Source organism: Anaerostipes rhamnosivorans, from assembly GCF_005280655.1.
Taxonomy (GTDB): Bacteria; Bacillota; Clostridia; order Lachnospirales; family Lachnospiraceae; genus Anaerostipes; species Anaerostipes rhamnosivorans.
This window is the reverse complement of the sequence record NZ_CP040058.1, coordinates 268,015-498,700: the sequence shown is the minus strand read 5'-3', so window position 1 is coordinate 498,700 and position 230,686 is coordinate 268,015. Positions and strand designations below refer to the sequence as shown.

The following is a 230,686-nucleotide window of genomic DNA, read 5'->3' as shown; positions in this document are numbered from 1 at the left end:
ATCCGACTGAAGGCGGCATCCAATCTTCAGATAACAGCAGAACTGCCGGATGAGAAGCTCCGTGGCCTTGATGATGGTCCGGTCTTCCTCACTCTCCCTCTTAAGCTCCCCATTCATCCGTTTGGTGCTCTGAAACAGCATTGCAAAATACCGCAGATCTCCCTCTGTCAGAGAAAAATCCTGCAGTTCCTGTAAGATTGCCTGTGCATAAGGATCATCCGCCAACTCACCCTCTGCTTCCTTATCCTCCACATGAAAACCGTGGTGGATCCTGCATAGGGATGCCAGGATCATACTCTCCAGCTCCCCGATAGACTCATCCACAAACTTGAGTCCCATGGCCTGCTCCATGCGGTGTATCAACCTTTTGCCGGTTTCGGGATCAATCACGGCGTGTTCCCTTAGAACCTCCAGGATGTTCAGACTCCCTTGGCTCTCCGTTTTTATGTAAAGGTTAAAAAGCATGTTCCGTATCTGCTCCTCATCTCCCTTTAAGGAAAGCCCGAAATATGATTTCTTTACCAGAGTGATGCCGCGGCGTGAGAGAAAATCATCTGCCTGCCGTATATCCTGTACAATGGTGTTCTTACTCATCTGCAGTTTTTGGGCCAGCTGCTCAATGGTCATCTTATCAAATATGGTGAGAAGCACTGTAATGATGACGATCCTTTCCTCCCTGGAGTATACTTTGATCTCGTTGTTGGAATACAAACCCGTGATATCAAACCCTTTCTGGATAATCAGTTTAATGCCAAGCCGGGGCGTCCTCTCGATCTCCACAGGCATCCCCTTTAGAAAATATTGGATAGCATCCAGGTCGTTGCGTATGGATCTGCTGCTGACATGGAATACCTCAGCCAGCCTTCCCGTTGTAGTATAGTCCTCACATCCCTGCAAGTATTTCATTAACTGCACCTGTCTCTCCGTCAGCAATGCTCTCTCCCTTTCTTCTGTATCGTTCATTCAAGATAATTCTGGTGATACAAAAAGTGTAGCATATCCACAACCAGGCAATCTATGCCAAAAGTTTTCCACATATGTAGAAAAAGAAGGCACATTCTGTCTTATTGTGTACAGAATGTGCCTCCCTTATATATAATTATTCTTAAAAATTAAATCCTTCAATAGTAGCAAAGTAATCTTCTGGTGTCTCGGCTCTCCGGATCATTTCTGTACTTCCGTCTTCCTTCATAAGAATCTCCGCTGATTTTAGCTTCCCATTATAATTGTATCCCATGGCAAATCCATGAGCACCTGTATCGTGGATCACCAGCACATCTCCCTTATCAATCTTCGGAAGCATCCGGTCAATGGCGAACTTGTCGTTGTTCTCACACAAAGAACCAGTTACATCATACATGTGGTCACAAGGCTGATCCTCTTTTCCCATGACCGTGATATGGTGATATGCTCCATACATAGCCGGACGCATGAGATTGACCGCGCAGGCATCTACCCCGATATACTCTTTGTGGGTATGCTTTTCATGAATGGCCTTTGTCACCAGATGTCCGTTTGGTGCCAGCATATAACGTCCCAGCTCCGTAAAGATCTTCACATCGCCCATGCCTGCCGGTACAAGAACTTCATCAAATGCCTTATGGACTCCTTCTCCGATCACCGCAATGTCATTGCCTTCCTGGTCCGGAAGATACGGAACTCCCACGCCGCCTGACAGGTTAATGAATCCAATGTGGACTCCTGTCTCTTTCTGCAGTTCCACTGCCAGTTCAAACAGCTGCTTTGCAAGGGCCGGGTAATATTCGTTTGTCACTGTGTTGCTTGCTAAAAATGAATGAATTCCAAACTCCTTCACTCCCAGTTCCTTTAACTTCAAAAATGCCTCTGTCATCTGCGGCCTGGTCATGCCGTACTTGGCATCCCCCGGGTTATCCATGATATCAGTGCCCAGAGAGAACACTCCTCCCGGATTGTAACGGCAGGAAATCACTTCAGGGATCCCCGCTGCCTCTTTTAAGAATTCAATATGTGTGATATCGTCCAGATTGATCGTTGCCCCCAGCTTCTTAGCCAGCACAAACTCCTCCGCCGGAGTGTCATTGGATGAAAACATGATCTCATTTCCCTGAAATCCACAGCGGTCAGACATCATAAGCTCTGTGAGAGAAGAGCAGTCCGTTCCGCATCCTTCCTCTCTTAAGATTTTCAGGATCGTTGGGTTCGGAGTTGCCTTCACTGCAAAATATTCTTTAAATCCTTTGTTCCATGAAAACGCCTTATTCAGGTTTCTGGCTGTTTCCCGGATTCCCTTTTCATCATACAGGTGAAATGGTGTCGGATACTCTTTTACGATGTTGTCTAGCTGCTCTTTTGTTACAAACGGTTTTTTTCCCATTTTATTAATTCCCTTTCTTGATCTCTAATAGTTTTATCTCATTGGCCAGAGCGTCCTTAAATACCTCCGCCAGATTATGATTGCTGGAATATAGACAGGCAGCATTGTACTGGTCCACCAGATCGCCGGTCAGCACGTAGGTGGAATCCGTGATCAGACGAATCTGCTCCTTCTTGCGCTCTGTCAGGTAGATGATGGCTCCCTCCAGTTCAAAGGGTTCATTTGTGATGATCACAACCTTGATCCCCCGGCCAACAAGATCTGCAAAATACGGCCGGAACATTGTAAGCTTTTCATTGGAGGCGGACACATAGACCCGCTCCCTTGTCTCCAGCAGCATATTGGTAAACTTATCGAGGATCTGTTTTTCCCCTTTGACCGTCAGATACGCTCCCTTATTCATCCTCTGTTTTGGAAGTTTGGCCACCAGCTCTTCTTTGCTCCTGGTAAGATCCCGAAGCCTGTTTTCGCAGAATTCTTCTACCGGGACTGCCTGGTACTTTACCGTGTCTTCCTCAGACATATAAGCCGCCCCTTTTTCCACGAGTCCGGCTAATGCGTTGTAGGTATTAGACCGGGAGATCCCGCTTTTCTTGGCTGCCTCGTATCCATTGAGCTCCCCTTCCAAGACCAGAAGAACATAGAGGTTCGCTTCCTGTCTGGTCAGCCCGAAATTCATCAGGCATTCAACATTTTCCATTCTGCGCCTCCATTCGTGTTCCTTTATAGGAATACTATAATACGGCGACAATTCTTTGTCAACAAATATAATCGAGGAAAATACTCAACTAGGCTGGTGTTTCTGCTTATTCCGGTACATCTTCGTGTCCGCCAGGGAGATCAGCTTGTCCAGGGATCTGCCGTCCTCAGGAAAATCAGCTCTGCCTGCACTGCACCCTTTAAACGGAATGTAGCAGTCCGATACACTGTAGCTGAGCTGTGAAAGCTTCTTCATGAATTCTCTGGGATCCCCATCTGTAAAAAGACAGATGAACTCGTCCCCGGACATACGGTAGAAAGTGCCCTGGTTTCTCAGGAGCCGCCCGGTTCTTCTGGCAAACTCGCAGATGTATCCGTCACCGGCCAAATGTCCGTACAGATCATTGACCTGCTTAAACCGGTCCAGGTCAATAAAAATCAGGCTGAACCTCTGATCCTTGTGGATCATTTCCTCCGCATCCTGGAACAGGCTGTTCCGGTTTTTTAATCCTGTCAGGCTGTCCGTATATGCGATCTCTTTCAGGTCACTGATGCTTTTGCTGTTTACCACAAGATAATAAATAATCACAAAGTTCAGGCTTACATTCAATGTCAGAGCCAGCAGACATAATAGTTTCAAGATGCCGTTCTGGGGATACGTAAAATGCACATTAAATAAGACGACTGTAAAAAACCAGCCCAGGCTGAAGACCAAAAATATGTTTTTTGTGCCGTCTTTCATGATCTGCAGCACCCTCATCAGCCGTTTTTTAATCCATGAGATAAATAATGTGACTGTGACCAGATAGAGAGCTGTCTGGACTGCCAGAACCGTGGCGGCCAGATCTTTTGTCCCAGCCATCTTTCCAGTGAGGACCGAGATGGAGAAGATCAGCATCGTATAGATCCATGACGAACAGGCAATACTGATGATCCTCTTTACCGTCTCTCGATACAAATAATTTAGAGGGATCAGATACAGAATCCCAGTCAGCGCAAACATCCCGTTTCCATTCCCGAAACCTCTCCCTCTGGAAAGTCCTGTGTAGGTGACAGTAATCACTGGCACAGAAAAAGCCACCAGTACAAACACAGTCCATTTTAGAGAATATTTTCTTGTAGAGCAGAAATTGGTCACGCTCAAGTTGACAGCCAGCATCTCAAGAGCGGCCAGGAGATTTACCAGTATATCCATAACTGTTTGTCCTTTCCTGTGATCCTCACTTTTTTTATATTATACTAGCTTTTGCGACAAAAATACAAATATATGACGGAACATATTGATGTTTTCTGCCCCTAGACGTAAAAAGAAGAACACCCCCTTCATCCGGGATGTTCTCCTCACAATTTCATAGCCTGAATCCAGCTATGCAAGTACAATCTGTTTTATTGAGATCTATTCGTCTGCTTTTCCTTCAGATCCGAATAATTTGATCTTTGTGATTACCATGTCTTTGATCGCGTCTGTACCAGGAGCAAGTAATTTACGAGGATCAAATCCTTTTCCTTCCTGATCCTTTCCAGCTTCGATGTATCCACGTGTAGCTTCAGCAAATGCCAGCTGGCACTCTGTGTTGACGTTGATCTTTGCAACTCCCAGAGAAATTGCCTGTTTGATCATATCATCAGGGATTCCTGTACCGCCGTGAAGTACTAACGGCATGTCTCCTGTGAGCTTCTGGATGGCATCCAATGTCTCAAAGCTTAAGCCTTCCCAGTTTTCAGGATATTTACCGTGGATGTTTCCGATACCTGCCGCAAGCATTGTGACACCTAAGTCTGCAACTGCTTTACACTCTTCTGGATCTGCACATTCACCTTTTCCGATGACTCCGTCTTCTTCTCCGCCAATAGAACCTACTTCAGCTTCGATGGACATTCCTTTTCCTTTTGTAACTTTCACAAGTTCTGTTGTCTTTTCTACATTCTCTTCGATCGGATAGTGAGATCCGTCAAACATAACAGATGAAAATCCTGCTTCGATGCATGCTTTACATCCTTCGTAAGAACCATGATCTAAATGAAGGGCAACCGGTACAGAAATGTTTAGTCCTTCTAACATTCCGTTTACCATTCCAACCACTGTCTTGTATCCTGTCATATATTTTCCGGCACCTTCAGAGACACCTAAGATCACCGGGGATCTTGTCTCTTCTGCTGCCAATAAGATGGCCTTTGTCCACTCCAGATTATTGATGTTAAACTGTCCAACAGCATACTGTCCGGCTTTTGCCTTGGTCAACATCTCTTTTGCTGATACTAACATGATAAATCCTCCATAATTCTTTAATGAATTGTTATTTTTTTCACATCACACTTATTATATCTTATTTGTCCAAGTTTCGCAAGTCACAGCTTTTCCATTTATAGGCGGATCAGAAGCATATATAAAATTGTCCCGCCCGCAATACTTAACAAGGTATTTCTCTTCCAAAGATGCAGAAAAACCACTGCGGCTCCCGCCGCCAGACTGCACAGTCTGTCTGAAGCCGCCTGGACGACCAGCTCTTTAAAGCAGTACACAACAAGCGCCGCAATGATGGCTGCCGGCAGCACCCTCCCCAGATAACCGATCATTTTCGGCATACCCTTTTTCCCGCCGAACAAAGCAAAGGGAAGAACCCTTGTAAAAACAGTCACAAATGCCACTACTGCCATGATGCAGATTCCATAAACAATATTGTTCAAGATCTCTTTCTCTCCTCTCTGATATATCCAATGCACATCACCGCAGCGATGACCAGCAGCGCAGGCAGCAGAAACCGGTTTGGACCCAGCAGTACCAAAAAGAAAGCGGACACAGCCAGTCCTGCGATTGCCGGGCTGTGTCCATTTGAACCTTTCCACTGGTCCAGAAAAATCACCAGGAACAGTGCGGTCATGGAAAACTCAATCCCTTGAAAGTCAAAGGGGAGCAGTCCTCCGGCTAACGCCCCAATAAGGGAGCCGGCGGCCCAATAGCTCTGGTCCAGAGCCGAGATCCAGAATAAGATCCGGGGTTCCTGCTCTACTTTTTCTTCCGGACAGGAACAAAGGACAGAGTAGGTCTCATCGGTCAGGGAAAAGACCATGTAGGGGTAATATTTCCCCATCTTTTTAAAACGGTCCACAAAGGATAACCCGTAAAAAATATGTCTTCCATTGATGAACAGCGTAGTCAGGGCCACAAGGCCCAGAGGCGCTCCGGCTGCCAGAAAGGACACTAAGACAAACTGCATAGATCCCGCATAGATAAACAGGCTGGCTCCCAGAGTCCAGAGCGGCCCGTAACCGGCCTTGGCCATAAGGATCCCAAAGGCGATCCCTAAAAAGATATATCCGAAGAAAACCGGAACGGATTTCGCCACAGCATATCTGAAATTCTCTTTCTTCTTTTGACTTTTATCACTCACTGAAATTCTCCTAATTTAATACTATCTGGCAGACACTACGTCCATGTTCTACATGATTGGAGTGAGGCATTCTAAGAGACGAACGGAAATCAGGTAGAACATGTCATATAAGTTTTTCTAGAAGCGCCACGGACGCCATGGCGTCCTCCGCATAATAATCCGCTCCGATATTCTTGGCAATGTCTTCTGTAAGCACCGCTCCCCCTACCCAGATCGGGCAGGTGCACTGTTCCTTTCTAAGACTTTCGATGGTCCTTTCCATGGAAAGGACTGTGGTCGTCATCAGCGCGCTGAGGCCTATAGCTTTGGGCTGGTACTTATGCCATGCCTCCACCACTTTTTCAACTTTAACGTCCTTTCCCAGATCAATGATACGGTACCCATAGCTCTCCAGCACCACTTTGACAATATTTTTGCCGATGTCGTGGATGTCTCCCTCCACAGTGGCCATGAGCACAGGCCCTTTCTCCTGGTCCGCGCTGCCGCTGAAGCACTGTTTTACCGCCTCAAAGGCTTTTTTGGTCGTCTCTGCTGACTGGATCAGCTGAGGCAGAAAAATCTTTCCGGTCTCATAATCCTTGCCCACCACATTCAGGGCCGGAATGATGACTTTGTTGATCAGTTCCAAAGGTTCTGTATTCTGGAGTTCTTCCTTTGTCTTTGCCTCCACCTCATCCTTTAACCCATGGATGATAATATCGTGAAGAGTAAATTCTGTCTTAGTCTCCGACTTCATCTGCACGGCATCAGACTGATTTAAAATATACCGCTCACTATCAATGTCCTTGTAAAACAGCACATGGAATGCATCAATGGTGCTCATAAGCTCCCGGTCCAGCGGATTGATGATCGGAAGGTCCAGCCCAGCCTGCATTGCCATGGTAAGAAATGTCCGATTTAAAAGAGGCCGGTTGGGCAGTCCGAAGGATACATTGGATACACCCAGGACTGTGTGGACCCCCAGCTCTTTTACCATCTCGATCGCCCTTAATGTCTCTTTGACTTCCTTTTGCTGGGCTGAAGCTGTCAGGGTCAGGCAGTCAATGATGATATCCTCTTTGCCGATGCCGTATTCCGTCGCTTTCGCAATGATCTTTTGTGCAATGGCAAACCTCTCCTCTGCTTTTAACGGGATTCCCTCGTCTAACGTAAGACCGATGACCACTCCCCCATATTTTTTTACAATCGGGAAAATGGCTTCCATAACTTCATCCTTGCCATTGACGGAGTTGATCAGTGGTTTTCCGTTGTAGTAACGGCATGCCAGTTCAATGGCATCTGCGTTGGAACTGTCGATCTGCAGCGGCAGTGTGATGACCTCCTGAAGAAGCCTGACCACATGCTTCATGGTGGCTGGTTCGTCGATGCCCGGCAGCCCCACGTTGACATCCAGCACATCGGCCCCTGCCTCATCCTGTTTGATGGCCTCCGTCACAAGCTCATCGTACCGTTCTTCCTTTAAGGCCAGCTTCAGTTTTTTCTTTCCTGTAGGGTTTAACCTCTCTCCGCAGACAATAACCCGCTCCCCAAAGGTCACTGTTTTTGTCTGGCTGGACACCCTGGTCTTTTTTACAATCTTTCGGGGAGCTGCCTTTAACGGAGCTGTCTCTTTCAGCTTTTGGATAAACTCCGGCGTGGTCCCGCAGCAACCGCCCGCTATGGAAACGCCGTCTTTCAGGTAACCCTGCATGAGCTGAGCATATTCCTGGCTGCTCACATGGTAGTGTGTCTCCCCGTGTTCCAGGCAGGGAAGTCCTGCATTGGGCTGGATCATCACTGGTATGGATGCAGCGCTTAAAATTTCCTCAATGATCGGTCCAAGCTCCGCCGGCCCCAGGGAGCAGTTCACGCCCAGAACATCGGCTCCCAGTCCCTGCACGGTATTCACAAAGGTGACAGGGTCGTTTCCGGATAAGGTCCGCCCGTTTGACTCAAAGGTCATGGTCACAAAAACCGGCAGGGATGTGTTTTCCTTTACTGCCAGTATCCCGGCTTTCACCTCATACAGATCGCTCATAGTCTCAAACAGAACCGCATCCACATCCTCCTTCACCGCCTCCACCTGTGCAAGAATGATGTCATATGCCTCATCAAATGTAAGAGTCCCCATGGGCTCCAGCAGCTGCCCGATGGGCCCGATGTCCAGAACAATATAGGCATCCTCTTCACGGCCTGCGTTTTCCCTGGCCTGTCTGGCATTGGCTGTGGCTGCCTTAAGCATGTCCTGAAAGCTGTATTTGGACTCCTCCATTTTCAGTTTATTGCATCCGAACGTATTGGTGGTGATAAAATCAGCTCCGGCGTTAAGATATCTCTCATGGATGGACCGGATCAGTTCCGGCTGTTCGATATTTAATTCTTCTGGGATATCTCCTGCCTTCAGTCCCGCTTCCTGGAGCTGAGTTCCCATGGCTCCGTCAAATAGTAATAACTCTCTTCCGATTCTATCTAGTAACATCTCTGGCCTCTCTTTCTAAACGGACAGTCTTCTCTCATTACACACTGTCCGCACTGTTTCTTTCGCTTTGGCGCCCCGATCCCGATAAGTCCAAGCATGGACTTCTGGGGGATCATCAAATTGTCCGGTGTCAGAGTGATTCCAAGTCTCTTTCCAATATCCAGGGCCCTTGCGATTTCCCGGTTGAAGGACAGAGGGATATCGCCGTACCCAGGACAGAGCCGGAACGTTCTGTTGGGGTATCCGAGTCCCTCCTCATACTCATCACAGTATTCCTCCAGATAAGCGCTGCTCACTGCGTCCATCACAGCCGCCTTGGTCATGTTGATTTTTCCGTAGTATTTGATCTTCCTCTCCAGAGTGATCCCAAGCGTGGCTCCAAGCAGCAGGCAGTGGGTGCATTGGGCGAAAGCATCCTTTAACTGCTCCCCCGGAAGACAAAGATCCAGATCTTTGATCTTAAGAGGCTCTGCCGACAAGTCAAACCGCTTTGAAATGACCTTAGGCTGTGAAACCTGCCTTACCTCTTTTACGCACTCGTCCAGCAGCCTTTCCATATCCTCTGTAATATTCTGTCCTGTATGGCCCAGATATTTCAGTGCCGTTTCTTTAATCATGGTTCAGCTCTTTTAAGACCGTAGGAATATTGGCGAAAATTCTCTGCGCAATCTCCGGCCTGTTCATTGTATAAATATGAATACCATCCACGCCGTTTGTGATCAGATCGATGATCTGGTGGGCCGCATAGTTGATCCCGATCTCTTTCATGGCCTCCGGGTAGTTGTAATAAGTCTCGATCATAGTTGACAGCTGGAACGGGATGGAACATCCGCACAGCTTTGCTGTCCGGAGAAGGGATTTGGCGTTGGTCACTGGCATGATCCCTGCAAGGATCGGAACTGTGATGCCGATCTTTCTTGCCTCTTTTATCAGCCGGTAGTAATAATTGTTGTCAAAAAATATCTGCGTGATCAGATATTCTGCGCCGGCATCCACCTTCTTTTTCAGTGCCTGAAGGTCATCCTGAAAGCAGTCGGCCTCCTGGTGAATCTCAGGATAACATGCACCGGAAAGACAGAACGTGTCCCCGAAGTTTTCCTTAATGAACTGGTTCAGTTCGCTTGCGTAATGAAATTCCATCTCCTTTTCCCGGTATTTCTCTTCTTCCCCGGCTGGATAATCACCCCGCAGGGCCAGGATGTTGTCCACATGGTGCTCCTTTAAAGCCCGGCATTCTGTGAGGACATCTTCTTTGGTGGATGTGATACAGCTTAAGTGGGCCACAGATTCGATCTGATATTGGTTTTTTATGGCTGAGGCGATCTCCACGGTCTTTCCTTTGGAGGAGCCCCCTGCTCCGTAAGTAACACTGATAAAATCAGGGTTAAGCTTTTTAAGCTCCCCAATGGTATGATAGATGGATGAAATATCTCCTTCCTTATTTTTCGGCGGAAATACTTCAAACGATATGGTTGCTTTTTCTTTTAGTAACTCTGATATTTTCATCTGCTTCTCCTTTATCCCTGTAATACATTAAAGCAATTTTATCATGTTAGAATTTTCCTGTCTACTCTAGAACAAAGTAGGCAATCCCACTTCATCTCCCCAACCCCTCACTCTTTGAGGGGCTTGACAACTTTGAGCGCCAAATGCGATTTGACGTAGTCAAATAGTTTCCTTACGCATTTGTGTGCATAGTGCCCGTAGGGCTTTTTTGTTCCATAGGGGGAACTTTCCTATGGAACAAAGAAAAGCAACGCCATTTCAGACGCTGCTTTGCTAAACCCTTCTATTCTCTGACTGCTTTAAAAGCCTCGCTTAAGTCTTCCAGGATATCGTCTATGTTCTCTGTTCCAATAGAAAGCCTGATGGTATTTGGTTTCAATCCCTGTTCCTTCAGTTCTTCCTCATTCAGCTGTGAATGGGTGGTGGATGCCGGATGGATTGCCAGAGATTTTACGTCAGCAACATTGGCCAGTAAAGAAAAGATTTCCAAATTGTCTATAAATGTCTTAGCTGTCTGTGCGTCTCCCTTGATCTCAAAAGTAAAGATGGAACCGCCGCCGTTTGGAAAATACTTTTGATATAACTCCTTTTGCCTTACATCCTGGGTAAGAGACGGGTGGTGGACTGCTTCCACCTGTGGATGATCATTTAAAAAGGAAGCAGTTCTTAAAGCGTTTTCTACATGTCTCTCCACTCTCAGTGACAGTGTCTCCAATCCCTGCAGGAACAAAAAAGCATGGAATGGTGACAGGGTGGCTCCCATATCTCTCAGCAATACAGCGCGGATCCTTGTGACAAACGCTGCTTTGCCGACCGCCTGGGTAAAGCTGATCCCGTGATAGCTTTCGTTTGGTTCTGTAAGGAACGGGAACTTTCCAGAAGCCTCCCAGTCAAAATTTCCGCTGTCTACGATGACCCCTCCGATGGCTGTGCCGTGGCCGCCGATGAACTTGGTGGCAGAATGGACCACAATGTCAGCTCCGAATTCAATAGGCCGGATCAGATACGGTGTCCCGAATGTATTGTCAATGACCAGAGGGATCTTATGCTTATGAGCAATCTCAGCCAAGGCCTCGATATCCGCCACATCAGAGTGGGGATTGCCCAGGGTCTCGATAAATACGGCCTTTGTATTTTCCTTTATAGCCGCTTCCACTGCCCCGTCTTCAAAAATGTCCACAAACGTTGTCTTAACTCCGAACTCGGGCAGAGTGTGGGCCAGAAGATTATAGCTTCCTCCGTAAATATTTTTTGCTGAGACGATATGGTCGCCGTTTCGTGCGAGATTCTGGAAAGTATATGTAATGGCCGCCGCACCTGATGCTGTGGCCAGAGCTGCCACTCCTCCCTCTAATGCAGCCACACGCTGCTCAAACACATCCTGTGTGGGATTTGTCAGCCTTCCATAAATATTCCCTGCATCACTCAGGTTAAATCTCGCCTCCGCATGTTCACTGTTGTGAAACACATAGGAAGATGTCTGATAGATGGGAACGGCCCTGGCATCCGTTGCCGGATCTGCCTGTTCCTGCCCCACATGCAGCTGTAATGTCTCAAATTTCAAATTTCTTTCATTCCTGGTTTTTTTCTGATACATGGCGCTTCTCCTTATTTCCTATATGATTACTATGAATTGTTGTGTTGTATTATAAGGATAATTTCATATAAAGTCAATAGGAAATTGGAATTTTCTTCATCCCTCTTCCAATGATTCTTTAGGGCTGATCAGTCTTGCGGCTTTGCTTAGTCCAAATTTCACCATGTGATCTCGTACAAAATCAAGGATATGGCAGAAGCACAAAGACATATGCTCTCCAAATTCTTCTGCGCTTCCGTGCTTCAACTTCTCATAGGCTTTTAGGCTCTTTAATGTGAGCAGGTCAGTGCCCGACATACCCTCATTGAAAAAAGAAAAGTAATAACCCCAGTGAAGGAGATTTCCTGTCTCTTTAAGGATCATCTTTAACGGATCCAGTTCCAGGTTCCTTACCACACAGCGGACCAGCCCGTCCAGCAAAATGAATTCAGGGTCTCCCAGCCGATCCTGGATATACTGTGTTCCCTCTTCTTTCATTCTGTCAAAAGCCATGACCGCGGCGGGCTTTATGGCAATGGCCATGAGCTGCAGACCGCTGAGATAGACCAAAGTGTCTCTTTGAAAAGCTTTATTTCTGAGACACTGCGCAGCTGAATCATCGTTCTGCAGAATGACTCTTGTCCCCTTTGCATTCATCGTCTGTCCGAATCCCAGCTCATTCAGCATGGAAAGCGCATTGCGCATAGTTGCAACACAGACACCGTACTGACTGGCAAGCTGTGCCTCTGGCGGCAGGAATGTCCCTTCTTTGTATCTGCCTGTCCCGATTTTATCAATGAGATCCCGGGTAATCTGCATATAATAATGATCCCTTCCACAGTCAGCTGCCCATCTGTAACCATAAACCGGGTCCTCAGGTATATTAACGCACTGCTCGGATAATTCCTCCATAAACTGGCCCACAGCCGGTACGACAGACTGAAACAGCAAGCGGAACCGGGAGACAATCTCTGCCGGCTCATTTGCCGCAAACGCCTCCAGCACCCATTCAATACTGTGAAATTCATTGTATTTCAACACTAGCTCTACAAAATGCTCATAGTTCTGGAAGAACGGCATCCGCGCATAGATTTCAAGACTTGCGAATAAATCACGGAGTAAAAGATTCTCTGAGTGGTCCATCATTTCATAAATACAATTGACACAAATACGCCCCTTTTCTTCCGGACTTTGTTTTTTTGTATTCATATGCCTCCGGAACATGGAATCCAAATCTTTTTTACTGTAATGTTGGGCACAAAAAGATAAGATCGGCGGCACAAGAACGGCAATGGTCTGATGAACCGCGAGGATTGAGGTCTTCCGTTCCAGAACAAACCGGACCGCAGCATCTGTTCCAGCCTGCCTGTAAATGACAACAGCAGCCTTTCTCTCCTCGGTTTGGATGTAGCCTTCTTCTTTCAGACGGAGCAGCACATCCTTCACTGTGCGTATTCCCACATGGTAAAATTCGCAAAGGCGGCTCATAGACGGAAGCTTTTCCCCGTGCTGCAAACGCCCGGAAAGGATCTGCTCTTTCAAATTCTGGTATACATAGTTAAACAATGTCTGCTTTTGTTTCATACGTTCCGCCTCCCTTTAGTCTGATTTCAATAAATTATACAATAATCAAAAAGTTCCAACAAGCTATTTGTATACGTACGCAGATTATTTATTGCTGGACCTATGAAACAATGATATTATTTTTTTATTAGAAGGGGTTATGAATGGAGTGATAAGGATGAAAAATAACAAAAGAATCGTAAGGGATAAAGGAGCTTTTGCTTTTCTTAAAATCCGGTCTGCCTGCGTTTGGATTGTGTTGGTTTCTCTTAGTTTTCTTATGATCTCAAGCACTTTCAAACTAAAGACAGTGATAATATGTTCTGTTTTCGTGTCACTAGTCCTGTATTACAGATCAAGATTCAGACAGCTTAAAACCGCTGCATTGACGGACCCGTTGACCGGCGGCATGAATGAGGCAGCGTTTTGCCTGGCATATGAAAAACTGGCCGCCCATATGAAAGCAGGAACATATGCCGTTGTATTTATGAATATAAAAGGCTTTAAGCTGATCAACGAAAATTTTGGATCTTCCGCCGGAAATGCCACCTTAAAGTACGTATCCAGTAAACTGGAGCACTTTATCCGCACCGGCGAGACCGCAGCCAGAGATAACTCGGACTGTTTTTTCCTCTGTCTCAAGGAACACAGCGCCCAGAACATCACACGCCGTCTTCTGGATTTGTCTGCGGATATTAATTCTTTTAACAAGATTACTGATATAGAATATGAACTCACACTTTTATATGGCATCTATCTGGTGGATGATCCAAGTTTAGATGTCACCATCGTACAGGACCGGGCCAGGAGTGCCTGCCGGAAACAGGATGGTGCTGGTCCCTGTTATATCTACCATCCTGGTATGGCAAAACAACTACGGATAGAATATGAGCTGAACTCTCTTTTTGAAAGTTCTATTAAAAACCGTTATTTTCAGGTCTATCTCCAGCCCAAGATCCGGTTGTCTGACCGGACAATAACCGGAGCCGAGGCGTTGGCCAGATGGATTCATCCGGAGAAAGGAATGATCTGTCCTGGTGATTTTATACCTCTCTTTGAAGAAAACGATAAAATATGCAGGCTTGATCTTTATGTGTTTGAAGAAGTCTGTATTTACCTGCAAGCCCGTATCAAACGACAGAAGGCGCTGTTTCCTATATCCGTCAATCTGTCCCGGGCACATTTTAAAAATCTCAATTTTCTAAGAAAATTTTCAGAGATCAAGAAGAAGTATCAAATACCCGACGGGATCATTGAGTTTGAATTGACCGAATACAGTTTTCTGGATGAACAACAGCGGAAGCTGGTAAAGAACTGTATCACAGAGATGCACAGGCTTGGATTCCAATGTGCCCTGGACGATTTTGGCGTTGGTTTTTCCACACTTGCCCTGTTGAAGGACTTTGACATAGATACCGTAAAATTGGACCGCCAGTTCTTTGCAGATATGACAAATGTAAAAGCTGTACATCTTATCTCTGGTTTTATCGAAATAGCAAATAAACTGGGAATCCAGCTTGTAGCTGAGGGAATAGAGACACAGGAACAAATCCAGATCCTTGAGAGTGTCCACTGCGAAACTGTCCAGGGTTATTATTTTTCAAAACCGCTGTCGGTCCCTGACTTTGAACAGTGGGAGGATACCATATAAAAGTGGAAGGCAGAAAAAGCAAATCTTTGATCCTTGCTTCTTCTGCCTTCTCTTTATCTTCCCACCCTATGTAAATATTTTATTCTACATATATACAAAAACAAAATGTATGGAACTGCGATCCATCGTGCTGAAGAGAATGACCTGTTGATAACTCTGTTCACCATAAATCCATGATTCACCATTAGGTCCCTCACCAGTTCATTCAACACAGAAAATAAAACCGGAATTTCTGCAATCAACAGTTCACTTACCATCTGCCGTCTGGAGACATTGTAACTCATACTGATCAAAAGCAGCAGTCCCAGCATTACACCCAAGATCAGATACATCAATGGCTCTGCTGTCATGACGATGGAAATATAGTTTAGCTGTCTTTTGACTAAAAACCCATTTCTCAAAAAAGCATCGATATATCTAAATCCATAACACAGGATTAGAAACACAAACACCCAGCAAATATGGCTGATCAGGCTTTTTTTCTGCATGGTACCACCCCTTCCTCATAAAATTATACCACTATTCCAATCTTAAAATCCGGTCACAGTATCCAGCAACCATATAATACAAAACACTTACACTTAATTAAAAATTCCGGAAACTGTCTTTCAGCTCCGGAATTTATCTCTGCTCTAATAAAAATCTCCCAAATAATCATAGTGATAAAAATACAGTCCTATGTCCCTCAAGATTCCAAATCCAAAAAACAGGACCAAACCCACATACAGCATCCACATGCGGAAACGGAAAAAACTTCCGGTACCCCTCCCAGCCTTTCGGATCAGGGCACCAATACCAACCCAGCCTCCAACCAACACCAAATACATAAAAATAGGATTGCATTTCAGTGAAGTAACAAAATCCATCTGTATAAAGGCGAGAGCCGCCCTGGTGCCTCCGCAGGCCGGACAATAAAGATGCGTGACCATTTTAAAAACGCAGGGGAAGGCCGGGATCAGTGTCCATATCTTATCCATCATTTAGACATCTTCATTCCAGTTGTCACTTGTATTCACATCATCGGAATTTGTGTCATCCGTATCATCCCAGAAGTCATCATCGTCATCATCATTGCTGTGAGTGTCATAATTGTTCACATAATTCTGGTAGTCACCGCTTGCAATATTTACAACCACAAACACAGTGATCATTATGGACAAAACAATACCGCAGATACCGCAGATCAGGCCTGCAACGGCCTTTCCGTCCTTTTTGCCCATAAACTTAGGTGAAATACAAAACAAGACAACTGCCACAATTCCCAGCACAAAAGCTACGGGAAAACAGCAGCATGCCAATGCGATGGATACAACGCCAAGCACAAGTGAAACAGTCGCATGATTGTTTTTCGGAGGTTCCTCCTGAGCCGCATATGCCTGTGCCCCTGTCTGGTTCTGCTGATATCCATAATCCTGCTGTCTTTCTTCCTGATAATAATATCCGCTTTCCCCCACTACGATCGTATCAGGAGATGGTTCGGACTCCGTCTGCTCTGCCACAGGTTCGCTCTGGACTGCCGCCTGCTCTGCCTGGTCTCCAACCTCCTCCACTGGCTCCTTGATTTCTTCCCCTGTATAAGGGTCATACTTTTTTTCTTCCATCTATTCATTCTCTCCTTTCATTTAAGTACCTTATCATGCCAGGCCCCAGATCCTGATTCGGCCGGGCCATAAAACCATGTGCCTCATAAAAGGCTTCTCTTCCTTTTGCACACATCAGATCCAGCATCATCTCCGTATCGTCTTCCCGGATACTTTCCACAAAAGCAGCCAGATTCTCGATCAGCTTACTTCCGACGCCGGCCCTCTGATAGTCCGGATGTATCATCAAATCCTGAATATAGCAGATCACTGCTCCGTCCCCTACGATACGTCCCATGCCCACGATTCTGTCATCCGCATAGGCCGCTACTACATATAGACTGTTTTTCAGCGCTTTAACTGCCTGAGTCCTTGAAAGCTTTTTAAAACCGACGGCTTCGCGGAGCCAAAGATAGGTATCCACTCCGATGTGGTTTGCAACTAGTGTAATCATTTTTATTCCTTCTATCTGTTGTAATTCATTTTGATATTATAACACGAAGCCATCTTTTGTGATATAATTTAAGAAAAAAAGTAAGGAGCAGTTATGGATTTTCAAATACTAGACTTCATCCAAACGCACATGAGAACTCCGTTTCTGGACAGTTTCTTTACCCGGATCACCCATTTAGGCGATGCAGGGACCGTCTGGATTCTGATTGCCGTCATTCTTCTGTTTACAAAAAAATACCGAAAGGCAGGCCTGGGGATGCTGATCGTTATGCTAATCGCCAACATCATCGGGGACCAGATCATCAAACCTCTGATAGGCAGGGCAAGACCTTTTACCTACCGGGATATCAAACTGCTGATCCCGCCTCCCGGCCGCTATTCATTTCCGTCCGGACATTCCGCATCCTCGTTCGGCGCGGCAGTATTTTTGTACTTATACGACAAAAAGCTGGGGATCCCAGCTTTTGTCCTGGCAGCGCTGATCGCATTCAGCAGGCTGTACCTGTATGTACATTATCCTACCGATGTCCTCGGCGGTATTTTACTGGGTACAGTTTGCGCAGTCTTTGTGTTCCGTGTTTTTCGACGCAATGGATACGTCAATGGAACAGTCTGAAATATGATCTGAGTTGATGGATAGACCATAGTCAATATGCAGGGCCATGCTGTCCTCTGTCTCCTGAAGGTCAATCTTGCTGGTGTTGATGCCAAGCAAAAGACTGCCGAACGGAGTATCGTAGTAAGTGAGGTTTTCTTTTCCCCGCTCAAAAACCATATGGGAGCTGCTGGCTCCCTTTTTTGTTACTTCCACAACCTTCGGACTGATCTTAAGCCGGTTCTTTACAATCTGAGAGTCATCAGTCAGCTCATCATACATGATATAATGCTTTCCATTTTTCAGATAGTAAGCCCCTGTAGTCATCAATTCGATGGGTTCCTCCGAGCTGACATCCAGCTGAAGGCCGGAAATATTTATAATTACTTCTTTCTTCATTTGTCTCCTCTAATATTTTTCAATATCAATCGGCTGTACATTTTCTACATGACACGGCAGCACTCGGTCCGCAAAGGTGAGAAACTGGTCTTCCATGTCACTGACATAGTATTCATATTCTGCGGCGTGTCCGCTTTCTGCGGCAATTTTGCGCTCTTTTAACAGTTCCTTCAGAGACTTTGCAGTCTCATAGGCAGGGTTGATCAGAGTCACCGTTTCCCCTACAAAATTCTTAATAGGGTTTTGAAGCAATGGGTAATGTGTGCATCCCAGGATCAGAGAATCGATATGATACTGGTCGAATTCCCTCAGATACCTGGACACCATATCCTCCGTGATCCTGTCATCGATGAGCCCCTCTTCCACCAGAGGCACAAACATCGGACAGGCTTTGGTCACGACCGTCACCTCCGGATTCAGCTCCCTTAAATACCTGCCGTACTGGCCGCTCTTTATGGTGGCGTTGGTTCCTATGATACCGATGTGCTGGTTCTTTGTGGCTCTGGTAGCCGCAATGGCCCCGGGCCTCACCATGCCGATCATGGGCACGATATATTCCTTTTGAAGTTTTGACATAGCCAGGGCACTGGCCGTATTACAGGCTACCACGATGGCTTTCACATTTTTGCTCAATAAAAAATTTACGATCTGTCTGGAATACCGGATGACCGTATCCTTTGATTTGGTTCCATAGGGAACTCTCGCCGTGTCTCCAAAGTAGATCAGGCTCTCATCCGGGAGCTGCCTCATGATCTCCCTGGCCACAGTAAGACCTCCCACACCTGAATCAAACACTCCGATGGGTGCATTGTCATGTGTGCTGCTCATTATTACTCAAACCTTTCTTCCGCAAGACGGATCAGCTCATCCGCAAGTGCCGGTGTCTCAATTCCCTGGGCTGCCCATAACATAGGGTACATACTGATGGAAGTAAACCCAGGGAGAGTATTGATCTCATTAAATACCACTTCTCCGTTATCCGCAATAAAGAAATCCACACGGGAAAGACCGTATCCGTCCACAGCCTTAAAGATCTCTGCCGCTGACTTGCGGATCTCCTCCCTCGTCTCCTCCGGCATCGGCGGATCGATGACTGTCTTGGACTCTGCATTGTTATACTTGGCGTCATAATCATAGAAATCGGCAGCCGCAAGGATCTCCCCTACGCCGGAAGCTTTGACCTCTTTACCGCCAAGAACCGCGCATTCCACTTCCCGTCCCACAATGGTCTCTTCCACCAAAATGTTCCGGTCATGCTCTGCGGCCTTCACAAGGGCAGCAGCTAGTTCTTCCCTGTTCTCTGCCTTGGAAACTCCCACAGAAGATCCTGCCCTGGAAGGTTTCACGAACATGGGATAGGAAAGCTTTGCCTCCGCTCTGTCAAGGGTCTCTTCCATCCGGGCCAGATCACTTCTCCGGATGTGTACAAACTCTGCCTGGCGGATCCCCAGATCCTCCACTATAATCTTTGTGTAGACCTTATCCATGGAAACCGCTGAGGCAAGAACCCCGCAGCCCACATATGGAATCTGCGCCATCTCAAACAATCCCTGGATCGTTCCGTCCTCTCCGTTTAAGCCGTGCAGAACCGGAAAGATCACATCCACCGGCTGGAGACGGTAAGTCCCCTCCGCCAGGAGTACGAGAGCCTGATCCTGTGTATCCGGAGAAATGACCGCATTCACTTTGGATTCTCTCCAGCTTCCGTCCTCGATGTCCTTGAGTTTATCCACAAGCAGCCATCGGCCGCCTCTTGTTATCCCCACTAAGATCACATTATATTTATTCTCATCCAGGCTCCGGATGACTGTAGCAGCCGAAACACAGGACACTTCATGTTCGGAGGATCTACCCCCGAAAATTACAGCGACATTCTTCTTCATATCTGTCTTACATCTCCTTTTCATCATGGTGACATTATATCATACCTTTAAGGTAGAAACTTTTCAAAAATATATCCATAAAACTTTTTACGGTATTTCTCATACTCTTTTTTGTTCCGGAAGGTCCATCCATAGACAGGGATGCCGGATATCCTGCGGCACAGCCTCAGCGATGGTTCATCCCAGTAAATATATTTATATGCAATAAAGTCCGGTTTCGTGGCAAAATTGGTCAAAAGTTTCTGTTCTGCCCAGTAGGCCAGCTGATTGCCCTTGTGCTGATCCTTTCTGAAATTCATTGACAGCTGTCCTCTGATCACTTCCGGCCGGTTCATCCGGAACCAAAACAGTGCATAGGGATGGAAGGACTCCATACAGTAAAGGCCGTGATAACGGTCCAGCGCCTCCGCCGACAGCCGGCACAGCTTCCGGTCACAGTGCTCCATTTTTAACTCTACCAAAAGGGGAACCTGTCCGTGAACCATTTCCAGCACATCCACAAATCTTGGAATACGCTCTTTCGTTTCCATCAACGGATATCTTCTCAGCTGCTCATAGGTCAGATCCCGGATTTTTTTGTTGACACCGCAGGTTCTCTTAATGTCATAATCATGATGGACCACCATCACGTCATCTTTGGTAAGCTGTACATCCAGTTCGATCCCATACCCATGATCCACCGCGTTCTGGAAAGCTTTCATGGAGTTTTCCGGAATACCGTCAAACCCGTGCAGCCCCCGGTGCGCAAAGTATTTCGTCTCCAGCACCGGATGCTTTCTTAACTTTCCCGGATAAATCATATACAAGTATAAAAGAACAAAAACTGGTATCAAAATGAGAATCATTGCTTTCCTCTTTTCTCCTTCACAGCCTGCGTGAGTATCTCCCTGCTGTTTTTGCCGGGATCATCCAGTACAAGCTCCAAAAGTTCATTGAGCATTTCACCCAATTCTTTTCCAGGTTTCATGCCAAGGCTGATCAGATCCTTTCCGTCAAGGGCAAGATCCTTTACCTTTAGACAATCCTTTTCCTTTTTGATCTCCTCAAACAGCACTGCGGTGCGGTCAAGAATCTCCTGCTTTTCCTCCAGCATAAAACTGCTCTGGGCCAGGATATCTGCCTGCTGGACCTTTAAAAGCTTTTCAAACAACGGGACAGAAAGCTTGCTTGCCCACCTTCTCACCGTCCTTTTGTTCACTTCCTTTGCAGAGCCGAACCGAATATCATGCCAGTAGACCAGTTTTGTCACCTGCTTCACTGTCTGATTGTCGAACTTCAACCGCCTTAGAATCTTTCTGGCCATCTCCTCACCGATCACGTGATGTCCTTGGAACCGGTCTTTGTCCGGTCCCTCCACTCTGGCATCTGGTTTTCCCACATCGTGGAGGAGCATCGTCCAGCGCAGAATATGGTCCGCCTCAGCATTCTTTAATGCCTCTACCGTGTGAACCCCTACGCTGTAACGATGATGGGGGTTATTCTGGGGAGTCTCCATCATCCGGTCAAATTCAGGCAGTACCACGCTTGTGACTCCCAGTTCATATGCATCCAGGATTGTTTCCGGATGTTTGGACAAAAGAAGCTTGGTAAGCTCTACCTGGATCCGCTCTGCGCTGATGTCCTTTAAGTATTTGGCCTGCTCTCTGACTGCCTGCTTTGTCTGATCCTCAATGGTAAATCCCAGCTGTGCCTGAAACCGCAGGGCTCTTAAGATCCTCAGGGCATCCTCATCAAAACGTTTGGAAGCCTGACCCACGCAGCGGATGACCTTACGTTTCAGATCCTCCACACCTCCATAGTAGTCGATCAGCCCATCCCTATCATTATATGCCATGGCGTTGATCGTGAAATCCCGTCTTAGAAGATCTTCTTTTAAAGATTTTGTAAAACAGACCTCCTCCGGTCTTCTGTGGTCCTTATATTCTCCGTCCACCCGGTAAGTGGTCACCTCAAACGGTTCTCTGTCCATCATGACTGTGACAGTGCCGTGGGCAATCCCGGTGTCAATGGTATATGAAAAAATCTCCTTTACTTGGTAAGGAGATGCGGATGTGGTGATGTCCCAATCCATAGGACACTTGCCCAAAATGCAGTCCCGGACCGGGCCGCCTACGACATATGCTTCGTAGCCGGCCTGTTCCAGCTGATTTATGATTTGTTTTGCTTTTTCAGGTATCACTATTTTAAACATAAATTTCCTTTAATATGCTTTACCGAAAAGAACCATCTTCTTGGCAGGTTTTCCGCAGTGCACACATACGTCACCCAGATGTTCCTGTTCAAACGGCATACAGCGTGTGGTAGCACCGGTCTCATCCTTGATAGCTTCCTCACACTCCGTCTCTCCACACCACATAGCTTTTACAAAGCCCTGCTGTTTGTCGATGATCTCTTTGAATTCATCCCAGTCTGCCGCCTCATGGGTGTTCGCCTCTAAATGCTTTTTAGCACGCTCAAGCATATCGCTCTGCATCTGGCCAAGCACCTCTGAAAGTTTTGTCTCGATCTCGTCAAGAGAGACAATGATCTTTTCTCTTGTGTCACGGCGCACAATGACTGCCTGGTTTTTCTCGATATCTTTTGGTCCGATCTCGATCCTGGTCGGAATTCCCTGTACTTCCTGTTCACTAAACTTCCATCCCGGACTCTTGTCAGAATCATCAACCTTAACTTTATAGTTCTTAGAAAGACGTGCCCGGATCTCTTCCGCTTTCTCAAGCACCCCTTCTTTTTTCTGCATAATTGGCACGATCATAGTCTGCACCGGCGCGATTTTCGGAGGAAGCACAAGTCCTGAATCATCTCCGTGGACCATGATGATGGCTCCGATGATACGGGTGGACATTCCCCATGAAGTCTGGTGCACATACTGCAGTTTATTGTTCTTGTCAGTATACTGGATATCAAATGCCTTGGCAAATCCGTCCCCGAAGTTATGGCTGGTACCGGACTGAAGTGCTTTTCCATCGTGCATCAGCGCCTCGATCGTATAGGTGGCATTGGCTCCTGCAAACTTTTCTTTCTCTGTCTTCTGTCCTTTGACAACCGGAATCGCCAGGTACTGCTCACAGAAATCAGCATACATATTTAACATCTGGACCGTGCGCTCCTCTGCCTCGTCAGCAGTAGCGTGGGCTGTATGTCCTTCCTGCCAGTAAAATTCAGAAGTGCGCAGAAACGGCCTGGTACTCTTCTCCCAGCGTACTACGGACACCCACTGGTTATATAACTTCGGCAGGTCTCTGTAAGACTGAATGATATTAGAATAGAAGTCACAGAATAAAGTCTCTGAAGTCGGACGCACACAAAGGCGCTCTTCCAGCTTTTTATTTCCCCCGTGAGTAACCCATGCCACTTCCGGCGCAAAGCCCTCCACGTGATCTTTTTCTCTCTCCAAAAGGCTTTCCGGAATAAACATCGGCATCGCCACATTTTCCACTCCGGTTTCTTTGAACTGGGAATCCAGTACCTTCTGAATATTTTCCCAAATGGCATAGCCGTTGGGACGCAGGATCATACAGCCTTTTACGCTGGAATATTCGATCAATTCTGCTTTTTTAACAACATCTGTATACCACTGTGCGAAGTCCTCATCCATTGCTGTGATGGCTTCCACAAGCTTCTTTTCTTTTGCCATATAAATAATCTCCTTCTAATCCTTTATTATTTCCTTCCTCTTTAAATCCGTATAAAATACAGCCAGACTGATCTGGAACCAGGGAGCTACAACAAATACTCCCAGTCCGCAGGGAATCAAGCCGAGCAGCATCCATGGAACAAACGAAATCCAGAGACCCATTAATCTCATATAATTCCCGCGCATCAAATCGTTTCCACGCCATATTGCCTTCCGGCATACCTGTTCTTCCCCTTCCAGCAGCAGATACAGAGCCGGAAAATATCTCAGTTCAACAATAACTGTAGCCAGCACACTCGCGATTGTCATCATATATGGAAAATCCTCGTTTGTTGCTGAATAGTACACAACACCTCCAAAAAAATCTATGATAAACATAATCAGAAATGTTATAATATTTTTTCTAACAATCAGCCATAAAACCTGTTTCGTCTTATTTCTGAACAAGTAAAAGACCTGATCTACCTTAGGCTCCTGGCCCTTAGATACCCCTAGACACGCAACGACATTTCCTGTAAAGAAAACAGCCAGCAGCCCATAAATGACAATCTGCATCACCAGCGATAGAATGGAAGAGGGAAACATTAAATCAATTCCCTCCTGCCAAGTCAGCAGCCCTACACAGATAACAACTACAATGAACTCAATGATAACTAAAACTTTTAAATTTTCTTTAAGCTTCTCCTTTGAAAACGCACGGATCTCCTTAAAACTCATTCTCTCTCTCATGATACCTCTCTTTATCCGCTACCACTCATAATGGTGCAACTGACCCTCTCTCTGGAAATGGTCGAATCCCTGCTGCCTTAACACCTCGTAGGCTACAATTGCCACGGAATTGGACAGATTCAGGGAACGGATTTCTGGAAGCATCGGTATCCGGACTGCGGTCTCTTTATAATCAAGCAAAATCTCTTCCGGTATTCCGGCGCTCTCTTTTCCAAACACCAGATAGACGTCTTCGTCTGCCCCTTCATAAGTGACATCTGCATAAGTCTGTCTGGACTTTGTAGTAGCCATATAGATCCTGGGGTCCTGGTTCTTGTCCAAGAATTCCTGGAAATTCACATAAGTCCTCACATCCAGATGCTCCCAGTAATCCAATCCTGCCCTTTTGATCATCTTTTCATTCAGCTTAAATCCCAGCGGTTCAATCAGATGCAGGACCGCACCGCAGGCGACGCATGTCCTTCCGATATTTCCGGTGTTGGCCGGCATTTCCGGCTCATGCAGAACAATATGCAGCATGATTATCTCCTTAGTTTTTCAATAAATGTACCAAGCCTGCTCAAGGCTTCCTTCAGCTCATCGATGGAATATGCGTAGGACACCCTTAGATATCCTTCCCCGCATGCACCGAATGCAGTTCCGGGCACGATGGCTACCTTCTGTTCCTTTAACAGCTCTTCTGCAAACTTCTCTGAAGACATCCCAAATTCTTTGATAGACGGGAAGGCATAAAACGCACCCTCCGGCTCAAAGCATTCCAGGCCGAGTTCATGGAAACGGTGCAGCAAATACCGCCTTCTCTGGTTATAAGAATTCTTCATCTCCTCCACCTCGTCGTCACAGGCACGGAGAGCTTCCACCGCCGCATACTGGCTTGTGGTAGGCGCAGCCATAATGCCGTACTGGTGGATCTTTACCATCTGCTCCATAATGATCCCGGGAGCCGCGGCATATCCAAGCCTCCATCCGGTCATAGCAAACGCCTTTGAAAATCCGTTGATCACAATGGTCCGTTCCTTCATATCCGGAAGAGCACCGATGCTCACATGCTTATGTCCGTATGTGAGCTCAGAATAAATCTCATCGGAAATCACCAGCAGGTCATGTTCCTTTGCAAATTCCGCAATCGGCTCCAGGTCCTTTTTCGTCATAATGGCCCCTGTAGGATTGTTCGGGAACGACATAATGATCGCTTTTGTCTTATCTGTCACAACGGCTTCCAGCTGTTCCCTTGTCAGCTTGAATTTATCTTCCGCTTTCAGTTCCACAGTGACCGGCACTCCGTCCGCCATGACAACACACGGCACATAACAGACAAAGGACGGCTGGGGCACGATAACCTCATCCCCCGGATTGATGATGGCCCTTAACGCCACATCGATCCCTTCACTTCCGCCCACAGACACTAGAATTTCTTCCGTTTTGTAACGCATATGGTATTTTCTTTTTAAATATCTGCAGATCTCTTCCCGCAGTTCCTTAAGACCTGCATTAGATGTATAGAAGGTTCTGCCCTTCTCAAGGGAATAGATGCCCTCTTCCCTGATCCTCCAGGGAGTATCAAAGTCCGGCTCCCCCACGCCGAGGGAAATTGCTTCCGGCATCTCGCTCACGATATCGAAAAACTTCCGTATGCCGGAGGGCTCCAGCATAACGGCCTTTTTTGAAAGCATATCTTTCATTATGGAGTCACCGCCTGTCTTTTATCTACCTTTTTTGCTTCTAATACAGTTCCATGGTCCTTATACTTCTTAAGTACAAAATGGGTGGCTGTGCTCAACACCGCTTCCAGAGGAGCGAGCTTGGAGGAAGTAAACATAGAAATCTCCTTCATTGTCTTCCCTTCCAGCATGACCATAAAATCATAGGCTCCAGACATGAGATACAATGCCTTAACTTCTGGAAAATTGTAAATGCGCTCTGCAATCTTGTCAAATCCTTCCCCTCTCTGGGGTGTTACCTTTACCTCGATCATCGCTGTAAGCTGCTCTCTGCTTGTATGATCCCAATTGATCAGAGTGTGATACCCGCAGATGATATGTTCCTTTTCCATCTCCGCCACTTCATTTGCGATCTCAGCCTCCGTGGAATCCAAGAGGACCGCCAGTTCTTTCAGATCCAGACGGCTGTTCTTTTCTAATAATTTTAAAATTGACTCTCTCAGCTCTTGATTCATGATCTCTCTCCAATCTTATACAATTCGTCTTGTTTCGGAGCTTCCAGGCTTGCCGCTTTTCCATCCCGGTAGATGATCTTATCCTTAGAATCTGTCGTGCGGCCGATGATGGAAGCTTTGATCCCTTCCTGTTCCAATGCTCTCACAAGAGCATTTCCATGATCTGTTGTGATCAACATGGAACCGCTGGAGATCAGCTGGTACGGGTTCAAGTCAAAAAACTCACATAACTCCACCGTATGCTGCTTCACCGGAATATCTTCGATAGTCACTTCCAGCCCTACACCAGAGGCCTGGGCCACTTCCCAAAGTGCCCCATAAATACCTCCCTCTGTAATGTCATGCATGGCAGATGCATAAGCTCCGGCGATCTTTCCTTCCGGGACAACGGAGACATATTCCAGGCAGGCCTTGGCCTCATCAAGAAACTCTCCGGAAAAACGTTTCCTCAGCAGATCCTCCTGCTCTCTGGCTATGATCCCTGTCCCTTCCAAGCCGATATATTTGGTCACAATGATATCCTGCCCGGGCCTGGCGCCTTTGGTGGACAGCAGCTGGTCTTCCTTTACTTTCCCAACACCGGTAACGGAAATCAAAGGCTTTCTTACCGCATCCGTAACTTCCGTATGCCCGCCGATGACCGCGATGCCAAGCTTTCTACACTCTTCCTGCACTTCTGAGGACAGCTGCCTTAATTCCTTTTCCTTTGTCTCCGGCGGGAGCAGGACCGTAAGCATCAGCCCTATCGGCTCTGCCCCAGAGGAAATCAAGTCGTTGGCGGTAACATGCACCGCCAAACGCCCAGCTTCCTCGGCCGCGCCGGTAATAGGGTCAGTGGAAAGCACAAACACTTCCCCCTCCTTAAGCTTCAAGGCCGCACAGTCTTCTCCGATGCCGGGGCCGATCAAGACTTCCTCTCTCTTTGTCCCCAGCTGTTCCAATATGACCTTTTTTAATGTGGATTCTGGAATTTTACCTATCTTCATGATTTTTCCCTGATTAATCTTCTTTGGATTTTTTGGTTCCCTCAGTACTCTTCTTTTTCGCTTCTTTCTTCTTTTCTGTAGTCTTGTTCTTCTCTGTTGTCTTTTCCGTAGATTTTTCGGTGTTCTTTTTGTCTTTGTTTTTCTTGTCGGAATCTTTCTTCTTGTCTTTGTCTTTTTCCTTCTTTTTGGTACCCACTCTTACGGTATTCGGAGTTGCCATGTAGCTGGATGTATTAAACAGAATCTTTTTTGTCTTCTTGCCCTTTTCCTTGACAATCTTCCAAAGCCTGGCTTCATACCCTGTATGGCCCACCTGTTCCACCACACGTTTCCCCTCTTCCATTGTAGGGTCCTTAATCACCTTTTCACCGGAACTGTTTCTCACAGAAGTGGTCTCAGAGACAAACTCCACGTGACGGTTTGGATTGGTTTTCTGTCCGTAGACAGTGAATGTGATATTTGAGCCATCAGCGATTCCTTCTATATAAATAGGGAAATCAAACTGGTTCTGGAACTTAAGGTCCTTGTATGTTCCCGCGATGGCCGCGTCAGCGGATCTCGGCACATAGGATACCGTCATAGAGTGCGGATGTCTCTCCTTGATCTTAAGCTCTGCCCGGATCACGGCATTGTACAGCGTTGTGGAAACCTGGCAGATTCCTCCGCCGTAGGTCTGTACTGTCTGGCCGTTCTCATAGGAACCTGCCAGATAATATCCATTCTCACTGGTAAACGGTGAGACTGCTTTATATACAGAAAAGGTCTCTCCCGGGTAGACCACACTGCCGTTGATCATCTTAGCCCCGTTGGCAACGTTTCCTTTTCGTCCCGGTGCAGAAGAACCGTAGTAAGTTGTCTTGGTACCCAGCTTATCCTTGACCTTCGCCATATCCTCGCTGGTATACTCTGCCTTTTTCCTTGTGACCTTCAGCGGCACCTTAAAACTCTCCGCCTCAACCTGCTTTTTATAAGCCTGGAATGTACTTTTTTTATTAAGTGCATATCCGGTTTTTTCTTTAACAATGACAAACTTGCCGTTTTTCCTCTTTAAGGATGCATTTTTAGGCTCTGATACAATCTTTTTCGCTGCTGATTCCAGTTCTTTGTCAAAGGTCTCCTGGTCGTAGCTGCGCTCGATCTTTACTTCCACCTGATCTTTCTTAACCTGGGAATAGCGGCTGATGATGCTGCCGGATCTTCCCACGCCGTAGGCATCCTTGACTGTTTTCTCCACATCCCATGAGACGCCTGTCTTTGAAAGCTTTGTCACCGCTTTCTTATCGTCCACATAAAATGTGATATCCTTTGTTTTTTCTTTCTCTATATAATTTTCAATCTCTTTTTTCGCTTCTTCTTTTGTCATCCCTCCCAGGGACTTTCCTTCAAATACTACCCCCTGGACGATCTTGTGGTCCTTGGTGGCTCCTTTTACTGTCTGGCTGATATAAACAAATACGCCAATACAGATCACTGCTAAAACCCCGGCAGCGATACCGGCCTTGATCTTCTTAGACATGCCTATCCTTCCTAATTTGTTCCCGTGTACAAATGTTGTCCGTTTTACACCAGTAAATAACCGGCAACTGTTGTGCCAACCATTACGATTGCCAAAAGAATCGCAATAATTCCGGCGATCATTCTTTTCTTTTTCATCGCATCACCCCATATTTTGAAATAATCTCATCTATAGTTCTGGAAGCTTCGCTCATTGTCAGTCCATCTATGTTGCCGTTATCCTCTATTTTATGATATTTCCGCAGTTCATTCAAGTACCGTTTTTGCTTTGCTGTGATCATCTGAAGCTTTTTGGGACGGTACATGAGCGGCTCCGGCTCAAAGACCTTTTGATCTGCCCCGAATTCTTTTTTCATGGACTCGAACACAACCGCCGTGGCCAGCGCGTCATCATAGGCCCTGTGGGCCGCCTGGTTCACATAGTGATAATGCTCACAAAGGCATCCCAGTTTTTTGCTCTTTAACTGCCGAAGCAGCATCCGCGCGGCCTTCAGCGTATCCACCCCTTCCTTTTCAAAGGGATAAGAAAACTTTCTAGCCGCTGTCTTCATAAAACGATAGTCAAACATCAGATTATGCCCCAGCACCGGAAAGCCCTCGCTGAAAGATAAAAACCCTTCTACACCGTCTCTCAGTGCTATACCGCCGTCCAGCATTTTCCTAGAAATGCCGGTCAGCTGGATGATAAAATCTGAGACCTCCCGCTCCGGATAAATGATACAGTTATATTTTCCGGCGATCCTGCCGTCCTTGACTTTGACGGCGCCGATCTCAATCACCTGGTCTTCATCCACAGATAGTCCCGTGGTTTCCAGGTCAAAAGCAACATATTCCTTCATAGGCTACACCTCGTTTGACGGGCAGACTGACTGAAGGGTACACTCCCCGCACTTGGGCCGTCTGGCGATGCAGACATTCCTCCCGTGAGTGATGATCTGGATATTATAAAGAATCCACTGCTCTTTGGGCAGGACTTTCATCAGATCATGCTCGATCTTAACCGGATCATCATTTTTTGTCAGACATAGTTTCTTAGATATCCTTTTCACGTGGGTGTCCACCACGATGCTGGGTTCGTGGAAAATATTGCCGCGGATCACATTGGCTGTTTTCCTTCCCACACCGTCCAGAGCAGTCAATTCTTCTATGCTCTCCGGAACTTCCCCTCCGTGCCGCTCTAAGATCTGGCTGGCGGCACCGATAATGTTCTTTGCTTTATTCTTATAAAATCCCGTGGAATAGATATCTCTTTCCAGTTCTTTCAGATCTGCTTTCGCAAATGCATCAAGGCTTGTATACTTCTTAAACAGCTTTTCCGTAACAATGTTGACTCTGGCATCGGTACACTGTGCGCTGAGCATCGTTGCGATCAGAAGCTGCCATGCATTTTCATGATTTAAGTAACATTTATACTCTGTGGTATAGGTTTCATTTAAAATATCGCAGATCTTTCTCACTCGTTCCTTCGTTACCCTCTTGGATACTTTCGCCATAGGTTTTACGCTCCTTATGAGTTCTTCTCTATCGTTTCTTCGTTGCGGTAGCGGTCATGCAGTGTCAAAATGGTGGTCCTAAGTTCGCTGTCCAGCTGTTCTTTTGTCACTCTCCACTCCCAGTTCTCTCCCACTGTAGAAGGTGTATTGATCCTTGCGCTGCTGCCGAGCCCAAGATAATCCTGAAGTGGGATGATCACCGTATCCCCCCTGCTCTCAAGGGCCAGGGATATCAGATCCAAATTCACACGTCCGGTCGGAACGATGGTGCTGTGTTCCAGATAATGGTGCAGAAAGTTTCTGTCCTCCTCTGACATATTCTCATACCATCCAATGGCTGTGTCATTGTCATGGGTTCCTGTGTACACCACACAATTATCCTCATACTTATGCGGCAGATAAGCACTGTCGTCCCATGCACCGAAGGCAAACTCCAGGATCTTCATACCCGGATAACCGATCTCCCTCTGCAGCTCCCTCACGGAGTCTGTCAGGAATCCCAGATCTTCGGCGATGATCTTTACATCTCCCAGCTTCTTTTTTAACGCGAGAAAGAAATCAAGTCCAGGCCCTTTTTCCCACTTCCCTCCGGCCGCTGTCTCTGCATCCGCAGGAATCACGAAATATTCGTCAAACCCCCGGAAATGATCTAGTCTCAGCACATCGTACAAGAGAAAGTTGTGGCTTAGTCTCTTCATCCACCAGTCATAATCTGTATTCTTATGATACTCCCAGTCATAGACAGGGTTTGACCACAGCTGGCCGTTCTCCGCAAAAGCATCCGGTGGACATCCCCCCTGCACCCTTGGTTTCCCGTCTTCATCCAGCTGGAACATTTCCGGGTGGGCCAGAAAGTCTGCGCCCTCCTTTGCCACATAAAACGGAAGGTCCCCGATGATCTGGATGCCATTTGTGTTGGCATACTGCTTAAGTTTCAGCCACTGGCTCAGGAACTTGTACTGCACGAAGCAAAAATACTCTCTTCCTTTTCCCGGCTGTTTTAAGTTCATGTATTTACAGAAGTCATCCAGCCATTCTTTATGGGTCTTCTTGAAATCTTCGTAGTCTCTTCCCCCTCTGAAGCGGCTATATGCGATCCACAGCAGGATTTCCCTGGACATAAATACTTTATCATAATCCACTTTTTCTTCGCTGTCGGAAAATTCCCAGCCGTCGCACTCTTCTGGAGTCAGAAGTCCCTCTGCCTGAAGCTGCTCCAAATCAATATATAATACGCTTCCCGCGAAGCTTGAATAGGATAAATATGGAGAATTTCCTTCCCCGATGGTTCCCAGGGGAAGAATCTGCCAGTAAGACTGGCCGGTTGATTTCAGAAAGTCTACAAACTGGTAGGCTTCTTTTGAAAAGCATCCAATGCCGTAAGAGGACGGCAGGCTAAAGATAGGCAGCAAAATACCACAAGATTTCATTCATTACTCCTTATAACTACTGATGAGAGGCTCATCATCTGATTAACAGTTTTCGTATCCCTCATTATAGCATGATTTCCTGTGGTTGTTTGCTCAAAATACCGTACATTTACTATTTTTCATGATTTTTTATAATACTTCGGATCGTTTTGTACAAGAATGGCTTCAACTGTTCTAATGTCACGGGCTGTTCAAATAAAATAGCATTATAACAGCTTGCAGAAATCAGTTCCACGATCAGGTAGATCATGGTCTCCGGTTCCTCAAATTCCCGGCCGGATTCCTTCATGAGGTTCATGTAGACCTCATAGATGTTCTCGTGGTCGCCCTCCATGGGTTCGTTCATGGCATTTTTAAAGATCCCCCATCCCAGATGTTTGGAGATCAGCTTGAGGAGCGTAGGATTTTTATACAGCTGGTCAATGATATTGTCCGCCAGAAATACGATCTTGTCTTCGAACAGCCGGATATTGGCTTTTTCCAGATCCCGGTAAGCCTTTTTAAAGATCAGGCCGGCCCGGTGCGCGATCAGTTTATAACGGATGTCTGTCTTATCCTTAAAATAGAGATAAAAGGTTCCCTTAGCAACTCCCGCCTGACTGACGATATCAGAGATGGATGTCTTTTGATAGCCATTCTGCGTAAACAGATGATACGCCGTATCAAGCAACGCTGTCTTCTTTCTCTTTTTATTTTCTTCTACTTTACTCATTGGCGTTCATCCCCCTTTTGGACTTCTTTTGTTATCATTATATATCAAAAAATGACCACAAGTCAATAATTATTAAAAAACCGTAAAAATAAACCGATAATTATTGACTTTTAGTCATTTTTATAGTATACCAGTAATAAGAAAATGACCTTTAGTCATTCATTTAGGAGGATTGATTATGATTAAATTTGGGAAATGGATAGCAAAGCATCGGAAACTGATCGTTCTGCTCTCCCTCCTTCTGGTGATTCCATCCCTGATCGGAATTTCAAAGACCCGGATCAACTATGATATCCTAAGCTATCTTCCAAGTTCTCTGGAAACCGTCAAGGGCCAGGATATTATGGTAGATGAGTTTGGAACCGGGGCGTTTTCCATGGTTGTGGTGGAGGATGCCAAACTGAAGGATGTACAGGAAATCAAACACAAGATTGAGAAAGTGGACCATGTAAAAAAGGTACTCTGGTATGATGACATCGCGGACACCACTTTCCCAAAAGAAATGCTGCCGGAAAAGATCCGGAACGTATTTTTTAACAAGAATGCCACCATGATGATCGCGCTGTTTGACAATACTACCTCTTCCGACGAGACCATGAGCGCAGTCAGCGAGATGCGCCATGTGGTAGGCAAGCAGTGCTTTATCAGCGGGATGTCCGGCATCGTAACCGACATCAAGAATCTGGCACTGGAAGAAATGCCGATCTATGTAGTGATCGCGGCTGCCATGTCTTTACTTGTTTTATGTCTCACCATGGAATCCCTGCTGACTCCGGTGTTGTTTTTGGCCAGCATCGGCATCGCTATCCTATATAACCTTGGAAGCAATATCTTTCTGGGAGAGATCTCGTACATAACAAAGGCGCTGACAGCAATCCTGCAGCTGGGAGTCACCATGGATTATTCCATCTTTCTGCTCCACAGCTATGAAGACAACAAGGTTCGGTTTGACAATGACAAGCAGAGAGCCATGGCCCACGCCATCTCCAATACGTTTAAGTCCGTTGCGGGAAGCTCTGTCACCACCATTGCTGGTTTTGCGGCCCTGTGCTTTATGACGTTTGCCCTTGGCATGAACATCGGTATTGTCATGGCAAAGGGAGTGGTCATCGGCGTCATCTGCTGCGTGACCCTTCTTCCGTCACTGATCCTGATCTTTGATAAATGGATCGACAAGACAACGCACAGATCCATCATACCGGATCTGTCCAATGCTTCCCACTTTATCACGAAGCATTATAAAGCGACGATCCTGATCTTTTTGATCCTGCTGTTCCCGGCTGTTTATGGGAACAACAACACACAGATTTACTATAATATTGATAAGTCTCTGCCACAGTCTCTTCCGAGCAACGTTGCCAATAAAAAACTGAGCAAGGATTTCCATATGAGCAACATCCATATGGTCATGCTGAAAGCCGGCATGTCCTCCAAGGAAAAAACCGAGATGCAGAAAAAAATCGAAAAGGTTGACGGTGTCAAATGGGTCCTTGGTATGGATTCCGTTGTGGGCTCCGCTGTGCCTGCCGATATGATCCCTGGCACCTTAAGTGACAACCTGATCAGCCCGAACTATGAGATGGAGTTTATCTGTTCCGACTACAAAACGGCCACCGATCAGGTCAACAGCCAGATCGCACAGATCAACAAGATCGTAAAAAGCTACAGCAGCGAGTCCATGGTCATAGGCGAGGCTCCGCTGACAAAAGACTTGGCGGATGTGACCAATGTGGATCTGCGCAATGTAAACATAGCCTCCATAGCGGCCATCTTCATCATTATTATGATCGTATTTAAATCAGCTTCACTGCCTGTCATACTGGTGGCAGTCATCGAGTTTGCCATCTGTGTCAACATGGCAATCCCTTATTATATGGGAGAAGAGCTCCCGTTTGTGGCCAGCATCGTCATCGGAACCATACAACTCGGCGCGACTGTGGATTATGCCATCCTCATGACCAGCCGGTACCAGAAAGAGCGGATCAGAGGCAATACAAAATGGAAATCCATCCGGATCGCCCACGAGACATCCATGCTTTCCATTATCACCAGCGGCCTCAGCTTTTTTGCCGCAACCTTTGGAGTGGCTCTCTACTCCAAGATCGATATGATCAGCTCCATCTGTACTCTGCTCGCCAGAGGCGCGGTCATCAGCACGGTCAGCGTTGTGTTCATTCTGCCGGCGATGTTTATGATATTTGATCGATTGATTTGCAAGACAACTTTTGGCATGGGCCATATACAAGAAATAAAGGAGGATTAGAAATGAGAAAAAAGGTATTAAATAAAGCATTGGCCGTGGCGGCCTCATTGATTTTGTGTTCCTCAATGGCCGCAGTACCGGTATATGCGGCTGATTCCCAGGAAAAAGAGGAAACCGTCTATGTGAAGGCAGATGCGGAGGGCAACACACAGACCGTCATTGTCAGCGACTGGCTGAAAAATAAAAAGAAATCTAAAGAGATTAAGGACGCCAGCGACCTGACTGACATTGAAAACGTCAAGGGTGATGAAACCTACCAGAAAGGAAAGAAAAACAGCATCACCTGGAATTCAAACGGCAATGACATTTATTATCAGGGAAAGACAGACAAAGAACTTCCTGTTTCCATGCAGGTGACTTACTACCTAGACGGCAAAGAGATCAGTCCCAAACAGCTGGTAGGCAAAAGCGGCAAGGTAAAAGTCCGCTATGAATTCACAAACCATGATGTACACGACGGGATCTACACTCCATTTACAATGGTAACTGCCATCGTACTGCCCACAGAACATTTCTCCAATGTCAAAATGGTGAATGCAAAAGATATTTCTGACGGCAGCAAACATATTCTCATGGGTGTGGCTTTCCCGGGATTATCCGACAGCCTGAAGCTCAAGGAAAGTACCATCGGCAAAAAATTCGATATCCCGGATTCCTTTGAGTTTACAGCGGATGTAAAGGACTTCCAGATGACCGTAACCGCAACCGTGGCCTCAGCCGATACACTCTCAGAATTCGGTCTGGACAAAGTTGATACCATCGATGAATTAAATGATTCCCTTACAACTCTGTCCAACGCCTCTCAAAAGCTGGTGAACGGTTCAGGGGAACTGCTCTCAGGAGTGAAGGAGTTGCAGAACGCCTCTAAGACATTAAAGAGCGGAACTGCCACTCTCAACAAAAAGACGAAGGAATTGTCCAAAGGGCTGAACACTCTGGATAGAAAAAAGAATGATTTGATCTCTGGAACTAAAAAACTGAAAAAGGGAAGCAAAGAATTGAAGGCAGGAACCAGCCAGCTGGAACAAAAGACAAAGTCCCTCCCATCCATGATGAAAGAGCTTGCTTCCGGACTGGAAAGCATGAAATCCCTGACCGGCAGCCTTCCAAGCCAGCAAAAGCTCCAACAGCTTTCCGCAGGCTTAAATTCCATCACTTCCTCTTTTGATACGATCAAAGGAGCCAACGAACAGTATATTGCGGCCCTGCAGACACAGATCGACAGCCTGACAACAATGCTGGGCAGAGGCACCGTCACCGATGCAAACGATATTCGGGATGTCAAAACTGCGATTGGAACCATGCAGGGCATACAGCAGAAAATGAGAGATGAAAATAACACTATAGACCAGCAGAGTAAAGCTTTATCTTCTTCTCTTGCTCCTGCAAAGGCTCTAATCCAGAAGTTAAGTGATCCGACCACCCAGGCTTCCTTCAAAAAACTTAACAGCCTGGACACCAAAGAACTGACAGATGCGGCATCCAGCCTGCGCACTGCTGCAGTTAAGCTGAACAAGGGAGCCGGTGATTTGGTCGCAGGGCAGAGCGATCTTGCATCCGGTGCGAATCAGCTGGGAGATGGAATCCACACTGCAGCCACAGGAGGAAAGAAACTGAGTTCTGCTACCGGCACACTGGCTTTGGGAGGCAGCAAGCTTTCTTCCGGTGTCGATGCCCTGTATCACGGTGCCGATACCCTGAATACAGGACTGATCCAGTTTAACCAAGACGGTATCCAGCGACTGGTAAACATCATGGACAATGACGTACAGAATACACTGGACCGGATCAATGATACGGTAAAACAGGGAGATAAGTACCAGACCTTTACGAAAAAAGACAAGGATACAAAAGGAAGCGTCAAATTTATGATCGAGACCGAAGAAATCGAGTAAGTTATAAAAAGACCCTGGAAAAGTTTTTATGCTTTTCCAGGGTCTTTTTTCTATGCTTCTGCTTCTTTTAGTTCCAGTTCTTTTTCACGTTCTTTTAATTCTTTTGCTATCTTGATGAACAGCAGAAGGGCAACACCAAGGGATGCCAGATCCGCCACAGGCTGCGCGAATACGATTCCCTGAAGCCCGAAGAAATAGTTTGTGACCAGCAGCACTGGGAAAAATACCAGCCCCTGGCGGCTCAAGGAAAGGATCAAGGAAGGGATGGCTTTTCCCATTGCCTGGAATCCGAACATAAACACAAACATAATTCCGATGACCGGTCCTGAAATCATTAGGACTCTCAACATTCTGATACCGTGGGATACCACCGATGCATCGTTGATAAACGCCTGGATGATCGGCTCCGTAAATAACAGATACAGCAGGGACAGCACCGTTCCCATCACCACATTGCAGATCATAGAAAACTTCATGGTCTTCTTCATCTTCTCTAAGTTTCCTGAACCGTAGCAATATCCGATCAAAGGCGCAACTCCGGATCCCAGACCGATCTGTACAAGGATCACAAGCATATTTGCCTTCATGGCTACACCCATTGCAGCCACCGGAATATCCCCGTAGGATGCCAGGAAGTTATTTAAGATGATGTTTGCCGTACTCATGAGAATATTGTTGATAGACGCAGGGATTCCGATGGAGAATACTCCTGACAGGATCTTATCTTTCGCCGTGAAATATTTCGGTGAAATTGAAAGACCGGTCTTCATCTTTGCAAAATAAAACAGGTAAAATACAACCGTACAGATATTTCCGATGATCGTCGCGATGGCAGCTCCTGCTACACCCATATTCATTCCAAGGATCATGATCGGATCGAGAACAATGTTGACAATGGTTCCGGTCATCATTCCGATCATGGAGATCTTCGCAGCGCCTTCTCCTCTGACCACGTTGTTAAACGCCATGGAAATCACCACAAATACAGAACCCAGCCCGATATAGGTAAGATAGTCTCTGGCGTAACCTTCCGTGTTGGCACTGCATCCAATCAGCTTCAGGATAACCGGCATTCCTCCCAGAAATACCACCATCATGATCAGACCGGCGATGATACTGCCGTAAAAACAAAAACTGCTGATCTTCTTTACTTTATCCTTCTCTCCCTCTCCCAGCATCCTGGAAATATAGGAACATCCCCCGATCCCAAAAATATTTCCCACTGCCATCAGCAGCATGAAAACAGGTGTTGTGAGGGACACTGCCGCCACCTGGTTGGGATCTCCTGTCTGGCCGACAAAAAATGTGTCAGCCATATTGTAAAAAATCGTTACAAGCATACTCAGCACTGTGGGCAGGGCCAGTGTGGCGACCGCCTTGGGCACTGAATACGACTCAAATACTTTATTATCCATTCGTGTTTTCCTCCTTTTTCTTATATGTAGCCGGCTACATGATGGAATAAAAATGAAAGCGCCGGCTGGCACTTTCATTTCATATTTTTATATCTCTATTCCAGGCTTTCAAGTACTTTCCCCAGCAGTTCATAAAGCTTATGGGAATCCTCCTCTGACAATGCTCTTCTGATACGCTGCTCCTCTTCTCTCCTGTGGGCCTCCATTTCACATTTTAAGCCCAGGCCCTTCTGTGTCAGGATCACGTTGCGGCATCGCTTATTTTCCTCGTCCACAACACAGTACAAAAATCCCTTGGCCTCCAGCCGCCGTAAAATCCCGATGACGGTAGAATGTTTTACTTTCATGAATTCCCCAATATCCTTCTGGGTTATCTTCCGGTCCTGATGTTCTGCCAGAAAAAGCAACAGTTCCATCTGTGAATAAGTTACGTTCAGACAGCGAAGCTTCTGGTTCATATGCTGTGTAAACTTATCATGGATATGCTTAAATCTGGTTCCGATCTCCCGCTCCTGGTTCATAATCCGCCTCCATATGTAGTGCACTACATATTCTACAGGAATCCTTCCGGAATTTCAACATCTATTTTATTTCCGGCTTTCCGCCTTCACAGCATCTGCCACTGCACTGCAGACACGTTTGTCAAAAACTCCTGGAATAATATATTCCTCATTGAGTTCCTCTTCCGTTATGATACCTGCGATGGCTCTGGCGGCTGCCATCTTCATATCTTCGGTGATCTGGGAAGCCCTTGCGTCCATGGCCCCTCTGAAGATTCCAGGGAACACCAGTACATTGTTGATCTGGTTCGGGAAATCTGAGCGCCCAGTGGCCACAACCTTGGCGCCGCCCTTCTTTGCCTCCTCCGGCATGATCTCAGGTACTGGATTTGCCATTGCAAATACAACAGGATCCTGCACCATGGATGCCACCATATCGGAAGTGACAATATTCGGGGCAGACACACCGATAAAAACATCTTTTCCTTTCATGATCTCAGCAAGATCCCCGGTCTGCCTGTCCTTATTTGTTTTTTCTGCCATCTCCTTCTGAGCGTCGTTCATCCACGCCTCTCCCGGACAAAGGGCACCCTTCTGGTCAACCAGCACGGCATCCTTTACCCCAAACTGGAGCAGAAGCTTACAAATGGAGATTCCGGCAGATCCGGCTCCGTTTATGACAACTTTCGCATCTTCCATTTTCTTTCCCACAAACTTCAGCGCATTGATCAGCCCCGCCGCTACCACGATGGCTGTGCCGTGCTGGTCGTCATGAAACACCGGGATATCCAGTTCCTCTTTCAGCCTGCGCTCGATCTCGAAGCATCTCGGGGCAGAGATATCCTCCAGGTTGATTCCCCCAAAGGTAGGTGCCAGATATTTCACCGTCTTAATGATCTCCTCTGTATCCTTTGTGTCCAGACAGATGGGAAATGCGTCGATGTCCGCAAACTCTTTAAATAAGATTGCTTTCCCTTCCATCACGGGCATCGCTGCCTCCGGTCCGATATCTCCGAGACCGAGAACCGCTGTTCCGTCCGATACAACGGCGACCAGATTCCCTTTTGCGGTGTAACGGTATACTTCCTCTTTGCAGTCCCTGATCTTGCGGCACGGCTCTGCCACCCCGGGAGTATAGGCTGTACTCAGATCTTCTCTCGTCTCCACTGTCACCTTTGACCTAACTGCCACTTTTCCTCTGTTCTCTTCGTGCATCTTTAACGCCAATTCATTGTAATCCATGAGCTTCTCCTTTATAAATCCTTTTCATCTATGGTTTCTTTTATTATGTTACAGTGTGATATAAAATAAAATAATGTCCTCGTAACTGCCGTCCGCCAGCCGGTATCCTCCCGGCACCGTACCCAGCCTTTGAAATCCAAGCCGGTCATACAGCCTGACCGCGCCTTTATTTGTGGCTACCACAGCATTAAACTGCAGCACCTTAAACCCCAGCTCCTTTGCCTTTTCCATACAATTCCTGACCAGCTGTTCCCCAATGTGCAGACCCCTTGCGCTCCTGCTGACCGCATAGGAGGCGTTGGACAGGTGTCCGCACCGGCCTACGTTATTTGGATGAAGGATATAAAGCCCTACAACCTTTCCGTCTGCCACTGCCACTGCCGTATGGGACTGGCCTCTGAAAAATACTTCCGCCTCCTCAAAAGAAAACGGCTTTTCCTGGGGAAACGCATTAGCTTCGTCTACAACTTGATTCCATATGCCAGTCATTTCTTTTACATCTTCTTTTTTGAACTGTCTCACTATAAGTTCCATACAAATGCGCTCCTTTTTAAACCCGCCATGATAGAAAAAAAGCCCTTTTAGAGATAACTCTAAAACGGCTTGCTAAGCGGGTGATGGGAATCGAACCCACGTGATCAGCTTGGAAGGCTGGAGTTCTACCATTGAACTACACCCGCGTATATGACAGAGTCTTTCCATTCTCTGTAATGCCCAGAGCCGGAATCGAACCAGCGACACGAGGATTTTCAGTCCTCTGCTCTACCGACTGAGCTATCTGGGCATGTCTCATTTCTGCGACTTCTATACTTTACCATAACATAAAGCCCAAATCAAGAACTTTTTTAAATTTTTTGTCAGCTTTCGTAAAATAGCATCTCTAGATAATGAATCCCTGTTTTTTCTTAAATATTTTATCTTTTTACATGCTCTCCGATGGCCCTTGCGTACGCATAGACCTTCATAAAATGCTGGATCCTTCTGGCATCCCCCTTAATAATATTTATCATCTTTGTTATCACGTCACTGATCTACATACAGTTCATCTCCGATCGTTATCCAGCTCTTTTCCACAGTTAAAATCCCTTCGGTCTGAAGCTTTTTCAATTCCACCATCATACCGCTTCGGTCGACACAAAGGTAATCTGCCAGATCTTTTTTTGAAAATGGCAGCTTGATCCTGAGACTTTTCTGCCTCTGTTTCTCCTGGTTTACATAAGCTAAAAGCTTCTCCCTTGTCGTCCTCTTTTCCAGGCACTCCAGTTTCTGATTCAGATGAACATTCTTGGAGGCCAGCAGAGTCACCATATTTTCAATCAGTTTCTGATGGAATACACAGCTTGCATCACAGGTTGTCAAAACTTTATGATAATTTAAAAACAGCACCATGCACTCCCTGACGCACTCAACCGATATGGGGATCTCCGTTCCTGCCAGGCAGCCATAGGCTTCTCCAAACACGCCTCCCGGACCGATATGGGCAAGAATCGCTCTCCTTCCCTCAAAATCGTCCCGCACGATCTGCACTTCTCCTTCAATGATAATGCCGACTTCCTCAATGATATCTCCATTCAGATAAATCATCTGCCTGGGGGCAAAGACTTCTTTTCTGGCGGAAAGACATCCAAGCATCCCCTCCAGATCTTTTTCTTCGATTCCAGAAAATAAGGGACAGCTTTCTAAGATATGCTTCAATTTTTTATAACTCCTTCTTTTTTGTTGATTATTCAACAGACAAGTTGGATTTATTATAGTATGATACGATTATAAAAACAAGGAGGATTCATGATGATCAGACAATTAATTAAAATAGATGAAGAAAAATGCAACGGATGCGGTCTCTGTGCCTCAGCCTGCCACGAGGGCGCCATCAAAATGATCGATGGAAAGGCTAAGCTGATCCGCGACGATTACTGTGACGGTCTCGGCAACTGTCTGCCTATGTGCCCAACGGGTGCCATAACCTTTGAGAACAGAGAGGCCCCGGACTACGACAAAGAAGCAGTTCTTGAAAACCAGAGAAAAAACAACCAGAGTGCCCTGCGCCAATGGCCTGTCCAGATCCAGCTGGTTCCTGTAAACGCACCTTATTTTAACAATGCCCATCTCTTGGTGGCGGCAGACTGTACAGCCTTTGCCCATGGAAACTTTCATGAGCAGTTTATGAAACAAAAGATCACACTGGTAGGATGTCCAAAGCTGGATCCCGTGGACTATTCGGAAAAGCTGACGCAGATCATCCGGGAAAACAACTTAAAGAGTATCACCGTCACAAGAATGGAGGTGCCATGCTGCGGAGGCCTGGAATATGCAGTCCGCACTGCCCTGGAACAGAGCGGAAAAACCCTTCCTCTCAATGTCATCACCATCTCTACAGAAGGAATTATTCTGGAGTAGTTTACTGATTCAGGATATTGACGGCTTTCAGCGCCAGTTCCCTGTTTAATCCGCCTTCCATAAAATCTGTGCGGACCCAGTGTTCTCCCAGTCCGTACTCCACCCAATCATAATCCGTATCATCAAGGATCACAAAAGACTGGATGTGTTTCCCACGCATCCAGTCTATTACTTCTAGAGAGCGGTTCCCTTTGTGGAGATGTTTTGTCTTTGAAATGATCTTCATCCCGTAGGACGCCATGGCCTGATCCAGTGCCTTCCCTATTGTCATCATCGGCCCCTTTTCGTGCCATGCATGGCGCCAGCTGGAAGACAGCACGATCTTTGCTCCTGTCTGCTCCACAATAAACTTTAAATGTTTCAGGTTATCTTCATCCACATCAATCCCCATAAACGGTTCTATTTTCTTCTCCTCCATCTTGTCAAACAGATCCATAGAGTTCAGCACACCGTCAATATCCAGAAAAATAATTCTGTCCGCTTTCTTTCGAAACCATCTCTTCCCAAAGGCCATCTAAAATTCCCCCTTTATTCCGTCTCTTTCTCTACTTCATTATATCAAGCCGGCCCAGCACTTTCATTAACTTTCCGCTGATACGAGAAATATACCTATGGAATTCATCTCATCCTCACCTTTTTTGTTTTGCTGTAGGCGCCAAAATACTTTTTTCCCTGTACTGTTTTATATGCTCTCACTTTTATATAGTAATCCCTCCTGGATTTCAAACCCTTCAGCAGACAGGTTGTTTTCCTGGCATATTGTTTTCTTGTTCTGGAGAATTTTTTATTTGCAGACCAGCAGACCTGATATCCCGTGGCCTTTCCCGGACTCTTTTTCAGATAAACTTTTATTTTTCTTTTCCCTGACCGTATTTTCGTAATCGAAGCCTTTTTGGGGATGATCATAAAATAGCGGACTGTCTTACCCGCATAAATGCCTTTCCCTAAAACCTCCATCCTGGCTCTGCCACAGTTTTTATTGGAAGTATATATTATCCTAAAATCCCTATTGATCTTTAAAACTCTGGCGCCGCTTTTTACCCTCACAGATCTGGTAACGGCTTTTCCGGTATACACACTATTCGACGGCTGTGATACAAAGCTGATCTTGTATTTCTTCTCAACTGGCTTTTGTTCAATTTTGGGCTCTTCTTTTTTCATGATCTGAAAGTAGGTGAAGTTCTGTCCGTAATATCCGCCGATTCCTGTCAGCCATACACAGCCCAGCCCAATGCCTCCGTTTGCCATGTATTCTATGCGGTAATCCCTGCCTTCCACAAGCTTTTTTCCATTCAGATTCACTGTGGGTTTCGGTCTTATAGGTTTCCCTTCATAGTAATAAAACTTTTGCGGGAATACGATCTCTGCCCTGGAGATATCATTTCCCTTAATCCGAATCTCAAAATTTGTTTCTACACTTCCCCGAAAAAAGCCAATCCCTTGTATCAAAACTTTAGCTGTCCCTGGTACTGTATTCTTTTCATATCTGACTGTGTAATCAGTACCCGGCCTCAACACCTCACCATGCATATTTCTTACAACCGCATCCGGTCTTACCTCCAAACCTGCATAAAACTGCATGGGAATCTTATCTACACTGCCCAGAGGCCCGTAAACTGTGACTCTGCACTCTTTTTTAACACTTCCAGACTGTATTGTAATAAGAGCGGAGCCTGGAGAAACAGCCGTGATTTCTCCGCTGTCTGACACTTTTGCTACCTTTGGATCTGTCGTTGAAAACATGATCTGATCTGTGGATGCATGTGGGACTAAGGAGACACCAAGCAGATCGGTTAATTGATTTCCATCTCTTTTCATCTCAAAAGAAATTTCATCTTTATCCAATACGATATCTTCCGCCGGCTGCTGTTCCATGACCGACACTTTAATCTTGGCTTCCTTATTTTGATGATCAATATACTGATACTTGACATTCTCCGCCTCAAACTGCTCCCTAAGAGTCTGGTTCTTTAGATAGATTGTACTGCCGGAAGCCAGATCTGCAAAAGAGGCTTTTTTCATCTCGGGCAGACTGTCCCTGCACAGGTAAATCTCGATAGGATTTTCAGCTTTCCCTTCATTGCCGTAGTTAAATGCAGCACCCTGAATCTTCTTCACACTTGCCGGCAGATAAATTTTCTCCAGCCTGCACATGTTGAAAGCGCTGTAATCTACACGGCTTATGCCAGCCGGCACGGCAAAGCTTGCCTCCTCTTTGGCTGATGGATAACAGACCAACGACTTTCCCTCATCTGAATGACTGTAGAGAATACCATCCTGTGACCACAGCTTAGAATTCCCCTCCTCCACTGTAATCTCTTCCAGCGCGCTGTTTTCATAAAACTGTTCTTTGTCTAAAACAGTCTCTTTCCCAAGTTTAATCTCTTTTAAGTCACTGCAAAATGCAAACGTTCCCTTGCCAGCCTTTTTGATCGAAGAAAGATCTAATGTCTCTATATGGGATCCCGAAAATACCCATGGCTCTAATTCTCTTACAGAATCAGGAATAGATATCACCTTAAGATTCTGGTTGGAAGCAAACGCCTCTTTTTTAATCGTCTGGACACCGGGAGGAATATGATAAGAAGTTCTCTCATCCCCGCTGGGGTAAGCAATTAGATCTGTCCCTGACTTGTTGAATAAAACATTATCTACGGACTTATAATGTTTGTTGCTGTCCGGCAGCTTTATAGATTTTAGATTGGTCATGGTGAAAGAAAAGCCACGGTTGATGTATTCCAGGGAGTCTGGAAGGATGAGTTCTTGGAGATTTTGGAATTTATAGTCTGAAGTACCATCTGGATTTATAATCACCTTTTTTACTCCATTGGGTATTATTATTTTTTTTACGATAATATCAGAATGATCGTAAAAAAATTGGGTTACTTTGAAGTTTCTACCCTGATACTCTACAGTAGGCAATACTTCTATAATTCCTGGAATCTTATGATTATACCTATAAACAGATACCTCATTATCTGAAATAATTTCATATGAAAAATTGCCACTCTGAAATGTTCTTCCAATCAGGTTCTCGGCCCCTACTTTCCTCATAGGCCCATATAAATATATCAGCGATATAAAAAAAGATATTAGTATATAAATAAATCCTTTTTTCATGATAACTCCATCCCTTATAATATACTATTTTCTCTCCCTTAATACTATTATACCAATTAAGTTAATATATGCCATCCCCTTGCTTTACAAATTTACAGGGAATAGAAAAATCCATTCCCCGCTGCATTATTTATTGCTTTGAAACTTATACTTCATTAAAACATCATTTTCTGTTTTCTCCAACTGCGTTACGAGCTTTTTGTTTAAATCCAGATTTTTTCTCCATTTACTATTTTGATCTAACGTATGGAGATAATCTTTGTTAATAAAGCGGACACGATATATATAAGAATCCAAATACGGACTGCCTTCTGCTATATACAACTCTGTTTCAAGTTTTGTTTCCTTTCCTAATGAATCCACTGCTTTATAAACAATTTTATGTTTCCCTGCAGCTTTAAGTTTCTCAATTTGTAAAGGTATTGGCTCTACTACAGAAACAGGAATTTTAATTCCCTGTTCATCATCCTCTATATCTTCCACTTTACAGTTCTCAATTATTTCTTTCAATACAATCTGATCTTTTGTTTCTAACTCTTGTTGATAGTATGCAAGATTATAGGAATGCAATTTTGGCGGATGATTGTAATTAACATAGACAAATCCTTCCTTCGTTGTAAGATTGCCCGCACTATCTTCCACTTGAAAAGTTATTTTTACATTTACAGTCTCATTTTTATCAAGTAGCATAAAATACGTATTCATTAGATCTGAATTCTCCATGCCATTTGAAAAAATTACGTCTTTGGGCTTCTTCCCCTTTTTTGTCATACCATATTGAATTTTGCTAATTTGAATTCTTTTCATTAAATCTCCATCTTCAATATCATGGCAGCTTTCCACTAATTCTAAAAGTTTTTTTCGATTCACTTTTTCATTTTCTCTAAAAATCATTTTATCCTTTAAAATAATATCTGGCTTGAAATCCCATTGACCTTTCATTATAAAAATATCATCTACATCCAATAAAGAGCCTGCATTCTCCGAATTGCTATTCAAATTGCCTCTTCTCAAATTCTTTGAAAATCCGAAAACATAATCCTGCCCTTGACCATCTCTTTCTGTCTTTAGATCTGTATATCCTGCTGCTTCCATCTCGTTTCTTTTTCTTGCTTTATATGCATCCTGCTTCCAACATATAAATTTGCCTTCTGAAGACCGGAAACCATTCTTTCGCAGCAGAATATCTTCAGATTTATTCTGTTCCTGACTATCCGTCACGCCGTTTGTCCCCTGGATCCCAGGTACATATTCCACCTTATAGTGCGGCCACAGAGCAAATAATATCACATCCTCGTTGGCAGTGTAAAGATTACCTGGCTGATATCCATTACCTGTACCGTCGGATCTTGTATTCCACGCAACAAAAACTCCTGATCCGCTGGATGGTACCAATTCTGATAATCGCATATCTTCTTCCCAATGCTTTACTGCTGCCGTGGGCATATTCCTGACTTCTTGCGTAGAATTTTTATCATAACAAATCTTATATGCCTGGCTTAAAACAATACTATATGGAACACAGCCTGATGACGATTTCTTTAAATTACCCGGCCGCAAACCATAGCATGTACCTGTATAAGCAAAGCGACCTTCTGCTGCCTGATTATGGAGCAATGTATCACCAGCTTTATAGCTGCTGTCCCTAGTATCCGGAATATCCCCTTTTACAACCGCATACCCGTTTCTCACATTGGAGCTATCCATTGAAATCTTCATAGTCAAAGAATTCGCACTGGAAAAATACTTACTGGATGCCGTGATAAATCTGTCTTTGGTTAAATAAACTTCCTGCTTTATTTCAGCATTTCCCTCCACCAAAAGTTGGCTTCCTGCATGAAATACATTGTGCTCTGAACCGTTTTTACACTGATTTATTAAAATATGTGCATTGTTGTTAAGTACGGTTACATTTTTATTATAAATCCCCGCTCCGTTTTTTGCTGCACTATTTCCCTCAATGTTTACTGCCTGGTTTGCCTGAAACGTTGTAAATGTACCGCTTCCCACATAGACAGCTCCGCCATCACCGTTTACTTGGTTTCCAGTAAGATTACTGCCGTTTACTTTACAAGTACCATCAGCATTGATACCTCCTCCGTTGCTTTTTGCGGTATTACCACTGACAGTCCCCTTATTCATCTGCAATCCCCCGGCGGTGCTCACTGATATTCCTCCGCCTTTTGCGGAAGCAGTATTTTCGCTCACAGCTGCATTAGAAACGACAGCCTGTCCGTCCAGCTGAACCCCTCCACCGTTAACAGCCGCTGAATTACTTTTTATCCTGACTCCACTGATCGAGGCTCCTGCGCTTTTTATGATCGCACCGCCTCCGTATGTCTTTGCAGTATTACCTGCAACCTCACCCCCGGTAGTGACAAGTTTCCCCTTTGCATAAAAACCTCCGCCGGAGTTTGCAGATTGGTTATTTCTCACAGTGCCCCCGGACATGAGGAATTCTGCCTCGTGATAAATTCCTGCCCCGTATGACGCTGTATTATTATAAACACTTCCTCCACTTATGGATCCCTTAACTGAATCAGCGCAGTAAACTCCCCCTCCATAGCCGCTGCTGGTATTTCCATGAATGCCGGCTCCATTCTTTATCTCCAGGGAAGCTCCCTTTTTGTAACTGCCGTTGGACAGACAGATACCTGCTCCGTTTCCGGTACTTTGATTACCGTAAATATTGCAGTCTTGTATGGTTCCTTTGGATCCGTTATTGATACATACCGAACCACCTGCATTTGCCTGGTTATTCTTTAAGACGGCACCAGACGTAGACGCCTGTTCATATCCATCTTTTCCATTCACTGACCATGTATTGGATCTTGTGTACTTCCAGGCTGCGAAATCTCCTGTTACGGATGTGGTCTTTCCGTCTGTGCTAAACGCACCCTGTACCTTTACTGCACCTCCGAGAGCATCGTTCTTTTTATTTACCGCTGCACAATCAGTGATCGTACCGCCGTAGAGTCTCGCAGTGCCATAGACCATGATCCCTCCGCCATGAACAGCCTTACACCTTTCTACTGATCCGCTGAACATGTAAAAAGAGGCTTTATCGTTAACTACGATCCCTCCTCCGTGAGAAGATTTCGGTGAACTAGAGGAAACATCTTTACTGTTAGCTGCCTGACAGCCGTCTATTTTCCCTCCGAACATATAACATGATGTTCCCGATTCCAGCGTAACACCGCCTCCGCCAGCAAAGTCTGCTAAATAATAGCCATCCATGATACGGCTGTATTTATTCAAATAGAGCTGCCCGGACGTGACCTCAATCAACGAAGCTGTTGCTGTAACATTTTTTCCATTGATATACAGAGTATTTTTGGCTCTTCCGTCTCCATCATAGGCCCCCAGGGTTAAAGAACCCCCGTTTACTTCGATCATGGCTCCTTTGTACGCTGAGGTCCTGTTTAGGTTATGTCCACTTACACTATCGGCATAGAGCTTCACATGCCGTCCGTTTGTTTTAATAGCAGAAGTCACATTAAATCCTTTGTCAACACGAACGGCGAGCTTTTCACCCTTTTTTACAGAATCAATCGCATCCTTCATCTCTTTTAGGGAACTGACAGCTTTAAAATTAGAAAACCCATCTGAGACAGCCTTTGCCGCTGCTTTCTGCTGTACCGTACGAGAAGACTTTATGACTGCAGTTGTAGGACTGTCCTGCTTTTTTTCTTCTTTGAAACCAAGCTTTTTATACAATTCATCTACAGCATCCTGGATATCCTTTTTATCTTTCCAAGCCTGATTTAACGCAAGGTAAAATTCCATATAACAGGTTTGTTTTTCCGGAATCAACTGCTTCACATATTCATCCGCTGACTGATATTCTGTTTTTTCTATTTCATTGATGCATTCTATAACCGTCTGCTCTTTGGCCTTTTCCACACTCCCTATTCTCAACAGCTGAAAATAAGCCCCGAGTTTTTGCAACAAATCATCTAAATCTTTCTTTTTGCGTCCTGTTTTGGTCAGCTGTCTTATGATCTGATAATTCGTCACTTCAAAAAATACAGACCGTTCCTGAGGCTTTAGAGAATCATAAAATACATTCTGCTCTTTGACAGGCCAGGAGGTGAATACGTCAATGTATTCACCTTGCAGTAAGCTGCCCATAAAACTTGCCTCCGTACCGGCCTGAACAATCGATTCCACTGTATTCCCGCCTGGCTTCTGTCTTGATATAGAAGCCGCGGCAAGCAAGCTTACGGCGATCACTCCGGAAACAATTCTTTTTCCCCATTTCTTCATCTGCCCTGCCTCCTTATGTTCCTTCCTGCTGCTGTTCCAGCACTGCTGTCTTTCTTACTTCGATTGTCTTTTTCTTCCCATCTGAGGTGCGGTATGTCTCCCGGACATTTACATCCAGCAGTCCATTCTCATGGTCAATTCCGATTACATCAACCTCTATCTCTCCTTCCGAGGTCATCTGCTCTTTAAGATCCCTGACAAATGCCTGGGCCATCTGTTCCCTGGATTCGTATTTTGTCTCTTTCATACTGTCCAATGTCTGTTCAACTGCATTGGAGACATCCATCGTAAGCTCTGTCTTCCTGGCAGTCCGGCCAGATATATTTTGAGTGATGAACACTGAATATATTAAAATTACCAGCAGAATGATTCCTGTAACTGCCCCTTTCATAGATCTCCTCCCTCATCTCTTGTTTCATCATCCAATCCATATAAATGAGCTATTCGCCCCGGATTTCTCAAAAAATGTAGTGATGGTATCTGTCAATGCTTTTTGGAACTGGGTCACAAATGTACCTTTGGCAAATACACATAAAGCCAACACTACGATCACCGCAACAATAATCAATCCATAATCTTCAAGAAAACTTTTCATCTTTAACTCCTTCCTGTCATGTTTCTTCCTCTATGGCACTGTTTGCATAGCTGCTGATCTGGCATATCTTTTCTATGCCCAACAGCGGAACATGAAGTTTATATTTTAAGGTTACCCGGCAGCGGCTTCTGTTGGTGTCTATCGCTTCTCTTAAGACATTTAAAGAAATGTATCCATCTTCCAGCGCTTCCTTTTTACATTGGTCCACCACGGCTTCTGAGAAGTCTGCCGCATCCATCTTATGGACTGCGGCAGACTGGTACTGCTTTGCATTGGAGACTGCCTTCGTGTTGACACAATAGACAACATTTAAGAACATCCCCACAGCAATAATAAAACAGCACACAAAGGTTTCTATCGCCAGTTTCATTTCTGATCCTCCCCGTCATAATGCATATCCTTCGATTTCCTGCCGGCTGGCAATCCCCAGCAGCCTGACTCTCAAATGGTATATCAGGACTACTTTATACTTTGGCTTGTCCTCGTAAAATCCATCATTTTTAACAGAAAGCTCATAGCCTTTATTTTCTGCTTCCTTTTGGCATTCTTTAATGACTCCCTGATCAAATCCGCTGTTTTCAATTTTCTCTATGAATGTCTCGTGGGTTTCCCTTGCACCGGATTCCTCCAGTGCCGCCCCGTTATAAGAAGCCATAACAAATGCTCCCAGACAAAGCAGGATAATACTGATCACTAGTTCCACTGGCGCTTTCATAACCACTCCCCTTTCTTCTTTACCGTCATGCAGACCACAAAAGCACAAATAAGTGTAAGACAGACTGTAAAATAAGAATCAACCAGGCTCAACCGAAGGATCGGCGTAAGAGACAGCAGGTTGCCCAGCATATGGATCATCATGGGAATTCTTAAATCCTGGTGCTTCTCATAAAGAAAACACAATGCCATTCCCCATAAAGCTGAATAAATACCCTGGACCGCATTTCCGTGGCATAAACCAAAAACAATACTGGATGCCAGAGAAGCTTTTTTCAAACCCATGGGCTTCAGTCCTTGATACAAAAACCGGCGGAATAAGATTTCTTCCGCTGCCGGACTAATGAACCCAACCACAGCTATCTTCACAAGAAATGGACTTTGTTTTATTTCCTGATCAAAGTACGGACTGTATCCATGAAACAACTGGCCAAGCCAGAATGTAAGGTATTGTGTCAAGAAAAAGAAAGCAATGGTAAAAAGAATCAGCCCAGTGGTAATAGTGAACGGCTGCCTTTTATCTTCTGCTAAAATAGCTCTGCTAAAAAACATGAAACAAATACCGCTTACCGCATTGGGAAATAATCCGGGCATGCCAAACAGACTGCATACCTGCCCGCAAAGCCGGTAAAATAAATAATATACAATGAACTGTTTTATATTTTCATTCACTGTGATTTTCTCCGTAGTTTTTCACCAAAACCTTGATTCTTCCCTCAGCAGACAGGCCAAAGGAATTCTTTACTGTATACAGTAATGTGAATTCCTTTTCACCGCTGGTATCCAAGAATTCACTCTCAAACAGGTTCCTGATTTCTTTACCTTCCATTGTCCTGACAGTATAAATCTTTATTTGTCCTGTCAGGTCACCGTCTTTTTTATCACTGGCTGTCACAAGCTGTCTCGGATCCAGATGGTCTTCTTTTTTTATGACAATCCTCCTTGCCGTTCCGTCTTCCTCTCTGACCCCTGATAATTCCGGTTTCCCTTGCCTCTGAAAAAACTCATTGGATGAGATATGGTTTGTATCCTTGATACCGCCGTTAACCTGCATCTGTGAAAATACTACATTTTTAATGAGCAGGACCGCTCCAACTGCTGTTATGATGACCACAATGACTCTGCCGTAATTTTCAATGATCTGTTTCACGGTATCCTCCTAACACAAGACGGAGCTGATGGAGTCAAAAAAGGCGGTTCCAAACTGTCCCGCCGCAGCTATGACGGCCCATAGAAATCCGAGAACCGCGGCGCCTGCGATCACATACAGGATCAGGTTTCCGTATTCCTCTATGATCGTTTTCATAAGTACCTCCTTTCAATCTATTAACTGTACAAAATGAATATATACTGCGCAGATTCCTATACCTGTCAGCAGCAAAAACAAAATACTTCCCAACTCTTCAAAAAAATCCTGCATATAATTCTCCTTTCTATCCCGGCAGATTCGACCACAGGGTAAAAAAGCTGCCAAAAATCAATCCTAGATCCATAATCATCTTTAGAGTTGCCAGTATCATAGGCACGAAAGTCAGAACTCCGATCCCTGCGATATCATTTTCATTTTGCAGCCATTCTGCTTTATCCATCAGTACATTATTCCGATGGATCAGAGTATTGATCTGTGCTTCCGAATCGTTCTTTCCACAGTTGGTAAGTGAGTACAGCATCCTGGCTGCAGACTGTATTTCCGGCAGATCAAATTCAGACAAAAAGTCCTGGTACGGAAGAATAGAATCCGGTTCCTCGTCAATATCCCTGAGCAGTTTCTCTATCTGTTCTTTCAGGACATATGGAGCATCCTGGAGGGAATCCTTAATTGCCACATAGACATTTTCAGTCTGCAGGCTGAGGGCAATCCCCCTAAGCCAGTAAGGGAACTTTCGCTTAACCTCTTTTATGATCCTTCTCTGTGCATTCTTTTTCTTCAGGGACGGCGTGGCCCATGCCGACATGATCAGGGCTGCCACAGCCCCTATGATGTAAAGGTTCTGCCAGTCAAAACCAAGCAGCAATATGGGAAAACTAACGGCTGTAATGATCCACGGCTGCTTCCCGTCTTTTTCCTCTCTCATTTTCCTGAAGTCCTTCTCAATCTGCTTATGATTCTCATCCATCGTGTCCTTAAGCCATGTTCCGGTAAGCAGCTTCTGCGCTCCTAGAAACAACATCAAAAATACAAACAGAAGTAAAAATGTAACAAGCTGATAAATCTCTCCGTCAAGTACCTTTTCCAGTGTCTCATCGCTGGCAAGCATCATAACTGTCGTTCCCGCCACACCCAAAGATGCCGCTAGAGAAAGTACAATTTTAAATTTCATACTCTTGCGTTCCTTTTGAAAAAGGTACGTCCTCTCTGTCCATTCCTTGACATCATCTAAAATGATATTTAATGTGTTTTGATACTGCCCACCCAGATTTTCGACCTTCACCAGATAATCGTGAAGCATTTTCATGCGGTCACACCGGTATTCCTGCTCAATACATGAAAGAGCATGAGGATATAAGTCATCTTCTGTCCCAGGATGGCTGATGGAATCTTCAGCTTCGTTGATGAGCTGTAGGATCCTCCCTTCGCAAAGCTGTTTTGTTTCTCCCAGAGCCACAATAATTTTGGGCTGTTTTTTAAAAGAATAAATCATCTGCTCCAGATAATTCACCACATCCCGAAATCTCTGCTGTTCATACAAATACTGAAACTGCCGGATGATAATCATTGGAAAAAAACAAAGATAGATGAAACCGAGAGCTGTGATATAGGAAGGTTTTAAATGAAAGAATCTGCCTGCGGAAAGGATTCCAACAAATGATAAGAATAAGGTAAAAAGATATTTTTTGAATGAATAAGAGTATCCGTAGCCATGAATCTCTTTTTTTAGATTTGTAAATTTCATATACCGGAGACCCCTTAGTGATCTCCTAAGACTGTTGCTTAGTGTCATGTTTTCCCTCCCATGTGGAACGGATCTGCGACCAGGAACTTTGTCTTTAATTTTTCTGGGAGTTCTTTATTTATAATACTCCTGTCCTTTAGGATCATATGGATCATCTTTTCACCGTCCGGGTCTGTGTAAAAACAAGCGATCTGATCCAGGTAACGCCGGATCCTCCCATCGGCTTTTTGTTCTTTCCGTATCAGAATGCCTAGATCTACAAAACCATACACATCTCTCTCGATGCGTTCTGACGCTATTGGATCGTCCACCATGTTTTTCATCCTTTCCGGAATTCTCCTTACATCGTCTGTATGAACTGTCGTAAGTGAGTAATGTCCTGTCGTGAGAGATTGAATCAAATGCTGTACTTCTTCCCCTCTAGCCTCAGAGAGCAGGATCCATGTGGGCAGCTGCCGCAGAGATGCCTTGATTGCATCCACATATCCAAAAGTGTCTTCGTTTACTTCAATGGCAACACAGTCTTTTCCTGGATTAATCTCTCTGTAGTGTATCTCCAGACTGTCCTCGATGGTGATGACTCTTTCCATATCAGGAATAAACCTGGTCAGATATTTTAAAAGCTCTGTCTTGCCGCTCCCTACCTGTCCTGCGATCACAATGTTCATATGTCCGAGGACACTGTTCTTCAAAAAATTCAGAATCTCTTCGCTGCAGTAATCATCCGCTGCGATGCTGTCTTCACTGAGCCTTACGACTGCCGGTGACTTCCGGATCGAAATACTGCGTCCGGTTGCACATACATCTTCATGAATGATAGAAATTCTCAGACCGTCTACCTCAGCTTCTACCAGCGGGTCATACTTATTAAACGGCGCAGACACCGCATTGGCTATCCTGGCACTAAATTGATTAATAAAACTTTCTGAAATGTCTGTCTCAGCAACGATATGTCTCCCCCGGTCCAGATCGTCCACGATCAGTTCTTTTCCATTCCAGTTAATGTCGGTAACCATATGGTCTTTAATAAAGGGCAGCAGAGGGCCGAAATATTGATCTTCAACTGCAAACTTCTGCATAATTCCTCCTGATAGACGGGGATTTGTTGGTTGATGTGATAATAGATGTAATACCTAGATAATATGAATTGATGAGAATAAGATATCTTATTTCCATATTTTAACTTATGTTGTCTGGAATGTCAATATAATTTCCCATCTTTTTACTTTATGTAATTGATAACCGTAGAAAAAATAAAAAAGATGGTTGACATCAGGCCCTTAATATTGTAGAATAAATTTTGTTCTCAGCAAGAGAATCTAACATAATATGCGATAGTAGTACAGTTGGTAGTACGCAACCTTGCCAAGGTTGAGGTCGCGGGTTCGAGTCCCGTCTATCGCTCTTTTAAACAGCTTAGATAAGCTGTTTTTTTTGTTGCATCGAGGAACCATTCGAAGCACAGCATACGCCCAATGGCTGTAATAATTGTTGTGCTCCATAGAATTAGTTCCTAACTTTATAATTCTTCCTATCTGTTGTAGTGTCTTATTTCTTGTATTTCCCGCTGTCCACTAAATCGTTTGAGTAATCAATAACCTTTTTTCTTCCTAATTCATTCAGCTGATAAAATAAATTTAACAATTTTGTCTCTTGTTTTGATTTTTTGGTTATTGCAGATTCTGCTTTAAGCTTTCCGGCTGCTTCCTTTTTCTTGTTGTCCGGCAGATCCTTCTGTACATACAGCAGATCATTTACCTTTTCATATTCAGACTTACTAAGCTCCAAAAGCTCTGCAGGCTTATCTAATATTTCATAAATGTTGCAGTCCAGAGCTTTTCTCAGCTTATACACCGATTCCATTTTAGGAACATATTTCCCAGATTCATACTGTCGGATCGTAATTTCCGCTAAACCAGATTTTTCAGCCAAATTTTTTTGTGTCATTTGTTTCTGTTTCCTAAGATACTTTATATTTTCTGCTATACTCATACATGTCACCTCGTACTAAGTGTACCATACAGATCTGCAGATGAACAGATGCAAATACATCGTTCATTTCAAGCTTCTTGACAGATGCATTAACATCTGTTATAATATAATATATAAGATGGAAACACATCTTATAATACTTAAAAGCAAGATACAGAGGAACAGCAGTATGGTAAAAATTAAAGTATCTTATCAATGTACAGATGAATTAAAAGAAGTTTTAAAACTATTAAGCCCCCAAGTGGCAGCCTATAAAGTTTCCAAAAAAAACGACGGGACTTTCCGTAAGGCATACATAGAATTAAAAGATCTTACATAAATCATTCATGGAAACTTACAATAGTAAAAGTACCGCAGCTACTCTATATGAGCGCTGTAAACCTAAAAAGGTGTGGGAAAATATATGGCAGACAAAACTGCATATATTGATCCCCGCCTTTTTTGTTACATCTATTTTCTCTATATTGTTTTTAAGTATATACATGAAACATGAATTATACCTATTTGTACAAAGCACACCCACCCGCAAGGTAAATATATGGGCTGTTCTTTAGGTACTTAGTTTCATGGAAGAAAACTAGGGCAGGATGTATCTCTGCCCATATTTAACTTCATTAAATACTCATCAGGAGGTAACAGCACATGGATAACATGGAACAAGATCATATTTCTCATATAGAGGAATCTCAGACAACGGAGCCGACCGGAAAAAACGGAGCAGAGCCGAAAACATTTACGCAGGAGGATATCGACCGTATTGTACAGGACCGTCTGGCACGGGAGAGGAAAAAATATCAGCCCGATGAACCAGATCCTGTAGAATCAAGGGAAAAAGAATTAAAACAGCGTGAGATGGCTTTAGATATAAAAGAACTTTTAAATAAAGAGAAATATCCTGCAGAACTGGCAAATATCTTAAAATATTCTTCAGTGGAGGAATTTAAGGAGCAATATGAAGCGTTAAAATCACTGCTTCCGAATTCCGATGCCCCTAAAATTGTATGGCCTTCCGGCGTAAGCAAAGGCAGCAGCTTGAAAGCTGATCCATTCAGAAGTGCCATGAAGCTGGACTAGGATATTTCTTTATCTTACAGAGAAGGAGTATGAAATATGGCTATCGATTTAGCAACAAAATTCGCCCCATACGTGGACGAAAAATTTTCTACAGAAAGTAAAAAAGCATTATTGACAAATCAGGATTTTGATTTTATCAACGCGCATACAGTAAAAGTATATAAGGTGTCAACTGCCTCAATGAATGATTATGACCGTCCGGGTACCGGCAGCAACTGGTCAAGATATGGGGCTGTTCAGGGATTGGACGCCACCACAGAGACATTCCAGCTGAAAAAGGACCGCGCTTTTACTTTTGCAATTGATAAGCTGGATGAAGATGAAACAGTCAACCAGCTAGCAGCGGCATCTGCGCTGGAGCGCCAGACCAGAGAAGTTGTGATTCCGGAAGTAGACAGCTATGTATACGGCGTTATGTGTGCCGGAGCCGGAACAAAGCCGGCTGCGAAAGCATTGGACAGCGCCACAATTTACGATGAGATTTTGGAGGCAAGTGAAACTCTTGATTCTGCAGAAGTGCCGGAAACAGGACGCTTTATTGTGGTTTCTCCAAAGACCTATACTCTTATGAAAAAAAGCAAGGATATCATTATGGAAACTGATATCGGACAAGATATGAAAAAACTTGGTGTCATTGCGGAATTAGACGGATGCCAGATCATCAAAGTACCGGTCAATCGGGTACCGGAAGATTTCGGTTTCATGATGTGTCATCCGTGCGCTGCCGTAGCGCCGACAAAGCTGGAGGATTACAAGATCCATGCCGACCCTCCGGGCATCAGCGGCTCCCTGGTAGAAGGACGTATCAATTATGATGCATTTGTCCTGGACAATAAAGCAAAAGCTATCTATTACCAGGCGGTTTCACCAGCAAATAAATAATCGGCCTTTTCAGGCAACAATGGCCCTATATGCCTTTTGGTATATGGGGCTTTTTGAATAAAGAAAAATAAAAATGAGTAATTTTGTAAGAGAAAATATATGATGCGGGAACCCGCTGAAGAATCATTGCAAATACTATTAGATCAAAAAATTGTAGAGACCGTATCAGCAGAGTCCAGAATTCCGTATGATGATCCGGGATGTCTGTGGCTCTGCTGATACTGAGTCTGGATCTGAGATGCGTGCTTTATTATTTTTTTCTGTTTTTATTCAGTGCCCTGCAGGTTTTCTTTCCGGCATAGCTGCCCTTTTTCCATCTAAGCTGCCGCCAATATGCTTCAAGTTTAGACTGCGTCCTGGGACCCCAGATACCATCTTCATCAATCTCTGAGCCTTCTGCAAGTGTATTTAGTTTTTTTTGCAGCCAGCAGACTGCCTCTTTTCCTGAGGTCTTTTTTACTGTCGTATATTTCTTTGTTTCTGATTGTCCACCGATTGCCTTTTTAAAACTATTCCAGCCTGAATTGTCTGTACCAGCCCAATATGCGGGACATTCCTTTCCGTTCACGTCCCAGTGGCGGATCACATGAGATGCAGGGACACCATATTTTTTCATATAATATTTAACCAGATCAATGGTCATTGCTCTTGTCTTAGTAGAAACAGTGACCTTTCCATCTCTGATTGTGTCACACATCTCTATTGAAATACTGTTCGCATTTGTGCATTTTCCGTAAAAATTCCCTGCTGCTCCGGAAAGATCATACGTTCCTCCCACTGCCCATGCTATATTGCGCAGCGGTACAGATTTCACGACTACTCCATCATCTACAAAACAATGTGCGGAAGCTTTAACAACATTATTTTTAAAATACTTCCCATTGTTATCTGCAGTGTCTCCATCATTTGCCGTGTAATGCAAAACGATATACTCTATATCCTTAAGATTCCGTCTGCCGCCATAATTCCGTTTATCGGCCCATATTTTTTTCCATTTAATACCCATCTTTATTCCTCCGGAATCCCAGCTACAGAAGTCAGCATGGAAATAATTCCAGCCAATGCTGCTGTAGATAATACCATTTTCCAGTCAACAGAAGACAGTGCTGCTGTGGTCCCAATCGTTGCTGCCGCTGTCTGTGCAGCAGTCTTCAGCGCTCTGATTCCTGCGGCACGGGCCCAATTTTCCCAATTTCTCATTTTATATCTCCCTTCTTATTTTTCAATGATGCTTTCAAGAAGTTCATCTCTGATCTTTTTCATATTTTCTATACCGTTGCCGGTGATCTGATGGTTCAGCATAGCAGCAAGGCATTTGTTCTGCTGTTTCTGCATTTCTTCTAAATTTGCCAGGCGTCTATAATCCTTTTGTGAATGTTCTTCCAAAAGATCAACTCTATTTTTAAAACGAAAAGCCGGGTGCACGACCTTATAGATCACTGCCCCGGCTCCTCCGATGATGCTGATTGCACCACACATCGCTAGTATCTGTTCCAACATCCCCGCTCCTTTAAGAAATCCGTACCCACATAAATACTGTAATGTATGGCTGCATATTGTTATGTTCCTGCCCACCGCCGACATTTGACTGTGTGAGCGTATGCTTGTGGTTCGGCACTGTATGTGTATGTGCACCATTGTCTGTTATCACTGAGTTCCACTGTGATCCTGTTCCATCCACATGGATCACATCCCTTGCACCGTCTGTCTTGGTCTGATTTCTAAGTACTTTGAATTTATGAGTGTGTCCTCCAGATTTTGCGATGGAACAACTGCCGCTGTTGTTCACTGACACATTATGTCCGTGCGACGGTATCTGATTTACTGTAAGCTTTACTGATTCTTCACCTCCCGGGTTCCCGGCTGTATTATATTTTTCTACCTGTTCATTTACACCTACCAGTGTACGTCCCTGGGCATAGGGCTCCCACTTCCCCCCTAAGATATTTTCCGGAGGGATCTCTGATGTTGTGATGTAAATTGATCCTACCGGATGCATAAGATCCAGTAAGCTCTCTTGAACTGCTTTTACTACTGAATCCATACCGTCCAGTCTTGCTTTTAATGTTTCCGAAACAACACCCTCTGCATTTGACCTTGCATCTACCACTTCTGCAACCGATGGATTTTCAGAAGACATGTTCTTTATGTATTCATCAAACCGGCTGTTAAGATCTTCCTGTCTTTGTCCTGTATCATTGACAGATGTCTTGATCTCTTCCACATTTGTCCGTGTAAAATCATCAATGCTTTCGATCCCTGCAGCAATCGATTCACGCACATCTGCGCCGAACTCCGCGTCCCGTATATTGCTTGTTGCTTCCTGTACTGTCATACTGCCTCCTTACTTAAACATAAATTCCAATGTCATGAAATCTGCTGCTGTTGGCACATCGTAGCGGCTGCTGTCGTCACATTTGTCCAGTTCTTCTGCATCTATCGTGCAAATATCCACTTCAATTTCTTCTGCCAGGAGCTCTTTATACTCTTTGTCACAAGCAGCCTGATTAGCGGATGAAAAAACATATTTCTCTTCTTTTACTATGGCATTTCCTTCATCATCTTTCTCTGCATATGCTTCACAGATCTTTATCCTCTGCTCGTCTATAACTTTGTACTCTGATTCCAGAGCCTTTTCGTTCTTCATGATCGCATAGCTGACCTTTGCTGGAAATTTCTTTCCTGAAATATTTAAAAGGCCCTGTAATCTTTCTTGCACTTCGCTTAATCTCATCTTCATCTATTCTGTTACCTCCTGGTCCTGAATGTGATATACTTCTTTCGTAAATTCTGCGACATCTTTTCGGATCTCTACCTTGTTTGCCGCATACAATACTTTGTCTTGGATAGTCTGTGAAATGTTATCATTGCCACTGTCTGCGGATAGATTTGCGTTTAGGTAGACAACCTGCTTATCTGCATCACCATCCTTAACCGAAATAATTCCTGTGAGTGTGGTACTTTTCTTAGTTTCTAACATAATGTTCTCCTTTCTTTGTATAACAAAACAGACAGCTTATTGAGCTGTCTGTTTGAGTTCCTTTATTTGTTTTTCTGCCTGCCAGAGTCGGGTTTGAAGGTCGTTTATGATTGCTTCCTGCATATCGATTCTGCTTATTTGATTATTCATATCTTTTCTATTTTTCTGTATCATGTGTGTATTTAAAGCTATCATTTCTTCATAACAGATTCCATACTCAGTTTCGTAATCTGGATTAATACCCATTCGCTCATTATAATCCTTTGCATCAACAGATGTTTCTCCATTAAGAGCATAATAAGAAGGATCCAAGTTTCTCTTTGAAAATGCTTTTCTAATTTGCTGCGCTCTAAAACCAAAGTGAGTTAATTTTGTTGGCTCATATCCTTCTAGAAATTGATATGCCGTTGGATTAAGAGACATGAAAATATCTTCATATTGTTCCAAAGAACTAAAACTTTCTTTAATTCTTTCATCTGACGTGGATATCGCTTTATTAGCCCAGACAGAAGATCCATAAATACGGGTCTGGTAACTATTATTTCCTAACGCCGTACTTTTTGTTGATCCAGAAATATAGTATCGTACAATATAATTAGACATCGTATTTGAATATAAACCATGTTCTCCTGTAACGTTCATATTGTGATCCTGTAATGCAATATTTCCATCCATGGTTAGATAACCGAGACGGGCATTACCTGATGTATTAAGATATTTTGTATTATCATTGGGGTTAAGCTGTATATTACAATGCATGTTCATTTTGCTGCCCCATATTCCAGTTACTTTAGAACTATCACCAACACCAACTTCACTACCTGTCCATCTTATTAAATTCACTTCAGAACCTTTAAGATAATTAGTTCCTGTAAGTCTTATATCGCCGCTAGTACCAATACCGTCGCCTCTGCAGAGAACCCCGCCACAAGTTATCATCCCATCACTTTCAAGAGTAATAACATTATCTGTTTCAATACTTGAACTAATTGTTAAAGCTGGACAGCTTATGTAATATGGATCAATTTTGATAACATCTGTCCATCCACTATCCGTAAACTCTGCACTATCATTTTCGCTTATTTTTATTGTTCTTCCACCGATTTCAACCCGCGTTAGATAAGCCCCGAATTCAGGATTCCATATATTTTCTTGCTTTGAATAGCGTGATTCATATAATTTAAGTTTTCCATTCTGTATAATCGTATTATTTGCTAAAGATCCATTTACTAGTTTCCCGGTTTCCATAGATTCATATGTTGTTGGTTTTGCAGTAAAACTACTGTATCCACTACTTCCTATAAAGGTTCCAGTAAAATTATCATGTGTAGAAGCGTTATAATTTTGAATATTACAAACTTGAGGCAGATTTTTATAAATTCCATTTATAGAAATATTCCATCCACCAATTTCCCCCGAATTAGCAGTAATATTACCAGAAAAACTTCCTGTTGCTCCGACCAGATTTATTCCGGTAATGGTACCAGTTGCCGTAATATCCTGTGCAAAGATACTATTTACATCCAAACTTGTAGCTGTGATAGACTCCGCAACGATGTGTTCCCCGGTAATTGTCCCTGCGGATATCTCATCACCAGTTATCGTGCCTGCTTTTATCTTATCCGCTGTAATGCTCCTTGCTTCGATCCTCGCAGCATTTAGTACCCCCACTGTGATCTTATTCGCATCCAAGCTTGCAATACATCCACTTGTTGCCGTAATTGTCCCCGCCTTTAACTTATCCGCAGTAATCGTATTTCCAAGGATCTCTGTCGCTGTGATCGTCGCAGCAGCTATCTCTCCAGCTGTGATCGACTTGGCAACCAGTTTATCTGCAGTGATCGTCCTAGGGGTCATAATCTCACCATTCAACGTTTCTACGTTCTGTGTCTGCAAAGCACCAGTTATATTGTTTAGGGAGTAAACGATGCTCTTGCTGCTTCCCCTGATCTCCAACCGTTCTACAGACAATGTACCCGAAGTAATCTTATTTGCCGCAAGTTCTACAATCTTGGCGCTTGTGATAGAACTATCTGCGATCTGTACGGTGTCAATCGCCCCTTTTGCGATCATTGCGTTTTTAATAACACCATCCGCAATATTCGCAAGGTCGATCTTTGCATAATTGGTATCCAGATATTTTGTATCGATACTGTTTGTTTCAAGATCACCGATCCTGGCAGATAGAGCGTTTAGGTTTGTAATCGTTGCAAACTCAGTTTTCATATCAACGGTTTTCATATAGTTTGATTCTAAAAATGAAGTTTTGACCGTTTCTGATTCCAGTTTTTTAATCGTTGCATTCGCGGCATTTAGATTCTCAATCGTCGCATACTTAGCGTCAAGATTTCCTACATCCAGGCTGTCGATCTGGGCCTGGAGCGCTGTAAAATGTTCGGCTGTAGCAGTCTGAAAGTCTGCCTGCTTTGCTTTCAGAGAGTCAAATTCTCCGGTCTTAAATAACACAAAATCTCCGCTTAAGTTAGAAATCTCAGCATTCGTAGATATGAAGTTCTCTGCAGTCGCAGTCTCAAAGTCTGCCTGTTTTGAGGTCAGTTGTTCTATAGATCCATTGACCGCAGTGAAATCTTGGATCACTAGGGTTTTGAATTCCTGGATTTCATTTGTGATCTCTTCAATCTTCCCGTCCGTTGTCTCCACATAACCTTCAAACCTACCAGTCACTTCCTGTACTTTGTCATAAATGACCGGATCTTTACGCTCCGTGAATACTTTTAAGGTTTTCCCCACTGTGATCGTATTCTTGCTCGGATCCGTAATATCGTAGCTGTACTTTTCAATGACTGGCAGGTCATCCTTAAAAACAATTGAATGAGGAACGCTGACCACTTTGACCAGATCCCCAAGTTTAAAATCATCTATATTCACATCCACCATGTGCAGGTCCAAGGCTGTTAGTTCCACAGTCAGGCTGGACTTCATATTTTCAAGAAGCCATTTTTCTCCTTCTGTATAAAGTTCGTTTGGAGATTTCTTGTCTGGGAATTCCTGCATTTTAATAATTTTCCCAAAGTAATTCACTGCCTCATCGCTTAGTATATAATCTTTTCCGTAAGTTTTCCCACCCACTACCGCATTTTTTACTGTGACCTTTTTATCACTTCCTCCAACCGGTACGACCACTGTACATACATCCGCCGAAACTAGTGTCTTTTTTAAGTCCAGCAGATTATAGCCAAACCGGATCTCCTGCCCGCTGAGGTCCCCGTACTGCTTCACCCAGTCAAGATATCTCTTCCCGTCCGCATACCGGATTCTTAAATATCCTTTGTATTTTTCAATGAGGTTTTTATTTATAAAATCCAACGGTTTTTCATAATTAAATGATATACTTGATATTTCTTCCTGATCAACGTCTATGATCCCTGGCTGGAACTGCTTATCTGCTCCCACCTGATTGTTATGCTCTTTTACAACCTCGCTGAAAATGTACCGGTTTGTTTGACGGATAAATGCACTGCTCCTGGGACGGAGAATCGTATCAACAAAATAAGAAAGTTCTCCTTCACATTTCAATGTTCCTGTATTATAAAAGTCCTTTTCCTCTGTAGTACTCCTGCCCCGGAAGATTAATTTTCCATCATCATAAACCGAAATGACAGATTTCATTGGACTGACATACTCATATCCCGGATTCTCGGTTGTGATGTCGAACTCAAAAGATCCTGTTTTATTTAATTCTAAGTCCAACTTAGCATATGGCAGGATAAAATGCTCATCCCTCGGATCATGAATCGTATGACCATCCACTTCTACTCTGTACATTACAGAACACCTCCCCTATAATCGATTGAGATACTTCCATTGCCAGAAATGATTAAATGATTGTTCCCTTCATGTGTATTTATATCAAATGCTCTCGATTTTCCTGGCGGAAGAGAAAAGGTGTTACCATTGTATTTCACTGTCATGGCTGTAGAGCACTCAATAATTGGAACCACAGGCATCCGGCGTCCCGGGATAATGACCTCCAAGCTGCCATTTACCTTCAAATCCTTGTATTCCCGGATGATACCGTTTACAAATGAAAGATCATCCCATCTCCATTTCTCCAAGGAAGAATACAATTCATATTTGTATGGGTCAACAGAGCCAGATAACACTACCTTACTTTCTTCCTTATCCGTTTTTTCTGTATCCAGCATAAGCCTTCCATAGTAATAAAAGGTCGTATCTATATCCAGGATGATCCTTAACCTCTGCCCATGAAGATAATCAGCAATCGCTGTGGTGACATCTGCCCAGTATATAAAATCTTCATCCCTTAAATTAAACTCCAAAGAAATATTCCTGTCTTTGTATTTTACATCTCCGCCTGTTAAAGTAGTTGTCAAATCAATACTGCCGTTACCTCCTGGCAGATCAACCAGATATGTCTTGGCCTCAGGAAAATCAATGGTTACACCGACCCATCCCAAGTTCCAATCCCTGTATGTATGTTTTTCTCCAATTCTAGCACCAAGCATGTTCCGCATATCAACCACCCCTTTCCTGATGCTTTGCAATTGCCTCAAATTCCTGATTTAAAAACGGGGCAGATCCCCTCGCAATCTCCCTGCCATTTAATGTAGTTACAAGTTCAATCTTCTCCGGTCCTGTATAAACCGTCTTTTCTATCTTCGTTGTATCGCTGCCACCTCCGGCATAAATAATCTGCGGCTGGACATTTGCCATGAATTTAGCAGACTGACGGGCGACTGCTGCCTGCAGTTTGTCTTGCAGTCTGGGAATGTTCATCTGTGCCTTCGCGAACTTCTCCGCCATGGTATCAGCCACATGTTCCATTTGTTTGTACAACTTTGGTGCTTCTTTTTCCTGTCCCTGTTCAGCTCCTTGGATATTATATTTTCCGATCTCAGCGAAAACACGGGACGGTGAATTGACTCCAAGTTTCTTTTTTGCCGCCTTAACTACCTTATTACAAATATCTCTTATCGTTTTATTCAGGTTTTTGGTCTCAGACTTCATGCCCTTCGCCATCCCCCTCATAATATTTTTACCGATATTCTTCATTTGTTTTTCAAGCCCGGCAGTGGCCTCATTTATCTTTTTAGAATATTCTTTATTTAGCCTCGAAATATCATCCGCAAAAAAGCTTTTTGAAAAATTTTCTGACATGGACTCCTGTTGTTTCCATTTATCAGTGTAAGCTTTCTGCTCTGCTGCCGACAGGGATCTAAACCATTCCATATATTCTGTAGCATCTTCTATATTCATCCCGAGAATATGCTCCATCATGCTGTCTGGTATTTTATTTTCCAATGCTTTTAGGTTATTCTGGTACTGCTTGATATCTGCAATATTCTGATCCAGATCATAAATGTTTCCATAAGACTTCTGCTTATCTTCTAAACCGTCCTGCAGACTTTTGATATGATCATAATCCTCTTGGAATTTTTTTGAAATCTCCTCAATTTCTTTTTCAGCCTTTGTAACAAGCTTCTTTGTTTCTGACGTAATAGCTTTAGTATAGGCACTAACAATTGATTTCCCAGCTTTTGTATAATCTTTGCTTTTGCTCTTATTTTGTTTCTTTAGCGCTTTTACCTGGTCATCCACAAGTTTTTTTATTGCTTTTATGGAAGAATCTTTTTTCTTGTTAAGAGTTTCCTCAAATTTATCTACAAACGTTGTCCCTGTCTGTTCAAATTTTCCAAAGGGATTCTTTGCTGCTTTTTCTAAAGACGCAATCATACTTTTGGTCGCAGAAACGACAGACTTCTGCTCCTTTTTGATTCCTTTGGCTATTCCCTTAGGGATATTACGTCCTACGATCTTATCAAATTTTATGGATGGAGAATGAATTTGTAAATCATTTCTAGCAGCATTTATACTTGCCTGTGTCATCTCCTTAGTGGCTTGTACTACTTTACTAGTATTTTTAGTAATTCCTACAGCCATGCCAAGTGGAAGATACTTACCTACCTGATCTCTAAATACACGAGATGGTGAGTGAGAGTCCGCTTCCTGATTTGCAGCATTTTTTGCTTCTCTAATAACCTTTGCTGCTGCTACAGATACAACTGCTGAATTATTATTGATTCCAGATGCTATCCCTTTTGCAATATTCTTTCCTACGCTTGTAAATCCACTGACACTCACACTTTTTGCACCATTGACAGCAGTTTGTGCGGCAGTTTTTATTTTCCCTTTATTTGCTGTTACACCACTTGCAGTTTTATCTGATAGTTCTTTTCCTTTTGCAGCAACTTGACTACTTTTAGATGTGATGCCTGAAGCATATGCTTCTCCTGCTTTAGCTCCCGCAGACTTATATCCAGATGTGTTTTGTAAAGCCTTTGTACCTGCTTTTTTGACTGTTTCTCCAGCAATTTGGGCTTTATTGGCAGTTGCAAGCAATGTAGAAATAAAGCTACCTCCGAGTAAGTTAGCCTCCTTCTTCATCGTTCCGCCGGAAGCCCCCTCTTTGGCCTTCTTTTTGTATGCACCGCCGGCTGTTTTGGCTCCCCCTGCCTGTTCTGTCAAAGCCATGTTAAATGACTTTCCTAAATTAATTCCATTTGGAGCCATCGTTCCACCGGACGTAGCTTCAATTGCCGTCGTCTTTAAACTACCCGCCGAAGTATCAACATATGAAAGTATTGGCATAAAACCATTAGCATATGACATCCCCGTGACCCCGGCTTCCGGAGAAAGATCAGTATTCACAGACTGCTGTAATTGTGTTTTAAATAAATCTGTTGCTGTTTGCAATAATGGTAATCCTAAAGTAATACCATTTCCAAACGTTTGTACAACATTTGTACCACCCGACGTTGTATCTATATTCTCTGTATTTTGTTTTACCGTATCAGTCATCTGATTGGAAGATTCATCAACAGCAAACATATTCTGCATCATTCCGTTACCAAAGGATAAAGGAACCTGCTTTGCATCTTCAGACACAATATTTTTTATCCCCGACATCGCCTGCTGTAAAGAAATGTCTCCATTATTTAATTTCGCTACAAGATCTTTTACAGATTTATCTCCAGCTAGTCCAAAATTTGTAATCATTGAATCGAAGTTTATGTAGTCTTGCAGCTGTTTTACTGCTTCACTCGGTGCCATCTCACCAGAGGCTATCCCTTTGGAAATTTCTTTTGGGATCTTTACACCATTTTGAAAAGCAGTATTTGCAAGTTGATCAAATTTGATTAATGCCTGTATTTGTTCGATAGATTGCGGTACTGCGTATTTCCCATTAGCAATACCTTCTGTGAGTTTCTTTGGTATTTCAACTCCAGCTAACCCTGCTTTATTAATAGCGTCTTGAAAATCGCTTAAGTTGCTCATCTGCTTTATAGCATCTTTGTAAGAAATGCTTCCTGATGCTATCCCTTCTGACAACTTCTTTGGGATATCGATTCCTGTATCCTTTGATTTTGCAATCACATCTTTTCTTAAAGTATCTAAATCTATTAGTTTCAGAAGGTCTTTTCCGGTTTGAGGGCCCGCATATATTCCATCCTGGATTCCTTTTCCAATAGACTCTGGAATTTCTTTAGCCTTTATTCCAGCTTCTTTTGCAAGTTTATTTATATTAGCTGTATATTCAGCAAAATTCTCAGATGCTATTTCTTTCTTTCCAAGACTATCGTATTCTCCATTCAGCTCTTTTAGTTTTTTCTTGGTTTTATCAACTTTATCAGTAATATCCTTATATGCCTGCTCTGCCTTAATTGCTTCTTTCTGGGCTTTTGCAAAAGCTGCTTCTTCTACTTTTCCATAACCACTGTCTTTACTTTTCTGCTCTGCATCGCCCATTTTTTTCTTGGCCTTTTGCAGATCTTCATAAGCTGCTTCCTGTTCTTTTATATATTTTTCTTGCTTCTCTTCAGTCTCGACAATATCATCTATTGTTTTTTCTTGTTGTTTTGCATATGCTTTCGCCTTTAACAGCTCTTTTTGTGCCTTAATATTCTTTCGTATAGAACTTGTTGACTTATTGAGCTTATCGTTTTCTGCATCGTAATTTAAATTTAAATCCGGAAGGACCTCATTAAGTTGATCTACAATTGTTTTGATTTGTTTTTTCTGGCCTGTCGATTTATTTTCAATCTTTGTAAGCTGCTGTAACTTTTGAAATAACTTATCTGCCTTTTTTCCCTCTTGCCCAGCTGAATGAATTGCCTCATCTCTTGCTTTTTTATTTTCCTGTAGTTTTTTTGTTAGATCCTGGTAACTCTTATTTACAGATTTTTGTCTAGAAACAACGCGTTTCTCAAGTTCACTAGTTCTGTCTACAGTCAAATTATAAGCAACAATCCCCGCAGCCAAAGCTCCGATTGCAATTACTGCAATTCCAATTGGCCCTCCGAGAGCTGCAAGAGCTTTACTGCACAGTAGAGTTGCTGCTTCCGCCGCTTTCATTTCTCCACTTACAACTGACAATGCCGTCTTTAACAGCGTTGTTGTCACTGTAGCTGACTCCGTTGCTGTTTTTGCTGCATCAATTGCAGATACTACGCTTTTAACTATCAAAAGTGTTTTAACTGCTGCTACAGTTGATGCAATTAAAGGAAGAATAATCTTAAAATTTTCTGCTATAAATCCCAAAGACTTCGCTAAAACAGTAATTCCCTTATCTGCGACCTGGATCAGTATATTGCTAAGGTTTCTAAATGCAGTCCCCATTTCCTTGGGAAGAACATCAGCGATTCCCCCTGCCAGGGATTTTACCAATGACTTTGCAGCACTCTGGATCTTAGGTCCGTTCTTTACGAGCCCCGAGATGAATGCTTTCACAACTTGCGATGCCGTCTTGATAAGCGTTGGTGCCTGCTTTGCCACGTCTTCTGCCAGATTTGCAAAAATAGAACCCAGCTCACCGGCCAGCCCCTCAAGTCCCTTTTTGTCAAAGACTTCCTGCAGCTGGTCCACATAGCCGGATACAACATCTATAGCTTCGCGGATAGGATTATTCACATTATCAAAAATAGAAATCCCCAGCTGGCTGAATTTATTGCTCAGCGTAGATATCTTGTTTTCTGTAGTCTCATACTGCTGCCCAGCTTTATCCTGCAACGCTGTATTGTCGCTCCACGCCTGATTTCCAGCTGCCAAAGTTTCCGTAAACGTACCCGATGCCTCGGCTGCTTTTAAAAGCGTATCCTGCACCTGTACATCAGACAGTCCCAAATTCTCCAGCGTTTTAACTGTATTGCCGCCGTTCTGGTTTATCTGGTCCAGGCCTTGAAGAAAAGAGCCCACGGCCCCTGCCGCATCCTCCTGAAAAGCTTTTTTAAACTGTTCTGAGGAGGTTCCTGAAATTCTTGCAAATTCGTTCAGATCATTTCCGCCACTGGCCGCGGCCTGGTTCATCTTTGAAGTCAGCTGAGAGAACGCTGTGCTTCCTGCTTCTGCTTCCTGACCTGCTGAACTTAAGATACCTGCGAATGACAGAATCTCAGTTTCTGACATGCCCGCCTCATGTCCTGCACCAGCGATCTCGACAGCCATATCCGTAATTTTTTTCTCCGACGTATCGAGCTGGCCGCTGAGGGCTACAACTGTCGATCCCAGGCGGCTGAATTCAGTTTGGGGCATCTGTGTAATGTCTGCCAGCTTTGACAACGATGTCGCGGCTTCTTCTGTGCTCAAGCTTGTGGAATCCCCAAGCTGTATCATCGTCTTCGTAAATCCAAGAATTCCATTACTCTTGATCCCAAGCTTTCCGGCCTCTTCCGCCACCGCTGCAATCTCACTTGCGCTCTCCGGCAGTTCTTTAGACATATCCAAAATGCCTTTGCGCAGCTGCTCCATTTCTTTGTCAGAAGCATTGACTGTCTTTTTGACTCCTGCAAAAGCATTCTCAAACGTTATTCCTGTCTTTACCGCCGCTGTACCTGCATCTACCAGGATTTGTGTAGTCTTGCGGATAACTTTTTTAGCTCCGCCCATTCCTGACTTCAAAGCATTTTTTGCTATACCCGATGCTGCTTTCCAGTGTTCTCCTACCTTCTTTGAACTGTTCTGGGACTGCTTTTCTGTATCTTTAAAGGATTTCTGCCCCTGAGCCGACGCTTTTTCTGCTTCATTCCCTGATGTCTTTGCCAGCCGGCTCCAGTCTTTTTCTATTTTCTCTGTATTCAGTGCAACTTCTATCTCAATTTTATTGTCTGCCAAAATATTCACCTGCCTTGTAATGTTTGTTTCGTATCAAAAGATCTTGCTATTTGACACTTCGCAAACCTCAGCCCGGCAGGCGACAGTGACTATTCGCTTCTATAGTCTTGTGATTCTTCATTCGAGGGCAAGAATCTCTATCCCCTTATGTCTTATTACATGATACTGATACCGTCCCCACTCACGTTGTTTTTATGACTGCGGACAATTTTATGGGAGAATAAGAAAAGCACCCAGATCTTTCCTGGATGCTTTACTAAAGATATTCTCTTTATCATCTTAACTGTTTCTTCTTCGCTTGGTACTCTCATCCTAATTCAGCAGATGTGAAAGATCTCCTCCGTTCAAAAGAGCCTGTGTCACTTCCGCTTCCAGAGCCCTGTCTTCCTCAGATATATTTCCTGGCAGCTTGTAGATTTCCTTCATCTTTTTATAAAACTTCTTTTGTTCTTTATCCATGCCAGCTGTATCTGCCGCTCTGTATCCCATGATCTTTGAGATCAGGCAGTCTTCTTTTAACCCAGAAAACATGGCTGTGAATTTCCACCAATGCAGGTGTGCAGAGTTCAGATCTTTGCCGTACTGTTCTAAAAAAGCAGCATAGATGTAATCTGCATCATAAGTAAAACTGTAGATCTGTGACTGTTTTTTCCCCTTCCCAGACTGCTTCTGTTCCTCTGTCTTTCCGCACTGGTAAAACCAAAGCATCTGGGAAATTGCCCCTTCAAGGTCTTCAGGGATCACGGGATAGTATAAAGCCAATCCGCTGTTGTACTTGGCAAGCAGACTGGCTTTTTCATGATCCCCCTCAAATTCCGGAATATTCATCAGTTCCTCTATAAAGAGCTGCTGTTCCTCCGTAATGTTCTTATCCTGAATCATTTCCTCAAAGAGAACAGATACACGGAAGTCAGAATTGATCTTATACTTCTTTCCTCCCACCAAGACATGTTCCGGAAGACCATCTGTCAAGATATTCATTATCTCTGTCCTTTTTCACGCCTTTGTTCCCTATTAAGACCTGCCGCTGTTCCAAACTTTGCTGTCTCCTGTTCTGCAAAATTTGTAAAGCCTTCTTCCTGCTGCTGTTTCATCTTTACGATCTTTCCAAAGGCTTTCAGATGCTCTTCAATATCCGGTTCACCGCCAAACATCTTCTGCGACGCACCCTCTCCGAAGATCTCATCAAACATCTCGTCAATATAGCCGCATTCCCTGCGGATAATCTCCGGGTCAGTCTCATTCTCCCCGCTCTCTCCAATCTCCTGAAAACATTTGCCTGCTTGTTCTACTGCAGCATGAAACCGCTCCATCATATCTGCGTTTGTAATACTGAACTTAAACTCTGCGTCATTCCACTTAAATACTTTTGCCATGTTTCTCTCCTCCATGTTCACTTATCTGTTTTTTATTCTCCCGCCGGTTCTGTCACTGTCACCGTACATAAAGCTGTTTTATTTCCGTCTGTTGTTTTGACTGTGATGTCCGCGCTTCCTGCTGCAATACCTGTCACTTCTCCGGTGTCAGATACTGCTGCCTTTGTCTCATCACTGCTGGACCATGCCACTGATTTGTCCGCTGCATCCGCAGGCTGTACCGTTGCCACAAGGGTTTCTTTCGCCGCAACCTCAAGGGACAGCGTTGTTTTATTCAACGCCACCCCTGTTACGGCTGTGTCAGGGTGTTTCGCCCTTCTCTGTAAAAGTAAGCCCCTTTGTATCAAAAGTACCTTCCACGACGTCACCGACGCCAAGCAGGTTTCCCTCACAGGTCATCTCTCCGTCTTCATTTCCGAAAGAGGATACCTCCACGGCTACATGAATTTTTCTTGCATGGTAGGTATCTCCGGAATCCCCAACCTTCTGGTCCAGATCCACGATGATATAGTTTGTTTCTGCTTCTGCTCCCGTCTTCTGAAGCTCCCCAATCTCACAGATATACTTGATCGCTTCTTCTGTTTTGATCTGATCCGCGGTATAAGGTGCCTGCCATTCATACCCTGTGATCGCCTTTGATGTAGATTTATCATTGATATATCTCTTAGAGCTGGTCTGTGCTCCCGGCTCCTCGTTGAGGTCAGTAAAGCCTGCGCCCATAAGCACAAACTTTGGTGTATCCTCCTTTCCAATATCTAAATAATTTGCCTGCATCCTTCTCTGTCTTACACTTTTTAATGCCATTTGTTATACCTTCCTTTCCTGATAATAAAGAAAGCGGCACTGAATCTGATATCTCGCTTTGCTAAGCTCTGTATCAAACGCATAACCGCTTGTGATTGCTTCGATTTTTATTGCTTCCTTACCCTCCTCCAACTCAGGGAAAATCCCTGCGTCAGAGAATTGTTCCAGCCAGTCAGAAAAGTGTTCATAAAATCCGATATTATCAAGATTTTGTCTCACTTCCTCCCCGTAGGCCTGCCGGCTGGCAAAATTAAAGAGATACTGCCTCTTTGTATTTCCAACAATATCTCTTTTTAAAACTGTCTCGGACGGAACGGATTCTATAGAATAATACGCTGTGTTGCCTCCAAGATAATCCACCCCGATCCCCTTATAAAATTCATCCAGGTACGGGCACTGTTTTACGATCTCCCGAATTGCCTCTACTGCTGTCATACCGGCTTTCCTCCTATAAATTTCGCCACGGACACTGTAACTTCCCGGCCCCGGTCACTCCAGGCACGCTTATCCCAGAGTTTTCCCCGCAGCCCTCTGCCTTTGTTTCCATAATACTGTTTACGTGCGTACGGCATGATATATGTAATCCGGTCAGCTCCTTCCACGGCTGTATTTTTCAAACTGCCTGTGAGCATGGGGACATATGGATCCATGATCTTCTGTGTTTCGTGGACAAAAAATCTCTGTGCCGCACCGTCCGGTTTTAGCTTCATATCTGCTAGGATTTTATCGGCGGACTGAATATGTATATTGGTTTTCATTCTGCCGTCACCTTCCAGTGTTGAATTTCAATACTGCCGCTGTCATTGGATTCTACCATTGCAGCGGTGCGGACCTCACCGCAGATATTTTTTAGATATTCCTCATCCTTTGTACTGCCCAGTTCAGTCTCTGTGATACCCCGTACCAGCAGATCGCCTGCTCTGAACGTAAATATCCTGCTTTTGTCCGCCTCTGCCATAAAATTTTCCGGCTTCCGGTACTGTTTTTCTGTCTCCACAGTAAATGGAATGTAGACCTCTGCCACATCTGCGCTTGCCATCCCCTTCCCGTCCGGCTGCACTGCCGTCGTATCCTGCCAGTTTATGCCTTTTAAGACTGTTCGGTAATACCGGTTTGTCCCTGTATCCCGGTCATAAACCTTGTTGTAGATGGTCAGATCTGTATTTGTGATCATTGCCGCACCCCCCGGTTCAACAGCCCGGTGTGGACAAGGTATGGATAAGCCGCTGTATACTGTTTCTTTTCTCTGGTCCTTTCCTTGATCTGTCCGTCCTGCTGTTCTGTGACATAAGAGACAGAGACTTTTCCCACTGTCTCTGATTTCACTTCTTGTCTGCCTGTATCCCCCTGATACATTACATCTGCAACCGCACATGCTGCCATCCGGATCTCTTCCGGAATCTCTGTATCATGCACTCTGCCAAACGTAATGTAATCGATATAGATACCAGCCTTTAACATCTCACTTAAAAACGCAGATTCCGGTATCACAATGCCGTGGAATTGTTCTTTATAATAGTTATAGTCTGCATATTCTGTCATACCTTATTACCTCCTTTCAGGCTGCCGTCTCATCCGGTCTTCCCCTGCTGTTACAAATCTTCTGCCCCTTGTACTTTTAAGCTGTCTGCAGAGCCGCCTAAATTTTTCTCGTAGTTTAATGACTTCGATTCGGTCAATGTATTTTCTTCCTGGCTGTCTGGCTGTTTAGGCATCATTTTAAGAGCTTCTTCTTCCGACACCCCGTACTTTTTGGCCACATACAATTCTTTGCGGATGAAGCCCTCTGCTGCATCCTGCTGCATAGATAAGAGTTCCTTCTCCTTATCAATGACAATGGAATCATCCCAGTTAAAGGATACCTCATAGTCTTTCCTGCCTGACAGCCCGCTAAGCTGTGCCAGCACTTCCATGGCATAGACTAGATGTTCCAGTGCTTTCTGCAAAGTCTTCTGAATATCCGAAACTGTGCTGTATGATCTCTGCTTGCTGGCTTTGATTTCCTCTGCCGTTTTATCCACATTCTCTGGATTACTCAGCGTTCCGTATGCTAAACCGCAGTTGAACTCAATGCGCCGCAGAATGTTATTAAATCCGTTAAACATACTCACATCCCGGATCGCAGGAGAGTATATCTTATATTTCTCATTGTTATCGTCCATATCCATCATGCGGAACAGCCTTTCCCTTCCTTTCGGTAGTTCCCACTTTCCTGTCCTGCTGTCCCTCTTAAACATTGTATTATCCACATCCAAAGCGAGTTCTGCACCTTCGTATTCCCAGATGATCCTCGACCACTGCCGGTCTGCCTCCTTGATGTCACTGACAGCTCTGGAATAAATGGACACACCCAAGGGCGACTGGTCGTCAATATTATTGGCGCTGGGAACTTTGAAATAAGAGAACAACGGCTTTTCAACATTCTCTATTCTGATCTCCGGCTCCAGTTCCGCCCATTCCTTCACCTTGGAAAGCGGGATCTCCTTTCCAAGACTCTCTGAGACATCTTTATCATTTTTCACATAGGCTTTGTTGTAAATAACATAATCACTTTTCTTCCACTCATGGTATTCAAGTCTTGTAAAAACCTGTTTCCCCCTGTTCTGTGTCTCTGCAAATACAGCCGACGTTATTTCTCCTCTGCTGTTATATCCTGTAGGAAAGAACCTGTCTGCCTGCACAGTGTCGACTTCAATGTGACCCTCATACACATACGGTTTAAAGACAAGTCCCCCTTTTGCACATCCATACTCGCAGTATCTGCGAATCTCTTTGATTACTTCCTGATACTCCTGATTCAGAAATTCATCCCCGGAAATCTCCGTCTGCAGTTCCAGTGTGACAAGCCTTGCCATCTCTCCTGCCACTGCAGCCGGAAGGCCGCAGCTTATTACATCTTTTTTCAGCCATGGGGCTTCATTTTCATACATCATTGACCAAAGCTCAATAGCCTGCCCCATACGGTCTGACACCGAAACATCAACGCCGATGGCATCCTTCACCATTTCTTTTCCTAACATTTTTCTTATCACCTGCCCTACTCTTTCCAAAACCTGTAACACCTTATCAACCCCATTTCCGTTCTCTTTTAACAATTGTATATATAAAGTACCGGACTGCATCCATGCAATGGTCATGCTGTTTTACCGGCCTGTCTTCGCCTGACTCTCTGGCCTTTTCATCCCATATATAGGAAGCAAACTCCTTAATCGTCTCTTTACACTCCCCTAAGAAAAAGAGAAGGCCAAGATTCAGCATGCTGCCTGTAAACCGTATGCCGTCCAGTACATCATTGTTTGCTTTTTTTATCCGGAACTTCCTCCTCTTCAGTTCTGCTATAAACGAAGCAGCGGCGGGATCTACGATCACCCGGTCAATGTCCAGCCCGTCCGCAAATTCCTCCAGATCATCTGCATACTGGCTGTCTGTCTTTTGGCAGTGATGCTCCCTGCCGGAATAATAATATTCTTTGCAGCAGATCCATTGTCCTGAGAGACTCCTCTGCCACAGCAGGAACACCGTGGCATTCTGGGTCCCGTAGTCAATACTGATATATTTGCTTCCTGCCATTTCCGGCAGAGACTGGATCACATGTTTTGAATGGTCAAACATATCATAGATGATCCCTTCCGCAGCAGACCACAACCCCAGAATATATCTTTTATAAAACATTCCGCTGTACATGGAACAATACCTTCTTTTTACATTCTTCTCCAGAGAAAGATTGTCTTCCATTGTAAAATGCAGATAAATTAGATGCTTTTTTTCCTTCTGATCAATCCAGTTGGTTTTAAACCAATGATACGGCCCGTCCGGATTACAGTTAAACCAAAACTTTGATCTGCTGACAGAGCACCGCCCGGTGGCCTGGTTTACAAAAGACTCCGGCATCAATGCAGCTTCGTCAAAAAAGACTCCGGCCAGGGTGATTCCCTGGATCAGATCCTGGCTCCTTTCATCTTTGCCGCCAAACATATAAAAGTAATTCTCTTTTCCTTTCCTTTCAATAACCAGCAGGTTATCGGCTCTGTGGTCTTGTGTTCTATAACCGCGGCTTTTCAGCATCAGCTTCAGCCAAAACAAAACATTGCGCCGGAAGGATCCTATTGTTTTCCCGCACATGGCAAAATTCTGTCCCTCAAAGTTTTCCATGGCCCATATGACAAAAGAAAGAGACATACACAAGGTTTTCCCTGATCTGATGGCTCCGTCTGCTATAACTCCGTCCTGTCCGCTGACTGGGGATCCTGGCAGCCACCAAGTTAAAACCTGTTTCTGTTTCTTGGAGAACGGACGGAATTGAAATGCAGCTTGTTTTATTCTTCTGTCCATACATCGGTCACCTCAGCTTTCAACGCATCTATAAAGCCGTCATCTTCTGTTTCCGCTTTTTCCATTTCCATATGCTGCACCAGCCAATCCATGGCTTTCATCTGGTCCAGAAGTTTCACCTTTGCACCGTTTCTGCTGACTGAGATCTCAGAGATCAGGCTTCCGTCTACCTGGGAAGAATCTTTAAGATCAATAAAGTTAGGGCTTTCCTCTGCACTGCCTTTGCCGAAAGTAACATAATCGGTGATATTTGAGAAAGCAATATCCATGTATTTTTGAAAAATATCTTCCTCACTCAGCATCTCTCGGTTCAGTCTGGCTTTCTTAAGCCTCTGGATCTCCCTTCTGACTTTGGGATTTTCCATAAGCCTGTACGCAATGGAAGCTGCTGTTCTATAATCGACATCATAAGCTTTTTGATATGCCTTGGTGGCATTAAAACATTTGATATAATAGAGGCAGAATCGTTGCTGTTTGTCTGTCAACTCTTCATTCTTTATGACTTCTTCCACTTCCGGATCTGTAACTTCTTTCGTTTTCTGCTTTTCTTTATTTTCCGCAGGACATTCGTTTTCCCAGCCTTGGGTATCTTTCCATCTCCGCACAGTACTCGTTGACTTCCCTATTTCCGCCGCTATATCTTTTAGGTTTACACCTTTTTTATACATCTCTTCCGCCTTTATTGAATCCGGACTTCTGCTCCTTGGCACTATTTTACACCTCTCTATCATTGTATTCACAAGAAAAGCACCTGATTTAAAATCAGATGCTTCCCTGCTCATTATCTTGTCTTCTTTTCTAGCATAACTATACCATTTTTAATCTATACTATTCTATCCTTTTCTGTACTGTCTTCTCCAATGGAAAGTTACGAAGTGCTTCACTGTGCAGTTCATGTGTCCTATTCCAGCTATAACCGATTCTTGTGCATATATCATTCCATTCTTTAAAGTCAATATATCGGAGCCATAGGATACGGCTCTGAATCCCATCGTCCATATCAATAATCCTCTCCTCAATCTCTGCCCTGATGCCATAATTCTCTCTTTTTGCCGCATTGATCTTCTCTAAGATCGTTTCCAGGCGGACCATCCAATCGGACAGATCAGCTGTCCCAGCTGCTCTTGGCATATCTGTGATCTCCGGGCTTCTGGCACCCTCGATCTCTGCTCTGATGGACTTCTCCTGCTCACACAAGGACAGCCATTTCAAATGGGATTTTTTATACCTTGTTAAATATTTCTTTTTGGCTTCATTCATCTCTTTTTCTGTCAAACCACATGTTCCTTTCTCTACTATCCCTGTTTTTGTCCTCATCCTTTGCTGCTACGCTCCACTTTAGCCAGCATCTCTTTGTTTTTTTCAAAGGCAATCTGTTCCCTTACACTTTCCTCTGGAAAACCTATAATATAAGATACTTCTTCTATACGGCTAGTAATCCTGTCATCATATCTTAACCGCATCAAAGAATAATTGCTGGTAAATATGGTTACTTTGCGGTCCACATATCTTCCATTGATGATCTGATAGAATTTCTCATTTATCCATGCAGCTGCCTGCTCCGTGCCAAAGTCATCAATGATCAGTATCTCTGTCTCCTGGAGCTGGTCCAATAAACTGCTCTCAGATAGGTTATTTTCCCTATCCCATGTTCTCTTGATTTCTTGAATGATCTCCGCAGATAATGCAAACTTTACCTGATACCCCCTGTCAACCAGCTCATTTGCTATGCTGGCAGCCATTCTGGTCTTACCGCTCCCTTTTGCTTCGGAAAACAGATACAGCCCTCTGCCCTGTCTGTACTCCTGGTCAAAATCATGTAAGTACTCCGCAATACACTTGCAGGCCAGCTGGATCATAATGCGGCTATGCTCCGACTTATATACAGATGTATTAAAAGTATTTAAACGCATACTGTAAAAAGCCGCAGGAATATTCGCAAATGCCAGCCTTCTCTGATTCATCTCTTTTTTCCTGCATTGGCATTCGGAAAAATATTCCCTTCCATTCTTTATACTCTTGATCCAGCCGGTATCCCTGCATGCCGGACAGTTAAAAACCTTCAAATTTTCCTTTGAACCCCCTGTCTCGAGCGATCCTGACGAGATCACATGTACCGCTCTCATCTTTTGAATCTGTTGTTGCAGGGTCATACTCTCCACCTCTCTTATTGTCATAGTTCCCGTCCAGGACTTTCACCATATTGCTGTATGATGTAAGCCAATCAAAGTTTGCTGACCAATTTCTGCTGTTTTTCCCTTTCAGAAAATCACTGGATTCAGCTTTATAAAAAACTTTCTTCATCTCCTCCATACCATAGGTCCTCAATCTTGCCTTAACTGCCCTCCGCCTTCTGTCCGAGAGCTTTGTACATCTGGGAAATGAAACGCAGATGGTGTTATACAGCTCCTGTATTTTTTTACATTCCCTCTCTTCTGTAATCTGTTTCGTTTTGTTCTGTTTATATTTATTATTGTGTTCATGGTCTGGTTCATCCTGCAGTTCACATTCCAACTGCCGCTTCGGTACATCATCAAATGTATTTCTGTATTGCAGCGATATCATCTGGTAACATGCAGAACGGTTTCCGCCCCGGCTCTTCCATTTGATCAGTCCGTTTTGCTCCAATCTATTTCTAGCCCTTTTTATGGACTGTGCATTTAACCCTGTTTTTAGTTCCAAGACCGATACAGCCACTGTAAATTCTTGCTTCCAACCTGTTTTATTTGCTATGTGCATCAATGCATGCCATAAAACAATAGCAGGTGGGGGAAGCGGATTTATTTCCAGCTGATCATAAAATGCTCTGATCTCTAATATGTAATTCACCGGCGCCACCTCTTTTCCATTCGGCTTATCTTTTCTGGCGACGCGGTCTCAATTCCCAGTTCTTGAGCCTCCTTGACTGTATTTTCTATCAATTGGGACATCTGGACCGTATTATAAGTATGAGATCCTGCGATGACGATATAAGAGCGGAATACCGTACCATTTTGGTTGACAATTGTCTTTTCTGTGGGCGCCAGGTGTAAATGTTCCAACTCATTCACATCTATGTCATCTCTCATAATTAATTCCCATAAGTGTCCATGGACTATCTCATACTGTCCATATTTTCTCAACATTTGGTTTTTCATATATGCCGTACTGGTTCCTAAGACATCAGCCATTTCGGATACCAACACATGAAAATATGCATTGGCATTCCGGCTTCTTTTTTTCTTATATTTTACAATCTTTACATCCACCTCTTTTCCGCTAAGATCCTCATACTCTTGTAAAATATCCCTTTTCATAGAAACAGTTATGAGGAAATACCCTGTTGTCATATCTTTTGAAATACCCTTTAAACGGCCTGTAAATTCCATACTCTGATCCCTTTTCTTTATTTGATGCTCATTGCCCGTAGTTACAATTTCCTGAGAAAACGGATCTCACCGTCTATATGGCTCTGTGTAACAGCCTCGATAGATTCTGTCTCATCTTCATCTTCATAAAAATGCCAGCCCATAAGCGGCTGGAAAAACCAATCCACAAAATCATCCTGCTCACAGATATCCCCCGTCATAAGCTTGTCCAGAGCAAAATCAAATGCCTGGTTCTCGGGAACCCGGATCCCATCCTTTTCATAAAATGCCATGCTATTCACCTCCGGAGAACAGTTCATCTTCCTGTAATGTCTTTGTTTTAATTATCCAGCCATGCCATTCCCCCAAGTGCCATAAACAATGCCACCCACAGAGGGACAGCCCGGATACTGATAAGACATACTGACAGCACAACCAGTATGTGCCCCATTTTTCTTTCCATCATCACTCTCCTGATTTTATATCTTGCTATATCAAAACATATGTTCTATAATTTAACTAGGCTCCCTCGTAAATAAATACTGGACATCATATTTTGGAAAAAATACCTTTTGTATCTTGCAGGCCTCCTGAAAGTAAAACCCTTTTTTTGTAGACCCATTGGCCGTATCACTGATCGTTTGATATCTTTTTCCCAATAGTTCTGCAATCTGCGTATATGTAACATGTTCTTCATTCATTGCTCTATTTAAGTTTTTATACATTTAAGCACCTCCTTATATTCTTAATTCCGAATTTATGTTTAAATTATATACTCATTTGAGTGTATAGTCAACCTAAAATATTCTGATTTCCATATTTATTCGTTTTTCCGAATATATTCGTTTACATTTTATTTTTTCTCATATATAATGAAGGAGATTGAAAGAGGTGGAATCATGGAAAAGGCAAAAATCTTAAACAGACTCATTAAGGAACAGGGCTATAACCTGCGGTCTTTCGCCAGCAAATGTAATATGCCGTACACTACTTTATATGGGATCATAAGAAATGGTGCCGGAAAAGCCAGCGTTGACAATGTGATTAGCATATGCAGGCATTTAGGGATCACAGTTGAAGAACTGAATAATATGGCTGAGGGGATCACATCTGACAAGACATCTCCGTCACACGATGATTTAAAAACTCTCATTGCCAGAAACGGAAAAGAAATGTCCACGGAAGATAAAATGGAACTTATTAAGATGTTGTCAGAGCTATAGTTTTCTCCGGATTATGAGAAGAAGATATTGTTGGACTTAAAGTATTTTTCAGAATTGATTGACAATTATATCAATCCATGATATTATAAAAAAGTATTTTGATAAGATTTTGATTTTCACATATTTTTTGTAAATCATTACTACTTCTTGATGATTTACAAAAAATATGTGATTTTTTTATTTTAGCTTCAAATACAATAAAAAATATTAGGAGGTACCACATGAATAACGGTACAGTAAAATGGTTTAACAGCACTAAAGGATTTGGATTTATCACAAACGAAAGCACTGGAGAAGATGTATTCGTACATTTTTCAGGAATCGCTTCAGAAGGTTTTAAAACTTTAGAAGACGGTCAGAAAGTGACATTTGAGACAACTCAGGGTAACCGCGGGTTACAGGCTGTCAACGTTTGTCTTGCATAATATTTCAAACATGGAAAAGGCTGCTCAGTTTTGAACTGAGCAGCCTTTTTTATTCCACTTTCCATTAAAACTAAAGCTTAACAATATCGCTGATCTCATCAAACTGTACCGCGAATCCTTCCTCATCCTTAACCATATGAAGAATATCATCTTCTTCACTGTAACGGGCAAACTCAACGAGCATAAATATTCCTGTTATAGTTTTGCCTGATGCCGTCACCTGAATCTTGTCTCCTTGTGAGATAAAAACATCTTCTTTTACCTGCCCGTCCTCTTTCAGGATTTTTACACCCGGCAGCAAACTTGTAATTTCCATAGCCCTTCGCCTCCATCAAAAAAATAATTACAGATAAAATTATACCTTATTGCGCAAAGCACGTCCACCCGAAGGGTATGAAATACGGTGTGCCCTGTGGGTATGACATTTTCACCAGTTCTCCGGCTTGCTGTCTCAGGGACGTAAGATTTTCTAACTTTCAGCAAAGCCTCTCCGGCGGCCCGTTCGGAACTCGCTGGCGCTCAGACAGCCTCACTGCGCAATGCGCACCGCCTACGAGTCTTTACTTCAAGAAGAAAAACTAACGTCCCTTCGAATGCAAGGCCTCCGAACTGGTGAAAATGGACGTAATGTCTGCTGGAGATGGCTGTTGTTCTTTTGAATTGTACTAATCAGAAGGCATATAAAATGTAGGTTGATGTGAGTCAAAAGGGGCTGCTCCACGAAAGTTATTTACCACTATTGGAGGAGCGCATTTCAAAAGCGCGACGGAAATAGTGGTAAATAACTCATACATTATCGTGCGTAGCACGCCAAGCCCGAAGGGCATAAAATATGAGAGTCTCATCTTTCCGGTTTATCTTCTAATATGCTGTTTCGTCTGGCGTCATCAAAGATTTTTTTCATACGCTTGTCCAGTTCTTTGGATGTTTGATCTTCCGGTATAAGCTTTGCGTCCGGTAATCCCAACTCATCTAATATATTCCTTTTTTGATCATTCCCTGAATTGTTGTTCATTCCCTTTTCTCCTTATATTGTTATTTTATCACCAGTGTTCCCGCCCCGTTCCTGGCAATATATGGTATTTTCTTGATGCACTTATATATAATTTATTCTTTCAACTAGTTGAATATGCAACTAATATGTGTTATACTTGTTACAGTTAAATTAGTATTCGGATATTTCCGTGTCCGGTATACTAATTTTTTTGTCCCAAAATAGTTGGATGTTCAACTATCTGTTTGAGAGGAGGTTTCTATGAAAAAAATCAGCAGGATGATTTCTGTTATTCACCGCCAGGGAATGCGCTTTTTTGACTTTTCCCTGTCTAAGACAGAGATCGGCCCTGGACAGCAGTTCTTTCTAGTCTGCATCCACGAAAATCCTGGTATCAGTATGCAGCAGCTGGCCCAGATAGGCCATTTTGATAAAGGGACAGTTACAAAAGCTGTTAAAAAAATGGAGGATCAGGGATATTTAAGACGGGAGCCGGATGACTGTGATAAAAGAATTCATCACCTGTATACCACACGGGAGGCAGAACCTGCACTTCAGATGATTTATGATCTGCGGGAACAGTGGAATGAAATCCTGGTAAAGGGCCTGACACAGGAAGAGATCCATCAGGCAGAGGCGCTGCTTACAAAAATATCAGACAATGCATATTCTTATATAGAAAAAAGGAGGGTAAAGTAATTTGGAAACTCAAATACAGACACAAAGAAAAGAAAACCCACTGGGCTATGAACCGGTAGGAAAATTGCTGCTTCAATTCGCAGTTCCATCCACGATCTCAGTCCTTGTGAATTCCGTTTACAATATCGTAGATCAGATTTTCATCGGTCAGGGCGTCGGATATCTGGGAAACGCCGCTACCACAGTCACATTTCCTATCATTACGATCATCATGGCATTTGCCACACTACTCGGCTCCGGCGGAAGCGCTTACGCCGCTATCAAACTTGGCCAGAAAAAGGAACAGGAAGCGGAAAAGACGCTGAACAATAACTTTATGCTGTCCATCATCATGGGAATCGTACTGGCCGTGATCGGCTTTATTTTTATGGAACCGATCCTCCGATTGTTCGGAGCCACAGACAGCATCATGCCTTACGCAAAAGATTACGCTTCCATTATTCTAATCGGTGTACCTTTCAGTGTGATCGGACCATGTCTTTCCAATATGGCAAGGACGGACGGCAGCCCCAGGCTGTCCATGTACGGCATTCTGATCGGAGCTGTGCTGAATACGATCCTTGATCCAATTTACATCTTTAAATTTCACTGGGGTGTCAAAGGCGCCGCAGTCGCAACGATTACATCACAGATCATTTCCGCTCTGATCCTGTTTCTATACTTCTGCAAAAAAAGCCAGATGCGTCTGCACCTGAAGGAGCTGAAGCTGGATGCTTCGATCTGTAAAAATGTCATTGCGCTGGGCACATCCTCCGGCATAACCCAGCTGGTGGCCTGTGTCATGCAGATCACGATGAATAATTCACTTGTATACTACGGGAATATAAGCAAAGTAGGGGGAGATGTGGCACTGAGTGCCATGGGAATTGTCATGAAGCTTGCAATGATCCTTGCATCCGTTTGTATCGGCATCGGCATTGGTTCACAGACAATCTTCGGATTTAACTTCGGTGCGGAGAAATACCACCGGATCAAGCATCTGTTTAAAAATGCGGTAGCAGCGGCAACTGTTTCTGTACTCATCGGATGGCTGGTCTGTCAGTTGTTCCCTGGATTGATCGTCCAGCTTTTCGGAGGCGGCAACTCTGCGTTTGTAAGCTTTGCTGAAAAATGCCTCAGGATCTATCTGTTTGGTATTTTCTGTGCCGGTTTCCAGATTGTATCCACCAACTACTTCCAGGCTACGGGACAGCCGTTGAAAGCATCGGTTCTCTCCATGCTCCGCCAGCTTCTGCTTTTGGTTCCGCTGATCTTGATCCTTCCGCTTTTTTTCGGACTAAACGGGATCCTCTTTGCGGGTCCTATCGCTGATATGTCATCCGCTGTAATCGTTGCTCTCTTTGTCATACCAGAGATGAAAAAACTGAATCGGCGTATTACAGAAAAGGATATGGAAACCAGTGGCGCATAATATTACTACAATAATTATATCATTATTTACTTTTTTTTACAATAGAGTTTGTTGTATTTATACGATGATTTATAATTCAAATATAAAAATGGCCCCAATCCTAAGATTGAGGCCATTTTCCGATAATGCCGTTGACCGGAATCGAACCGGTACGGGAGTATAAGTCCCGCAGGATTTTAAGTCCTGTGCGTCTGCCAGTTCCGCCACAACGGCTGATGGTGGGAGAAGGATTCGAACCTTCGAAGGCGTTGCCAACAGATTTACAGTCTGCCCCCTTTGGCCACTCGGGAATCCCACCATGTCACCTGACAATTTAAAATTATACTGTATGAAATATGAAATTGCAAGTATTTTTTTAATAATTCCGGTTAATCCCATTGTTTTTCTCGACCTTTTCCTTTAAAATATTTTGTGGTTACACTACAAATCTAGGAGAAAAAGAAAGTATGAATGAAAAAAAACAAAAAAAGAAATTATCATTAACTGTGATGATTCTCAGCGCCCTATTTTTAGGAATCGTTGCGGGGCTGCTGCTTCAGGGCCACCCTAAAATAGCTGACAACTACATTCAGCCCTTCGGAACCATATTCTTAAACCTGATCAAAATGATCGTTGTTCCGGTTGTCCTGTTTTCCATCATTCAGGGAGTCGTGTCCCTGCAGGATATTAAAAAAGTAGGCTCCATCGGAGGAAAGACCATCTGTTTTTACATCGTGACAACAGCGTTCGCTGTTACGTTCGGCCTGCTATTCGCAAATGTACTGAATGTCGGCGGAGGTTATGTGATGGACAGTTCTTCCCTTCAAGCGTATGAGGGAGCAACCAAGGCCCCTTCCCTGATCGATACTCTGGTGAATATCTTTCCATCAAACGCAGTGGAGCCCTTAGTAAGCGCAACCATGCTTCAGGTCATCGTCATTGCCTTATTTTTTGGTTTCGGTATCATAATAGCAGGAGACAAGGGAAAACCTGCGGCGGACTTGGTGGAAAGTCTCTCCGAAGTCTGTATCAACATCATGAGTATTATCATCCATCTTTCCCCCATCGGTGTATTTGCTTTGATCACACCTGTGGTTGCCGCAAATGGACCATCGGTGCTTCTTCCTCTTCTGAAACTGATCGGAGTGGCATACCTGACCAGCATCGTCCATATGGTTGTCGTCTATTCCAGCGCAGTCAAGGGTTTCAGCGGCATCAGCCCTTTGAAATTCTTTAAAGAACAGAGCCCGGCTATGCTGTTTGCCTTCTCCAGCGCCAGCAGTGTAGGAACTCTTCCGTTTAACTATGAGTGCACAGAAAAGCTGGGCGCCCGCAAGGAGATCGCAAGTTTTGTACTTCCTCTGGGAGCCACCATCAACATGGACGGCACAGCAATTTACCAGGGAGTCAGCGCCATCTTTATCGCCCAGATCTTTGGCGTACATCTGACCTTAAGCCAGCAGCTGATGATCATCCTGACCACCACCCTGGCCTCCATCGGAACCGCAGGAGTTCCAGGTTCCGGTGTGATCATGCTTGCCATGGTACTGCAAAGCGTCGGTCTTCCGCTGGAAGGAATCGCTCTCGTAGCCGGTGTGGACCGTATCCTTGACATGGCAAGGACCACAGTAAATATCACAGGAGACGCAGCCTGCACTATCTGTGTAGATGCTATGGAAAAACGGAAAGAAGCACGGAGAAAAGTAAAGATATCCAATAATATATGACATTTTCACCAGTTCTCCGGCGGCCCGTTCGGAACTCGCTGATGCTCAGACAGCCTCACTGCGCAATGCGCACCGCCTACGAGTCTTTACTTCAAGAAAAAAAACTAACGTCCCTTCGAATGCAAGGCCTCCGAACTGGTGAAAATGGACGTAATGTCTGCTGGAGATGGCTGTTGTTCTTTTGAATTGTACTAATCAGAAGGCATATAAAATGTAGGTTGATGTGAGTCAAAAGGGGCTGCTCCACGAAAGTTATTTACCACTATTGGAGGAGCGCATTTCAAAAGCGCGACGGAAATAGTGGTAAATAACTCATACCTAATAAATTAAAAAAAGATCCGCACTGCCTTTACAAATTGCAGTGCGGAACTTTTTTATGCCTCGGTTCCTTCAAATAATATTTCGAATTCGCTCTGGTTGATCCGTTCTCTTTCCAGCAGCAGTTTGGCGCAGCTGTGCAGAACTTCCATGTGTTCTTCTATAATAGCTTTCGCCTTTTTGTAGCAGTCATCTACAATGTCTTTTACTTCTTCGTCAATAATCGTTGCCACACGTTCTCCATATGGACGAGGCTGGCCGATCTCTTTTCCTAAGAAGACCTCATCGCCTTCTCCGGTGTCATAGTTGATCAGTCCAAGGCGGTCTGACATTCCGTATTCAGTCACCATGGATCTGGCGAGCTGTGTCACCTGCTTGATATCCTGGGAAGCCCCTGTGGTGATATCCTCAAAGATCAGTTCTTCCGCGATCCTTCCGCCAAGACTCACCATAATGTTGTGGAGCATCTTGCCCTTGGTGTTAAACACATTGTCATTTTCCGGAAGCGGCATAGTATAACCTGCTGCTCCCACCCCGGTTGGTATGATAGAAACGGTATATACAGGGCCCATGTCCGGAAGTACATGGAATAAAATAGCATGCCCTGCCTCGTGATATGCAGTAATCCTGCGCTCACTCTCCGGAACTACACGGCTCTTCTTCTCCGTACCGATTCCCACTTTGATAAAGGATTTATCAATATCTTCTTTTACGATATAGCCCCTGTTGTTTTTGGCTGCCTGTATCGCTGCCTCATTCATCAGGTTCTCCAGGTCAGCACCCACAAACCCTGCAGTCGTCCTCGCGATCTGTTGTAAATCCACATCGTCGCCTAACGGTTTCTTCTTGGCATGGATCTTTAAGATCTCTTCCCTTCCTTTCACGTCCGGGCGTCCCACTCCCACTTTCCGGTCAAAACGTCCCGGGCGGAGGATCGCCGGATCAAGGATATCCACACGGTTGGTTGCCGCAATAACGATAATACCCTCGTTTACTCCAAAGCCGTCCATCTCAACCAGCATCTGGTTTAATGTCTGCTCCCTCTCATCGTGTCCGCCGCCAAGTCCGGATCCTCTCCGCCTTGCCACTGCGTCAATCTCATCGATAAAAATAATACATGGCGCGTTTTTCTTCGCTTCCGCAAACAAATCTCTTACACGGGCAGCACCAACGCCGACAAACATTTCCACGAAATCGGATCCTGAGATACTAAAAAATGGAACATTGGCTTCCCCTGCCACAGCTTTTGCAATCAGAGTTTTACCTGTTCCCGGAGGCCCCACTAAAAGAACACCCTTCGGGATCCTTGCCCCGATTCCGATAAACTTCTTCGGGTTCTTCAGAAAATCCACGACCTCTTCTAGTTCTTCTTTTTCCTCGGTCAGCCCTGCTACGTCATCAAATGTGACCTTCGGACCATCCGGGTTTGCCATTTTGGCACGGCTCTTCCCAAAGTCCATCATCTTTCCGCCGCCGCCATTCTGCTTCATCATCATGACCAGGAAAAAGACAAGGATGCCGACCATCAGAAGGTTCGGCAGCAGAGTCGTGATCCACTCGCCGCTGTGGTCAATAGGTTTTACAACCATCTTTTTATAGAGATCCGGATACTTTGTCTCAATCTCCTTTACCGCTGTATCTACATTTGTGATATTGCAGTTCTTGTAAACTTCATTTTTTAATTCTACCGTCATAGTGCCGGTGGGAACCTCTTTGTTTTGTTTCATTGTGATTCCGACAACCTGGCCCGCTTTTGCGTCCTGACGAAACTGTGCGTAATTATAATTGTCTTCCGTGCTGTTCATCATCCTGGAAAAATAAATAATCCCCAGACATAATATCACTGCAAGGAACAAAAAATTGCTGTTTCCTTTTCTTGGGTTCAACTTACTGTCTCCTCTCTGCTACTCTTCTGCGACACCAATGTATGGAAGATTCCTGTACTTCTGTGCAAAATCCAGCCCGTATCCGACAACGAATTCATCCGGTACATCAAATCCTGTGTACGCCACTTCCACATCTACTTCCCTGCGCTCCGGTTTGTTCAGCAGGGTACAGATCTGAATACTCTTGGGCTTTCGGCTCAGAAGCATGGGCTTTAAATGATTCAGGGTCTTACCGGAATCGATGATATCTTCCACGATCAATACTTCTTTATTTTCAATGGGCTCATCCAGGTCCTTTGCGATTTTTACGATTCCTGAAGATTCTCTGGAATCTCCATAGCTGGACACAGACATAAAATCAATCGTCACTGGGACCGTGATCCTTTTGGCAAGCTCACAGGCAAAAAATACACCGCCCTTTAAGATGGCAATCAAATGAACTTCCTTCCCTGCAAAGTCTCTGCTGATCTGAGCTCCCATTTCCTCAATCCTCTTGTCCACAGCCTTCTCCGAGATCAACTCTCTAATCCCTACTTGTTCCATCTTTCCGTTTTCCTCCTAATTGTATTCCAATTTTAAATATCTTTTCGTTTCTTCTGAGACCTTATACATTTCGCTCAGCCGGTATCCGATGATCCAGACGATCCGGCTTCCGTCCGCCACAAGGGGGATATGATCCCTCTCCTCTCTCGGAATCTTCTCATCAATAAAATACCGGTTTAAGGACTTGCTCTTTCCGTCCTTTGAAAAAATGAGAAAATCTCCGGGCCGTCGGTACCGCAATTGGATGTCATTGTCTATTTTATCATAATCAATGATTTTGGTAAAATCTTTTTGTCCCGTTTTTTGATCCCGGTCTGTCTCTGTAAGGATTAAATGTCCCTGCGGTGTGTCCTCCTGCTCATCCTGGGCGGTCTCCACGATCAGTCCTCCATATGTTTTTATACCCCTGAGCCCATACGGAAGATCGACCGATTTTCCTGTCTCCTTAAAAGCCAGATCACATAAACTCTGAATGTGGACCTTTTCAATATCCTTCTTTTTCTGCGCAGTCTTCTCTATGGCCTGCTTTGCCAGAAGCCTGCGCACCGGCTCTGCCTGCTTAAGAAATTTTTCCAGATCAATGCGGCAGCCCTTTTCATCCTGTTTTACACAGCTGGTCCAGGCCTCTGACAGCAGCTCATCTAAATACCTGCTCCACTCTTCTAGTTCCTGCGACAGTGAAAAAATATGCTCCACCGCCTTTGAATTGACCTGGGTAAGCACCGGGATCACCTGATTACGGATCTTATTTCTTGCATACGTATTATCTTCGTTGCTGGCGTCTTCCATCCAGCTTTGGTTCTTTTCTTTTAAATAGTCCAGGATTTCTGCCTTGGACAGACACAAAAGAGGCCGGATCACATCCCCCCGGACAGGCTCCATTCCCTTCAGACCCTGGATGCCTGTTCCTCTGGCCATCCGGTAAAGGACCGTTTCCGCCTGATCATTCTGATGGTGGGCCACTGCGATCTTTCCGCCTCCGTGCTGCTCCAATACCGATCTGAAACACCGGTAGCGGACCAGTCTTCCTGCTTCCTCCAAGGAGATGGACTTCCGCCGGGATATCCCCTGCACGTCTTCTGCAAAAGTTATCCACGGTACCTGAAGTCTTTGGCAGAGTTTCTCCACAAACTGCTGGTCTTTTCCCGCCTCACTGCGGATACCGTGATTGACATGGACCACTTTTAATGTGAGGCTATACTCCTGCCTGAGTCCGCATAAAAGCAGGAGCAGACATACGGAATCTGCTCCCCCGGAGACTCCCACAGCAATGAAGTCCCCCTTTTGAATCATATGATGTTGTTGAATGAAACTGTGTACTTTATTCATAATACTACTTTATCATTCCCAATCCACGGATTCAATACTTATCCCAAATTCCGAGGCCGATCATGGTCATATCGTCCTTTTTTTCATAACCTTCTGTGCTCTCAATCTTTTCCATCAGTTCATCCACAAATCCCTGAGGCCTTGTGGTATTGATTTGGGTCATATATTCCATCAGCAGTTCCACACCGTTTCCTCCCAGGGAATCAATGATGCCGTCACTGACCTGAAGGATAAAATCTTCCGCCTCAAGCTTCTTTCTGTGTATCGGAAGTTTTTTCTCCTTCAATACCCCTACCGGCAGGCTGTCCAGCTGGACCATCTCTACCTGCCCCTTGCGTTTCAGAAAACACGGGCATGCACCTAACTTTAAAAAACTTCCGATCCCTGCGTACAGATCGATCTGAATATAGTCCAAGGTTGAGTACCTCTCCTTTTCCGGCCAGAATACAAAAATCGACTGCAGCAGCTGGATGGCTCTTTTTTCGTCCAGCCCCACCTCAAGCAGCTCCTCCAGGGTCTCAATGACTGCCTTGCTGTCTTTGTTTGCCGCATTTCCGGTGCCCATACCGTCGGAGATCATAGAGACAAATCTGTGATTCCCAACCGTTCCCATAGAAAAATTATCCCCATTTTTCATATCTTCTTTCTCAGCCCTGGAAATAACTCCGGTCAAAACGTGAAATTTGGTGGCCGCCTGGACACCCATCATTTCATATGTTTCCCCGATGGCCTGTTTACCGTTGGGCAGAGGCTGCAGTTTTTCCTGCAGGATAACAGAGAGCCACCTGGCCACCTCCTTGGTTGTCCTCTCTCTGCCTTTCTGCGCCTTTAAAAACAGGTAGATCTGTTTCCCTCTCATATCATCCTCATAAATATACACTTTTTTCACTTTCAAATGATGGGCTTTCAGCCCCTTTTCAATCCTTTCCTGTATCGGCTGCACTCCGGAAAGCTGGTATTTCTGCGCGGCAAAGCTTCTGAACATTCTACCGGCCTCTATGTACTGCTCTCCGATCATTCTGCGCATCTCGATAAACCTCTGTTCGCAGGCGTACAAGAAAAGCTCCCTCTCATAGATGGTGTTGATTTCATCCACCCACTCCTTTTCTCTCTGACATCTGCACACGGAGCGGATATTCTGAACGCTCAAACCTCCCTGCTTCTCCAGCAGAGCGCCCAGCTTGTCCCGGTCCTCCAGGGTAAGCTGGCACTTTTCCTTTCCCTGGCATAGCATACATTCTTTCAGGATCGTACTCTCTATGATCGTTCTCCCGTCTTTCTTTTCCAGATCCTCTCTCTGTTCCGCACACATCCTTTTCCCTATGGTGGTAAGACAATGTTCCATCTGTTTCATATTATATGATGTAATATCCTCCAGTTCATTGAAGAAGATTTCTTCCACTGGTTCTTTTTTCTTTATAATCGGCATCCTGGACCCTCCTTCAGCTATTAATTATACAAGGGGCTTATGTCACAATTTGCTGAAATGGATCAAAGGCGCACAATTCCCTGTAAAGAACCCTTGTTATTTTCCTCCGGGACAGCTAAAATGATCTTACATTAAGTTTTAGGAGGTAACGAATGGAGTATGCAGACCAAGTAGTTCCTATTTTAAAATCGTCTCTTCCCTTCTGGGAACACTTAAAAGAAGCTGAGAAAAAAAACCTCTCTCAGTGGTCCCAGCTGGTGCACTATGGAAAAGGAGGGATGATCCGGTGCCAGAACTGCGAATGCACTGGCGTACTTATCATTAAAAGCGGAAGTGTGCGGACCTTCATGCTCTCAGAGGAGGGAAAAGAGATCACACTGTACCGTCTGGATCAGGGAGATGTCTGTGTTCTTTCCGCTTCCTGTGTCCTCTCTGCGATCACCTTTGAGGTGCAGATGGAGGCTGTAACAGAAAGTGAGATCGTCCAGATCAGCGCAGGCGCATATTCAGAGGTTGTAGACCAGAATATCTATGCGGAAGCATTTACTTATAAGCAGGCCACCGAGCGCTTTTCAGACGTTATGTGGACCATGCAGCAGATCCTGTTTATGAGCTTTGACAAACGTCTGGCCATTTTTCTCCTTGATGAAAGCGGAAAGACCGGCTCCGACACAATTCGGATGACTCACGAACAGATAGCAAAATACACCGGCAGTGCCAGGGAAGTGGTCAGCCGTATGTTAAAATATTTTTCTTCCGAGGGACTTGTAAAGCTGTCCCGGGGCGGAGTATCTATTCTAGACAAAAAAGGACTAAAACAGCTGATCGCCTGATGTAAGCGGTCACTGGAAAACAAAATGCAGCAGGGGGGCCTGGAGCCTGCCTGCTGCATATTTTTACTTTTAATGATTTTGAATCCTCATATTCCCCGGATCCCCGGCGGCCAGATTCCCCAGTGACATAAGCACAGGGAATACTATGAAACAGACAATGGAGATCTCCGGGAAAAATACGGAGAGACCCAGGATCAGCGAAGGTCCTGCCAGAAAGAACAGAAAAAGAGCAACAGGCCGGACTGGAGGCCGTCTGCCGATCTGCCTCTGCTGTCGGATCTCATTTCCGGCCATTTGATTCTCTATTCCAAGCGACCGGAAAAGCCATCGGATCCCCACATCGTTCAAGATATAGATCACAGAGTACGCCATGGCTGGAATCAGGCTCGTGGGAAATTCCAGCAGCCATTTCATAAAGACAGGGATCAGTGACAATAAAAATAAGTAAATCATATTTTTCCATATAAAATTCACAGATACCTCTTTGATCCCGCCGAACAGACGGTGATGTCTGTTCCACTGCATTCCCACAATTACAAAACTTGCAAAGTAGATTAAGATAGATTTTCCGAAGCCAAGCATTTGTGATACATCCATGCTTTTTGGCAGAGGAATCTCCAAAACCATCAAAGTGATGATGATGGCGATAAACGCATCAGAAAAACTTTCAATCCGTCCGGAGGAAACACCGTACTGCCTGAATCCTGGAACAATCCTGTTTTTATGCACCAACGATCACCTCTTTACTCTTTTTCTTTGAAAGGATGTGGATGTGGGTGCGGATGAGGATGGTGCCCCGGTCCGCGGAATCCATCGAACCGTCCGAAGCCACGGAAATCCGGTCCTTTTCCTGCTGGTCCCCTAAACTCTTCTTTTCCTTCAAAGAACCTCTCGAAAGCCTCTTCCCTCTGGCGGCGCATCTCTTCAAAATCCTCTGAATTCTCTCCTAGTTCATTTTCCAAGGCCGCTGCCACCCGTTCCAGATACTCCGCGAGCTTTTCTCTTTCTTCCTCAGACAGGCAGTCAAAGATCTTATAAGTATCCGCCGGAGCTTCATTCTCCTCCCGTCCTTTGTCTGTGAGCCAGTTCAGCACGATCCTCTTATCCTGTTCGGAAGGCTCCCGTTTGATATAGCCGTTTCGCTCAAGCTTGGCAAGTAGTTCGTTTAGGGAAGAAACCCGAATCCCAAGTATGTGCGACATATCTTTTGTGCTGATCCCGTCCTTAAGCTTTAAAAGTGACAGCAAACGTCCCTGCCCCCGCTCCGGATCAGCCATTGGTCCGGCTGCATGATGGTTTTTAAAATGACGTTTCTGCATAAGCCATTGTACTTCTGTAAGTTTTCTGTAGATGATCTCATTCATATCCATAATAAATCTCCTTTTTTGAACTGCATTCTATACTAACGGTACCTGTTAAATATATTATAACGGTACCTGTTATAAAAGGCAAGACTTATTTTGATAATAACAAAAAACGTTTCCGGAAGTCTTCTATCTGCATCCGAAAACGTTTTTCTATTAAGATCCTATAAACTCCAAAGATGATTTTTCTTATATAAAAAGGTTTACATCGGAATTTTCAGCGTCTCCCAGATAGGATGCCACTCCAGCAAATTCTACACTGTCTATGATCTCCTCCTTCCGGATTCCCATCACATCCATGGACATGGTACATGCCACCAGCTTCACGCCGTTTTTAATGGCCTGCTGCATCAAAGTATCCAGAGTATCCACATGTTTATCTCTCATGACTTTTTTCATCATTTTAGTTCCAAGGCCGCCCATATTCATCTTGGACAGCTTTAATTTTTGGTTTCCCCTCGGCATCATCGCGCCGAACATTTTTTCAATCAAGGATTTCTTAACCTTCTGGTTCTCGGGCTTCCTCAAAACATTCAGCCCCCAGAAGGTAAAGAACATGGTCACAGGCCTGCCCATGGCAGCAGCCCCGTTGGCGATAATAAAGGAGGCGAGAGCCTTATCCATATCTCCGCTGAACACTACCATAGTTTTGCCATTGGCCGGGTTCTGATCCGCTGATGCCGCACATATATCACGCCCCTGGGTTCCCTTCTGGATATAGACAATGTTCTGCTTTCCTTCCCGCTCTTTTTTTACAAGTGTGTTCCCGGTTCTCTGGCACCAGGATTCAATATCTCTCGGAAATCCCATGTCTGTGGCTGACACCTTTACTGTCTCCCCATCATCCATTTCCTTCAAAGTCTCATGGACTTTCATGATCGGACCAGGACACTGCAGTCCGCAGCAGTCCACCAGACGAAGTTCCTTTTCCCCTGCTGTTTTGCTCTTTTCTTCCTGTGTAATCTCTGCCAAAACCGGCTCCTCTGGCTTCTGGTAATGCATAGACTGATAAAAGCTTGTTCCGCCCTCCAGAACTTTTACGTTGGTAAATCCGTTCTGCATAAGAATCCTCGCCGCGTTGTAGGACCGCACACCAATGGCACAATAGGTAACGGTGAGCCGGTCCTTCGGCAGCTCCTCAAGCCGCCCTCTCAGCTGCCCCAGAGGGATATGATGAGATCCTGGGATATGAAATACCATCCTCTCCATATCTTCCGTCACATCCAGAACTGTCATGTTCTGTTCCCATCCGTCCTGGCTCATAGTTTCATCCAGCTCCTGATAACCGGTAAAAGATACTGTATGTTCCAAAACATTTTCTGCTGTGAACCCAAGCATATTTACCGGATCTTTTGCAGAAGAATACGGCGGTGCATAGGCAAGTTCCAGCTCCTCCAGATCATAGACCGTACCGCCCATTCTCATAGCTGTTGCCAGCACATCGATCCGTTTGTCCACTCCTTCCTGTCCCACAGCCTGGGCTCCGAGAATCTTTCCTTCCATGTCAAATAAAAGCTTCAATGTTACCGGAACTGCACCGGGATAATATCCTGCATGAGACTTCTGGTTGATCAGCACAGCCTCATAATCCTTCCCTCTTGTCTTTCCCATACGTTTAAGAGTTTTTTCATTTACACCTGCTGCTGCCGCGCTCAGATCAAATACCTGTGCCACAGAAGTGCCGAGGGTCCCTTTGTAAGTTTTCTTTGCCCCGGCAATGTTATCAGCACAGATCCGCCCCTGCTTATTGGCCGTTCCTGCCAGAGGGATCATGGACGGCTCCTTCAAGACAAAATTTTCAACCTGGATCACATCCCCTACTGCAAATACATTTTTAGCGGAGGTCTTAAGTTCCCCATCCACCAGAATGCCTCCCCTGGCATTGAGCCTGATCCCTGCCTGTTTTGCAAGCTCACTGTTAGGGCGTACTCCTATCGAAAGCAGCACCAGATCAGCCTGCACTTTTCTCCCGCTGTTTAAAGTAATGATTGTATTTTGATCCTCTTGTCCAAAAGAAGCAACCCCGTCTCCCAACAGGAGCTGTACGCCGTTTTGTTCTATATTTTCATGTAGAAGCTGAGCCATTTCAAAATCGAGAGGAGCCATCACTTGATCCTGCATCTCAATGATCTTAACGTCTAATCCTGCATTTTTTAAGTTTTCTGCCATTTCAAGGCCAATGAATCCTCCGCCTATGACTGCTGCTGTCTTCGGCTTTTTTGTCTCCAGGACCTTCTTAATCCGGTCAGTGTCCGGCACCGTCCATAGCGTATAAATATCTGGACCGTCAATGCCCGGGATCGGAGGCACTACAGGTGAGGAGCCTGTTGCAATGACAAGATAATCATAGGATTCTTCATACACTGTATCATCGACCAGATTCCTCACTGCTACTTTCTGCTGCTCCGTATTGATCCGTATCGCCTCACTCTGTACTCTGACATCAATACGAAACTTATTCTTCATAGCCTCCGGAGTCTGCAAAAGCAGAGAGTCCCTGTTCTTTATTACGTCCCCTACATAGTACGGCAAGCCGCAGTTTGCATAAGAAATGTATTGCCCCCGCTCCAGCAGGACAATTTCCATGGTTTCATCTTTTCTCCTGAGACGGGCCGCTGTTGTCGCTCCGCCTGCCACACCGCCGATGATCACTGTTTTTTTTCTCATTTATTCCACCTCATTATTTTTATAAATCTGTTGTTATCATATCTTATAAACAGCGGTGTCTCTGTGACCACATCACATAACTTTGTTTTGGTGGTTCCTTGTCGGATTTTCCCGAACGTTCCTTTCTTTCTGTTCATAATCTATTATTACAACAAGCTTTAAGGAGAATTATAAATGAATTCAACGAATTCAATAAAGGCTGTCCAGGCGATGTCCCGTCCTTTTGTTATCTATACAGATACAGATCTGACCGGCACTGCCACCGGTGATCCGGAAGTGCGAAGTTATTGTTCGCTCCCATCAACCTCTGAATCCAGATACCGGCTGGATAGGCCTGACCATAATCAAATATTCCAGTTTCGCCTGACCCAGGGCGGAACGACTCGATATGCCTACTGCCTTGATAAATTTGCCGACGGCCCTTATAATGACGTCCCATACGAAAGCGCGCCTTTTGAAACGATCTTTCCCGCAGCAACTGCCCGGCAAAAGCAGATGCTTGCCTGGATTCTGGCAAATACATTTCCTGCTGTCACTGCCGGTCAGACGTTCCAGCTCACAGGTACAGATGCTGCAGCTTCTCCGGTTCTCGATGACAACGATGCATATGCGGCAGTCCAGATCGCCATTTGGGTACTTCTCGGCCAGATTGCGCCAAGTGAGGTAAGATTCCTGGACTGTACCGATGACACGGAACATCCAAAATCTGCACGGATGCGCCAGGCTGTCTTGCAGCTGCTCTCGCTGGCAGGGGAATTTGCGGATTCCACAGCAACACCTGCTACGCCTTCTGTTGTAAACCCTTCCTGTCAATGCAGGAACACGAAGATTGACTGTTGCAACACCGGCTCTGCACCCTCTGCTTCTAACATACCTTATCTTATTTTTGAGGGCTGTCCCGATGATCTCCGTACCATATGCGGCCGCCTGTTGGTGGGACCTTTCAAGCTCCGGTCTAACTTTGTTGGAAAACCCAGCATAACTGTAGAACCGTTCTGCGTCTGCCAGGATGGCTTTTCCAGCTCTTTTATGGATTTTTGCGGAAATAGTATCGAAGCTCCGTCAATCGGCCAGGAATTCTATATTGCCATTCGGTCATGCCGTGCCTATACATGTTTTACTGTCACTGCATCCTTTACTGGAACCATTTCCGGAGTTCTCTTGATGCGTCCTGTCAGCACGGCACTCAATTACCAGCCGGTCGGTTCAACAATAGAAAATTATCAAGTCACTGTCAATGCTTCCATCTGTCTCTGTACAGGTTCACCGGGGGAAACACATGAAAAAAGTTATGATCAGAGAGGAATCAACATAAATAATAGCAATAATAATAATAACAACAACAATAATAATAACAATAGCAATAGCAATAGTAACTCAAACAACGGCGGGGTATCATGCCCACCTCTTAACTGCGGATACTGCTGGCCTCCATTCTGTTGGCAGCCGCCTTATTTTCCTGAAATGCCTTATCCGCCAAGGCCGCCCTATCCACCAGAACCACCTTACCCTCCGAGACCTCCTTATCCGCCAGAACCACCTTACCCTCCGAGACCTCCTTATCCGCCGGAACCACCTTGCCCTCCAGAACCTCCATGCCCTCCGAAACCACCTTGCCCTCCGAAACCACCTTGCCCTCCGAAACCACCTTGCCCTCCAAAGCCGCCTTGCCCTCCAAAGCCGCCTTGCTGCTGTCCGGTAAAACCTGAGTGCCCAGAAAAGCCATCCTGCAGTCATACGAAAGAGCGGTTTTAACTTAGAAAAATATACCTTATTGTGCGGAGCACGCCCATCCGAGGGGTCTAAAATGCAGTGTGCCCTGTAGGTATGACATGTTCCACATGATTTCCGTTCGGCTCTTAGAATGCCTCACTCCAATCATGTAGAACATGGACGTAGTGTCTGCTGGATAAGGATGACAGTTAAACAGAAGGTGCCATCCTACGATATCTTCATTGTCGGAAGGAGGCCTTTCCAGAGCCGACTGGAGATAATGGAGAAAAACTCTTGACATTTTTACCACTATTGGAGAAGCACATTTCAAAAGTGCGACGGAAATAGTGGTGAATAACTAGCCCCACATTCCATTCATTATATAATAAAAGTAAACTCCACAGTTCGTACTAAGAGATCTGTGGAGTTCCTATTTTGTTGCTTTCATAGCATTCTTTTATTGTTCTAAATTTAGATTGTAACTTTGACCTTTTTTCTGCAGTAAAAATCTTTTATGATTCTCCGCCTCGTCTTTTTGGAATCTTCCACCTTCTGTCAGATGGGTTTTTACTATGAGATAATCTTGTCCGTCTTGGTGTTCTATATCGAGATGTATGTTAATCGTCGTTTTATACCAGTTATTCAGTTTATGATATCCTATTGTAAGCTTGTTTTCCTTTCTATTCTGTGCAGCCTTGAAAGGAACAGAAACAGTATATTCTCCATAATCTGCTTTTTCTTTCTTCAGTAGAATTTCCTCTTTATAGTCCCAATACTCGCCTGTATCTTCATACTTGATCCCATTATGGCTCGACTCATTTTTCATTGCCTGAGTAAATCCAGGTCCATAATTCATCTTTACTTTTACATAGGGAACATCCAGTTGTATGAACAATATCATAGCTAAAATAAAGACAATGCCAATAATAATGATCTTGGATTTACTCCTCATATATTTGCCTTTCTTAATTTCTACAGACTATTATTCATGTCTGAAATCATATACATCGTTATGTATGTTTAATGTTATTCCATTAATTTGTATTTCAGAGTCGGAAAGCCATTTGATTTCTGCATCCTCACAATGATACTCAAAATATATATTTTTCTTTACTTTTGTCTTCTTGTCTGCGATTTCAACAATTACAGAAAAATCTACCGTTGCATTGTCAATACCGTGATATGCGTTTGCAATATAGCTGCCATTTGGCGAATCAATGATCTTAAATACCACTCCCTTTGAAACAGCCTGAGTATCCCAGGTAAAATGATAGACTGTCCATCCCAGGAACAAAAGTAGTACAACAATAAAAATCCATTTTCTTTTTCTCATCAGCTATATCTAATCCTCATACCGCTTAGCGAATTCCAGAAAAGTCTTCCACGAACTTTTTTATAATTACACAAAACCGCCATTCACAAGACATCCCACACCGAAGCTACAAAGTACAATAAGTCCCCTTTGTTTTCTGTTCTCTTTTCCCATTAGAAAAAAGACTGCTACTAAAACTAAAAAATTGATTCCAGCTCCACATAATAGATCTTTTCCATACGATGACAATATAAATGCACAATACATAGCAGGCAGACTTGAGATGATCACCGAAATAAAACCTAATCCCTGATACCAGGACAAAACCAAACCTATGACAAATAGCATTAACGCGGTAATGATAAGGTTAACAATTCCATAGCTTATATCGGAATATCTTTGTTCTCCTGAGTTAAGTAAAAATCCCGTCGCCTAAAACTACTTTCATAATAATCAACAATTCTGTTCGAACAGCAGTCAAGAATCCAAGACAAATTCCTAAAAATAAGATTATCATTATCTTAAAGCTTACAAACTTTAAAGATTGACTATTCATAACCATTCCCCTTTAAGACCTCTAATTCACGGCTGAATCCCTTTATCTTACAATATTTCAACAAAGTTGTGCTGCCCTTTATGTCTGGGTCATTTTTATCGATGTTTTTTATAGTTATATCTTTATCTGCACCCTTTTTTAAATAGTACTCTCAAAGTTTTTCTTTTGAAACTTCTATACAATCATATTTATCGTAAAGAATATAGAACAATATATTGGCCCCGTGACTGTCCCGGAAATTCACATCTGCCCCGTACTTCATCAGTAGTTCTGACATTTTATATACATCTTCTATTTTTGGAAGTGTTGCAGCCAGTTCCAGCGGTGACATCTCAACTGAATCCACAACCCGATTCAGATCTTCTCCCTTCTCCAGATGTTCTTTCACTCTGTCATAATCACAAATCATAATGTCGTATACCAGTGTGTGCTCCTTGCCCCCATAACTGACCATAACATTACTTGCCTGATCATTATCCAGAAAGTCATCGTAATCTCTTTGCAGCATAATGTATATAGAAACACTCATACCTGCGATACAAATCAGAATTATAATGACAATGATCAGCAGCGTTTTCCAAATTTTTTTATACCTCATAATATTTTTCTTTCATTAATTATATCTGTTTCCTCTCGTATCGTTTTTAATAAAACATTATTTTTTCCTTATCATCTTGTTATAAATGCCACTTTTCATATAATTCTTTATAGGTATAGCACTGTGTATCCTCGCTAAAATTTTCATCTGTTATGACAGCTGGACCTACCGGAGATTCATCTGTAAAGCACATCATGTACCCTGCTTTCCCTTTTCTCTCTTCTGAATCATATAATATACCCAGATTATTAAATCTTTTTCCCGATTTGTCGGTGTCAACAAAAAGTGTAAAATCGTCTTTTTCTGTTTCCTTTTTAAACATCCATGTATAGTCATGTCCTGTCATCGTTACTACTTTTCTGCATCTGACCTCATCAAATTGCTCATTCCTTATTTTTTGTTTCCATGATTTATGGATATCCTCCAAATCAAAACCAAGTCTCTTTTGATACTGTTTGAATGTGCACTTCTCTTTTGAAATCAGCTTTTCATTTTTATACCTTCTTAACACACCATTTTCTAAATATCCTCTTTCCCTTTCCAAATATTCAGCATAATCTGCTATGATACTTCCTTTATCAGAAACAATATGTACGAAGTATTTTGTTTTGATATCCAAATAGATAGAATAGTTTTCAGGTAAATCTCCTGAAGTAACACTTTTGATAAACTGTTTCTGTATAGTAACCTTTTTCTTACCCCCAATACCGGGCGTGAACAACCATAACAGTATAACGATTATGAACGCTGTGAGAACTGCAAACACTCTAAGAGTCCTCATTATTATTCCCTTCTTCTAACTTCTTATTTTCCATGGATGCAAATTTTCTTTATCTTAAGTAACCGTTTAATGTAGCTATTATCAGAGGGAAGTCAACGGTAAAGTTCCTCACCAAATCCAAAATGTATATGGATTATTATTGCAGTTTTTATCCCGATTCTGTAATATCCTATATTTAATTTCTTTCCACTATTGTATATTTCTTTTTTTCCTTCTTCCGCTAATATTTCTTTCCATTTTAAACTTTATCCCCAACTATCTAACTAATTTTTAGCATACGTAAAAATTCATTATCATCATCAGGGTAAGAACAAAAGATCAAATCATCTACCACAAGCAAAGGATACCAGCTCTCATTGGGCATTTTCATCTTTTTTTCTTTCTCAGAATCCAAGTTATAAATTTGGATATATCTTTCGTCCGGACTATCCCAATGGGTATTAAATCCAATAATTACTGATGAATTATAAACAAAATCATAAGCGTTATCAGAAAAACCATGTTTTATTGTATCTTTTTTAAGACCTCTATATTGATATAGCCTCATCTTATGATCTTTGCCATGACAAATATAATATACCTTCTCTTGATTTACCATAATCCCTTTATATCGGACGACATCCTCCTCATTTTGTAATTCATTTTTCCATGCCTGCCCTCGTACAATTCTATCTTTCAGACTCTCCAAATCAACCTTATGAATTCCTACTTCCCCATGTTCTGTATAATACAGATTGTTTTTATAAAAACAGAGATTTCTCACATCTTCTACAACTTTTTCAAGCTTTCTGCTCTTAGGGTAAAATCGAAAAACATTCTCAGACCCATCATCTTCGGCTAACAGGTATATTTTATCGTTATGTATTTTAATTCCATCAATAGATTCAATTTCTTTCTGTTCCTTAGCGGAAAGAAGTCTTTTAATATTTTTTCCATTCAAATCGCTTTTAAAAACACTTCTATCATGAACGTAATATAGACTGTCTTTTGTTAATTCCAATCCGCCTTCGTTTTCTTCTTCTGATTTATTTTCCAGCCGTATGATGGTTGTTCTTTTATTGTCCTTTTTGTTGATTCGAGTGATTTCCTGTTTTTCCGATTCATAAAAAACAAACTGGTCATTTTGAACGATGGTAGAGGAAAAGGCAGGATAATAAGACTCTGCTATTTTGTCATGTTTTAAATCAAATCGATCTGATAAATGCTTTTGTTCCCTCTGACACCCCACAAATATTAAACTGATCATCATAAAAAATACTATGTTATTTTTATAACTTAAAATTTTCTTATCTACAATACTGCCTCCTCTTAATCTATGGAAAATATTATTAACTATAAAAAGACAAATCCCTAAAAAAATAATATATATCATTCTAATCTCCTATTATCTATTCAGATTTTTTCTATCATAAAATAAATTGCTCTCATATATCTTTCAGAATAATTTCTTTATAAAAAATAAAGACACAAGTAGAATTATTGTTACAACTGACGTAATATTTGCATTACTTACAGACCAAAGTAGCAGGTTCTCAGATTGTATAACTGTTTCTCTTTTATTCTCTTCTTTCATGAGTTTATTCCGAATGATATAATATCGAATTTTCCTACATATGACTTCTGTTTTTTCTAACTGAGGTAAATTTTTTTCTTACATTTTGTCAGTTCTGTTCCGTCATATTCATATGTATCCCCATTTGCACAATCAATATATAATTTATTTTTATTAATTGATATATAATCATATCCAGTTGATGAATAAGGCAACTGTAATGTCTTAACATAATTACCTTGAAAATCATATACTAAGATCTTGCTTTTGGATTCTGACATACAGTATAGATTTTCTTGAAAGCATTCTAAGCAATATATATTACTATATTTAGGATTCTGTTCTACGACAATTTTAGCCTCCTTAACATCACGTAAAACAAAGTGATTAAATTCACCCAATCCAAAAAATACAACGATCCATAGAATAGAAAAGAAACTAATACATCCCAGAATGTTCAATATTGAGTTTTTTATCATTTAAACTCATTCCTTCCTCAAGAAACCAGTACCCATCTTGGCCTTTATCTATTAAAAACCTCCAAACACATTCTTTACCAATACCAAAACTTATTTCCTAACCTATAATTACAATAATGCAGCCATCTTCTTGTTTCTTATTAACTTTCCTCGATAATTAAAAACAAGCAATCTCCTCTTCATAGTATTTAATATCTTACTGGAAGAATAACTTAAATCAATTACAACATAATCCTTATAAAAGTTAATATCCGTATAATGTTCATTATTTTTAATGTACTTTTTTATATCATGAAAACTTAAAAGTGAGATTATTTTTTCTTTCTTGCCTGACTTAATATTTAAACGGTAAAAATCTGATTTTAAATTGCTATAGTATAAATAACCATTCTCAATTTTTGCTTTTTCATTTAGTAACTCATCTTCTCTTTTAATATTTTTAACCAGATACCTTTTTTTCTTTGTTCTTTTATTGTACAAAACAATATTTGATTCATCTATAATTAAGAATTGTTTCGAATCTACATAACCGATCCACAGTGGCGGCTCATTTTGTGGGCATCTGACGATTGATTTGGTCTGTTCATTTATTTCTAAGACCTCCTTGGAGTACCTATTCCAACTATAGAGATACCCATGATCAAACCGCAATATATCGGACAAATTTTCTTTTAATACTGTTTTTATTTCTCCATTTTCCAGATTCTTTTTATAAAGATAATTCTTTTCTTCTTTGAATGTTGTTTCTTCAATGTTTAAATAATAGATCTCTTTTGAAGAGACTGTATATAATCCTACTTCTTGTAATATTTTTCTGCCTGTGCCAACACCCTTTAATTTTTTTGAGTATAATTCAATCCCAGGTCCTTCTCTAAAATAATTATAGTATACTTTATTGTTCTGGACTACCAACATATCTCCATAGGAATAAAAAGGAAACAGACAATTCCCTATTAAATACTCTCTATTCTTATCAATATCATATAGGTACAGCCGTTCTCCAAAAATAAATGGAAAATTCTTAATAGAATTTGTTTTTCTGACTAAAACACAATTTGTTTGTGGGGAGACCTCTGCCATATTGCTAAACTCTGATGAATTATTAATCCTTATTCCTACTTTCTGAAAAAATAACAGACATAAATTAAATAGTCCAACTACAATACATATACTTACTAGAATTTTAATCAACCTCTTCATACTCTATCCTTTCTGCATATGTAATTGCAAATTGAATTAACAAGAGTGGTCCCTTTGATGGATATTAGGCAATTTATTGTTTCTTTTTATATTTCTTAAACAACTTTTTAATTATAGAATAAATAATAAACAAAAGAGCACCAATGCAAATTAAAAATAAAATCAATGTTATAGCTTGAAGAAAAATATCGAATAGAAGTTCTTTATCAAATCTTACTATTTGTGTATTGCAATTACTTTGAACCATATTTGTTTACTCCTTTTAAACCTTAAGTAACGTTATAAAATAACGATATCCTTGTCCTACCGTCATACTTATTTAGAATCTTTCTTATACAAAAGATTATTGAACAGTTTCTGATCGCCTAAGTACATATTTTCATGAATAATTGTAGTAAAAATAACACAACCATCTTTAAAAAAGCTGAAATCTACTTCTCCTTCTTTTTCTCTGATCTGTGTAAAAGAATGATATGATTTTAATATTGCAATACTCTCATTACAGCAATAAAATAAATGTCTATTATCAGGGAGCTTTTTCCTTCTTTGAGTATGAATGATATGTTTCTTTCTTCCTTCATATTTTGAAACACGATCGCTTTTTATATGAAAATGCATAAGCTGTTTAACGATATCAAAATCATTATATTCAACATCCTCCCAACAGTTTCTCAATGGCTGAATAACAGCAAATGAGTCACTTACTATTTCTAAAATATTTAAAACTTCTAAATATAAATCACGGTCAATATTCTTTAATAAAACTAAATTAATATCTGATATATCCTTAAATGACCTTTTTACTCTCTATAGTTCTATTGTAGCAAGTACCTAATGGATGATAATAATTATTCAATATGATTACAACATAAGCATTACATTTATTATAATAGAAGCCATAACACACCTAAACTAGCCATGCTATGGCTTATAAAAACACATTTTTAAAGTTTAGTACATTATCTCATGAAAATCAGTTTTTACTTTTTAAATAATTGATATTCCATGTGTATCCCGCCTCTTCTGCAATTTGCCTACAATCTTTCCCATCGGAATCCTTTTTATTAATATCTCCTCCATTCTTTATCAAATACTCAATGATCTTTATGCTCTCTCTTCCACATGCCATATTCATTGATGTCCATGAAAAATTCTCTGTCTCATCTTTCACATACTTATTTATTTCTGCACCGTTCTTAACGAGATATCTTACCATAGAAAAATCACCAATGTTGATTGATTCCTGAAGCAATACATTTTTCCTGATCTTTCCTTGCGTCATCCCATTTTCCATAATCTCCTTCGCTAAGTGGCTGCCTCCAATCCAAATTAATGTTTTTAAATTCTCCTCTGAGGCCTTTAAGCCTCTTTTACATAGTTCCTGAGCTTTGTAAGTTGAATCATCTAAGCATACACTGTCCAATAAGTTATCTCCATCTTCCTTAACTTTAATTGAATAGTGATGGTCTAATAGATACCTGAAAGTTTCATCATTCACTTGTTCATAGGCATGATACACTTCAATATCAGTTGGTACATACCCCAATTCATTCATCGCTGCAAAGGATTCTTGGTTTCCAAATGCCGTAATAAACTGCCATGAAACTACCTCTCCATCATTCTTATTTTTTTCAAACTTCACATTCCCATCCTTCTTTAATAATCTGGCATTTTCTAATTTCCCTCCAAGAACTGCAAAGGAGACAGCATCTGCTTTATAGTAATCAGTCCTGCTGTTACCATCCAAACCTTCCTGCAACAGAAATTTTACAACATTTGCATCATTACATAGGGCTGCTATTTGTAAACAATTCACACCATCTTCATCTTTCCATGAGAAATCATAACCGACTTCTTTCATAACACTCAGTGTATCCACATTACAGTAGGCCACAGCAAATGATAAAAAACTATTCTTGTTTAAATGTTTTTTGGATCTGTTTTCTTTCAAATACTTTTGTACCTTTTTGTCATCTCCTTGTACTGCATATTGAACTTCTTTTGGTATATTAGGATTTACTTTGTTCTTCTGCATTAATTTTAAGATTTCTGGTGCGAAATAATAATTCATTCCATAATCATTATGTTGATAAAAATATGTAAATAACTCTCGATCCAGTTTCACACCACGATTTGAAAGCTGTGCAATTATTTTTCGTCTATTTTCACAGTTATAAGGATACAAATTACTTACCGCAGCCCTTAAAGGAGAATTTCCTTCATCACTTTTTTGATTTACATCAGCCTCCGCTTTTATCAGTTCTTCTGCTATCTCATATCTATTGTTTTCAATAGCCCAGCATAAATGAGAAAGCTTATCTTCTCCAATTTCATTTACATCTGCTCCTGCCTTGATTAGCATGGAGCAGATTTGTAATTGGATGCGCTCATTTTCTATTTCTCTCAAAGAAAGATCCAGCGGCTTCAACTTGCGATGACGTTTGATATTCTTGTTAGCAATCTTCTTATCATTCGACAAAGCTTCCTTTACACCTTGGATATTTGGTCTACAAATAGATTCATACAACTGTTCTTCTGCCATATTTGTTTGTTTATTACATCCAGTTGTAAAACTAATAACTAAACTTAAAATAAATATCATCCAGCCTTTTTTCAATATTAACCTACCATCCTTTCCAGGAAAATGTCCTCCTCGTTAATGACCCGTTTACCTTCAAGTTTTTAAACTTAGCCTTAGCCAATTTTTTAGATAAATCCCTCATTTGTGTCCTGTATTTTCCACTTGAAGGAAACCACAATGTACCTGTCATTTTTAAAGTAGTTTTTCCCCATGTCTTCTTTTTTGGTAAATATGGTCTAGGAGTAAATCCTGTTAACCACCATGCTTTTCCTTGGTCAGTCGATGTTTTACTATCACGTGTAAATAATTTTTTCCCATTTGCATATAAAGACATTCTCATTCTTAACCTTTTGTTCGAGTCATATGCACAATTCCAGTGTTTGCTCCGGGTTGATTTTCTATAGTATAAACCGATTTCACAACCATTTGCTACCGCTGGTACATATGGTGGCCCATATATACCTTTCCAAAACTGTAAACGCCAATGTGAAGTCTCAATCTTCTTTGTAGTCAAGTCACCCACAGCCCAAGAATTCATATCATAAAAATCATTATATCCTGCGTACATTTGCGGTGCATTTTGATTAAATGCGTAGTAATGTTGTTTTGAACTCCAATATCCTAAAAACTTATGTCCACTTGGATCCACATAGTTCACCGGATTATTAGCACAATAAACATACAAATGCTGGCTATCCGGCTCATTCACTTCCCCACGATAGGTATCCTCAGACAAAAACCTTCCATCCTCTGGATTATAATACCGTGCATTCAGATAATAAAGCCCCGTCGTCTCATCATAACGTCCGCCAGTATAACAGGTTTCATTCTCGGATGTATTATCCCCAACACTATCCGTCTCTCCAAAGTCATCATAACGATAGGAAACATCTACCGTCCCGTCTTCCTTCAAAAGGTTTGTGGTACTTCCCTGGATGTCTTTGGTATACACATAGTATGCAGTTTTATCCCCTGAATACCTCTGGGTCCCAACAATATTTCCGTCTGTTCCAAAAAGATCCTGGGATGTCTGCTCTCCATTGGCATCGGTCGTGTAGGATACGGCTCCGTCCTGATAATAGTAGTTGGTTGTCTTTTCACCTTCTACCCTCTGGGTACGCTGTCCATCTCCATTATAACGATTCTGCTGCACGACAGCATTCTTCCCGTCCTTTGTGACAGATACTTCGGACAGGCGGTTTTCTGCATCATAAGTGCGGTAAATAATCTCCCCGGTCTTTGTATTGGTCTGTCCTATCTCATTCCCGTTCTTATCATAGACATACTGCCTGTTCTCTTTTGCTGTACCATCTTTCCATGTGGTGGAAGCTGTGATCTGATCCAGTCCATTATAATCATAGGTTGTTTTTGTATCACCTTTTTCCTCAGAAAGACGGTTTCCAACCTTATCATAAGTATAGGTAACGGTCTTTTTGCTGTCTTCCTTTTGATGGTCTGTAGTAACAGTCTTTGTAAGTCTTCCCAGCGAGTCATAAGTATAAGCCTTTGTCTCGTTGACTTTTTCCTGATCCTTTTTCGGATAGTTATTTACCTGCGTCTTTTCTACAATGTTAGAATTCTTGTCATAGGAATAGGTATAGGATTCTATCACCGTATCCGGATGTTCAAGATCCGTATAGACCATCTTTGCAACCCGGTCAAAGTCGTCATAGGTGTAAACTTTTTTCACCGCTTTGTCACCTGCAGACAGAATGTTGCGGTAGTCTTTGATCTCTGTCACTTTTCCATAACGATCATAAGTATAAGTCCGTACATCCGCTTCTTTGACATCGGCCCCATTCTTTATATCTGCCTGAATCTCAGAAAGCCATCCATTCTTTGTATAGTGATAAGACAGAGCCTTTACGCCATCCTTTGTTGTGGGATACGTGACTTTTATTATCTTTCCTTCGGAGTCATAGCTGTATCGGATGCGGTGGCTTTTCATCTCATCCGCAGTGGGTTTCTCTGACTGGCTGATCTCAGCATATCCAGTTTTCCTCTGAAGACCATCATACTCACATTCTGTATAACGGTAAGCGGTTTCTGTATTGCCGCTGACCTGATAATCCACCATCTCAAGAAGCTGGTCATTGCTGTCGTAACTATAAGCGGTTTTTAATGATCTTGTTCCTGTATCACTGCCTGCTTCCGGCGCCTCGTAGGTATTCGTCTCGGTTAGACGGTTCTTTTTGTCATAGTGATAAGTTTTGTAAGCACCGTTTTCATAGGTTTCCTTTGTCTTATTTCCATTGGTGTCATAAGTAAACTTGGTGGAAATACTCTCGCCCAGATTTCCTTTATCTGTTGTACTCTCACTAAGTCCTGCCGCATTGGTCACTTCAATATTCTCATGACCCATGGCATCCGTGATGCTTGTAGTGGAAGCCCCGTCACTGCCCATGCTGTAAGAAACGGTAGTGCTGTTTTCTCCCTGAGATACCTTGATGACCCGATTCTGGTCATCATAAGTGTAGGCAATGGTATGTCCGTTACCATCTGTCTTAGATGATTCGTTTCCTTTGTCGTCATAGGCTGTTTGATTCACGATGGATTGATCCGGATCCACAGAAACATCCTGACCAGATACGACAGGATTCTGGATGGTATGGGTCTGTTTCCCATCGCGGTTATAAAGATTTAAGGTCACCTTTCCTTTGACCTCGGCACCCTGGTCCGTTCCCAGAAGAATGGAAGCGATTTCTTTTCCATCTTCGCTAAACACATGGTCTGTATAAATTCCATTGGTCTTTTCCCGGACTGTATTTCCAGAAGTGTCGGTGTAAGTCTGGCTCTGGACGGTGCCATTCACCGTTGTTGTCGTCAGTTCCAGATTATGATAGCTTTTAGTTCCATTCAGTGTATGAATTTCCTGATCGGCATATCCATAATCCGTCGTTGTAGTCTTTGTAACTCCGTCTTTTGAGACTTCTGTCGTTGTTTTCACCCGGTTTAAGGTGTCATAGCTGTAAGATGTAGTCACGCCTGTCTCTGAAACTTCTGACAGAAGAGCACCGTTGGCATCATAGGTCTTTTGGGTTGTCTTTGTTATGCCGTCCAGTTCTTTTTGAACCTTTGTCTGCCTGCCAAGGAAATCGTAGGCTGACTTTGTGATTTCTTTTGTATTTTCATCCTGAGTCTGCGTCTCTCTGCCCATGGCATCTAAGACTGTTGTTGAAGATTCTTTTACATTTCCCTGGGTAAGGGTGCTGTCTTCTGTAATAATGTGATCCTTTTCTGTATAATCTGTTTCTTCTTTGGATTGAAGCTCTCCCTCCTCATACTCTTCTTCTAAAATGACTTCTCCATCTTCGTCATAATCCCATTCAGTCTCTGTGTCCGCAATGGAATCAGATTCTTTTATAGGGTTTCCATTTTTATCATACGAATAAGAGACATTTGAAATGACTGCGTCACCCTGTTTCGTCACTTCTGTTTTTGGAAGGTTCGCCTCTCCACCGGTTCCATAGGTGGTCTGAGTCACTTGTCCTGACTCGTCCTTTTCCATGGTCACATTTTCATTGGCATCATACTGTGTTTTTGTGGTCACTTCTTCAGATGCAAAATTGATCTTTCCTGTATCTGATACCGTCTGATAATTTATTTTTGTTGTTGTCCCTGTGCAGAGCAGTTCATTGTCGGTATTTTCATACTGATAGGATGTCTTATTTCCTGCGGTATTTGTGGAAGTTAAAACTTTTCCATTTGCTTTGTCATAGGTAATGGAATCTTCTGCTATTTTCTCATCATTCGTTTTGTGCTTAGAAACTGTGGTTTGTCCATCTCCGTAAGCTATTTTCTGATACTCTCCATTTGGCTTTTTGACTTTGACTGCCCGGTTATTTTCATAGACAATATCATATGCATTTCCTTTGGCATCCTTAATGGTATTTACAAAACTGGCTGCATCATACCCGTATTCAAATGACACAGATTCACTTCCGTCAGCGCTGCTGTGTACGGCCTTCACCAGCTTTCTTCCGGAATAAGTATATTCCATCTTTGTGCCGTCAGGCAAAACGATTTCTTTTAGAAGATCTGCATTCTCTCCTTCATGATACTTCATGGTCAGCGTTTTAATCTTGTTGGAGGTTACTGTTTTCAGACGGCCTCTGGTGTCATATTCATAGACAATAAAGTTATCATTGGCCTCTTTCATTGAAGTCAGCTGGCCATTGCTGTTAAATTGGTAAATGGTATTATCCTTAGTTGTAATGGTACATGCATAAGTAATATTTTTCGTTACTGTCTTTTGCTCAGACTGGCCTCCCGGTGAATCTGAGGACACATTATGGCTGGCCTCAAAACTAATCTGTTTGGAGGGTCCCTTTCCGAAGACTCCTACAACACTCCCCGCTGCTTTAGACATATACTGTTTCACAGCCGGACTGCTGCCTGTATCAGATGCACTTCTCGTATTTGAAGTTTCTTCCTCAAAGCTTAGCTTATAGTCTTTGGTCTCCCTGGAAACATAGGAATCCCCCTTCTTTTCAAATGTCACATAAGTTCCATCGCTGTCTTCGAATATCAAATTGTCTCCGACCTGATATATTTCTTTGTGAAACGTATCATACCATCCGTCTCCAAACATTCCCGTCTTATCAGACTGGCTGTTGTAGGTCCTGGTAAGCCCCATGTTAAGCTGGCCTGCCGGAATTGTAAAGTCTTCCGCCTGAAAGGTAAGATTACCGCCTGCTTTATCTACGGTTCCATTTCCGTTTGGTGTGCTGAATTCCAGTGTTTCTCTATACTCTTTAGATCCAAGCCACTGCTTAAATTCAGATCCGGCACTCTGTTTCGCATGCCCTGCACTCACAAAATCACTGGTTCCAATGACATTCCCTTTTTTTGATAGTTTTACAGAACGGACCTTGTAGTAATAATCTTTTCCGTCTCCAGCCATTGTATCGACACAATAAGAATCCTTTGCTCCGGCTCTGACCAGATCAGCCTGTCCTGGAACAAAGTCAGCACTCCCTCCTCTGTATACTTCATAACAAATGCTTCCCGGAAGTCCTTCTTTTTTATCCCAGGAAACGATGTTCTTTCCGTAAGAATTGACAAGCTTTGTCCCTGACGGCTTATAGTCGGCAGCCTTGGAGTTGTCGATATAATAGTAGTATTTGGATGTCTCTGCAGTATACCCCGCCTTATCTGTGACCCTCATCGTAATCTGATAAGTTCCAGCATCTTTAAAATTAGATGCTGGAATGGAAACCTGTCCAGCCAGTGCGCTGCCTGCATTGACATAGCTTCCGTTTCCAACCTTATATTCCACTTTTGACAGATATTTTTCAGTCACATTCCATTTTAAAGCGGGTGTCACATTGGAAGACGGATTCTCCTCTGATCCTCCCTTTCCATCTCCGGCATCAATGGTCATACTGTTGATCTTCGGCGCCGTGCCGTCTATGTAAAAAATATATCCTTTCCCAGTTCCATTGATTCCTCCGTTGTCTACTCCCCGGATGACAAACTTATAACACCCCTCCGGCCAGTTCTTGCTGTCTGCCACAGACGCACTTCCGCTGGCTGTGGTTCCAAGCTTGGTACTGCTTGAATAGGCACGGTAACTGGCGTTCACTTCCGCATTCTTCACCGGATCATAGGTTGCAACCCGATATTCTACCCGATTTAAGGACTTTGAACTGATCCCTGCCCATTTTGCGGTGAGTGTCTGTCCCTTTTTCAGGTACTGTGGAGTCACAGATGCAGATGTAGGCGTGGTCGGTCCATCGTAATAAGTCACGCTCATTTTCGGCCGATAACTGGCATTGGAATATCTGGAACTGTAAAACTGCCCGTACTTTTTCGTCTCATCGGCATTTTTGAGCATAACGCCATAAGAGGTAATGGAACCGTTGGCGCACTCTCTGGCATACTTTGTCAAGTTGATCGCTCTTGATTTATGAATCGTCCCGGTTGTCTTGACGCTTCCATAATTGGTAGAATATCCTGGACGGTTGCTCCATGTAAGACCTGGTCTTGACCAGTTGGAAGTCACCCTTCTGGCTTCAATCGTCTGCCCGCTGGTGCTGTCCCCGGTTTCATACATGGTCAGTGTAGCCGAGTCCACATACTTATTTTTGATCTTTGCAGTAAAGTCTTTAAATCTGAGATAAGTCCTGTAGGTTCCCTTGCTGGCTTTTCCCGCCATCATAGCTGTGACGCCTGAATCATAAAAGTTTGTATTTTTATAACTTCCGTTGATCACATACACATCCCAGAAATCCGTTGACCCTTTCCAGGTAACCGTCGGATCAATGGTGATCGGGTATTTCCTATCCTTATCCTTCAGATACTCTTCATCCAGTGTCAATGTTAATTCGTAAGTATCCTTTTCTCCCTGAATCGGTTCCATATCATAGGATAGTTTCTCGCTGTAACCATCCCCTGTGGCATCGTTCATGGTTGGTGCTTCTAAGGAGGCAATGATATCTTCACTTTTCTTGTCATAGAATGTGATTCCTCCGTCCTCTGTATTTTTCTTTGCCTCCAGTCCCTTGGCATAGAACTTAAACTTCAGCTGGTTGCTCTCCGGGATCTCTTTTAATGTGACACTTTCTTTCACTCCCGTATCCAGAGACTGATATAAGAACGTGCAGTTTTTGTCTTCAGACTCATAGGACACGCTGACTGGCAGCTCTTCCTTTTCATCCTCTGCAGTCAGGACTTTCTCTCTCTTAAGCTTTGTCCTTGTCAATTTATTGATAGATGCAAATGCATTTTCCTTATCTACGTCTTTCTTATCACTTTCTGTGCTGTCAGTATTGTTCTGTCCGGTGATCGGTGAAAATGAAATCTCGTATTGATCATGTTCCATCAGCACCGGTGTGGATTCCGTCAGTTTCTTCGGAAGATACTGCTTCTTATCCCCATCTTTATTTTCATATTGATAATCTTTAAGGTTATGGCCGTGTTCACTAGTCTTTTCCTTGATGTCCACAAGGCTTGGGTCATAGTCTTTTAAGTTTCCGTTTTCATCCTCGTACCGCACATCCTGTCCATAAAATACAGACTCTTTCTTTCCGCCTGACAATCGGAATGTGGTGGAATTCTTTGTGCTCTCACTGTCAATGACTTCTTTTACGTTTTTTGTCTCTTCTGCTTTCGTTTCTGCCGCTTTTACATCTCTGGCTGCGGCTAAAATACCGCCCCACTGGACAGATGTAAACATCAAAATGAAAGACAGAACAGCACTGAGCGCTGGCTTCCTAAATTTCTTTATCATAACGTTCTCTCCTTTTATACATTTGCAGCATCTGTTATAATAAAGATGTCCATGTGATACGCTATCTGCTTTTGCAGATATCTGGTTTGCCGGCCATTTGTATTGCATGGATCTTTATTATAATAATTTTCTTATGTATAAGCTTAAAACTACAGGTTCTAAATTTCTCTATTCTTATCACCACCCTTCCATACCGGTACATTACCTTCTGTAATTACCCTTTACAGTAATGGATTTACCTGATTTGTTTTCAACAAAAACTCTATATTTCCCTGTCTTTGTTATTTTAAAAGTTTTGTTAACAGTTCCTGTAGCCTTTACATATTGTCTTGCTCCGCCAGTATTTTTTATGCCTATCGTTACGTTTTTTGTCGTAGGTGCTATCTTTGCATAAATGCTGACTGTACTGCCAGATGTCTTGCTAAATTCTTTTGTCTGTTTAAAGACTGTATTACCTACAGTCCAATTCAACGCATAACTTGTTGTATAGGCAGGCATTAAAACTTCATCTACTGTTTCTACTGTTAACTCTGGATCTTCCTCCATAGAAATATATTCTGTTTCACCATCAATTTCTTCTGCGGAGACTGTAACCGGGATAGCCATTAAAACAAAAAGCATGGTAATTGCTAAACATTTAAAAATTTTCTTTCTCATCTCTATACCTCCATTCCTCACTTGTTCTTCTTAGATATCAATTCATAATCTCCTGCCAATTGAATCTTCTTATCTGTTTGATTTTCCACAAAGAAACGATATTCTCCACTTTTTCTAATCTGGAAGCTATGCTGCAACTGGTCTTTATCCGAGACAAACCTTTGTGTTCCGTCTGGCTGTATAACACCTGCAAGTATTTCACTATTTTTCACTTTTGTGTTCTCATCTTCAGATGTCATTAGCATAATATGAATGGTATCCCCCTCTTCTGCCCGGAATTTACCGCTTATCAAGCTCTCTCCTGCCTCAGGCCACCAGTCAATCCATATGTCCTTCTCCTTCCCAGGCACATCATCCTGCATTGTCCTCTGATTCACCGCAAACATCCCTGCCCTTTTTTTCTCCCCCATTACTTTTGGAGGGTCCTGTTCTTCTTCTATCTTTATGCTGGTCGCATCTTCCAGATACAGATACCCTCTGTAATATCCATAAGACGCGCCTGAAATCGTAGCCACTCCAAGCGTACAAAAACATACAAAGAAGATCTGCGCGCTTTTCCATGGAATCCCCGCCATCTTCCGGATCGAAGCGGTTCTTCTCATTCTGAGTTCCAGCCCTCTGCTGTTTTCATACAGAGCAGATGCCAGATACTGGCGGTACCCGCTTTTTCCCGTGGCAATCGAAATGATCGTATTGAAATACTGCTTTAGGCTTCCGAAGGTTTTGAGCACATGTACATCGCAATACACCTCACTCCAATCCTCGATCTGCCTACAGATTTCCTTCTTTAGTGGATTAAACCAGTGAACACACGCCATAAGATTACACAGCAACTTCCACAGGATATCCTTCTGTTTATAGTGCTCCAGCTCGTGGAGCAGAATGATCTCAAGCTCCTGCTTGGTGTACTGCTCTTCCGGCAGTATGATCTTAGGCCGTAAAAATCCACAGATAAACGGCACCGGCACCTGATAGCTCTGATAGACTTCAATGTTCCGCCTGACACCCAGCTTGTCCCTGCAGTTTCCAGCAATATGCTGGATCTTTTTGTCACAGATACAAGCATTATAAAGTGCCTTTTTCAGTTGTATGAACTTAAGGATATAAAAACAACACGTAACCACTGCCCCAGAAATCCATACGATCCCAATGACCTCCGTTATTCTCCTGATCACAGTCGTAGTTGAAAACAACAGAGTCTCGTGAGAGATTCTCTCAAATATGACTGAAAGGACTGGAACAAAAAATGAAACAATGATAATTTTTAAAATCGCATAATTCAGCCTTGCGTTTCCCTTTTTCTCCAGGCGTCCGCTGATCAGTTTCCAGTATAAGAATAAAACGCTGCCTGTGATCGAACAGAGAAATATCCCGGTGAAAACCCTGATCAGTATCTCAATCGTCTCCCAACTCATCTAAAATCCCCCTGAGATATTGCTGCTCATCCTCTGACACTTTTCCTGTCAGTGTTTTCACCAAATTCAGTTTTGAGCCGTCGAACCATAAATCAACCATCTTTTCCGCCTGTCTCTTTTTATAGCTCTCCTCTCCGGCCAATGCCTTCACGTAAGAATGTCTGCCCCTCCTTTCTACAGATATGTAACCATTTTGCTCCATGTCCCTCATAAAAGTCCTGACTGTGGATCTCTTTGCATCCCAGTCAAACCGCTCTCTGAGTTCTGCCTGGATCTCCTGGATTGATAATTCCCTTTCTGAACTCCAAACGCATTTCATGATCAAAACTTCTCTGCTTGTTAATTCTTTCTCTCCCATAATTTTATATCCCTTCTATTATTTAATTATCTTCCTAATTATCATAACACGGTTGAAACCATATTACAAGACGGTTAATGTAATAACTATAATGTATACAAAAAATCTCATTCTAAATGTAAGAATGAGATTTTTTCTGCTTATTACAGCCATTTCTTCAGTTGTCCTAAAATTTCTTCATAATCAATTTTACTATAGTCGGTCACATCCACCTGGATCAGTCTTCCCAGCTGGAAATCTCCGTATCCCCGTGTCCTGCACCGTTCCATAAAAATGTCATAGTCCACAAAACAGTCCCCTTTGGTCCTGTCTGACAAAACATCTCCCTTGTGATAACGGCTGACGACATGTCCCAGATGGCGGCTGGTGTCCAGGTCTCTTTGTTTGGATCTTTGAAACAACACCTCCAGATCCCCTACCAGGCGGATGGTAACTGCCTGATAGCCATACTTCTCACAGAGCTCCCGAAGCCTCGGTTTCTGCTTTTCGCTGAAAGGATAGTCGGAGATCAAACGGTTTCCCTGCAGCATGGCCTCCTCTATCCTCTGATAATAAAGCTCCCAGCTTTTGTTCTCCAGTGCAGTCTTTTCTTCCATGTTGTCAAAACCGTATTCATCCCAGAACTGCTCCTTCATATCATCCTGGGAGATGACTTGAAAATCCTTTTCCTGTTCCAGTATTTTGCTGCACATATAGGTCTTTCCGGTTCCCGGATATCCCGCCAGTAAAATCAATGTTTTTTTCATCGCTCCCGCTCCTTTAACTTGTCTTCCACCAGATCAAGAGCCGGAATGGACGTCTGCCCTCCTAGGCTTTCCACTGAGATAGAAGATGCCATGGAGCTTAGCTTTAAAATAGAAAGAAGCGGCAGATTCTTTGCCAGACCAAAGGCGAATGCCCCGTGGAAAATGTCTCCCGCTCCGCTGGTATCCACAGCTTTTGCAGGATAGGCCGGAAGATGTTTTAGTTCCCCGTCTGCCTCGTATAAAAGGCCCTTTTCTCCAAGGGTAATGACTGCGTGTCTCTTGTTGATCTCCTTGATCTGCCCAAAGATCTCACGGCAGAGCTCCGGTTTTTCCAGATCTACTGCTTTTCCCGTGTACTGTCTCGCAAAGTCTTCAGAGCAGACAATATAATCCACATGGGGAGCCACCTCCATCGTGCTCTCCCGGCAGGTTCCCGCGTCAAGCACCGATAAGGCAGCCGGATACCGGCGGATGGCCTGTATGCTGAGCTTCGGCAGATGCCCGTCACTTAAGATCACATCAACGTCCAGCGCCGGATACTCATAGTGCTTATCCTGGACTTCTCCGGGAAAGTTAAAAATAGTACGGGATCCGTTGTCGCTGTTGGAGAGGATGATACTGTAAGGTGTTTCTATGTTATCCCTCTCCACAAGATATTCCAGGTGGACTCCAGCTTCCAGAAGAATTCTTTTAATCTTTTTCCCGTAATCATCTTCCCCGATCCTGCTGACAAGATAGGTCTGCTCTCCCCAGACCGCACAGAGATAAGCCGCGTTTAACGCCGGCCCTCCTCCGCACTCTAAACGTCTGGTTACCCGGTATTTTTGGTTTTCAACAAGCGCTGTGTCATATGGTATGACAATATCATAGACAGACTGTCCTACACAGATGACTGCCATGGGCTATTCCTCCTTTACGATCTTTACAAGCCGGCTGGTTCCCAGACGGCCGGCACCCAGGCTTAAGAAACGTTTGGCATCGTCAAAAGAGGCGATCCCGCCTGCTGCTTTGATGCCAACGCCTTCTCCCACGTGCTTCTTAAACAGCTCCACATCTTCAAAAGTGGCACCGCCTGTGGAGAATCCCGTTGAAGTTTTAATGAAATCAGCTCCTGCTTCCGTGACAATCTGGCACATGCGGATTTTTTCATCATCAGTCAGCAGACAGGTTTCCACAATGACTTTCAGGATCTTATCCCCGCATGCCTTTTTTAAAAGACGGATTTCTTCTTTTACCTTGTCATAACTGCCATCCTTGATATCTCCCAGGTTTACTACCATGTCAATCTCATCTGCCCCGTTTGAGATAGCGTCCTTTGTCTCGAACTCTTTTACGGCGCTGGTGGAATAGCCATTGGGAAACCCGATGACCGTACAAAGCTTCATCTGATCACCTACATACTCTTTTGCCCTCTTGATAAAAGACGGAGGGATACAGACGGATGCTGTCTGATAGGTGATGGCATCATCACAGATAATCTTGATCTCATCCCAGACTGCAGTCTGTGCGAGCAGTGTGTGGTCAACCGTTTTTAAAATCTCATTTCTCTCCATAAATAACTCCTTCTCCCTAAAACTTCGGCGGCTCATTGACTGGTTCCTTATGTTCTATTGTAACAGATAAAACCGGAGAAGACACCATCCCTCGGAAGGTTTCCCCGGTCTCATCAAAGTGCCGCTAAATTCTGAATAAAGATGCTTTTTCTTTTACTACTTCAGCGATCTTATCGTTTGCAGGTCCAAGAAGGTTCCTGAGAGAGGTGAGCGGTGTCACATCGTCCGCAGTAAAGGTTTCTCTCACCACTTCAATATAGGATTTGTTAAGTTCTGTTCCCACGTTGATCTTTTTCATGCCTTCTCTGACACAGCGCCTCATATCCTCATCAGAAACCCCGGTTCCGCCGTGGAGGACCAGTCCGGTGCTTCCTAATTTTGCTTTCAGCTCAGTGAGCAGTTCATAATTGATCTTTGCTTTGGATTTATACTGGCCGTGGGTTGTACCGATAGAAACAGCCAATGCGTCCACCCCGGTACTCTGTGCAAAATACAGTGCATCTTCCGGTTTCGTATACATAGCGTCATCCTTAGCTACTACAACACCTTCCTCTGCGCCGCCGATGGAACCTACCTCTCCTTCCACAGATACGTTTCTTTCATGAGCATAGGCTACCACTTCCTTTGTATTCTTGATATTTTCCTCCAGAGAAAGGGATGAACCGTCGTACATGACAGAAGAATACCCGAGGTCAATGGCTTCTTTTAATGCTTCAATGTCTTTGCAGTGGTCCATATGTAAAGCAACGCTGATGGAGGATTTCTCCGCAATGGCTTTCACTGCAGCGATCAATGGCTCCAATCCGATGTATTTTGCAGTTCCCAGGGAGGTTTGTAAGATCACCGGCACACCCAGCTCTCCTGCTGCCCCGATCATAGCCGGGAGCATTTCAAAGCAGTGCACGTTAAATGCTCCTACGGCTCCTTTTCCTTCATTTTCTTTGAATAAATCAATTAAATTTTTATACATGCTGTTGATCTCCTTTTATGCTTTTCCCCGAATGACGTCTTTGGATAAAGTCATGAGTTCTGAGATTTTATCCATATACAGTTTTACTTGTTCTTCGTCCTTTGCCTCCTGGGCTTCCTGACGCTTTTTGTTATAAAGCTTCATAAGATCCGTGTAGGCTTTTCCTAATTCTTTGCTTTCCTTTAGGCTGCTCTCATAATAAAAGATCGCCTGATCTGTCTCTTCTGCCTGGAAATACAGGGAGCCAAGCTCATTGAGAAGCTGTACTCTGTCTTCATCTTTGGCATTCTCAAGCTCTGTCTCTTTTTGGGCAGCAGTCTTTAACAGTTCCTCTTTGTCTACTTTCTGCGCCTCTTTGGGAGCAGCCGTTTCCTTCTTCTTTTTATTGAAAAAGAACATTTTGATTCCTCCATTCTTATTTAGAAGATTCCTGCGATGGACTTGATCAGCATGAAGAAGAATCCGGTCACGACCGTATCCACGTCAGTACATGTCATGTTGACAAATCCTATCTGTCCTAACATCGGTGAGAGCAGTGCCGGCAGGATCATGATAAAGATACCGTGGGCAATACAGCCGATCATAACACCCCTGCGGCCTCCCACCTGATTGGCAAAGATTCCTGCGGTACCTCCAGCAAAGAAGTTACTCATGACACCCGGAAGGATCATTGGAAGTCCGAAGACAGGTGTCAGGAACATTCCGATAATGGATCCAATGGTTGTAAAGATAAATCCTAAGATCACGGAATTCGGTGCGTATGGGAACAATACCGGGCAGTCCAGTGCAGGTTTTGAATTTGGAACCAGCTTCATGGAGATACCCTGGAATGCAGGCACGATCTCGGCAAGCAGCATGCGGACTCCGGACATCAATACATAAAGACCTACGACAAACTGTAAGGATTGAAGAAATGCATAAACCATGTAGTTGGTGTCTCCGGCATATTTGGCACAGGCTGCTGGTCCTGCAAACGCTGCGGAGATCAGATAAAATGGAATCATGACAACCATGACGGATAAGTAGGTATCCTGTAAAAATTCCATACTCTTTGGCAGCTTGATGTCTTCTGATGACTTTGATTCGTCTCCGGTAAATTTAGCGATCAGGGCAGTGAACATATATCCGATGGTACAGAAATGTCCCAGAGCGATATCATCGCTTCCTGTGATCTTGCGCACGATCGGCTGGGCAAATGCCGGCATCAGGGTAGCAAACAGTCCTCCCACAACACTTCCTGCAAGGATCAGCGGAATTCCCCTAAGTCCTACATAGTATGCAAATACCATACAGAGAGTGGCTTCCCAGAGCAGTGCCTGTCCGGTCAGGAAGATGTATTTAAACTTTGTGACCCTGGCCAGAATGATGTTGACAACAAAGATACCTGCCAGTGTGATGGCGATTTCTTTTCCAAGCCCCAGCTGGTTCATGGCTTGTCCGTTGATTCCCTCAATGGAGGCGACAAGGCCTTTCAACCCGAACGCTTTGTTAAAGATATCCCCAAAGAATGCCAGGGATCCTTGGATTACAGTAGATCCCGCTGATAACACAAGGAATCCAAGCATGGTTTTCATAGTTCCCGAAAGGACGGTTCCCACTGATTTCTTCTGCAGGACCAGACCCAGACACGCGATCAAGCCGATAATAACAGCTGCCTGTGTCAGGATATTATTGATGATAAAATTCAATACTGACATATTTTCTCCTCACTTTCTCTTCTCTTATAGTTTTCCAAGTTCTTTTAACACAGGTACCAGTTTTTCACGGATTTCATTTTTGTCCACCAGCCGTTCCAGAAATATGGTCGGGCAGTCGATCGTAAACCGCTCAAACTGTTTTTCAAAGTTCTTTGCAGCCATGATGATATCCGCATGGGCTCCGGATACGCTGGAAATGTCTGTGTGGTCCATCTGTGCTTCTACACCCAGGTCCTTTAACACCGCCTCCGTACTCATCTGGCAGGCAAAGCTGCTCCCCAGGCCTGCGCCGCATACAGCCAAAATCTTTACCATGTTCTCTCCTCCTTTTTCTAAATGAATTGTCTTGTGTCATATATACCAATGCGCCCGGCAGACCGTACGCATACAGCAGTCTTTTTTGTTATTCGGCATCCTGGTTTTTCTCAAGGAAGTCAAATAACTCACTCTGCTCCTTCATGGCCGCTATGGCCGGGATCCATCCTTTTTCTACAAACCCTACGATCATTTTTAATATATCCAGATGGCTTTCGCTGTCCACTGCCGAAAAACAGATCAGGACCCTCACCGGCTCCTCGTCTCCATCAAAATAGACAGGCTCTTTTAAAGTAACCAGGCTGCAGCCGATGTCCGTAGCTCCGCATTCCGGCCTGGTGTGCGGCATGGCCAGCCCCTCGGCCACGATAATATAAGGACCCAGCTCTTTGACCGCATCTATGATCCCTTCCACATAGGACTGTCTGGCGCAGCCCTGGCTGACCAGGATTCCTGCCCCGATCCGCACTGCCTCCTCCCAGTCTTTTGCCTCCACCTGCAACTTCACATTGTTTTCATTTAAGATTAGCCTTTCCACTTTATATCCTCCTTGATGCTTCCTTCAGCTTTTCTTCCTGCTTGAGCAGATCCTCAATAAATTGTTTATAACACGGCTGTTTCACAAACTTTGCCACGCCGGAATTGCCGATCAGGAACTGGTACAGATTCTTAAATACAATTTCCCAGACATCATATTTGCTCTGGGGAATGTTCAGCATTAAGATCACCTGCACCTTTTCGTTTTCCCAGATGACCGGTTTTTTTAAGACCATGACAGAGACTGCCGCTTCCTCCATATCATTAAATAAGGCATGGGGGATCGCTACCAGGCTTCCCAGCTCTGTCGTGGCCATCTCTTCCCTTTTAAAGATGGATTTTTTGATCTTTCCGTTGATATATCCCTTCTCCACCATGGCGTCTGTCATAAACTCCAGGATCTCCTGTTTGTCCTTAAATTCCATACCGGTAAAGAACAGTTCTTTTCTGAAAATGCTGCTGTAGTCGATCATCTTCATTTGATTACCGCTGTCTGTGATCACGGTAGCCAGATGATTCAGGTCTTCGTCATTTAGGAACAGATTGATCTTTTTGATCTTTTCTGATTGGAACTCCTGGAGTTCCACGGTAGTCAGCACCAGATCCGCACTGTCGACCAGCTCCTGGTCTACCTCCTGTACCGGACAGGATTTGATGATCTCTATGTACTGGCCAAACTTGTGCTGTAGTTTTTCTTTCAGCAGAAGAGCTGTGGCGATACCCGCAATACAGACCAGGACGACCTTTTTGGGCTTTTGCTTCTGGTTCAACCCCTTTCTCTCCAGGGCCGCGCCAAAGTGCATGGCCAAAAAACCAATCTCCGACTCCTTTGCCTTGAGCTTATGCTTCTTTTCAATGACCTCCCCGGCCACCACGGCAAGTTCAAAGGCCAACGGATATAAGTTTTTAATGCTGTCCAGGAATTCGTTCCTGATGTTCATATCAAAACGCAGTCTCTGGAGCGCCGCGCTTAAATGCATGGCAAGCCCGTTGATCAGTTGATTGTCATCCGATAGATCAATCCCGGTCCCCTGGCGGATGGTCTTAAGGATTTCTTCTATCTCTTCCTTATATTCATAGTCTCCGTCCAGATTCTCGATCAAAAACCGCTGGCTGGAGATCAGATGCTGCGTGAGATAATAGACTTCATCCCCCAGAGAGACATCCAGTTTCCGATAAATCTCATGAATGATCTGCTGCGCGCACCGGAATTCTTTCGTTCCCGAAAACAACTCAATATCATTCTCTTCATATTTCACATGGCGCTTTTTCTCAAAACGCTTCAACATGATCAGGCTGTGAACCAGAAGATTCCGGAAAGCGATATCAGTAAGCCTCAAGTTAAAGTCCGTGATCGCCTCCATCAGGATGACCCTTAGATTCTCCACCTCCTCAGATGAAAAAATATCTTTATAGAACTTGTTTCCCAGATCCCCTGTGACTTTTTGGCTGTTGAATATATATTCGGAGATGCAGAACCGGATCTTTGTCTCCTGTCCTACAACCCTCATCCCCTCTTTTTTTGTGTCACTGATCCTGAGGTCATGTTTCTTCAGAATCCCGTCTATGGTCCTGAGATCTTTTTTCAGGGTGGATGTACTCACAAACAGCTCTTCCTCCAGATCAAAGAAATCAATCCGCTCCCCGCTGTTCAGGGAGTGAAGCAGAAGCCTGGAAATGATATAGTTCACCCTCTCCTCTGAATCAGACGGAATGATGTTTTGAAATGGCTTCGAGGTCTCCTCCTTCTGGATTTGCTTTTTGAGGACATCAAACTTTCTTTGATCTGCCACCACAAGCTTATACCCCTGTCCAATCTCTGATGTGATCTCCGCCCCGTGATCCTCCAGGATCCGGTTCAGCTCCTTGATATCGTTTCTCACCGTTCTTGTGGACACTCCTACAGACAATGCAATGCTGGCCCCGGTGATCCTTTTTTCGTTTTCCAAAAAGAAATGAAGAATCTTGATCAATCTCTTGTTGTATCTCTCCATAGTTTCCTCCTCTTTGCTTTTCATTATATGTAACTGGTATCATTGATTATAGTCAGTAAATTTCCGCTTAAAGCGGAAAGAAAAAAAGGAAACAAGGTGGGCAAGCCCACTTTATCTCCCCAACCTCTCACTCTTTGAGGGGCTTGTACACTTTGCGCGCCAAATGCGATTTGACGTAGTCAAATTATTTCCTTGCGCATTTGTGTGCATCCCCGCGGAGCGTTTTTTGTGTCATAGGAAGTTCCGAAGGAATTTCCTATGACACAAAAAAAGAAAGTCTGACGTTTTCCGTCAGGCTTTCTCCTTTTTCATAACCGGCAGCACTGCCTTTTTATCTTATCATTACTTTGAGGGCCGGAGGACGTATTCATCAGGATAAAATAACCCGAACTTCTCACGTGCCGTCTTTTCGATAAACTCCTTAGTCTTGATATATTCTTTCTTTTCTTTCAGTTCCTTTTTTTTATCTTTGGCCTTGTCGATCTGCTGTTCCAGCTGTGCTTCCTCTTTTTTCAGCGCCGCTGACTTTTCTGACAGCCTGCGGTAAGCAATGGACATCACAATAACGAACACAATGACGACAAATAAGATCACTCTTGTGCGCTGTCTGTGACCCTTTTTATAACTGCTTATCTTTTTTCTCCCCATGTGTATCACCTCTTTTGTGCCCCTTCCTCATTAAGGCTATTTTAACGTTTTTCCTTTCCCGTTTCAATCTCCATCTGACATTTATTCCGATTTTAGCAAAAGGATGACGGACCACACGAAATATTGTTCCAAAGATTCTTCTTATATTATGTAATAAAAACACAAGACCTTCCAGGACCTTCGGACTAATCAGCAGATAGTAAACTGCCATGCCGATAAACAGCCCTAAAAAGAAAAACCCCCTGAGTTCCCCCCAATTATACCAGCACAAAAACCGGAAACATAAGAATCCCACAAAGATCCAGTACAGCACATCTTCTGCCGATACGACCCACATCTTGTGCCTGAATACAATACGGAAACTCCTGATGCCGTCGTAGACAAGAAGCAGGCATGCCCCGAACCAGACGGCTCCCAGGAAGAAGTAAAGCTGTCCTAAGACTGCTTCCTGCATTATTTCAGCAGCCTTCCAAGCAGCCCTTCTTTTTTGCCTCCGTTGTGGTCATCCACATCTGAATAAAGGAAACTGTCAACCTTTCCGTCAATCTCCACTTCCCCTTTTTCCACCAAAAGCTTTTTCACATGCAGATTAAATCCCTTGATCATCAAAAGCCCCTGCTCTGTATCCAGTATGATCTCATTTAAATCGAAGGACACCACATCCCTCACTCCTGTAATGACACCTAAGGAACGGTTCAGCAAATCCACTTTATGTGTTTTCATAGGTTGTCTATCTTCTATCATGAAAAAATCTCCTTTCATAGTTTATACACTATATGAAAGGAGATCTATAAACATGCATGGGTTTTTCTTCATTATCTCCAGTCGGCTCTGGAAAGGCCTCCTTCCGACAATGAAGAAAAACTTTAACAGCACGGTGCCTTCTGTCTTACTGGTTGATTCCTCCATCAGCCATCTTATCCATTTTCTACATGATTGGAGTGAAGCATTCTAAGAGCAGAACGGAAATCATGTAGAAAATGTCAGATATACTTGTATAGTTCTGCTGCCTGATCTTTTTTTACTGTTTCTTCTACTCTCAGAACTTCCACTGCCGCTTCTTTATTTCCGAACTGGATGCGGATCTCATCTCCCGGTTTCACATCTGTCCCGGCCTTGGCAGTTTTGCCGTTTACTGTCACCCTTCCGGCGCTGCACGCGTCATTGGCAACGGTCCGGCGCTTAATCAGCCTGGACACTTTTAAATACTTATCTAGTCTCATCAATAACTCTCCTTGTATTCCTATGGAATAACAAAGTGGGCAAGCCCACCTCATCTTCCGGACCCCTCACTCTTTGAGGGGCTTGACAACTTTGAGCGCCAAATGCGATTTGACGTAGTCATATGATTTCCTTACGCAATTGTGTGCAAACTCCCCATGGAATAAAAGAAGCCGCCCACATAAAAAGAGGGCAGCTTATCTTCCTGATCTGATCGATTATTTTTCGTTTACCATATCTTTCAGAGCTTTTCCAGCTTTGAACTTCGGAGCTTTGGAAGCAGGAATGTTCATCACTTCACCACTTCTAGGATTTCTTCCTTCTCTTGCAGCTCTCTCGGAAACTTCAAAAGTTCCGAATCCAACTAACTGAATCTTCTCACCCTTTTTTAATTCTTCTGCGATAACATCTGTAAAAGCTTTTAAAGCCTTTTCTGCATCTTTTTTAGATAATTCAGTCTTGCTTGCGATTGCCGCAACTAATTCTGTTTTGTTCATTGATTATATTCCTCCTAATTTCGTCATAAGCAATTTTCTGCTCTTCGATTACATGAATTCATTGTATAATTAAGGTGACAGCATGTCAAGCCAAAATGCTCTTTATTCCTTATTTTCAGCCAATTCACGGGCTTTGCGCTTCTTTTCTATCTTTTCTAATTCCTTAATCTTCCTCCAGCTGGATAATTGTTCCTCCCTGCTCTCAAAAGTTGCATCTCCAAACACATGTGGATGGCGCCGGATCATTTTTTTACACACTCCGTCCACCACATCGGAGAAATCAAAATCTCCGTGCTCCTCAGCAATCCTTGCATGCATCACCACCTGAAGCAGCACATCCCCAAGCTCCTCCTCCAGATTCAGCATGTCCTTTTTCTCAATGGCTTCCACCACTTCACCGCTCTCTTCCACAAGACATGGGATCAGGGATTCGTGGGTCTGTTTTTTATCCCAGGGACACCCATTTTCTCCCCGGAGTTCCTCCACCACCTGGATGAAATCTTCTATTGAATACCGCTCTTTTTCCTGCATACTGCTTCACCCTCCGTTTTCTTATTATAGTATCACATTTTCTGCAAATGAAAAGTTATTTATGCTATAATAGGAAAACAAAGAAAGGAAGAACTATGATTAAATTAGGAGAAAACCAAGAACTTTATATTGTAAAATTTGCCGATTTCGGCGCATATCTAAATGACCAGAAAGGAGTGACTGAACAGAGCATCCTACTCCCCAAAAAGCAAGTGCCGGAAGACGCCGCTATAGGAGACTGCCTGTCTGTGTTCGTCTACAAGGACTCCAAGGACCGTCCAATTGCCACCACATCCCATCCGTTGATCACCATAGGGCATCTGGCGGTGCTCACCGTAAAAGAGGTCACTGACATCGGTGCCTTTTTAGACTGGGGGCTTGAGAAGGACTTATTCCTCCCCTTTAAGGAACAGACCTCCAAAGTAAGACCGGACCATTCCTATCTGGTACGGCTTTATATTGATAAAAGCAAACGGCTGTGTGCATCCATGAAGATTTACCAGGCCCTGAGCAGTGAACATGACTATGAAAAGGATGACTGGGTCTCCGGAACTGTGTACAGCATCAATCCTGAGATCGGTACCTTCGTCGCTGTAGATGACCAGTATTTCGGACTGATCCCACTCAATGAACTGCACACGAAGCTCTCTGTAGGAGATACCGTCAACGTCCGTGTCATCCGGGTGCGGGAGGATGGTAAGCTGGACCTTTCCCCAAGGAACAAGGCTTATCTGCAGATGGATACAGACAGCCAGCTGGTCATGGAGACAATCAAAAGCTATGACGGCATCCTGCCGTTTACGGATAAAGCGTCTCCGGATGTCATCGACAGGGAATTGGGGCTCAGCAAGAACGCATTCAAACGCGCTGTAGGCCGTCTGTTAAAGCAGGATAAGATAGAGATCAAGAACGGAACAATCCGCACAAAATAAGCTGACAAGGAGCCATCGATCTATGAAGTATTTTAAGTCACCTGGCTGTTTCTGCCTGATGTATCTGTTTGTTTACTTTTTTATCTCCCCACTGCTGCAGTTTGCCCTTCAGGACCGCTACCTGTTCATGATCGTCTTTTACCTGCTGGTTCTTTTGCTGGCGGCAGGCTATCTGAAACTGTGCAGAGAGGATATTAAAACACGCCTCCGCTTAAAACCTCTGAAGCCCAGCGCCGCGCTGCTGACGGTCCTGCTGGGATTTACGATCCTTCCGGCCATCAGCCTGATCAACAACCTAAGCCAGCTGTTTTTCCGCGACTTTGTCTCATCCGGTATCACCACGTCCGCACAGCATCCATGGCTTTCCATCCTAGCACTGTCAATCCTCCCGGGAGTCGTGGAGGAAGTCCTGTTCAGAGGCGTTATCTATTCCGGTTTGAGAAAGGCCCGCCCTATTAAGGGAATTTTTCTGACGGCACTGTTTTTCGGCATTGCACACATGAACTTTAATCAGTTCAGCTATGCCTTTGCTCTGGGACTTGTGCTGGGGCTGCTTCTTGAGGCATCCGGCAGCATTTATTCCTGTATGCTCCTTCACGCTACATTTAACGGCTTCAGCGTCATTATGAGCATCATCTATGGGCTGACCGGGCACTCGGCTTTACTTGACCAGACTCTGACTACGGCCCAGAGGATCCAGAGCATTGTGATCCTGATTCCTGTGAGCATCGGCTTTCTGGTGCTCAGCGCCCTGATCTTAATCGCCATCGGACGCATTTCCAAGCGTTCCGGATATTTGAGAACATGGCTGGACAAAGATACCAGGAGAAGCTGGCCAAATGAAAAAGCCGCCAGTATATCCTACTATGCGGCTTTGATCATCAGTTTCGGCTATGCGGTTTTATTGGAGATTGCATCTCATGCGTCCTCTTACTTGTGACGGGCCTGATGTTCATTCCATGTCTCCAGAGTCTTAATACAGTGATAAAACATATGGTTATAAGGAGTTGGGATTCCCAGCTCCTTTCCCATTTTTATGACAGATCCCGCAAACATCTCTACCTCGGTTTTTCTTCCCGCCTCAATATCCTGCAGCGTGGAAGGTTTCCCGTAAAACGGAGCCCCTTCAAAGTAAGTTCTGTGTTCTATAAGGTCCTCCTCTGTCAGATTGATCCCCTTTTTGGAAGCGATAGCGATAACTTCCCTGGCAGCCTGTTCCCTCAATTCATTGGCATCCTCGCTGAACGTCCAGATGCCATAGGGCACGCGCAGGATGGCAGCGCTTTGGTTCTCACTGACATTGGTCATAAATTTATGCCACATGTTCTTGAGCATATCCTTCGGAATCTCATATGATATCCCTGATTTTTCAAATAAATCCCTGACAGCCATCACCGTTTCTGACAATGTATCGTTATTTGCGTTTCCAAACGAGATTTTGCCCGAACCTTCCGGAAACGTAATTTCATTTCCCTGATGAAGAGCTGGGATGCGGATCACGGAGTAAAGCACTTCGTTGTCTGGATAAGCCGCTTTGATCCGCTCTTCACTTTCCACTCCATTTAGAAGGGACATGATCACAGTATCTCTGCCTACTATGTTATGGATATCTTCAATCGCTTGATCTAGGGCTGTAAACTTTACGCTCAGGATGACAAAATCCACAGGCTCCATCGTCCATGATGGGTCCGCAGTCTGAAACTTCCACTGCTTTCCGTTGATGACGATGCCGTCTCTTTCCAGGCGCTCCCTGCGTTCTCCCCCTGCAATGACTTTAAAATGTTCTTTTCCCAGTGCTTCACAAAGTTTTGGCGCTGCGAAACCTCCGATGGCCCCAAGGCCGATGAGCGCTGCATTCTTTATTTCTCTCATAACAGATTCCCTTCCTTATCTACCAGATAATAATTCAGATCGCAGTGGCCGCTTTCCGTGTTGGCCCCGTCTATGGAAGCCTGGTCCGTAAACTGCCACATATGATACTGGTACGAAATATCTGGCTGTTCTTTTTTTGTATAGTGGGCCACCCACAGCTTATAGTCCTTGATTCCTTCATAGTCAAAATACTGATTCAGAAAATAGGCGTTGGAGTAGACCATAGGCTCATAGCCGGCTTTTTTGATCTCTTCGCAGAAGGCCCTTGTCAGGGCTGTCACATTTTTCTTTCCCGTTTTCATGATACTTTCTTCCTCTACGTCATAGACTACGGGAAGCTTCAGGTCCGAGGGGTCAATATCATACTTTTTTAACAGCGAAAGACAATGCTTTGCTTCCTGTTTTGCGGACTTCACGTCTTTTGCATAGGAGTAGTAATAAACTCCACAGTGGATGGAGGATAGTCTGGCATTGCGGTAGTTGGTACCGAACATAGGATCCTCTGTTTTCTTCTTCTTTTCTGCAAGTCCAGAACCAATCTTTAACACAGCGTGGTTGATCTGCTGGTCCTTGACCTTCTTCCAGTTGACTTTTTTGTTATACTTTGACACATCAATCACCTTGATGTGGCCGTTTTCCACCTTCGTCTTAATCGGAAAACCGATGGTCTGGATAATCCAGATAAAAATAAAAGTGACAATAAAAAGAAACGTGCAGATGACTGCAAGTTCCTTTTTATTTTTCTTAGAAAATTTGAACATATAAGTCCTCGTTAATCTTTGCTCTCAATTGCGTGCACAAATGTACGGTTATCGTCTTGTTCATAGCTGCATGTGACAAATGTATAAAGTTTTTTTGTCTTCATGACCATCTTTTTTGGTATTTTGGACTGGATATCACTCTGTGTCAGGATCTGCTCCAGATACTCCTTCATATCTTTTCTGTCTCCGAAGGTGATCGGGATCTTTTTGTCTGCTTTTCTGGCATAGGATGAAATGACTTTGAGGTCCTTTTTCCCTTTCGGAGTATAGAGTGTAATGGTATCCTGCTTGTTGATGAAGCTCTGCTCCCGGAATTCCATAAGATCCGCGAACATCGACCCGTTTCTCATATGGTGGCCGTAAATGATATTATGTTCTGAGTTAAAATCCTTATCCCCATTGCAGTCCATAAAAACAGCCCCCGAACTGTTTTTTGTGCCCTCAAACGTTGTATGCAGATAATAGTCATTGTCTTTGCCGAGGACAACCGGATAATCAATCTTGGTCTCCTTTGCATAGACCCAGCCAATCGTATCCGGATTTATCTTTAACAGCTTATTAAAATCAATGACTCTTTCTTTTCCTTTTGTCTTGACTGCTTCCTGCGCTATCTTATCATATTCGTCGTCTGCTTTTTTATATTCCAGAAAATATCCTATAAGTTTCCAGCCGCTGAATAAAAATACTACAATACACACAGCCAAAAGTATGTTGGACAATGTTTTCTTCATGTAGCGTCCCTCCCCAAAACCTTATTTGGTTTCAGTATAACACAAAAAGAACCAGCCTTCCTTAGGGAAAGCCGATTCTTTTCTTAAAATTTATTTAACCGGACGCGCGATCATCTTGATGCACCTGGTATATTTATAATTTGCCTCGATGACACCCACTCTGCTGTTGGCCGCATGGATGATCCTTCCGTTGCCTATGTACAGCGCCACGTGGGAAATGTTACGGTATCTTCCATTTCTTGTGTAAGAGTAAAAGATCACATCTCCCGGGAGAAGCTTGCTGGCCTTTAGCCTCTTATAAGAGATCACTTTTTTGTGCCGCTTCATGTACTTGGCTTCACTGGCTGCAACCGGTGCGTAGGAACGGCTTCCGAAATGTACGCCGTATGGTTTATAACACCGCCAGATCAAAGAACTGCAGTCATAGTAACCCCTTCTCATTCTTCTTGCCTGGCTGTAACGGCATCCCTTTGCTTTCTTTGCCTTTGCGATGGCTTTTACCGCCTGATAAGAGGTGACCGCAGCCTTATAAGTTTTCTGTTTACCGTCTGCTGTGACGTAAAACTTGGTCGTCCCCTGTTTTTTTGGATATATGACCAGCTGTCCGTTCTGGATATAGGCATTTGCCCTGCTTCTGTTCACCGTTACGGACACCTTGCTGTCTGCACTCAGTCCCTTGATCGGTATTCTGGAAGTCCTTTTTTTAGCCACTGTGCCGCTGCTCTGGGCCAGATATGGGTTTGTGACCTGTACATCTGCGCTCACCACCTGGCTGCCCACTACAGCCTGCACATAAGTCCTTCCGGCTGCCTTTCCTTTTATATTCCCGCTGCTGTCCACAGCGGCCACACGTTCATCTCCGGATCTCCACACAACCTTAGGTGAAGAGGCATTTTTGACTTCTACTTTCGCCTGTGCAGAAACTGCCACAGTAACCTGAGAACGGTCCAATGTGCATTCCTTTTCCCACACAGCTGTCAGCTTGAGATCTCTCTCCGGCATTTCATCGGTATCAAAATTCCAGAACTTCGTCTGGCCTGCGGTATCCTGAACTCTCCATCCCTGGAATACGTAGCCGTCTCTTTTCGGCGTTTCAGGCTCCTGTATACGTTCCCCAGCCTCTGCCTGGAGCACTGACTTGGATACATAGCCTCCCGCCGCATCAAATCTGACCTGGTATGTTTGTTCCTGTACTTTATCTTCCTGGACGATCTCGGTGCCGGCAGACATAGACGGTGCCGCAGAGACCGGCATGGATACCGCCGTCACAGCCAGTGCCATGGTCCAGACTGTTATATATTTTTTTAAGTTCCTCAACTCTCTCTTCCTCCGGTAACTTTTATTTCGTAAGGATTTTGTAATAAAACTGTTAAATCTTCTTCAAAATATCACAAATATTGTCATGAAACAAGAATATACGGAAAGGAATACCAAAAAATACAATATACCTCGTTCTTTCGTTTATGTTCTGTCTGCTGCTTTAAGCTGCAAGCTTTGTTACAGGTATATTTTAAGCAGTGTATCTGGTAAAATAACAGCGTAGGACGCTTTTCCAGAACAGAGCGAAGCTCACAGAGACAAAGTAAAGGAGTGATGAAATGAGACACACATTTTTTGAACATCATTTGGAACGCACCCGGCCGGAGGATATGATCAAGATTACCTCCTATCTCAGAGAAGACCTGTTGGCATGCGGGATCAAGAACGGCATTGCCATTATCCATTCCCCGCACACAACAGCCGGTATCACCATCAATGAAAACGCGGACCCCGATGTAGTCCACGATATGCTCTACGGTTTTGGCAAAATCTATCCTGAGCAAGACAGCCATTACCGGCATATGGAGGGGAACTCCCACGCCCATCTGAAATGTTCTACCGTTGGTCCGTCACAGACCGTCATCATCTCACAGGGAAAACCTGTGCTCGGTATATGGCAGGATCTCTATTTCTGTGAATTTGACGGTCCCAGAAACCGGAGCTTTTATATTAAGATCGTGGAGTGCTGAGAAGAGTGAAAGGGGGACTTATGATAGATTATGAGCTGAGGCCATGGCAGTATGAGGATGCTGAGGATATTGCCCACCATGCAAATAATAAAAAGATTGCCGCTAATCTGAGGGATGCTTTTCCGTATCCGTACACCCGGAAGGATGCAACAGATTATGTAGAGTCCTGTATTCAAAACAAAGACTCTGGACAGCTGTGCCGTGCTATCTGTGCAGACGGCCATGCTGTGGGCAGCATCGGCATCTTCCTTGGCAGCGATGTATACAGATACAGTGCTGAGCTGGGGTACTGGCTGGCAGAAGACTACTGGGGACAGGGGATCATGAGCAGTGCGGTAAGCAGGATCTGCCGTGAAGCATTTGAGACATTTTCGATTGTGCGCATCTATGCAGAGCCCTTCGCCCGCAATACAGGCTCCAGAAAGGTGCTGGAACACTGCGGCTTCCAGCTGGAAGGAATCAAAAAAGACAGCATCTATAAAAACGGTGAACTCACGGATTCCTGTGTTTATGCATTGCTGAACAAAAAGACTTCTCCTGTATGAGCGCAAAATGCGTAACGCCCGTAGGTCTTTTTTATTCCATAGGGAGAATTTTCCTATGGAATAAAAAATCAGTGCCGGAATTCCTTCCGGCACTAACCTGCTTACAATATGTGCTCTGTAACCGGCAGAGCATTTTAAAAAGAGAGGATTAAGTATATATGAAAAACTATGTCTTAAGTATACCAACTTTTCCTCTTAAAACAATATATAGAAAATAAACAATTCTAAATATATTATAAACTATTGGCTGTCAACGCCTCTTTTTTTATAGATAATGTTAAACACTACAATGCCGATCAGAATCCATACGAGACAGACTGCGTAATACTTCAGATTGCTTCCGGAGAGGAATGCCGCTTTTTGGTAATATTCCCTGTTCATGATCTCAACAAACGCGTTTGTCGGAAGACAGAACGCAATCTTTTCCAGAACGTTATTCATCCCCGCAAACATCGGTGGCAGCATCAATAAGAGCATCAACGGCGTGGAGATCGTCCCGGTGGACATCTGATTTTCTGACATGATGCCGACAGAAGCTCCCAGAAACAGGATCCCTATGGATGCCAGAGTGGAAATGAGCAGGTATCCCGCAAAATACTTCATGCCGATCCCTACGATCAGGAAATTTGCAACAGAGACCACTTCCATCAGAAGGAGCACTACAAACATCTTGCTTGCCAGAAACTCCATGGCTCTCACATCAGACATGATCAATGTCCGGAGAGTATTCTTCTCTTTCTCTTCCGCTACCATCATACTGAGCAGAGAGATCGGCGCACAAACCAGATTCAGCACTTCACAGAGAGCCAGAGGGTAGATCTGTCCCGCCTGGTCTCCGATGGGCAGAACCTTTGTGTAAAGCACACAAAACAAAATCGGAAGGAGAAGGATAAAGAAGGCATTTTTATTGCCTGAGAGCATACGGAAATCCTTTTTCATCAGTGCCTTTATAATTCGTCCTCTTAATTTCATGCTAATTCCCTCCCTGTCAGATCTAAGAAAATAGTTTTTAAGTCGGGTTCCACTGAATGGATGGTCACAATCTCTTTGTCTGTACGGGAAAGTTCACTGGCTATGGATTCTTTGTCTTTCGGTAACTCTTTTACCGTGCCGTCTCCGTAGAGGACCCGCACCTTGTCTTTTGCATACTTGATCTTTAATTCCTCAGGAACACCGACCTCTTTGATGCTCCCCTCATTGAGGAATGCCACTCTGCTGCAGAGTTCATCCGCTTCTTCCATGTCATGTGTGGTGAGGAACACTGTCGTTCCGTTTTTGTTCAGGTCTTTGATGATATTATGTACATCTTCACTTGTAGACGGGTCCAGATTGGCCGTTGGTTCGTCCAGAAACAGAAGTTTAGGTTTGTGCAGGATAGCCCTGGCAAACAGCAGCCGCTGTTTCATTCCGCGGGAAAGCTTTTCGGCCTTTTTCTTTTCGTCACCGGCAAGATGGAGCTGTTCCAACACCTCTGGAATCCTCGTTTTCGGAAGCCTGTAGATCTCCGCAAAGATCTTTAAGTTTTCCTCCACAGACATCTTCTCATAGAAACCGCTGTTGTCAGATAAAATTCCAATATTCTGGTACAGTGCGCTGACATTCTTCATGGGCTCCATTCCCATGACAGAAATCTGTCCTGTATACTGGGTCAGCTGTGCACTCAATAACTTGATGGTCGTTGTTTTTCCAGCACCGCTGGGTCCTAGAAATCCAAAGATTTCTCCCTCGGATACTTTTATATTGACATCGCTCAACGCCTTTTTGTCCTGAAATGCAATGCCCACGTGTTCCATTGTAATGCAGTCTTGATTCATGTAAATACCTCCTCGTTATATTTGCATTCTATTGTATTTTGGGGGTGGATACAATCAATATTTGATAAATGGATACATATGGATCATGAAAAGAGCTGCTAAAAGCCATAATATTTTCTCAGTCCTTCTATTCTTCCTTTGCTTAACGGGATCTTTTTATCTTCCCGCTGAGCTCGTCCATTGTCATAGGGCACTGGAACCTGCTCTGTCTCACATAGAGGTAATTTTTCCTCTGCATACTCTCGATATAATCGGTCTCCTTCCAGTTTGAATTTTTATGCTCCTATCCTTTTTACTACTTGGATTTTTCACTGTTTCTCTGGGAAATATCATATAGATCTGTACGTCGGTTTTTTAAGGAAGGCACCTGCTTTTTGACCTGTGCCGCTTTCTCTGTATCGATTGTCAGCACGATAAGCTCCTCACCGGAGCCGGCCTTTGCGATCTTTTTACCAGAAGGATCAAATGCAAGGCTTCTTCCCATATAGTGTTCTTCGCTGTAGTGACAGCAACCGATGGCAAACACGCCGTTCTCAATAGCTCTCGCCCTGAGCAAAGTCTCCCACTGCATAAACTTATCCGGTCCGTCCACCCATGCTGATGGGTAGACTAACATATCGGCACCCTTTAATGTCTGGATCCTGGACGGCTCTGGGAATCTCAGATCATAACAAATCCCCAGACCAATCTTTCCGAACGGAGTATCCACCGGCTCAGGCAAGGCATCTCCCGGCATTGTATCTTCCGACTCCCTCCAGGAGAATGCATCAAACAGATGGGCCTTCCTGTAAACTGAACGCACAGTTCCACTATCATCTATGAGAACAGCAGTGTTAAAGCACTTCCCGCCGCTTTCCCGCTCCGGTTTCTCATTCATTCCAAACAGAATCCATTGCGCATATTTTACAGACAGCTTTTTCATCTCTCTGACAAACGGTCCGTCAAGAGACTGCGCTCTCTTGTAATACTCTGCCCTGTCCATAGGGTAATATGTCATAAAGTACTCTGGAAAGATCGTAAACTTCACATTATTTTCATATCCTTCCCGGCAGAACTGTTCTGCTTTCTGAAGGTTATCCTCCGGCTCTGCAGAGGATCTGCACTGGACCATTGCAACAACGGGATTCATGTCCTTCCTCCTAATCGATATTCAGATTCTTTTTGTATAGCCTGTAGTTTACCCAATTATTGATCAAGTACTGTACCACTGCAAAAAACGGTACTCCCAGGAACATCCCCAAAGGTCCGAAGTAAGCACCTCCCACTGTAATGGAAAACAGGATCAGGATTGGGCGGACACCAGTAGAATTGCCCAGGATCTTCGGTCCCAGTACCAGTCCGTCAAACTGCTGCAAAACCAGGATCATCGCAAGGAAGATCAGTGCTTTATACGGACTCACGATAAACAGGATAAATGCGCCCGGAACAGCTCCGATAAACGGTCCGAAATATGGGATCATGTTCGTCACTCCAACGATGACACTGATCAGCACAGTGTAGGGAAGATGAAGGATGCTCATAAGAAAGAAACAGAGACATCCGATGATCAGGGAGTCTAGTGACTTTCCGATGATATATCCGGAAAAGATGTTGTGACACTCTTTCAGTCCGTGGATAACCGGCACAGCTGCATCATACGGAAAAACAGCGAAAATGATTCTGCGGCAGGAGCTTTTTAAAATCTGCTTATCTGCTGTCATATAGATGGAGACCACAAAAGCGATAAACAAATTAAATAACCACTTCACAAATGATATTGAAAAATTATAGAGCATTGGAATCGCATCCGTCAGCATCTGGTTGGACAGCTGCACAAGCTTCGGCAGGCTTTTGGTCTCAAGTGTGTCCATCAATTCAGGAGGCATCAGTCCGGAACCGCTCTCCTTGTAGTGATCCAGCATCCCCATGATCTTATCAGAGATCACCGGGATCTGATTGGACAACTCTTTGATACTGTCATAGAGCTGAGGAACAATGAAGATCAGACAGATGGTGAGTGCCCCTACTAATATAATGTAGGTAGTAAGAATCGCCGCTGCCCGATTAATCTTCTTTCTCTTTTCACCGAATAATGTTACAAATACTTTCTCATTAAAGAAACCCACAACCGGATTCATAACGTATGCAATCAGAAAGCCAATAAAAAACGGAAAGATCGTATCCCACAGATCTGTCAGGATACCGATGGTCGATGCCCAATTATTCACCAGACGGAAAATAATACATCCGATCAAGATCACGACGATCGAATAAATCGATATGGTAAAGTACTTTTTATTGGATTCAAATTTATTATTTTTCAAATTTTACACTCCTTCTTCTATCCCAGGGCACAATCAAATTTTGGGTTTATTCTAGCACAAAGATGCGGAAAAGTATAGGGTCCAGGGGCTTTTGCTCTTCTTCTTTTCCTCTTAATCAGATTAAAATATCGGCTTCTTTTAACGGCCGACAAAAAAATACAAAAAAATTTTCATTTTTCACTTGCAATTATCAAAAACATCATATATAATAATCCTTGCGTTGAAAAAGCAGCGCACAAAGAAATAAGCGTGATTAGCTCAGTTGGTAGAGCACCTGACTCTTAATCAGGGTGTCGAGGGTTCGAGCCCCTCATCGCGTATTAAAACACTATTTTTGGCTTGTTTGGGGCTGGGGATGGTGTTTTTTGTTTATATTTTTATTTGATAAAACCGTTTCCGCAACACGCAAAAGAAAAGGAGCCACATATGAACATTGATCTCACTTCCAGTCAATATGCCCAAAAGGCCATGGATTTATTTAAAGAAGGCTACAACTGTTCCCAGTCTGTATTTCTGGCCTTCCAGGACCTCTATGATATGGACAGGAAGACCGCACTGAGATTGAGTTCTTCTTTCGGCGGAGGTATGGGAAGACTCCGGGAGGTCTGCGGATCCGTCAGCGGTATGTTTCTTGCTGCCGGTATCCTGTACGGATACGATTCCCCCACTGACCGCCAAGCCAAGACAGAGCATTACAGGCACATCCAGGAACTTGCCCGCTCATTTGAAGATGTAAACGGCTCCATCGTCTGCCGCGAACTGCTGGGCCTGGAGCAGAAAAAGGAAACCTACGTCCCTGAGGAACGCACAAAAGATTATTATAAGAAGCGTCCCTGTGCCCAGATCGTCGGCTGTGCCGCTTACATTATGGAGGACTATATAAAAAGCCACCCTATCCTTCCATAAGAAACACAAGACTTTCTTAATGTTTGTTTATAGGATGTTTAGAATTGTTTAGTTTCTATACATTGTATTCGGATATAAAACTGATATACTTAAGACATAGTTTTTCATATATATTTTAATCCTCTCTTTTCATTAAAGACCCCGCAGGCATGCGGGGTCTTTTGTTTGTAACAAATGAATTTTCTATTTTCTATCGCCACATAGTTACCCCATATTATAGGTTCTCTGGGCAGAAAATGCTGTCAGAAGAACTTTTCGTTCCTCCAACAGCATTTTGTCTATTCTATATCATTATTCTTATAATCCAGTTTTCTCAGCGATGAATTTTCTTGCCTTCATGGCATATTCAAGCGGATTTGCCTTGGCCGGATCCTGTTCTGCCTCTACCAGCATATATCCTTCATATCCTGAATCTTCAAGCACCTTAAAGATCGGATCAAAATCAATACATCCGTCACCCGGTACCGTAAACGCCCCCATACGCACACCATCTAAGAAGCTTAAGTTTTCTGCTTTCACTTTTTCTACGATTTCCGGACGGATATCCTTAAGATGGACATGTTTGATGCGGTCCACATATTTTTTCACCATTTCAAGAGGATCTGCCCCGCAGTATGTAAAATGCCCTGTATCAAATAACAGATTCACATATTCAGGATCTGTGTTTGCCATCATTCTTTCCACTTCATCCGGGTCCTGTACCACAGTTCCCATATGATGGTGGAAGGTTAAGCTGATGCCGTATTCTTCTTTTGCGATTTTTCCTAACTTATTCATTCCCGTACAGAAGGTTTCCCACTCTTCGTCATTCATCACATACTTATGTCCAAAGATCGGAGTATCCAGCATACCCTGTACACTGTGGCTCTGTTCAGAAGCACCAATGATCTTTGCTCCCACAGCCTTTAAGAAACTCAGTTGAGCGCGGAACTCTTTTTCCACCTCTTCAAATGGCTTTGTGATCAAAAATGATGAGAACCACTGATTGCAGATCTCCATTCCCCGGAGTTTCAGGGCCTTTTTTAGAACCTCTGGGTCCTTTGGATATTTATTTCCTACTTCGGAACCAGTGTACCCTGCCAATGCCATTTCACTGACACACTGCTCAAAGGTGTTTTCTTTTCCAAGATCCGGAAGATCATCGTTGGTCCAAGCGATCGGGGCAATTCCTAATTTTACTTTTTCTTTGTTAAACATAGCACTTCTCCTTTATCCGTGTTCTTTTTTGATCTGAATAAAGGATACCACGGTAGAGGATCAAAAAAATCGGGAATATTTTTAGCTTTGTTGTACTAAAAATAGATATTCCCGATTTTGTGTCTTATTTTTAGGACCTCCTGCGGTACTCTGCCGGACTGATACCATTGAGCCGTTTAAATGCCTTTGAAAAATAGTGATAATCGTTAAATCCCGATTCCAAAGCCACGTCCTTGATCTTGTAGCTGGTATTTTTCAGCAGGTCCTTTGCATATTCCACCCGTAGTTCCAGAAGGAAACCAGAAAACCCTATCCCCATCTCCTGCTTAAACAGATAACTCAGGTAGGCAAAATTAAGGCCTACTGCATCTGCCACCTCCTGGAGCCCTATCTGCTCCTTAAAATGCTCCCTGATATACTGGACAGCCTGTCTGATCTGCGTTCCAGCGCTTTCCGGCACCTCTTTACCCACTCCCAGGAAGATCTTTTTTCTGTAGTCCTCAAATATCTGTTTAAGCTGCTCCACATGGGTCAGCTTAAACAGCTCTTCCTGGCTGTGTTCCGTTCCTACCGCCGTGTCCAGCCTGCGGATCCACCGGAAGATGATCTTGGGATCTGTCCTCAGCTCCCGGCACATGTCTATGACCTGTCCGAATTCCGCCTTCATCTCCTTTTCCCTGCGTCCCGCGGCATATTCCCTCGCATGGCTTAGAAGCTCCTGGGCACAATCTGGCATCTTTGTGCCGATAGCCTTCTGGCTGTCAAAATACAGAATATCACTGTCCTCATAAAAACTCAGCTTGATCGTCTCCCTTGCCTGCTGGTACGCCTGGCGGATCCCGCCCTCACCGATGCAGATGTTGCTGACCCCGATGTCATAGTCATAGGGTTCTTCCTTACAGCACTGGAAACAGGCAGAGGCCACACTGGTGAGCTTCTGCTTCATCACACTGCTCCTGCTTAGATCCGAAAGATCCAAAAAACAACAGAAGATTCCTCCGCCCAGAGAGATCGTCTCTGCCTTGCAGCTCTCTTCCCCCAGGAGCATTTCCAGCTGTTTGGAAAGCCGCTCGATAAATCCCGCCGCATACTGCTCTGTCTCCGCCGGAGACTGGCCGTCCTTAATACCCATCCACCCTGGTATGAACATATTTACAACAGCGCTGTTCATGTATTTTCCTTTAATGCCGGCTTCCTTCCGCCTTTCCTCCCTCTCCTTAAGACTCATGTCCCCAGCCAGGATCTCGTTAAAAAACCGGATTTTTAAGGACTGGCTTCCGGCTCTGATGAGCTTCTTTGTCCGCTCCTCATCCGTGTTCTGCTTTTTCATGCTGTCCATATGGTGCTCCGCATTTTTCAGTACCTCAAAAAGAGAATCCTCATCTAAAGAATTTTTTAGCACATATTCATTGGCTCCCAGCCGCATGGCCTCTTTCACATAATTAAAATCATCATGGCAGCTCAGAACGATAATATATGTAGACAGGCCCATCTCCCGCACCTTCCGTATCAGATCGATTCCATCCATCAGAGGCATGGAGATATCGGTTACGATAACATCCGGCGGCTGCTCCTTGATCATACCCAGGGCCTCCTCGCCGTCCCGGAGATCCGCGGTGATCTCATAGCCTGCTTTCTCCCAGGCATCCAGCTGTTTTAAATAGCTCCGCACTAAAAAATCGTCATCTACAATGATCGTTCGGTACATGGCGTTTCTCCTTTCACACTGCATACAGATTCTGCTCTTTGTAAGCCGGAAGGTAAAGATATGCCGAAGTTCCGTCAGAATTGCTGTCATATCCAAGGCCGGCATTATTTCCGTAATACAGCTCCAGTCTCTCGCGGACATTGGCTACCCCGATCCCGCTGAGCCCATTTGTTTTTTTCGTCTTCTTTGTCAGTAAATCGTAAATCTGTTCCTGGGTCATACCCCGTCCGTTATCTTTGACACTGATACAGAGATATTCCTCCTCAATCATAGCTTTAATCTCAATCCGGCTGTTATCTTTTTTCATATCAAGCCCGTGAAGGATGGAGTTCTCCACCAGCGGCTGCAGGATCAGACGGGGTACAAAACAGCTTCCTGCCTTCTCGTCAATCTCATACTCCACATCAAAATGCCCGTCATACCGAATCTTCTGCAGATGGATATAATTGTTCAGGATATGCAGCTCATCAGAAACCGTAACAAAGGTCCCTTTTTTGTTGACGCTGGCCTGCAGAAGCTCCACAAAATCTCCGATCAGATTCCCAAGCTCCTTTTCGCCCTTCAGCAGAGCTGCAAACTTTATGGAGTTTAATGTATTGTACATAAAGTGCGGGGTAATCTGGTACTGGAGCGCTTCCAGTTCCGCATCCTTTTTAAGCCCCTCTTCTTTGATCAGGCGCTCAATGAGCTTTTCAATCTGGTTCAGCATGTTATTGAAGTCGTTGGAGAGTCTGCCGATCTCATCGTTTGTGTGCACTTCCACCCGCTTATCCAGCTCTCCCCCGCTGACCTCATCCATGGCCTCCGTCAGGTTCCTTAACGGTTCATACATGGCTCTGGTAGCAAAATAAGTAGGAATCATGGAGATCCCAAGAAACAGGAATAAAAATGCCAATAGAAAATACTTAAGCTGATTCAGGTCGCTTAACACCACGCTTTTTTCCACAGTGATAAAGAAACTGCATCCGGTGAACACCGTCTTATAACTGATCCCTATGACTGCAGGATATCTCTTGTTGACAATACCGTTTTGCTGGACATTCGGGAAATCGCTGTTTTTATATAATTTCCCCATGGACTCCGCATTCTTTGTGGAGACAATGGCATTCTCCCTGTTCAGCAGTACTGCCTCGGAGGATTTGCCGTCGTTTAGGATATCAAGGTATTTATAATAGATGGCCCGCTCCTCGATATTGCACATAACATAGCCGATGGTCCTTCCTTCATCTGACGTGAGCGGTTCAATAAAAGACAATACTTTTTTCTGGTTTCTTACCGGATCCGTTATAATCACCGGATGATCCTTTTGGGCAACCTCCTCCACACTCTTAAGGATGGACCGCTTTACCTTTTTATCGTAAATAGGATAGTCTTCTGACGTTACAATGGTCTTCTGCCCCGGCATCACCAGATACACGGAACCGATATCACTGTTCCGTTTTTTAAACCTGCCCAGGATGGATGACATCTTTTCCAGTCTCCCCACCTTCTTTGTTCGGGAATAACTCTCTGCCTGGCTCACAAGTTCATCGTCATCAGAGGTCTGGAGCGTGATGTAATAGATCTCCTTCATGGCATCATCAAATGCATTTCCTACCTGTTCTATACGACCGTATAGGTTCTGTCCATAATTGTCTTCGATCATCTGGGTAGACTTCAGGTAGAACACCAGAGTGATCGCTGATGCGGTCAAAAGCGTGATGCTGATAATCGCTAAGAATACTTTACTCCGCATACTGTGTATCATGCCCTGCCTCCTCTCCCTGCCCAGATATCCTCCGCTAGCCTGAGCCGACATGCCAATGTCAGTTCAGGCTAACGGTAAAGCTTGAAAAATATCTATTTTCCATACTTTACATAAACAATTTTTTCTATATTTAAATTATACCTTATCGTGCAAAGCACGTCCACCCGAAGGGTATAAAATACGGTGTGCCCTGTGGGAATGAGTTATTTACCACTATTTCCGTCGCGCTTTTGAAATGCGCTCCTCCAATAGTGGTAAATAACTTTTGAAAAGTGTCACCCTTCTTTTAACAGAAGCCTTTCTCCAGCAGATATTACGTCCATTTTCTACATGATTGGAGTGAGGCATTCTAAGAGCCGAACGGAAATCATGTGGAACATGTCATACCTTATCGTGCAAAGCACGCCAAGCCCTAAGGGCATAAAAAACCGTGTGCCCTCCTGGGTATGAGTTTTTCTCCATTGTCTCCAGTCGGCTCTGGAAAGGCCTCCTTCCGACAATGAAGAAAAACTATCGTAGGATGGCACTTTCTGTTTAACTGTCATCCTTATCCAGCAGACACTACGTCCATGTTCTACATGATTGGAGTGAGGCATTCTAAGAGCCGAACGGAAATCATGTGGAACATGTCCTTTGCACAAAAAAAGTGTCAACTAGTACTGGATCTTTGCAGTACAGCCCTTTTTCCACGCTTCTGTTGTGGCAAAACCGATCTGTGTGGATTTTGTGCCGTCATATACGGTCACATCCGGCTTTGTGCCGCTCTGGACACAGTTGATGAATTCCTTCATTTCCAACAGGTATGCCTCTGCAAACCGTTCTGCAAAACCGCTGACACATTCTGTCACAGCTCCGTTCTCATCGTAGATCATACACAGGTTCTTTTCCGGTACAGGACTGATTCTCAGGCTTCCCTCTGTTCCGATGATCTCTGTCTCCACATGATATCCATGGGCCGCTGTACGCCCAACATGTACAAATCCCAGTGCACCGTTCTCACATTTGTACATGGCTGCCCCCGTCTCGTCATCCCCTGCCTCCCTGAATTCGGGATGTTTAAACGTGGCCCCTGCAGCGTAGACTTCCACCGGATCGGATTCCAAAAGCCAGCGCATTAAATCGATATCATGGATTGCCATGTCGATAAAAATACCGCCGCTGGTGGCTGCAAATTTTACTGCTCCCTCCACCAGAGCTTCCGGGTCGATCCCTGCCGCTTTTACCATATACGGCTTACCAATGGCTCCCTCCTGGATTTTCTTTTTCGCATAAGCGTAGGATGGGTCATAACGGCGCATAAATCCAAGAAAAAATGTAAGCTCTGGGTGGCGTTCCACCGCGGCCTCCGCTGTTTTACATTCATTGACCGTAACCCCGAGAGGTTTATCGCAAAAAACATGTTTTCCAGCGTCCAATGCTGCTTTGATCTGCCAGCAGTGTTCTCCGCTCGTGGTCACCACCGCCACGACATCAATGTCTGCTTTATCTAACATCTCATAAAAATCTGTATAAACATCGGTTACCCCGAAATGTTCTGTGGCATATTCCAATTCCTCTGGCGCGATCGAACAGGCCGCTGTAAGTTCCGCGTTTGGAATCTTGAATGCGATATTCTCTGCATGTAATTTCCCTAATCTTCCTAAACCAGCAATACCTACTCTTACTTTGTTCATGGTAAGTTCTCCTTTTCTGATCAATCTTGTTAGTCCTGTACGGCAGATAAACTTATCCCTGCCTTCAGTGCTATTTTACCTTTCAGAACTGGGGAGTGTATCTATGGATTTTTTTAGATTTGATTCTTATTTTTTATAAGCCGGGCAGCTTATCCTGTGCACGCTGAAAAAAGAGATCCTCCGTTGCCTGAGGATCCCTTTCTCAATGTACTTTTTTTAGTTTTTGGGTTTTATTTTTAGATCTGCCTTGATAATCTTCTGCACTGGCTGTTTGATTCCCTTTTTTTCATTCACAATATACCGGATAGTCTCATAACCGATCTCATAACCTGGTTGGTAGGCCAGGGCAGCGATCCTTCCCTTTTTGACGGCATCCAATGCGTCCTCCTGTGCATCTACGGTGGCAATCAGTACCGGCTGATCCTCCAGATACTCCATAATACCCAGAGCTGTAACAGCACTGGTGGCAAAGATCCCGTTTAAGTCCGGATGCTCCTTCATGAGTCTTGAGATCTCCTGCTCTGACATCCTCTGATTGCTGTACCCGCTTTCTGTAAAGGCTATTTGGATATGTGTGTTCCTTTCTATGTAGTCTTTAAATCCTTTGAGCCTGGCTGCGTGGGAACTCTGTTTCAGATTTCCTGAGATAATGCCCACTGACCCTTTTTCTTCCATCTGCCCTGCCAGATACTCTGCCAAATCCCTGCCTGCCTTTTCGTTGTCGATGCCAATGTACGGGACTCCCTTTTCCATAATTTTGGTGTCATAGGAAACCACCGTGATATGCTTCTTTTCTGCCTTCTTTAAATATTCTTTTGCATTATAAGAATCGATAGGCGACACTGCCAATGCGTCAATGTCTTTTTTCAGCAGGCTGTCGATCATCTGCTGCTGTGCTTTTTCATCCGTCTCCGTGTCAGGCGACATAATAATGACCGACACGCCAAGATCTGCGGCAGCCTTTTCCATGCCGGAACACACAGACATCCAGTATTCGCTGTCCCTGGACTTGGTTACGATACCGATGACGTATTTGGGGTTCTCTGTCTCTAAGGACTTCTCCTTGTGGCAGCCGAGCACGCTTCCAGCAAGCAACAAACATAAAAGGACCGCACAGGCAGCACCTGGTCTCCTCCGTTTTCCGAATCTCTTTTTCATTGATCTCCACCTCTCAGGAATTTTGGGCTTCAATTCTTTCCGCTAAGTCGTTTAAATAGACCCACCGTTCCATTTTTTCATTCAGCTGTTGTTCCAATTCCTCTTTTTGGGCTGTCAAGTCTGCAAGCTTTGTATACTGGCTGGAATTCTCCTCCATTAGCTGCTCCACCTCTGATATCTTTTCTTCCAGCTTTTCAATATCCTCATCAATCGTGTCATATTCTCTCTGCTCATGATAGGAGAATTTCAGTTTCGTATTCTTCGGTTTCCATGATTTTTTCTCTGTCTTCTCTTTTGTTTTCTTTGGCTCCTCAGGGCTTCTGGCTCTCAGATAATCAGAATATCCCCCCTCATACTGGGTCAGTCTGCCTCCATCCTCAAAGGCAAAGATCCTCTCCGCAATCCGGTCCAGAAAGTAGCGGTCGTGGGAAACAGCGATCACTATGCCTTGGAAGGAATCCAGATAATCCTCCAGAACTCTTAAGGTTGCAATATCCAGGTCATTGGTCGGCTCATCCAGGATCAGTACATTGGGTGCGTCCATCAATACTTTCAGCAGATAAAGCCTTCTTTTTTCACCCCCGGAAAGCTTGGATAGAGGTGTGTACTGCATAGATGGCGTAAACAAGAATCTCTCCAGCATCTGGGACGCACTGATCTTACCGCTGGAAGTTTCTATATAGTCCGCCACATTGCGGATATAATCGATCACCCGGATATCTCCATCCATGTCCTCATTTTCCTGTGCGAAATATCCGATCTTTACCGTATCACCGGTGACAACCTCTCCTGCATCAGGTTCCAGGCGCCCTGTGATAATCTTCATCAGGGTGGACTTGCCGCATCCGTTCGGGCCGATGATCCCCAGCCGGTCATCCCTTAAAATGATGTAAGTGAAGTCTTCTATGAGCCTTTTTTCTCCGTATGCCTTACAAATTTGATGGAGTTCGATGGTTTTCTTGCCGAGCCTTGTGCCGACAGAATCCATCGCAACATTCTGCGCTTCCTTAGGACCCTCCATATCTTTTAGCTGCTCATAGCGGGAAAGCCTCGCTCTCTGCTTGGTCCCTCTTCCCTGAGGGCCCCGCTTCACCCATTCCAGCTCTGTGCGCAGCACACTCTGGCGTTTGCGTTCGGTGGCGAGTTCCATCTCTTCCCTCTGTGCCTTCAAAGCCAGGAATCCTGAGTAATTAGAGTCATAGGTATACAGTTTGCCCTGATCGATCTCTACGATCTTGTTGGTGACACGGTCCAGAAAATACCGGTCATGGGTCACCATGATCAAGACTCCCTTAAATCTGTTCAAATAATCTTCCAGCCACAGGGCCATATCGTTATCAATATGGTTGGTGGGCTCGTCCAGGATCAGCACCTCGGCCGGATCCACCAGAGTTCTTGCAAGCGCCACTCTTTTTTTCTGTCCACCTGAAAGATGGCTTACAGATTCCTCAAAATCAAAAATACCCAGCTTGGTAAGAATGGTCTTGGCTTCGCTCACGGGCTCCCCGCCGTCCGCATCCTGTTTCCCTTCCGTCACGTAGGAAAGCACCTTGGCTCCCTCAGGAAACTCAGGATTCTGGGGAAGGAATGCTGTTCGTATCCCCCTTCCGAATATAACTTCTCCCTCGTCTGGAAGCTCCAGTCCCGCAATCACCTTTAACAGAGTCGACTTTCCCGTTCCATTGACTCCCAGGATCCCGATCTTGTCCCCCTGGTGCACCCCGAGTGAGATGTCGTCAAATATGGTCTTGTCTCCAAAAATCTTACTTACATGTTCTATATTTAATATATTCATGTGTCCACCTTTTCTTTATCATTCTCTGCTTTTTAGTTTAATTGCTGTCCTCTCCGTTGTCAAACAGAAGTACAAAAGCGCTAACGAGAGTTATCATTGCGTAATAAGCAGAATACTAAGACAACTGACAGGACCCATTATGAGGCATAAAAAATGGACAGCAGATTCTTCTGCCGTCCGTTTTTTATCTCTGATATGGGAACAAAATTACCTGGCTTTATCTACTGCCGCCATCAATTCTTCTTTAGGAACAGCTCCCACAACCTTCGCTGCCACCTGTCCGTCCTTAAATACCAGAAAGGTAGGCACTGACATGACGCCGTACTGCGCTGCGATATCACTGTTCTCATCAATATCCAGCTTTCCGACTTTAATGCTGTCTTTGTACTCTTCTGCCAGTTCTTCCACTACCGGTCCCATCATCCTGCACGGTCCGCACCATGTTGCAAACATATCGACAAGTACCGGCTGATCTGAGTCTAACACTTCTGCCTGGAAATTTTCTTTCGTAAACGTATACTCCATAATACTTCTCCTTACCTTGACCGGCATAAACAATCTTTCGCTTCCTCCAGCGAAGCTACCAGGCGGCAAAACCATTTCCTGGACTTCGGATGCTGGTAGAAAAATTGATTTACCTTTACTTGACACTTTTTCTGTTTCATAATTATCTTACCACTTTTTTATTATAGTATGCAACATTGGTAAAAATATTAACGGTAAGCCACCAGGCGGCAGATCGGCTTGCCCTCTTTGGAAAATCTAGTTTCATATTCTGTCATAACATTCTCTTTCGCATACTCACTGTTGTGCAGGTCAAAGGTGTGATTTAAAAGCTTCCAGCCAGCTTCCTCTGTCTGCTCCAGGGAAAAGTCAAACAGTCCCCTGTTGTCCGTTTTAAAAATAACCTGCCCATCCTTTGCTAAGATATGGTCATACCGCTCATAAAACCTCGTGGACGTGAGCCTTCTCTTGGCATGACGCTCTTTGGGCCACGGATCGGAAAAGTTCAGATAGATCCGGCTGACCTCTCCCTCCTCAAATACTTCCTCCAGATTTTCTGCATCCATACGGATCAACCTCAAGTTATCCCCCTCGAATTCTTCTGTCTTTTCCACTGCTCTCACCAGAACACTGGAAAATTTCTCGATCCCTATATAATTGATCTCCGGATGTTTATGGGCCAGTGTCAAAAGAAACTTCCCTTTTCCCATACCGATCTCTATATGAATCGGGCGGTCATTGCCGAACATCTCCCTCCATCTGCCTTTCCACTCTTCTGGCTCACAGACTGAAAATGGGCTGGCCGCTATCATGTCTGCCGCTCCCGGCACATTTCTTAAACGCATTCTAATTTCCTCGCCTTCTCTGTATTCATTCTTCTAACACATTTTAAAAGCTTTCCGTCTGGTTGTCAATTTCCTTTGCATTCTGTCTTTGTTGCGTATATAATGAGGAAAAAGGAGGACCCCACTATGGAAATTGAACGCAAGTTTATCGTTAGCGACCCGCCAAAAGACCTTGATTCCTATCCTCATTCTGAGATCGAACAGGGTTATCTGTGCATGGAACCGGTCATCCGGATCCGCAGACTTGACCACGAATACATCCTTACTTATAAGTCCAAAGGGCTGATGAAACGGGCTGAACATGAATTTCCTCTGACAAAGCAGGCCTATGAACACCTAAAAGAAAAGATTGACGGGATCCTCATATACAAGACACGCTACCAGATCCCAACGTCGGACTCCCTGGTCATCGAACTGGATGTATTCCATGACGACCACGAAGGCTTGATGATGGCGGAAGTAGAATTCCCATCGGAGGAGGCAGCGCTTGATTATGAAGGACCTGACTGGTTTGAAGACGAAGTGACTTTGGATCCAAGGTACCAGAATAATAATCTGGCTAACCGCTGAGCCGTATCCTGAGAGGTAAATGTGAAAGAATTTTTAAATCATATCCGACCACCGGTTCAAAATATTCCAATCCGCAAATTGTTATTCACAACATTTGGGGTCTTTCTATTTGGTCTCATAATGGGCATTTTTTCTAAATTCCTGGACTGCTCTCCTTCCAACGAATTGCCCTATGTATTTGAACTACTGGATATCAGAAACTTTTTAGGAAGATTTCCTATCTGGCTGTTTCTTGCATTGCTGATCTCTGTTTACAGCGAGACCCCTGTCTGGGCAGGAGTCCGCACTTTTCTCTTTTTTACAGGAATGCTGATAAGCTATTATGCCTATACAAACTTTATCGCTGGTTTTTTTCCTGTAGATTATATCATGATTTGGGTCAGACTGACTGTTTGCTCGCCGATTTTGGCTGTGTTATGCTGGTATGCCAAAGGCACGGGAATCACTTCCCTTATGTTATCGTCCGGCATTATCGGCATCCTATTTACACAGGCGTTTAATTTTGATCTCACATATTTTAACGTCAGCAACCAAGGGCTGGAAGCGATTCTCTGGTTCATGGCAATCTGTATATTTTGCAAAAATCCTAAACAGCTTGCTCAAATTACAGGGCTATCCATCATCGTTGCAATTCTCTGGAACACGGTTCATCTGTTTCCTTTCTAACAAAAGGACAGAATGTCTGCTGATACAAGGTAAAATACACCGGAAACAGTTTTTATTTCACTGCTTCCGGTGTATTTTGATATAAATTTATTTAATTCTTCTTTGACAATTCTTCTCTGACCAAAGCTCTCCTAAGAGACATCTCCGCCCGGTGAAGATCGCTGTCATTCTTGTGTTTTAGACGTTCTTGCGCACGCCTCTTGGCACGCTCCATCCGCTCCACATCGATCTCTCCCGGCCATTCTGCAACCTCTGCCAGAATATTCACCGCCTCTTTGGTGATCTCCACAAATCCCTTCATCAAAGCAGCCTGCTTTTTAGTGCCGTCTGCCTCTGTGATGGTAAGGATTCCCGGAGCTACGATCATCGTCATCGGGATATGTTTAGGGTAAATCCCCACATTCCCTTCTGTGGTCGTAAACTCAGCCATGCGGACCTCTCCCGTATAAAAGGAACGGTCCGGGGTCGTCACTTCTAATTTCATCAGATTCTCAGCCATTGGATCACCTGCCTACTTTGCGTTCGCACGTTCCACGACCTCATCAATACTTCCCGCATTCAGGAACATTCCCTCAGGAATGTCATCATGTTTGCCGTCTAAGATTTCCTTGAAGCCCTGAATCGTGTCGTTTAAAGTTACATATTTTCCAACCGTACCAGTAAACTGTTCTGCAACAAAGAACGGCTGGGACAGGAATCTCTGAATCTTTCTGGCACGGTCAACGATGAGCTTCTCCTCATCAGAAAGCTCGTCCATACCAAGGATCGCGATAATATCCTGAAGTTCTTTATATCTCTGAAGAATCTCCTGCACCCCTCTGGCTACCTGGTAGTGCTCCTCGCCCACGATCTTTGGATCCAGGATCCTGGATGTGGATTCCAGAGGATCCACCGCCGGATAAATACCCTGTTCCACGATGGCACGGGATAGTACAGTGGTGGCGTCCAGATGCGCAAAGGTCGTAGCAGGCGCCGGGTCGGTCAAGTCATCGGCCGGCACATAGACAGCCTGTACAGATGTGATGGAACCATCTTTCGTGGATGTGATCCGCTCCTGAAGAGCACCCATCTCTGTCTGAAGGGTCGGCTGGTATCCAACCGCACTTGGCATACGTCCGAGAAGCGCTGACACCTCAGATCCCGCCTGCGTGAAACGGAAAATGTTGTCGATGAACAACAGCACATCCTTACCGCCCTCATCACGGAAATTCTCAGCGATGGTAAGGCCGGTAAGTCCCACACGCATACGTGCTCCAGGGGGTTCATTCATCTGGCCGAACACCATGGCCGTCTTATCGATAACCCCTGAATCGCTCATTTCATAATATAAATCATTGCCTTCCCTGGTCCGCTCTCCAACTCCAGTAAATACAGAATATCCGCCGTGCTCTGTGGCGATATTACGGATCAGTTCCTGGATCAGTACAGTCTTTCCTACTCCGGCGCCGCCGAACAGACCGATCTTTCCACCCTTCTGATACGGGCATAAAAGATCCACCACCTTGATTCCTGTCTCCAGGACTTCGGTCTCTGTGGACTGGTCCTTGAATGCAGGTGCCTTTCTGTGGATCGGCAGCCTCTTGGCATTTTCCGGAGCCGGTTTATTGTCAATCGGGTCTCCAAGGACATTAAACATTCTTCCCAGGGTCTGTTCGCCTACAGGCACAGAGATCGGCCCGCCTGTGCAGACAGCCTCCATCCCTCTCACCAGACCGTCTGTGGGTCCCATCGCAATACATCTTACGGTGTCATCTCCCAGATGCTGGGAAACCTCTACAACCAGCTTCTCTCCCTGCTTCGTCTTAATATCAATGGCGTCATTGATCTCCGGCAGATGCCCGTCACTGAACTTGATATCTAAAACCGCACCAATAATCTGGGTGATCTTCCCTGTATGATTATCTGCCATTTAATAATTCCTCCTACTTCTATTCCAGCGCCTCTGCCCCTGAAATGATTTCTGTCAATTCCTGCGTGATGGCGCCCTGTCTTGCCCTGTTATAGGCAAGGCTCAGGTTGTCGATTAATTCTTCGGCGTTGGTCGTTGCTGAATCCATGGCCTGCATCCTGGCGCCGTTCTCGCTGGCAACCGATGTGACGAGCGCACCGAAGATCAAACTGCAGACGTACTTTGGAATCAGCATGGATAATGCCTCCTCCGGTTCCGGCTCATAATTCATGAGAGTTTTGGAATCCTCTCCGTCCTTTTTCTCTGGGTCGATCTCCACAGGGAGCAGCTTGATCATGGTCGGCTCATGGACCACGGTATTTTTAAAATTCGTATATGCCAGATAGATCTCTCCGATCTCACCGTCCTCAAAAGCTTTGAGCACCCGGTTTCCAAGATCGACAGCGTCCTCATACTCCGGTTCGTCAATCATATCAGAGTCGTCGGAAGCGATATGGTAGCCCCGGTTTGCGAGGCTGTCCATAGCCTTGTGCCCCACACCGTAGATCACCGCATCCTCTTTGGAGATCCCGCTGTCCCGGATCATCTTTACGATATTGTTATTATAACCTCCGGCCAGCCCCCGGTTGGAAGATATGGCGATCACCGCCTTCTTCTCTGATCCGTTGGCCTTCAAATAGGGATGGTCGATATTGTCAGACTGGGCTAAGATCGAGGATACCGTCTGGTACATCTTGTCAAAATATGTCCTGGACTCTTCGGCCCTTGCCCTTGCCCGTTGAAGCTTTACAGTGGAGACAAGCTTCATCGCCTTTGTAATCTGTCCGGTGCTTTCTATGCTGGCTTTTCTTCTTTTTATATCAACAATTGATGCCATAAAAGCTCACCTCTTTACTTTGCTTCAAACTGCTGCCTGCACTCTTTGATCGCAGTGATCAGCTGTTCTTCCGCTTCCTTTCCAAGCTCCTTGGTCTCCCGGATCGACCGAAAAACATCGGGATATTTGGTATCGATCAGCTCAAACAGTTCCTTCTGGAAGTCTAAGATATCTTCTACCTTGATCTCCAGCAGATACTTTCTGGTGGCTGCATAAATGATCACTACCTGCTGTTCCACCGGCAGCGGCTGATACTGAGGCTGCTTCAGCACTTCCTTGATCCTCTCACCCTGGGCCAGACGCTCTTTTGTGTCGTCGTCCAGTTCTGAACCAAACTGCGCAAATGCCGCCAGCTCCCGGTACTGTGCAAGGTCGGTACGGATCGGTCCCGCGATCTTTTTCATAGCCTTGATCTGTGCCGCGCCGCCGACCCTGGATACGGAGAGACCTGCATTGATGGCAGGGCGGAACCCTGCATTAAACATCTCAGTCTCCAGATAAATCTGTCCGTCAGTGATAGAGATGACATTGGTAGGGATATACGCTGAAACGTCCCCCGCCTGTGTCTCGATGAGCGGCAGGGCCGTCAAGGAACCGCCTCCCAATTCATCTGAAAGCTTTGCCGCACGCTCCAGAAGCCTGGAGTGGAGATAAAAGACATCTCCCGGATAAGCCTCTCTTCCCGGCGGTCTCCTAAGCAGCAGGGACAGGGTACGGTATGCGGTGGCATGTTTGCTCAGGTCATCATAGATGACAAGAACATCCTCCCCGTTTTCCATCCATTCTTCCCCAATGGCACATCCTGCATATGGGGCGATATACTGGAGCGGAGCCAGCTCACTGGCCGTGGATGCCACAACTGTAGTGTAATCCATGGCTCCGTGTTCTTCTAATGTCTTTACGATATTTGCAACGGTTGAGGACTTCTGTCCGATTGCCACATAGATACAATGAACTCCCTCACCCTTCTGATTGATGATCGTGTCAAGCGCGATGGCAGTCTTACCGGTCTGCCGGTCACCGATGATCAGCTCCCTCTGCCCGCGTCCGATCGGCACCATGGCGTCGATCGCTTTGATTCCTGTCTGAAGCGGAGTATCTACGGATTTTCTTGAGATAACTCCTGATGCTACTCTTTCTATTGGACGGTACTTATCCGACTCGATCGGACCCTTGCCATCGATGGGCTGTCCCAGGGAATTCACAACTCGTCCGGTCATCGCGTCACCCACCGGCACTTCCACGACTCTTCCGGTAGTTTTTACGACATCACCCTCACTGATGTTTGTCTGGTCTCCCAGCAGTACGGCTCCGACGTTGTCTTCTTCCAGGTTCAGTACCATTCCGTATACTTCCCCCGGGAATTCTAAAAGTTCTCCCTGCATGGCCTCATCCAGGCCATGGATCCTTGCAATTCCGTCGGCTACCTGAATCACGGTTCCAATATCAGAGGTTTCAAGCTTGGTAGAGTATTGTTTGATCTGCTCTTTAATGACAGAACTAATCTCTTCTGGCCTTAAATTCATTTTGCTTTCTTGCCTCCTTGCCTATAATCACAACTGTATTTTTGACAGACTTTTTCCCATGGTCTGAAGCTTTGTTTTGATGGAGCTGTCGATGACTCTGTCCTCAAGACGAAGTACCAGCCCTCCGATCAGACTCTCATCCACCTCATAATCCACTTCAAATTCCTTATAATCTGTCAGTTCTTTCATACGAGACACAATGTCTGCCTTCTGTCCTTCGGACAGACTGAAAGCGGAGGCAACCTTAAGGCTCCCTATGCCCTCTTTCTTCTTCATCTGGCTGATGATATAGTCCAGAATCGGCATTATGTCACGGTATCGGTCCTTTTTCACAATGACCAACAAAAAGCCCATCATATCCTCGGAAATCCTGCCTTTGAATGCTGTCTCCAGTATCCGCATTTTTTCCTCTTTTACGATCTTTGGATGGGAAAGCATCTGGTTTAACTCCCCGCTCTCCAAAAATACCCGGCGTACAGCCAGGACTTCCTCCATGACAGTGTCAAGGGTTTTCCTTTCCTCTGCCAGGGTGAGATAGGCATCTCCATATGTTTTGCTGACTAGCTTCGCCATGTCTGATCACCCATCTCCTTTAAGGTCTCTTCCACAAGGGCATCCTGCTTAGCCGGATCGATTTTTTCTGTGATGATCTTTCCTGCCATAGCCACTGCCACCTGGATCATCTCCTGTTTCACCTGATCCCGGACCTTTTTCTTTTCCAGCGCGATCTCATTTTCTGCCCGCTCTGTGATCCTTGCCGCTTCCTGTCTGGCATCCGAAACGATCTCCTCTTCCCTTTTCAGGGCTTTCTTTCTGGCCCGGCTTAAAATCTCATCGGCTTCTTTTTCTATCTCCCTGATCTTTTCTTCATATTCAGCTTTTAATCTGGCTGCTTCTTCTTTATCTGCCGCCGCTGTATCCAGATCGTCTGCAATCTTTTTCTTACGGTCATTTAAAAGCTTTCTGACCGGCTCAAACAATACATAGGATAAAAAAGTAAACATAATAAAGACTGCGATCGCCTGGCACAATACATCAAATCCAAGCTGGATATCAAGTCCAAAGATTCTGTCCACGTCCTGTCCTCCTTTCCCTAAATTCTCCGGTTTGTCATGTGCTGCCGGTCACATCTGGCCGGCTTTCGTCCTCCGGATTATAATTTAGCGAATAATGGGTTTGCGTATAACAGAATCAGACCGATAACCAGACCGTAAAGACCTGTTGTCTCGGCAACTGCCTGTCCAAGAAGCATGGTGGACATGATATCTCCCTTTGCTCCGGGATTACGTCCCACGGCTGCGGCACCCTGTCCCGCTGCGTAACCCTGTCCTACACCAGGCCCGATACCTGCGATCAGCGCAAGGCCTGCTCCGATTGCTGAACAACCTAATACAAATGCTTCACTTGAAATATTCATAAGAAAATCCTCCTAAAAATAAAATTATTCTTTTCTATTACTCCTGTTAGTTCTCTCCGGTCTATGCATTTCTCTTATCAGCGATAAATGTCATAGTCAGCATGGCAAACACAAAGGTCTGGATGGCTCCGGAAAACAAGTCAAAATATACATGCAGAAATGCCGGTAGTCCCAGCTTCGCAAAAATAGGAAGCAGGCCGTACCACAGCGAAAGCATGATGGTTCCCGCCATGATGTTTCCGAACAGACGAAGCGACAGTGAAACCGGCGTCGCAAATTCCCCGATGACATTCACCGGAAACAGCACTGGGATCGGCTGAAACAGATCCGTAAACATGCGGAACTTTCTCGTCTTAAATGCGCTGTACTGGATCATTACAAATGTGATCAGCGCAAGGGATAAGGTGGTCCCATAGTCCGCTGTCGGCGCCCGAAGCCCGAACAGCCCGGATGTGTTGGCGATAAAGATAAAGAACATGATGCTGCCGATATAGTTGGCAAACGGCTTCCAGTGTTTTCCCATGGTGCTCTTTACAAGCTTATCCAGCATCTCTACCACCATCTCCACGGCATTTGCAAGGCCGCTGGGCTTCTCGTAATCTTTCATGATACTTCGCCTTGCAATCAAAGCAAGGACCATGATAAAGATCATAACGATCAGTGTTGTAACATGAGTGGTGGTGATCCATACCTTATGCCCGAAAAAATTCAATGGTATCAGCCCGTGTACCATGAAGTCCACATCATTGCCCGATGCGGCAGCCAACATGGGGGCCTGAATCATTCCCATAGCATACCCTCCTTTTTAATAGATTCTCCTTTTTACTTCATTACTGCTGCCGGATTTTCCTCCCGATATCCGGCTGTGGATCATCGGCTGCAGATATGCCGCAATCTTGATCCCCAAAACTCCTAGTATGATTCCAGAAAACGTCAGCATATGGATCCTGATCCCCGCCGCTGCCACAAGGACGGTCAGGAATTTGCGGACCAGTGTCCGCCGCACCATATACTTATTTGCAGATTCAGGATCCAGATCCAGCGCAGTGTCAATGGTCAGATACATATTAAGAACCAGACAGGCCGCAAGAAACAGACCTGTTAGGATTCCTCCGAGAAAGTATACAGAACCTCCCGATGTGACCATGCCGGCCGCACCGGCCGCTGCACCGTAAATCCCTAGTCCGGCCAGCAATTCTAAAAGGATAGGATTGATCTCTTTAAGTTCTTTCATCATCGTTATCCTCCTCGTCTTGGCTGACATTCCTTATGAGCTTCCAGGCACCGCTTAGTCCTCCTCCGACACCCAGAATCAAGAAAGGTATAAAAAAATGGGTAGAGAACTTCCGGTCCAGCCAAAGGCCCAAAAACATGCACAGGAATACCGATGTCAGAATCGTGATTCCCAACTGGGTTATCAAAGATAACGATCGTACAATGTCCTTATTGATCTTCATAAAGACCTCCTTAAAAAGTTTCTATCCACACTTTGTAATTATATCATCCAAAACATATTATTGCTACAAAAAAAACCTCTATACACTTTTACAGATACAGAAAATGATTTCTTTAAATTTTTCACTCATTTTATATCTTCAAACATACAGATTTTCACATGATTTGAGTGAGGCAGTCCAAGAGCGGAACGGAGATCTTGTAGAAAATGTCATACTGTATTTTTCCATAATTACCTGATATTTATTCTTTTTCTTCATCTTTTTATACTCAAAAGGGCACACCGCATTTTATATGATATTTTAGTGTTGAGAAGAAGAACAGCCTGCAATAAATGAAGATATTCTTTCTGTATCTAAAAGACTAATTGATAAAAACAGGCAGGCATATGAGGAACTTGCCAAATGATAAAATTGACTAAAGAACAAATTATTCTACTTCATAACCAACTCATTCAGGATTCACTCAGGAAGAACTGTCTGATACATTTTTGAATATAGCTTCAAATAAAATGTCGTTTGAGGATTTATTACAATGGATCCTTAAACATCATATTTCACACGAAGAATATTTTCGTCATACTGCAAAAAACGGCACCTCCTAAAAAGGTGCCGTTTCGATGTTTTTTCTTAAATAAAATTATTCTTCGATCATGTTGATCCTGCGGATATGACGTTCATCGTTAGAGAACTTTGTCTCTAAAAATGTATCCACAATATCCAATGCCAGTCCCTCTCCGGTCACTCTCGCTCCCAGAGCAAGAATGTTGGCATTATTATGTTCCCTTGTAGCTCTGGCGCTGAATGTATCCCCGCACAGTGCCGCACGGATTCCCTTAATCTTGTTGGCTGTGATGGAGATGCCGATACCTGTTCCGCAGATCAGGATTCCCTGTTTCACTTCGTCCTTCAGTATCCCTTCTGCCACTGCTTTTGCATACACAGGATAATCACAGGATTCTTCAGAATAACATCCGTAATCCTTCACCGCATGTCCCTTTTCCTCCAGATGCTTGATGACTGCCTGCTTCAACGCATATCCGCCGTGGTCACTTCCAATACCTATCATTTCATTTCCTCCTAACTTATGGTTCCATATTTTATGGATTAGTTGTGTAATCTGTACAAAGCAATGTTCATAGTCTTCGTCATCCATTCCATAGGGATCGATGACAGCGCCTTCATCGTTAGCATACTCATTGATGGTGGCCACTTCCTTATATCCATGATAGTCTTCCAGTACCTTTTCTTTCTGCTTATCATTCATGGTAAGAATCAGATCGCTGGTCTCCACATCTTCCTGTGTGAGCTGGGATGCCTTGAAATCCACGATCTCTATCCCGCTTTTTCTGACCAGGTCTGCTGCTTTTGTGTGTACCGGCTCCGGAAATAAGACGACCAGGCCTTTGGATACCACTTGGATATCCCTTCTGTGGGCGTCCTTTAAATACTTCCGCAGCACCGATTCCGCTATAAAACTGCGGCAGGTGTTGTTCGTACTTACAAATATAATTTTTTTCAAACTAATCTCCTTTTAAACACGGATTATCTGATGTCCCGCTGCTTTGGCCAAACGGTTCATCACCGCCTCTTCATATTCTTCCCCTTCAAATCCTTCTGAAAAGATCATATCCACATCTCTGTGGTCAAACTCTCTCAGTACATGGTACAGATTTGCCGTCACCGTCTCCATATGTTTACGGCTCCCCACCGGTATCACTTCGTCCGCGTCATAGGCGTCCTTCGTCTCCTCCGTGGCAATGACTCCGGTCCTCATACCCTTGCTCCGGCAGTCATGGACTCTCTTTGTTATCTCTTCAGTAACTTTTTCTCTATCCGTTCCGAGGACAAGGATCAGCTGGGCTTTCGGCGCATAATGCTTATACTTCATCCCAGGTGCCTTCGGCACCGCATCCTCTTTCACCGCAAAAGTGCCCATAAGCACCTCCGTCGAAAGAACCTGCTCTAGTTCATCTTTCGTAATTTTCCCGGGTCTTAAGATCACCGGTACATCTCCAGTAAAATCAACGATCGTCGATTCAACGCCTACTTCTACTTTTCCGCCGTCTAAAACCATAGGAATCTTTCCGTCCAGGTCTTCAACTACATGTTCTGCCTCTGTGGGACTCGGTCTTCCTGAAGTATTCGCGCTGGGTGCAGCCACAGGAATCCCCGCCTCTTTGAGCAGAGCTAAAGCCACAGGGTGGCTTGGCATGCGCACAGCCACAGAATTCAGTCCGCCGGTGACCCGGTTCGGGACATTGTCACTTTTCGGTAAAATCACAGTCAGGGGACCAGGCCAAAATGCTTCCATCGCTTTTTTCGCCAGTTTGGGTATGTAAGACGCAATCTCTTGAATCATATCCATACTTCCGATATGCAGAATGAGAGGATTATCAGAAGGCCTTCCCTTGGCCTCATAAATCTTGTCAGCGGCATCTTCCATCCATCCGCTGCCTCCAAGCCCATAGACAGTCTCTGTGGGAAAAGCTACAACCTGCCCCTCTCTGAGGAGCTTTGCCGCTTCCCGAATAGCTTCCTTATTGTCTGTATTTTCAACGTTTCTCACAATCGTATTCATAATTCCCATCCTTCTTATAGAGAAAACCCCATTAGTAATCAGTATAACAAACTTTCCAGGAAAAATAAAGCAGCAGGTTGAGCGTCTTCAAGAGTTTTTATTTAATATAGAAGAAGCACTTCATTCATAAATCACCTGCTTGACTGAATATAATGCTTTAATTACCGGAAAGAAGTCTTACCTATGGAACAAGTTTTTTCAATGGTCAGCCATCTGAACAACGCGTTAAATTCCTTTATATGGGGAACACCGATGCTGGCCTGCTTTCTGGGCATCGGCCTGATGTTCACGTTTCGGACAAAATTCTTTCAGCTGAGACACTTTGGCCTCTGGATCTCTGCCACTCTCCTGTCCTCCTTCAAAAAGTCTGACGTCCGCAAAACAAAAGATTCCGCTTCCATCTCCCAGTTCCAGTCCCTCTGCACTGCTCTTGCAGGGACTCTTGGCACCGGAAACATCGCCGGAGTTGCCACTGCCATCACCGCAGGCGGTCCCGGTGCTGTCTTCTGGATGTGGATTTCTTCTATCCTGGGCATGATGACGCATTATGCGGAAGTAACCCTGGGTATGAAATACCGCTACAGGGACAAAGACGGAAACTGGGCCGGCGGCGCCATGGTGTATATGGAACGGGGTCTCCACTCCAAATGGCTGGCTTCCCTATTTGCCATGTTCTGCATCCTGGCTTCCCTGGGGATTGGGAACATGGCGCAGGCCAATTCTATGTCATCTGCCCTGTCCTCCACCTTTTCCATCTCCCCTGTCATCACCGGCCTTATAGGCCTTTTTATGGTGGGTTTTGTCATCATGGGCGGCATCAAACGGATTGCCAGCGTCACAGAAAAAGTCATTCCGGTCATGGCAGCTTTGTTCACACTCGGCTGCATCGTCATCATTTTTGTCCACATTGACCGGGTTCCGTCCACACTCCAATCCATCTTCCACGGTGCTTTCTCCCCGAGAGCTGCCGGCGGAGGCGTCCTCGGGTACGGCATCACCCTTGCCATGAAAAAAGGAATCTCCAGAGGAGTCTTCTCCAATGAGGCCGGACTAGGAAGCTCCGTCACCGTACATACAAATTCTGATACAAAAGAGCCTGTGGTCCAGGGTATGTGGGGAATCTTTGAAGTATTCACCGACACGGTCGTCATGTGCACCATCACAGCCCTCACGATCCTTACCTCCGGCGTCTATGAAGAAAGCACCTACTTAAACGCAATGGCACTGGACGCAGCCCAGGGAACCACCTCCCACTTCGACTCCCTATTAAACGGAGTACCTCTGACCAGTGCGGCATTCTCCACAGTCTTCGGCCCCTACGGAGCCGCTTTCGTAGCCATCGCCATTGTGTTCTTCGCGTTCTCCACCTTGATCGGCTGGTCCTTCTACGGAGAAACAGCCGTGGCCTATCTGTTCGGCAAAAGGGCAGTGACGAATTACAAGCTCGTCTTCTTATATTTTATATTCTTAGGTTCCATCCTGCACTTGTCCTTTGTGTGGAACCTCTCCGACACCTTCAACGGACTGATGGCCGTGCCCAACTTGATCTCGATCACACTGCTGTCAGGCCAGGTCATAAAAATGACAAACGAATATTTAGACCGGACCCGCTCAAAACGATAGTGCCGAACAAAAATCATGTAAAAAATGTCACACATAAAACCAACACTAACCTGAATATAATATTACAAAAGTCTTGAGGTCTCCAAATGAAATATCGCAAACAACTTTTAGGCGTTGCTGTTTTTTGTATTGTCGTTCTTCTTTACATATCCTCCATCACTCTTCCGATCTTCGTAAATCAGACTATCGGAAAACAGAATGTCATCATCATCGATCCTGGACACGGCGGCAGCGATCCCGGAAAGGTCGGCAGCGGCAGCGTGTTGGAGAAGGATATCAATCTCTCCATCTCAAAAAAATTAAAAACAATTTTGGAGAAGAAAAAGTTCAAGGTAAAAATGACCAGGGACGGTGACTACAATCTGGCCACCAGCACCACCAATGTAAAGGTGTCCGATCTCTCAAACCGAAAACAGATCATATTTGACGCTGAACCAGTCCTTGTCGTCAGCATCCATCAGAACAGCTATCCAAGCGGCGATGTACACGGCGCGCAGGTATTTTACTATCAAGGCTCCCAAAAAGGAAAACAGCTGGCTGACTGTCTCCAGAGTTCCCTTGTAGAAAACTTAGATCCAGAAAACCACAGAGTGGCAAAAGCCAACAGTGATTACTTTTTGCTCAGAGACAATCCGTATGTGACTGTCATCGCAGAGTGTGGTTTCTTGAGCAATGAGGCGGAAAAGCAGCAGCTTCAGGATAAAAGCTATCAAGAAAAGGCCGCTCAGGCCATTTATAAGGGAATTCAATCCTATTTAAGCCAAGAGAAATAATCCCTTGGCTTAATTGAGATACTATTGGTATAGATGACGCATTTTAAATTGTTGGATCAAAAAGACATTTTGACCCTGGTTTCCTATTATTGATTGGTTACTTTTTGATAATAGACGGCACAGATCTCCCCTTTCTCATCGTCAATGAAGTCTTTCATGTAGGAATCATCCTCCCTGAGCATAAGATCCATTTGTTCCTGATTACTATTGTCTACGGGTATTCCATCGACCTGGACTGCCAATCCAAGTTCTAAATAATCCAATAAATCACTGTGATGTCCCATGATAATCTCCATTCTGAAATGCTTGTGAAATGAGCCAGAAAAGTGCTATGATATATAAACTTAAGACATCGCCCAAGGGCAATGAAGATGCGGCGCCTCAGCATACGATAGAGCCCCTTTCCATATGCTGTAAATCTATTATAGCAAATTTTGTAAATTCATTCAAGTATTGTTGTATAATTTTGTAAGTTTTTCAGAAACACTTTACACATATGCAATCTGATACTATACTATAATATAAAGTAAGGGAGTGATGACTATGAAGATAGAACGAATCAGTGACAATCAAATCCGATGTACTTTGAATAAAGCTGACCTTGCTGGAAAAGAGACTTTGCTCAACGAGCTGGCATTTGGCTCCGATAAGGCCAAAGGACTGTTCCGAGAACTCATGAAGAAAGCTTCCCAGGAATTAGGTTTTGAGACCAATAATATTCCGTTGATGGTAGAAGCGATCCCGGTCTCCCAGGAATGTCTGATACTCGTCGTCACAAAAGTGGAGGATGCTGATCAATTTAACGACCGTTACGAGAAGTTAGTAAATTCCAAGATGTCATCCGATGATCTGAAACTGGATGATTCCGACGGAGTACTTAATTTTCTTGACGAGGCTTCTGACAGTGACTTATCTGATCTGGCTGATGCCATGCATCTTGCCATCATGGATTCCAACTGTGACGTATACTGCTTCTCCTCTCTGGAAGAAGTTGCATATGCAGCAAAACTGGTAATTAGCTTTCCACACGAAAGCCGCTTATATAAAGATACTGAAAATAACTGTTATTATTTGTGCCTGTCCTCTGAGGATAATAAGTTCGACTTCACAAAAGTCCGCAACATCTTGTCCGAGTACAGCAAGCGTATCCCAAATACTTATGCGACGAAAGCTTTATTTGATGAACATTTCCAAACCATCCTCTCCGAGGATGCAATTCAGCAGATCGCTGAATTTTAACTACGAATCAACCAAAAGGAGAAATCCAGATTTTAATTCTGGGTTTCTTTTTTTGGTCTTTTCTTTAGATCTTATTTTGTTTGGCCTTGCTGCAGCCTCATTTTCCAAAAATAAGACACAAAAAATAATCCCACAAAAATATTACTAATAAAATACTATAAAATCCAAAAAAAGTACTAGTTTTGGTTAAGTCTTTGCCCTGATATGATTAACTCATAAAGAAATCAGACCAGTTAAATATGAGAAAGGAAGTTATTATTATGGTAAATGTAGGTATTATCGGAGCAGGAAGAATCGGAAGAGTACATGTAGAAAGCATCTGCACACAGGTAGGAAACGCAAAGGTTAAGACTCTTGCTGATCCTTTTATGTCAGAGGACACAGCAGTATGGGCAAAAGAAATGGGTGTTGAAAATACCACCAAAGATTACAAAGACATCTTAAATGATCCTCAGATCGACGCAGTGCTGATCTGCTCATCCACAGATACACATTCACCGATCTCCGTAGAGGCTATTGAAGCAGGAAAACATGTATTCTGCGAAAAGCCAATCGACCATGACGTACAGAAGATTCAGGAAGTAGTCGACGCTTTAAAGAAAAGCGACGTAAAATACCAGGTAGGATTCAACCGCCGTTTTGACCATAACTTTGAAGCCATCCGGGATGCCGTGGCTGCTGGAAAGATTGGTGAGACACAGATCATCAAAGTTACATCCAGAGATCCTGAACCGCCAAGTGCTGATTATGTAAAAGTTTCCGGAGGAATGTTCCTGGACATGACAATCCATGATTTTGACATGGTCCGTTTCCTTGCAGGATGTGACGCTGAAGAAGTGTATGTAGAAGCTGCAGTCCTTGTAGATCCTGCCATCGGTGAAGCCGGAGATGTGGACACTGCTGTTATCACATTAAAAATGAAAAACGGTTCCATCGCCGTGATTGACAACTCAAGAAAAGCCGTTTACGGATACGATCAGAGAGCTGAAGTGTTCGGATCAAAGGGAATGGTCGTAACAGCAAACGATTCCGCATCCTCAGCCGTGATCAGTAATGCGGACGGAGTGACAGGAGAAAAACCTCTTTACTTCTTCCTGGAACGCTACATGGCAGCCTATGCAAAAGAAATCAAATGCTTTATCGACGCCATCGAAAAAAACACAGACACCCCTCTTGGAGTTATGGACGGTCTTGAGCCAGTACTTATGGGGCTTGCGGCTAAAAAATCATTAGAAGAACACCGCCCAGTAAAAATTTCTGAAATTACAGTATAGAAAACCCTGTATTGTAAAGCAACTGCCGGGAAGGAGGCCTGCCAAACATAGCGGGCGCATCCTTCCCTTGGCACACTATTTGGAAAAAGGAGAGATATTATAATGGAGAAAAACTCTATCAAAGGAGGCAGACTCAGCTGGGGAACCAGAGTTTCCTATGCGGGCGGAGATGTGGCATGTAATGTGATCTTCGGAATGATCGGTACATTGCTTACACTTTTTTATACTGATTATGTAGGAATCAACCCAGCCACCGTCGGACTGGTTATGCTGCTTTCCCGGCTGTTTGACGGAGTATCTGACTTAATCATGGGTGTGATCGTTGAACACACCAATTCAAAATGGGGAAAATCAAGGCCGTGGATCCTATGGATGAGCATCCCTTATGCTCTATCAGCCGTTCTACTTTTCACTGTGCCTCATACAACAGGAATTGTACAGGGAATCTACCTGTTTGTTACATATAACTTCTGTACCACCATCTGCTATACGGCCATCAACCTTCCTTACGGAAGCCTTTCTGCTATGATGACGCGTATCTCCTCTGAAAGGGATATGTTAAGCGTTGTCAGAATGGGATTGTCACCGATCGGACGTATCGTTGCCGTGACTTTTACCCTTCCGTTGGTAAAGATCTTCGGAGACAATCAGGCCGCATGGGTAAAAACAATGTCCATCTGGGCAGTTCTCGCCCTGATCCTGCTGGTCAACTGTTTCCTCAAATGTAAGGAGACTGTTGTCATTGCGGCAAAGGACAAAACAAAAAGTGTTCCGCTGAAAAAAGGTCTGAAAGCCCTGGTGACAAACCAATATTTCTGGGCAGTCCTTGTCCTCTGGATGCTTCAGAGTGTATCCTTCGGTATTTCAGGAACCATCCTTCCTTACTATTGTAAATATATTTTCCACAATGATACCTGGATGTACAGTACCCTGTATCTGACTGAGACACTCACTTTAGTGGCCTGCATCTTTGCCTGTGCACCTCTGATCGGAAAGTTCGGAAAAAGAAACGTCGCATTTGCCGGAGCGTTCATCGCACTGGCTGGCCAGCTGCTGTTTTTCCTGAATCCGTACAGCTTCCCTTGGATGGTCATGAGCTGTGTAGCCCGTGCCATTGGACTTGCACCGTTAAACGCAGTTGTATTTGGTATGATCGGTGACGTGGTGGAATTCGGACAGTGGAAGACACATATCCGCCAGGAAAGCCTGATCTTTGCAGGAGGTTCCATCGGAACAAAGGTAGGCGCAGGTGTGGCGTCAGCCGCCATGACAGGGCTTCTCTCCCTCTCAGGGTACATAAGCTCTGCTGCCGGAGCTGTGACACAGCCTGGCTCTGCACTAAATATGATCATCAACATCTATAAGGTCGGACCGGTTATTGTCGCAGCCTTAGCCGTCATCACTCTTTCTTTCTATAAGCTGGATAAGCAATACGATTCCATTATGAAGGAATTGATCGACCGTGAATCCAGAGGAGAATTATAAGTATTTTCCTCATTAGCAAAAGGAACCATTCTCAGAGTAGAATGGTTCCTTTTTACAGTTTTTCTCTGCACTGTTCTTACAGTGCCATACGATAGATCTTCTCGATATCTTCCGCATGTAGCTTTTTGAACATACCTAGACTATAGGAACCGCCTACGGTAGCCTTCTGGGCCATTTCCTTTATCTGTTCCTCTGTGGGGCTTATTCCTAGCTCTTTTATGCTGGTCGGCATATGAATGGACCGGTAGAAATCTTCTAAAGCCTCAATCCCTAAAAGTGCCGTTTTCTTTGCATCGCCCTGATCTTCCACTCCCATGACATTTACCGCAAAGGAGGCGAAACGCTCCGGTTTTTCATCCAGCACATATCTAGCCCAGCTTCCCCAGACAGCGGCCAGCCCGGCTCCATGGGCCACATCAAACAGGCCTCCCAGTTCGTGCTCGATCAGATGAGTCGCCCAGTCACCTCCGTTGGTGCCGCATCCGGTCAGGTCATTGTGGGACAGTGTTCCGGACCACATGATCTCTGCTCTCGCATTGTAATTCTTAGGATCATCAAGCAGGATCTTTGCATTTTTCATTACAGTACGCATCAGGGATTCTGCTATTCCGTCCGTGATCTCCATGGTATCTTCTGCCACAAAATAACGCTCCATAGTGTGCATCATGATATCTGTGCACCCGCTCTCTGTCTGATACTCCGGAAGAGTATAGGTGAGTTCCGGATTCATCACTGCAAACCGGCAGCGCCCGTAATTTGTATTTAATGCCTTCTTATACCACCCGTCCTCATTGGTGATCACAGAGGAATCACTCATCTCACTTCCTGCCGCCGCAATGGTCAGTACGACGCCTACTGGCGCACATCCTTTTGCTTTTTCCTTCCCTGTATACATGTCCCACACGTCACATTCATTGGCTAGTCCATACCCAATGGCTTTGCAGGAATCAATGACACTGCCTCCGCCCACAGCTAAAAGGAAATCAACCCCTTCCTTTCTGCAGAGCTCAATGCCTTCATATACCTTGGAGAGACGCGGATTTGGCACAACCCCTCCCAGGCTCACATAATCAATGCCCGCCTCTTTCAGAGAGTCGAAGACCCTGTCAAGAAGCCCGGACTTTTTGGCACTCTGTCCGCCGTAATGTACAAGGACTTTTTTACATCCTTCTTTTTTAACCAGTTCCCCAACTCTGCCCTCAGTCCCTTTGCCGAAGACAACCTTTGTAGGTGCATAGTACTGAAAATTTAACATAATATTTCCTCCTTGATTTTATTTCTTATAATAATTATAACATAGTTCTGTATATACTTAGGAAACAACTTCCATGCAAGATAAAAACGTCTGTGTCACAGCCAACCCTTACTACTGTGACACAGACGCACTTTTCTTTCTATGCTTTATTTTGTAACTTTAACTTTAATCTTATAGGATTTTCCAGAAGTTTTTAGTTTTACTGTAATTGTAGCTTTGCCCTTTTTGATTGCCCTAATATTTCCGTATTTACTCACCTTCACAACTTTCTTATTGGAGCTACTGAATTTTAGAATAGAATAATCTAAATATCCTTGTTTCTTTTTTTAGAAACATAGATTCTCGTATAAATTTTTTTCTTCTTACCTTTCTTTAATTTCATATTTTTTATAGAAGTCGTAATCTTAGTTACTTTTGATGCTTTGTAGTTTACTTTCTTGTCTTTTCCTTTTCTCGGTATTTTAACCTGAGCAATAGCTGCATATGATCCGTTCTTTTGTTTTTTCAAAAATGATGGTTTCTTAATTTTTGCCTTACAGCCGGTAAATGCACCCTTTTGAATCATATAAATGTCCTCTGGAATTGTGATTTTATTTAAAGATTTACAATTTTTAAAGGTTCCTGTAGAAATAGTTCTTACGGGAGCATGTAAGATCTTAGATGGTACGGATGTAGATTTATCAGCCCCAGTATATCTTTTTAGATTAATTCTATATCCATTTTTTTCTTTCCCGTCTTTTTCAATCTTATATTGATAATCTTTATAAGTATGAATGCGGTTCATATATTTTTCATAATCTGCTCGTGTATCAAAGTCATCAATTTCTAAAATTCCCGGTGCACTGTCCTGTTCCTGTGGAGTGGACGCTTTTACAGTTAAATTTTTAAAAGATACTGTGCTACATAGCATGAATGCACATATAGCAAACGATGTAAAAAATTTTAATATTTTCTTTTCTGTCATTTTCTTTACCTCCTTAAATCAAATTGACCATTAATGTAACATTCCATTTAGCTACTCATTCTCTTGCCTATTTCTTAAAAATACTTTTTGGAATAGAATATATACAGGCTGGATTTGTATTACCTTTTGATTTATCGCTTATTCCAAAATAAACATTATCCCCTTTTAACTGTAAACCTTCAATTTCTGTCTCCGTTTTGTTAAATTTTTTATGTTTAATTTCAGCAAGATATGAAAATTTAAAATTAGAACCACTGCCTGTCATCTTAGCAATTTGTGGAGTATCACCTGCGGCACCTCCTGCAATATAAATTGACAGTGCATCAGAAAATTCTAATCCCTGACAAGATCCGTGTGGTAACACTCTATTGTTACCTGATTGACGAAAAGAAGCATAACATGCAGATTTAATAGCATTATCTGTGCAAGGTACATATCTAGATGTTGCAGAAACCTTTTTATCCAGTGCCGCATTCAACTTTGCGGTATTATAATAACTGTACTGAATCTCATTATCTGTATCCTTTACCCAAAAAAGAATTTTACTTTTATCACTAGATAATGCTGCGTCCACTCGTTTTGCTGAACCAAAAGATTTTCCACTTTTATTGGCATAACTTAGATGAGAGAATCGTGTAATGGAAGTATAATCAACAGTCTTACCGGCTTGATATTCCAGTCTTCCAATCTGTGTTCCCCAGCGCTTATCATATGCAGTATTTGCTTTACAAGTCACCCAAAAGAACGGTTTGTTCTTATGTTCAAACCATTCAAGTGTTTGACCATGTCCAAAATTCTTCAATAACATATGATCCTTATACGTTGCTTTACTCCCATTAATAATACATCTTGATAAATTAAGAATTATCCCCACTTCTTTGTATCACATAAACATATGTAGAACCAATATATGTTTTCTGAATTGCAGCAGTACTTTTTAGTCCATTAATTGTATAACGTAGCGTAGCGTCTGCATGTACATTTGGTTTCTCTAATGCTTGAGTGGCACGAGTCTTCATCCGCTCTTCTGGATGTTTCTCTAAATAGTTCTGATAATCTTCTTTTGTATCAAAATCATCCTGATCTAATTTTCCCGGTACCCCATCATCTACATGTGTATCAAGATCATCATTTGTCTCTGTCTTCTCAGATTCTTCCGCCGCTTGGCTTTGAAGTACACAACATCCAGCGATCATTATAGACATTGCAAAACAAATGAAAGCCTTTTTGAATTTTGTATATCCCATATGAAATCCTTTCCCTAATAATCCTACATTTCCTCATTGTCCTCTTTCGTTTTAAGTGATAACATATTTATATATCCATTCCATACGGTTATCTGCTTCTGCAGATAAGGTTGACCGCCTTGTATTGCATGGATTTTATTCATTCATATGGATTCCCCCTCTCTTTTAATAATTATATGCTCTGATCTTTAGTATTTTATCTTATCTTTTATACGAAATTATTAGTTATTGGCTTGTCATATAACCCCATTCAACATTCATCTAAATCCCCCAGTACCTCCATTAGATACCGTTCGTCCTCCTCAGATAATTTCCCGCTTATTAATGTTTTGATCAGTCCCTCTGTGGAACCCTCATACCAAAAATCCACCATTTTCTCTGCCTGATCTCTCTTATATTTTTCTTCATTAATCAAAGGTTTTATATAAGAATATCTTCCTCTTCTCTCAATTGTAATGAAGCCTTTCCCTTCAATACTAGTCAAAAAAGTACGGACTGTAGATCTTTTCGCATCCCAGTCATACATCTCTTTCAAGTCTTTCTGGACCTCTTGCAAAGATATTTCCTTACCCGCTGACCATATACATTTCATGATCAAAGTTTCTCTTCCTGTTAAATCTCTATCTATCATTGTTTCTCCCCTTTTAATTATTTAAATATTTAGTTTTTTATACTTTGATTATAACATTTATTAACTCGAATAACAACTGCAGAACGGGATTATAATAAAGTCAATTAATCTCCTTGCGCATTTGTGTGCATCCCCACGGAGCGTTTTTTGTGTCATAGGAATTTCCTATGACACAAAAATAGACCGGCACTCTTTTGTACCGGTCCAGTAGATCACATAAATGTTATTTATTTGGTGCTGTTCTCAAAAGCTTTCATGATCAAAACTGCCACATAAGCTCCAGGGTCCTCAAGGCTTCTGGAAGCCTCTCCTCTGGTTGCTGCACGTCCGTGGACGGCGAGCATAGTGGTCGTATTCTGGAAACCTTCCTCGGCTGCTTTTTTTGCCCCTGCTGCCATATCTTCCAGCGAAACACCTTCCGCTGCTGCAGCATTCAGGCTCTCCACTGCTGGATGGATGCCGTCGATGAATGTCTTCTCTCCCACCTTGGCCTTTCCCCTGTTTGCCACTCCAGCCTCATAGGCTTCAAACAGCTTTGCCACATCTGCATTCTCAAGTGTCTCCGTACCCTTCAGGACTTTCCCAGCCTGCATGAGTCCTGACGCCATCAAAGTGCCCATGGTGGATGGTACGGCAGATGCCATAGCCTTTCCTGCCTGATATAAAAGCTTGCCGGCATCCGTAATGGAACCGTCTGCAACCTTTTCGTAGGCAGCCTTAAATCCGTCACCCATAGTAAGCCCCAGGTCGCCGTCTCCGACGATGCTGTCCATTTCGATCAGATGCTCTCTGTTTTCAGCCATAATATCACTGATCTCTTTTAAAAGTCTGATTAAATAACTGTTGTCCATCCTTTCACATGCCTCCTTGCTTATTGCCGGAAAAATGGTGTCTTTGCGTCCGTATCCAGCATTTCTTTCAGCTCGTCATCCAGCTTCAGCAGCGAGATGGAGAATCCTGCCATCTCCAGAGCTGTAGCGTATTCTCCCACATAATATCTGTGAACGCTGATGCCTTTTTCTGCGAGGACCTTGTCAATACGGCGGGTCACAATGTACTGTTCATCCAGTGTGGTGGCTCCCAATCCATTTACCAAAACTGCCACTTCATCTCCACTCTCGTATGGAAGGTCCGCTACGATCTGGTTCAACATCTCATCCACAATCTGGTCTGCCGGTTCAATCTTCCCGCGGCGGATTCCTGTCTCACCGTGGATTCCCATGCCGATCTCCATCTCATCTTCTCCAATGGAGAATCCCGCTTTTCCTACTCTCGGCACCACGCACGGTGTCAGTGCGACACCCATAGTCCTTACATTGGCATTTGCCTTGTCTGCGATTCTCTTTACGTTGTCCAGATCCATCATCTTGTCTGCGGCAGCGCCTGCACATTTGAAAACAAAGAAGATACCGGCCACTCCGCGGCGGGTGCTTTTCTCACCCGGCGCAGACGGTCCTGCAGAAGCCACGTCATCGGCACCGAGCACAGTCTCTACCCGGATATCCTCTTCCATGTCCGCCATCTCTGCAGCCATATCAAAGTTAAAGATGTCTCCGTTATAGTTGCCATATATGTAGAGAACTCCCGCTCCGCTGTCGATCTCCTTTGTCACGGCCAGCATCTGGTCTGCGCTTGGAGACTGGAATACATCCCCCACACAGCATCCGTCCAGCATGCCCTCGCCTACATATCCAAGGAACAAAGGAAGGTGTCCAGAACCGCCTCCTGTGGCGATACCGACTTTTCCTTCTTTTTTATGCTTTGCTACAAGGCATTGCAGATCATCGTCAGTACAGGTGACCATATCCTTGTGCGCAATATAAATGCCTTCCAGCATCTCTTTTAAATAATGATCCGGCTCATTGATAATCTTCTTCATGATTCACGCTCCTTATTTGTTTGGAAATTTGATCTGTGAAGGATAAGCCCAGCTCTGCAATTCTTCCGGCGGGAAGTAATCCGGTTCCTGCCCTCCGTTGGCAACAAGGGAGTTGAAGTATAATTGTGCCAGCTCCTCAATGTAGGAAGCTTTTAGGTAAGCATCATAGATCTCCCTGCCGTCTACGGCAACGGCGCCGTGTCCCTGGAGAAGGAAGCAGTCCGCTTCCTGAACCGGTTCAATGACACTGTCAGAAAGGTCTGTGGATCCTGGACGTCCGTAAGGTGCTACCGGGATTCTGGATTTGCTCACGCCAAGGTTGGCAACCTCATATACAACAGCCGGAATTGGTTTTTTCAGCACTGCAAATGTGGTGGCATACATAGAATGAGTATGTGCAACGGCATTTACATCCGGCCTTGTCTTATAGATCTGTAAGTGCATCAAAGACTCACTGGTAGGACGGAGTCCTGAAAGGTTTTCAATCACATTGGCATCCAAATCTAAGACTACCATATCCCTTGGGGTGAGAAGTTCTCTGTCTACCTGAGTCGGTGTGATGACCACATATCCGGTTTCTTTATCTCTGGCACTGAAGTTCCCTGACAGATGTTTGCACAATCCATCCTTCTGTGCTCTCTTTGCAATCTCAACTACATCTTTCTTTAATGATTCTAACATAATGATTTCTCCTTTTCTTTTTGGACAATGTTAAGGATGTCTTCCGGCTGTTTTGCCTGTTTTAGTTTTTTTAGCGCAGACGGATCCTCCAGTATCTCATTGAGCTGGAATAAAACCCCCAGATGCTTTGTGGCATCCGGTGTGCCCAGGACAATAACAATATCCGCCTTTAGGTAACCGTTCACATCAATCTTTTTCGGAAGCTTTAACAGTGAAATACAGATCCTTCCGGCTCCGTCCTCCACGCCTGCATGGGCAATGATGACGCCGTCTGCGATCATGATGTAAGGTTTGTCCTCCCGGATGATCTGGATCATCCGTTCTACATACCTCTGCTCAATATCTCCCCGTAAAAGCAGCGGAGCTGACGCTGTTCTCACCGCTTCCTCCCAGGCCAGTGGTTTCTCCGACACCTGGACTGTTTCCTTTACCAGCACATCCGCCAGCATAGGCTGTTCCTTCATCTCCGGCATCCTCTCTGAAACTCCCTGGACAGTGGCCGGATTCAAGACTCTGTTGATCTCACGGACCAATGCATCCCGGTCCTCAATGACCGCATGCTGCTCCACAGCCCTTAAAATCTCTGTCACATCCACCTCATGGGGCATGATGCCGTTGATCTCACTTAATACTTTTTCCCGGAATTTATGTTTGGAAGCCTCATCTAAGAATGGTTTGACCAGAAACTGAAGCTTGTCAGTCTCCAGGCGGACCATAGTAAAGACCAGCTCAAACTCTTCCTTATATTCTGTAAAATCCCTCATGGAGAGACAGGTCAAAAACTCAATCTCCGGGAACAGCTCCCGAAGAGTAAAAAACAAGAAATTAGACACTGATACCCCATTTGCGCAGACAATTACAGCCCGTTTTTTCTGATCCTGGATGTCCAGAATCCCTTCTCTCTGAAGCCATGCTCCAAAAAGTGCGGTGATATAGACCAGCTCTTCGTCCGGAAATTCGTTTCCCGCAAGTTCCTCCAACGGCTTCATAGACTTCTTGACCATGGCATGAAGGGAGCTGTATCTGGGGAGTACCATATCTACAATGCTCTGTTCGATATGATAGTGGTACTTCACCCGGTAAAACGCCGGCTTCACATGCTGGAATAAAGCTTCCAGAAGGATATCCCGTTCTTTAATGTTAACGCATATGATCTTTTCAAAATTGTCGATGACTTGTCTGGCCGCTTCCATGATCTCCACTTCACTACGCAGATTATCCGACTGAAAACTGTGGTAGTTGGATATCTGGATCTGCGCTGCAAAAAAGATCTTCTCCGTCTGCCATACCACGTCATGCTCCTTGGCAAACTCCACCATAACAGAGTATTCTTTGGTTCCTGCGATATGCTGAAAGGATTCCGGCAGATCTTCCAGTATCCTCCCTTTTCTGATGCGGATCAGCACCAGACAGAGGATGTAGGGAAGCTCCCGAAGCCTCTCGTCTGTAAAGCGGATCTTCAGTTTATTTTCGATCACACTGATCTGTCCCCGTACCTGTTTCATGAGCTCCGGGTCCACCTGGGAGATCTCCATGATCGCTTCCTGCCCGTTGGGCATGTTTAAAATTTGACGTATGATCGGAATCATAGCCTCTCTTTTGCAGAATTCACTTCCCGCCAGATGATACCCATCCTGTCTGCTGTAATGGATACCAAGCCCGTAGGCTGCCAGTCTTTCTTCCAGTTTTTTAACGTCGATCAGAAATGTATTCTTGCTGATGTCCAGCTTTGATGTAAAATGATAAATTGACAGTTCTTCCCTGGCACACAGAAGGATCAAAAAGATCAGTGCTCCCCGTTCCTTGTCTGAATACACATAGGTACTGTCTTTCATACCGATATCCTCGGTCCGGTACTGTTCCAGCACAGGAATCGGTATCACGAATTTACCAGTGCGCAGTCTTTCAATTTTGGGCAGCCCGTTATCCGCCAGGTATTGATTGATCTTATCCATCGTATAGCTGACCTGCTTCCTGGACAAATCTAAAGACTGCTCTACTTCCTTTCCAGTTATAGACGGATTATTTACAATTGTTTTTAATACTAAATAGCCTCTTTCGTCTAAATACACTAGAATCCCTCTTTCATCGTATCTGCTGCTACTTGCTGACCTCAATGCCCGGTGACTTTGCCTCATGGTCCAGCAGTTCTTTTAATTCGTCATCCAGCCGCATAATGGTCAGAGCAGCTCCGTTCATATCAAGTGAAGTCACATAGTCTCCGATCAAAACTTTATAAACGGAAATCCCTCTTTCTCTCAAGTACGCTTCAATCTCATCATACAGTACATATAATTCCATCACCGGAGTTGCGCCGAGACCAGAAAGCAGCACTGCCGCCTCTTCTCCGTCTTTTATCTCCAGATCCTCCACTACGGTCTCCGCCATATTCCTGGCGACCTTCTTGGCAGGCTCTAGTTCCTGAACGTTGATGCCCGGCTCCCCGTGATGTCCGATACCCACTTCCATGGTTCCTTCTTCAATCTGGAAATTCGGATGCCCTACAGCCGGTATAGCACATGGACTTAATCCCACACAGATGCTTCTTGTGTTGTCCACAGCTTTCTGAGCAGAAGCGATCACCTCATCCAGGCTGCCTCCCATCGCGGCTCTGGCTCCCCCGATCTTCCACATAAAAACGCCGCCTGCGATACCGTGGCGTTTTTCTTTCGTTTCTTTCGGAGATGAGGCCACATCATCGTTTGCGGTTACATATTTTACAGTGACGCCGGCTTTTTTAGCTTTTCGGACAGCCATCTTTACATTCATGTTGTCTCCGGCATAGTTTCCGAACAGACAGGCCACGCCTTCTCCAGCGTCCGCCTCCATAAATGCGTCATAGAATGCCTGGGCGGACGGCGAAGAGAAAACTTCGCCGACTGCCACAGCATCCACCATATTCTTTCCGACATAGCCAAGAAAAGCAGGTTCATGTCCGCTGCCGCCGCCTGTTACCAGTCCGACCTTTCCTTCCACCGGTGTATTTATGTATTTTACCACACGGTCATTGGCCTCAGACTTCGCGACAAGATCTCCGTGGGCTTTTAAAAACCCTTTGAGCATATCTTCTACGACGTAATCCGGATCATTGACAAACCTCTGCATAATTCTTCCCCTTTTCTATGTCTAAAACGTTTAGTTGTTTGTTTCCTGCTGTGCTTCTTTGCTAAGGCTTCTGTAGTAGAGTACAAAACAGATCACCCAGACGACCAGGATGGCCAGCGGAATAAAGTTTCCGTCCAGTACCTTAAATACATGGGAGAAAGCGTAAGTCTGGATCGGTCCATCAATGGAACTGTTGGAGATCATCTCTCCCGCTTTCAGAGATACTGCTCCTGTTGTCCTTGCAAGGTCAGTCATAAACGGCGCGAACGCAGTACCAACCCATAAGAATACCGGCGCGAAGACGGTGCAGAGAATAATCATACGGATCAGGTTTCCTCCGGTAACAAGGAATGCTGGTACGGCAAGTGCAAGGTTGATGATACCTGCAAACGGAAGGATTTCATTTCCCGGCAGGAACATAGAGAATAATAATGTGATCGGCACAGAGTAGATCACTGCCAGCCATATCTCATTGGATCCTCCGAGGAACGGCCAGTCAAGCCCTACCACAAGCGTTCTTCCTGAGAACTTCTTATTCATGAAGTCACTGACTGCCTCAGATATCGGAGCCAATGCCTGCATAAAGTATTTTGTGATAACCGGGAACAGAGTCAGCGCTGTCGCTGCCTTAATCGCCAGGGTCAGAGTATCTGCTACACTGTATCTAGCGAGAACTCCGAAAATAATACCAAGAATGAATCCAAGGATATGGTTCTCTGCAAAAATACCAACTTTATCTTTTAATGCCGCTGCGTCAAACTGTTTGTTTAATGCAGGTACTTTCTTTAAAATACAGTCGATCGGATACATGACAGCTGCCAGGAAGGTCATCTTATGGGTACAGGTTACACCCGGAATTCCGGAAAGCTTCTCGATTCTGTGCTGATGCATATCTGCCGCTTTCAGCTCAAAAATGATCTGGATAGCTGCTACCACAAATGCGCAGGCAATGGATCCTGCCCCTCCAAAATGAGGTTTTGTGATGGCTACAACGGCAACGGCAGTAAAAATCTTACCCCATACATTCCAAAGATCGGCGTTGAATGTATTTGTTTTGTTAATGACCAGCATGATGACATTGATGATGATCAACAGCGGGAACATTAAAAACGCATACGGCCAGGACCAGGATATGGTTGACATGGTGGTCCAGCCTCCATCCACGATAGGCAGTGAAATACCGGTTGATTTTAACATGGCCTGAGCCGCTGGGCTGATGGTATCCGTCATGAAGGAAATGAGCATTGTCATTCCTGTAAACGCCACCCCGAGTGTGATACCGGCGGAAACCGCATCCTTCACCTTCATCCTTACGATCAGTCCGGCGATAATGATAATGATCGGCACAAAAATCGCCGCCCCCAAACTTAATAGATAATTGACAACTGAACTTAATGCTTGCATACAATCTCTCCTTTCATCCTCTTACAATGTGTCTTTTGTAGTTCTCCATTCTCTTACTTGCAGGCGTCGATCAGCTTCTGAAGCTCGGCATCCTGTCCCACACCGGTTAAGAATGCGATACCGTTGATAACCGGGATCGGGTATTCCTTGTCAATCTTAGTGATAGCGATATATGCTGCACTGGAATCCATATAACGGTCCACAGACTTTAAGTCTACGGCTTCCACCTGTGCGTCTACCTTATTCTCCTTTAATAAACGGTTTACCTTGCTCGCCACTGTCTGAGATGTTGCTACTCCGCTTCCACATGCCACAATAATCTTTTTCATAATTTTTATTTCCTTTCTTGAGATAATCCCCTAATTGTATTTACTTTCATTTGATACTTATAATCCTTCCATAGAAAGGATCGCTTCCATGTACTCTTCTTTTGTCTTGGCTTCCATAAGACGTTTCATCAGATCTTCATCCTGGAAATTGGCCACCAGCACTTGAAGCAGTTCCACATGTTCATCGGACCGCTTGAAGCCCAGCATAAAGACAAACCTCACATCGTGTTCCACATCGTTTGCTGCCATCTCGCACCATTTAATCGGTTCCTTTAACCTGACTGGCGCAATAAAAGGCTTCAGGATATGTTCCGGGTCTGCATGAGGGATCGCTACCGGATACGGCTCTACAGCAAGTGCCGTCGGGAAGTTTTTCTCTCTTGTCTTGATTGCATCCACAAACGAATCCTTTACAAAACCGAGCTCTTCTAGTTTCGCAGCCATCTTATTAAAAAAGTCATCGGTGTCGGCCGCTTCCATATCCAGCTGAATCAGCTCTTTGTAAATCATGTCGCGTTTCAAACATTATCACTCCTTTTCTTTTTATTTTCATTTCGTTCTTATTACTCTTAAATTGTAACCCTGTAATACCCACTAAAACAATCTGAATTGGGTCCCAAAGTTGCTCATTGGATTGCTCATCACAAGCATGCGCAATACCTTTGCGCAACGTCTCGTAACGCTTTTTTGTTCCATAGGGAGGTTCAAAGAACTTTCCTATGGAACAAAAAAAGAGGACAATCCCCAGAATCATCATTCCGAGGGTTGTCCTCTAAGCCTTATGGCGACAGAGCATTAAGCCTGTTTTGTCTCCATATATTCATTTAGTCTTCCAAGCAGTTCATCCACATTCATGCCATGAACGAAAGCCGCTTCTTCCAGTGTCTCGCCCTGGGAAGACGGGCAGCCTACACAGTGCATGCCGGATGCCATTAAGATGGCCGCGAAATTCTGGTCAAGGGCCAGCAGATCACCGATTACCATGTCCTTTGTGATTGTATTCATTGACGTTACCTCCATTCTTAACAATCGATCCTCTTCCCTATAAAACCTACGGGGAAGAATCTCATTTAGTATAATACATTACAGTTAAAAATACAATAATTCATGGGAATTCCCTTGATATTGTATATTAAGTATATTAAAATGAAAAGTACCTGGAAGGCGGGTCACCCGCCATTTCATACACAACTTTCTAAAGGAGGAACATAGATATGGCATATGTAATTTCAGACGCTTGTATCTCTTGCGGAGCTTGCGAAGGAACTTGCCCGGCAGGAGCTATCAGCGAAGGGGACGGACAGTACGTAATCGACGCAGATACATGCTTAGACTGCGGAGCTTGCGCAGACGGATGTCCAACTGGCGCTATCAGCCAGGAATAATCGGTACATAAAAAGAGATGCCAAAAGGCATCTCTTTTTTGTTTTAAAAAGTCATTTAATATTTTTATTCGCGGTTTCTTTTTTTCTTTTTGAAAAAGAAGCCTCTTTCTTTTGTAGCTGCGATCTCTTCCCGGCTTTGCTGCTGCAGACGGATCAACTCATCAATTTTTTGGAACCGCTTTTCTTCTGACTCCTCCTTCTGACGGAACTGGTAATCCATCTCTTTTGCCACCTGCCTGGAGACCTGATCCCCAATGTCCCTGCTCAGCTGGTTTTTCTGCTCATTTAAAGCTCGTCCCATAATCTTAACCATAACACTTTGGAACTGCTCCATTTTATCCTGCGGACCCACACTGCTCCCGCCTGCGGGAAAAGGAATGACATTCTTCGGCAGAGCTTCTTTGATTTCATCCATGCTCATACCCTCATCCCTCATATCACGGATCTTCATAAATGTATGTAATTCTTTTTCCCCATAGTAACGGTAGCCTTTGTCATTCCGCGGAATATTAAGTTTCAGCTCTTCCTCCCAGGCCCTCAGAGTATAGGTTTCTAACCCTAATTCTTTGGCCGCTTCAGAAATCATTCGTCTTTTTTCCTTCATAAGTCCCTTCCTTTCTTCTTACTTATTATAAGGTGGGAGTACTTTTGCGGACAAGAAAAACCGCCCTCTAAAAGACGACGGTTTCTCACATATTCTGCAGGCTACATCCTGATTTTTTCTTTATTCCCGAACTTGGTGTACTGGCCTAACCAGACAAGCTCCACACTTCCGGTGGAACCGTTTCTCTGCTTAGCCACGATGATCTCCGCAAGACCCTTTTTCTCCGAGTCCTCATTGTAATAATCATCCCTGTAAATAAACATGACCACATCGGCATCCTGCTCGATGGAACCGGACTCTCTAAGGTCAGACAGGACCGGTTTCGGCGGCTTCCTCTGCTCTACCATACGGCTCAGCTGTGAAAGAGCGATAACCGGGGCATCCATCTCCCTGGCCAGCGCTTTCAGGGAACGGGAGATCTCGGAGATCTCCTGCTGTCTGGACTCTGACTTTTTACCGCCTGACATGAGCTGCAGGTAGTCAATGATGATCAGGCCCAGACCGTATGTCTGTTTATAGCGCCGGCACTTGGATCTTAGTTCCGCCACCGTGATACCCGGAGTATCATCTATGATCAGCGGAGAACGCCCGATGGTACCGGCACTCTCCATAATCTTCTCCCACTCGGTCTCCTGGAGCTCTCCGGTACGGATCGCCTGGGAATCCACCATGGCCTCCATGGAGATCATACGGGTCACCAGCTGCTCCTTGGACATTTCCAAACTGAAAATAGCTGTAGGAACATTCTTCCTCACCGCCGCATGCTGTGCGATGTTTAAGACAAATGCGGTCTTACCCATGGCCGGTCTTGCAGCCACCATGATTAACTCTGACGGATGAAGACCCGTAAGCTTAAAATCAAGGTCATCAAACCCCGTGGCAACCCCTGTGATCCTTCCGTCGGACGCTGCCGCTTCCTCTATACTCTCCAGCGTGTTGAGTACTACCTGGTCAATGGAGACAAAATCTTCACGGCCGCTGGCCTCCTGCAGAAGCCCGAATACATCCTTCTCCGTCTTCTCCAGGATCAGCGGAACTTCCTCTTTTCCAAGATAACAGTCCTTTGTAATCTCCTCGGTGACTCTGATCAGCTTTCTTAAGGTAGACTTCTCCTTGACGATCTGGGCATACTGCTTGGCATTGGCAGACGTAGGTACAGCCTCTAAGAGATCCCTTATAAATTCCAGGCTTTTCATGGACTCCGGCACATCTTTTTCTTTCAGCTTATTCTGAAGGGTGACCAAGTCAACCGGTTTCCCCTCCTTATAAAGCTCTGACATGGACTCAAAGAGGATCCCATTCTGCTTCTGATAGAAATCCTCCTTGGTGACAATATCAGAAACGTCAGCGATGGCATCCCGGTCCATGATCATCGCTCCGATGACAGACTGTTCGGCCTCCATGCTGTTCGGTTGTATCTTCTTGATAAATGCCTCATCCATTGTCTTTATTTATCCTCTTTCACTTTCACCTTTAACGTGGCAGTCACTTTCGGGTGCACTCTGACCTCCACATTGTGTACGCCAAGCGTCTTGATCGGCTCTGTGTGCATCTTCTTTTTGTCCAAGTCATATCCAAGCTGTTTCTTAGCAGCTTCGGCGATCTCTTTTGTAGATACGGCACCAAATGTTCTTCCGCCTTCTCCCACTTTCATTGTCAAGATGACTTCTTTTTCTTTGAGCTCCTCAGCAAACTTCTTTGCCTCTTCTAATCTTTCTTTTGCTAATTTATCTTCATTAGCCTTCTTAAGCTTCAGATCGTTGACTGCTTTCTTGCTTGCCTCCACACCAAGCCCCTTGCGCAGGAGCACATTTCTTGCGTATCCGTCGTTTGCGTCAATAATATCGTCTTTTTTCCCTACATTTTTTACATCCTGTAATAAAATAACCTTCATCTTATATGTCTCCTTCCTCTTTCATAAACTGCAGAGTTCCTTTGATGATTTGTTTTGCGTCATAAAGGGATACATCCACCATCTGGGCTCCGGCTACCGTCAGATGTCCCCCGCCTCCAAACTGTTCCATGATCTTCTGGACATTTACTTCGTCGATGGACCTGGCGCTGACATAGACACGCTCCTCCACGCCAGTGAGCACAAAGGATGCCTTGATCCCGTCAATATCCAACAGCTCGTTGGCCACCTGGGCTCCCACTACTGTAGGACTGTCGATTCCGATACCTACCAAAGTGGCAATGGCAAAAGAACCGTACATAATCTCAGCGTCACTGACTGCTTTGGCCCGGATCTTGTAGGTATCCAGACTGGTCCTGGACATCTTCCTGACCTTATTTAAGTCGGCTCCGCTGCGCTTTAAAAAGGCCGCGGCCTCAAATGTCCGGACACCTGTCTTGTTGACAAAGTTATCCGTGTCTATGAGCATGCCAAAATACATGGCATTGGCCTCCACTGGTAAGAGCTTGGGTTTTGTAGCAATATACTGCAGAACCTCCGCTACCAGCTCACAGGTAGATGACGCATATGGCTCAATATAAGAGAGTACTGGATATTTGATGGTTTCCTTGCCCTTCCTGTGATGATCCAGTATGACTATGGTGTTGGTCTGATCGAGAAGCTCCTCACACTCTGTATAGCTTGCGTGATTCACATCCACCACGATCAGCAGTGTATTGTCGTCTGTAATCTCCTTAGCCGTATCGCTGGTAATGAACATATCCTCATCGTATTCCTCACACGCCAGAAGTTCCTCCACGATAGGGCGCACGGAGATCGTCGCCTCATTCATAACGATATGGGCTTTTCTTCCCAGAGATAGACCCAGCCGGTACAGACCCACCGCAGCGCCCATGGCATCCGGATCCGGTATCTTGTGGCTCATGATGACCACGTTATCCTTGGATTCCAGAAGCTCTCTCAGCGCATGCGCCTTGACTCTGGCCTTGACCCGGGTGTTTTTCTCCACCACGGCTGCATTTTCCCCAAAGTAAGAAATATCTTCACCGTCTTTGATCACCGCCTGGTCACCGCCGCGGCCCAGGGCTAGATCCATAGCCGTACACGCTGCCTCGTAATTCTCCTGATAACTCTGTCCGTTGATCCCAAGACTGATACTCAGCGTCATATTGCCGCTGCTGCCCAGGTTGATGCTTTTTACTTCCTCTAAGATATGGAACTTTTCCTTCTTTACCTTCTCCAGATACTTCTGCTGAAAGATGATCAGATACTTATCCTTCTCCGTCTTCTTAACGATACCGGAAATATTCTGGATAAACTTGTTGATCTTTTGATCGGCTAACGCCAGAAGCATGGACTGCTTTACCTCGTCCACATTGTCAAGCAGCTCCTCATAGTTGTCAATATAGATCAGCCCCACCACCATCCGCTGGTTTTCGTTCTGCTCCATATACATCTTGAGCATGGTCTGGTCAAAAAAGTAAGCAGCCACCATAGACTGATCCCTGAGCCACTGCTTTGACTTGCTCTCCGTCTCCTCATCAATGAGGCTGTCCATCTGGATCCTGACGAACTCGATCTTATAAAAGCAGGTCCTTTCCTGGTCCTTCTCCAGTGTCTCTTTTTTTACATGGGAAACTGAGTGGTTCATCTCCGACGGCAGAAGATTTTTGTCCAGTTCCGGAAACATCTGCTGCAGCTTGGATATGCTCTTCCCATCCAGGATCTTCTCAAACGCCTGATTATACCACATGATATCTCCGTCCCCGCCGATGAGTACATAGGGCAGGGGCAGTTCCTTGATCAGATGATTCTGGACACGGCTCTGCTCAAACATAAAGTCCATAGTTTCCTGCATCATTTTCTTTTTATGGTAGGGATAATAAAACAAAGAAAACAGCAGAAAAACGAACACAAAGCAGGCCAGGATCACACCTGACTTCACATCAATAGAAAATACCAGAATGTCCGCGATCAGAAACAACAGTCCTGCCAGAACCGGCCAAATGATATCTTTACTGATATTTACACTTGTATTTTTATTTTTCATGGTACAGCTCCTTAAACCTCGGATTCAAATATTGTATTTTTCATTATAGCATGACTGGCAGGTCAGGTCAAAAAAGCCGCCATACCCATAAGGATACGGCGGCTTGTCTTTTATTAATCCTGTGTATAAGGCATTAAAGCGAGATGTCTTGCTCTTTTGATAGCACTTGTGACAGCTCTCTGATGCTTTGCACATGTTCCTGTGATACGTCTCGGTAAGATCTTACCTCTCTCAGAAACATACTTCTTTAATGTCGCTACATCTTTATAATCGATAACGGCATCGGCTTCTGTACAGAATGCACATACTTTTCTTCTTCTGCGTCCGCCTCTTCTCCTGTTCGGAGAATCACCTCTATTGTAAGCCATGATTAAACCTCCTATTTAACTAAATGGCAGTTCCTCTTCCAATCCGTCCGGAATGTTCATAAAACCATCTCCTGCGGCCTGGCTTGGCTGCGGCGGTTTTGAAGGATTGGCTGTCTGCATGCCTCCCCCGTTATACTGGTCTGTAGCCGCTTTGCTCTCGCAGAAATCCTGTTCCTCCACGATCACGTCGGTTGTATAGACCTTCATTCCGTCTTTGTTGGTGTAACTGCCTGTCTGGATCCTTCCGGAAATGACGATCTTGATTCCCTGACGGAAATACTTCTCGGCGAATTCGCCGGCACGTCCAAATGCGACGCAGTTGATAAAGTCTGCATCCGGTTCGCCATCCCTTTTAAATCTCCTGTTAACAGCTAAAGTATATCTTGCAACTGCCGTCGCTCTTTCACCCTGTGAGTATCTCACATCCGGGTCCCTGGTAAGACGGCCCATCAAAATCACTTTATTCATATTGGATTCCTCCTGCCTATCAAAATGTTAGGCATCCTGTTTTACGACTAAATAACGTAATACATTTTCTGTAATTCGAAGTTTTTCTTCTAAAACAGCCGGAACTTCTGTCTCTGCGTCGAACTGGATGAAGTAGTAGTATCCTTCTTTCATCTTCTGGATCTCGTAAGCTAAACGCTTCTTTCCCCATTCATCGACGTTTTTGATCTCAGCTCCTGCGTCTGTAATCATAGCTTTTGCCTTTTCTACTACTTCTGCTCTTGCTTCGTCTTCGATCTTAGCATTCACGACTAATGCGAGTTCATATTTACTCATGTTATCTGCACCTCCTTCTGGTCTTTTCGGCTCTTGGTCTTCTGCCAAGAGCAAGGATAAATTTATATATCACAAGTTGATATATTACCATAAATTCCTGCTAATCGCAAGCTTTTTTCACAAATCCGCGGAAATTCTTCTCCACCAGCTTCCTGGAAACCATCACCTGCCGTCCGCACCCGGAGCACTTCAGACGAAAGTCCATACCCACTCTTAAGATCTCCCATTCGTTGGTCCCGCACGGATGGGACTTTTTCATCTTGATCACGTCGCCGACTTTAAATTCCATACGCATTCTCCTCTCTTTCTTACTTTTAAACAAAGTGGCAAGCCACTTCTCCTCCCAACCCCTCACGCATTTGTGTGCATAGTGCCCGCAGGGCTTTTTTGTTCCATAGGGAGGTTCAAAGAACTTTCCTATGGAACAAGAGAAAGGCAGCCGGGTCAGGGCTGCCTTTGGACAGAGATGTTTTATTTATTCTTCTCTGTAGTTTTTTTCTGCTTTGCAGTGGTTGTCGCTTCTGTTGTTGTCTTTTCCGTTGCTGTGGTTGTTGCTTTGTACTTAAATGTGATCTTCTTCCACAGTTTCTGATTGATGCTCTTATCATCGTCCCACTTCTTGTCTGCATCTTTGGTCCACTTTTTGTATACCTTCTGGTATGCAGCCTGCTGTTTTTCCTGCAGCAGTGTACTCTTGGATGTGGCAAGGGCACTCTTAACATTCGGATTCAGCATCTTGATGATGACATATGCGTCATCAGTCTCGATCACACCGCTGACCTGGTTCTTCTTTAACTTGGAGGCGGCTTCTTCAAACTTTGTTCCGAGGGTAGCTTTTCCTTTTGTGTAGCTTTCTTCATTGTCTGAATCCACTTTATACTTCTTGGCTACAGACTTGACGCTCTGGCCCTTTTTGATAGCCTTTAACGCTTCTTTGGCTTTCTTCTTCTGTGCAGCTTTTTCCTTTGCCGTCATGTCCACTTCTTTGCCGGTCTTGCTATCAGTCTTCTTTGTGGTGAAGGCGAGCTTGTATACTTTTACAGTTTTCGCTTCCTCATCCGTCACCTTCACATCCGCCTTTTCGATGATGGCGTTCATTACTTTCTGCGCGATGAGATTTTCCTGCTGGATTCCTTTAATGTAATCCTTATCTGCGTTTGTCACCTTCATCACACGTTTCCCGAGTTCATTTTTGGTAAATGACTTCACGGATTCGTCCAACTGCTTCTTCTCATCAGATGTGAGCTTTACATTGTAGTCATCTGCATGGGCTGCCAGCACCTTTACGGTCTTAATCTGGTTGATGACATTGTCTTTGATAGAATCCTGCATTGTGATCTTCTTGCCCTTTTTGTCGGTCCCGACCTGAGTTGACCACAGTTTATCGCCTAAATATGCAGCGTACTGCTGTTCTGCGCTGTACTGCATAATTCTTGCATATACGTGGGCTTCCTTATAGGTCACCTTATTTCCTGCATATTCAAACAGTTTCCTGTCATCCTGCTTTTTGCAGCCTGCCAATAAGGCAACACACAAAGCCATGACTGCCGTGAGACATGCTATCTTTTTCGCTACACGTTTCATTCTTCGTTTCCTCCATTTAATTTATTTCCATTTTGCATTATACTACATAACTATCTGATAATCAACGCATCCAAAGAGTTCACACAATGTTCAATTTTTGAAAGCCACTCACTCTTTTTGGAGGATGACAAGTCCAGGACAAACACAGGGTGTTCTCCTGCACTGACGGAAAGTTCCTTCGGAAATTCGTTTAAGACATCCGGGATTTTCTCCACCTGAACATTTGCCTTGGGATTCATCTCAAAGGATACTTTCTCGCCCTTCTGCTTCACATCAGTCATATAGGCGTGATGTGCCATAGATTTTAAGAGTGCAATGTGGAGCAGATTGACCACTGCCGCCGGCAGATCGCCGAAACGGTCCAAAAGCTCATCCTGCATATCCTCCATCTCATCTCTCGTGTCGATGGCAGAGATCCTCTTATAGAGCTCCAGCTTCTCCACCTCATTGCGGATATAGGCAGATGGCAGGAACGCATCGATGTTCAGATCCAGCGTTGTATCAAAATCAGAATCCTCTGAAAGTTCTCCCTTAAGCCGCAGTACCGCGTCATTTAACATCTTGCAGTACAAATCATAACCCACGGCCTCCATATGCCCAGACTGCTCTTCCCCAAGCAGGTTGCCTGCGCCACGAATCTCCAGATCCCGCATGGCAATCTTGTATCCAGATCCCAGGTCTGTAAATTCCCTGATGGCCTGAAGTCTTTTTTCTGCCGTCTCTTTTAATAAGGTGTCCCTTTTGTACATTAAAAATGCAAATGCGTTCCGGTTGGACCGTCCCACACGCCCTCTGAGCTGATAGAGCTGGGAAAGTCCAAGCTGGTTGGCATCATGGATGATCATCGTGTTTACATTGGGAATGTCCAGCCCTGTCTCGATGATGGTGGTGGAGACAAGAACGTCAATCTCTTTTTCCATGAACTGCATCATGATATTTTCCAGCTCCCTCTCCCTCATCTGCCCGTGGGCAAAAGCCACTTTGGCATCCGGAAGCAGCTTTTGGAGCCCACTGGTGATCTCGGCAATGTTATTAACCCTGTTATATACATAATATACCTGCCCGCCTCTTGTCATCTCACGGTGGACCGCTTCCTTGACCAATTCTTCATTATATTCCATCACGTAAGTCTGGATGGCCCGCCGATCATGGGGAGGTTCTTCCAGGATGCTCATATCCCTGATTCCAATCAGGCTCATATGCAGAGTCCTGGGGATCGGGGTCGCAGACAGGGACAGCACGTCCACGTCCTTCTTCAGGGTTTTGATCTTCTCTTTGTGTCCCACGCCGAACCGCTGTTCCTCGTCAATGATCAAAAGTCCCAGGTCCTTATATTTCATATCCTTGGACAGCAGGCGGTGTGTCCCGATGACCACATCCACGATTCCTTTTTTCAGGCCCTCCATGGTCTCTTTCTGTTCCTTTGGACTGCAGAATCTGGACATGACTCGAACCGTCATAGGATAATTTTTAAATCGCTCACAGAATGTATTGTAGTGCTGCTGAGCCAGGATGGTGGTGGGCACCAGATAGGCCACCTGCTTTCCGTTGGTCACTGCCTTAAACGCTGCCCGGATGGCAACCTCCGTTTTCCCGTATCCCACATCGCCGCAGATAAGCCGGTCCATGATCTTTGTGCTCTCCATGTCCCTCTTCACATCCTCAATGGCATTCAGCTGGTCCTGCGTCTCCTCATAGGGAAACATCTCCTCAAATTCCTTCTGCCAAACGGTATCCTTATCACACACGTATCCTTCCTTGGCCTGGCGGACCGCATACAGTTCCACCAGTTCCTTTGCTGTCTCCCTGACCTGGCCTTTGACCCGCTTTGTGGTCTTCTTCCACTCATTTCCTCCCAGCTTATTAAGCCGGGGCTTCTTTGCATTAGCGCTGGCGTACTTGGCAATCTGGTCCAAAGCAGAAGCCAGAATAAACAGATTGTCGCCGCCCTTGTACTCGATGCTGATATAATCCTTTTCCACATTGTTCACGGTGATCTTTTCGATCCCCCGGTAAATGCCGACACCATGTTTTTCATGCACAACATAATCGCCGATAGAAATATCAGCAAAGTTCTTTATTTTCTCGCCCTTGCCTTTAAACGCCGCCTTTTTCCTGCGTTTTTCTTTTCTTCCGCTGAATATATCACTCTCGGAGATCAACACCCACTTTGTCTCAGGATATTCAATGCCGCTTTTTAATTTCCCAGGGGTGATGACGATCTGTCCCGGAGCCATCTCTTCTGAGGGCTTTTTATCATAAGTGACCGTAAGACCATTCTCCCTCATATCCTCCGCCAGACGCTTAGCTCTTGTGACGGACGGTGACACCACCAGGATCCTGTAGTCCTTTTTCTGATACCTTTTCAGGTCCTTGACCAGCTGCTCAAAGCTGTTGTTGTAGGACTGAACAGACTTCGCTTCCATAAAAAAGGTCTCTGTGCCCGGTGCATACTTCACCTCGGAAGCCAGCGCGGATAAAAAGACCGTCTGCTGCTTCATCAGACGGCTCAACGCCTCCTCAAAACAGGATACCGTTTCCATCTGGCTTGGCAGAAGATATCCTGCCTCCAGACGGCTTTTCATACTCTCAGTAAATTCCAGATAAAAGCCTTTTCCCCGTTCTTCCACATGCTGGGGCTCATCCACGTAGACTGTGGTTTCTTTCGGAAAATAATCCAAAAAGGATACAAGCTTGTCATAAAAATACGGAAGATACCCCTCTACACCGATGAGCATGGAAAGCTCGGAGAGTTCTTCCTTGAGCCTTTTGTATTCCTTTTTCAGCCTGACCTCTTTGTCCGTTTCAAACGCACTGTGGAACTTCGCCGCCAGGTCCTCATATTCTGCCTGGATCTTTTTAAGCCCTGCAGTGATCCGCTCCTCACTTAACACGATTTCCGTGGCCGGATAAACCGTCAGGCTTTTGATCTCCTCAATGGACCGCTGGCTCTGGGCGTCAAAGCTTCGGATAGAATCCACTTCCTCTCCCCAAAGCTCGATCCGGTACGGGCAGTCCGAGGTAAACGGGTAGATGTCTATGATCCCGCCCCTCACGGCAAATTCACCGGCAGCCTCCACAAACGGGGCTCTCTCATATCCCATGGCCGTAAATTCTTTTGTGATCTCTTGCTCAGAAATTTCTGTCTCCAGGCTGATGGTCACCCGGTTCTTCTTGATCTCAGAAAGGGGCACGACCCGGTCCATTAATGCATCAATGGATAGAATAAATACACCACCCTGTCCTTTTATGATGCTCTCAATCCCCCTAAGCCGCTCTTTTGCGATGGCATTTCCATGGACATCCGCGCTGTAAAACAGCGGATCCTTGGCAGGAAAATAGATGGCATCTCCCCCAAAGAACTGGTAATTCTCTGCCCATTCCTTGGCCTTATTCTCATCTGCCGTCACAATGATCTTATAATTTCCGCGTTTCTTCTTTCCTTTAAATGTACTGACCAAGTGGGCTTTTGCCCCGTCAGTACATCCGGACACCAAAACAGGACCCTGATGACGCTCAAGGCCTGCTTTTATCTGTCCATATACTGCATCGTTTTCAAAAATCTGCTCTAACACGTCTCATTCCTTACTTTCTGCTGCGGTTACTTCCTCGCCTTTTTATTATATTGGTTCATGGCTCCGGATATGTCATCCATTACCATAAGCTTTACCGCATCGTCCACATCCGGGAACACATCATCGTAGATTTCCCTCTCTCCTTTAGAGAAATGCCCAAGCACATAATCTGCCAGATCATATCCCTTTGGTTTTTCTCCCACGCCGATCTTAATCCTCGGAAAATCCATGCTGCCCAGATGGCTGATGATGCTCTTGATCCCGTTGTGTCCTCCAGCACTTCCTTTTCTCCTGATCCTAACCTGCCCAACATCCAGAGATATATCATCAAAGACCACGATAAAATCCGAAGGGTCCAGCTTATAGAAATCCATGATTCCCCGGAGGCTTTCCCCGCTTAAATTCATAAAGGTCTGCGGCTTTATGAGCAGGACCTTCTGCCCTCCTAAGTATCCGCTTCCAATGAGCGCCTTATGCTTTTTTGTAGAAAATTCTATCTGGTTTTTCCCGGCAATATAGTCAACAGCCGCAAATCCGATGTTATGCCTTGTGTTCTCATACTGCCTGCCGGGATTGCCCAGTCCTGCGATCACTTTCATTTTACTGCTCCTTTGTCCTGGTTCCTTTTCCAATTAGTCTGGAACCAGTATAACAAAAGATTATAAATTTTGAAAGAAGTCTCTTGTTTTAGTTACCTTCTTCATCATCTGGTCAAATCCTTTCGGGGTCAGAGACTGGGGACCGTCACAGAGCGCCTTGGCCGGATTGTTGTGAACTTCCACCATGAGCCCGTCAGCCCCTGCCGCAATGGCAGCCAGAGCCATTGGCTCTACCATAAACCGGATTCCTGTGGCATGGGATGGATCCACGATCACTGGCAGATGTGATTTCTTTTTGATCATTGGGATGGCGGACAGATCCAGTGTATTCCTCACTGCAGTCTCATAGGTCCTGATCCCACGCTCACAAAGAATCACGTTCTCATTTCCCCCTGCCATGATGTACTCGGCGCTCATGAGCCATTCATCAATGGTGCAGGCCATTCCCCTCTTTAAAAGCACAGGTTTGTCGATCTTTCCTAGTTCTTTTAACAGTTCAAAATTCTGCATGTTCCTGGTCCCTACCTGGATCAGATCCACGTCCTCAAACAGATGGAGATGGCTGGCATCCATGATCTCTGTGACGACAGGAAGTCCGGTGGCCTTTTTTGCCTCCAGCAAAAGCTTCAGCCCCTCATCGTGAAGTCCTTGAAAAGCGTAAGGCGATGTCCTCGGCTTAAATGCGCCTCCTCGCAGGAACCCTGCCCCTGACTCTTTTACCTGCTGGGCCACCTCTGTCATCTGCTCCTTTGTCTCGATGGAGCAAGGACCTGCGATCACCTGAAAGTTTCCTCCGCCGATCTTGACCCCAGAAATATCCACAGCCGTGTCATTGGGGTGGAATTTTCTGTTGGCTTTTTTGTATGGCTCCTGAATCCGCTGCACGGTCTCCACAATGTCATTGGCCATCACATGGTCCACATCCACTTTGGAAGTATCCCCGATCAGCCCTAAAAGCTTTGTATTAATGCCGGCAGATTCGTGGATGGCAAACCCCTGGGACTCCATCTCCTGCTTTAATGCCTCTACCTGCTGATCCTTTGCGTCACTCTTTAAAATAATAATCATGATACCTTCTCCTCCTTGATTTGTGTGCATAATGTCCGTTGGACTTTTTATTTCATAGGAGGTACTTTCCAATGAAATAAAAAAGGGCCTGTATTCTACTACAAGAATACAGGTCCTAAACATAATCTATTACGATTAAACTTTACTTGGTTCTAGGAGATGATTCATTGTAGCGCAAAAAGCCAGGATTAAAGTAATAACCCCAGAAATAAAATGAAAAAGCATATGCATTTGACATTTCTCTTTTTGCTGACATGATGTTCTCCTACATTCATAACTTATATCTATCAAACCGATAGTTTATATCTATTAAATTACACGATATCCTCCCTCTTGTCAAGGAAAACTCAGATGGATTTGTACTGCCATTTGCCTCTGAAGTAACGGATCATGAACAGCACAGCACGCACTGCCCAGTCTAAGGTCATGGCAACCCATACCCCGAACACTCCCCATCCAAGCCATTTTCCCAGAACAAAACTGAAAAAGATGCGAAAGATCCACATGGAGATAATGGCAACGACCATTGTATATCTCGCATCGTTGGAAGCTCTCAGTGTATTTGGCAGGGTGAAGGAAACCGGCCAGATAGTCACACAGCATAGAGTATGATACAACAGAATCCTCCTGGTAATGGCCGCAGTCTCCGGTGTAAGGTGATAAGCTCTTATGATGACTGGAAGTATGAAAACGATAAAAATATTAAATATAAGCAGCGAAGCATAGGCGATCTTTAACAGCTTTTTTGTATAATAACGGGCTGCCTCATAATCGTTTGCGCCTACACACCGTGATACCACAGTGAGCACCGCAAGCCCCACGGCCATACCCGGAATGATCTCAAACAGAGCCACCATGTTGCTGACTGCGTTTGCGGTGATGGCAGAAGTTCCAAAGCCCGCCACCAGGCTCAGCACAAGAATCTTTCCCAGCTGGAACATACTGTTCTCCACCCCGTTGGGAACTCCGATATTTAAAATTTTCCCCACCAGAAATCCCTTAAATTTAAAATGAAAATTTCTGCTGATATGTACGGCTTGGTTTCTGTTTTTTAATAAAACCAAAATAACCACTGCCGCAATCACCCTGGAAGCCAGTGTCGGGATCGCCGCCCCTTCCACTCCCATACCGACGCCGTAGATCAAAACAGCGTTTCCGATGATGTTGATGGCATTCATAAACAAGGACATCTGCATTGCGATCTTGGAATTGCCCATGGTCCGGAACAGCGCCGCGCATCCGTTGTAGACTGCCAAAAATGGAATAGATGCGGTCACGATCAGCAGATAGACCTCCGCATTGTGCATGACCGCCGGCTCAATGGCCCCGAACACTCCGTGAAGGATCAGTCCCCGCATGGCATAGATCCCCGCCATGATGGCCAGCGCCAGGGCTGAAATAAACAGGATCAGCTGATCTGCGGTCTTGCAGGCCATCACATGCTTTTTCTGTCCCAGATACTGCCCGGCCACCACTGCGCCGCCGGTAGCCAGGGCAGCAAACATGTTGATTAACAGGACCATGATGCTGTCCACCAGCGAAACACCGGAAACTGCGGCTTCCCCCACGCTTGAGATCATGATGGAGTCGGCCAGCCCCACAGTCACAGTCAGCATCTGCTCAATGATCAGCGGGATGATTAAGCTTTTCAAATCCTTATTAGTAAATAAAACCTCTCTTTTTTCCATTCCTATTACTTTTCTCCGTTTTTCCTGTCCACACTGTCTACCATGTAGGCAATGGCCTGATCTCCTGTGATGTTACAGGCTGTACCGAAGCTGTCCTGGGAAAAGTGCAGGGAAATGATCAGCTGGCTCATAGGGTCCGTAAAATGCAGCATGGACTTAATCAGCCCGAGGGCTGCCATAACGCCTCCTCCCGGTACTCCCGGAGCCGCCACCATCGTGATTCCCAGCATGAAAATAAACGGAAGGAACATAGACAGGGTAGGTGTCAGCCCGTTGGCAAGCATAATACCCATAGAACCGATCACCAGACAGATGGTATCCCCAGACAGATGGATCGTTGCACAAAGAGGGATAACAAAGTCCGCAATATCTTCAGATACCCCGCCATTTTTGCTGCTCTCCAGATTCACCGGTATAGTAGATGCGGAAGACTGGGTTCCAAGAGCCGTGAAGTAGGCAGGGGCAATGCCCTTTAGATTCTTAAATTTATTTTCTTTTGTGAACAATGTGGATACAAGGAACTGAAACGCGATGTAGAGCCATTGGAAAATCAGGATCATCACATACAGCTTGATGAACATTTTAATGGTGGGAAGCAGCTTCCCCTCCGCGGCGATCTTGCTGAACAGCCCGGCCACATAAAATGGGATCATCGGTATGATGATCTTATTCAGTGTCTTTGTAATAATCTCCTGAAGATCCTTTAAGCAGAGCAGCAGCGTATCGTTCCTGCTGTTGGCGATGCCAAGGCCTAAAAGGAAAGCCAGGACCAGCGCTGTCATAACTCCGAAGACCGGGTCAGCCTGAATGGTAAAGATCGCTTCAAAAGACTTGGTTTGGATCTCACTTCCTGTAATTCTCTGAATCAATGACGGCAGAAGAGCCTTTCCCGCAAAAAATGCGCCGATCCCCGCGATGACAGTGGATGCATAGGCTAAAAGCAGGGTCACTCCAAACAGCTTATTTGCCTTTTTCCCCAAGTCCGCAAGCCCAACGGCCACAAAGGACAGAATCAAAAGCGGAATGATAAAATTTAAAAATGTACTAAACAGTGTCGTAAAGGTCACAAACAGGCGGATCAGACCTTTAAAAACAAACGTATCGCCAACACCGAACAGATCTCCTATGGAACCGACCAGCATACCTGCAACGATACCGATCAGCAGCCGTGTCAGCAAACCTATTTTTTTCTTTTTCATAAATATGTTTCTCCCTATTCTACTCTTGTTAAAACGGCAGACAGGTGTCCGCCCCACAAGATATTATTATACGTCGTGAAAATAAAGATAACAAGAGGCACCATTATTTTCAAGAATTTTCTATGACATAATCAGATATAAAATTAATGCTTTGGAAAGGGTTGACTTTATACCCCAACCAAAATAAATTGTAACATTCGACTTAGATGATTAGAAAGGAAAACTTGTATATCCGTATATTTAAATATTAACTCAAATAATAAGCCATTATATTTTTAAGTTGCTTCTTTATTTTGTTTTAGCTTTTTCAACTCAATTCAATAACTGTTCACAGTTTAGACTAAAAGAAATTTTGGCATTGTCGAAAGTTCTTAATTTAAAAGACAAAAAAATAATGACGATTTTTTTAATATGAATAGCGATTGTAATTCTTAATATTTTAAATTTTTTGGAGGTATCGTTATGAATTTTACTGAGGAAATGAAAATTTGGTTATTCGATTTAGCACATGGAAATCTGGAACATGATCAAATTATAAAGGGATTTATAAAACCTTATGCAATAAATGATATGGTTTTCATAGAGAGCATAAACGGATCAAAGTAAATCAGCTAAAAAAGACTTAATCTGTAAAACTACCGACTAAGTCTCTTTTGTCTCCATTCAATTCCACATATAAATGAAGCAAAAACCAGCGAGTTCTGCTCTTTTCCTTTTATGCGTACATTAATTTACCTTTTGGTTCAGGAATTTGTTGTCCTCTTTCTTTTGCTACTTCAATCCATTCTTCTATAATTATTTCTGCATTGCTGATAGCTTCCTGTACCGTTTTGCCATCTGCCATGCATCCAGGCAGTTCAGGTACTTCAACAATAAATGCTTCATCTTCTGTTGACCAGTAAATAATACGTTCATATTTATACATTTTGGATACCTCCTATAATTTGATTTTATATTTCAAAATATAATTTCTGATTTGCTTGATCTGATACGGCTTAGCCATATTCCCTTGTGGCTGGATATTTATATTATCCGGAAGATTTTTGTAAGAGTAAATAAAATGTTCCCCTTTGATTCTACATTCAAAACCTAAGACATCAAGAAGTTTTCTCAAGTCTCTGAATTTTATATTTTTATCTTACGTTCCACTCATGATAGAAACCATGATTTTTTCTGCTGTTGGCATAGTATTAGATCCTTTCTTGATACTATATAATCATACCACTTCTAAAAGTGAATATTAGAAGTTTTTAAAAAGAGCCTTTTTCTCTTCCTCTTTAGGAACATACTCAATTAAATCCTTTGGGGTTTTGCTTTATACATATTTATGCCAGCCTGTTCTAAAGCATCTCCAACATTGAATTTATATTTTAACATTTGTAACACCTGTCATATATTTTCAATTTTACTTTAGCATACTTCATATTTTAAGTAAACAAGTGTACCACTTAGAAAAGTAATAAATTTATCAACTATCACTTTTCTGAGTGGTACAACAAAAATATAAAAAAAAGGAAATTAAGAACACAATTTCTTAACTCCCCATACACCTGTGCCCAGTTTTGGATCGTAAGGACCTCTTTTTTCCCTTCGGCATTGATCCCAAGAATCACATAGGCAGCAAGTTTACGGATCATGCCATTGTCACGGACAGAATAGTGGATGGCATCAATATTATACTCCTGCAAGAAATATTACTGATTGTATGACAAGGCTATGCTGTGAACAAAAAATAAACGGTGGTGGCATTACTAAACTTCGGAAAACGACCAGTTCTGATTTGCAGATGCAAGGAACACCTAAAACAATTGTCGCTAGTATGTTGGGACATACCACAGAGACAAATGAAAAGTATTATACCTACGATACCTCTAACCTAGACGAAAAGAAAAAGATTATCCAAGAGCGCAATTCCAAATTCAAGAATTTGTTACACACTGGATAATCCCAACCAAAGCCAACCAAGCTTCATTGTCTTACAAAAAAATAAATCCCCCATAAAATGGAGGATTCATCGGGGCAACAGGATTTGAACCTGCGACCTCGTAGTCCCGAACCACGCGCTCTACCAAGCTGAGCCATGCCCCGCTTTTGCTATTATATTACGTCTGGTTCAAAAATGGAAGAGGAAATTTCATTTTTTTTAATATTTATTGTATATTTTTCTGTACTTCAGAGCTTTTACTTTAGTAAAGGCTCAAATTCGTCTCCTGGCATTGGCCTTGCAAAATAGTATCCCTGAATGTCATCACATTGAAGCTTCTTTAAGAATTCATATTGCTGTTCCGTCTCCACCCCTTCTGCTGTCAGGTGAATTCCCAGGCTTCTGGAAAGTTCAATAATGCTCCTGATAATCTTTTCTCCCCTGTTGTCGCCAATGTCGTCCACAAAACTCTTGTCCAGCTTCAGAACATCAATCGGCATCGAACTTAACATGGTCATAGAAGAATACCCTGTCCCAAAATCATCCATCAGTACGGAGAATCCGATCTCATGCAGTTCATCAATAATGTTTTTGAGCAGTTCCTGATCCTCTGACATAACACTCTCTGTGATCTCCAGAGGAACCAGTTCCGGCGGGATCTTATACTCTTCCAAGATATTTTGATATTTTTGTACAAAAGCGCTGTAAAAGATATTATACCGGGACAGGTTGACAGACACCGGCACTACCTCTCTTCCCTCATCGATCCACTGCCGCTGCTGTCTGCAGACTTCCCGGAACATAAATTCGTCCAGGACGACGATCAGACCGTTTTCTTCAAAAACCGGAATAAAGTCAGACGGCGGTACGATCTTTCCGTCCTTTCCGATCCATCTGACCAGGGCCTCCGCCCCTACGATCTTCTTTGTCTCCGTATCATATTTAGGCTGATAATAGGCACAGAATTCATGCTGAGCCAGAGCCGTTTCCATCCGGTCCTCCATCTCCTTGTTATGAATAATCCGTTTTTTCAGTTCTTCATTGTAGAAGGCGTAGTAATTGTGCAGCTGGTTTTTTACTGTGGCCTGAGCAATCAGCGCCATGTCCGACATGGCATCAATGGCCATGCTGCGGTCAGTTACCAGATAAATACCGATACTCGGCTTTATTTTATAGTTCATATTCTTCATCCGCTGAATATGTGTGATGAACTGGTCCAGACGTCTCAGAAGCTCCTTCTCTGAATGATAGTGCATAAGTCCTACAAAACGGTCTGCCTCCCTGTGGGCCGCCAGTTCCCCATCCTGCATCATGCCTCTCCAAATATGCCAGATCAGACGAATAATCTCATCCCCTGTCTTAAACCCAAACAGTTCATTGACCAGCTTAAAGCGGTCGATATCCATACAGAGGACAGCCATCTTGCCAGTCTCTTTTTCCAATGCCTTCTCTGCCTTTAAACAGAATGCCCGGTAATTATCTCCGCCTGTCATACTGTCCGTATATGCAATCTCCATCAGCTTGACCTGCTTCTTTTTCTCGGACCTTACAATGTAAATCAAAAGAGCCAGAAATAAAGCTAGAATAATGCCTGACTGTACATAGGTTAGTTTCATAATGGCCATGGCTTTTGTATTTGCCACTTCGGTGGGGACCACAGTCAGAAGATACCAGTCATTGATCTCCGTAGGAACATAGTACATGTACTTTCTCTCCCCATTGAGAAACTCAATGTGGCCTTTTTCTTGATTTTTTAATGCTTTTTTCAGCTGGTCAGAACAATTTTTATTTTCTGCCGATGCCTTGCGCAAAGCCTTAAAGATATTGGACATATCTTTAAAACTATTGTGATTGTCAGAGTCCACCACAACGTTTCCGTTGCGTTTCACAACATAAGTATAGCCTTTTCCATAATATGTAGAGATAGACAAAGCCTTTTTAAAATCATCCGTCCGGTAGGCTGCATATAATACTGCCTCCACCTTCTTTCCCCGGACGATGGGCGTGCTGTAAATATTGATCTTTTCTTTTGTTGAATCCAGGCGGTCTGTCAATGTCTCGGAAATGGAAGAAATGCCTTCCAGCCCTGACTTGAAATACTCTCGGTCTGCCAGATTCCCCACCTTCTGGTCGCTTGTATATACGGTCCCATCGGTAAGAATGATCCCCATCCGCTTAAACTGGTACTTGTCGGAAACCTTCTGAAAACTTTTCGCCAGCTTTTTCGGATTCTCAAGCTTTTTATCGCTGATTTCATTGGCGATGCCGTCCAGGAGATTGATCTCCCCCAGAATTTCTTTTCTCAAAATCTCCACGCTCTGTCCAGAGACCTCCTGAAGGGAGCTTAAGACTTCATTTTCCAGATTGTTGTGCAGGGCTTGGGAGTATATATACAGGGAAGAAAATAGACCAAAAGACAGTACGATTATAAAAAACAGGATTCTTTTCATCATAGAACTCTCTTTCATTTTATTCCTCCCTTCCCTTGTATTTCTTACTGCCCTTAAATTATAAAGCATATACCTGGTTTTGCACAATCATTATTTTATGAGATTGAGCTTCTTAAGTTCCTCCTCTGCCTGGTCCCTGCTCTTAAATATGATTCCTGAATACCCATAGTTCCTTGCCGCTTCAACGTTTACCTCCAGGTCATCAATAAAAACAGACTCCTGAGGGGTGATGCTGTATCTTTCTTCCAGCGCCTGATAGATCTCTCTTTCCGGCTTCACTGACAGCACCTCATAGGAGATCAGACTTCCGTCTGCCTCAGCGAGAAAGGAAAATGGTTCTTTTCGATTCTCAAATGATGTTTTGCCGTAATTACTGAGAATGTATACAGAATAGCCCTCTGCCCTCAGACTTCTGACCCACTCAGCCGCATAAGGATATTCCTCCGTCATCTCATGAATATGCTCATAAAACAGATCAATCTGTTTCTTGTATTTAGGCGCCAAGGAATAGAACCCTTCTACGATCTCCTGGTCAGACATGGCCCCGCGGTCAAACTCCTGCCAGTAAGGCCCTCTCACCGTGGCATCTGCCATATGCTCAAACGTTTCCCCCTCAAATCCAAGTCTGTGGAATAACTGCTCCCACGCAAAATCCGCCAGGACATTTCCAATGTCAAATATCACATTTTTTATCATTCCGTCCTCCTAACTGTCTGTCTAGAAAAATATCTCAGGTTCCGCCCGCTCTGTATACTGCTCTTCCAGCTCTGTCTTGTGGTACAGATATCCTTCATCCTCATAATATCTGGCCTGCCTTGGACATTTCTTGATACAAGCCCCGCATTTGATGCAGATGCCGTTTACTGTTTTCACGTCCTCACGGTTTATAGATCCCATAGGACAGACCTCAGCGCAGATGCCGCATCCATCACAGTCCCCTGAAGTCAAAGGCTTCACTTTTCTGATATCAATGAAGGTTCCCTTTCTGTCACGGGGCTGATAATACCCTCTGTACGGTGCCGGCGTTCCCTTCACATACACAGGGTGTACAAAATCCTCCTTCTCATACATTTTGAGACGCTGACAGAGTCCATACGCAAACTCCCTGGCCAGGCTGACATCCTTGTGGTCCGGCCGGTCTTTTCCCAGTGTCCTGGAAAATGCGTGTTCTCCCACAAAGGCTCCCGCAGCAATGGTGTAAAAGTGGTTTTGTTCCAGCAGGTCGCGGAGTTCTATCAGCGCGTCGTCGTAATTCCGGTTTCCATAGACTGTGACCGGCACTGCCAGGGCATGATTTCCCTTGATATAATCCCTTAGGAATCCAAGCAGCACATTGGGCACCCTGCCTGCATAGACCGGTGTTCCAAAAACCACAAGATCCTCAGGTTCAAAAACGAGGAGCTCTTTTCTTGCACCAGGCAGCGTAAAGTCATACTCGTGATACGGGACACGCAGTGTTCTGGCCGCCTCCTTTGCCAAAACTGTGACAATCTTTTTTGTTGTATCTGTGGCACTGAAATAGACTGCCCAAACTCTCTTACATTCCATAACTAAACCCTCCTTTGAACCAGATCCATAAGTAAATACTATTAAAAACATTATACCTTAACGTGCTAAGCACGCCAAGCCCGGAAGGCATAGAATACAGTGTGCCCTGCGTCCATAAAACAAAAAATCGTGGTCCGCATTGACGGCTCTTTTTAATCGTGGGATACTTACTCTAAGAAGTGTTAATATCCATGATAGAAAGGTTTATTCATTATGAAGACATCTGATGATTTAAAAGCATTGTTACAGAGGATCGACCATAAAGGTTATCCCACATATAAAGACACAAGAGGCAGCTATCGTTTTGACGGCTATGTGCTGAATATTGACCACGTACAGGGAGATCCTTTTGCATCTCCTTCCAAACTGAGTGCCGTGATTCCCGGCTCAACGGCCGGATTTCCGTCTTCCCTGTTTGACCTGCCTCATAAGCGCATTGCCCTTCAGGATCATCTGACACGCTTGTTCGCAAAAAAACTAGAGTCTTTTAACTTCAAAGCCAAAGGCTCCGGAAAAAGCGGGCTTATCTCTGTCAGCAGGTGCGGACAGGAGATCTTATCCCGCACCGCTTTGTCCATGGATCCTTCCTCCGGTAATCTCTCCGTTCACTTTGAGGTTGGATTCCCGGCCAGAGGACGAACCATCGCCGCCTTTGAACTGATTAAGATCCTGTTCGATTTCCTGCCGGAATGTGTGCGCTCTTCCTTCTATTATAATAGGTTAAATAAAAGGGTCATAAAAGAAGTGGCCGATCTTTCTGAAGACCAACAGTATATCCGGGAGCAGCTTCCAAAACTGGGCCTCTGCGCATTCGTGGCAGACGGTTCCATCCTACCCAGGGAAAGCGGTGTTTCTTCCCGCCCGATGAAGCAGGCGGTGGCTTTTCATTCTCCTGATTCCCTGAAGGTCACTCTTAACCTGCCCCATCACGGTCCCCTTACCGGAATGGGAGTCCCAAAAGGCATCACTCTCATCGTAGGAGGCGGATACCACGGGAAATCTACTCTTTTAAAAGCTCTGGAACTGGGCGTGTACAATCATATAAAAAATGACGGAAGGGAATATGTGATCACCGATGACACAGCCGTGAAACTCCGGGCCGAGGACGGGCGCAGTATTAAAAACACAGATATTTCTCTGTTTATCAACAACCTTCCAAACGGCAAGGATACCTCTTCCTTCTCCACAGAGGATGCCAGCGGAAGTACTTCCCAGGCCGCCAATGTGGTGGAAAGCATGGAAGCCGGAACTTCCCTGTTCCTCATCGATGAGGATACCAGCGCCACCAACTTTATGATTCGGGACGAACTGATGCAGAGAGTGGTCCACCGGGATCTTGAACCGATCACGCCGTTCATTGAGCGGGTTCAAGGATTGTATGAGGACCACGGGATCTCTTCCATCATTGTTGCCGGAAGTTCCGGTGCCTATTTCCAGGTTGCCGATCATATCCTGCAGATGGACCGATACGTGCCGAAAGAAATCACTGCCTTTGCAAAAGAAGAGGCCAAAGCCTTTCCTTTGGTGACGCTCCCAGAAAAAATGCCGGAGAATCCATCATTTTGCCGTATCATCCAGAGTAACCGTTCCTTTACGAAAAACGGAAGAAACAAGTTGAAAACACTGGGAAAGGATGCGTTCCAAATTAATAAAGAGACTGTAGACTTAAGATATACGGAACAGCTCTGTGATGCTGAACAGACTACGGCGCTCGCGTATGCACTTCTGTATGCCCAGCTTCATCTGATCGACGGCCGGAAGGATCTTCGGCAGATTGTGGAAGAACTGATGCGGATCATAGAGACAAAAGGCCTAGCGGCAATCCTTGACTGTGGATATGTGAAGTCCAATCTAGCTGAACCGAGAAAGCAGGAAGTGTTTGCGGCATTTAACCGGTATCGAAAACTTTAAGATCAAAAAAGGAGGGCTTTATTTTGAGTGAACCTAAACAATTCGCCAGTCGGGCGGACTTTCGGAAATGGCTGTCTGACAATGGCCGGTCAAGTGCCGGTATTTGGCTTTTATTCGGCAAAGCAGGCGGTCCAAAAACCATAAAAGCAGGTGAAGCGCTTGAGGAGGCCCTGTGCTTTGGATGGATTGATGGAAAGATGCAGAAGATCGATGACAAAACCTACAAAAAATATTTTTCTTCGCGCAGAGAAAACAGTAAGTGGTCTGAAAAAAATAAAAAGTTGGTGAAAAGCCTTGAGGAACAAGGGCTTATGACCGATGATGGCAGAACAAAAATAGAGAAAGCCAAAAAAAACGGCCAATGGGATGCCCCGAAATCTCCGGCCGTCACAGAAGAACAGATCGCTTCTTTATCCGCTCTGTTAAAAGAGTATGAACCTGCATATACAAACTTTCAGGCAATGTCACCGTCTGTTAAAAAAACTTACACTAAGGCTTATTTTGATGCAAAGACCGATGCCGGCCGGGAAAAGCGGATCTTATGGATGGTCGGCCGGCTTAACAAAAATCTAAAACCTATGTAACTGAAAAGTACGCCCAGCTTATATCAGGCGTACTTTTTATTTGTTTACATTCTGCGCTCAAACACTTTGTAGGAGACTACATAAGTGATCAAGAATACCCACACGAGAACACCCACGATCTTTGTAAGTACCGGATACCAGAGACCGCCGATGAGCCAGGTCCCATAGAGAGCTATAATCAATGCAGTGGCCGCAAACCGGTATGCCTTCTTGCCTATTTCCTGATTTCTCTCATCAGTATTGGAAAGCCGAAGTTCCTTTAATTTGGCAGGGTTTTTTAAGACCAGCTGAAACCGGATCCACAGTACCAGGGCTGCTGCCATCAGACCTGTCCCCACCCCTGCATATGCACCCAGCATATGCTCATTGATCTGAACATCCCAATAACTGTGGGCCAGAAGTGAGACTGCCAATGTCACCGCGCCTGCTATGAACAGATAAATCAGGTATCTCTGTTTTTTCTTCACTGCTTTCCTATACTCTTCATCGTTTTTCGCATTGCTTGCGCAAAATAATCCTATCATAAATTCTCCTCCTCCTGATCAAATATAAAAATGTCCTCGATCGTTACTCCAAAGAACTGGGCAATCTTGTGAGCCAATACCAGTGAAGCCTTATATCTGCCGTTTTCCAGGGATATGATCGTCTGCCGGGTCACATCTACAGATTCTGCCAGTTCCATCTGCGTTACCCTCTTTTCCTTTCTCAGTTCCTGTATTCTTGTTTTCATACGTCACGCCCTTTTTTGTATAGTTTGCTTTACATCTTGAGTATAGTTTACTTTACATGTAATGTCAAGTACATTTTACATTGTCTTATTTACATATTTTTTTCCTTGTGTTAGAATCTTTACTGACACTTTTACTTTCTATATTAGAATGGAGTCCTAAACCATGGATACGTTTAAAAAATTTATCAAATATTACGGCCCCTACAAGGCTGTTTTCTTTTTTGATCTGTTCTGTGCCGCCTTTATCAGTATTGTGGATCTGGCATATCCGCAGATACTGCGCACGCTGACAAACACTTTGTTTTTAGAGGAAAGTTCCATTATCCTGAAGAATATTTTTATCATCGGAGCCATCCTCCTGATCTTCTACATCCTGCAGGCCCTGTGCAAGTATTATGTCAGCTGCCAGGGACATATCATGGGCGCCCGGATGGAACGGGACATGAGAAGAGAGCTGTTTGAACACTATGAAAATCTCTCTTTTTCCTACTATGACAAAAATAACACCGGACAGATGATGAGCCGGCTTGTCTCCGATCTGTTTGACATCTCGGAGTTTGCCCATCACGGCCCGGAAAATCTATTTATTTCTGTTGTAAAGATCATCGGCTCCTTTATCTTCCTGTTTATGATCCAGTGGAAGCTGGCGCTGATCTTATGCGCTGTGGTCATTTTCATGATTTTCTTTTCGGCACTCCAGAACAAACGGATGCAGGCCACCTTTCTGGATAACCGGAAAAAGATAGGGAACATCAACGCCACACTGCAGGATTCTCTTGCAGGGATCCGGATTGTCCAGTCTTTTGCCAACGAGGACATCGAACGGGAAAAGTTTCACCAGGGTAATGAAGGTTTTCTGCGGTCCAAGCAGGACAACTACAGGGCCATGGGAACCTTTCAGGGAGGCAATACTTTCTTCCAAGGCCTGATGTATCTGGTGACTCTTGTGGCCGGCGGCTGCTTCATCGCTGCCGGAGAAATGACTGCTGCGGATCTGGCTATGTACGCTTTGTATATCGGTATTTTTATCAGTCCCATCCAGATTCTTGTGGAACTGACTGAGATGATGCAGAAAGGGCTGTCCGGTTTCCGGAGATTCCAGGATATCATTGAGACAGAACCGGAGATCGTGGACCTTACAGATGCGGCACCGATCAATAATCCGGCCGGAAACATCTCCTATGAGGATGTCAGCTTCAGCTATGAGGATAATGAAGTGGTGCTAAACCATATCTCCTTTGAAATTGAGGCCGGAAAATCCGTAGCCTTAGTGGGCCCGTCCGGCGGAGGGAAAACAACAATCTGCTCTCTGCTGCCTCGGTTTTATGATGTGAGCCAGGGCACCATTTCCATCGGGGGACAGGACATTCGGAACATAACTCTTAAGAGCCTCAGAAATTCCATAGGTATCGTCCAGCAGGACGTCTATCTGTTCGGAGGAAGTGTACGGGAAAACATTGCTTATGGCAATCCTGAGGCTGGCATGGAGGAAATCATAGAAGCCGCTAAGAAAGCCAATATCCATGACTTTATCATGGATCTGCCTGACGGATATGATACGTTTGTAGGGGAGCGGGGAACCCGTCTGTCCGGAGGCCAGAAACAGCGCATATCCATCGCCCGGGTCTTCTTAAAGAACCCGCCGATCTTGATCCTGGATGAAGCCACCAGTGCCCTGGACAATGAAAGTGAGCGCCATATTCAAAAAAGCCTGGAGGAACTGTCCAAAAACAGAACTACCGTGACCATCGCCCATCGGCTGTCTACGATCAAGCATGCCGATGAGATCCTTGTCATTGACAGCCATACCATCCAGGAACGTGGCTCCCACAGAGAGCTTCTAAAACAGGATGGTATTTACGCAAAATATTATAAGATGCAGTTTGAGGGCCTTGAGACCTTTGATATTTGATCCAACTGGAACAAAGTGGGCAAGCCCACTTCAACATCCCAACCCCTCACTCTTTGAGGGGCTTGGCAACTTTGCGCGCCAAATGCGATTTGACGCAGTCAAATGATTTCCTCACGCATTTGTGTGCATAATGCCCGCAGGGCTTTTTTGTTCCATAGGGAGAACTTTCCTATGGAACAAAAAAGGCCAGACACCCTCATGTCTGGCCCTTCTTTATCTTCATTATATCATCTCACAACTCTGCCGGCCCCGCCGCTTTCTGCCAGGGCTTCTATCTCCTCAGTACTCACATAGTTCATATCCCCCGGAATGGTGTGCTTCACCGCCGCAGATGCAGTGGCAAACTCCAGCGCCTTTTCCGGTGCCCAGCCTTCCATGATCCCGTGGATAAAGCCTGCGGCAAACGCATCTCCTGATCCTACCCGGTCCACAATATGCACCATATACCGCCTTCCCCGGTAAAGACCAGAATCACCAGCCACCTCTGCGCCATACCGGTTGTCAGAGGCGGAGATGCTTTCCCTCAGCGAGCTGACCAGATAAGTAAATCCATAAGTCTTTCTCACATTCTGCATACGTTCCTCATCCACGCAGACCTGATAATCTCCGTTGATAAAGTCCAGTCCGTCTTCCTCATAGCCAAGCACCAGCGCGGCGTCCCTGGCATTTCCAAAACAGATATCCACATATTTCATCAGCTCCCGCATAATGCTTTGCTTTTCTGTCTTATCCTTTGTCCAAAGCTTAGCCCGGTAGTTTAAGTCAAAGGATGTTCTGATCCCTCTTTTTTTTGCAGCCTTCAGCGCCTCCAAAGTAATCTGGGCCGCATTTTTACTAATCACCGGAGTGATCCCAGACGTATGGAACCACTCTGTGTCTCCCATAATCCGGTCCCAGTCAAAGTCTGAAGGATCTGCCTCCGCCATAGCAGAGCCTGCCCTGTCATACACAACGCTGGAAGGCCTTACGGAAACCCCGTTTTCCAAAAAATACGTGCCCAGCCTTTGTCCGCCGAATTGGATGCCGGAACAGTCCACACCGGACTTTCTCAGCGTGGCTGCCGCACAGTCACCGATGGCATTTGCGGGCAGTTTTGTCACATAACGGACCTCATGCCCGTAGTTTGAAAGGCCCACCGCAATGTTTGCCTCTGTTCCCCCATAGGTAACGTCAAAGGAAGAGGCCTGGATAAATCTCTGGTTTCCCGGAGGGGACAGTCTCAGCATGATCTCCCCAAATGTCATTATTTTTCCCATCTCATCACCTCATCTATTTTTGCACCAGATGGACTGCGAATCCCCCGATCTCCTGCCTGAAATATATGGCACCCAGCGATCCGTCTGTCTTATAGCTGGCACTTTCGTCCCGGAACGCAAATCCCCGTCTCTTAAAATACCCGACAGCCCGTCCTACATCGTTGGTCCTCACTGCAATGTGCCCTTTGTTTCCTAAAAAAGGCTGTTTCATAGCTTCAATATAACTGCCCGCAAAAATGGAATTATCATTTTCACTTTTCTGGAACCCAAAGATACTCTCAAACATTCCGGCAGCCTTGGCGGCCTCGTCTCTGCTTTCGGTGTTGATCCCCACATGGGCAAGCTCAAAGCCCAGCATCCTTCTGACAGCTTTTTCAGCCATAGCCCTGATAGATATGAAATCCCCCTTATCCACCAGCTTCTCCGGCGCCATAAAGGATCCCCCGCAGGCGGCTACCTGAGTAAGCTTCAGATAATCCTTCATATTCTCTTCGGTGATCCCCCCGGTGGGCATAAACTTCATGCCTGCATAAGGACCTGAAAGGGCTTTCAGCATCTTTACCCCTCCGGCTGCCTCTGCAGGGAAGAATTTCACCAGCCTTAGTCCATACTCCATAGCCTGCTCCACATCTGTGGGACTTGAACAGCCGGGAATGACCGTGATCTTATGATCTGTACAGTATCCTACTATCTCCGGATTAAAGCCAGGGCTTACGATAAACTTAGCCCCCGCCCTCACCGCCTGCTCTGCCTGCTCCTTTTTTGTCACCGTTCCCGCTCCTACGAGCATCTGCGGGTAGGCTTCCGTCATCCGTTTGATGGATTCCACACAGGCCCCGGTGCGGAATGTAACCTCCGCACACGGAATCCCTCCTTCACACAGTGCCTTTGCCAGCGGCTCTGCCTTGTCTGCATCCTTCAGGCAAAGGACCGGAACAATCCCGATGTCCTCAATCTTACACAGCAAGTCATTCATAATATCTGCCCCCTTCAAGCCGGTTCACCGGATAATGAATCGGTAATCCTTGCGCGAACCGGACAGACTCTTTTGCGACCTTACGTTTCAGCTCCATGGCGGCCTCCTCAGAGTACCAGGCCATATGCGGTGTCACGATCAGATTCTCGTTTTCAAAGATCGGTGAGTCCGGAGCCATAGGCTCTGAGTTCATACAGTCAAGGGCCGCTCCCCCAATAATCCCTTCCCTCAGTGCCTTGTCCAGATCCTGTTCGTTGATAATGCCTCCCCTGGCTGCATTTATGAGCACCGCTGAATCCTTCATCTGCTCAAATACTTTCCAGTCAAACAGATCCCTGTTTCCGTCTGCCGGACAGTGCAGGGAAATGGCATCGGACTGGCTCACCAAGTCCTCAAAGCTTACGATCTCCGCTTCCCCGATCCGGTCCCCCTGTTTCATCTGTGGGTCATATCCGATCACACGGAACCCAATGGCCGACGCTTTTTTTGCGAAATTCCGGCCAATCCGCCCCATACCCGCAACCCCTACGGTCTGTTCACAAAAGCGGTGGACCGGGATAGCCTTTGTATAATCCCAGCCAAAGGATTTCGTAAAGCGGTCCATCATGTACACTTTCCTAAGCAACATAAGCATCATAGCCAATGCGTGGTCCGCTACCTCATTCATGCCGTAATCGGGAACATTCCCCACCTGCACTCCGTGTCTTTCTGCAGCTTCCACATCCACAGTGTCCACACCGACACCGTACCGCACCACGTATTTTAGCTCTGGCAGGGCTTCCATGACCTTTTCTGAAATTCTCGCATACTGGACTATAAAAATGTCCGCCCCGCCGCACTGCTCTATGACTTCCTCTTCCGTCCTAGCACACTTAAGCTCAAATTCAATTCCCGCTTCGTTAAGGACCTTCGTTTCGATATCAATGTTTTCATGATCACAGTCTGTGATAATCACCTTCATGCCGTGCCTCCTTTTCTATCTCACCAGGTATCCACCGTCTACGGGGATCACTGCGCCGTTCAGATAATCAGATGCAGAAGATGCCAGAAACACACACGGTCCCTTCATATCCTCCCCGGTTCCCCACCTGTGGGCCGGGATCCTGTCTGTTATCTCTTTGTTCCTCGGGTTCTTGGGATCCAGTAGTGCCGTATTCATCTCTGTGGCCATATAACCCGGTGCCAGAGCGTTGACATTGATATCCTTTGACGCCCATTCATTACAGAACGCTTTCGTGATCTGCGCGACTGCCCCCTTTGAAGCGGCATAAGCCGGCACCGTATATCCTCCGAAAAAGGAGAGCATGGATGCGATGTTGATGATCTTTCCCTTCGTCTGCTGTGCTATAAACTGCTTCGCCGCCATCTGGCACAGACTGAACACCGCAGTCAGATTCACATCCAGTACAAAATTCCAGTCCTTCAGAGGAAAATCCTCACTATTATGGCGTCTCTGGACTCCCGCTCCATTGACGATAATGTCCAGCGTGCCTCCAAGTTCCTTTACGGCCTCTAAAAATGCCTGTTCCCTTTCCTTTTCATCTGCGATATTTGCGATCACATAGCTGCATTTGAATCCCTTTTCCCTCATTTTAAGGGTGGTTTCTTCAGCCTTCGGATTAATATCTATGATACACACAGAAGCTCCCGCCTCCATAAGCCCTTCTGCCATTCCAAGACAGAGGCCTCCTGCCGCCCCGGTTACGATGGCACGTTTTCCAGTCAAATCAAAATATTCCATATTGTCTCCTCCCGCATGTAAGACACACATTATTCTACTTATCTACATGATATTTACATCCGAAAGGTGCAGAGTGCCGCAGTTTCTACAGCACCTTATTCTTATTTTCCGCTAATCAGCTCTGACACGGTCCGCTTTGTCTCCCGAAGTCTTTCCTGGATCCGGTTCAAATTCTCTTCCTCTGCCCTGGTGATCGGCGCTGATATGCTGATCCCATAATTATAAGTTCCCTTATAATCCGGAATGCTCGTGCCGACACAAAACAAACCTGCTTCCCGTTCTTCCCAGTCGTAGGCAAACCCTGTCTCCCTTGCCTGTTCCAGCTCTTTTAAAAGCTGCTCCAGATTCTGGATCGTCTTGGGCGTAAAGATGATATTGTCGCTCTGATCCCAGATCTCCCGGACTTCCTCCTCCGGAAGCTCCGCAAGGATCGCCTTGCCCACTGCTGTACTAGACATTTCAAGTTCCAGCCCTATGTAGGACCCTGTGGCAAAAATATTTGCCGCTGGAAGCACTTTGTCGATATAACGGATCTTATTTCCCGCTCTCTGAACAAAATGCACGGTCTCTTTACATTCATCTGAAAGCTGCTTCAAATAAGGATGCACCAAACGAATGACATTGTTTCTCTCCTGCACATAGTTGCCCATTACAAGCAACCGGTAAGTTAGAAAATACTTTTCTGTTTCCTTTTCCTGCTTTGCATATCCGAGTTCCACCAGCGTATTCATGATCCTGTGGACCACAGTCACGGTAAGTCCCGTCTCATGATGAATCTCCCGGATGCCCATTGTTTCATTTCTTGCCATCAATTCTATGATCTGAAATGCCCGCTCTACAGACTGTACTGTTTCTTTCGCCATAATATCCTCCTGAGTCTTGTCTATTACAGCTATTATACCACAATCTGCGGGCCCGTCACATGAATCAGTCAGTATCTGATGTCCCCTCATTCTCCTCATCCAAATGGCTCAGATCCTTAAACTTATCCTTTCTGGACAGATAGATCGGAAGCCCCAGGAGCGTCAGCCCTACGCCTACTAATGCGTTGACCGGCTGGGTGAAAACGGTGATGATTACTACAAACAGTCCGCCTAAAATAGCCAGAATCGGAACCAATGGGTAACATGGCGTCTTGTATGGCCGTTTCAGGTCCGGTTCATCCTTCCTCAACTTGATCACTCCATAAAAGGCGATGGTATAGAAAATCCAGATGACAAACATACACATATCAGTGAGCGAATTATAGGACCCTGAAATGATCATCACTGATGTGACTGCCAATAAGAAGATACCGCTGACTACCGGAGTCGCATATTTGGGATGAAGATAGGCAAACTGCTTGCTGAATGGCAGCTTATTCTGCACACCCATGGCGTATGGAATCCTCATTCCCATCATAATATTGCTGTTTAGAGTACCGAATACCGCAATCAGGATTCCCACAGTGATGAGTTTAGCTCCCATGTTTCCGCCCAGAAGTTTAGCTGCAACATCCGCTGCCGGTGTCGCTGTGTTGGCCAGCTGGTCTGCCGGTATCACGAGAAGGTATCCGATGTTGATGACTGCGTATACGAGGATGACAATGCTCAATCCCAGCACGATGGCTTTCGGAAGATCCTTTTTCGGATTCTTCATTTCCCCGGCAGCATTTCCAACGTGAATCCATCCGTCATAGGCATACATACAGGTCAACATTCCAGTTGCAAAGATCGCTATGAACGAATCCCCCGTGTGGATAAACGGTGTCAAATTTTCCGGACTGCTCTGCGTGGAGGTGAATGCCATGAGAATGATCACGGCCAGCGGCACAAGCTTCGCGACTGTAAACACGTTTCCGATCATTCCTCCCACATTTGCTCCCAGGCAGTTACATACGATCAGGAAAAACACCATAAAGATTGCAAACGGGATCGTAAATTTGCTGTCCACTCCAATGAGCTTTAATGCCTGGATGGAAAAAATCGTTCCCAAGGCCCCTACGTTCGCTGGCCAAAAGACCACCGACTCACACCAGCCCAGCAGGTATCCGAGGCCCTGTCCAAAGCATTTCTCAACCCAGGACACCAGCCCTCCTGTTTTAGGAATGGATGCCGCAAGCTCTGCCGTGGTCAATCCTCCAAACAGTGTAATCAGTCCTGCGAACACCCAGATCAGCAGTCCGATGCCGGGCGCACCTCCTGTGATCGTATAGACCGCCTGAGGCTTGAAGAACACTCCGGAGCCGATGACCATACCGATGACAGACAGCATAACGGTACTCAGTCCAAGGCTTCTTTTTAACTGTGTATTTGATTCATTTTTCATACGATTGCTATTAATCCTGAGATTAATATCCTCCTTCCCTGGTTATAAACTCTCTACAAACTTCTGAATCCGTTCCATTCCTTTCCTTATTGTCTCCACTGAGGTCGCATAGGAAATCCTGATGTAACCCTCACCCTGTTCTCCAAAGGCAGATCCCGGCGCTACCACAACTCCCTCTTTTTCAAGCAGCTGTTCCGCAAATTCTGTGGAGCCGAGTCCTGTCTCCTTGATGTTGATAAAGGCATAAAAGGCTCCTTTGGGAGGTCTGCACGAGATCTTTCCGATCTTTTCAATGCATTCCAGAAGTACCTTTCTTCTCTCTGCATACTGGTCATACATTTCCTTTATGGATGCCTGCCCGTTGTTGATGGCCTCCACCGCACCGTACTGCGCAAAGGTTGTGACACAGGACGGAACGTTTTCCTGAAGCTTGGGCATCAGGCTCACGATCTCCGCCGGCCCTGCCAGATATCCGATTCTCCATCCTGTCATTGCATAGGTCTTTGAACAGGAGTCAATATAAATGGTCCTGTTCTTCATGCCGTCCAGGGCTGCGATGTTTACATACTCGCCTTCATACAACAGGTGTTTGTATACGGCGTCGTAAACCACATACAGGTCGTGCTCCAGTGCTACTTTCGCAATATCTTCCATGACCTTCCGGCCTGCCACAGCTCCTGTGGGATTGCAGGGCGAATTCAGCAAGATGACCTTTGTTTTATCCGTGACAGCCTCAGACAGTGCTTCATAGGTAAAGTTAAAACCATTCTCCTCATATACAGGAACCGGTACAGGTACCCCGTGGTTCATACTGATCTGTCCGTAGTAATTTGCGTAGCATGGATCAGAAATGAGCACCTCGTCCCCCGGGTCCAGAAGCGTTGCCATACTTAGGTACAGCGCCTCCATTCCGCCTGTACACACAAGGATCTCATTTTCCGGATTGTATGCCACATGGTCATACTTTTTTGTCTCTCTTGCTATGGCCTGTCTCAGCGGCAGGATGCCTGCATTGTCCGTGTAATGAGTCTGTCCTTCTTCCAGTGCTTTCTGGGCCGCCTTGATGACATTCTTCGGTGTATCAAAATCCGGTTCTCCCAAAACAAAGCTGATGGTGTCCTCTTTGTTTTTCGCCAGATCAAACATCCGCCTGATGCCTGACTGGGGCAGTAACGTCGCATCTGATAATTTCTTCATCTTTCATCCTCCTGACTTCAATCTTCGTTCTCCACGCTGCAGTCCACCAGAACCTTCAATGTACTCTCCTGCGGATCACGGATCAGCTCAAATACAGTATCTGCATTTTTAAGATCCACTATGTGAGTGACGACCCTTTCTAAATCATCCGCTATCCGTCCGGCATATTGCACCGCTTGTCCAAACTCTCTTTTTGTATATACACGGCTTCCCACCAAGGTCTGTTCCTTGAAATTTACGTCCTGAAGGTTCACCGCATGGGGCTCCTTATGTACTCCCGTCAGACAGATCTTCCCGCCGATCCTGCAGATCTCTGTCATCTGCCCTGCCGCCGGTGCAGAGCCGCTGCATTCAAACACAACATCCACACCGGTTCCGCCGGTCTGCAGCGCCACATACTCTGCCAGGTCCTGATCCAGAACATTCACCGTCTCAAAACCGAAATCCCTGCAGATCTTTAACCGCTCCCGGTCTACATCGGAAATGATGATCCTGGAGGCACCCGCGTTTTTCAGTACGATTCCTGTCAGCACTCCGATGGGTCCGGCCCCGATGACTGCTGCTGTATCAAGCATCTGAAAATCTGCCTGGTGCATGGTCCTGATGATGACCGCCAGCGGTTCTATCACTGCCGCTGCTCGGTCAGAGAGACCATCATCAAGCTTAAACAGCACATCCTCATCACAGTTTACATACTCTGCGATCCCTCCGTCCGTATCAATCCCGATCAGCTTCAATGATCTGCACACATGCGGAATGCCAGTGCGGCAGGCAAAACATTCCCCGCAGGATAAAAGCGGGTATGGTGCCACCCGGTCACCCACCTTAAATTTGCTGCTACCGCCCTTGATCTCCTCAATGGTCCCGACAAATTCATGCCCCAGCACCAGCGGCGCCTTTGCTCTTGGATGTTTGCCTGCAAAGATCCCAATGTCAGAACCGCAGATTCCGCAGTAACGTACCTTGATGCGGACCTGCCCTTCTTTTAGTTCTGCCGGGGGTCTTTCCTGCACTTCCACCTTCTCTGGCCCGGAATAAACTAACGTTTTCATACTGCCTCCTTTCTTTTGTTCCGTTATCCGGAACACTGTTCTTTAATTACAATTGCATCATACAAGAATCATTTCCAGCTGTCAATTGGTTTTCAATAGATTCCATGCGAACTAATCTCTTTTCCACGATTTAACCAAAATTAAATTTAGAATGAACCTGATTTTCCTGTTTCTTTTGGTTAATGTCGCTAACGAACTATCGTTAACTATCTCTTTTAAGTAGCGCAAAAAAGATGACAGAAGTTCCAAAAAACCTCTGTCATCTTTTTCTTTTCCAAATTTATTAATCTAATACTGCTCCGCTGCTGCCCGAAGTCACACTTCTTGCATACCTTTTCAGATACCCTTTTTGAATCTTTTGTTCTTTTGGCACCCAGGCAGCTTTTCGTTTTTTGATCTCATTTTCATCTGCCAGCAGCTGGACCGTATGGTTTGGGATATCGATTTCGATCAGATCTCCCTCCTGTACAAGCGCGATGGTTCCTCCCACCGCCGCTTCCGGTGACACATGGCCGATGGCAGCGCCTCTTGTAGCTCCGGAAAATCGTCCGTCCGTGATCAATGCCACACTGTCTCCCAAACCGCTGCCCATAATGGCAGATGTGGGATTCAGCATTTCTCTCATACCCGGTCCCCCTTTGGGACCTTCATATCGTATGACTACCACATCTCCAGGTACAACAATACCTGAGTAAATAGCTTTGAGAGCATCTTCCTCCCCGTCGAAGACCCTGGCCCTGCCCTTGTGGTGCAGCATTTCTTCCGCCACCGCGGACCTTTTGACCACGCAGCCATCCGGTGCAAGATTCCCTTTCAATACCGCAATTCCCCCGGTCCTGCTGTACGGGTCATCCACCGTCCGGATAATATCGGTATTCTTGATCTCTTTTCCTCTGATATTTTCCTCAACCGTCTTCATGGTACAGGTGAGCGGATCTGTATGGATCAGGCCCAGTTTGTTTAACTCATGCATGACCGCCGGGATTCCCCCGGCTTCATTCAGATCTTCTATATAAGCTTCCCCGGCAGGCGCCAAGTGACACAGGTTCGGTACCTTCTCAGAGATGTCATTTGCCATAGCCAGATCCAGATGAATCCCGCACTCATGGGCAACCGCCGGCAGATGGAGCATACTGTTTGTGCTGCACCCCAGAGCCATATCCACAGCCAGGGCATTTTCAAAGACTTTCTTCGTCATAAGATCTGAAGGTTTCACATCTTTTTCTACCAGCTCCATGATCTGCATGCCCGCTTTTTTTGCCAGCCTGATCCTTTCCGAGTAAACGGCCGGTATGGTCCCGTTTCCCGGCAGCCCCATTCCCAGCACTTCCGTCAGACAGTTCATACTGTTGGCGGTAAACATACCTGAACAGGAACCGCAGGTAGGGCAGGCCTTCTGTTCACAAGTTTTCAGTTCTTCTCCCGTGATCTCCCCTGTCTGATGTCTGCTCACTGCTTCGGATACAGTAGAATAGCTGATCCGGTGCCGATCCATCGTTCCCGCCAGCATGGGGCCGCCGCTCACAAAAATAGAAGGAATATCCAGCCGGGCCGCCGCCATTAAAAGCCCCGGAACATTTTTATCGCAGTTAGGGATCATAACCAATCCGTCAAACGGATGGGAGCAGGCCATGGCCTCCGTGGAATCCGCGATCAGTTCTCTTGTAACCAGGGAATACTTCATTCCCTCATGGCCCATGGCAATGCCGTCACAGACTGCTATCGCCGGAAATACAATCGGCACGCCTCCTGCCAGGGCAACTCCCTGTTTTACCGCCTCTTCGATCTTATCCAGGTTCCGGTGTCCCGGAACAATCTCATTCTTTGAACTGACAATTCCGATCAACGGTCTCTCCATCTCTTCCTCCGTAAGTCCCAGCGCGTACAGCAGAGAACGCTGGGGGGCTTTCGTATCACCTTTCTTAATACGGTCACTTCTCATAATCATAGCCTCCTTTTAACATTAGACATCATACCTCTTGTTTGTTGTATTATAAATCATATGATGTCTAATGTCAATATATACATATGATGTATCTAAAGAATATAAAAGAAACAAAAGTCTGTAAAGACCATAGCGATTGCTGATAGACAGAAAGTTCCTGTATCATACAAATATGGGCAGATACCGAAAAATCGGCTCTGCCCATTCATAAAACTTCAAACAGTCTCGCTGCTTAATCTGATATTTAAAGTTGTGATCAAAGGAGATCAATCCCATAGACCAAATACCTGGGCTAATTCCTTTACCTGATCTTCTGTTAAACCGTTTTTTATATTTCCGCCATTTAACATATATACCTGCGCGTTTTTCTCAACAGTCTCTATTAAACCAATTGTATCTTCAAAAGATGTGCCACTTGCAAACATTCCATGGTAAGGCCAAATTACAATTCGATACTTTTCCATTTTTCTTGCAGTTTCTGGTCCGATCGCACCTTCTCCACATACCATCCACGGCAGCATACCCAATCCTTCCGGGAAGACTAGTACACATTCCGAATTTAAGCTCCACATAGTTCTTGTGAATTTCTCCTCATCAATTTCATGAGCAAACGTCATTGCGATTGTATGTGTCGGATGACAATGCATAACCAATCGATTCTCTGGATTTTGTTTCAGCCTTGCCTGATGACATAATAAATGTGCAGGGAACTCACTTGTCGGTCTCATGGTCCCATTTTCAAATCCCCAAATAATATCTACACTATCCTCGTTTACTTTAACAATTCCTAAATCTTTTTCTGGATGTTTATGAATTGTCCTGAAAAATGCTCCTGCTCTTGTCACTAAAAAGTACTTTCCAATTAACTCTTTCGCTTCAAATGTCATAGCAATTTGTGTTGGTGCTGTTTTTTTTACATCTTCGTCCTCTTTTATCTCCTGAACTTGTTCGTCAGATAATAAATATGTAAGGTTTCCAGCATGGTTCTCGCCCCATCCAGCTTCCCAGAAATACCTACAAGCATCGATCGCTTCTTCAAAAAATGGATTTTTCAAAATATTCATCGCATGTTTCTCCTCACCTATACAGTTGCAGCATATTCACTCATTGATTTAAAAATAATTGAAACTGAAACAGCCCCTGCATCCTCATGTCCAAGCGCTCTCTCTCCTAAGAATTTTGCTCTTCCGAATTTCGCGATATACCCTTTGGAATCTTCAACACCTTGCAGCGCCGACTCATAAGCAATGTGTAATAATTCCGGGAATCCGCAATCCTTCGGTGCTTTTTTCATGGCCTCCACCGCTGGCTCTAAAGCATCAATCATAGTTTTGTCGCCTTTCTTTGCTTTCCCGACAACTTTGATTTTTTTCAGTCCACTTTCACACATACCAATAAATGCATCTAGGCTTAAGGTATCTTCTTTCGGCTGCTGTGCGATCCCCATAAAAATTGCTGAAAAAATAACCCCTGATGCTCCACCCATGGAATTCATCATTGCCATCCCTGCTCCTGTGAAAATGTCGTATATAGTTTCAGGATTTTTATCTTGCAGAAATTGTTTCACAGACGTAAAGCCTCTTTCGATGCCAAGTCCATGATCTCCATCTCCAATATTTCCGTCAATCTCACACAACATTGCTTTGCTTTCTATCATTTTATCCGCAACAGAAAACATCATCTCTTTTGTTTGTTCTACAGTCAATTCCTTCATGATTGTCACCTCTTTATTTCCCCCTGTGATAATAGCATGGCGTATATGCAGGCTGATTATATAGCTTTTTCAACTCTTCATCTAACATCATGATTGAGATAGAAGCACCCGCCATTTCTAACGATGTACAAAATGAACCTATTACATTGTCATACACCTGAACGTTTTTCTCCTTTAAAATATGATTGAGTTTTCGGTTCATGATATTTAATTCTAAACTAGTCGTTGCCGCCATTCCATTGACAAGTACCAGGACTTCTTTATTTTCAAGAGAGCCAAAATCATTTATGATATCTGCCAACATTTCTTCCACAATGTTATCTGCAGTTTTCATTTTTTCTCGTTTCACTCCAGCCTCTCCATGGATTCCCATCCCATATTCAAACTCATTGTCTCCAATATTAAAATTAGGCGGGTTCCCTGGAATAGAGCATGGTGTCAGCGCAACTCCGATAGACCGAAGGTTATCATTTGCCCTTTGGGCGATTTCCTTTACCTCTTGTAATGAATACCCTAAATCTGCTGCTGCCCCAGCTATTTTTGCAACAAACAACATTCCGGCAACTCCCCGTCGGCCATCTTTGTCATTTCTAGGTGCAGATGCAACATCATCATTTATGATGACCTGTTCAACTGCAGTTCCAGCTGCCATTGCTAAATCTTGAGCAACCATAAAATTCATCGTATCTCCTGCATAATTCCATACAAGGCAGAGCACACCTTCTCCTTGGTCTGCAGAAATTATGGTTTTTGAAATTGTATTAGGGTCCGGGGAAGCAAATACGCTTCCCATCGCTGCCCCAGTTAACATACCCTCTCCAACAAGTCCGGATAGCATAGGCTCGTGACCACTTCCTCCGCCTGAAATGATGCTGACTTTTTTCTTTTTCTCTTTTAATATGATCCCGTTTACTTCAGGGACCTTTTCATAAAAATCGCCATATGCATATAGAAGCCCTTCTACACTTTCATCAACAACTGATAGTGGATCATTTATAATTTTTTTCATTTCCGGTCTCCTTACTTTTTTTCTTTTCTAGCTGCTCTTTTTGCTTCTCTATATTCTTTTCTCATTCTTTTCCCATAATAGAATTCTCCGAATCCGACATCTTCATATAAGTATGTAAGCAATATAGCCAAGACAAAACAGCAGATACTCAACATCATATCCCAGTTCAAAACACTAATCACCAAAAATAATGCATCCATTAATGTCAATATAACAAAGGCTATTTTCTTTAACTTCTTCTCATGCATAAATGATCCCTCCAGCTTTATGCTTCTACATCAATTCCCAATTCTTTTGCGTACTGTAAATCTTCTTTTTTTATTGATTTAAAATAGTAAATTGCTAACGGGATTGTAATTACTAAAAATACAATTGCGATGATATTTTTCTCTGATGCCGCTGAAAATACCCATCTTAATTCTGAAATATCCATTCCAAACCATGCTAACATCTGACCTTTTGGAACCGCGGCGCCTCCCGTTACCTGTGCCAATTTTGTGAAATGAGGCGCAAAATAGGATGCCACATATAAATGAATTGGAATTCCAATTAAGGTTCCGATCGCCATTTTCAACATATTCCCCATTGTCAGATAAAATAATGGAACAATAAGACAAATATCCATTAATCCGCCAAACGGTAATACAATATTTCCAGGTAAGAAGATGGCATAGATAAAGATCACCGGAATTGCTAAGATCATTAATAACCAATGCTCCGAACGGCCTGCCATTACCGGCCAGTCCATTCCAATTGTAATGTTCTTTCCGTGAAATCTTTTCTTCATAAATTCTGTTGCTGCGCTGCTAACAGGTGTAAGCGCTGTTGTAAATAGCTTTGCGACCATTGGGAATAATGTCAGAGCGCATCCTGCCTGGACCCCTAATTGTAATACTTTCTGATATCCATATCCGCCAAAGATTCCAATAAAGCAGCCGACAATGAATCCCATGATATGGTTTTCTCCAAAAATTCCAATCTTATCTCTTACTTTTTTTGCGTCAATGTTTAATGTATCTGGAACAATTTTATCCAACAAATGAGTCAATGGATAATAATAAATTCCTGCTAAAAACATTGGATGCGGCATTGAAATTCCGGGAATACCTGATAATTTTTGAAGACGATATCTTGTGCAATCCGCGTTTTTCAATTCAAAGACAATCTGAATCACTGCACATGCAAAACCGAGTACCGTACTTCCAGATACATAAGCTACCAAAAACGCTGTACATACCTTATTGCCGACATTCCACATATCTACATTCAGGCAAGTTGTAAATCCTACAACCAGCAAAATAATATTGATCACGATCTGTACCGGGAACATTAAGAATGCATATTGCCATGTCCAGCAAAGGCTGAGTGCTGGTGCCCATCCCATATCCAGTGCCTTTAATTGAACACCTGTATTATTTACAAATGCCTGGGCGGCGGCACCTACAGAATCTGTCATTAACGCCATGACATGGTTCATTCCGACTAATGCGACACCTAAAGTTAAACCTGCTGAAAGCGCTTTTACCGGCTTCATTCCTAAAACAATTCCAATCAATGTTACAATAATAGGCAGAAATACACTTGCACCTAAATCAATTAAGCCCTGAAAAAAAGCTTGTAATAAACCCATAGTTTTTCCTCCTATTTATTTTTTTAATTCCTCTAATATTTTTTCTAATTCCTCCTCAGCTCCCATACCTGTAATAAATGGAACACCGCTGAACGTCGGTAAATCATACGTTGCATCCTCAGTTCCACAAATTGATACATATATGTCAGCAACTTTTTCATATTGGGGCATTGAATTAATGTTAATAGCTTCAATTTGAAAATCACTTCTGCTGATTCCGTGCTCTTCTAATAAGTCTGCCAGTTTTACCGCGCAAGTCTGGGAAGTTGCGACACCGCCTCCACATGCTACAACGATTGTCTTCATAATTTATCTCCTTTCAGTGAAACATCAGTTGCTTTAACAACTACGTTATATATTTCCTCTGATGTTTTTGCTTCTTTTAATAGACTTAAAATTTCTTTGTTGCTAAACATTCCAATAATCTTTTGAAGCATTTCCAAATGCATTGTAGGGTCATTTAGCGCAAGCATAAAAATCATTTCTACATTCAGAAGATTGTTTTTGTTTCCCATTTCATGAAATGTAATGGGATCTTTTAACCGTGCGATCGTAATACATGCTTCATTTACATGGTTGCTGTCCGTGTGCGGCATTGCAATTACAATTCCTGATGTAGCCAGACCAGTTGGAAAGTTTTTCTCCCGATCTTTTAATGCCTGTACATAACTCTTTTTTGTAATTCCATCTTTTACAAGCCTTCCTCCCATGACATCGAACGCTTCTTCTTGATCTTTTACAGTAAGATTCTCGTAAATATATTCTTTTCTTACTAGGTTTTTAGATATCGACATATAATGTCTCCTTATCAGTCATCATAAACAATACAGTTTTTAATTACTTTTCCAGCTGCATGTTCTCTAATTGCCGCTTCTGTGTCTTCGATTTTATATTCATGTTCTACAAAATCTTCTGCCTGAATTGCTCCCATTTTTAACAACTCAAATGCAGCATTTACATGTTGGGGCGTCGTATGGAATACACCTTTGATCGTAATTTGTTCGTAATGCATCCTTGTGCAATCAATATTTACCGTTGTATCTTTTTTAGTTCCTCCGAAGCACAATACTTGTCCGCCTGCTCTAACTTGTCTAAATGCAATTTCCCATACCTGCGGCAATCCTGCTGCTTCAATGGCTACATCTACGCCCCTGCTATCTTCTGTTAAGTCTCTAACCGCCTGAATCTGATCTTTCTCATCAATATTAATCGTCTCAGCTGCACCTAATTTTGCTGCCAGGGCCAGTCTATTTTCCTGTCTGTCACATGCAATAACTCTGGCTCCTCTTAGATATGCTAATCGGATAAACATAAGTCCAATTGGCCCGCATCCATTCACAACAACTGTATCTCCTAATTCAATTGTGACATTTGAAATCCCATAGACCGCGCATGAAAGAGGTTCTGTCAAAGCTGCCTGCTTATATTCCATATCATCTGGTAATTTAAACATTGTCTCATTCACAATATTTTTTGGAATTAGCTGATACTCTCCATATGCACCTAGATTTGATGGCAGGTCAGTACACATTGAATGTTGTCCCTTTTTACACCAATAGCACTTATGGCAAGGCGCTGTATTGTGAGCCACTACTCTATCCCCGATTTTAAAATTTGTCACACCTTCACCTACTGCAACAACATCTCCAGATGCCTCATGACCAATTAAATGTGGCGGCTGATAACGATATCCCCGCATAAACATTTTACAATCAGTCCCGCAGGTTAATGTAACTTTGTTTTTGACTACAACCTCTCCAGGACCTGGTGTAGGAATTTCTGCTTCTTCTAATCTAATATCCTGAATACCATAATAAACAATTCTTTTCATTTCTTTCTCCTTGTTATTTGTTTGTTGTTATATATATGGATCGTCATCCATTCAATTCGTCAACGAATCGTTACCAATTATTGATATTGCTTTAATACTTCTATGATCTCTTTTTTGTCATTTGCTTCAACTAATCTTCTAATTCCGTTTTCATCTGCTGCAAGGCTTGTCATCTGCAGCATTGCTTTTAGATGTCTTTTCTCATCTTCAGGCGCTAACATCATAAATACATGGACATCCAATCCTCCAAATTTCACTGGGTCATTTATTACTAACATGGACATCCCTAATTCATTTACGCCAAAATCAGGCATTCCATGAGGAACTGCAATCTTCCCGCCAAAAATGATATGGATTGATAGATCATTGTATTGGCGGATAACTCGATCTACATACTCTGGTGTAACATGTCCGTAGTCTAATAGAGGTTGTGCTACAATCTCCATTGCCTCTTTCCAGCTTGAAACCTGTTTCTTTATTTGAATATAATTTTGATGAATTAAATCTGTTAAATTGATATCTTCGCAATCATTTTTTTGCTCAACGTTATCATCAATCTTAATAGAAAAGTAATTCTTTAATTCTCTTTTTATATTTTTTTCTTGATTGAAGCTTATGCCGCTTTTCACGTGCTTTTTCATTATCTTGTATACTTCATCTACATCATAATCGACCATTTTAATTCCATATACATTTTCCAGCACTTTTTTTCGTAACGTCTTTTTATCACTTACTGTAATCACTGGCTCCACAATAAAAATTTTTTTTGTTGTGTTTAATCGAACTGGTGAAAAAATCAGGTCATATGTACTATCATCCATTTCTTCAAATTCTCTTACTGAAATAGATTTAAGAAAATCAAATTCAGGAAATAAAACTTTTAATGAGCTGTGCATTACTTTTGACACTGTAATTCCATTAGGACATACAACCAACGCACGAGGTTTTTCTACTAATTTCTGTCCCTCTTTTCTGAACCAGCTTGCAACGAACATTGTGATAAATTGCATTTCAATTTCCGGGATCTTACATTCTACCAGTCTCTCTATAGGTTCCATACATTGTTTCAGCAATAAATAAATTTCCTGTAGTTCTTCCTCAATCATTTCTATTTTTACCAGATCTAACAAGTTGGTTGTTAATGTCAGATTATATTTTATTCTGTAATATGCCGGCTTCATATGTTGCACTAACATTTGCACTAACCGATCTCGATCTTGAAACATAATACAAGCCCGATTTTCAAACTTTAAAATAACTTCTTTCACTGCTTGATTCATTTTTTGCATTTGATTTTCTGATAAAACAGATTCTCCAACCAAATTAGTCGATAGTAATTGTAATGTTATAAAAAAACGTTCTTGCCTTGGTACTTTTCCAATAGAAGATAACAATCTCTCGGCAAATGCATATTCTTTCGTGTCTGATAATTCTTGAAAGATCATATCGTCTTCTTGAATGTAGTGCCCAAATTCAATTCTTCTGTATATCAATGCCACTGTATAAGGCGTTGTCTCCATCTTGTCATCTGTATAAGAAATTTTTAAATCTCTTTCAATGGCCTCCAGCCAATCTGTGACTTTTTGAAGTTCTCCATTTGTAACTTTAGTAATACGTTCGACCATATATTTTCCATAAGGTATATTTAAAATTAGATTTACTAGTTCTATTAAAATTTTGCGAATTTCAAATTCATTTCCTTTGATAAAATATCCTTTTAATCTTGTATATTTTAATTCACATGAATATTTTTTTAGATTTTCCTTTACGATTTTTAAATCACTTAAAATTGTATTTTTGCTTACCTTTAATTCAGATACAAAATGTTGTAATGATAATTCCTCTTCTATTGTGATCACCATAAACGTAATTAATTGACTTCTCTCTAATTCAGATGGAACATAGCTTTGAGAATTTATTTCTTTCAACCATTGATCTAATAATTTCCTGGACTTGATTGATACATACAATTCACCCATTCTATTCTTGGTGATCGTTTCTGCCCTTTTTTCAGTCAAATATGTATTTATTTTCTCTACACTGTACATAAGCTGTCTTAATGAAATGTTATATTTTTCTTTTAATTCTTCTGTATGAATTTTATTCTCTACTAAAATATCACTTAGTATTAATTCACTACGTTCATCCAAATACATATTCTGCTCCCTCCTTGTAGGTTCATTATATTTTACGTATTGCATAATTACAATTTGAATTAATCACACTTTTTGTTTATATTTCACATGAATATTGTGATGAACTCTTAAAACCATTGATATTTTCACGCATAATAAGCAGAGCAGAATAGGCAGGCCTGCCTCATTTTTGCCATAGGGAGGTTCGAAGAACTATCCTATGGCATAAAAAAAAGAAGGCCTAAGCCTTCCTGAAAGGAAAAGTCTATGTAGACAGAATCCTCCATAATTTAAACCCACAGGGCACACCGTAAAGGAGGCCTTTCCAGATCCGACTGGAGATAATGGAGAAAAACTCATATGCCAAGCTCTTTCATCGCATGCAGGATATGGATTCTCATTGCGCTCCTTGCGCCCTCCGCATTCCTGGCTTCCATGAATTCCATAATCAATCTGTGGTCATTTAAGGTATCCTTTACTGCCATCTCCTTTTGCCTGGACAGCGTAACCCCCTGTCCGATTCCCTGATAGATCACGGGCATGAGCTGGTTCATGAACTCATTGTGAGTGGCCTTTGCGATAGACCGGTGAAACAGCTGCTCCACCTCTGTCCTGTCTTCTTTGCTCTGAATCTTTTCCTCCACCTTGCGGCCATAGAAGAGAATCCGTTCAAGTTCTGCGTCGCTGGCCCTGAGAGCTGCATAATAGGCGGCCTCCGGTTCAAAGATGAGCCTCATCTCATAAAGGTCCCCCGCATTGACCTCGGCATCCTTTAAAGGTGTGAGAAACTTAAGATTATCCGTATCAATCCCCTGGGTCACAAATGTCCCCCTGCCTCTCTGGATCTCCAGGATCCCATTTGCCACCAGTGCCCTGACTGCCTCTCTCAGTGTAGTCCTGCTGATCTCCAGCTCCTTCGAGAGTTCGTTTTCATTGGGCAGCTTGTCCCCCGGCTGAAACCTCTTTTCCATTGTAATCATTGTCAGTATTTGCTCCGCAACGCTGTCTGAAAGCCGTTTTTCTCCCATGATACCTCTCCTTCTTTGTGACTGCCAGAATTAATATTTCTTTGAATGGCTGTATTTTGATCTCTTCTATACCAGTTGCCATACTATCGAATGCCTTATTAAGCAAATTGGACAGCCCTTTTATAATTCTTATCCACAGCTGCCTCCCATACATCCTTCTTTTATCAACACTTGTGATAATACTGTCCAGACCTGTTCATATCCTTCCCTGGAAAGATGAACCCCGTCCACCGTATAGGATAAGGGCAGTTCTCCATCCTCTCCGGCCAGCCCGGCAAACACATCCACATAATAATACCCCCTATCTTTACACAGCTTTTGAATGACGGAATTAATCCGTTGGATCTCATGATTTGATTTCCCCTCAGACCAAAAAGGAATCCCGTGTTCTATGTCCTTCGGACGGCGCGCTTCGCGCGGCAAGGTATTCATAGGATAGAGGGATTGGATGTATAGCTTTGTTTCCGGCAGGTATTTTCTGATCCTGTCCGCAGCCCGCACAAGTTGTTCTGCCACCGTCTCCGCTCCTCTGTAAAAAGGCAGCAGATAATCATTTGCCCCTCCCTGCATGAGTACAATATCTGGGGCGAAAGGCACCACATCCCTGCTGACCCTGGCTGTCATCTCCGGTGCTGTATTCCCGGCTTCCCCCCTGTTATACACCTGGGCTTTTACAACCTGAAAAAACTCCATCGGAAAGTAATCCGTCAGTGAGTCTCCAAACAATACGATTTTTTTGTCCTGTTTTCTGCATAAAATATTGATCCACCGCTCCTTTTGCCTGTCTGTCCTCACATCGTCCGTCAGCCATATATTCATGATCCCAAAGCCGGCTGTACTGAACAATTTTCTCAGAACAGGCTCTGTCTGATCACTGAAAAACCGCCCTTCTTTTTCATATTCTTCTGTCCCGTGTTTAAAAGAAGCATAGAGCACACCCCCGTGCCTAAGTGCAGACCAAAGCCTTTTCAACACATCTGGAAGCCCACTCTTTTCGATGTGTAGAAGAGATGCACAGGCCCAGATTCCATCAAACACTTCCCTGTCCGTCATATCCTGAAAGAAGCCGTTTCTCACCTCAATATCAGGAATCTGCTCTGCGTACCTGCACATGGCCGGCGAGGCGTCCAGAGCGGTCACCTGAAACCCATGCTCTTTAAAATACCTGCTGTCTCTTCCGGAACCGCAGCCAAGATCTAAAACAGACCCTTCAGGCGGCAGGTACTTTTCAAATACTTTATACAGAGGGTTCATATCATTCTGTTCCGTGCCGAGGATAAAATCTTCCCCGTGCTGTTCATAATATTCTATCGTCTGCTTCTGTTTCATAACCGTCCCCTGAATATCACTCGTCCAGCTCTAGAAACTCATATATTTCGTCAATAAATACTTTGCCATCCAGATGGTCGATCTCATGGCAGAAGCACTTTGCCATCTCTCCTTCCACCGTATATACCACATCCTGGCCGTTTTCATCCAACGCTTCTACTGTCACTTTGGCTGGACGGAAGGTTTTTCCAAAGCGGTTCGGAAAACTTAGACAGCCCTCTACACACCTCTGTGATCCGCTTTTTTCAGTAATCACCGGGTTCACCAACTTTAAATAATAACCCTCGTAATCGATAACGATCATTCTTCTTAAGATTCCTGCCTGGTTTGCCGCCAGCGCTGCACCGTTATCCACACTGTGTAGCGTATCCATCAGATCATCCAGCTGACGCCTTGCCGTATCATCCACCTGGGGAACCACTTTGCACTTCTTTTTTAAGATCGGGTCCCCGTCCATTCGTATTTTTCTAACTGCCATTTGAATCTCCTCTTACTTTTTACTCTTCTTTTTCAGCAAACAGTTTAATTCCCTCCAGAAACCGCTCTCCGTATTTCTCAAGCTTAAACTGTCCTACTCCGCTTACCTCCAGCATTTCATTCAAGGTCTGCGGCCTCTCCGAACTCATGCCTGCCAGTGTTTTATCCGAGAATACCATATAAGGCGGAACTTTTTCCTCTTTTGCGATCTCCATCCTGAGACTGCGCAGTTCTTCAAACAATTCCACATCCTCCTTTGCCAGCGCAGAAACGGCACCGGCCTTCTTCTTTCTGAATTTCGGCGGCTGTTTCTCCTCCTTCTTGGAAACCTTTATCGTTAATCTGGCTCCTTCAAGAAGTTCATCCGATCTATCAGTCAGTTCCAACACCGGGTAATCATCATTACTCAAAGCCAAAAATCCCTGCATAATCATCTCGTTCAACAGCTGCTTCAGTCTCGGCACTGTCATATCAGATAAAGACTTATATTCTGGATTTTCATTCAGATCCCTTTGGCGAATCTTTTGGTTATCTGCCCCTCTCAGAACATCCACGATCAGGTTGATACCAAAGCTTCTTTGGCAGTCCTGAATGCATCGGACCACCTTCTCTGCCTGCTCCGTCATATCTGCAAATTCAAATTCTTCCAGACAGTTGCTGCAGTTTCCGCACTCCGTGCCGCTTTCTTCCCCAAAATAATCTAAAATATAATGCCGCAGACATTCACTAGTGGCACAGTAGAATGTGATCTGTTGAAGTCGCTCCAAGTCCCTCTGCAGTATGATTCTCCTGGCCTCCCGG

General features: G+C 44.2%; 230 protein-coding genes, 7 tRNA genes and 2 pseudogenes (2 of these 239 running past the window's edge). 34 read left to right on the top strand and 205 right to left on the bottom strand.

Annotation, left to right across the window (positions count from 1 at the left end; genetic code table 11):
* The 12 genes from AR1Y2_RS02500 to AR1Y2_RS02445 form a co-directional block, all read right to left on the bottom strand.
* Positions 1-963 carry the 5' portion of a BglG family transcription antiterminator gene (locus AR1Y2_RS02500; RefSeq protein WP_243118829.1) on the bottom strand. Its footprint begins 1,002 nt before the window's first position, so only the first 963 of its 1,965 coding nucleotides appear in the window; the start codon lies at positions 961-963; its stop codon lies off the left edge, out of view.
* 142 nt (positions 964-1,105) lie between these two features.
* A complete protein-coding gene (locus tag AR1Y2_RS02495; protein WP_137327547.1) occupies positions 1,106-2,356 on the bottom strand; it encodes a diaminopimelate decarboxylase in 1,251 nt (416 codons plus the stop codon).
* Positions 2,357-2,360: 4 nt separating this feature from the next.
* Positions 2,361-3,056, bottom strand: coding sequence for a TrmB family transcriptional regulator (locus AR1Y2_RS02490; RefSeq protein ID WP_137327546.1), 696 nt, complete (start codon positions 3,054-3,056; stop codon positions 2,361-2,363).
* A gap of 84 nt (positions 3,057-3,140) precedes the next feature.
* Complete coding sequence (locus AR1Y2_RS02485; protein WP_137327545.1) at positions 3,141-4,250, bottom strand: GGDEF domain-containing protein; 1,110 nt, start codon at positions 4,248-4,250, stop codon at positions 3,141-3,143.
* A gap of 201 nt (positions 4,251-4,451) precedes the next feature.
* Positions 4,452-5,321 (bottom strand): class II fructose-1,6-bisphosphate aldolase, encoded by an 870-nt coding sequence (fba, locus tag AR1Y2_RS02480; protein ID WP_137327544.1) that lies wholly within the window; start codon positions 5,319-5,321, stop codon positions 4,452-4,454.
* A 98-nt stretch (positions 5,322-5,419) separates the two neighbouring features.
* Positions 5,420-5,713: a branched-chain amino acid transporter permease gene (locus AR1Y2_RS02475; protein WP_207670578.1), complete on the bottom strand. Its 294-nt coding sequence runs from the start codon at positions 5,711-5,713 to the stop codon at positions 5,420-5,422.
* 26 nt (positions 5,714-5,739) lie between these two features.
* Entirely contained in the window at positions 5,740-6,447 is a 708-nt protein-coding gene (locus tag AR1Y2_RS02470) for an AzlC family ABC transporter permease (RefSeq protein ID WP_175403572.1), read from the bottom strand.
* 103 nt (positions 6,448-6,550) lie between these two features.
* Positions 6,551-8,905, bottom strand: coding sequence for a homocysteine S-methyltransferase family protein (locus tag AR1Y2_RS02465; RefSeq protein ID WP_137327542.1), 2,355 nt, complete (start codon positions 8,903-8,905; stop codon positions 6,551-6,553).
* Positions 8,896-9,522 (bottom strand): Vitamin B12 dependent methionine synthase, activation domain protein, encoded by a 627-nt coding sequence (locus tag AR1Y2_RS02460; protein ID WP_137327541.1) that lies wholly within the window; start codon positions 9,520-9,522, stop codon positions 8,896-8,898. Before AR1Y2_RS02460 ends, AR1Y2_RS02465 begins: the two co-directional genes overlap by 10 nt.
* Positions 9,515-10,411: a methylenetetrahydrofolate reductase [NAD(P)H] gene (gene metF, locus AR1Y2_RS02455; protein ID WP_137327540.1), complete on the bottom strand. Its 897-nt coding sequence runs from the start codon at positions 10,409-10,411 to the stop codon at positions 9,515-9,517. Before metF ends, AR1Y2_RS02460 begins: the two co-directional genes overlap by 8 nt.
* 283 nt (positions 10,412-10,694) lie before the next feature.
* Positions 10,695-12,008, bottom strand: coding sequence for an O-acetylhomoserine aminocarboxypropyltransferase/cysteine synthase family protein (locus tag AR1Y2_RS02450; protein ID WP_137327539.1), 1,314 nt, complete (start codon positions 12,006-12,008; stop codon positions 10,695-10,697).
* A 96-nt stretch (positions 12,009-12,104) separates the two neighbouring features.
* A complete protein-coding gene (locus AR1Y2_RS02445; RefSeq protein WP_137327538.1) occupies positions 12,105-13,571 on the bottom strand; it encodes a GntR family transcriptional regulator in 1,467 nt (488 codons plus the stop codon).
* 157 nt (positions 13,572-13,728) lie between these two features.
* Between AR1Y2_RS02445 and AR1Y2_RS02440 the strand changes: the two genes are divergently transcribed.
* A complete protein-coding gene (locus AR1Y2_RS02440) occupies positions 13,729-15,201 on the top strand; it encodes a putative bifunctional diguanylate cyclase/phosphodiesterase (RefSeq protein WP_243118828.1) in 1,473 nt (490 codons plus the stop codon).
* A 53-nt stretch (positions 15,202-15,254) separates the two neighbouring features.
* On the opposite strand, the gene AR1Y2_RS02435 is transcribed toward AR1Y2_RS02440, so the two are convergent.
* The 4 genes from AR1Y2_RS02435 to AR1Y2_RS02420 all read right to left on the bottom strand — a co-directional run bounded on the left by AR1Y2_RS02435 (position 15,255) and on the right by AR1Y2_RS02420 (position 17,235).
* Positions 15,255-15,689, bottom strand: a complete 435-nt coding sequence (locus AR1Y2_RS02435) for a hypothetical protein (RefSeq protein ID WP_137327537.1) — start codon at positions 15,687-15,689, stop codon at positions 15,255-15,257.
* A 144-nt stretch (positions 15,690-15,833) separates the two neighbouring features.
* Positions 15,834-16,181, bottom strand: coding sequence for a DUF2752 domain-containing protein (locus AR1Y2_RS02430; protein WP_137327536.1), 348 nt, complete (start codon positions 16,179-16,181; stop codon positions 15,834-15,836).
* On the bottom strand, positions 16,182-16,802 hold the full coding sequence (locus AR1Y2_RS02425; RefSeq protein WP_137327535.1) for a DUF4190 domain-containing protein: 621 nt from the start codon (positions 16,800-16,802) through the stop codon (positions 16,182-16,184).
* Between the two features lie 4 nt (positions 16,803-16,806).
* Positions 16,807-17,235: a GNAT family N-acetyltransferase gene (locus tag AR1Y2_RS02420; RefSeq protein ID WP_330554755.1), complete on the bottom strand. Its 429-nt coding sequence runs from the start codon at positions 17,233-17,235 to the stop codon at positions 16,807-16,809.
* A gap of 93 nt (positions 17,236-17,328) precedes the next feature.
* Between AR1Y2_RS02420 and AR1Y2_RS02415 the strand changes: the two genes are divergently transcribed.
* Positions 17,329-17,850 (top strand): phosphatase PAP2 family protein, encoded by a 522-nt coding sequence (locus tag AR1Y2_RS02415; RefSeq protein ID WP_137327533.1) that lies wholly within the window; start codon positions 17,329-17,331, stop codon positions 17,848-17,850.
* Here the strand turns inward: AR1Y2_RS02415 and AR1Y2_RS02410 are convergent.
* The 16 genes from AR1Y2_RS02410 to AR1Y2_RS02335 form a co-directional block, all read right to left on the bottom strand.
* Complete coding sequence (locus AR1Y2_RS02410) at positions 17,776-18,228, bottom strand: DUF1934 domain-containing protein (protein WP_137327532.1); 453 nt, start codon at positions 18,226-18,228, stop codon at positions 17,776-17,778. The two genes, AR1Y2_RS02415 and AR1Y2_RS02410, sit on opposite strands and share 75 nt — an antisense overlap.
* A 9-nt stretch (positions 18,229-18,237) precedes the next feature.
* The gene (gene murI / locus AR1Y2_RS02405; RefSeq protein ID WP_137327531.1) at positions 18,238-19,056 is read right to left on the bottom strand and encodes a glutamate racemase; all 819 of its coding nucleotides are present in this window, start codon (positions 19,054-19,056) and stop codon (positions 18,238-18,240) included.
* 2 nt (positions 19,057-19,058) lie between these two features.
* Positions 19,059-20,111, bottom strand: coding sequence for a D-alanine--D-alanine ligase family protein (locus tag AR1Y2_RS02400; RefSeq protein ID WP_137327530.1), 1,053 nt, complete (start codon positions 20,109-20,111; stop codon positions 19,059-19,061).
* 47 nt (positions 20,112-20,158) lie between these two features.
* Positions 20,159-20,956 (bottom strand): glycerophosphodiester phosphodiesterase family protein, encoded by a 798-nt coding sequence (locus AR1Y2_RS02395; RefSeq protein ID WP_137327529.1) that lies wholly within the window; start codon positions 20,954-20,956, stop codon positions 20,159-20,161.
* On the bottom strand, positions 20,953-22,302 hold the full coding sequence (locus AR1Y2_RS02390) for a CCA tRNA nucleotidyltransferase (RefSeq protein ID WP_137327528.1): 1,350 nt from the start codon (positions 22,300-22,302) through the stop codon (positions 20,953-20,955). The genes AR1Y2_RS02395 and AR1Y2_RS02390 overlap by 4 nt, the downstream gene beginning before the upstream one ends.
* A gap of 9 nt (positions 22,303-22,311) precedes the next feature.
* Entirely contained in the window at positions 22,312-23,748 is a 1,437-nt protein-coding gene (gene proS / locus AR1Y2_RS02385; protein WP_137327527.1) for a proline--tRNA ligase, read from the bottom strand.
* A 15-nt stretch (positions 23,749-23,763) separates the two neighbouring features.
* On the bottom strand, positions 23,764-24,477 hold the full coding sequence (locus tag AR1Y2_RS02380) for a DUF975 family protein (RefSeq protein WP_137327526.1): 714 nt from the start codon (positions 24,475-24,477) through the stop codon (positions 23,764-23,766).
* Positions 24,478-24,495: 18 nt separating this feature from the next.
* Positions 24,496-24,996 (bottom strand): tRNA (cytidine(34)-2'-O)-methyltransferase, encoded by a 501-nt coding sequence (locus tag AR1Y2_RS02375; protein ID WP_137327525.1) that lies wholly within the window; start codon positions 24,994-24,996, stop codon positions 24,496-24,498.
* Positions 24,997-24,998: 2 nt separating this feature from the next.
* Positions 24,999-26,159: an aminotransferase class I/II-fold pyridoxal phosphate-dependent enzyme gene (locus AR1Y2_RS02370; RefSeq protein ID WP_137327524.1), complete on the bottom strand. Its 1,161-nt coding sequence runs from the start codon at positions 26,157-26,159 to the stop codon at positions 24,999-25,001.
* Positions 26,159-26,641: an Lrp/AsnC family transcriptional regulator gene (locus AR1Y2_RS02365; RefSeq protein WP_175403692.1), complete on the bottom strand. Its 483-nt coding sequence runs from the start codon at positions 26,639-26,641 to the stop codon at positions 26,159-26,161. The genes AR1Y2_RS02370 and AR1Y2_RS02365 overlap by 1 nt, the downstream gene beginning before the upstream one ends.
* Before the next feature lie 8 nt (positions 26,642-26,649).
* Complete coding sequence (locus tag AR1Y2_RS02360) at positions 26,650-27,639, bottom strand: AIR synthase family protein (RefSeq protein WP_137327522.1); 990 nt, start codon at positions 27,637-27,639, stop codon at positions 26,650-26,652.
* 13 nt (positions 27,640-27,652) lie between these two features.
* On the bottom strand, positions 27,653-29,155 hold the full coding sequence (locus AR1Y2_RS02355; protein WP_137327521.1) for a VanW family protein: 1,503 nt from the start codon (positions 29,153-29,155) through the stop codon (positions 27,653-27,655).
* A gap of 133 nt (positions 29,156-29,288) precedes the next feature.
* A complete protein-coding gene (locus tag AR1Y2_RS02350; protein ID WP_137327520.1) occupies positions 29,289-29,993 on the bottom strand; it encodes a 3'-5' exonuclease in 705 nt (234 codons plus the stop codon).
* Between the two features lie 3 nt (positions 29,994-29,996).
* Positions 29,997-30,647 (bottom strand): endonuclease III, encoded by a 651-nt coding sequence (nth, locus tag AR1Y2_RS02345; protein ID WP_137327519.1) that lies wholly within the window; start codon positions 30,645-30,647, stop codon positions 29,997-29,999.
* A gap of 14 nt (positions 30,648-30,661) precedes the next feature.
* Positions 30,662-32,077, bottom strand: coding sequence for a 4-alpha-glucanotransferase (gene malQ / locus AR1Y2_RS02340; protein WP_137327518.1), 1,416 nt, complete (start codon positions 32,075-32,077; stop codon positions 30,662-30,664).
* A gap of 112 nt (positions 32,078-32,189) precedes the next feature.
* Positions 32,190-32,789 (bottom strand): TetR/AcrR family transcriptional regulator, encoded by a 600-nt coding sequence (locus tag AR1Y2_RS02335; protein WP_137327517.1) that lies wholly within the window; start codon positions 32,787-32,789, stop codon positions 32,190-32,192.
* A 178-nt stretch (positions 32,790-32,967) separates the two neighbouring features.
* Between AR1Y2_RS02335 and AR1Y2_RS02330 the strand changes: the two genes are divergently transcribed.
* Both AR1Y2_RS02330 and AR1Y2_RS02325 read left to right on the top strand, forming a co-directional pair.
* Positions 32,968-35,052, top strand: a complete 2,085-nt coding sequence (locus AR1Y2_RS02330) for an efflux RND transporter permease subunit (protein WP_137327516.1) — start codon at positions 32,968-32,970, stop codon at positions 35,050-35,052.
* 2 nt (positions 35,053-35,054) lie between these two features.
* On the top strand, positions 35,055-36,947 hold the full coding sequence (locus AR1Y2_RS02325) for a coiled-coil domain-containing protein (RefSeq protein ID WP_137327515.1): 1,893 nt from the start codon (positions 35,055-35,057) through the stop codon (positions 36,945-36,947).
* Between the two features lie 50 nt (positions 36,948-36,997).
* Here AR1Y2_RS02325 and AR1Y2_RS02320 read toward each other — a convergent pair whose 3' ends face one another.
* The 7 genes from AR1Y2_RS02320 to AR1Y2_RS02290 all read right to left on the bottom strand — a co-directional run bounded on the left by AR1Y2_RS02320 (position 36,998) and on the right by AR1Y2_RS02290 (position 41,799).
* The gene (locus AR1Y2_RS02320; protein WP_137327514.1) at positions 36,998-38,362 is read right to left on the bottom strand and encodes an MATE family efflux transporter; all 1,365 of its coding nucleotides are present in this window, start codon (positions 38,360-38,362) and stop codon (positions 36,998-37,000) included.
* Between the two features lie 95 nt (positions 38,363-38,457).
* Positions 38,458-38,883: a MarR family winged helix-turn-helix transcriptional regulator gene (locus AR1Y2_RS02315; protein ID WP_137327513.1), complete on the bottom strand. Its 426-nt coding sequence runs from the start codon at positions 38,881-38,883 to the stop codon at positions 38,458-38,460.
* Positions 38,884-38,949: 66 nt separating this feature from the next.
* On the bottom strand, positions 38,950-40,104 hold the full coding sequence (locus tag AR1Y2_RS02310) for an NAD(P)-dependent malic enzyme (protein WP_137327512.1): 1,155 nt from the start codon (positions 40,102-40,104) through the stop codon (positions 38,950-38,952).
* 48 nt (positions 40,105-40,152) lie between these two features.
* Positions 40,153-40,638 (bottom strand): GNAT family N-acetyltransferase, encoded by a 486-nt coding sequence (locus AR1Y2_RS02305; RefSeq protein WP_137327511.1) that lies wholly within the window; start codon positions 40,636-40,638, stop codon positions 40,153-40,155.
* Positions 40,639-40,713: 75 nt separating this feature from the next.
* A tRNA-Gly gene (locus AR1Y2_RS02300) sits at positions 40,714-40,784 on the bottom strand.
* Between the two features lie 31 nt (positions 40,785-40,815).
* Positions 40,816-40,888, bottom strand: a tRNA-Phe gene (locus AR1Y2_RS02295).
* A gap of 239 nt (positions 40,889-41,127) precedes the next feature.
* The gene (locus tag AR1Y2_RS02290; protein WP_137327510.1) at positions 41,128-41,799 is read right to left on the bottom strand and encodes a Crp/Fnr family transcriptional regulator; all 672 of its coding nucleotides are present in this window, start codon (positions 41,797-41,799) and stop codon (positions 41,128-41,130) included.
* A 93-nt stretch (positions 41,800-41,892) separates the two neighbouring features.
* Between AR1Y2_RS02290 and AR1Y2_RS02285 the strand changes: the two genes are divergently transcribed.
* Positions 41,893-42,501, top strand: a complete 609-nt coding sequence (locus AR1Y2_RS02285; RefSeq protein WP_137330170.1) for an ATP-binding protein — start codon at positions 41,893-41,895, stop codon at positions 42,499-42,501.
* Position 42,502: 1 nt separating this feature from the next.
* On the opposite strand, the gene AR1Y2_RS02280 is transcribed toward AR1Y2_RS02285, so the two are convergent.
* From AR1Y2_RS02280 to AR1Y2_RS02235, 12 genes are all read right to left on the bottom strand, one after another.
* A complete protein-coding gene (locus AR1Y2_RS02280) occupies positions 42,503-43,015 on the bottom strand; it encodes an HAD domain-containing protein (RefSeq protein WP_137327509.1) in 513 nt (170 codons plus the stop codon).
* Positions 43,016-43,119: 104 nt separating this feature from the next.
* A complete protein-coding gene (locus AR1Y2_RS02275; RefSeq protein ID WP_175403571.1) occupies positions 43,120-45,315 on the bottom strand; it encodes a leucine-rich repeat protein in 2,196 nt (731 codons plus the stop codon).
* Positions 45,316-45,747: 432 nt separating this feature from the next.
* Positions 45,748-49,887, bottom strand: a complete 4,140-nt coding sequence (locus AR1Y2_RS02270) for an autotransporter outer membrane beta-barrel domain-containing protein (RefSeq protein WP_137327507.1) — start codon at positions 49,885-49,887, stop codon at positions 45,748-45,750.
* A gap of 13 nt (positions 49,888-49,900) precedes the next feature.
* Positions 49,901-50,278, bottom strand: a complete 378-nt coding sequence (locus AR1Y2_RS02265; protein WP_137327506.1) for an alpha trans-inducing protein — start codon at positions 50,276-50,278, stop codon at positions 49,901-49,903.
* 27 nt (positions 50,279-50,305) lie between these two features.
* Positions 50,306-50,482 carry a hypothetical protein gene (locus tag AR1Y2_RS17685; protein ID WP_175403570.1) on the bottom strand — a complete coding sequence of 59 codons (177 nt, stop codon included), beginning with the start codon at positions 50,480-50,482 and terminating at the stop codon, positions 50,306-50,308.
* Positions 50,483-50,498: 16 nt separating this feature from the next.
* Positions 50,499-50,852, bottom strand: coding sequence for a DNA methyltransferase (locus tag AR1Y2_RS02260; protein WP_137327505.1), 354 nt, complete (start codon positions 50,850-50,852; stop codon positions 50,499-50,501).
* 15 nt (positions 50,853-50,867) lie between these two features.
* Positions 50,868-51,197 (bottom strand): hypothetical protein, encoded by a 330-nt coding sequence (locus AR1Y2_RS02255; protein ID WP_137327504.1) that lies wholly within the window; start codon positions 51,195-51,197, stop codon positions 50,868-50,870.
* Positions 51,194-51,868: a CPBP family intramembrane glutamic endopeptidase gene (locus AR1Y2_RS02250; RefSeq protein WP_243118827.1), complete on the bottom strand. Its 675-nt coding sequence runs from the start codon at positions 51,866-51,868 to the stop codon at positions 51,194-51,196. The genes AR1Y2_RS02255 and AR1Y2_RS02250 overlap by 4 nt, the downstream gene beginning before the upstream one ends.
* On the bottom strand, positions 51,861-52,346 hold the full coding sequence (locus AR1Y2_RS02245) for a hypothetical protein (RefSeq protein WP_137327503.1): 486 nt from the start codon (positions 52,344-52,346) through the stop codon (positions 51,861-51,863). Before AR1Y2_RS02245 ends, AR1Y2_RS02250 begins: the two co-directional genes overlap by 8 nt.
* 9 nt (positions 52,347-52,355) lie before the next feature.
* A complete protein-coding gene (locus AR1Y2_RS17680; RefSeq protein WP_175403569.1) occupies positions 52,356-52,502 on the bottom strand; it encodes a hypothetical protein in 147 nt (48 codons plus the stop codon).
* Between the two features lie 127 nt (positions 52,503-52,629).
* Positions 52,630-54,090, bottom strand: a complete 1,461-nt coding sequence (locus AR1Y2_RS02240) for a hypothetical protein (protein WP_137327502.1) — start codon at positions 54,088-54,090, stop codon at positions 52,630-52,632.
* A gap of 44 nt (positions 54,091-54,134) precedes the next feature.
* Positions 54,135-55,169, bottom strand: coding sequence for an ATPase, T2SS/T4P/T4SS family (locus AR1Y2_RS02235; protein ID WP_137327501.1), 1,035 nt, complete (start codon positions 55,167-55,169; stop codon positions 54,135-54,137).
* 252 nt (positions 55,170-55,421) lie between these two features.
* Here AR1Y2_RS02235 and AR1Y2_RS02230 point away from each other — a divergent pair.
* Positions 55,422-55,494 (top strand) — tRNA-Gly (locus AR1Y2_RS02230).
* A 144-nt stretch (positions 55,495-55,638) separates the two neighbouring features.
* Here the strand turns inward: AR1Y2_RS02230 and AR1Y2_RS02225 are convergent.
* Entirely contained in the window at positions 55,639-56,082 is a 444-nt protein-coding gene (locus tag AR1Y2_RS02225) for a helix-turn-helix domain-containing protein (protein ID WP_137327500.1), read from the bottom strand.
* 169 nt (positions 56,083-56,251) lie between these two features.
* On the opposite strand from AR1Y2_RS02225, the gene AR1Y2_RS17675 reads away from it, so the two are divergent.
* From AR1Y2_RS17675 to AR1Y2_RS02215, 3 genes are all read left to right on the top strand, one after another.
* Positions 56,252-56,401, top strand: coding sequence for a hypothetical protein (locus AR1Y2_RS17675; RefSeq protein ID WP_175403568.1), 150 nt, complete (start codon positions 56,252-56,254; stop codon positions 56,399-56,401).
* Between the two features lie 323 nt (positions 56,402-56,724).
* Entirely contained in the window at positions 56,725-57,156 is a 432-nt protein-coding gene (locus AR1Y2_RS02220) for a hypothetical protein (RefSeq protein WP_137327499.1), read from the top strand.
* A gap of 36 nt (positions 57,157-57,192) precedes the next feature.
* Entirely contained in the window at positions 57,193-58,038 is an 846-nt protein-coding gene (locus tag AR1Y2_RS02215; protein ID WP_137327498.1) for a hypothetical protein, read from the top strand.
* Positions 58,039-58,288: 250 nt separating this feature from the next.
* Here AR1Y2_RS02215 and AR1Y2_RS02210 read toward each other — a convergent pair whose 3' ends face one another.
* The 27 genes from AR1Y2_RS02210 to AR1Y2_RS02085 all read right to left on the bottom strand — a co-directional run bounded on the left by AR1Y2_RS02210 (position 58,289) and on the right by AR1Y2_RS02085 (position 81,751).
* Positions 58,289-59,044: a peptidoglycan recognition protein family protein gene (locus tag AR1Y2_RS02210; protein ID WP_137327497.1), complete on the bottom strand. Its 756-nt coding sequence runs from the start codon at positions 59,042-59,044 to the stop codon at positions 58,289-58,291.
* Positions 59,045-59,046: 2 nt separating this feature from the next.
* Positions 59,047-59,238 carry a holin gene (locus AR1Y2_RS02205; RefSeq protein WP_137327496.1) on the bottom strand — a complete coding sequence of 64 codons (192 nt, stop codon included), beginning with the start codon at positions 59,236-59,238 and terminating at the stop codon, positions 59,047-59,049.
* 15 nt (positions 59,239-59,253) lie between these two features.
* Positions 59,254-59,538: a CTP synthase gene (locus AR1Y2_RS02200; RefSeq protein ID WP_137327495.1), complete on the bottom strand. Its 285-nt coding sequence runs from the start codon at positions 59,536-59,538 to the stop codon at positions 59,254-59,256.
* A 10-nt stretch (positions 59,539-59,548) separates the two neighbouring features.
* Positions 59,549-60,373 carry a phage baseplate protein gene (locus AR1Y2_RS02195; RefSeq protein ID WP_137327494.1) on the bottom strand — a complete coding sequence of 275 codons (825 nt, stop codon included), beginning with the start codon at positions 60,371-60,373 and terminating at the stop codon, positions 59,549-59,551.
* Positions 60,374-60,382: 9 nt separating this feature from the next.
* Positions 60,383-60,778, bottom strand: a complete 396-nt coding sequence (locus AR1Y2_RS02190; RefSeq protein WP_137327493.1) for a hypothetical protein — start codon at positions 60,776-60,778, stop codon at positions 60,383-60,385.
* Positions 60,779-61,018, bottom strand: a complete 240-nt coding sequence (locus AR1Y2_RS02185) for a hypothetical protein (RefSeq protein WP_137327492.1) — start codon at positions 61,016-61,018, stop codon at positions 60,779-60,781.
* Between the two features lie 36 nt (positions 61,019-61,054).
* Positions 61,055-64,804 (bottom strand): tail fiber domain-containing protein, encoded by a 3,750-nt coding sequence (locus tag AR1Y2_RS02180; RefSeq protein WP_137327491.1) that lies wholly within the window; start codon positions 64,802-64,804, stop codon positions 61,055-61,057.
* Positions 64,804-65,514 (bottom strand): mtfA protein, encoded by a 711-nt coding sequence (locus AR1Y2_RS02175; RefSeq protein ID WP_137327490.1) that lies wholly within the window; start codon positions 65,512-65,514, stop codon positions 64,804-64,806. Before AR1Y2_RS02175 ends, AR1Y2_RS02180 begins: the two co-directional genes overlap by 1 nt.
* Position 65,515: 1 nt before the next feature.
* Positions 65,516-71,167, bottom strand: coding sequence for a phage tail tape measure protein (locus AR1Y2_RS02170; RefSeq protein ID WP_137327489.1), 5,652 nt, complete (start codon positions 71,165-71,167; stop codon positions 65,516-65,518).
* A gap of 312 nt (positions 71,168-71,479) precedes the next feature.
* Positions 71,480-72,148: a bacteriophage Gp15 family protein gene (locus tag AR1Y2_RS02165; RefSeq protein WP_137327488.1), complete on the bottom strand. Its 669-nt coding sequence runs from the start codon at positions 72,146-72,148 to the stop codon at positions 71,480-71,482.
* Positions 72,148-72,543 carry a DUF6673 family protein gene (locus AR1Y2_RS02160; protein ID WP_137327487.1) on the bottom strand — a complete coding sequence of 132 codons (396 nt, stop codon included), beginning with the start codon at positions 72,541-72,543 and terminating at the stop codon, positions 72,148-72,150. Before AR1Y2_RS02160 ends, AR1Y2_RS02165 begins: the two co-directional genes overlap by 1 nt.
* Before the next feature lie 32 nt (positions 72,544-72,575).
* On the bottom strand, positions 72,576-72,827 hold the full coding sequence (locus AR1Y2_RS02155; protein WP_137327486.1) for an Ig-like domain-containing protein: 252 nt from the start codon (positions 72,825-72,827) through the stop codon (positions 72,576-72,578).
* A gap of 16 nt (positions 72,828-72,843) precedes the next feature.
* Positions 72,844-73,347, bottom strand: a complete 504-nt coding sequence (locus tag AR1Y2_RS02150) for a hypothetical protein (protein WP_137327485.1) — start codon at positions 73,345-73,347, stop codon at positions 72,844-72,846.
* Positions 73,348-73,350: 3 nt separating this feature from the next.
* Positions 73,351-73,782 carry a chloramphenicol resistance protein gene (locus AR1Y2_RS02145; RefSeq protein WP_137327484.1) on the bottom strand — a complete coding sequence of 144 codons (432 nt, stop codon included), beginning with the start codon at positions 73,780-73,782 and terminating at the stop codon, positions 73,351-73,353.
* Entirely contained in the window at positions 73,779-74,105 is a 327-nt protein-coding gene (locus tag AR1Y2_RS02140; RefSeq protein WP_137327483.1) for a minor capsid protein, read from the bottom strand. Before AR1Y2_RS02140 ends, AR1Y2_RS02145 begins: the two co-directional genes overlap by 4 nt.
* A complete protein-coding gene (locus tag AR1Y2_RS02135) occupies positions 74,102-74,521 on the bottom strand; it encodes a DUF6751 family protein (protein ID WP_137327482.1) in 420 nt (139 codons plus the stop codon). The genes AR1Y2_RS02140 and AR1Y2_RS02135 overlap by 4 nt, the downstream gene beginning before the upstream one ends.
* Entirely contained in the window at positions 74,518-74,889 is a 372-nt protein-coding gene (locus AR1Y2_RS02130; protein ID WP_137327481.1) for a DnaT-like ssDNA-binding protein, read from the bottom strand. Before AR1Y2_RS02130 ends, AR1Y2_RS02135 begins: the two co-directional genes overlap by 4 nt.
* A gap of 50 nt (positions 74,890-74,939) precedes the next feature.
* On the bottom strand, positions 74,940-76,367 hold the full coding sequence (locus tag AR1Y2_RS02125; protein WP_243118826.1) for a phage portal protein: 1,428 nt from the start codon (positions 76,365-76,367) through the stop codon (positions 74,940-74,942).
* 46 nt (positions 76,368-76,413) lie between these two features.
* Positions 76,414-77,679 carry a PBSX family phage terminase large subunit gene (locus AR1Y2_RS02120; RefSeq protein ID WP_137327480.1) on the bottom strand — a complete coding sequence of 422 codons (1,266 nt, stop codon included), beginning with the start codon at positions 77,677-77,679 and terminating at the stop codon, positions 76,414-76,416.
* Positions 77,664-78,347 carry a terminase small subunit gene (locus AR1Y2_RS02115; RefSeq protein ID WP_243118825.1) on the bottom strand — a complete coding sequence of 228 codons (684 nt, stop codon included), beginning with the start codon at positions 78,345-78,347 and terminating at the stop codon, positions 77,664-77,666. The genes AR1Y2_RS02120 and AR1Y2_RS02115 overlap by 16 nt, the downstream gene beginning before the upstream one ends.
* Positions 78,348-78,507: 160 nt before the next feature.
* Positions 78,508-78,954 (bottom strand): hypothetical protein, encoded by a 447-nt coding sequence (locus AR1Y2_RS02110; RefSeq protein ID WP_137327479.1) that lies wholly within the window; start codon positions 78,952-78,954, stop codon positions 78,508-78,510.
* A gap of 38 nt (positions 78,955-78,992) precedes the next feature.
* Positions 78,993-79,643 (bottom strand): ATP-binding protein, encoded by a 651-nt coding sequence (locus AR1Y2_RS02105; protein WP_137327478.1) that lies wholly within the window; start codon positions 79,641-79,643, stop codon positions 78,993-78,995.
* 88 nt (positions 79,644-79,731) lie between these two features.
* The gene (locus tag AR1Y2_RS02100) at positions 79,732-80,508 is read right to left on the bottom strand and encodes a helix-turn-helix domain-containing protein (RefSeq protein ID WP_137327477.1); all 777 of its coding nucleotides are present in this window, start codon (positions 80,506-80,508) and stop codon (positions 79,732-79,734) included.
* Positions 80,505-81,047, bottom strand: a complete 543-nt coding sequence (locus tag AR1Y2_RS02095; protein ID WP_137327476.1) for a hypothetical protein — start codon at positions 81,045-81,047, stop codon at positions 80,505-80,507. Before AR1Y2_RS02095 ends, AR1Y2_RS02100 begins: the two co-directional genes overlap by 4 nt.
* 41 nt (positions 81,048-81,088) lie before the next feature.
* Positions 81,089-81,319, bottom strand: coding sequence for a hypothetical protein (locus AR1Y2_RS02090; protein WP_137327475.1), 231 nt, complete (start codon positions 81,317-81,319; stop codon positions 81,089-81,091).
* Positions 81,320-81,366: 47 nt separating this feature from the next.
* Positions 81,367-81,492, bottom strand: coding sequence for a hypothetical protein (locus AR1Y2_RS18130; RefSeq protein ID WP_282432115.1), 126 nt, complete (start codon positions 81,490-81,492; stop codon positions 81,367-81,369).
* Between the two features lie 49 nt (positions 81,493-81,541).
* Complete coding sequence (locus AR1Y2_RS02085; RefSeq protein ID WP_137327474.1) at positions 81,542-81,751, bottom strand: DNA-binding protein; 210 nt, start codon at positions 81,749-81,751, stop codon at positions 81,542-81,544.
* 174 nt (positions 81,752-81,925) lie between these two features.
* Here AR1Y2_RS02085 and AR1Y2_RS02080 point away from each other — a divergent pair, with 174 nt between their 5' ends.
* Positions 81,926-82,249, top strand: coding sequence for a helix-turn-helix domain-containing protein (locus AR1Y2_RS02080; protein ID WP_137327473.1), 324 nt, complete (start codon positions 81,926-81,928; stop codon positions 82,247-82,249).
* A gap of 221 nt (positions 82,250-82,470) precedes the next feature.
* Positions 82,471-82,674 carry a cold-shock protein gene (locus tag AR1Y2_RS02075; protein WP_137327472.1) on the top strand — a complete coding sequence of 68 codons (204 nt, stop codon included), beginning with the start codon at positions 82,471-82,473 and terminating at the stop codon, positions 82,672-82,674.
* Positions 82,675-82,744: 70 nt separating this feature from the next.
* Here the strand turns inward: AR1Y2_RS02075 and AR1Y2_RS02070 are convergent, their stop codons facing one another.
* Positions 82,745-82,990 carry a hypothetical protein gene (locus tag AR1Y2_RS02070; protein ID WP_137327471.1) on the bottom strand — a complete coding sequence of 82 codons (246 nt, stop codon included), beginning with the start codon at positions 82,988-82,990 and terminating at the stop codon, positions 82,745-82,747.
* A gap of 525 nt (positions 82,991-83,515) precedes the next feature.
* The gene (locus tag AR1Y2_RS17670; protein WP_175403567.1) at positions 83,516-83,689 is read right to left on the bottom strand and encodes a hypothetical protein; all 174 of its coding nucleotides are present in this window, start codon (positions 83,687-83,689) and stop codon (positions 83,516-83,518) included.
* A gap of 240 nt (positions 83,690-83,929) precedes the next feature.
* Here AR1Y2_RS17670 and AR1Y2_RS02065 point away from each other — a divergent pair, with 240 nt between their 5' ends.
* Both AR1Y2_RS02065 and AR1Y2_RS02060 read left to right on the top strand, forming a co-directional pair.
* Positions 83,930-84,367 (top strand): MarR family winged helix-turn-helix transcriptional regulator, encoded by a 438-nt coding sequence (locus AR1Y2_RS02065; protein ID WP_243118824.1) that lies wholly within the window; start codon positions 83,930-83,932, stop codon positions 84,365-84,367.
* A 1-nt stretch (position 84,368) separates the two neighbouring features.
* A complete protein-coding gene (locus tag AR1Y2_RS02060) occupies positions 84,369-85,778 on the top strand; it encodes an MATE family efflux transporter (RefSeq protein WP_243118823.1) in 1,410 nt (469 codons plus the stop codon).
* A gap of 126 nt (positions 85,779-85,904) precedes the next feature.
* Here AR1Y2_RS02060 and AR1Y2_RS02055 read toward each other — a convergent pair.
* Positions 85,905-85,991 (bottom strand) — tRNA-Leu (locus AR1Y2_RS02055).
* Between the two features lie 3 nt (positions 85,992-85,994).
* Positions 85,995-86,076, bottom strand: a tRNA-Tyr gene (locus AR1Y2_RS02050).
* Positions 86,077-86,224: 148 nt separating this feature from the next.
* Between AR1Y2_RS02050 and AR1Y2_RS02045 the strand changes: the two genes are divergently transcribed.
* Positions 86,225-87,484 (top strand): dicarboxylate/amino acid:cation symporter, encoded by a 1,260-nt coding sequence (locus AR1Y2_RS02045; protein WP_137327470.1) that lies wholly within the window; start codon positions 86,225-86,227, stop codon positions 87,482-87,484.
* A 374-nt stretch (positions 87,485-87,858) separates the two neighbouring features.
* Here the strand turns inward: AR1Y2_RS02045 and ftsH are convergent, their stop codons facing one another.
* The 4 genes from ftsH to AR1Y2_RS02025 all read right to left on the bottom strand — a co-directional run bounded on the left by ftsH (position 87,859) and on the right by AR1Y2_RS02025 (position 92,989).
* The gene (gene ftsH, locus AR1Y2_RS02040; RefSeq protein ID WP_137330165.1) at positions 87,859-89,610 is read right to left on the bottom strand and encodes an ATP-dependent zinc metalloprotease FtsH; all 1,752 of its coding nucleotides are present in this window, start codon (positions 89,608-89,610) and stop codon (positions 87,859-87,861) included.
* Between the two features lie 96 nt (positions 89,611-89,706).
* Positions 89,707-90,231 carry a hypoxanthine phosphoribosyltransferase gene (hpt, locus tag AR1Y2_RS02035; RefSeq protein WP_137327469.1) on the bottom strand — a complete coding sequence of 175 codons (525 nt, stop codon included), beginning with the start codon at positions 90,229-90,231 and terminating at the stop codon, positions 89,707-89,709.
* 15 nt (positions 90,232-90,246) lie between these two features.
* Positions 90,247-91,560 (bottom strand): tRNA lysidine(34) synthetase TilS, encoded by a 1,314-nt coding sequence (gene tilS / locus AR1Y2_RS02030; RefSeq protein WP_137327468.1) that lies wholly within the window; start codon positions 91,558-91,560, stop codon positions 90,247-90,249.
* Positions 91,561-91,591: 31 nt separating this feature from the next.
* Positions 91,592-92,989: a SpoIIE family protein phosphatase gene (locus AR1Y2_RS02025; RefSeq protein ID WP_137327467.1), complete on the bottom strand. Its 1,398-nt coding sequence runs from the start codon at positions 92,987-92,989 to the stop codon at positions 91,592-91,594.
* Between the two features lie 152 nt (positions 92,990-93,141).
* Between AR1Y2_RS02025 and AR1Y2_RS02020 the strand changes: the two genes are divergently transcribed.
* On the top strand, positions 93,142-93,822 hold the full coding sequence (locus tag AR1Y2_RS02020; RefSeq protein WP_137327466.1) for a Crp/Fnr family transcriptional regulator: 681 nt from the start codon (positions 93,142-93,144) through the stop codon (positions 93,820-93,822).
* A gap of 69 nt (positions 93,823-93,891) precedes the next feature.
* Here AR1Y2_RS02020 and AR1Y2_RS02015 read toward each other — a convergent pair whose 3' ends face one another.
* From AR1Y2_RS02015 to AR1Y2_RS02005, 3 genes are all read right to left on the bottom strand, one after another.
* Positions 93,892-94,551, bottom strand: a complete 660-nt coding sequence (locus AR1Y2_RS02015; RefSeq protein ID WP_175403565.1) for a TMEM175 family protein — start codon at positions 94,549-94,551, stop codon at positions 93,892-93,894.
* 14 nt (positions 94,552-94,565) lie between these two features.
* On the bottom strand, positions 94,566-95,192 hold the full coding sequence (locus AR1Y2_RS02010; protein WP_137327464.1) for a MarR family winged helix-turn-helix transcriptional regulator: 627 nt from the start codon (positions 95,190-95,192) through the stop codon (positions 94,566-94,568).
* A gap of 183 nt (positions 95,193-95,375) precedes the next feature.
* On the bottom strand, positions 95,376-97,853 hold the full coding sequence (locus tag AR1Y2_RS02005; protein ID WP_137327463.1) for a DsrE/DsrF/DrsH-like family protein: 2,478 nt from the start codon (positions 97,851-97,853) through the stop codon (positions 95,376-95,378).
* 174 nt (positions 97,854-98,027) lie between these two features.
* Between AR1Y2_RS02005 and AR1Y2_RS18290 the strand changes: the two are divergent.
* A pseudogene (locus tag AR1Y2_RS18290) lies at positions 98,028-98,537 on the top strand (thioester domain-containing protein); the annotation flags it as partial.
* A 724-nt stretch (positions 98,538-99,261) separates the two neighbouring features.
* Here the strand turns inward: AR1Y2_RS18290 and AR1Y2_RS17950 are convergent.
* The 27 genes from AR1Y2_RS17950 to AR1Y2_RS01865 form a co-directional block, all read right to left on the bottom strand.
* Entirely contained in the window at positions 99,262-99,513 is a 252-nt protein-coding gene (locus AR1Y2_RS17950) for a hypothetical protein (RefSeq protein WP_243118918.1), read from the bottom strand.
* A 510-nt stretch (positions 99,514-100,023) separates the two neighbouring features.
* A complete protein-coding gene (locus AR1Y2_RS01990; RefSeq protein ID WP_137327461.1) occupies positions 100,024-100,518 on the bottom strand; it encodes a hypothetical protein in 495 nt (164 codons plus the stop codon).
* A 30-nt stretch (positions 100,519-100,548) separates the two neighbouring features.
* Positions 100,549-100,899, bottom strand: a complete 351-nt coding sequence (locus AR1Y2_RS01985) for a DUF5412 family protein (protein ID WP_137327460.1) — start codon at positions 100,897-100,899, stop codon at positions 100,549-100,551.
* A 686-nt stretch (positions 100,900-101,585) separates the two neighbouring features.
* Positions 101,586-102,032: a hypothetical protein gene (locus tag AR1Y2_RS01980; protein WP_137327459.1), complete on the bottom strand. Its 447-nt coding sequence runs from the start codon at positions 102,030-102,032 to the stop codon at positions 101,586-101,588.
* Between the two features lie 79 nt (positions 102,033-102,111).
* The gene (locus AR1Y2_RS01975) at positions 102,112-102,813 is read right to left on the bottom strand and encodes a hypothetical protein (RefSeq protein WP_137327458.1); all 702 of its coding nucleotides are present in this window, start codon (positions 102,811-102,813) and stop codon (positions 102,112-102,114) included.
* 259 nt (positions 102,814-103,072) lie between these two features.
* Positions 103,073-104,185 (bottom strand): hypothetical protein, encoded by a 1,113-nt coding sequence (locus tag AR1Y2_RS01970; protein ID WP_137327457.1) that lies wholly within the window; start codon positions 104,183-104,185, stop codon positions 103,073-103,075.
* Positions 104,186-104,952: 767 nt separating this feature from the next.
* Positions 104,953-106,044, bottom strand: a complete 1,092-nt coding sequence (locus AR1Y2_RS01965; RefSeq protein ID WP_137327456.1) for a hypothetical protein — start codon at positions 106,042-106,044, stop codon at positions 104,953-104,955.
* 973 nt (positions 106,045-107,017) lie between these two features.
* Positions 107,018-108,661 (bottom strand): ankyrin repeat domain-containing protein, encoded by a 1,644-nt coding sequence (locus tag AR1Y2_RS01960; protein WP_137327455.1) that lies wholly within the window; start codon positions 108,659-108,661, stop codon positions 107,018-107,020.
* A gap of 7 nt (positions 108,662-108,668) precedes the next feature.
* Positions 108,669-115,856: a DNRLRE domain-containing protein gene (locus tag AR1Y2_RS01955; RefSeq protein ID WP_175403563.1), complete on the bottom strand. Its 7,188-nt coding sequence runs from the start codon at positions 115,854-115,856 to the stop codon at positions 108,669-108,671.
* A 201-nt stretch (positions 115,857-116,057) separates the two neighbouring features.
* Entirely contained in the window at positions 116,058-116,513 is a 456-nt protein-coding gene (locus tag AR1Y2_RS01950) for a hypothetical protein (protein WP_137327453.1), read from the bottom strand.
* A 17-nt stretch (positions 116,514-116,530) separates the two neighbouring features.
* Positions 116,531-117,928 carry a M56 family metallopeptidase gene (locus tag AR1Y2_RS01945; RefSeq protein ID WP_137327452.1) on the bottom strand — a complete coding sequence of 466 codons (1,398 nt, stop codon included), beginning with the start codon at positions 117,926-117,928 and terminating at the stop codon, positions 116,531-116,533.
* Positions 117,909-118,286: a BlaI/MecI/CopY family transcriptional regulator gene (locus tag AR1Y2_RS01940; protein WP_137327451.1), complete on the bottom strand. Its 378-nt coding sequence runs from the start codon at positions 118,284-118,286 to the stop codon at positions 117,909-117,911. The genes AR1Y2_RS01945 and AR1Y2_RS01940 overlap by 20 nt, the downstream gene beginning before the upstream one ends.
* A 143-nt stretch (positions 118,287-118,429) precedes the next feature.
* A complete protein-coding gene (locus AR1Y2_RS01935) occupies positions 118,430-119,032 on the bottom strand; it encodes an AAA family ATPase (RefSeq protein ID WP_137327450.1) in 603 nt (200 codons plus the stop codon).
* Complete coding sequence (locus AR1Y2_RS01930) at positions 119,029-119,931, bottom strand: PfkB family carbohydrate kinase (RefSeq protein ID WP_137327449.1); 903 nt, start codon at positions 119,929-119,931, stop codon at positions 119,029-119,031. The genes AR1Y2_RS01935 and AR1Y2_RS01930 overlap by 4 nt, the downstream gene beginning before the upstream one ends.
* Before the next feature lie 3 nt (positions 119,932-119,934).
* Positions 119,935-120,585 carry a deoxyribose-phosphate aldolase gene (deoC, locus tag AR1Y2_RS01925; protein ID WP_137327448.1) on the bottom strand — a complete coding sequence of 217 codons (651 nt, stop codon included), beginning with the start codon at positions 120,583-120,585 and terminating at the stop codon, positions 119,935-119,937.
* Between the two features lie 124 nt (positions 120,586-120,709).
* Positions 120,710-121,555, bottom strand: coding sequence for a class II fructose-bisphosphate aldolase (locus tag AR1Y2_RS01920; RefSeq protein WP_137327447.1), 846 nt, complete (start codon positions 121,553-121,555; stop codon positions 120,710-120,712).
* Between the two features lie 15 nt (positions 121,556-121,570).
* Positions 121,571-121,954 (bottom strand): tetratricopeptide repeat protein, encoded by a 384-nt coding sequence (locus AR1Y2_RS01915; RefSeq protein ID WP_137327446.1) that lies wholly within the window; start codon positions 121,952-121,954, stop codon positions 121,571-121,573.
* 20 nt (positions 121,955-121,974) lie between these two features.
* Complete coding sequence (locus AR1Y2_RS01910; protein WP_137327445.1) at positions 121,975-123,252, bottom strand: PTS ascorbate transporter subunit IIC; 1,278 nt, start codon at positions 123,250-123,252, stop codon at positions 121,975-121,977.
* A 24-nt stretch (positions 123,253-123,276) separates the two neighbouring features.
* The gene (locus tag AR1Y2_RS01905; protein WP_137327444.1) at positions 123,277-123,567 is read right to left on the bottom strand and encodes a PTS sugar transporter subunit IIB; all 291 of its coding nucleotides are present in this window, start codon (positions 123,565-123,567) and stop codon (positions 123,277-123,279) included.
* An 88-nt stretch (positions 123,568-123,655) separates the two neighbouring features.
* The gene (locus AR1Y2_RS01900; RefSeq protein WP_137327443.1) at positions 123,656-124,105 is read right to left on the bottom strand and encodes a PTS sugar transporter subunit IIA; all 450 of its coding nucleotides are present in this window, start codon (positions 124,103-124,105) and stop codon (positions 123,656-123,658) included.
* A gap of 1 nt (position 124,106) precedes the next feature.
* A complete protein-coding gene (locus AR1Y2_RS01895; protein WP_137327442.1) occupies positions 124,107-126,098 on the bottom strand; it encodes a BglG family transcription antiterminator in 1,992 nt (663 codons plus the stop codon).
* Positions 126,099-126,440: 342 nt separating this feature from the next.
* Positions 126,441-126,746 carry a septum formation initiator family protein gene (locus tag AR1Y2_RS01890; RefSeq protein WP_137327441.1) on the bottom strand — a complete coding sequence of 102 codons (306 nt, stop codon included), beginning with the start codon at positions 126,744-126,746 and terminating at the stop codon, positions 126,441-126,443.
* Positions 126,718-127,200, bottom strand: a complete 483-nt coding sequence (gene yabQ / locus AR1Y2_RS01885) for a spore cortex biosynthesis protein YabQ (protein ID WP_137327440.1) — start codon at positions 127,198-127,200, stop codon at positions 126,718-126,720. Before yabQ ends, AR1Y2_RS01890 begins: the two co-directional genes overlap by 29 nt.
* Positions 127,200-127,490: a sporulation protein YabP gene (gene yabP / locus AR1Y2_RS01880; protein WP_009289329.1), complete on the bottom strand. Its 291-nt coding sequence runs from the start codon at positions 127,488-127,490 to the stop codon at positions 127,200-127,202. The genes yabQ and yabP overlap by 1 nt, the downstream gene beginning before the upstream one ends.
* Before the next feature lie 239 nt (positions 127,491-127,729).
* On the bottom strand, positions 127,730-127,969 hold the full coding sequence (locus tag AR1Y2_RS01875; RefSeq protein WP_137327439.1) for an RNA-binding S4 domain-containing protein: 240 nt from the start codon (positions 127,967-127,969) through the stop codon (positions 127,730-127,732).
* Between the two features lie 216 nt (positions 127,970-128,185).
* Positions 128,186-128,464, bottom strand: coding sequence for an HU family DNA-binding protein (locus tag AR1Y2_RS01870; protein ID WP_137327438.1), 279 nt, complete (start codon positions 128,462-128,464; stop codon positions 128,186-128,188).
* A 102-nt stretch (positions 128,465-128,566) separates the two neighbouring features.
* On the bottom strand, positions 128,567-128,995 hold the full coding sequence (locus AR1Y2_RS01865; RefSeq protein ID WP_137327437.1) for a MazG family protein: 429 nt from the start codon (positions 128,993-128,995) through the stop codon (positions 128,567-128,569).
* Between the two features lie 95 nt (positions 128,996-129,090).
* Here AR1Y2_RS01865 and AR1Y2_RS01860 point away from each other — a divergent pair, with 95 nt between their 5' ends.
* Positions 129,091-129,927, top strand: a complete 837-nt coding sequence (locus AR1Y2_RS01860) for a CvfB family protein (RefSeq protein ID WP_137327436.1) — start codon at positions 129,091-129,093, stop codon at positions 129,925-129,927.
* A 22-nt stretch (positions 129,928-129,949) separates the two neighbouring features.
* A complete protein-coding gene (locus AR1Y2_RS01855) occupies positions 129,950-130,867 on the top strand; it encodes a CPBP family intramembrane glutamic endopeptidase (RefSeq protein ID WP_137327435.1) in 918 nt (305 codons plus the stop codon).
* On the opposite strand, the gene AR1Y2_RS01850 is transcribed toward AR1Y2_RS01855, so the two are convergent.
* From AR1Y2_RS01850 to AR1Y2_RS01835, 4 genes are all read right to left on the bottom strand, one after another.
* A complete protein-coding gene (locus tag AR1Y2_RS01850) occupies positions 130,858-131,799 on the bottom strand; it encodes a ketopantoate reductase family protein (protein ID WP_137327434.1) in 942 nt (313 codons plus the stop codon). The two genes, AR1Y2_RS01855 and AR1Y2_RS01850, sit on opposite strands and share 10 nt — an antisense overlap.
* Positions 131,796-132,560, bottom strand: coding sequence for a glycoside hydrolase family 25 protein (locus AR1Y2_RS01845; protein ID WP_137327433.1), 765 nt, complete (start codon positions 132,558-132,560; stop codon positions 131,796-131,798). The genes AR1Y2_RS01850 and AR1Y2_RS01845 overlap by 4 nt, the downstream gene beginning before the upstream one ends.
* Before the next feature lie 11 nt (positions 132,561-132,571).
* Entirely contained in the window at positions 132,572-133,291 is a 720-nt protein-coding gene (gene srtB / locus AR1Y2_RS01840; RefSeq protein ID WP_137327432.1) for a class B sortase, read from the bottom strand.
* Between the two features lie 90 nt (positions 133,292-133,381).
* Positions 133,382-134,608: an NlpC/P60 family protein gene (locus AR1Y2_RS01835; protein ID WP_243118822.1), complete on the bottom strand. Its 1,227-nt coding sequence runs from the start codon at positions 134,606-134,608 to the stop codon at positions 133,382-133,384.
* 281 nt (positions 134,609-134,889) lie between these two features.
* Here AR1Y2_RS01835 and AR1Y2_RS01830 point away from each other — a divergent pair, with 281 nt between their 5' ends.
* On the top strand, positions 134,890-135,300 hold the full coding sequence (locus AR1Y2_RS01830) for a secondary thiamine-phosphate synthase enzyme YjbQ (RefSeq protein ID WP_137327431.1): 411 nt from the start codon (positions 134,890-134,892) through the stop codon (positions 135,298-135,300).
* A gap of 20 nt (positions 135,301-135,320) precedes the next feature.
* Complete coding sequence (locus AR1Y2_RS01825; protein WP_330554816.1) at positions 135,321-135,845, top strand: GNAT family N-acetyltransferase; 525 nt, start codon at positions 135,321-135,323, stop codon at positions 135,843-135,845.
* Positions 135,846-136,085: 240 nt separating this feature from the next.
* Here AR1Y2_RS01825 and AR1Y2_RS01820 read toward each other — a convergent pair whose 3' ends face one another.
* The 4 genes from AR1Y2_RS01820 to AR1Y2_RS01800 all read right to left on the bottom strand — a co-directional run bounded on the left by AR1Y2_RS01820 (position 136,086) and on the right by AR1Y2_RS01800 (position 139,962).
* Entirely contained in the window at positions 136,086-136,817 is a 732-nt protein-coding gene (locus AR1Y2_RS01820; RefSeq protein ID WP_137327430.1) for an ABC transporter permease, read from the bottom strand.
* Positions 136,814-137,659 carry an ABC transporter ATP-binding protein gene (locus AR1Y2_RS01815; protein ID WP_137327429.1) on the bottom strand — a complete coding sequence of 282 codons (846 nt, stop codon included), beginning with the start codon at positions 137,657-137,659 and terminating at the stop codon, positions 136,814-136,816. The genes AR1Y2_RS01820 and AR1Y2_RS01815 overlap by 4 nt, the downstream gene beginning before the upstream one ends.
* A gap of 295 nt (positions 137,660-137,954) precedes the next feature.
* Complete coding sequence (locus AR1Y2_RS01805; RefSeq protein ID WP_137327428.1) at positions 137,955-138,788, bottom strand: carbon-nitrogen hydrolase family protein; 834 nt, start codon at positions 138,786-138,788, stop codon at positions 137,955-137,957.
* Positions 138,789-138,798: 10 nt separating this feature from the next.
* Entirely contained in the window at positions 138,799-139,962 is a 1,164-nt protein-coding gene (locus AR1Y2_RS01800; protein WP_137327427.1) for an AI-2E family transporter, read from the bottom strand.
* A gap of 247 nt (positions 139,963-140,209) precedes the next feature.
* On the opposite strand from AR1Y2_RS01800, the gene AR1Y2_RS01795 reads away from it, so the two are divergent.
* Both AR1Y2_RS01795 and AR1Y2_RS01790 read left to right on the top strand, forming a co-directional pair.
* Positions 140,210-140,282 (top strand) — tRNA-Lys (locus AR1Y2_RS01795).
* 106 nt (positions 140,283-140,388) lie between these two features.
* Positions 140,389-140,868: a C-GCAxxG-C-C family protein gene (locus tag AR1Y2_RS01790; RefSeq protein ID WP_137327426.1), complete on the top strand. Its 480-nt coding sequence runs from the start codon at positions 140,389-140,391 to the stop codon at positions 140,866-140,868.
* Between the two features lie 297 nt (positions 140,869-141,165).
* Here the strand turns inward: AR1Y2_RS01790 and iolE are convergent, their stop codons facing one another.
* The 8 genes from iolE to trmB all read right to left on the bottom strand — a co-directional run bounded on the left by iolE (position 141,166) and on the right by trmB (position 151,495).
* A complete protein-coding gene (gene iolE, locus AR1Y2_RS01785) occupies positions 141,166-142,065 on the bottom strand; it encodes a myo-inosose-2 dehydratase (protein WP_137327425.1) in 900 nt (299 codons plus the stop codon).
* 130 nt (positions 142,066-142,195) lie between these two features.
* Positions 142,196-143,773 (bottom strand): response regulator, encoded by a 1,578-nt coding sequence (locus tag AR1Y2_RS01780; protein ID WP_137327424.1) that lies wholly within the window; start codon positions 143,771-143,773, stop codon positions 142,196-142,198.
* Positions 143,774-143,786: 13 nt separating this feature from the next.
* Complete coding sequence (locus AR1Y2_RS01775; protein ID WP_137327423.1) at positions 143,787-145,520, bottom strand: cache domain-containing sensor histidine kinase; 1,734 nt, start codon at positions 145,518-145,520, stop codon at positions 143,787-143,789.
* Between the two features lie 653 nt (positions 145,521-146,173).
* A complete protein-coding gene (locus tag AR1Y2_RS01765; protein WP_137327422.1) occupies positions 146,174-147,193 on the bottom strand; it encodes a Gfo/Idh/MocA family protein in 1,020 nt (339 codons plus the stop codon).
* Between the two features lie 216 nt (positions 147,194-147,409).
* Complete coding sequence (locus AR1Y2_RS01760; RefSeq protein ID WP_137327421.1) at positions 147,410-148,351, bottom strand: substrate-binding domain-containing protein; 942 nt, start codon at positions 148,349-148,351, stop codon at positions 147,410-147,412.
* A 13-nt stretch (positions 148,352-148,364) separates the two neighbouring features.
* Positions 148,365-150,146, bottom strand: a complete 1,782-nt coding sequence (locus tag AR1Y2_RS01755) for an ABC-F family ATP-binding cassette domain-containing protein (protein WP_137327420.1) — start codon at positions 150,144-150,146, stop codon at positions 148,365-148,367.
* Between the two features lie 207 nt (positions 150,147-150,353).
* A complete protein-coding gene (gene trxA, locus AR1Y2_RS01750) occupies positions 150,354-150,671 on the bottom strand; it encodes a thioredoxin (RefSeq protein ID WP_175403562.1) in 318 nt (105 codons plus the stop codon).
* A gap of 188 nt (positions 150,672-150,859) precedes the next feature.
* On the bottom strand, positions 150,860-151,495 hold the full coding sequence (gene trmB / locus AR1Y2_RS01745) for a tRNA (guanosine(46)-N7)-methyltransferase TrmB (protein WP_137327418.1): 636 nt from the start codon (positions 151,493-151,495) through the stop codon (positions 150,860-150,862).
* Positions 151,496-151,621: 126 nt separating this feature from the next.
* On the opposite strand from trmB, the gene AR1Y2_RS01740 reads away from it, so the two are divergent.
* Both AR1Y2_RS01740 and AR1Y2_RS01735 read left to right on the top strand, forming a co-directional pair.
* On the top strand, positions 151,622-152,065 hold the full coding sequence (locus AR1Y2_RS01740; RefSeq protein WP_137327417.1) for a CYTH domain-containing protein: 444 nt from the start codon (positions 151,622-151,624) through the stop codon (positions 152,063-152,065).
* 21 nt (positions 152,066-152,086) lie between these two features.
* Positions 152,087-152,731: a hypothetical protein gene (locus tag AR1Y2_RS01735; RefSeq protein ID WP_137327416.1), complete on the top strand. Its 645-nt coding sequence runs from the start codon at positions 152,087-152,089 to the stop codon at positions 152,729-152,731.
* A gap of 91 nt (positions 152,732-152,822) precedes the next feature.
* On the opposite strand, the gene atpC is transcribed toward AR1Y2_RS01735, so the two are convergent.
* From atpC to AR1Y2_RS01670, 12 genes are all read right to left on the bottom strand, one after another.
* Entirely contained in the window at positions 152,823-153,230 is a 408-nt protein-coding gene (atpC, locus tag AR1Y2_RS01730; RefSeq protein WP_137327415.1) for an ATP synthase F1 subunit epsilon, read from the bottom strand.
* A 12-nt stretch (positions 153,231-153,242) separates the two neighbouring features.
* A complete protein-coding gene (gene atpD, locus AR1Y2_RS01725) occupies positions 153,243-154,640 on the bottom strand; it encodes a F0F1 ATP synthase subunit beta (RefSeq protein WP_137327414.1) in 1,398 nt (465 codons plus the stop codon).
* Positions 154,641-154,659: 19 nt separating this feature from the next.
* Entirely contained in the window at positions 154,660-155,517 is an 858-nt protein-coding gene (gene atpG / locus AR1Y2_RS01720; protein WP_137327413.1) for an ATP synthase F1 subunit gamma, read from the bottom strand.
* Positions 155,518-155,531: 14 nt separating this feature from the next.
* Positions 155,532-157,043, bottom strand: a complete 1,512-nt coding sequence (gene atpA / locus AR1Y2_RS01715; RefSeq protein ID WP_137327412.1) for a F0F1 ATP synthase subunit alpha — start codon at positions 157,041-157,043, stop codon at positions 155,532-155,534.
* Between the two features lie 27 nt (positions 157,044-157,070).
* Entirely contained in the window at positions 157,071-157,616 is a 546-nt protein-coding gene (gene atpH, locus AR1Y2_RS01710; protein ID WP_137327411.1) for an ATP synthase F1 subunit delta, read from the bottom strand.
* Complete coding sequence (atpF, locus tag AR1Y2_RS01705; protein WP_137327410.1) at positions 157,604-158,119, bottom strand: F0F1 ATP synthase subunit B; 516 nt, start codon at positions 158,117-158,119, stop codon at positions 157,604-157,606. The genes atpH and atpF overlap by 13 nt, the downstream gene beginning before the upstream one ends.
* A 77-nt stretch (positions 158,120-158,196) precedes the next feature.
* Complete coding sequence (gene atpE / locus AR1Y2_RS01700) at positions 158,197-158,460, bottom strand: ATP synthase F0 subunit C (protein ID WP_006567604.1); 264 nt, start codon at positions 158,458-158,460, stop codon at positions 158,197-158,199.
* A 61-nt stretch (positions 158,461-158,521) separates the two neighbouring features.
* Positions 158,522-159,250 (bottom strand): F0F1 ATP synthase subunit A, encoded by a 729-nt coding sequence (gene atpB, locus AR1Y2_RS01695; RefSeq protein ID WP_137327409.1) that lies wholly within the window; start codon positions 159,248-159,250, stop codon positions 158,522-158,524.
* 15 nt (positions 159,251-159,265) lie between these two features.
* Positions 159,266-159,697, bottom strand: coding sequence for a hypothetical protein (locus AR1Y2_RS01690; RefSeq protein WP_137327408.1), 432 nt, complete (start codon positions 159,695-159,697; stop codon positions 159,266-159,268).
* Complete coding sequence (locus tag AR1Y2_RS01685) at positions 159,681-159,917, bottom strand: AtpZ/AtpI family protein (protein WP_137327407.1); 237 nt, start codon at positions 159,915-159,917, stop codon at positions 159,681-159,683. The genes AR1Y2_RS01690 and AR1Y2_RS01685 overlap by 17 nt, the downstream gene beginning before the upstream one ends.
* A 637-nt stretch (positions 159,918-160,554) precedes the next feature.
* The gene (gene rpiB / locus AR1Y2_RS18125) at positions 160,555-161,436 is read right to left on the bottom strand and encodes a ribose 5-phosphate isomerase B (protein WP_137327406.1); all 882 of its coding nucleotides are present in this window, start codon (positions 161,434-161,436) and stop codon (positions 160,555-160,557) included.
* Between the two features lie 12 nt (positions 161,437-161,448).
* Entirely contained in the window at positions 161,449-162,504 is a 1,056-nt protein-coding gene (locus AR1Y2_RS01670) for an L-threonylcarbamoyladenylate synthase (protein ID WP_137327405.1), read from the bottom strand.
* A 174-nt stretch (positions 162,505-162,678) separates the two neighbouring features.
* On the opposite strand from AR1Y2_RS01670, the gene AR1Y2_RS01665 reads away from it, so the two are divergent.
* Entirely contained in the window at positions 162,679-164,118 is a 1,440-nt protein-coding gene (locus tag AR1Y2_RS01665) for an alanine/glycine:cation symporter family protein (protein ID WP_137327404.1), read from the top strand.
* An 86-nt stretch (positions 164,119-164,204) separates the two neighbouring features.
* Entirely contained in the window at positions 164,205-164,891 is a 687-nt protein-coding gene (locus tag AR1Y2_RS01660) for an N-acetylmuramoyl-L-alanine amidase (RefSeq protein ID WP_137327403.1), read from the top strand.
* A gap of 86 nt (positions 164,892-164,977) precedes the next feature.
* Here AR1Y2_RS01660 and AR1Y2_RS01655 read toward each other — a convergent pair whose 3' ends face one another.
* Positions 164,978-165,175 carry a hypothetical protein gene (locus AR1Y2_RS01655; protein WP_243118821.1) on the bottom strand — a complete coding sequence of 66 codons (198 nt, stop codon included), beginning with the start codon at positions 165,173-165,175 and terminating at the stop codon, positions 164,978-164,980.
* Positions 165,176-165,434: 259 nt separating this feature from the next.
* Between AR1Y2_RS01655 and AR1Y2_RS01650 the strand changes: the two genes are divergently transcribed.
* From AR1Y2_RS01650 to AR1Y2_RS01640, 3 genes are all read left to right on the top strand, one after another.
* Positions 165,435-166,130: an adaptor protein MecA gene (locus AR1Y2_RS01650; protein ID WP_243118820.1), complete on the top strand. Its 696-nt coding sequence runs from the start codon at positions 165,435-165,437 to the stop codon at positions 166,128-166,130.
* Positions 166,131-166,390: 260 nt separating this feature from the next.
* Positions 166,391-167,404: an inositol 2-dehydrogenase gene (gene iolG / locus AR1Y2_RS01645; protein ID WP_137327400.1), complete on the top strand. Its 1,014-nt coding sequence runs from the start codon at positions 166,391-166,393 to the stop codon at positions 167,402-167,404.
* Positions 167,405-167,506: 102 nt separating this feature from the next.
* A complete protein-coding gene (locus AR1Y2_RS01640) occupies positions 167,507-168,889 on the top strand; it encodes an MFS transporter (RefSeq protein WP_137327399.1) in 1,383 nt (460 codons plus the stop codon).
* Between the two features lie 76 nt (positions 168,890-168,965).
* Here AR1Y2_RS01640 and AR1Y2_RS01635 read toward each other — a convergent pair whose 3' ends face one another.
* The 15 genes from AR1Y2_RS01635 to AR1Y2_RS01565 form a co-directional block, all read right to left on the bottom strand.
* The gene (locus AR1Y2_RS01635; RefSeq protein ID WP_137327398.1) at positions 168,966-170,144 is read right to left on the bottom strand and encodes an iron-containing alcohol dehydrogenase; all 1,179 of its coding nucleotides are present in this window, start codon (positions 170,142-170,144) and stop codon (positions 168,966-168,968) included.
* 146 nt (positions 170,145-170,290) lie between these two features.
* Positions 170,291-170,401: a hypothetical protein gene (locus AR1Y2_RS18365; RefSeq protein WP_175403561.1), complete on the bottom strand. Its 111-nt coding sequence runs from the start codon at positions 170,399-170,401 to the stop codon at positions 170,291-170,293.
* 47 nt (positions 170,402-170,448) lie between these two features.
* Positions 170,449-171,108: a leucine-rich repeat protein gene (locus tag AR1Y2_RS01625; protein ID WP_137327397.1), complete on the bottom strand. Its 660-nt coding sequence runs from the start codon at positions 171,106-171,108 to the stop codon at positions 170,449-170,451.
* A gap of 67 nt (positions 171,109-171,175) precedes the next feature.
* On the bottom strand, positions 171,176-171,916 hold the full coding sequence (locus AR1Y2_RS01620) for a helveticin J family class III bacteriocin (protein ID WP_137327396.1): 741 nt from the start codon (positions 171,914-171,916) through the stop codon (positions 171,176-171,178).
* 49 nt (positions 171,917-171,965) lie between these two features.
* Positions 171,966-172,355 (bottom strand): hypothetical protein, encoded by a 390-nt coding sequence (locus AR1Y2_RS01615; protein WP_137327395.1) that lies wholly within the window; start codon positions 172,353-172,355, stop codon positions 171,966-171,968.
* A 250-nt stretch (positions 172,356-172,605) separates the two neighbouring features.
* Complete coding sequence (locus tag AR1Y2_RS01610) at positions 172,606-172,986, bottom strand: BlaI/MecI/CopY family transcriptional regulator (protein ID WP_137327394.1); 381 nt, start codon at positions 172,984-172,986, stop codon at positions 172,606-172,608.
* Between the two features lie 227 nt (positions 172,987-173,213).
* The gene (locus AR1Y2_RS01605; protein ID WP_137327393.1) at positions 173,214-173,837 is read right to left on the bottom strand and encodes a dihydroxyacetone kinase family protein; all 624 of its coding nucleotides are present in this window, start codon (positions 173,835-173,837) and stop codon (positions 173,214-173,216) included.
* 20 nt (positions 173,838-173,857) lie between these two features.
* Positions 173,858-174,865 (bottom strand): dihydroxyacetone kinase subunit DhaK, encoded by a 1,008-nt coding sequence (locus AR1Y2_RS01600; protein WP_137327392.1) that lies wholly within the window; start codon positions 174,863-174,865, stop codon positions 173,858-173,860.
* A gap of 12 nt (positions 174,866-174,877) precedes the next feature.
* On the bottom strand, positions 174,878-175,546 hold the full coding sequence (locus tag AR1Y2_RS01595) for a class II aldolase/adducin family protein (RefSeq protein ID WP_137327391.1): 669 nt from the start codon (positions 175,544-175,546) through the stop codon (positions 174,878-174,880).
* Positions 175,540-177,618 carry a BglG family transcription antiterminator gene (locus AR1Y2_RS01590; RefSeq protein WP_137327390.1) on the bottom strand — a complete coding sequence of 693 codons (2,079 nt, stop codon included), beginning with the start codon at positions 177,616-177,618 and terminating at the stop codon, positions 175,540-175,542. Before AR1Y2_RS01590 ends, AR1Y2_RS01595 begins: the two co-directional genes overlap by 7 nt.
* 28 nt (positions 177,619-177,646) lie before the next feature.
* The gene (locus tag AR1Y2_RS01585) at positions 177,647-178,651 is read right to left on the bottom strand and encodes a dihydroxyacetone kinase subunit DhaK (protein WP_137327389.1); all 1,005 of its coding nucleotides are present in this window, start codon (positions 178,649-178,651) and stop codon (positions 177,647-177,649) included.
* A gap of 30 nt (positions 178,652-178,681) precedes the next feature.
* Positions 178,682-180,055 carry a PTS galactitol transporter subunit IIC gene (locus AR1Y2_RS01580; protein WP_137327388.1) on the bottom strand — a complete coding sequence of 458 codons (1,374 nt, stop codon included), beginning with the start codon at positions 180,053-180,055 and terminating at the stop codon, positions 178,682-178,684.
* Positions 180,056-180,108: 53 nt separating this feature from the next.
* Positions 180,109-180,384 carry a PTS sugar transporter subunit IIB gene (locus tag AR1Y2_RS01575; RefSeq protein WP_137327387.1) on the bottom strand — a complete coding sequence of 92 codons (276 nt, stop codon included), beginning with the start codon at positions 180,382-180,384 and terminating at the stop codon, positions 180,109-180,111.
* Positions 180,385-180,441: 57 nt separating this feature from the next.
* On the bottom strand, positions 180,442-180,906 hold the full coding sequence (locus tag AR1Y2_RS01570; protein ID WP_243118819.1) for a PTS sugar transporter subunit IIA: 465 nt from the start codon (positions 180,904-180,906) through the stop codon (positions 180,442-180,444).
* Between the two features lie 273 nt (positions 180,907-181,179).
* Positions 181,180-181,389 carry a DUF1858 domain-containing protein gene (locus tag AR1Y2_RS01565; RefSeq protein ID WP_137327386.1) on the bottom strand — a complete coding sequence of 70 codons (210 nt, stop codon included), beginning with the start codon at positions 181,387-181,389 and terminating at the stop codon, positions 181,180-181,182.
* A 209-nt stretch (positions 181,390-181,598) separates the two neighbouring features.
* Between AR1Y2_RS01565 and AR1Y2_RS01560 the strand changes: the two genes are divergently transcribed.
* Positions 181,599-181,769 carry a DUF362 domain-containing protein gene (locus AR1Y2_RS01560; protein WP_006567628.1) on the top strand — a complete coding sequence of 57 codons (171 nt, stop codon included), beginning with the start codon at positions 181,599-181,601 and terminating at the stop codon, positions 181,767-181,769.
* A gap of 64 nt (positions 181,770-181,833) precedes the next feature.
* Here AR1Y2_RS01560 and AR1Y2_RS01555 read toward each other — a convergent pair whose 3' ends face one another.
* The 14 genes from AR1Y2_RS01555 to AR1Y2_RS01490 all read right to left on the bottom strand — a co-directional run bounded on the left by AR1Y2_RS01555 (position 181,834) and on the right by AR1Y2_RS01490 (position 197,199).
* The gene (locus tag AR1Y2_RS01555) at positions 181,834-182,373 is read right to left on the bottom strand and encodes a MerR family transcriptional regulator (protein ID WP_137327385.1); all 540 of its coding nucleotides are present in this window, start codon (positions 182,371-182,373) and stop codon (positions 181,834-181,836) included.
* A 101-nt stretch (positions 182,374-182,474) separates the two neighbouring features.
* Positions 182,475-183,815 (bottom strand): replicative DNA helicase, encoded by a 1,341-nt coding sequence (gene dnaB, locus AR1Y2_RS01550; RefSeq protein ID WP_137327384.1) that lies wholly within the window; start codon positions 183,813-183,815, stop codon positions 182,475-182,477.
* A gap of 5 nt (positions 183,816-183,820) precedes the next feature.
* Complete coding sequence (gene rplI / locus AR1Y2_RS01545; protein WP_137327383.1) at positions 183,821-184,267, bottom strand: 50S ribosomal protein L9; 447 nt, start codon at positions 184,265-184,267, stop codon at positions 183,821-183,823.
* A gap of 1 nt (position 184,268) precedes the next feature.
* Positions 184,269-186,335 carry a DHH family phosphoesterase gene (locus tag AR1Y2_RS01540; protein WP_137327382.1) on the bottom strand — a complete coding sequence of 689 codons (2,067 nt, stop codon included), beginning with the start codon at positions 186,333-186,335 and terminating at the stop codon, positions 184,269-184,271.
* A gap of 113 nt (positions 186,336-186,448) precedes the next feature.
* Positions 186,449-186,703, bottom strand: coding sequence for a 30S ribosomal protein S18 (rpsR, locus tag AR1Y2_RS01535; RefSeq protein WP_006567633.1), 255 nt, complete (start codon positions 186,701-186,703; stop codon positions 186,449-186,451).
* 15 nt (positions 186,704-186,718) lie between these two features.
* Positions 186,719-187,171: a single-stranded DNA-binding protein gene (locus AR1Y2_RS01530; protein WP_137327381.1), complete on the bottom strand. Its 453-nt coding sequence runs from the start codon at positions 187,169-187,171 to the stop codon at positions 186,719-186,721.
* Positions 187,172-187,198: 27 nt separating this feature from the next.
* Entirely contained in the window at positions 187,199-187,486 is a 288-nt protein-coding gene (rpsF, locus tag AR1Y2_RS01525; protein WP_175403559.1) for a 30S ribosomal protein S6, read from the bottom strand.
* Positions 187,487-187,586: 100 nt separating this feature from the next.
* Positions 187,587-187,775: a DUF951 domain-containing protein gene (locus tag AR1Y2_RS01520; RefSeq protein ID WP_137327379.1), complete on the bottom strand. Its 189-nt coding sequence runs from the start codon at positions 187,773-187,775 to the stop codon at positions 187,587-187,589.
* Positions 187,776-187,957: 182 nt separating this feature from the next.
* The gene (locus tag AR1Y2_RS01515) at positions 187,958-189,070 is read right to left on the bottom strand and encodes a peptidylprolyl isomerase (RefSeq protein WP_137327378.1); all 1,113 of its coding nucleotides are present in this window, start codon (positions 189,068-189,070) and stop codon (positions 187,958-187,960) included.
* Between the two features lie 50 nt (positions 189,071-189,120).
* Positions 189,121-192,645, bottom strand: a complete 3,525-nt coding sequence (gene mfd / locus AR1Y2_RS01510) for a transcription-repair coupling factor (protein ID WP_137327377.1) — start codon at positions 192,643-192,645, stop codon at positions 189,121-189,123.
* A gap of 26 nt (positions 192,646-192,671) precedes the next feature.
* Positions 192,672-193,244, bottom strand: coding sequence for an aminoacyl-tRNA hydrolase (gene pth, locus AR1Y2_RS01505; protein ID WP_137327376.1), 573 nt, complete (start codon positions 193,242-193,244; stop codon positions 192,672-192,674).
* Positions 193,245-193,304: 60 nt separating this feature from the next.
* Complete coding sequence (aroF, locus tag AR1Y2_RS01500) at positions 193,305-194,312, bottom strand: 3-deoxy-7-phosphoheptulonate synthase (RefSeq protein ID WP_137327375.1); 1,008 nt, start codon at positions 194,310-194,312, stop codon at positions 193,305-193,307.
* A gap of 347 nt (positions 194,313-194,659) precedes the next feature.
* Complete coding sequence (locus AR1Y2_RS01495) at positions 194,660-196,000, bottom strand: MATE family efflux transporter (protein WP_137327374.1); 1,341 nt, start codon at positions 195,998-196,000, stop codon at positions 194,660-194,662.
* A gap of 5 nt (positions 196,001-196,005) precedes the next feature.
* A complete protein-coding gene (locus AR1Y2_RS01490) occupies positions 196,006-197,199 on the bottom strand; it encodes a dicarboxylate/amino acid:cation symporter (protein ID WP_137327373.1) in 1,194 nt (397 codons plus the stop codon).
* Between the two features lie 462 nt (positions 197,200-197,661).
* Here AR1Y2_RS01490 and AR1Y2_RS17660 point away from each other — a divergent pair, with 462 nt between their 5' ends.
* Entirely contained in the window at positions 197,662-197,805 is a 144-nt protein-coding gene (locus tag AR1Y2_RS17660) for a hypothetical protein (RefSeq protein WP_175403558.1), read from the top strand.
* Positions 197,806-197,914: 109 nt separating this feature from the next.
* On the opposite strand, the gene AR1Y2_RS01485 is transcribed toward AR1Y2_RS17660, so the two are convergent.
* From AR1Y2_RS01485 to AR1Y2_RS01450, 6 genes and pseudogenes are all read right to left on the bottom strand, one after another.
* Positions 197,915-198,124 carry a type II toxin-antitoxin system HicB family antitoxin gene (locus tag AR1Y2_RS01485; protein ID WP_137327372.1) on the bottom strand — a complete coding sequence of 70 codons (210 nt, stop codon included), beginning with the start codon at positions 198,122-198,124 and terminating at the stop codon, positions 197,915-197,917.
* A 640-nt stretch (positions 198,125-198,764) separates the two neighbouring features.
* Positions 198,765-198,872, bottom strand: a pseudogene (locus tag AR1Y2_RS01475) (transposase); the annotation flags it as partial.
* A gap of 341 nt (positions 198,873-199,213) precedes the next feature.
* A tRNA-Pro gene (locus AR1Y2_RS01465) sits at positions 199,214-199,287 on the bottom strand.
* A 93-nt stretch (positions 199,288-199,380) separates the two neighbouring features.
* Positions 199,381-201,591, bottom strand: coding sequence for a bifunctional diguanylate cyclase/phosphodiesterase (locus AR1Y2_RS01460; RefSeq protein ID WP_175403557.1), 2,211 nt, complete (start codon positions 201,589-201,591; stop codon positions 199,381-199,383).
* Positions 201,592-201,663: 72 nt separating this feature from the next.
* A complete protein-coding gene (locus tag AR1Y2_RS01455; RefSeq protein WP_137327370.1) occupies positions 201,664-202,269 on the bottom strand; it encodes an HAD family hydrolase in 606 nt (201 codons plus the stop codon).
* A 21-nt stretch (positions 202,270-202,290) separates the two neighbouring features.
* Positions 202,291-203,121, bottom strand: coding sequence for a 4Fe-4S binding protein (locus AR1Y2_RS01450; RefSeq protein ID WP_137327369.1), 831 nt, complete (start codon positions 203,119-203,121; stop codon positions 202,291-202,293).
* 213 nt (positions 203,122-203,334) lie between these two features.
* Here AR1Y2_RS01450 and AR1Y2_RS01445 point away from each other — a divergent pair, with 213 nt between their 5' ends.
* Both AR1Y2_RS01445 and AR1Y2_RS01440 read left to right on the top strand, forming a co-directional pair.
* A complete protein-coding gene (locus AR1Y2_RS01445) occupies positions 203,335-205,032 on the top strand; it encodes an ABC-ATPase domain-containing protein (protein WP_137327368.1) in 1,698 nt (565 codons plus the stop codon).
* Between the two features lie 23 nt (positions 205,033-205,055).
* Complete coding sequence (locus tag AR1Y2_RS01440; protein WP_137327367.1) at positions 205,056-205,616, top strand: YdeI/OmpD-associated family protein; 561 nt, start codon at positions 205,056-205,058, stop codon at positions 205,614-205,616.
* 44 nt (positions 205,617-205,660) lie between these two features.
* Here AR1Y2_RS01440 and AR1Y2_RS01435 read toward each other — a convergent pair whose 3' ends face one another.
* Together AR1Y2_RS01435 and AR1Y2_RS01430 are read right to left on the bottom strand one after the other, a co-directional pair.
* A complete protein-coding gene (locus AR1Y2_RS01435) occupies positions 205,661-206,140 on the bottom strand; it encodes a hypothetical protein (RefSeq protein ID WP_137327366.1) in 480 nt (159 codons plus the stop codon).
* Positions 206,137-206,346 (bottom strand): helix-turn-helix transcriptional regulator, encoded by a 210-nt coding sequence (locus AR1Y2_RS01430; RefSeq protein ID WP_137327365.1) that lies wholly within the window; start codon positions 206,344-206,346, stop codon positions 206,137-206,139. The genes AR1Y2_RS01435 and AR1Y2_RS01430 overlap by 4 nt, the downstream gene beginning before the upstream one ends.
* A 163-nt stretch (positions 206,347-206,509) precedes the next feature.
* Here AR1Y2_RS01430 and AR1Y2_RS01425 point away from each other — a divergent pair, with 163 nt between their 5' ends.
* Positions 206,510-208,258 carry an ABC transporter ATP-binding protein gene (locus AR1Y2_RS01425; protein ID WP_137327364.1) on the top strand — a complete coding sequence of 583 codons (1,749 nt, stop codon included), beginning with the start codon at positions 206,510-206,512 and terminating at the stop codon, positions 208,256-208,258.
* Between the two features lie 227 nt (positions 208,259-208,485).
* On the opposite strand, the gene AR1Y2_RS01420 is transcribed toward AR1Y2_RS01425, so the two are convergent.
* The 22 genes from AR1Y2_RS01420 to recQ all read right to left on the bottom strand — a co-directional run.
* Positions 208,486-209,514 (bottom strand): sugar kinase, encoded by a 1,029-nt coding sequence (locus tag AR1Y2_RS01420; protein WP_137327363.1) that lies wholly within the window; start codon positions 209,512-209,514, stop codon positions 208,486-208,488.
* Between the two features lie 13 nt (positions 209,515-209,527).
* Positions 209,528-210,490 carry a bifunctional 4-hydroxy-2-oxoglutarate aldolase/2-dehydro-3-deoxy-phosphogluconate aldolase gene (locus AR1Y2_RS01415; RefSeq protein ID WP_137327362.1) on the bottom strand — a complete coding sequence of 321 codons (963 nt, stop codon included), beginning with the start codon at positions 210,488-210,490 and terminating at the stop codon, positions 209,528-209,530.
* Complete coding sequence (locus AR1Y2_RS01410; RefSeq protein ID WP_137327361.1) at positions 210,483-211,451, bottom strand: C-terminal binding protein; 969 nt, start codon at positions 211,449-211,451, stop codon at positions 210,483-210,485. Before AR1Y2_RS01410 ends, AR1Y2_RS01415 begins: the two co-directional genes overlap by 8 nt.
* Positions 211,452-211,466: 15 nt before the next feature.
* A complete protein-coding gene (locus AR1Y2_RS01405) occupies positions 211,467-212,231 on the bottom strand; it encodes an SDR family oxidoreductase (protein WP_137327360.1) in 765 nt (254 codons plus the stop codon).
* A 101-nt stretch (positions 212,232-212,332) separates the two neighbouring features.
* Positions 212,333-213,094, bottom strand: coding sequence for an IclR family transcriptional regulator (locus AR1Y2_RS01400; protein ID WP_137327359.1), 762 nt, complete (start codon positions 213,092-213,094; stop codon positions 212,333-212,335).
* A 64-nt stretch (positions 213,095-213,158) separates the two neighbouring features.
* The gene (locus AR1Y2_RS01395; RefSeq protein WP_137327358.1) at positions 213,159-214,538 is read right to left on the bottom strand and encodes an APC family permease; all 1,380 of its coding nucleotides are present in this window, start codon (positions 214,536-214,538) and stop codon (positions 213,159-213,161) included.
* A gap of 42 nt (positions 214,539-214,580) precedes the next feature.
* Entirely contained in the window at positions 214,581-215,735 is a 1,155-nt protein-coding gene (locus AR1Y2_RS01390) for a pyridoxal phosphate-dependent aminotransferase (RefSeq protein WP_137327357.1), read from the bottom strand.
* A gap of 17 nt (positions 215,736-215,752) precedes the next feature.
* Positions 215,753-216,787 (bottom strand): zinc-dependent alcohol dehydrogenase, encoded by a 1,035-nt coding sequence (locus tag AR1Y2_RS01385; protein WP_137327356.1) that lies wholly within the window; start codon positions 216,785-216,787, stop codon positions 215,753-215,755.
* Positions 216,788-217,070: 283 nt separating this feature from the next.
* Positions 217,071-218,729 (bottom strand): dihydroxy-acid dehydratase, encoded by a 1,659-nt coding sequence (gene ilvD, locus AR1Y2_RS01380; protein ID WP_175403556.1) that lies wholly within the window; start codon positions 218,727-218,729, stop codon positions 217,071-217,073.
* A 269-nt stretch (positions 218,730-218,998) separates the two neighbouring features.
* Positions 218,999-219,796, bottom strand: coding sequence for a rhamnulose-1-phosphate aldolase (rhaD, locus tag AR1Y2_RS01375; protein ID WP_137327355.1), 798 nt, complete (start codon positions 219,794-219,796; stop codon positions 218,999-219,001).
* A 17-nt stretch (positions 219,797-219,813) separates the two neighbouring features.
* Positions 219,814-220,446: a dihydroxyacetone kinase subunit DhaL gene (dhaL, locus tag AR1Y2_RS01370; protein WP_137327354.1), complete on the bottom strand. Its 633-nt coding sequence runs from the start codon at positions 220,444-220,446 to the stop codon at positions 219,814-219,816.
* Between the two features lie 13 nt (positions 220,447-220,459).
* Positions 220,460-221,455 carry a dihydroxyacetone kinase subunit DhaK gene (locus AR1Y2_RS01365; protein ID WP_137327353.1) on the bottom strand — a complete coding sequence of 332 codons (996 nt, stop codon included), beginning with the start codon at positions 221,453-221,455 and terminating at the stop codon, positions 220,460-220,462.
* Between the two features lie 11 nt (positions 221,456-221,466).
* Positions 221,467-221,703 carry a hypothetical protein gene (locus tag AR1Y2_RS01360; protein WP_137327352.1) on the bottom strand — a complete coding sequence of 79 codons (237 nt, stop codon included), beginning with the start codon at positions 221,701-221,703 and terminating at the stop codon, positions 221,467-221,469.
* Positions 221,704-221,720: 17 nt separating this feature from the next.
* Positions 221,721-223,085: a PTS galactitol transporter subunit IIC gene (locus AR1Y2_RS01355; protein WP_137327351.1), complete on the bottom strand. Its 1,365-nt coding sequence runs from the start codon at positions 223,083-223,085 to the stop codon at positions 221,721-221,723.
* 15 nt (positions 223,086-223,100) lie between these two features.
* Complete coding sequence (locus AR1Y2_RS01350; protein ID WP_137327350.1) at positions 223,101-223,391, bottom strand: PTS sugar transporter subunit IIB; 291 nt, start codon at positions 223,389-223,391, stop codon at positions 223,101-223,103.
* Positions 223,388-223,879 (bottom strand): PTS sugar transporter subunit IIA, encoded by a 492-nt coding sequence (locus tag AR1Y2_RS01345; protein WP_137327349.1) that lies wholly within the window; start codon positions 223,877-223,879, stop codon positions 223,388-223,390. Before AR1Y2_RS01345 ends, AR1Y2_RS01350 begins: the two co-directional genes overlap by 4 nt.
* Before the next feature lie 14 nt (positions 223,880-223,893).
* Positions 223,894-224,916, bottom strand: coding sequence for a zinc-binding dehydrogenase (locus AR1Y2_RS01340; protein WP_137327348.1), 1,023 nt, complete (start codon positions 224,914-224,916; stop codon positions 223,894-223,896).
* A gap of 77 nt (positions 224,917-224,993) precedes the next feature.
* Positions 224,994-227,072, bottom strand: coding sequence for a BglG family transcription antiterminator (locus AR1Y2_RS01335; protein ID WP_175403555.1), 2,079 nt, complete (start codon positions 227,070-227,072; stop codon positions 224,994-224,996).
* A 335-nt stretch (positions 227,073-227,407) separates the two neighbouring features.
* Positions 227,408-228,079 (bottom strand): FadR/GntR family transcriptional regulator, encoded by a 672-nt coding sequence (locus tag AR1Y2_RS01330; RefSeq protein WP_137327346.1) that lies wholly within the window; start codon positions 228,077-228,079, stop codon positions 227,408-227,410.
* A 129-nt stretch (positions 228,080-228,208) separates the two neighbouring features.
* Positions 228,209-229,408 carry a GDSL-type esterase/lipase family protein gene (locus tag AR1Y2_RS01325; RefSeq protein ID WP_137327345.1) on the bottom strand — a complete coding sequence of 400 codons (1,200 nt, stop codon included), beginning with the start codon at positions 229,406-229,408 and terminating at the stop codon, positions 228,209-228,211.
* A gap of 16 nt (positions 229,409-229,424) precedes the next feature.
* Positions 229,425-229,886: a peptide deformylase gene (gene def, locus AR1Y2_RS01320; protein WP_137327344.1), complete on the bottom strand. Its 462-nt coding sequence runs from the start codon at positions 229,884-229,886 to the stop codon at positions 229,425-229,427.
* 19 nt (positions 229,887-229,905) lie between these two features.
* A protein-coding gene (gene recQ / locus AR1Y2_RS01315) for a DNA helicase RecQ (RefSeq protein WP_137327343.1) crosses the window boundary here: on the bottom strand, positions 229,906-230,686 show its 3' end. It continues 1,079 nt past the right edge of the window; only the last 781 of its 1,860 coding nucleotides appear in the window; its start codon lies off the right edge, out of view; it ends in the stop codon at positions 229,906-229,908.

What these genes read in the sequence shown, in the direction of transcription:
- AR1Y2_RS01350 (WP_137327350.1), bottom strand. Translation starts at nt 223,391, where the DNA reads ATGAAGACAATCGTTGTAGCATGTGGAGGCGGTGTCGCAACTTCCCAG.
- AR1Y2_RS01635 (WP_137327398.1), bottom strand. Translation starts at nt 170,144, where the DNA reads ATGTTAAATTTTCAGTACTATGCACCTACAAAGGTTGTCTTCGGCAAA.
- AR1Y2_RS02420 (WP_330554755.1), bottom strand. Translation starts at nt 17,235, where the DNA reads ATGATTACACTAGTTGCAAACCACATCGGAGTGGATACCTATCTTTGG.
- atpG (WP_137327413.1), bottom strand. Translation starts at nt 155,517, where the DNA reads ATGGCATCAATTGTTGATATAAAAAGAAGAAAAGCCAGCATAGAAAGC.
- AR1Y2_RS02005 (WP_137327463.1), bottom strand. Translation starts at nt 97,853, where the DNA reads ATGAGAAAAAAAACAGTGATCATCGGCGGTGTGGCAGGCGGAGCGACA.
- AR1Y2_RS02335 (WP_137327517.1), bottom strand. Translation starts at nt 32,789, where the DNA reads ATGAGTAAAGTAGAAGAAAATAAAAAGAGAAAGAAGACAGCGTTGCTT.
- AR1Y2_RS02320 (WP_137327514.1), bottom strand. Translation starts at nt 38,362, where the DNA reads ATGGATAATAAAGTATTTGAGTCGTATTCAGTGCCCAAGGCGGTCGCC.
- AR1Y2_RS02190 (WP_137327493.1), bottom strand. Translation starts at nt 60,778, where the DNA reads ATGAAGATGAGATTAAGCGAAGTGCAAGAAAGATTACAGGGCCTTTTA.
- trxA (WP_175403562.1), bottom strand. Translation starts at nt 150,671, where the DNA reads ATGGAGTATACGTTTACGAAAGAAAATTTCCAGGCAGAAGTGTTAGAC.
- AR1Y2_RS01860 (WP_137327436.1), top strand. Translation starts at nt 129,091, where the DNA reads ATGATTAAATTAGGAGAAAACCAAGAACTTTATATTGTAAAATTTGCC.
- AR1Y2_RS01955 (WP_175403563.1), bottom strand. Translation starts at nt 115,856, where the DNA reads ATGATAAAGAAATTTAGGAAGCCAGCGCTCAGTGCTGTTCTGTCTTTC.
- AR1Y2_RS01985 (WP_137327460.1), bottom strand. Translation starts at nt 100,899, where the DNA reads ATGAGAAAAAGAAAATGGATTTTTATTGTTGTACTACTTTTGTTCCTG.
- AR1Y2_RS02115 (WP_243118825.1), bottom strand. Translation starts at nt 78,347, where the DNA reads ATGTATAAAAAAGGTGTAAACCTAAAAGATATAGCGGCGGAAATAGGG.
- tilS (WP_137327468.1), bottom strand. Translation starts at nt 91,560, where the DNA reads ATGAATAAAGTACACAGTTTCATTCAACAACATCATATGATTCAAAAG.
- atpC (WP_137327415.1), bottom strand. Translation starts at nt 153,230, where the DNA reads ATGGCTGAGAATCTGATGAAATTAGAAGTGACGACCCCGGACCGTTCC.
- AR1Y2_RS01575 (WP_137327387.1), bottom strand. Translation starts at nt 180,384, where the DNA reads ATGAAAAAGATTATTGTGGCATGTGGAAGCGGAGTAGCAACATCTCAG.
- AR1Y2_RS01365 (WP_137327353.1), bottom strand. Translation starts at nt 221,455, where the DNA reads ATGAAAAAAATTATAAATGATCCACTATCAGTTGTTGATGAAAGTGTA.
- AR1Y2_RS01950 (WP_137327453.1), bottom strand. Translation starts at nt 116,513, where the DNA reads ATGAGAAAGAAAATTTTTAAATGTTTAGCAATTACCATGCTTTTTGTT.
- AR1Y2_RS01830 (WP_137327431.1), top strand. Translation starts at nt 134,890, where the DNA reads ATGAGACACACATTTTTTGAACATCATTTGGAACGCACCCGGCCGGAG.
- AR1Y2_RS02395 (WP_137327529.1), bottom strand. Translation starts at nt 20,956, where the DNA reads ATGATTCTCATTTTGATACCAGTTTTTGTTCTTTTATACTTGTATATG.
- AR1Y2_RS01565 (WP_137327386.1), bottom strand. Translation starts at nt 181,389, where the DNA reads ATGAATACAATCACAAAGGACATGGTAATCGGTGATCTGCTGGCCCTT.
- AR1Y2_RS02440 (WP_243118828.1), top strand. Translation starts at nt 13,729, where the DNA reads ATGAAAAATAACAAAAGAATCGTAAGGGATAAAGGAGCTTTTGCTTTT.
- dnaB (WP_137327384.1), bottom strand. Translation starts at nt 183,815, where the DNA reads ATGGATGAGGCATTTATCAAGAAGATACAACCGAACAGCATGGAGGCC.
- AR1Y2_RS17675 (WP_175403568.1), top strand. Translation starts at nt 56,252, where the DNA reads ATGGTAAAAATTAAAGTATCTTATCAATGTACAGATGAATTAAAAGAA.
- AR1Y2_RS02205 (WP_137327496.1), bottom strand. Translation starts at nt 59,238, where the DNA reads ATGAGAAATTGGGAAAATTGGGCCCGTGCCGCAGGAATCAGAGCGCTG.
- AR1Y2_RS01515 (WP_137327378.1), bottom strand. Translation starts at nt 189,070, where the DNA reads ATGAAACGTGTAGCGAAAAAGATAGCATGTCTCACGGCAGTCATGGCT.
- AR1Y2_RS01555 (WP_137327385.1), bottom strand. Translation starts at nt 182,373, where the DNA reads ATGAAGGAAAAAAGACGAATGATTTCTGAAGCGGCCAAAGAATTAGGG.
- AR1Y2_RS02025 (WP_137327467.1), bottom strand. Translation starts at nt 92,989, where the DNA reads ATGCCGATTATAAAGAAAAAAGAACCAGTGGAAGAAATCTTCTTCAAT.
- AR1Y2_RS01490 (WP_137327373.1), bottom strand. Translation starts at nt 197,199, where the DNA reads ATGAAAAAGAAAAAAATAGGTTTGCTGACACGGCTGCTGATCGGTATC.
- AR1Y2_RS02380 (WP_137327526.1), bottom strand. Translation starts at nt 24,477, where the DNA reads ATGAGAGAGAGAATGAGTTTTAAGGAGATCCGTGCGTTTTCAAAGGAG.
- AR1Y2_RS01335 (WP_175403555.1), bottom strand. Translation starts at nt 227,072, where the DNA reads ATGTATTTGGATGAACGTAGTGAATTAATACTAAGTGATATTTTAGTA.
- AR1Y2_RS01605 (WP_137327393.1), bottom strand. Translation starts at nt 173,837, where the DNA reads ATGGACAACAGTTATTTAATCAGACTTTTAAAAGAGATCAGTGATATT.
- AR1Y2_RS01935 (WP_137327450.1), bottom strand. Translation starts at nt 119,032, where the DNA reads ATGAAAAAAACATTGATTTTACTGGCGGGATATCCGGGAACCGGAAAG.
- AR1Y2_RS01495 (WP_137327374.1), bottom strand. Translation starts at nt 196,000, where the DNA reads ATGGAAAAAAGAGAGGTTTTATTTACTAATAAGGATTTGAAAAGCTTA.
- AR1Y2_RS01920 (WP_137327447.1), bottom strand. Translation starts at nt 121,555, where the DNA reads ATGTATAAAAATTTAATTGATTTATTCAAAGAAAATGAAGGAAAAGGA.
- pth (WP_137327376.1), bottom strand. Translation starts at nt 193,244, where the DNA reads ATGAAAGTGATCGCAGGACTGGGCAATCCCGGCAGGCAGTATGAGAAC.
- AR1Y2_RS01805 (WP_137327428.1), bottom strand. Translation starts at nt 138,788, where the DNA reads ATGAATCCCGTTGTTGCAATGGTCCAGTGCAGATCCTCTGCAGAGCCG.
- AR1Y2_RS01460 (WP_175403557.1), bottom strand. Translation starts at nt 201,591, where the DNA reads ATGAAAGAGAGTTCTATGATGAAAAGAATCCTGTTTTTTATAATCGTA.
- AR1Y2_RS01915 (WP_137327446.1), bottom strand. Translation starts at nt 121,954, where the DNA reads ATGTTCTTTTTCAATAAAAAGAAGAAGGAAACGGCTGCTCCCAAAGAG.
- yabQ (WP_137327440.1), bottom strand. Translation starts at nt 127,200, where the DNA reads ATGCAGGAAGCAGTCTTAGGACAGCTTTACTTCTTCCTGGGAGCCGTC.
- AR1Y2_RS17680 (WP_175403569.1), bottom strand. Translation starts at nt 52,502, where the DNA reads ATGAAAACGATCATAGAGGAATACGGAAACCTGATCCTGTATGTGATC.
- AR1Y2_RS01485 (WP_137327372.1), bottom strand. Translation starts at nt 198,124, where the DNA reads ATGTATAAATATGAACGTATTATTTACTGGTCAACAGAAGATGAAGCA.
- AR1Y2_RS02360 (WP_137327522.1), bottom strand. Translation starts at nt 27,639, where the DNA reads ATGAAGATAGGTAAAATTCCAGAATCCACATTAAAAAAGGTCATATTG.
- AR1Y2_RS02105 (WP_137327478.1), bottom strand. Translation starts at nt 79,643, where the DNA reads ATGAATCAGAGAAGGCTGGCATTTGCGAATATTCCTGCGGCTTTTTAC.
- rpsF (WP_175403559.1), bottom strand. Translation starts at nt 187,486, where the DNA reads ATGAGTAAATATGAACTCGCATTAGTCGTGAATGCTAAGATCGAAGAC.
- rplI (WP_137327383.1), bottom strand. Translation starts at nt 184,267, where the DNA reads ATGAAGGTTATTTTATTACAGGATGTAAAAAATGTAGGGAAAAAAGAC.
- AR1Y2_RS01405 (WP_137327360.1), bottom strand. Translation starts at nt 212,231, where the DNA reads ATGGAATATTTTGATTTGACTGGAAAACGTGCCATCGTAACCGGGGCG.
- AR1Y2_RS01345 (WP_137327349.1), bottom strand. Translation starts at nt 223,879, where the DNA reads ATGTCGATATCTAAAAACCTAGTAAGAAAAGAATATATTTACGAGAAT.
- AR1Y2_RS02235 (WP_137327501.1), bottom strand. Translation starts at nt 55,169, where the DNA reads ATGCAGAAGTTTGCAGTTGAAGATCAATATTTCGGCCCTCTGCTGCCC.
- AR1Y2_RS01845 (WP_137327433.1), bottom strand. Translation starts at nt 132,560, where the DNA reads ATGTTCAAATTTTCTAAGAAAAATAAAAAGGAACTTGCAGTCATCTGC.
- AR1Y2_RS01610 (WP_137327394.1), bottom strand. Translation starts at nt 172,986, where the DNA reads ATGATAGATAGAGATTTAACAGGAAGAGAAACTTTGATCATGAAATGT.
- AR1Y2_RS02430 (WP_137327536.1), bottom strand. Translation starts at nt 16,181, where the DNA reads ATGATGGATAAGATATGGACACTGATCCCGGCCTTCCCCTGCGTTTTT.
- AR1Y2_RS01595 (WP_137327391.1), bottom strand. Translation starts at nt 175,546, where the DNA reads ATGTTAGAATCATTAAAGAAAGATGTAGTTGAGATTGCAAAGAGAGCA.
- AR1Y2_RS01410 (WP_137327361.1), bottom strand. Translation starts at nt 211,451, where the DNA reads ATGAAGGTGATTATCACAGACTGTGATCATGAAAACATTGATATCGAA.
- AR1Y2_RS01870 (WP_137327438.1), bottom strand. Translation starts at nt 128,464, where the DNA reads ATGAACAAAACAGAATTAGTTGCGGCAATCGCAAGCAAGACTGAATTA.
- AR1Y2_RS02010 (WP_137327464.1), bottom strand. Translation starts at nt 95,192, where the DNA reads ATGGATATGAATGAGATCATCTACAGAAAACTTACAGAAGTACAATGG.
- AR1Y2_RS02410 (WP_137327532.1), bottom strand. Translation starts at nt 18,228, where the DNA reads ATGAAGAAAGAAGTAATTATAAATATTTCCGGCCTTCAGCTGGATGTC.
- AR1Y2_RS01425 (WP_137327364.1), top strand. Translation starts at nt 206,510, where the DNA reads ATGGATACGTTTAAAAAATTTATCAAATATTACGGCCCCTACAAGGCT.
- AR1Y2_RS01765 (WP_137327422.1), bottom strand. Translation starts at nt 147,193, where the DNA reads ATGAACAAAGTAAGAGTAGGTATTGCTGGTTTAGGAAGATTAGGGAAA.
- AR1Y2_RS01865 (WP_137327437.1), bottom strand. Translation starts at nt 128,995, where the DNA reads ATGCAGGAAAAAGAGCGGTATTCAATAGAAGATTTCATCCAGGTGGTG.
- AR1Y2_RS01340 (WP_137327348.1), bottom strand. Translation starts at nt 224,916, where the DNA reads ATGAAAAGAATTGTTTATTATGGTATTCAGGATATTAGATTAGAAGAA.
- AR1Y2_RS01615 (WP_137327395.1), bottom strand. Translation starts at nt 172,355, where the DNA reads ATGGGATATACAAAATTCAAAAAGGCTTTCATTTGTTTTGCAATGTCT.
- AR1Y2_RS17670 (WP_175403567.1), bottom strand. Translation starts at nt 83,689, where the DNA reads ATGAACAACAATTCAGGGAATGATCAAAAAAGGAATATATTAGATGAG.
- iolE (WP_137327425.1), bottom strand. Translation starts at nt 142,065, where the DNA reads ATGTTTAACAAAGAAAAAGTAAAATTAGGAATTGCCCCGATCGCTTGG.
- AR1Y2_RS02045 (WP_137327470.1), top strand. Translation starts at nt 86,225, where the DNA reads ATGAATGAAAAAAAACAAAAAAAGAAATTATCATTAACTGTGATGATT.
- AR1Y2_RS02325 (WP_137327515.1), top strand. Translation starts at nt 35,055, where the DNA reads ATGAGAAAAAAGGTATTAAATAAAGCATTGGCCGTGGCGGCCTCATTG.
- AR1Y2_RS02270 (WP_137327507.1), bottom strand. Translation starts at nt 49,887, where the DNA reads ATGAAGAAATGGGGAAAAAGAATTGTTTCCGGAGTGATCGCCGTAAGC.
- AR1Y2_RS01430 (WP_137327365.1), bottom strand. Translation starts at nt 206,346, where the DNA reads ATGAAAACAAGAATACAGGAACTGAGAAAGGAAAAGAGGGTAACGCAG.
- AR1Y2_RS02315 (WP_137327513.1), bottom strand. Translation starts at nt 38,883, where the DNA reads ATGAACCAGGAGCGGGAGATCGGAACCAGATTTAAGCATATCCATGAT.
- AR1Y2_RS02065 (WP_243118824.1), top strand. Translation starts at nt 83,930, where the DNA reads ATGAAAAAAATCAGCAGGATGATTTCTGTTATTCACCGCCAGGGAATG.
- AR1Y2_RS01455 (WP_137327370.1), bottom strand. Translation starts at nt 202,269, where the DNA reads ATGATAAAAAATGTGATATTTGACATTGGAAATGTCCTGGCGGATTTT.
- atpE (WP_006567604.1), bottom strand. Translation starts at nt 158,460, where the DNA reads ATGAATATTTCAAGTGAAGCATTTGTATTAGGTTGTTCAGCAATCGGA.
- AR1Y2_RS02195 (WP_137327494.1), bottom strand. Translation starts at nt 60,373, where the DNA reads ATGACAGTACAGGAAGCAACAAGCAATATACGGGACGCGGAGTTCGGC.
- AR1Y2_RS02215 (WP_137327498.1), top strand. Translation starts at nt 57,193, where the DNA reads ATGGCTATCGATTTAGCAACAAAATTCGCCCCATACGTGGACGAAAAA.
- AR1Y2_RS02180 (WP_137327491.1), bottom strand. Translation starts at nt 64,804, where the DNA reads ATGTACAGAGTAGAAGTGGATGGTCATACGATTCATGATCCGAGGGAT.
- AR1Y2_RS02475 (WP_207670578.1), bottom strand. Translation starts at nt 5,713, where the DNA reads ATGGCAGTAGTGGCATTTGTGACTGTTTTTACAAGGGTTCTTCCCTTT.
- AR1Y2_RS02415 (WP_137327533.1), top strand. Translation starts at nt 17,329, where the DNA reads ATGGATTTTCAAATACTAGACTTCATCCAAACGCACATGAGAACTCCG.
- AR1Y2_RS02460 (WP_137327541.1), bottom strand. Translation starts at nt 9,522, where the DNA reads ATGATTAAAGAAACGGCACTGAAATATCTGGGCCATACAGGACAGAAT.
- AR1Y2_RS02175 (WP_137327490.1), bottom strand. Translation starts at nt 65,514, where the DNA reads ATGCGGAACATGCTTGGTGCTAGAATTGGAGAAAAACATACATACAGG.
- AR1Y2_RS01685 (WP_137327407.1), bottom strand. Translation starts at nt 159,917, where the DNA reads ATGAAGATCAATAAGGACATTGTACGATCGTTATCTTTGATAACCCAG.
- AR1Y2_RS01965 (WP_137327456.1), bottom strand. Translation starts at nt 106,044, where the DNA reads ATGAAGAGGTTGATTAAAATTCTAGTAAGTATATGTATTGTAGTTGGA.
- AR1Y2_RS02145 (WP_137327484.1), bottom strand. Translation starts at nt 73,782, where the DNA reads ATGACAGCAGTAGAGGCAATTCGGGAGATCGTAAAACAGTGCCCGTAC.
- AR1Y2_RS01780 (WP_137327424.1), bottom strand. Translation starts at nt 143,773, where the DNA reads ATGTACCGAACGATCATTGTAGATGACGATTTTTTAGTGCGGAGCTAT.
- nth (WP_137327519.1), bottom strand. Translation starts at nt 30,647, where the DNA reads ATGGCGAAAGTATCCAAGAGGGTAACGAAGGAACGAGTGAGAAAGATC.
- murI (WP_137327531.1), bottom strand. Translation starts at nt 19,056, where the DNA reads ATGAGCAGCACACATGACAATGCACCCATCGGAGTGTTTGATTCAGGT.
- AR1Y2_RS02200 (WP_137327495.1), bottom strand. Translation starts at nt 59,538, where the DNA reads ATGTTGGAACAGATACTAGCGATGTGTGGTGCAATCAGCATCATCGGA.
- AR1Y2_RS02350 (WP_137327520.1), bottom strand. Translation starts at nt 29,993, where the DNA reads ATGAAGGAATATGTTGCTTTTGACCTGGAAACCACGGGACTATCTGTG.
- deoC (WP_137327448.1), bottom strand. Translation starts at nt 120,585, where the DNA reads ATGGAGAGAAATGAGATTTTAAAAACGGTTGACCACACACTGCTCGCA.
- AR1Y2_RS01980 (WP_137327459.1), bottom strand. Translation starts at nt 102,032, where the DNA reads ATGAGGTATAAAAAAATTTGGAAAACGCTGCTGATCATTGTCATTATA.
- AR1Y2_RS01850 (WP_137327434.1), bottom strand. Translation starts at nt 131,799, where the DNA reads ATGAGAGAAATAAAGAATGCAGCGCTCATCGGCCTTGGGGCCATCGGA.
- iolG (WP_137327400.1), top strand. Translation starts at nt 166,391, where the DNA reads ATGGTAAATGTAGGTATTATCGGAGCAGGAAGAATCGGAAGAGTACAT.
- hpt (WP_137327469.1), bottom strand. Translation starts at nt 90,231, where the DNA reads ATGGAACAAGTAGGGATTAGAGAGTTGATCTCGGAGAAGGCTGTGGAC.
- AR1Y2_RS02305 (WP_137327511.1), bottom strand. Translation starts at nt 40,638, where the DNA reads ATGGAACTTATAGTGAGACAGTTCAAAAAAGAAGATGTAAAAGAAATG.
- ftsH (WP_137330165.1), bottom strand. Translation starts at nt 89,610, where the DNA reads ATGATGAACAGCACGGAAGACAATTATAATTACGCACAGTTTCGTCAG.
- AR1Y2_RS02160 (WP_137327487.1), bottom strand. Translation starts at nt 72,543, where the DNA reads ATGGCAAAAGTATTTAAGTGGAATGACGCAGAGTTTAAGTTCAGTATT.
- AR1Y2_RS01640 (WP_137327399.1), top strand. Translation starts at nt 167,507, where the DNA reads ATGGAGAAAAACTCTATCAAAGGAGGCAGACTCAGCTGGGGAACCAGA.
- AR1Y2_RS02165 (WP_137327488.1), bottom strand. Translation starts at nt 72,148, where the DNA reads ATGAATATCTTGACAGATGGTCTTCCGGAACATGTCTTGGTGGGAGGA.
- AR1Y2_RS02445 (WP_137327538.1), bottom strand. Translation starts at nt 13,571, where the DNA reads ATGAAACAAAAGCAGACATTGTTTAACTATGTATACCAGAATTTGAAA.
- dhaL (WP_137327354.1), bottom strand. Translation starts at nt 220,446, where the DNA reads ATGAAGGAATTGACTGTAGAACAAACAAAAGAGATGATGTTTTCTGTT.
- proS (WP_137327527.1), bottom strand. Translation starts at nt 23,748, where the DNA reads ATGGCAAAAGAAAAGAAGCTTGTGGAAGCCATCACAGCAATGGATGAG.
- AR1Y2_RS01415 (WP_137327362.1), bottom strand. Translation starts at nt 210,490, where the DNA reads ATGAATGACTTGCTGTGTAAGATTGAGGACATCGGGATTGTTCCGGTC.
- AR1Y2_RS01520 (WP_137327379.1), bottom strand. Translation starts at nt 187,775, where the DNA reads ATGGAATTTAAAGTCGGCGACGTGATCAAGATGAAAAAGTCCCATCCG.
- AR1Y2_RS02425 (WP_137327535.1), bottom strand. Translation starts at nt 16,802, where the DNA reads ATGGAAGAAAAAAAGTATGACCCTTATACAGGGGAAGAAATCAAGGAG.
- AR1Y2_RS02225 (WP_137327500.1), bottom strand. Translation starts at nt 56,082, where the DNA reads ATGAGTATAGCAGAAAATATAAAGTATCTTAGGAAACAGAAACAAATG.
- AR1Y2_RS01875 (WP_137327439.1), bottom strand. Translation starts at nt 127,969, where the DNA reads ATGAGACTAGATAAGTATTTAAAAGTGTCCAGGCTGATTAAGCGCCGG.
- AR1Y2_RS01895 (WP_137327442.1), bottom strand. Translation starts at nt 126,098, where the DNA reads ATGGAGAGATACAACAAGAGATTGATCAAGATTCTTCATTTCTTTTTG.
- AR1Y2_RS01655 (WP_243118821.1), bottom strand. Translation starts at nt 165,175, where the DNA reads ATGGGACATCACAGTGATTTATTGGATTATTTAGAACTTGGATTGGCA.
- AR1Y2_RS02370 (WP_137327524.1), bottom strand. Translation starts at nt 26,159, where the DNA reads ATGAAAGATATGCTTTCAAAAAAGGCCGTTATGCTGGAGCCCTCCGGC.
- AR1Y2_RS01620 (WP_137327396.1), bottom strand. Translation starts at nt 171,916, where the DNA reads ATGTTATTGAAGAATTTTGGACATGGTCAAACACTTGAATGGTTTGAA.
- AR1Y2_RS01435 (WP_137327366.1), bottom strand. Translation starts at nt 206,140, where the DNA reads ATGATAGGATTATTTTGCGCAAGCAATGCGAAAAACGATGAAGAGTAT.
- AR1Y2_RS02185 (WP_137327492.1), bottom strand. Translation starts at nt 61,018, where the DNA reads ATGTTAGAAACTAAGAAAAGTACCACACTCACAGGAATTATTTCGGTT.
- AR1Y2_RS02355 (WP_137327521.1), bottom strand. Translation starts at nt 29,155, where the DNA reads ATGTCTAAGAAGATCAAGGCCGGTATCGCTGCCGGGGTTTTAGCAGTG.
- AR1Y2_RS01755 (WP_137327420.1), bottom strand. Translation starts at nt 150,146, where the DNA reads ATGAATATATTAAATATAGAACATGTAAGTAAGATTTTTGGAGACAAG.
- fba (WP_137327544.1), bottom strand. Translation starts at nt 5,321, where the DNA reads ATGTTAGTATCAGCAAAAGAGATGTTGACCAAGGCAAAAGCCGGACAG.
- AR1Y2_RS02120 (WP_137327480.1), bottom strand. Translation starts at nt 77,679, where the DNA reads ATGGACAGAAGAATAAAACAAGCTGCATTTCAATTCCGTCCGTTCTCC.
- AR1Y2_RS02490 (WP_137327546.1), bottom strand. Translation starts at nt 3,056, where the DNA reads ATGGAAAATGTTGAATGCCTGATGAATTTCGGGCTGACCAGACAGGAA.
- AR1Y2_RS01580 (WP_137327388.1), bottom strand. Translation starts at nt 180,055, where the DNA reads ATGCAAGCATTAAGTTCAGTTGTCAATTATCTATTAAGTTTGGGGGCG.
- metF (WP_137327540.1), bottom strand. Translation starts at nt 10,411, where the DNA reads ATGAAAATATCAGAGTTACTAAAAGAAAAAGCAACCATATCGTTTGAA.
- AR1Y2_RS01690 (WP_137327408.1), bottom strand. Translation starts at nt 159,697, where the DNA reads ATGATGAAAGAACTTAAAGAGATCAATCCTATCCTTTTAGAATTGCTG.
- AR1Y2_RS01820 (WP_137327430.1), bottom strand. Translation starts at nt 136,817, where the DNA reads ATGAAATTAAGAGGACGAATTATAAAGGCACTGATGAAAAAGGATTTC.
- AR1Y2_RS02085 (WP_137327474.1), bottom strand. Translation starts at nt 81,751, where the DNA reads ATGTATAAAAACTTAAATAGAGCAATGAATGAAGAACATGTTACATAT.
- AR1Y2_RS02260 (WP_137327505.1), bottom strand. Translation starts at nt 50,852, where the DNA reads ATGAAACTGGCGATAGAAACCTTTGTGTGCTGTTTTATTATTGCTGTG.
- AR1Y2_RS01670 (WP_137327405.1), bottom strand. Translation starts at nt 162,504, where the DNA reads ATGGGAATTATGAATACGATTGTGAGAAACGTTGAAAATACAGACAAT.
- AR1Y2_RS01760 (WP_137327421.1), bottom strand. Translation starts at nt 148,351, where the DNA reads ATGAAAAAGAGATTCGGAAAACGGAGGAGACCAGGTGCTGCCTGTGCG.
- AR1Y2_RS02310 (WP_137327512.1), bottom strand. Translation starts at nt 40,104, where the DNA reads ATGGATTACAATGAATTGGCGTTAAAGATGCACGAAGAGAACAGAGGA.
- AR1Y2_RS02450 (WP_137327539.1), bottom strand. Translation starts at nt 12,008, where the DNA reads ATGTATCAGAAAAAAACCAGGAATGAAAGAAATTTGAAATTTGAGACA.
- AR1Y2_RS01325 (WP_137327345.1), bottom strand. Translation starts at nt 229,408, where the DNA reads ATGAAACAGAAGCAGACGATAGAATATTATGAACAGCACGGGGAAGAT.
- def (WP_137327344.1), bottom strand. Translation starts at nt 229,886, where the DNA reads ATGGCAGTTAGAAAAATACGAATGGACGGGGACCCGATCTTAAAAAAG.
- AR1Y2_RS02390 (WP_137327528.1), bottom strand. Translation starts at nt 22,302, where the DNA reads ATGTTTAAAATAGTGATACCTGAAAAAGCAAAACAAATCATAAATCAG.
- AR1Y2_RS01790 (WP_137327426.1), top strand. Translation starts at nt 140,389, where the DNA reads ATGAACATTGATCTCACTTCCAGTCAATATGCCCAAAAGGCCATGGAT.
- AR1Y2_RS02130 (WP_137327481.1), bottom strand. Translation starts at nt 74,889, where the DNA reads ATGACAGAATATGCAGACTATAACTATTATAAAGAACAATTCCACGGC.
- AR1Y2_RS01400 (WP_137327359.1), bottom strand. Translation starts at nt 213,094, where the DNA reads ATGGCGAAAGAAACAGTACAGTCTGTAGAGCGGGCATTTCAGATCATA.
- AR1Y2_RS01910 (WP_137327445.1), bottom strand. Translation starts at nt 123,252, where the DNA reads ATGTCAGTATTGAATTTTATCATCAATAATATCCTGACACAGGCAGCT.
- AR1Y2_RS01395 (WP_137327358.1), bottom strand. Translation starts at nt 214,538, where the DNA reads ATGAAAAATGAATCAAATACACAGTTAAAAAGAAGCCTTGGACTGAGT.
- AR1Y2_RS02495 (WP_137327547.1), bottom strand. Translation starts at nt 2,356, where the DNA reads ATGGGAAAAAAACCGTTTGTAACAAAAGAGCAGCTAGACAACATCGTA.
- AR1Y2_RS02075 (WP_137327472.1), top strand. Translation starts at nt 82,471, where the DNA reads ATGAATAACGGTACAGTAAAATGGTTTAACAGCACTAAAGGATTTGGA.
- AR1Y2_RS02240 (WP_137327502.1), bottom strand. Translation starts at nt 54,090, where the DNA reads ATGAAATTTACAAATCTAAAAAAAGAGATTCATGGCTACGGATACTCT.
- AR1Y2_RS01940 (WP_137327451.1), bottom strand. Translation starts at nt 118,286, where the DNA reads ATGGGAGAGAAAGAATTAACAAGCAGAGAAGTTTTGATCATGAAATGC.
- AR1Y2_RS01815 (WP_137327429.1), bottom strand. Translation starts at nt 137,659, where the DNA reads ATGAATCAAGACTGCATTACAATGGAACACGTGGGCATTGCATTTCAG.
- AR1Y2_RS02435 (WP_137327537.1), bottom strand. Translation starts at nt 15,689, where the DNA reads ATGCAGAAAAAAAGCCTGATCAGCCATATTTGCTGGGTGTTTGTGTTT.
- atpA (WP_137327412.1), bottom strand. Translation starts at nt 157,043, where the DNA reads ATGAATTTAAGGCCAGAAGAGATTAGTTCTGTCATTAAAGAGCAGATC.
- AR1Y2_RS17660 (WP_175403558.1), top strand. Translation starts at nt 197,662, where the DNA reads ATGAATTTTACTGAGGAAATGAAAATTTGGTTATTCGATTTAGCACAT.
- AR1Y2_RS02135 (WP_137327482.1), bottom strand. Translation starts at nt 74,521, where the DNA reads ATGATCACAAATACAGATCTGACCATCTACAACAAGGTTTATGACCGG.
- srtB (WP_137327432.1), bottom strand. Translation starts at nt 133,291, where the DNA reads ATGAAGAAAACATTGTCCAACATACTTTTGGCTGTGTGTATTGTAGTA.
- AR1Y2_RS01445 (WP_137327368.1), top strand. Translation starts at nt 203,335, where the DNA reads ATGAAGACATCTGATGATTTAAAAGCATTGTTACAGAGGATCGACCAT.
- AR1Y2_RS01905 (WP_137327444.1), bottom strand. Translation starts at nt 123,567, where the DNA reads ATGGTAAAGATTTTGGCTGTATGCGGCGCAGGCCTGGGGAGCAGCTTT.
- atpD (WP_137327414.1), bottom strand. Translation starts at nt 154,640, where the DNA reads ATGGCAGATAATCATACAGGGAAGATCACCCAGATTATTGGTGCGGTT.
- AR1Y2_RS02095 (WP_137327476.1), bottom strand. Translation starts at nt 81,047, where the DNA reads ATGGAATTTACAGGCCGTTTAAAGGGTATTTCAAAAGATATGACAACA.
- AR1Y2_RS01990 (WP_137327461.1), bottom strand. Translation starts at nt 100,518, where the DNA reads ATGAGGAGTAAATCCAAGATCATTATTATTGGCATTGTCTTTATTTTA.
- AR1Y2_RS01360 (WP_137327352.1), bottom strand. Translation starts at nt 221,703, where the DNA reads ATGCATGAGAAGAAGTTAAAGAAAATAGCCTTTGTTATATTGACATTA.
- AR1Y2_RS01930 (WP_137327449.1), bottom strand. Translation starts at nt 119,931, where the DNA reads ATGGCAGTCATCTGTGTAGGACAGTCTGTCTATGATATTGTCATACCA.
- AR1Y2_RS01390 (WP_137327357.1), bottom strand. Translation starts at nt 215,735, where the DNA reads ATGAAGAAATTATCAGATGCGACGTTACTGCCCCAGTCAGGCATCAGG.
- AR1Y2_RS02465 (WP_137327542.1), bottom strand. Translation starts at nt 8,905, where the DNA reads ATGTTACTAGATAGAATCGGAAGAGAGTTATTACTATTTGACGGAGCC.
- AR1Y2_RS01600 (WP_137327392.1), bottom strand. Translation starts at nt 174,865, where the DNA reads ATGAAGAAGATTATCAATGAGCCGGATCATTATTTAAAAGAGATGCTG.
- AR1Y2_RS02150 (WP_137327485.1), bottom strand. Translation starts at nt 73,347, where the DNA reads ATGGCATTAAAAAGTGTAAGACAGAGAAGGATGCAGGCAAATTATTTA.
- AR1Y2_RS02485 (WP_137327545.1), bottom strand. Translation starts at nt 4,250, where the DNA reads ATGGATATACTGGTAAATCTCCTGGCCGCTCTTGAGATGCTGGCTGTC.
- AR1Y2_RS01560 (WP_006567628.1), top strand. Translation starts at nt 181,599, where the DNA reads ATGGCATATGTAATTTCAGACGCTTGTATCTCTTGCGGAGCTTGCGAA.
- AR1Y2_RS01665 (WP_137327404.1), top strand. Translation starts at nt 162,679, where the DNA reads ATGGAACAAGTTTTTTCAATGGTCAGCCATCTGAACAACGCGTTAAAT.
- AR1Y2_RS02020 (WP_137327466.1), top strand. Translation starts at nt 93,142, where the DNA reads ATGGAGTATGCAGACCAAGTAGTTCCTATTTTAAAATCGTCTCTTCCC.
- AR1Y2_RS01540 (WP_137327382.1), bottom strand. Translation starts at nt 186,335, where the DNA reads ATGAAAAATAAAAATACAAGTGTAAATATCAGTAAAGATATCATTTGG.
- AR1Y2_RS01420 (WP_137327363.1), bottom strand. Translation starts at nt 209,514, where the DNA reads ATGGGAAAAATAATGACATTTGGGGAGATCATGCTGAGACTGTCCCCT.
- AR1Y2_RS01825 (WP_330554816.1), top strand. Translation starts at nt 135,321, where the DNA reads ATGATAGATTATGAGCTGAGGCCATGGCAGTATGAGGATGCTGAGGAT.
- AR1Y2_RS01385 (WP_137327356.1), bottom strand. Translation starts at nt 216,787, where the DNA reads ATGAAAACGTTAGTTTATTCCGGGCCAGAGAAGGTGGAAGTGCAGGAA.
- AR1Y2_RS01775 (WP_137327423.1), bottom strand. Translation starts at nt 145,520, where the DNA reads ATGATACACAGTATGCGGAGTAAAGTATTCTTAGCGATTATCAGCATC.
- AR1Y2_RS01650 (WP_243118820.1), top strand. Translation starts at nt 165,435, where the DNA reads ATGAAGATAGAACGAATCAGTGACAATCAAATCCGATGTACTTTGAAT.
- AR1Y2_RS01945 (WP_137327452.1), bottom strand. Translation starts at nt 117,928, where the DNA reads ATGAGTTGGGAGACGATTGAGATACTGATCAGGGTTTTCACCGGGATA.
- AR1Y2_RS01890 (WP_137327441.1), bottom strand. Translation starts at nt 126,746, where the DNA reads ATGGGGAGAAAAAAGATAAGCAGTTATAAAAAGGGTCACAGACAGCGC.
- AR1Y2_RS01660 (WP_137327403.1), top strand. Translation starts at nt 164,205, where the DNA reads ATGAAATATCGCAAACAACTTTTAGGCGTTGCTGTTTTTTGTATTGTC.
- AR1Y2_RS01855 (WP_137327435.1), top strand. Translation starts at nt 129,950, where the DNA reads ATGAAGTATTTTAAGTCACCTGGCTGTTTCTGCCTGATGTATCTGTTT.
- AR1Y2_RS01330 (WP_137327346.1), bottom strand. Translation starts at nt 228,079, where the DNA reads ATGGGAGAAAAACGGCTTTCAGACAGCGTTGCGGAGCAAATACTGACA.
- AR1Y2_RS02140 (WP_137327483.1), bottom strand. Translation starts at nt 74,105, where the DNA reads ATGAAAACCAATATACATATTCAGTCCGCCGATAAAATCCTAGCAGAT.
- AR1Y2_RS02285 (WP_137330170.1), top strand. Translation starts at nt 41,893, where the DNA reads ATGATCAGACAATTAATTAAAATAGATGAAGAAAAATGCAACGGATGC.
- AR1Y2_RS02220 (WP_137327499.1), top strand. Translation starts at nt 56,725, where the DNA reads ATGGATAACATGGAACAAGATCATATTTCTCATATAGAGGAATCTCAG.
- AR1Y2_RS02280 (WP_137327509.1), bottom strand. Translation starts at nt 43,015, where the DNA reads ATGGCCTTTGGGAAGAGATGGTTTCGAAAGAAAGCGGACAGAATTATT.
- AR1Y2_RS01530 (WP_137327381.1), bottom strand. Translation starts at nt 187,171, where the DNA reads ATGAATAAAGTGATTTTGATGGGCCGTCTTACCAGGGACCCGGATGTG.
- AR1Y2_RS02080 (WP_137327473.1), top strand. Translation starts at nt 81,926, where the DNA reads ATGGAAAAGGCAAAAATCTTAAACAGACTCATTAAGGAACAGGGCTAT.
- rhaD (WP_137327355.1), bottom strand. Translation starts at nt 219,796, where the DNA reads ATGAATATTTTGAAAAATCCATTTTTTGAAGAAGCGATCGATGCTTGT.
- atpB (WP_137327409.1), bottom strand. Translation starts at nt 159,250, where the DNA reads ATGGGAATGATTCAGGCCCCCATGTTGGCTGCCGCATCGGGCAATGAT.
- AR1Y2_RS02070 (WP_137327471.1), bottom strand. Translation starts at nt 82,990, where the DNA reads ATGGAAATTACAAGTTTGCTGCCGGGTGTAAAAATCCTGAAAGAGGAC.
- AR1Y2_RS01450 (WP_137327369.1), bottom strand. Translation starts at nt 203,121, where the DNA reads ATGGAATGTAAGAGAGTTTGGGCAGTCTATTTCAGTGCCACAGATACA.
- malQ (WP_137327518.1), bottom strand. Translation starts at nt 32,077, where the DNA reads ATGAAATCTTGTGGTATTTTGCTGCCTATCTTTAGCCTGCCGTCCTCT.
- AR1Y2_RS02400 (WP_137327530.1), bottom strand. Translation starts at nt 20,111, where the DNA reads ATGAAGAAGAATGTCGCTGTAATTTTCGGGGGTAGATCCTCCGAACAT.
- AR1Y2_RS02090 (WP_137327475.1), bottom strand. Translation starts at nt 81,319, where the DNA reads ATGGCATTTTATGAAAAGGATGGGATCCGGGTTCCCGAGAACCAGGCA.
- trmB (WP_137327418.1), bottom strand. Translation starts at nt 151,495, where the DNA reads ATGCGTTTAAGAAATGTGCCGGGAGCGGCAGACATGATAGCGGCCAGC.
- AR1Y2_RS02255 (WP_137327504.1), bottom strand. Translation starts at nt 51,197, where the DNA reads ATGAAAGCGCCAGTGGAACTAGTGATCAGTATTATCCTGCTTTGTCTG.
- ilvD (WP_175403556.1), bottom strand. Translation starts at nt 218,729, where the DNA reads ATGAGAAGTGACCGTATTAAGAAAGGTGATACGAAAGCCCCCCAGCGT.
- rpsR (WP_006567633.1), bottom strand. Translation starts at nt 186,703, where the DNA reads ATGGCTTACAATAGAGGTGATTCTCCGAACAGGAGAAGAGGCGGACGC.
- yabP (WP_009289329.1), bottom strand. Translation starts at nt 127,490, where the DNA reads ATGATAGAAGATAGACAACCTATGAAAACACATAAAGTGGATTTGCTG.
- aroF (WP_137327375.1), bottom strand. Translation starts at nt 194,312, where the DNA reads ATGATTATTATTTTAAAGAGTGACGCAAAGGATCAGCAGGTAGAGGCA.
- AR1Y2_RS01625 (WP_137327397.1), bottom strand. Translation starts at nt 171,108, where the DNA reads ATGACAGAAAAGAAAATATTAAAATTTTTTACATCGTTTGCTATATGT.
- atpH (WP_137327411.1), bottom strand. Translation starts at nt 157,616, where the DNA reads ATGGCGAAGCTAGTCAGCAAAACATATGGAGATGCCTATCTCACCCTG.
- AR1Y2_RS02125 (WP_243118826.1), bottom strand. Translation starts at nt 76,367, where the DNA reads ATGTTAGGAAAAGAAATGGTGAAGGATGCCATCGGCGTTGATGTTTCG.
- AR1Y2_RS01975 (WP_137327458.1), bottom strand. Translation starts at nt 102,813, where the DNA reads ATGAGGACTCTTAGAGTGTTTGCAGTTCTCACAGCGTTCATAATCGTT.
- AR1Y2_RS01355 (WP_137327351.1), bottom strand. Translation starts at nt 223,085, where the DNA reads ATGGGTTTATTACAAGCTTTTTTTCAGGGCTTAATTGATTTAGGTGCA.
- AR1Y2_RS02375 (WP_137327525.1), bottom strand. Translation starts at nt 24,996, where the DNA reads ATGCTGCATATTGTTCTGCATGAGCCGGAAATGCCGGCCAACACCGGA.
- AR1Y2_RS18130 (WP_282432115.1), bottom strand. Translation starts at nt 81,492, where the DNA reads ATGATGGAAAGAAAAATGGGGCACATACTGGTTGTGCTGTCAGTATGT.
- AR1Y2_RS01740 (WP_137327417.1), top strand. Translation starts at nt 151,622, where the DNA reads ATGGAAATTGAACGCAAGTTTATCGTTAGCGACCCGCCAAAAGACCTT.
- AR1Y2_RS02210 (WP_137327497.1), bottom strand. Translation starts at nt 59,044, where the DNA reads ATGGGTATTAAATGGAAAAAAATATGGGCCGATAAACGGAATTATGGC.
- AR1Y2_RS01970 (WP_137327457.1), bottom strand. Translation starts at nt 104,185, where the DNA reads ATGATATATATTATTTTTTTAGGGATTTGTCTTTTTATAGTTAATAAT.
- AR1Y2_RS01585 (WP_137327389.1), bottom strand. Translation starts at nt 178,651, where the DNA reads ATGCAGAGGTTTGTCAATGATCCGGATTACGTCGTAGAAGATATGCTC.
- AR1Y2_RS02330 (WP_137327516.1), top strand. Translation starts at nt 32,968, where the DNA reads ATGATTAAATTTGGGAAATGGATAGCAAAGCATCGGAAACTGATCGTT.
- AR1Y2_RS02265 (WP_137327506.1), bottom strand. Translation starts at nt 50,278, where the DNA reads ATGAAAGGGGCAGTTACAGGAATCATTCTGCTGGTAATTTTAATATAT.
- AR1Y2_RS17685 (WP_175403570.1), bottom strand. Translation starts at nt 50,482, where the DNA reads ATGAAAAGTTTTCTTGAAGATTATGGATTGATTATTGTTGCGGTGATC.